This window comes from Xanthomonas sp. BRIP62415 (assembly GCF_003993515.1).
GTDB classification, from domain to species: Bacteria; Pseudomonadota; Gammaproteobacteria; order Xanthomonadales; family Xanthomonadaceae; genus Xanthomonas; species Xanthomonas euroxanthea.
Window position 1 is genome coordinate 1 of record NZ_QEZH01000014.1, and the last position, 192,858, is coordinate 192,858.

At 66.4% G+C, this 192,858-nt stretch carries 162 protein-coding genes, 1 tRNA gene, 1 other RNA gene and 2 pseudogenes; 72 read left to right on the top strand and 94 right to left on the bottom strand.

Annotated features, from left to right (window positions below):
• Positions 1-2,689: S8 family serine peptidase (locus EO141_RS04715; protein ID WP_164739063.1), on the top strand; the 2,689-nt coding region annotated here is incomplete at its 5' end.
• A gap of 76 nt (positions 2,690-2,765) precedes the next feature.
• Here EO141_RS04715 and EO141_RS04720 read toward each other — a convergent pair.
• The 3 genes from EO141_RS04720 to EO141_RS04730 form a co-directional block, all read right to left on the bottom strand.
• The gene (locus EO141_RS04720; protein ID WP_115676429.1) at positions 2,766-3,866 is read right to left on the bottom strand and encodes a Glu/Leu/Phe/Val dehydrogenase dimerization domain-containing protein; all 1,101 of its coding nucleotides are present in this window, start codon (positions 3,864-3,866) and stop codon (positions 2,766-2,768) included.
• A gap of 156 nt (positions 3,867-4,022) precedes the next feature.
• The gene (locus tag EO141_RS04725) at positions 4,023-5,273 is read right to left on the bottom strand and encodes a 2OG-Fe(II) oxygenase (RefSeq protein ID WP_127168633.1); all 1,251 of its coding nucleotides are present in this window, start codon (positions 5,271-5,273) and stop codon (positions 4,023-4,025) included.
• Between the two features lie 186 nt (positions 5,274-5,459).
• Complete coding sequence (locus tag EO141_RS04730) at positions 5,460-5,987, bottom strand: M48 family metallopeptidase (protein ID WP_164739064.1); 528 nt, start codon at positions 5,985-5,987, stop codon at positions 5,460-5,462.
• A 175-nt stretch (positions 5,988-6,162) separates the two neighbouring features.
• On the opposite strand from EO141_RS04730, the gene EO141_RS04735 reads away from it, so the two are divergent.
• Positions 6,163-6,336, top strand: a complete 174-nt coding sequence (locus EO141_RS04735) for a DUF1328 domain-containing protein (RefSeq protein WP_003489471.1) — start codon at positions 6,163-6,165, stop codon at positions 6,334-6,336.
• 175 nt (positions 6,337-6,511) lie between these two features.
• On the opposite strand, the gene EO141_RS04740 is transcribed toward EO141_RS04735, so the two are convergent.
• Positions 6,512-6,766, bottom strand: coding sequence for a DUF2789 domain-containing protein (locus EO141_RS04740; RefSeq protein ID WP_104583448.1), 255 nt, complete (start codon positions 6,764-6,766; stop codon positions 6,512-6,514).
• A gap of 131 nt (positions 6,767-6,897) precedes the next feature.
• On the opposite strand from EO141_RS04740, the gene EO141_RS04745 reads away from it, so the two are divergent.
• Complete coding sequence (locus EO141_RS04745) at positions 6,898-7,164, top strand: DksA/TraR family C4-type zinc finger protein (RefSeq protein WP_104583447.1); 267 nt, start codon at positions 6,898-6,900, stop codon at positions 7,162-7,164.
• A gap of 179 nt (positions 7,165-7,343) precedes the next feature.
• Here EO141_RS04745 and EO141_RS04750 read toward each other — a convergent pair whose 3' ends face one another.
• The 5 genes from EO141_RS04750 to EO141_RS04770 all read right to left on the bottom strand — a co-directional run bounded on the left by EO141_RS04750 (position 7,344) and on the right by EO141_RS04770 (position 11,937).
• Positions 7,344-7,937, bottom strand: coding sequence for a mechanosensitive ion channel family protein (locus EO141_RS04750; RefSeq protein ID WP_164739065.1), 594 nt, complete (start codon positions 7,935-7,937; stop codon positions 7,344-7,346).
• A gap of 313 nt (positions 7,938-8,250) precedes the next feature.
• Positions 8,251-8,436: a hypothetical protein gene (locus EO141_RS04755; protein WP_010366034.1), complete on the bottom strand. Its 186-nt coding sequence runs from the start codon at positions 8,434-8,436 to the stop codon at positions 8,251-8,253.
• Between the two features lie 189 nt (positions 8,437-8,625).
• The gene (locus tag EO141_RS04760) at positions 8,626-10,002 is read right to left on the bottom strand and encodes an Hsp70 family protein (protein WP_127168636.1); all 1,377 of its coding nucleotides are present in this window, start codon (positions 10,000-10,002) and stop codon (positions 8,626-8,628) included.
• A 124-nt stretch (positions 10,003-10,126) separates the two neighbouring features.
• Entirely contained in the window at positions 10,127-10,600 is a 474-nt protein-coding gene (locus EO141_RS04765) for a peptidylprolyl isomerase (RefSeq protein ID WP_127168637.1), read from the bottom strand.
• Positions 10,601-10,884: 284 nt separating this feature from the next.
• Complete coding sequence (locus EO141_RS04770) at positions 10,885-11,937, bottom strand: cation diffusion facilitator family transporter (RefSeq protein ID WP_164739066.1); 1,053 nt, start codon at positions 11,935-11,937, stop codon at positions 10,885-10,887.
• A gap of 98 nt (positions 11,938-12,035) precedes the next feature.
• On the opposite strand from EO141_RS04770, the gene EO141_RS04775 reads away from it, so the two are divergent.
• Positions 12,036-12,371 carry a zinc ribbon domain-containing protein YjdM gene (locus EO141_RS04775; protein WP_047130753.1) on the top strand — a complete coding sequence of 112 codons (336 nt, stop codon included), beginning with the start codon at positions 12,036-12,038 and terminating at the stop codon, positions 12,369-12,371.
• Positions 12,372-12,483: 112 nt separating this feature from the next.
• Here the strand turns inward: EO141_RS04775 and EO141_RS04780 are convergent, their stop codons facing one another.
• The 3 genes from EO141_RS04780 to EO141_RS04790 all read right to left on the bottom strand — a co-directional run bounded on the left by EO141_RS04780 (position 12,484) and on the right by EO141_RS04790 (position 16,134).
• Complete coding sequence (locus EO141_RS04780; protein WP_241236622.1) at positions 12,484-13,272, bottom strand: hypothetical protein; 789 nt, start codon at positions 13,270-13,272, stop codon at positions 12,484-12,486.
• Between the two features lie 231 nt (positions 13,273-13,503).
• The gene (locus EO141_RS04785) at positions 13,504-14,559 is read right to left on the bottom strand and encodes a L,D-transpeptidase (RefSeq protein WP_126969086.1); all 1,056 of its coding nucleotides are present in this window, start codon (positions 14,557-14,559) and stop codon (positions 13,504-13,506) included.
• Positions 14,560-15,039: 480 nt separating this feature from the next.
• Entirely contained in the window at positions 15,040-16,134 is a 1,095-nt protein-coding gene (locus EO141_RS04790) for an alkene reductase (protein WP_127168639.1), read from the bottom strand.
• Between the two features lie 246 nt (positions 16,135-16,380).
• Between EO141_RS04790 and EO141_RS04795 the strand changes: the two genes are divergently transcribed.
• From EO141_RS04795 to EO141_RS04825, 6 genes are all read left to right on the top strand, one after another.
• A complete protein-coding gene (locus EO141_RS04795) occupies positions 16,381-17,589 on the top strand; it encodes an MFS transporter (protein ID WP_164739067.1) in 1,209 nt (402 codons plus the stop codon).
• A gap of 599 nt (positions 17,590-18,188) precedes the next feature.
• Complete coding sequence (locus EO141_RS04805; RefSeq protein ID WP_016903501.1) at positions 18,189-18,644, top strand: PA2169 family four-helix-bundle protein; 456 nt, start codon at positions 18,189-18,191, stop codon at positions 18,642-18,644.
• Positions 18,645-18,897: 253 nt separating this feature from the next.
• Positions 18,898-19,500 carry an RNA 2',3'-cyclic phosphodiesterase gene (gene thpR, locus EO141_RS04810; RefSeq protein ID WP_104648307.1) on the top strand — a complete coding sequence of 201 codons (603 nt, stop codon included), beginning with the start codon at positions 18,898-18,900 and terminating at the stop codon, positions 19,498-19,500.
• Between the two features lie 35 nt (positions 19,501-19,535).
• Positions 19,536-20,144, top strand: coding sequence for a hypothetical protein (locus tag EO141_RS04815; protein WP_127168641.1), 609 nt, complete (start codon positions 19,536-19,538; stop codon positions 20,142-20,144).
• A gap of 62 nt (positions 20,145-20,206) precedes the next feature.
• Positions 20,207-20,389, top strand: coding sequence for an oxidoreductase-like domain-containing protein (locus tag EO141_RS04820; protein ID WP_104648309.1), 183 nt, complete (start codon positions 20,207-20,209; stop codon positions 20,387-20,389).
• A gap of 69 nt (positions 20,390-20,458) precedes the next feature.
• Entirely contained in the window at positions 20,459-21,832 is a 1,374-nt protein-coding gene (locus EO141_RS04825; protein ID WP_127168642.1) for an AcvB/VirJ family lysyl-phosphatidylglycerol hydrolase, read from the top strand.
• Between the two features lie 1,026 nt (positions 21,833-22,858).
• Here the strand turns inward: EO141_RS04825 and mprF are convergent.
• Entirely contained in the window at positions 22,859-25,423 is a 2,565-nt protein-coding gene (gene mprF, locus EO141_RS04840) for a bifunctional lysylphosphatidylglycerol flippase/synthetase MprF (protein WP_127168645.1), read from the bottom strand.
• 261 nt (positions 25,424-25,684) lie between these two features.
• Here mprF and EO141_RS04845 point away from each other — a divergent pair, with 261 nt between their 5' ends.
• Together EO141_RS04845 and EO141_RS04850 are read left to right on the top strand one after the other, a co-directional pair.
• Complete coding sequence (locus EO141_RS04845; protein ID WP_127168646.1) at positions 25,685-26,392, top strand: DUF998 domain-containing protein; 708 nt, start codon at positions 25,685-25,687, stop codon at positions 26,390-26,392.
• A gap of 10 nt (positions 26,393-26,402) precedes the next feature.
• The gene (locus tag EO141_RS04850) at positions 26,403-26,750 is read left to right on the top strand and encodes a RidA family protein (protein ID WP_104583431.1); all 348 of its coding nucleotides are present in this window, start codon (positions 26,403-26,405) and stop codon (positions 26,748-26,750) included.
• Between the two features lie 230 nt (positions 26,751-26,980).
• Here the strand turns inward: EO141_RS04850 and EO141_RS04855 are convergent, their stop codons facing one another.
• From EO141_RS04855 to EO141_RS04940, 18 genes are all read right to left on the bottom strand, one after another.
• A complete protein-coding gene (locus EO141_RS04855) occupies positions 26,981-28,051 on the bottom strand; it encodes a cyclopropane-fatty-acyl-phospholipid synthase family protein (RefSeq protein ID WP_104583429.1) in 1,071 nt (356 codons plus the stop codon).
• Between the two features lie 17 nt (positions 28,052-28,068).
• Complete coding sequence (locus tag EO141_RS04860) at positions 28,069-28,851, bottom strand: DUF1295 domain-containing protein (protein ID WP_127168647.1); 783 nt, start codon at positions 28,849-28,851, stop codon at positions 28,069-28,071.
• Positions 28,848-29,393, bottom strand: a complete 546-nt coding sequence (locus EO141_RS04865; RefSeq protein WP_127168648.1) for a DUF2878 domain-containing protein — start codon at positions 29,391-29,393, stop codon at positions 28,848-28,850. The genes EO141_RS04860 and EO141_RS04865 overlap by 4 nt, the downstream gene beginning before the upstream one ends.
• Before the next feature lie 8 nt (positions 29,394-29,401).
• Positions 29,402-30,685, bottom strand: a complete 1,284-nt coding sequence (locus tag EO141_RS04870) for a cyclopropane-fatty-acyl-phospholipid synthase family protein (RefSeq protein WP_127168649.1) — start codon at positions 30,683-30,685, stop codon at positions 29,402-29,404.
• A complete protein-coding gene (locus EO141_RS04875) occupies positions 30,682-31,581 on the bottom strand; it encodes a DUF1365 domain-containing protein (RefSeq protein WP_127168701.1) in 900 nt (299 codons plus the stop codon). Before EO141_RS04875 ends, EO141_RS04870 begins: the two co-directional genes overlap by 4 nt.
• Positions 31,581-32,831, bottom strand: a complete 1,251-nt coding sequence (locus EO141_RS04880; protein WP_104583424.1) for an FAD-dependent oxidoreductase — start codon at positions 32,829-32,831, stop codon at positions 31,581-31,583. The genes EO141_RS04875 and EO141_RS04880 overlap by 1 nt, the downstream gene beginning before the upstream one ends.
• Positions 32,828-33,826 carry a fatty acid desaturase gene (locus EO141_RS04885; protein WP_127168650.1) on the bottom strand — a complete coding sequence of 333 codons (999 nt, stop codon included), beginning with the start codon at positions 33,824-33,826 and terminating at the stop codon, positions 32,828-32,830. Before EO141_RS04885 ends, EO141_RS04880 begins: the two co-directional genes overlap by 4 nt.
• A gap of 226 nt (positions 33,827-34,052) precedes the next feature.
• Entirely contained in the window at positions 34,053-34,895 is an 843-nt protein-coding gene (locus EO141_RS04890; RefSeq protein WP_164739068.1) for an anti-sigma factor, read from the bottom strand.
• Entirely contained in the window at positions 34,892-35,455 is a 564-nt protein-coding gene (locus EO141_RS04895) for a sigma-70 family RNA polymerase sigma factor (protein ID WP_104583421.1), read from the bottom strand. The genes EO141_RS04890 and EO141_RS04895 overlap by 4 nt, the downstream gene beginning before the upstream one ends.
• A 58-nt stretch (positions 35,456-35,513) precedes the next feature.
• Positions 35,514-35,885 carry a DUF4345 family protein gene (locus EO141_RS04900; protein ID WP_104648322.1) on the bottom strand — a complete coding sequence of 124 codons (372 nt, stop codon included), beginning with the start codon at positions 35,883-35,885 and terminating at the stop codon, positions 35,514-35,516.
• An 85-nt stretch (positions 35,886-35,970) separates the two neighbouring features.
• Positions 35,971-36,759, bottom strand: coding sequence for a hypothetical protein (locus tag EO141_RS04905; protein ID WP_104583419.1), 789 nt, complete (start codon positions 36,757-36,759; stop codon positions 35,971-35,973).
• Positions 36,760-37,139: 380 nt separating this feature from the next.
• The gene (rnfB, locus tag EO141_RS04910; protein ID WP_104583418.1) at positions 37,140-37,571 is read right to left on the bottom strand and encodes an Rnf electron transport complex subunit RnfB; all 432 of its coding nucleotides are present in this window, start codon (positions 37,569-37,571) and stop codon (positions 37,140-37,142) included.
• Between the two features lies 1 nt (position 37,572).
• Entirely contained in the window at positions 37,573-38,163 is a 591-nt protein-coding gene (locus EO141_RS04915; protein WP_127168651.1) for an HAD family hydrolase, read from the bottom strand.
• 189 nt (positions 38,164-38,352) lie between these two features.
• Entirely contained in the window at positions 38,353-40,437 is a 2,085-nt protein-coding gene (gene metG / locus EO141_RS04920) for a methionine--tRNA ligase (protein WP_127168652.1), read from the bottom strand.
• A gap of 274 nt (positions 40,438-40,711) precedes the next feature.
• Positions 40,712-41,161, bottom strand: a complete 450-nt coding sequence (locus EO141_RS04925; protein ID WP_104583415.1) for a DUF2147 domain-containing protein — start codon at positions 41,159-41,161, stop codon at positions 40,712-40,714.
• Positions 41,162-41,423: 262 nt separating this feature from the next.
• The gene (locus EO141_RS04930; protein WP_127168653.1) at positions 41,424-45,014 is read right to left on the bottom strand and encodes a M1 family aminopeptidase; all 3,591 of its coding nucleotides are present in this window, start codon (positions 45,012-45,014) and stop codon (positions 41,424-41,426) included.
• Positions 45,015-45,026: 12 nt separating this feature from the next.
• Positions 45,027-45,920, bottom strand: a complete 894-nt coding sequence (locus tag EO141_RS04935; RefSeq protein ID WP_127168654.1) for an ABC transporter ATP-binding protein — start codon at positions 45,918-45,920, stop codon at positions 45,027-45,029.
• Positions 45,921-46,064: 144 nt separating this feature from the next.
• Complete coding sequence (locus EO141_RS04940; RefSeq protein ID WP_127168655.1) at positions 46,065-46,454, bottom strand: VOC family protein; 390 nt, start codon at positions 46,452-46,454, stop codon at positions 46,065-46,067.
• A 379-nt stretch (positions 46,455-46,833) separates the two neighbouring features.
• Here EO141_RS04940 and mmuP point away from each other — a divergent pair, with 379 nt between their 5' ends.
• Positions 46,834-48,231, top strand: a complete 1,398-nt coding sequence (gene mmuP, locus EO141_RS04945) for an S-methylmethionine permease (protein ID WP_127168656.1) — start codon at positions 46,834-46,836, stop codon at positions 48,229-48,231.
• Positions 48,228-49,190 carry a homocysteine S-methyltransferase gene (gene mmuM, locus EO141_RS04950; RefSeq protein ID WP_119132362.1) on the top strand — a complete coding sequence of 321 codons (963 nt, stop codon included), beginning with the start codon at positions 48,228-48,230 and terminating at the stop codon, positions 49,188-49,190. The genes mmuP and mmuM overlap by 4 nt, the downstream gene beginning before the upstream one ends.
• A 187-nt stretch (positions 49,191-49,377) precedes the next feature.
• Here the strand turns inward: mmuM and EO141_RS04955 are convergent, their stop codons facing one another.
• Positions 49,378-51,318 (bottom strand): DUF885 family protein, encoded by a 1,941-nt coding sequence (locus EO141_RS04955; protein WP_127168657.1) that lies wholly within the window; start codon positions 51,316-51,318, stop codon positions 49,378-49,380.
• A 184-nt stretch (positions 51,319-51,502) separates the two neighbouring features.
• On the opposite strand from EO141_RS04955, the gene EO141_RS04960 reads away from it, so the two are divergent.
• Entirely contained in the window at positions 51,503-52,342 is an 840-nt protein-coding gene (locus tag EO141_RS04960; RefSeq protein WP_164739069.1) for an AraC family transcriptional regulator, read from the top strand.
• Here EO141_RS04960 and EO141_RS04965 read toward each other — a convergent pair.
• From EO141_RS04965 to EO141_RS04980, 4 genes are all read right to left on the bottom strand, one after another.
• Positions 52,306-52,908: a LysE family translocator gene (locus EO141_RS04965; protein ID WP_164739070.1), complete on the bottom strand. Its 603-nt coding sequence runs from the start codon at positions 52,906-52,908 to the stop codon at positions 52,306-52,308. The two genes, EO141_RS04960 and EO141_RS04965, sit on opposite strands and share 37 nt — an antisense overlap.
• A gap of 220 nt (positions 52,909-53,128) precedes the next feature.
• Positions 53,129-53,905: a queuosine precursor transporter gene (locus EO141_RS04970; RefSeq protein ID WP_127168659.1), complete on the bottom strand. Its 777-nt coding sequence runs from the start codon at positions 53,903-53,905 to the stop codon at positions 53,129-53,131.
• Between the two features lie 4 nt (positions 53,906-53,909).
• A complete protein-coding gene (locus tag EO141_RS04975; protein ID WP_053046264.1) occupies positions 53,910-54,584 on the bottom strand; it encodes a DUF502 domain-containing protein in 675 nt (224 codons plus the stop codon).
• A 524-nt stretch (positions 54,585-55,108) separates the two neighbouring features.
• Complete coding sequence (locus EO141_RS04980; protein ID WP_164739071.1) at positions 55,109-56,668, bottom strand: alginate export family protein; 1,560 nt, start codon at positions 56,666-56,668, stop codon at positions 55,109-55,111.
• Between the two features lie 339 nt (positions 56,669-57,007).
• On the opposite strand from EO141_RS04980, the pseudogene EO141_RS04985 reads away from it, so the two are divergent.
• Positions 57,008-57,355 (top strand): annotated as a pseudogene (locus tag EO141_RS04985) (PadR family transcriptional regulator).
• Positions 57,356-57,616: 261 nt separating this feature from the next.
• On the opposite strand, the gene EO141_RS04990 reads toward EO141_RS04985, so the two are convergent.
• Entirely contained in the window at positions 57,617-58,924 is a 1,308-nt protein-coding gene (locus EO141_RS04990) for a polyhydroxyalkanoate depolymerase (protein WP_039520278.1), read from the bottom strand.
• Between the two features lie 428 nt (positions 58,925-59,352).
• Entirely contained in the window at positions 59,353-59,955 is a 603-nt protein-coding gene (locus EO141_RS04995; RefSeq protein ID WP_164739072.1) for a class I SAM-dependent methyltransferase, read from the bottom strand.
• A gap of 74 nt (positions 59,956-60,029) precedes the next feature.
• On the opposite strand from EO141_RS04995, the gene EO141_RS05000 reads away from it, so the two are divergent.
• The gene (locus tag EO141_RS05000) at positions 60,030-60,476 is read left to right on the top strand and encodes a CopD family protein (RefSeq protein ID WP_104583405.1); all 447 of its coding nucleotides are present in this window, start codon (positions 60,030-60,032) and stop codon (positions 60,474-60,476) included.
• A 396-nt stretch (positions 60,477-60,872) separates the two neighbouring features.
• Here the strand turns inward: EO141_RS05000 and EO141_RS05005 are convergent, their stop codons facing one another.
• From EO141_RS05005 to lpxD, 7 genes are all read right to left on the bottom strand, one after another.
• Complete coding sequence (locus tag EO141_RS05005) at positions 60,873-61,832, bottom strand: acetyl-CoA carboxylase carboxyltransferase subunit alpha (RefSeq protein WP_053045248.1); 960 nt, start codon at positions 61,830-61,832, stop codon at positions 60,873-60,875.
• A gap of 163 nt (positions 61,833-61,995) precedes the next feature.
• A complete protein-coding gene (gene dnaE / locus EO141_RS05010) occupies positions 61,996-65,580 on the bottom strand; it encodes a DNA polymerase III subunit alpha (RefSeq protein WP_127168662.1) in 3,585 nt (1,194 codons plus the stop codon).
• Between the two features lie 284 nt (positions 65,581-65,864).
• Positions 65,865-66,590: a ribonuclease HII gene (locus EO141_RS05015; protein WP_127168663.1), complete on the bottom strand. Its 726-nt coding sequence runs from the start codon at positions 66,588-66,590 to the stop codon at positions 65,865-65,867.
• Positions 66,587-67,906 (bottom strand): lipid-A-disaccharide synthase, encoded by a 1,320-nt coding sequence (lpxB, locus tag EO141_RS05020; protein ID WP_221265820.1) that lies wholly within the window; start codon positions 67,904-67,906, stop codon positions 66,587-66,589. The genes EO141_RS05015 and lpxB overlap by 4 nt, the downstream gene beginning before the upstream one ends.
• The gene (gene lpxA / locus EO141_RS05025; RefSeq protein WP_104583403.1) at positions 67,903-68,694 is read right to left on the bottom strand and encodes an acyl-ACP--UDP-N-acetylglucosamine O-acyltransferase; all 792 of its coding nucleotides are present in this window, start codon (positions 68,692-68,694) and stop codon (positions 67,903-67,905) included. The genes lpxB and lpxA overlap by 4 nt, the downstream gene beginning before the upstream one ends.
• A gap of 23 nt (positions 68,695-68,717) precedes the next feature.
• Positions 68,718-69,179 (bottom strand): 3-hydroxyacyl-ACP dehydratase FabZ, encoded by a 462-nt coding sequence (fabZ, locus tag EO141_RS05030; RefSeq protein WP_053045245.1) that lies wholly within the window; start codon positions 69,177-69,179, stop codon positions 68,718-68,720.
• Positions 69,176-70,189: a UDP-3-O-(3-hydroxymyristoyl)glucosamine N-acyltransferase gene (lpxD, locus tag EO141_RS05035; RefSeq protein WP_104583402.1), complete on the bottom strand. Its 1,014-nt coding sequence runs from the start codon at positions 70,187-70,189 to the stop codon at positions 69,176-69,178. Before lpxD ends, fabZ begins: the two co-directional genes overlap by 4 nt.
• A 128-nt stretch (positions 70,190-70,317) precedes the next feature.
• Between lpxD and EO141_RS05040 the strand changes: the two genes are divergently transcribed.
• Positions 70,318-70,512 carry a hypothetical protein gene (locus tag EO141_RS05040; protein ID WP_104583401.1) on the top strand — a complete coding sequence of 65 codons (195 nt, stop codon included), beginning with the start codon at positions 70,318-70,320 and terminating at the stop codon, positions 70,510-70,512.
• A gap of 72 nt (positions 70,513-70,584) precedes the next feature.
• Here EO141_RS05040 and bamA read toward each other — a convergent pair whose 3' ends face one another.
• From bamA to EO141_RS05125, 16 genes are all read right to left on the bottom strand, one after another.
• The gene (gene bamA, locus EO141_RS05045) at positions 70,585-72,951 is read right to left on the bottom strand and encodes an outer membrane protein assembly factor BamA (RefSeq protein ID WP_164739073.1); all 2,367 of its coding nucleotides are present in this window, start codon (positions 72,949-72,951) and stop codon (positions 70,585-70,587) included.
• An 83-nt stretch (positions 72,952-73,034) separates the two neighbouring features.
• Positions 73,035-74,381 (bottom strand): RIP metalloprotease RseP, encoded by a 1,347-nt coding sequence (rseP, locus tag EO141_RS05050; protein WP_119132352.1) that lies wholly within the window; start codon positions 74,379-74,381, stop codon positions 73,035-73,037.
• Between the two features lie 26 nt (positions 74,382-74,407).
• Positions 74,408-75,598, bottom strand: coding sequence for a 1-deoxy-D-xylulose-5-phosphate reductoisomerase (locus EO141_RS05055; protein ID WP_127168665.1), 1,191 nt, complete (start codon positions 75,596-75,598; stop codon positions 74,408-74,410).
• Between the two features lie 2 nt (positions 75,599-75,600).
• The gene (locus EO141_RS05060) at positions 75,601-76,428 is read right to left on the bottom strand and encodes a phosphatidate cytidylyltransferase (protein ID WP_104648341.1); all 828 of its coding nucleotides are present in this window, start codon (positions 76,426-76,428) and stop codon (positions 75,601-75,603) included.
• Complete coding sequence (uppS, locus tag EO141_RS05065) at positions 76,425-77,186, bottom strand: polyprenyl diphosphate synthase (protein WP_164739074.1); 762 nt, start codon at positions 77,184-77,186, stop codon at positions 76,425-76,427. The genes EO141_RS05060 and uppS overlap by 4 nt, the downstream gene beginning before the upstream one ends.
• Positions 77,187-77,203: 17 nt before the next feature.
• Positions 77,204-77,761, bottom strand: coding sequence for a ribosome recycling factor (frr, locus tag EO141_RS05070; RefSeq protein WP_115049235.1), 558 nt, complete (start codon positions 77,759-77,761; stop codon positions 77,204-77,206).
• Positions 77,762-77,954: 193 nt separating this feature from the next.
• The gene (gene pyrH / locus EO141_RS05075) at positions 77,955-78,677 is read right to left on the bottom strand and encodes a UMP kinase (protein WP_104648342.1); all 723 of its coding nucleotides are present in this window, start codon (positions 78,675-78,677) and stop codon (positions 77,955-77,957) included.
• Positions 78,678-78,783: 106 nt separating this feature from the next.
• Positions 78,784-80,307 carry a GGDEF domain-containing protein gene (locus EO141_RS05080; RefSeq protein WP_127168666.1) on the bottom strand — a complete coding sequence of 508 codons (1,524 nt, stop codon included), beginning with the start codon at positions 80,305-80,307 and terminating at the stop codon, positions 78,784-78,786.
• A 279-nt stretch (positions 80,308-80,586) separates the two neighbouring features.
• Positions 80,587-81,465 (bottom strand): translation elongation factor Ts, encoded by an 879-nt coding sequence (gene tsf, locus EO141_RS05085; protein WP_104583393.1) that lies wholly within the window; start codon positions 81,463-81,465, stop codon positions 80,587-80,589.
• 169 nt (positions 81,466-81,634) lie between these two features.
• Entirely contained in the window at positions 81,635-82,456 is an 822-nt protein-coding gene (rpsB, locus tag EO141_RS05090) for a 30S ribosomal protein S2 (RefSeq protein ID WP_026064294.1), read from the bottom strand.
• A 448-nt stretch (positions 82,457-82,904) separates the two neighbouring features.
• Positions 82,905-83,612, bottom strand: a complete 708-nt coding sequence (locus EO141_RS05100; protein WP_127168667.1) for a fimbria/pilus periplasmic chaperone — start codon at positions 83,610-83,612, stop codon at positions 82,905-82,907.
• A gap of 2 nt (positions 83,613-83,614) precedes the next feature.
• Positions 83,615-83,947: a hypothetical protein gene (locus tag EO141_RS05105; protein WP_127168668.1), complete on the bottom strand. Its 333-nt coding sequence runs from the start codon at positions 83,945-83,947 to the stop codon at positions 83,615-83,617.
• A 48-nt stretch (positions 83,948-83,995) separates the two neighbouring features.
• Entirely contained in the window at positions 83,996-85,030 is a 1,035-nt protein-coding gene (locus tag EO141_RS05110) for a spore coat U domain-containing protein (protein WP_164739075.1), read from the bottom strand.
• The gene (locus EO141_RS05115) at positions 85,027-87,378 is read right to left on the bottom strand and encodes a fimbria/pilus outer membrane usher protein (protein ID WP_127168669.1); all 2,352 of its coding nucleotides are present in this window, start codon (positions 87,376-87,378) and stop codon (positions 85,027-85,029) included. The genes EO141_RS05110 and EO141_RS05115 overlap by 4 nt, the downstream gene beginning before the upstream one ends.
• Positions 87,379-87,394: 16 nt before the next feature.
• Positions 87,395-88,165 (bottom strand): molecular chaperone, encoded by a 771-nt coding sequence (locus tag EO141_RS05120; RefSeq protein ID WP_115676602.1) that lies wholly within the window; start codon positions 88,163-88,165, stop codon positions 87,395-87,397.
• 8 nt (positions 88,166-88,173) lie between these two features.
• Complete coding sequence (locus EO141_RS05125; protein WP_104556086.1) at positions 88,174-88,725, bottom strand: spore coat U domain-containing protein; 552 nt, start codon at positions 88,723-88,725, stop codon at positions 88,174-88,176.
• A gap of 291 nt (positions 88,726-89,016) precedes the next feature.
• Between EO141_RS05125 and map the strand changes: the two genes are divergently transcribed.
• The 7 genes from map to asnB (EO141_RS05160) all read left to right on the top strand — a co-directional run bounded on the left by map (position 89,017) and on the right by asnB (EO141_RS05160) (position 97,653).
• Positions 89,017-89,793 (top strand): type I methionyl aminopeptidase, encoded by a 777-nt coding sequence (gene map / locus EO141_RS05130; RefSeq protein ID WP_039520326.1) that lies wholly within the window; start codon positions 89,017-89,019, stop codon positions 89,791-89,793.
• A complete protein-coding gene (locus tag EO141_RS05135) occupies positions 89,790-92,399 on the top strand; it encodes a [protein-PII] uridylyltransferase (protein WP_127168670.1) in 2,610 nt (869 codons plus the stop codon). Before map ends, EO141_RS05135 begins: the two co-directional genes overlap by 4 nt.
• Before the next feature lie 28 nt (positions 92,400-92,427).
• Positions 92,428-93,597: a 2,3,4,5-tetrahydropyridine-2,6-dicarboxylate N-succinyltransferase gene (dapD, locus tag EO141_RS05140; protein ID WP_164739077.1), complete on the top strand. Its 1,170-nt coding sequence runs from the start codon at positions 92,428-92,430 to the stop codon at positions 93,595-93,597.
• Positions 93,594-94,067: a hypothetical protein gene (locus EO141_RS05145; protein ID WP_127168671.1), complete on the top strand. Its 474-nt coding sequence runs from the start codon at positions 93,594-93,596 to the stop codon at positions 94,065-94,067. The genes dapD and EO141_RS05145 overlap by 4 nt, the downstream gene beginning before the upstream one ends.
• A complete protein-coding gene (locus tag EO141_RS05150; RefSeq protein ID WP_127168672.1) occupies positions 94,064-94,420 on the top strand; it encodes an arsenate reductase in 357 nt (118 codons plus the stop codon). The genes EO141_RS05145 and EO141_RS05150 overlap by 4 nt, the downstream gene beginning before the upstream one ends.
• 111 nt (positions 94,421-94,531) lie before the next feature.
• The gene (dapE, locus tag EO141_RS05155; protein WP_127168673.1) at positions 94,532-95,665 is read left to right on the top strand and encodes a succinyl-diaminopimelate desuccinylase; all 1,134 of its coding nucleotides are present in this window, start codon (positions 94,532-94,534) and stop codon (positions 95,663-95,665) included.
• Positions 95,666-95,958: 293 nt separating this feature from the next.
• The gene (gene asnB, locus EO141_RS05160; protein ID WP_127168674.1) at positions 95,959-97,653 is read left to right on the top strand and encodes an asparagine synthase B; all 1,695 of its coding nucleotides are present in this window, start codon (positions 95,959-95,961) and stop codon (positions 97,651-97,653) included.
• A gap of 69 nt (positions 97,654-97,722) precedes the next feature.
• On the opposite strand, the gene hpaM is transcribed toward asnB (EO141_RS05160), so the two are convergent.
• The 3 genes from hpaM to EO141_RS05175 form a co-directional block, all read right to left on the bottom strand.
• Entirely contained in the window at positions 97,723-98,772 is a 1,050-nt protein-coding gene (gene hpaM / locus EO141_RS05165; protein WP_104583382.1) for a type III secretion-associated outer membrane-bound protein HpaM, read from the bottom strand.
• A gap of 230 nt (positions 98,773-99,002) precedes the next feature.
• A complete protein-coding gene (locus EO141_RS05170) occupies positions 99,003-101,147 on the bottom strand; it encodes a TonB-dependent receptor (protein WP_127168675.1) in 2,145 nt (714 codons plus the stop codon).
• 470 nt (positions 101,148-101,617) lie between these two features.
• Entirely contained in the window at positions 101,618-104,041 is a 2,424-nt protein-coding gene (locus EO141_RS05175; protein ID WP_206514780.1) for a penicillin acylase family protein, read from the bottom strand.
• Positions 104,042-104,190: 149 nt separating this feature from the next.
• Here EO141_RS05175 and bfr point away from each other — a divergent pair, with 149 nt between their 5' ends.
• Positions 104,191-104,676 (top strand): bacterioferritin, encoded by a 486-nt coding sequence (gene bfr / locus EO141_RS05180; RefSeq protein WP_039511630.1) that lies wholly within the window; start codon positions 104,191-104,193, stop codon positions 104,674-104,676.
• Between the two features lie 285 nt (positions 104,677-104,961).
• On the opposite strand, the gene EO141_RS05185 is transcribed toward bfr, so the two are convergent.
• The 3 genes from EO141_RS05185 to EO141_RS05195 form a co-directional block, all read right to left on the bottom strand.
• Positions 104,962-105,618, bottom strand: coding sequence for a thiopurine S-methyltransferase (locus tag EO141_RS05185; RefSeq protein WP_127168677.1), 657 nt, complete (start codon positions 105,616-105,618; stop codon positions 104,962-104,964).
• Between the two features lie 550 nt (positions 105,619-106,168).
• Complete coding sequence (parC, locus tag EO141_RS05190) at positions 106,169-108,412, bottom strand: DNA topoisomerase IV subunit A (RefSeq protein WP_119132339.1); 2,244 nt, start codon at positions 108,410-108,412, stop codon at positions 106,169-106,171.
• 60 nt (positions 108,413-108,472) lie between these two features.
• Entirely contained in the window at positions 108,473-109,324 is an 852-nt protein-coding gene (locus tag EO141_RS05195; protein ID WP_126944145.1) for a helix-turn-helix transcriptional regulator, read from the bottom strand.
• A gap of 123 nt (positions 109,325-109,447) precedes the next feature.
• Here EO141_RS05195 and EO141_RS05200 point away from each other — a divergent pair, with 123 nt between their 5' ends.
• The 5 genes from EO141_RS05200 (at position 109,448) to EO141_RS05220 (ending at position 116,212) form a co-directional block, all read left to right on the top strand.
• Entirely contained in the window at positions 109,448-109,888 is a 441-nt protein-coding gene (locus EO141_RS05200; protein WP_104583375.1) for a MarR family transcriptional regulator, read from the top strand.
• Between the two features lie 23 nt (positions 109,889-109,911).
• Positions 109,912-111,399: an AdeC/AdeK/OprM family multidrug efflux complex outer membrane factor gene (locus tag EO141_RS05205; protein WP_164739082.1), complete on the top strand. Its 1,488-nt coding sequence runs from the start codon at positions 109,912-109,914 to the stop codon at positions 111,397-111,399.
• A 10-nt stretch (positions 111,400-111,409) separates the two neighbouring features.
• On the top strand, positions 111,410-112,603 hold the full coding sequence (locus tag EO141_RS05210; protein ID WP_127168678.1) for an efflux RND transporter periplasmic adaptor subunit: 1,194 nt from the start codon (positions 111,410-111,412) through the stop codon (positions 112,601-112,603).
• A 6-nt stretch (positions 112,604-112,609) separates the two neighbouring features.
• Positions 112,610-114,190, top strand: a complete 1,581-nt coding sequence (locus EO141_RS05215) for a DHA2 family efflux MFS transporter permease subunit (RefSeq protein ID WP_127168679.1) — start codon at positions 112,610-112,612, stop codon at positions 114,188-114,190.
• Between the two features lie 456 nt (positions 114,191-114,646).
• Positions 114,647-116,212 (top strand): beta-lactamase family protein, encoded by a 1,566-nt coding sequence (locus tag EO141_RS05220; protein ID WP_241236623.1) that lies wholly within the window; start codon positions 114,647-114,649, stop codon positions 116,210-116,212.
• A gap of 312 nt (positions 116,213-116,524) precedes the next feature.
• Here the strand turns inward: EO141_RS05220 and EO141_RS05225 are convergent.
• From EO141_RS05225 to EO141_RS05235, 3 genes are all read right to left on the bottom strand, one after another.
• Positions 116,525-116,611, bottom strand: a tRNA-Leu gene (locus tag EO141_RS05225).
• A 142-nt stretch (positions 116,612-116,753) separates the two neighbouring features.
• Positions 116,754-118,991 carry a glycoside hydrolase family 3 C-terminal domain-containing protein gene (locus tag EO141_RS05230; protein WP_127168680.1) on the bottom strand — a complete coding sequence of 746 codons (2,238 nt, stop codon included), beginning with the start codon at positions 118,989-118,991 and terminating at the stop codon, positions 116,754-116,756.
• 118 nt (positions 118,992-119,109) lie between these two features.
• Positions 119,110-120,879, bottom strand: coding sequence for a M14 family metallopeptidase (locus EO141_RS05235; RefSeq protein ID WP_127168681.1), 1,770 nt, complete (start codon positions 120,877-120,879; stop codon positions 119,110-119,112).
• 320 nt (positions 120,880-121,199) lie between these two features.
• Between EO141_RS05235 and EO141_RS05240 the strand changes: the two genes are divergently transcribed.
• Both EO141_RS05240 and EO141_RS05245 read left to right on the top strand, forming a co-directional pair.
• A complete protein-coding gene (locus EO141_RS05240; protein WP_127168682.1) occupies positions 121,200-122,765 on the top strand; it encodes an oligopeptide:H+ symporter in 1,566 nt (521 codons plus the stop codon).
• 7 nt (positions 122,766-122,772) lie between these two features.
• Positions 122,773-123,381 (top strand): rhomboid family intramembrane serine protease, encoded by a 609-nt coding sequence (locus EO141_RS05245; protein ID WP_104532558.1) that lies wholly within the window; start codon positions 122,773-122,775, stop codon positions 123,379-123,381.
• 141 nt (positions 123,382-123,522) lie between these two features.
• Here EO141_RS05245 and EO141_RS05250 read toward each other — a convergent pair whose 3' ends face one another.
• Positions 123,523-123,723: a hypothetical protein gene (locus EO141_RS05250; protein ID WP_104583368.1), complete on the bottom strand. Its 201-nt coding sequence runs from the start codon at positions 123,721-123,723 to the stop codon at positions 123,523-123,525.
• Positions 123,724-123,940: 217 nt separating this feature from the next.
• Here EO141_RS05250 and EO141_RS05255 point away from each other — a divergent pair, with 217 nt between their 5' ends.
• The 3 genes from EO141_RS05255 to EO141_RS05265 all read left to right on the top strand — a co-directional run bounded on the left by EO141_RS05255 (position 123,941) and on the right by EO141_RS05265 (position 125,694).
• Positions 123,941-124,225, top strand: a complete 285-nt coding sequence (locus tag EO141_RS05255) for an N-acetyltransferase (protein WP_126969007.1) — start codon at positions 123,941-123,943, stop codon at positions 124,223-124,225.
• Positions 124,226-124,272: 47 nt separating this feature from the next.
• A complete protein-coding gene (locus tag EO141_RS05260) occupies positions 124,273-125,127 on the top strand; it encodes a DUF3298 and DUF4163 domain-containing protein (RefSeq protein WP_127168683.1) in 855 nt (284 codons plus the stop codon).
• Between the two features lie 66 nt (positions 125,128-125,193).
• Positions 125,194-125,694, top strand: coding sequence for a MarR family transcriptional regulator (locus EO141_RS05265; RefSeq protein WP_104583365.1), 501 nt, complete (start codon positions 125,194-125,196; stop codon positions 125,692-125,694).
• A 100-nt stretch (positions 125,695-125,794) separates the two neighbouring features.
• On the opposite strand, the gene EO141_RS05270 is transcribed toward EO141_RS05265, so the two are convergent.
• Positions 125,795-127,993 carry a M3 family metallopeptidase gene (locus EO141_RS05270; RefSeq protein WP_180496929.1) on the bottom strand — a complete coding sequence of 733 codons (2,199 nt, stop codon included), beginning with the start codon at positions 127,991-127,993 and terminating at the stop codon, positions 125,795-125,797.
• A 437-nt stretch (positions 127,994-128,430) separates the two neighbouring features.
• Between EO141_RS05270 and EO141_RS05275 the strand changes: the two genes are divergently transcribed.
• The gene (locus EO141_RS05275) at positions 128,431-128,922 is read left to right on the top strand and encodes a glutathione peroxidase (protein ID WP_127168684.1); all 492 of its coding nucleotides are present in this window, start codon (positions 128,431-128,433) and stop codon (positions 128,920-128,922) included.
• A gap of 152 nt (positions 128,923-129,074) precedes the next feature.
• Here the strand turns inward: EO141_RS05275 and EO141_RS05280 are convergent, their stop codons facing one another.
• Together EO141_RS05280 and EO141_RS05285 are read right to left on the bottom strand one after the other, a co-directional pair.
• Positions 129,075-129,854 carry a ferredoxin--NADP reductase gene (locus EO141_RS05280; RefSeq protein WP_104645084.1) on the bottom strand — a complete coding sequence of 260 codons (780 nt, stop codon included), beginning with the start codon at positions 129,852-129,854 and terminating at the stop codon, positions 129,075-129,077.
• Between the two features lie 216 nt (positions 129,855-130,070).
• Complete coding sequence (locus tag EO141_RS05285) at positions 130,071-131,951, bottom strand: ABC transporter ATP-binding protein (RefSeq protein ID WP_104648554.1); 1,881 nt, start codon at positions 131,949-131,951, stop codon at positions 130,071-130,073.
• A gap of 263 nt (positions 131,952-132,214) precedes the next feature.
• Here EO141_RS05285 and EO141_RS05290 point away from each other — a divergent pair, with 263 nt between their 5' ends.
• The 4 genes from EO141_RS05290 to EO141_RS05305 all read left to right on the top strand — a co-directional run bounded on the left by EO141_RS05290 (position 132,215) and on the right by EO141_RS05305 (position 135,841).
• Positions 132,215-133,732 (top strand): fumarate hydratase, encoded by a 1,518-nt coding sequence (locus EO141_RS05290; RefSeq protein ID WP_164739078.1) that lies wholly within the window; start codon positions 132,215-132,217, stop codon positions 133,730-133,732.
• Positions 133,733-133,755: 23 nt separating this feature from the next.
• The gene (locus tag EO141_RS05295) at positions 133,756-134,352 is read left to right on the top strand and encodes a hypothetical protein (RefSeq protein ID WP_241236624.1); all 597 of its coding nucleotides are present in this window, start codon (positions 133,756-133,758) and stop codon (positions 134,350-134,352) included.
• 28 nt (positions 134,353-134,380) lie between these two features.
• Entirely contained in the window at positions 134,381-135,016 is a 636-nt protein-coding gene (locus EO141_RS05300; RefSeq protein ID WP_127168686.1) for a glutathione S-transferase family protein, read from the top strand.
• Between the two features lie 186 nt (positions 135,017-135,202).
• Positions 135,203-135,841, top strand: a complete 639-nt coding sequence (locus EO141_RS05305) for a carbonic anhydrase (RefSeq protein WP_180708133.1) — start codon at positions 135,203-135,205, stop codon at positions 135,839-135,841.
• Positions 135,842-136,009: 168 nt separating this feature from the next.
• On the opposite strand, the gene EO141_RS05310 is transcribed toward EO141_RS05305, so the two are convergent.
• Both EO141_RS05310 and EO141_RS05315 read right to left on the bottom strand, forming a co-directional pair.
• Positions 136,010-137,143, bottom strand: a complete 1,134-nt coding sequence (locus tag EO141_RS05310; RefSeq protein WP_119129040.1) for a phospholipase A — start codon at positions 137,141-137,143, stop codon at positions 136,010-136,012.
• A gap of 207 nt (positions 137,144-137,350) precedes the next feature.
• A complete protein-coding gene (locus EO141_RS05315; protein WP_104648371.1) occupies positions 137,351-137,836 on the bottom strand; it encodes a DUF456 domain-containing protein in 486 nt (161 codons plus the stop codon).
• 227 nt (positions 137,837-138,063) lie between these two features.
• On the opposite strand from EO141_RS05315, the gene EO141_RS05320 reads away from it, so the two are divergent.
• Positions 138,064-138,279 (top strand): cold-shock protein, encoded by a 216-nt coding sequence (locus EO141_RS05320; protein WP_003483561.1) that lies wholly within the window; start codon positions 138,064-138,066, stop codon positions 138,277-138,279.
• 223 nt (positions 138,280-138,502) lie between these two features.
• On the opposite strand, the gene EO141_RS05325 is transcribed toward EO141_RS05320, so the two are convergent.
• Together EO141_RS05325 and EO141_RS05330 are read right to left on the bottom strand one after the other, a co-directional pair.
• Positions 138,503-138,985 (bottom strand): glycine zipper 2TM domain-containing protein, encoded by a 483-nt coding sequence (locus tag EO141_RS05325; RefSeq protein WP_104583358.1) that lies wholly within the window; start codon positions 138,983-138,985, stop codon positions 138,503-138,505.
• A 165-nt stretch (positions 138,986-139,150) separates the two neighbouring features.
• Positions 139,151-139,579 (bottom strand): hypothetical protein, encoded by a 429-nt coding sequence (locus tag EO141_RS05330; protein WP_127168687.1) that lies wholly within the window; start codon positions 139,577-139,579, stop codon positions 139,151-139,153.
• A gap of 74 nt (positions 139,580-139,653) precedes the next feature.
• Here EO141_RS05330 and EO141_RS05335 point away from each other — a divergent pair, with 74 nt between their 5' ends.
• A complete protein-coding gene (locus tag EO141_RS05335; RefSeq protein ID WP_127168688.1) occupies positions 139,654-140,484 on the top strand; it encodes a tRNA threonylcarbamoyladenosine dehydratase in 831 nt (276 codons plus the stop codon).
• Between the two features lie 46 nt (positions 140,485-140,530).
• Here EO141_RS05335 and EO141_RS05340 read toward each other — a convergent pair whose 3' ends face one another.
• Both EO141_RS05340 and EO141_RS05345 read right to left on the bottom strand, forming a co-directional pair.
• Positions 140,531-141,298 carry a TatD family hydrolase gene (locus EO141_RS05340; protein ID WP_127168689.1) on the bottom strand — a complete coding sequence of 256 codons (768 nt, stop codon included), beginning with the start codon at positions 141,296-141,298 and terminating at the stop codon, positions 140,531-140,533.
• The gene (locus EO141_RS05345) at positions 141,298-141,513 is read right to left on the bottom strand and encodes a DUF6116 family protein (protein WP_023903489.1); all 216 of its coding nucleotides are present in this window, start codon (positions 141,511-141,513) and stop codon (positions 141,298-141,300) included. Before EO141_RS05345 ends, EO141_RS05340 begins: the two co-directional genes overlap by 1 nt.
• A gap of 145 nt (positions 141,514-141,658) precedes the next feature.
• Here EO141_RS05345 and EO141_RS05350 point away from each other — a divergent pair, with 145 nt between their 5' ends.
• The 9 genes from EO141_RS05350 to EO141_RS05390 all read left to right on the top strand — a co-directional run bounded on the left by EO141_RS05350 (position 141,659) and on the right by EO141_RS05390 (position 153,957).
• Positions 141,659-142,450: a glycine zipper 2TM domain-containing protein gene (locus tag EO141_RS05350; RefSeq protein WP_006451921.1), complete on the top strand. Its 792-nt coding sequence runs from the start codon at positions 141,659-141,661 to the stop codon at positions 142,448-142,450.
• Between the two features lie 159 nt (positions 142,451-142,609).
• Complete coding sequence (locus tag EO141_RS05355; protein WP_206514779.1) at positions 142,610-143,785, top strand: acyl-CoA dehydrogenase family protein; 1,176 nt, start codon at positions 142,610-142,612, stop codon at positions 143,783-143,785.
• A 58-nt stretch (positions 143,786-143,843) separates the two neighbouring features.
• The gene (locus EO141_RS05360) at positions 143,844-146,414 is read left to right on the top strand and encodes a DUF3857 domain-containing protein (protein WP_127168707.1); all 2,571 of its coding nucleotides are present in this window, start codon (positions 143,844-143,846) and stop codon (positions 146,412-146,414) included.
• Positions 146,415-146,538: 124 nt separating this feature from the next.
• Complete coding sequence (locus EO141_RS05365; protein ID WP_164739079.1) at positions 146,539-147,183, top strand: glutathione S-transferase family protein; 645 nt, start codon at positions 146,539-146,541, stop codon at positions 147,181-147,183.
• A 31-nt stretch (positions 147,184-147,214) separates the two neighbouring features.
• On the top strand, positions 147,215-149,155 hold the full coding sequence (gene asnB / locus EO141_RS05370) for an asparagine synthase (glutamine-hydrolyzing) (protein WP_104648376.1): 1,941 nt from the start codon (positions 147,215-147,217) through the stop codon (positions 149,153-149,155).
• Positions 149,156-149,229: 74 nt separating this feature from the next.
• Complete coding sequence (locus tag EO141_RS05375) at positions 149,230-149,784, top strand: NADPH-dependent FMN reductase (RefSeq protein WP_127168690.1); 555 nt, start codon at positions 149,230-149,232, stop codon at positions 149,782-149,784.
• A gap of 222 nt (positions 149,785-150,006) precedes the next feature.
• Positions 150,007-151,434, top strand: a complete 1,428-nt coding sequence (locus EO141_RS05380) for a replicative DNA helicase (protein WP_104583351.1) — start codon at positions 150,007-150,009, stop codon at positions 151,432-151,434.
• 102 nt (positions 151,435-151,536) lie between these two features.
• Positions 151,537-152,955 carry a deoxyribodipyrimidine photo-lyase gene (locus EO141_RS05385; RefSeq protein WP_127168691.1) on the top strand — a complete coding sequence of 473 codons (1,419 nt, stop codon included), beginning with the start codon at positions 151,537-151,539 and terminating at the stop codon, positions 152,953-152,955.
• A gap of 276 nt (positions 152,956-153,231) precedes the next feature.
• Positions 153,232-153,957, top strand: coding sequence for an OmpA family protein (locus EO141_RS05390; RefSeq protein ID WP_016902719.1), 726 nt, complete (start codon positions 153,232-153,234; stop codon positions 153,955-153,957).
• A gap of 1,092 nt (positions 153,958-155,049) precedes the next feature.
• Here EO141_RS05390 and EO141_RS05400 read toward each other — a convergent pair.
• Complete coding sequence (locus EO141_RS05400; protein ID WP_104583349.1) at positions 155,050-156,084, bottom strand: LysR family transcriptional regulator; 1,035 nt, start codon at positions 156,082-156,084, stop codon at positions 155,050-155,052.
• A 130-nt stretch (positions 156,085-156,214) separates the two neighbouring features.
• Here EO141_RS05400 and EO141_RS05405 point away from each other — a divergent pair, with 130 nt between their 5' ends.
• From EO141_RS05405 to EO141_RS05430, 6 genes are all read left to right on the top strand, one after another.
• Positions 156,215-156,442 carry a hypothetical protein gene (locus tag EO141_RS05405; RefSeq protein WP_115676632.1) on the top strand — a complete coding sequence of 76 codons (228 nt, stop codon included), beginning with the start codon at positions 156,215-156,217 and terminating at the stop codon, positions 156,440-156,442.
• Entirely contained in the window at positions 156,439-157,212 is a 774-nt protein-coding gene (locus tag EO141_RS05410; RefSeq protein ID WP_104648380.1) for an SDR family NAD(P)-dependent oxidoreductase, read from the top strand. Before EO141_RS05405 ends, EO141_RS05410 begins: the two co-directional genes overlap by 4 nt.
• Positions 157,209-158,399, top strand: coding sequence for an efflux RND transporter periplasmic adaptor subunit (locus tag EO141_RS05415; protein ID WP_127168693.1), 1,191 nt, complete (start codon positions 157,209-157,211; stop codon positions 158,397-158,399). Before EO141_RS05410 ends, EO141_RS05415 begins: the two co-directional genes overlap by 4 nt.
• Before the next feature lie 105 nt (positions 158,400-158,504).
• Positions 158,505-161,675, top strand: a complete 3,171-nt coding sequence (locus EO141_RS05420; RefSeq protein ID WP_054592673.1) for an efflux RND transporter permease subunit — start codon at positions 158,505-158,507, stop codon at positions 161,673-161,675.
• A gap of 42 nt (positions 161,676-161,717) precedes the next feature.
• The gene (locus EO141_RS05425; RefSeq protein ID WP_127168694.1) at positions 161,718-162,449 is read left to right on the top strand and encodes an SDR family oxidoreductase; all 732 of its coding nucleotides are present in this window, start codon (positions 161,718-161,720) and stop codon (positions 162,447-162,449) included.
• A complete protein-coding gene (locus EO141_RS05430; protein ID WP_104583345.1) occupies positions 162,443-163,867 on the top strand; it encodes an efflux transporter outer membrane subunit in 1,425 nt (474 codons plus the stop codon). The genes EO141_RS05425 and EO141_RS05430 overlap by 7 nt, the downstream gene beginning before the upstream one ends.
• A gap of 311 nt (positions 163,868-164,178) precedes the next feature.
• On the opposite strand, the gene EO141_RS05435 is transcribed toward EO141_RS05430, so the two are convergent.
• A complete protein-coding gene (locus EO141_RS05435; RefSeq protein WP_104583344.1) occupies positions 164,179-165,153 on the bottom strand; it encodes a GGDEF domain-containing protein in 975 nt (324 codons plus the stop codon).
• 94 nt (positions 165,154-165,247) lie between these two features.
• On the opposite strand from EO141_RS05435, the gene EO141_RS05440 reads away from it, so the two are divergent.
• Positions 165,248-165,541 (top strand): hypothetical protein, encoded by a 294-nt coding sequence (locus EO141_RS05440; protein WP_127168695.1) that lies wholly within the window; start codon positions 165,248-165,250, stop codon positions 165,539-165,541.
• Positions 165,542-165,654: 113 nt separating this feature from the next.
• Here EO141_RS05440 and EO141_RS05445 read toward each other — a convergent pair whose 3' ends face one another.
• Positions 165,655-167,352 (bottom strand): diguanylate cyclase, encoded by a 1,698-nt coding sequence (locus EO141_RS05445; RefSeq protein ID WP_127168696.1) that lies wholly within the window; start codon positions 167,350-167,352, stop codon positions 165,655-165,657.
• Between the two features lie 155 nt (positions 167,353-167,507).
• Between EO141_RS05445 and EO141_RS05450 the strand changes: the two genes are divergently transcribed.
• A complete protein-coding gene (locus EO141_RS05450; protein ID WP_115677062.1) occupies positions 167,508-167,756 on the top strand; it encodes a hypothetical protein in 249 nt (82 codons plus the stop codon).
• A 111-nt stretch (positions 167,757-167,867) separates the two neighbouring features.
• Positions 167,868-168,038: a hypothetical protein gene (locus EO141_RS21330; RefSeq protein WP_164739080.1), complete on the top strand. Its 171-nt coding sequence runs from the start codon at positions 167,868-167,870 to the stop codon at positions 168,036-168,038.
• Positions 168,039-169,341: 1,303 nt separating this feature from the next.
• On the opposite strand, the gene EO141_RS05455 is transcribed toward EO141_RS21330, so the two are convergent.
• Positions 169,342-170,688, bottom strand: coding sequence for a hypothetical protein (locus EO141_RS05455; RefSeq protein WP_127168697.1), 1,347 nt, complete (start codon positions 170,686-170,688; stop codon positions 169,342-169,344).
• Positions 170,689-170,976: 288 nt separating this feature from the next.
• On the opposite strand from EO141_RS05455, the gene EO141_RS05460 reads away from it, so the two are divergent.
• A complete protein-coding gene (locus tag EO141_RS05460; RefSeq protein ID WP_127168698.1) occupies positions 170,977-171,336 on the top strand; it encodes a hypothetical protein in 360 nt (119 codons plus the stop codon).
• A gap of 312 nt (positions 171,337-171,648) precedes the next feature.
• On the opposite strand, the pseudogene EO141_RS21890 reads toward EO141_RS05460, so the two are convergent.
• Positions 171,649-172,072, bottom strand: a pseudogene (locus EO141_RS21890) (Arm DNA-binding domain-containing protein); the annotation flags it as partial.
• 106 nt (positions 172,073-172,178) lie between these two features.
• Positions 172,179-172,575, bottom strand: a transfer-messenger RNA (tmRNA) gene (gene ssrA / locus EO141_RS05470).
• Between the two features lie 133 nt (positions 172,576-172,708).
• Between ssrA and EO141_RS05475 the strand changes: the two genes are divergently transcribed.
• Positions 172,709-175,165 (top strand): S8 family peptidase, encoded by a 2,457-nt coding sequence (locus tag EO141_RS05475; RefSeq protein WP_127168699.1) that lies wholly within the window; start codon positions 172,709-172,711, stop codon positions 175,163-175,165.
• 154 nt (positions 175,166-175,319) lie between these two features.
• On the opposite strand, the gene smpB is transcribed toward EO141_RS05475, so the two are convergent.
• Positions 175,320-175,823, bottom strand: coding sequence for an SsrA-binding protein SmpB (gene smpB / locus EO141_RS05480; protein ID WP_039520446.1), 504 nt, complete (start codon positions 175,821-175,823; stop codon positions 175,320-175,322).
• A 60-nt stretch (positions 175,824-175,883) separates the two neighbouring features.
• Here smpB and EO141_RS05485 point away from each other — a divergent pair, with 60 nt between their 5' ends.
• Both EO141_RS05485 and EO141_RS05490 read left to right on the top strand, forming a co-directional pair.
• Positions 175,884-176,315 (top strand): type II toxin-antitoxin system RatA family toxin, encoded by a 432-nt coding sequence (locus EO141_RS05485; RefSeq protein WP_104583340.1) that lies wholly within the window; start codon positions 175,884-175,886, stop codon positions 176,313-176,315.
• A gap of 2 nt (positions 176,316-176,317) precedes the next feature.
• The gene (locus tag EO141_RS05490) at positions 176,318-176,593 is read left to right on the top strand and encodes an RnfH family protein (protein ID WP_119132285.1); all 276 of its coding nucleotides are present in this window, start codon (positions 176,318-176,320) and stop codon (positions 176,591-176,593) included.
• A 270-nt stretch (positions 176,594-176,863) separates the two neighbouring features.
• Here the strand turns inward: EO141_RS05490 and bamE are convergent, their stop codons facing one another.
• Positions 176,864-177,259, bottom strand: a complete 396-nt coding sequence (gene bamE, locus EO141_RS05495; RefSeq protein ID WP_039528130.1) for an outer membrane protein assembly factor BamE — start codon at positions 177,257-177,259, stop codon at positions 176,864-176,866.
• Positions 177,260-177,363: 104 nt separating this feature from the next.
• Here bamE and fur point away from each other — a divergent pair, with 104 nt between their 5' ends.
• A complete protein-coding gene (fur, locus tag EO141_RS05500; protein ID WP_016901564.1) occupies positions 177,364-177,774 on the top strand; it encodes a ferric iron uptake transcriptional regulator in 411 nt (136 codons plus the stop codon).
• Between the two features lie 111 nt (positions 177,775-177,885).
• On the opposite strand, the gene recN is transcribed toward fur, so the two are convergent.
• Positions 177,886-179,550, bottom strand: coding sequence for a DNA repair protein RecN (recN, locus tag EO141_RS05505; protein WP_104583338.1), 1,665 nt, complete (start codon positions 179,548-179,550; stop codon positions 177,886-177,888).
• Between the two features lie 116 nt (positions 179,551-179,666).
• Here recN and hrcA point away from each other — a divergent pair, with 116 nt between their 5' ends.
• The 6 genes from hrcA (at position 179,667) to EO141_RS05535 (ending at position 187,063) form a co-directional block, all read left to right on the top strand.
• Positions 179,667-180,719, top strand: coding sequence for a heat-inducible transcriptional repressor HrcA (gene hrcA / locus EO141_RS05510; RefSeq protein ID WP_104583337.1), 1,053 nt, complete (start codon positions 179,667-179,669; stop codon positions 180,717-180,719).
• A gap of 99 nt (positions 180,720-180,818) precedes the next feature.
• A complete protein-coding gene (gene grpE, locus EO141_RS05515) occupies positions 180,819-181,337 on the top strand; it encodes a nucleotide exchange factor GrpE (protein WP_010366360.1) in 519 nt (172 codons plus the stop codon).
• A 142-nt stretch (positions 181,338-181,479) separates the two neighbouring features.
• Positions 181,480-183,405 carry a molecular chaperone DnaK gene (gene dnaK / locus EO141_RS05520; RefSeq protein WP_016901561.1) on the top strand — a complete coding sequence of 642 codons (1,926 nt, stop codon included), beginning with the start codon at positions 181,480-181,482 and terminating at the stop codon, positions 183,403-183,405.
• Positions 183,406-183,564: 159 nt separating this feature from the next.
• Entirely contained in the window at positions 183,565-184,692 is a 1,128-nt protein-coding gene (dnaJ, locus tag EO141_RS05525; RefSeq protein ID WP_104583336.1) for a molecular chaperone DnaJ, read from the top strand.
• Positions 184,693-185,030: 338 nt separating this feature from the next.
• Complete coding sequence (pdxY, locus tag EO141_RS05530) at positions 185,031-185,939, top strand: pyridoxal kinase (protein ID WP_104648388.1); 909 nt, start codon at positions 185,031-185,033, stop codon at positions 185,937-185,939.
• Positions 185,936-187,063 carry a prephenate dehydrogenase gene (locus EO141_RS05535; protein ID WP_104648389.1) on the top strand — a complete coding sequence of 376 codons (1,128 nt, stop codon included), beginning with the start codon at positions 185,936-185,938 and terminating at the stop codon, positions 187,061-187,063. Before pdxY ends, EO141_RS05535 begins: the two co-directional genes overlap by 4 nt.
• Before the next feature lie 262 nt (positions 187,064-187,325).
• Here EO141_RS05535 and EO141_RS05540 read toward each other — a convergent pair whose 3' ends face one another.
• From EO141_RS05540 to EO141_RS05560, 5 genes are all read right to left on the bottom strand, one after another.
• Entirely contained in the window at positions 187,326-187,538 is a 213-nt protein-coding gene (locus EO141_RS05540; protein ID WP_119132278.1) for a hypothetical protein, read from the bottom strand.
• Between the two features lie 150 nt (positions 187,539-187,688).
• Positions 187,689-189,092, bottom strand: coding sequence for a TolC family protein (locus EO141_RS05545; RefSeq protein WP_104648390.1), 1,404 nt, complete (start codon positions 189,090-189,092; stop codon positions 187,689-187,691).
• Positions 189,089-190,180, bottom strand: a complete 1,092-nt coding sequence (locus EO141_RS05550) for an HlyD family efflux transporter periplasmic adaptor subunit (RefSeq protein ID WP_104648391.1) — start codon at positions 190,178-190,180, stop codon at positions 189,089-189,091. The genes EO141_RS05545 and EO141_RS05550 overlap by 4 nt, the downstream gene beginning before the upstream one ends.
• On the bottom strand, positions 190,164-191,852 hold the full coding sequence (locus tag EO141_RS05555; RefSeq protein ID WP_104583329.1) for an ABC transporter ATP-binding protein: 1,689 nt from the start codon (positions 191,850-191,852) through the stop codon (positions 190,164-190,166). The genes EO141_RS05550 and EO141_RS05555 overlap by 17 nt, the downstream gene beginning before the upstream one ends.
• A gap of 88 nt (positions 191,853-191,940) precedes the next feature.
• Positions 191,941-192,840 carry a hydrogen peroxide-inducible genes activator gene (locus EO141_RS05560; RefSeq protein WP_104583328.1) on the bottom strand — a complete coding sequence of 300 codons (900 nt, stop codon included), beginning with the start codon at positions 192,838-192,840 and terminating at the stop codon, positions 191,941-191,943.
• Positions 192,841-192,858 lie beyond the last annotated feature (18 nt).

Sequence of the window (192,858 nt, forward strand, 5' to 3'; positions counted from 1 at the left end):
GCCCCCGCCTCCGCCGGTGGTGGCACCGCCGACCACGCCGGAGCCTGCAATCGATGCGCATTTGACGCTGACCAACGCACGCGCCGCGCAGGCATTGGGGTTCACCGGTGCGGGATATCGCATCGGCGTGATCGATACCGGCATCAATACCAATCATCCGGCCCTGCAGGGGCGGGTCAGCGACAGCTTCATCTATGTGGATCCGCGCACGAACAATGTCGCCGCAGGCGATGTGGTGGGTCACGGGACGGTGGTCGCGCAGCTGGCAGCCGGGCGCGCAGTGGGCCAGTGGCCGGGCGGCATCGCCAGCGGCGCGGGCCTGGTGTCCGCCCGCATCATCAACGACGAAGCGCCGGACGATGATGGCAGCGGCGAAGGCAACCAGGTCGATGGTCCGCTTGGCCTGGCGCCGGTGCATGCCGATCTGGTCAGCGCAGGCGTGCGCATCATGAACAACTCGTGGGGCGGGCTGTATTGGAACGACCCGGCCGTCACCAACCAGATCGCGCAGGAATACCGGCCGTTCGTCATCGGCAACGATGGGCTGGTGGTGTTCGCGTCGGGTAACGAATCCAGATCGCAACCGTCCGATACCGCCGCGCTGCCCAGTCAGGTGGGCCCGAACGGCACGCTGCCGGCCGCCGATCTGGAGCGCGGCTGGCTGGTCGTCGGTGCACTGGATACCGCCAATCCCACGCAGCTGGCGTCGTATTCCAATGCCTGCGGCGTGGCGATGCGCTATTGCCTGGTGGCGCCGGGCACCTCGATGTTCCTCGACCCAGATGCCACCGCCAGCAATCTCCGTTATTTCTATGGCAGCGGCACCTCGTTTGCCGCACCGCTGGTGTCCGGTGCGGCTGCGCTGGTGTGGCAGGCGTTTCCGTACTTCAACAACGACCTGGTGCGGCAGACGCTATTGGGAACGGCGACCGATCTGGGCGCGGCCGGTGTCGACCCGACCTTCGGCTACGGCCTGCTCAATGTCGGCAAGGCGGTGCTGGGGCCGGCGCGCTTGGATTGGGGCACGGTGGATGTCACCGTCAACACCTTGCGTTCCACCTGGGCCAACGACATCAGTGGCACAGGTGGCCTGACCAAACGCGGCACCGGCACGCTGGTGTTGAGCAGTGGGGCCAATACGTTCAACGGCGACACCCAGGTGCTGGAGGGCACCTTGCAGACGGCCAGCCTGCAGAGTGCGCGCGTGGGCATTGCCAATGGTGCGGCGTTGATCGGCGCGGGCAGGATCGGCGGACGCGTCGATAATGCCGGCACGTTGCAGGTCAACAGTGCGACGCTGTCGATCGCAGGCAACTACACCCAGGCCAGCGACGGTCGCCTGGCCCTGAACGTGGGCGACCGGGTGAACGTGATCGGGACCGCGACGATTGCCGGCGATCTGCAGGTGCTCGGTCGCCGCGATTACGTGGTCGACAACACCACCTACACGCTGTTGCAGGCCAGCAGCGGGCTGCAGGGCACCTTCGATACGCTCAGCCGCGGCGCGGCCGTGACCTTTCTGGATGCCTCGCTGACCTACGACAGCAATACGGCCTACCTTGCCCTGCGCAGTTTGAATGCCACCGCCGTTGCCGCCACGCTGGGCATGACCGGCACGGCGGCGATGGATTCGGCAATCCGTGTCGAGCAGGCATTCCAGCAGGTGGATGCGCAGCAGCTGCAGGGCACTGGCGGCATCAGCAGTGGCTTTATCCGCGCCGCAGCGGCCTTGCAGCAGTCACCGGATGCCAGGGCTGCCGCCGATTCGCTGCGGAGTCTGTCCGGCCGTGCGCATGCCGAGTCGGCAGCGATGACCTTCGACACCATCGATCTGGGCAGGCGTGCGTTGGCCGCGCATTTCGATGGGGTATCGCAGCAGCCGCGCATGCTGGGCGTCTGGCAGCGTGCGCTGGGCGGGCCGGGCGAGGGTGGGGTGACCACCGCGGGATTCGCCACTTCGGGGTGGATGATGGGCAACGACCTGCGCCTGGCGTCCGGCGCAGTCACCGGTTTTGCCTTCGGCGAAACGCGCTCCAGCAGCCTGGGCGATCTGGACGGTGCACGCGGGCGCGACCGGCAGGTGCAGGGGCAGCTGTACTGGGGCACCACGCTGGGGGCGGCGTACACGCTGGGCCAGCTGGGTTTCGGCAACGTCAACCGGCAGATCGAGCGCAGCCTGCAACTGGGCGAAGAGCGCAGCAATGCCTTCAGCGACTACAGCGGCAGTTACCTCAGCGGCAACCTGGAAACCGGGTATCGCCTGGGCGGCGCGCGCGCCAGCCTGACGCCTTACATGGGCCTGGATTACGTGCGCCTGCGCAGCGAAGGATTCCGCGAAAGCGGTGGCGACGGCTTCGGCTTGCGTGCCGATGCCAGCACGTCCTCGCGCACCCAGGTGCTGGCCGGTGTGCGTTCGGCCTATCGCTGGCGCGGCGTGCAGCTCGGCGGTTATGCCGAATGGCAGCAGGCGTTGAGCAGCGAAGGCCTGATGCTCGATGCCAGCTTCATCGGCGTGGATGCATGGGCGCCATTGCGCGGCATGCAGCCGGCGCGCTCGGGTGGGCTGTTCGGCATCACCGCGGCCGCGCCGTTGGGACAGCAGAGCCAGTTGCGCTTCGGCTATGACCAGCGGGTGGGCGAGCGCGGTGACGATCGCGCGCTGAGCCTGCGCTACAGCGCCGATTTCTGATCGGCGCGTTGCATGGGTGAGCGTTGGTGTGTGATCGGTGGTGCACCTGTCCAGGCAACGTGCCTGGGCAGGTGGATCACTCGCCGCGCAGCTTGTGCAGAAAACGCGGTGCGGTGCGGCCCAGCGGCAGTTTGAGCTTGCTGATGGCCTCGATCCGCGCCTCGGCAATCTGGTCGGCTGCCTGCTGCGGCGCGACGCCCAAGCGGGTGGACAGGTCGAACACCTTTTCCAGGTTGTGATAGATGCTGCGGATCAGGCGCATCGCGCGTTCGCGGTTGTAGCCGTCGATCTCCAGCGACACATTCATCACGCCGCCGGCATTGACCACGTAATCGGGCGCATACAGGATGCCGCGCTTGTGCAGCTCTTCGCCGATGGCGGCACTGGCAAGCTGGTTGTTGGCGGTGCCACAGATGATCTTGGCCTTCAGCCGCGGCAGTGTGTCTTCGTTGATCGCCCCTTCCAGCGCGCACGGTGCGAACACATCGGCCGGCACCTGGTAGATCTCCTCGATGCTCACCGCTTCGGCGCCGTATTCGGCCACCGCGCGGTCCACCAGCGCCGGATTCAGGTCGGCCACATAGAGTTTGGCGCCGCGTTCCTTGAGCAGTTTCACCAGCTCCATGCCGATATGGCCCAGGCCCTGGATCGCGATGCTGGCCTTGCCGACTTCCTCGTGGCCGAGCCTGCGATTGAGCGAGGCCATCAGTGCCTGCAACGCGCCGTAGGCGGTGAACGGGGCCGGGTCGCCGGAGCCGCGGTGCACCTGGTGCACGCCGGTGACGTACTCGCTCTCCAGATAGATCTGTTCCATGTCGTTGACGTCGGTGCCGACGTCCTCGGAGGTGATGTAGCGTCCGCCCAGGGTGTCGACAAAGCGGCCGAACGCGCGAAACAGCGCTTCGCTCTTGTCGCTTCTGGGGTCGCCGATGATCACCGCCTTGCCGCCGCCCACATTCAATCCGGCCAGCGCGTTCTTGTAGGTCATGGTGCGGCTGAGCCGCAGCGCATCGTTGAGCGCCGCCTCGCTATTGGGGTAGGGGCGCATGCGCACGCCACCCAGCGCAGGCCCGAGACGGGTGCTGTGCAAGGCGATGATCGCTTTCAGGCCGGCGTCGCGGTTGTGACAGAAGATCACCTGCTCGTGGCCGGTGGTGTCGAGGGTTTCGAAAAGCATCGAAGGCTCCGCGGGGGCTGCGTGATGTGCCTTCCCTGAGGCCGGGCCGGAACCCGTGCAATGGGAAACAAAAACGCGACGTCTGCAGACCCTGTCCGATCACGTCGCGCTGCAACATTTTAAACCACGTCGGCGGGGGCTGGTGTATGAATCTGTTCACCAATGCCGATAGCGCCGCTGCCGAAACCACAGGGTTCCCAGCCATTTCGTCCCTGCGCTGACCGGCAGGCCGGCGTGCAGCGAGTCGGGGTCGGGGCGGCCATTGGCGTGCAGATTGTCAAAGCACACCACCGACCCGGCACGTGGACGCACGCGCACGCCCGCGACCGGGAAGTCGGTGTCGCCACCTGCGTCGACGTCGTTGAGGTAGACGCAGGCGGTGCGCAGGCGATTGCCGGCAGCGGGGCGGTCGGCGGCGATCGTGCCGGGCGGCAGGTAGTCGCGATGCGCACGATACTGCTCACCCGGCGCGTAGCACAGCACCGACAGCGCTTCGGCATGGGTCAACGGCAGCTGCGCGCAGGCCGCCACGCGCGCCTGCGCCGCACGCGCGGCAAAGTCTTCGAGGATCGGGTCCAGCGTGGCGCCGCGGCTGGTGCGGATCGGCGCGCGGCGTGTGCTGGCATCGTCGGGGTCGACCACCTCGGAGGCGCGCAGGTGCGGTCGCGCCAGCAACATCAACAAGCGGCACTCGTCGGCAGACAGCACGCCGGAGATTTCTTCGATCATGGGCGCGTCATGGCGGCGCGTGGCGATGTGTCGGGCAGCGAAACCGATGCGCTGACCGTCGCCGCCCGGATCCGGCGGCGTGATCCGCACGGCAGGCGGCGCGGCAATGCCCAGCGGTTGCAATTGCCGCAGCAGCTGGGCCGCGGCGTCGGGCTGCGGCGGGACACCTTCGCCACGCAGCAGGCGCTCGGCCAGCAGCGCGGCCGCCACTGCATCGCCGGCTGCGGCCGCGCGCTCCAGCAAGGCAACGCAGCGGCGTTGCTGCGCGGGGTGATCGATCCGGCCATGCTGGATGGCCAGCGCGCGCAACGCAGGCGGATGGTCGGCAGCGGCTGCGGCCCGTAGGCGAGAGGTTGCCTGCACGTCCAGCGCCACAGGGTTGTCGGTGACGGCCAGGGTCGCCAACAGATAGCGCGCTGCCGCCACATCCTGGCGTTCGGCCTGCTGCCAGTGGGTCAGCGCCTGGGCCACGTCCACCTCGCACCCGACACCGTAGGCCAGCATGCGGCCGGCTTCGATCTGCGCGCTGGCATCGCCTGCGGCTGCACTACGCGTGTACCAGTCCAGCGCCTGCTCGGCCTGCCCCATGCGCACCAACGCATGTGCCAACGCCGTCATTGCTGCAGGTTGCGCGGTCTGCGCGGCATCGGTGAGCTGCTGGAGGGACGGTGCCTGCATGGCCGCATTCTAGGAGAGGCCGGCACCCCTGTCGTGCCTGGCCTCGGGCGGGCGCGGATGCCGCCCGAGGCCAGGTGGAGGGCAGCAGTGCCGGTGATCAGTGCAGATGGTGCTTGCCGGCCTGGCAACCGGCCGCCACGGACGGGCGGCGACCTGGCCGCGCTGCCTTCGCCTGCCGGTGCGCGATCAGGCGTCCGCGGACAGCGCCAGGTGGGTCAGATACAGGCGCAGGTCGAACTCCAGTTGGTGGTAGTCCGGGCTCATGTGGTTGCACAGCTGGTAGAAGGCCTTGTTGTGATCGGCCTCTTTCAGGTGCGCCAGCTCGTGGGCGACGATCATCTGCAGGAACGGTTCGGGCGCGTCGCGGAAGACCGAGGCGATGCGGATCTCGCGGCTGGCCTTGAGGCGGCTGCCGTGGACGCGCGAGATCGCCGTGTGCGTGCCCAGTGCATGCTTCACCACCTGCAGATGGTTGTCGTAGAGCGCCTTGTGCACGGTGGGCGAGGAGCGCATGTAGCGCTCCTTCATGGCCTTGACGTAGTCGTACAACTGCCGGTCGCTGCGGATCGTGTGGCGATCCGGGTAGCGGCGTGCCAGCACCAGGGCGAGTTTGTCCTGCGCGATCAGCTCGCGTACCTGATCCAGCACGGCGGGCGGGTAACCGGCGAGGTAGCGAAGAGTGTCCATGCCAATCGATTGCTGCGAAGTGCGCATGATCGCCGATGCGGGTGCTGCTGGCGACGGTGCATGCGCGAATGTGGCGTCGTGTGTCAGGCGTATTCACGAATGCGGCACATCCGGATGCGTAGCGTGCAGCGCATGTTTTGCGGCACGACCGCGCAAGCACACGACTGAACACGGCACCGTGCCGGATGAGGAGACAACAAACATGATCAAGTGGGCCATTATTTTCGCCATCATCGGACTGATTGCCGGTGCGCTCGGATTTGGCGGCATGGCAGGCGCTGCGATGGGGATTGCCAAGTTCCTGTTCTGGGCCGGCATCATCATCGCTATCGTGCTGTTCGTGCTCGGCATGACGATCGCCAAGAAGGTGACCTGACCCCGCAGGGCGTGGCTGCGGCGTGCGCTTTGCAGGCCGGCCGCATCACCCGGAAAGCAGAAGGAGCAGCCATTGGCCGCTCCTTTTTTGTTCCTGCCATCTGCTGAACCGAGATAACGACAGCGGGGCCGCGAGCGAGGTCGAGCGCAAGGCGATCGCTGCCCGCGTGCGCAGATCAGACGCCGGTGTTCTCGGCAGTGGTATGCAGCGCAATATTGAGTTGATCGATGGTCACGATCCAGTCGGCATCGTCGAGGCGTTCTTCACGCAACAGCTGCGCCTGTGCCGGCGTCCAGAAAGGCGCCTCTTCCAGACGCATGTCGCCCGGCAGCGGGGAGTGTTCATCGATGAAGCCGCGAATGCTGACTTCGTCCGATGGCAGGCCCAACTGGGCAAATAGTTCGGAGAACGGGTGGACGGGTTGTTCCATTGCGACTTCCTCGAAGAGTGCGGATGAGCGGATGCTAAAGCACCTGATTTGAGCGCACTGTGCACGTGTGGCTTGGATTTGCCCGTGCGCATGCCCATATTCCAATTCTGAGCAGACAAGCCGAGGCGATCATGGCGACCGGATGGGCAGGTGATGGGGCGGTGCAGGATCAGATCGATGCGACCGTCGAGGATGCGATCAAGCGCGCGCGGAGCCAGCTGCCTCAAGGCCCGAGCCTGACGCATTGCGAAGAATGCGATGCCCCCATTCCCGAGGCACGCCGCAAGGCGGTGCCGGGGGTGCATTTATGCGTGAACTGTCAGCAGGCGCACGACCTTGAGCAGGCCGCGCAAGGCGGCTACAACCGTCGTGGCAGCAAGGACAGCCAGCTGCGTTGATTGCCATGGGGAGCGTTCCAGCGCGGCCAACCGACGACTGGGCTAGGCGCAAAAGCGGGCGCGGCCGGTGCTACGGACGGCCCTTGCCGCTGGTACGCCGCGGCAGCTGATGCGCCTACCGCGCATCTGGGAGCTGCCGGCCAGGTGCTATCACGCACTGCTGGCAGCCATAGCCATGCTCAGTTGGTGGTGAAGTGGCTGGTCTCGCGCCAGCGCCGCGTGGTGCGCTGGAAGAACAGGCTGTTGGGCACCTGCAGCACGCTACCGGCGTGGTCGCCGGTTTCTTCCAGGGTCGTGTAAATCACGTTGATGTCGATCACCCGGCCCTTCAAGCCGGGCTTGTCGCCGCCTTCCAGCAGTTCGATATGGTCGTGCAGGCGGAACGGGCGCGTGGTGATGATCAGGAAGGTGCAGAAGATGTTGGACAGCACGCTCCATGCCGCGAAGAACGCCACTGCACCAACTGCCGCAAATCCGGTGAACGCCGTCCACAAGGTGCCGCTGGAGACGCCCAGCACGTTCAGTACCGTCAGCACCGCAGTGACGGAAATGACGAAGCTGCCCACGCGACGGATGCCGATCATCATTTCCGCCGGCAGGCTGTAGCGCGTACACAGGCGTCGCAGCACTTGCCGCAGCAGCAGCCGAACCAGTGCGGCAACGCTGAGGATCAACACGATCTGCACCGTCACTACGGCGACAGTCAGCCACTGCGGGTTCCAGTGCGGCAGCAGGCTACGGATCATCGTGGGCAAAGCGTCGGACGCGGACATCACATCGTGCAGGTTCTTGGAGAACCCTCATTGTAACGGGGCCGTCGTTGCGCGGCCGGTGCGCGGGGTGAATGTGCGCGCAGCGGTGGCGACGGCAGGGCGCACTCATGGCTGCTGCGATGGCTTGCGGGATCGCGCATATCGCCGCGGCGTTGCCGCTGGGGACCGGCGATGGCGCCATCGGGCTGGCATCGCATGTGGGTCGAGGGCGCATCGATGACGATGCCGGACGCCCGCAACGCCCAGGGCCGGAAACGAACGTGCCACCTTGCGGTGGCACGTCGGTTCTACGCTTTTCGATTGCGGGTAACGCTTAAGCGATCTTGTCGCCGTCGTTACGCGCAGGGCCGAAGTTGGTGGTGAGCACTTCGATCCGGCCGCCGGTCTTGCGGAACGCGGCGATGTCGGCAGCGATGCGCTCACGACTGAGCGGCTGCGACTTGCCTTCGCTGCGAGCGATGCTGGGCTGGGATTTCTGCTTGGTCGCGGGACGTGCCATGTGGCCTCCTGTAGCGGGGAAGTGCAATGACACCGCGTGCGGCTAGGGTGGCGCGCGCGGAAGCGGTGTCGAGAGGTGCGGTCGCGTTCGGTGCGCAATCGCGGTGGCACGGCAAGCGTGCCTTGCTGACAAGACGGCTAAGCATCATGCAGCAACCGTGCATTATAAGGGATGCGAGCGCAGGTTGCCTTAACCGCCCGACGGGCGGGCCCCGGCGGCCGCTGCCCAGGCCAGGCCCTGCACCACCCCAAAGGACGGGTCGCCCTGCACCAGGCGCGATTCCGGGAACGCGGCTGCCACCGTGTCGCGGATATAGCCGGCGCGCGACATGCCGCCGGTCAGGAACAGTGTCGCGGGCGGCGCAGCCAGGTCGGCACGGACCTGTGCGAGCAGGCCTTCCAGTTCGCCCAGATAGTTGGAAGCAGACCCAGCCAGCGCGCTGGCCTGCACCTCCACGTCCAGCCCGCGTTCGATGAAGTCCAGTGCGGCCTGATGCCGGTCGCGCTCGCTGAGTGCGATCTTGCAGGCTTCCACGCCGCGGTACAGGCGCGCGGTGTTGCCGGTGTCCTGCAGTGCCTGCAGGCGCTTGTCGAACGGGGCGGGGACATCCTGGTACTTGTGCAGGCGGAATTCGCGCTGGCGGGTCATGTCCTGCACCATCGCCGCTTCCACGTAGTGGTGGGTGGGCACGCGGGTGATGCCGCGGCCGAACAGCGGCATGTAGGCGGCCAGACTGAGCGCCAGATCGATGTCGGTACCGCCGCGCGCGATGCCCCAGGCGCGGTGGACCTGCGGCGCGGCGCTGCCGCCGACGCTGGCATGGGCGATGTCGGTGGTGCCGCCGCCGATGTCCACCACCACGGTGTCATGGCGGCTGTCGTGACTGACGTGGTAGTGCATCGCGGCCGCTGCGGGTTCTTCGAGGAAATCCACCTGGTCGAAGCCGGCGGCGATCGCGGCGGTCTGCAGGATTTCCAGCGCCTGCGCGTTGCCGGCCTCGCCGATGGAACTGCGGAACTGCACCGGGCGGCCCAGCGTGGCGCTGCGGATATTGATGTCGAACTGGCGCGAGGCGGTGAGCCGGATGTGCTCCAGCACATGCGTGGCGATGCCGGTGATGGTCTGGCGTGCGCGCGGATGCAGGTTGTAGCCCAGCATCGATTTGGGGCTCTGCACCAGGCTGCCTTCGCCTTCCAGGAAGTACGCATCCAGCGCTTCGTCGCCGTAGACCGCGTTCTGCAGCAGGGCGGCGGAGCTGCGCGGCTCGCGCACCTGCTCTTCCATCCATTGGCGGCGCACGATGCGGATCGCGTCGCGGCGCAGGCTCTCGGTGCTGGAGGTGCGGCCGGCCGCGGCCGCGTCGCGACGGCCGGAGTCGATCAGCCGTTCGACCTCGTATTCCAGCGCCGGGGTCAGGCTGAAATCGTCCGGGTCGCGCATCGTGTCGGGGAAATACACCGTGGTGCGGAACTGCAGGGCCTCGCCGAAGCGCACCGGCACCACCTGGCCATCGACGATCGCCGCAGCGGCGGAGTTGCTGGTACCGAAGTCGATGCCGAGTTTCATGCAAGCAGGCCTGTGAGCGGGCCGCGCACTTTACTACTTCTGCTGCCGGCGACGCCCGTCGCGCTGCGTTCGGACGTCGCAGCAGCCGAACTGCCGCATGCCCACAGGCACGCGGCACACCCAATCAGGCCGCGACGCTGGCGACCTGGCCTTCGTTCAGTTCTTCGGTGGTGGCTTCGCGCACCTCGATGACTTCGACCGCGAAATGCAGGGTCTGCCCGGCCAGCGGATGGTTGCCGTCGACGGTGACCTGCTCCGGGCCGACCTCGGTGACGGTGACCAGCACCGGGCCCTGCTGCGTGCGCGCCTCGAACTGCACGCCCGGCACGACCTCGACATCGGTCGGGAATGCCGCGCGCGGCACCTGCTGGATCAGCTGCGCGTGGCGCGGCCCGTAGCCTTGTTCGGGCACCACGTCGGCAGTGAGCGTCTCGCCGCTGCGCTTGCCGTCCAGCGCCTGTTCCAGGCCGGGCACGATGTTGCCGGCGCCGTGCAGATAGCTCAACGGCGTGTCCGGTGTCGAACGGTCCAGGACCTGGCCGCTGTCGTCGGAAAGGGTGTAATGAATGGTCGCAACGCGACCCTGGCTGATTTCCATTGGAAACCTCCATGCTGATGATCGAGTGGGATGCGTCGGCTGACTCACGACGCCAGGAGTTGGTGCCCGCCTACCGTAGGCAATCGCCCCAGGCGATGCAACCGCAGCCGCGGCGGCGGTTATGGCGAGGATCAGCTTGGTGGTGACGATGTCAGCTCTGCGATGCGGCCCATTCCTGGCGCTGCATCGGAGCTCGAACGTCAGCAGCGCCATGCGCAGTATTGCGCAGCCGTTGGCCGCATCGGATCGCATCGCATCGCGCGCAATCCACGGCCTGCAGCGCGCTATTCCTTCTCGGCACCCTGTTCCATCTGGACACGCCGCGCATGCCAGGTTTCCGGTGTCTGCGGCTTGATGAACAGCGCGGTGAGTTCGGGGTGCTGGCGCTTGGCGGCCGCTTCGATGCGCCCGACGCAGGCCTCGATCTGCGGGGTGGTGCGGCTGTCCTCGAACTCGGCGCTCAGGGCGGCGACCACCTGGTTCGGGCCCATCTGCATGGTCAATACGCCATTGGCGGCACGCACGTCCGGATCGCTGGCGGCAATGCGCAGCAGCGATTCGGTGACGTGCGCATGCGCGGGTTCGCCGATCAGCAGGCCCTTGGTTTCGCGCGCCAACAGGAATGCGGTGAAGGCCAGCACGCAGGCAATGCCGATCGAGGCGATGCCATCGAGCTCGGGCATGTCCAGCAATTGCGCGCCGGCCAGGCCCAGTACCGCCATGAACAAGCCGATCAAGGCGGCGCTGTCTTCCAGCAGCACGGTGAACGTGCTGGGGTCCTTGCTCTGCCGGAATGCCTGGAAATACCCCATGCGGCCCTTCTTGGCGCGGAATTCGCGCAGCGCCACCACCCAGGAAATGCCTTCGAACACGATCGACACGCCGAGCACGATGTAGGCGACCAGATGGCTCTTGGCCGGCTCGGGGTTGCGCAGATGCACGATGCCTTCGTACAGCGACACGCCTGCGCCCATCGCGAACACCAGCAGCGCAACGATGAAACTCCAGAAGTACAGCTCGCGCCCGTATCCGAACGGATGGGTCGGCGTCGGTGCCTGCGCTGCGCGGCGCAGGCCGTACAGCAGCAGGACTTCGTTGACGGTGTCCACCAGCGAGTGCACGCCTTCGCTGAGCATCGCCGAGCTGCCCGAAATCCCTGCGGCAATGAATTTTGCGACCGCGATGGCAAGGTTGCCGGCCAGCGCGACGTAGACCACCAGATGCGAGCCGGTCTTTTTTTCCGCGCCCGGTTCGCCAGCCGCGGGCTCGGTGGGTCCTGGCGCAGCGCCGGGGGCTTGGGGAACCGATGGGTTGGACACGCGCGACCTGCAGGGCATTCGACAAGCGCCGCACTATCGCGCTGGTGCCGTGCCGGAGACGTGATCGCGCGGCAGGGAGGCTACAATTCACACCCGTTTCAACTCTCAGGAATCGCATGTCTCCCGTTCCCGCCTGCCCGCAATGTGGCCTGGACAATACCTATGCCGATGGCGCGTTGTGGATTTGCGCAGACTGCGGCTTCGAATGGAGCGCCGGCGAATCCGCCGCGACCACGACGGTGGTGCGCGACAGCAACGGCAACCTGTTGCAGGCCGGCGACACGGTGACCGTGATCAAGGACCTGAAGGTCAAGGGTTCGTCGATTCCGCTTAAGCAGGGCACGCTGATCCGCAACATCCGCCTGGTCGAAGACGATGCCGAGCACATCGAAGGCAATTCGGAAAAGATCAAGGGGCTGGTGCTGAAGACCTGTTTCCTGCGCAAGGCCTGAGGCTGTTGCGGGGGCGCCGCATGTAGCGTGTGTTAGAAGCGCGCTAGCGCGCGATGGGGCGTCATCGCTAATGCTCCCTCGCGCGCAAGCGTGCTCCTACGTTGCGGCACGCTCAGTCGCGCGGATACACCGCCGCGACCATGCAACTCTGGCGCATCCGCGCAGCCAGGCCGCCGCGGGTGGTGCTCAGGTCGCCCTGCTGGCCGGATCCGGCAGCTGCGCCGGCAAGTGCCATTTCGTCGAGCACATCGACCTTGTCGCCGGGATTGCCGCAGATCGCGTTCAAGCCCATGCCGGAGACGAAGCGAATCGGCGGCGCGCCGCTGAGTTCGCGGCAGCTGTCCATCAGTTCGACGCGGTAGTGGCGATGCGTGCCGGGGTGACGTGGCGACACTTCCACCACCAGCCCCTGGCCGTCTTCCGACCACGAACGCAGCATGCTGGGGTTGAAGCAGTAGCTGGACGAGCCGGCGAAATTGCGCCGGCGCGCTTCGCGCACGCTGACCCCGTCCAGGGTCGGGATAACGCCGTCGCGTTGCCGCGCCGCGCTGGCGTACTCGCGCGCACTCAAGCTGGCGATCTGGCTGACCGCGCAGTGCTGCTGGCCCGAGCTCACGTATGCCGGTGCACCGTTGCAGACCCAGCCGTGCGCCGCCAGCAGGCTGGCATCGGCTTGTGCGGCCAGTTGCGGGCAGTCCTGCGCCAGGCTGATGCGGAACAGCCGTCCGCCTTGTTCGGCCACCGCCAGCGTGCGCGGATCGGCTTGATGCAGTTCCGTCACCTTGCGCGCATCCAGGCACTCGGCGTTCGGTGCGGCAGGGCGCAGCGGCTCGGCCGCTGCCGTGGAGGACGCGTAACCGAATAGCGTGATGCCGAGCAGAACCGCAGTGAGTAAACGCATCACGCACATCCTTGGCAATGAGGGATGTCTGCATCATCTGCCAGGCAGGTCGCGCTGACAATCGCAGCAACGCGCGTCGGGTCGCGCGCTCAACAACGGCGGGCGGACGGCCAGCGCTCGGCACCGCCAGCGCATACGAGTGCCTGCCGATGCTGGGCTGCAAGCATGCGCGCGCGCAACCTCACGCGCAGCTTGCAACTCGCCGGCACGATAACGCGGCGCAGCCTGCGCTCACGGCGCCTCGGGCGGATCCGAATCCAGCACCTGCAGCTTGCCGCCGGTGGTTTCGGGAAGGATGCGTTGATCGGTGGCGACCAGCACCACACCCGGCGTCAGCAGCGGCAGCAGGCCGGCCAGGAATGCCGGCGGCACCTGCAGCCGGGCGATGGTGTCGGCATCCAGCGGCTGTCCTGCCGCGGCATTGCTGCCGGGGATGCCGATGCGCATCCAGTTGGGCATGCGTTGACCGGGCAGGCCAGGCACCTCGCCAGGCAGGAAGCCCTGGCCGACGATGAACGCCTGTGTGCCCAGCGGCGCGGCACCGGCCTGTGCGCGCAATGCCACCTGCGCGCGTCCGATTTCCACGCCGTTGCGATACACCACCAGCTGCTGATCGCTGCTGCTGACCAGCATCGAGATCGGGCCGGTGGGCGCCAGTTCCGGTTGCCACGCAAAGGTCTGGCCGTTGGGCAGCGGCAGCAACGCACGCTGCGCGCCGGTGGTGGGGTCGATCGGGCTGAGCGCGCGTGGATGCACCACCGCGTCGGCATCCACGCCGGCCTGCGCAACCACCACCACCATGCCCATGTTGGAGTTGTCGAACAGCAGCCGCGCGAATTCCGACGGCAGATGCACGCAGCCATGCGATTCCGGATACCCGGGCAGGCCGCCTGCGTGCAGGGCCACGCCGTCCCAGGTCAGGCGTTGCTGATACGGCATCGGCGCGGCGTTGTAGAGATTGGAGCGGTGGTCCTTGTCCTTCTGCAGGATGGTGAACACACCGGTCGGTGTCTCGTGCCCGGGCTTGCCGGAGCTGATGGTGGAAATGCCGATCAGGATGCCGTTGCGATACGCATAGGCGCGTTGCTCGGTGAGGCTGACGATCACCGCCATCGGCCCCCAGCCCTTGCTGACGCCGCCCCAGATCCATTCGCCCGGCTTGAGGTCGGCCGGCGCCGTTTCAGCAGGGCTGGACTGGCGCGCGCCCCAGAACGGCACGGCGGACGCTTGCCCGCAGATCAGCAGCGTGCAGAAGAGAACAGCAGTGAGCAGGGGCCGCATCGGCAGTCCAGAAAACAGTGTCGGCATGATCCTAGCGGGGCCGGGTGCGCGCGTCATGTGGTTGCTGCCGATAGTGCGACGGTGCGAAGGCATCGGCGTTGCAAGCACGGTGCCATGGATACGTATGCGTCGTCGCCAGCCTGTTGCGTAACACGCACAAGCGCGTGGTGTTGCGCGCTGGTTCAATGATTGAGTGGGCAGGTGCCCGATGGCCGCCGCATCGCGATCCGGCAGCAGGGCGCTTGGCGCATGCAAGACGCACGGGGCTGCCCGAGGCCCGGAGCCGCGCTGCGTGCATGGACGGACCGATCTGCCGCAGCGGCTGCGCTCGCTTGATGCCGAGCGCAGCCGGTGTGCCTTACAGCGGCTGATGAACATAGCGAGCCGTTGTTAGATGGGTGCGGATGGCGCGGAGGAACCGACGTGATGCCGATTCCGCGCACCGCCGCCCCCGCCTGACGGCGGCGCGGTACTGCTGCAGCGCTCTTAGTCCGGCAGGGCGGGGTAGTCGATATAGCCCTTGGCACCGCCGCCGTACAGCGTGGCCTGGTCGACATCGGCCAGCGGGGCGTTCTCGCGCAGGCGACGCACCAGGTCCGGGTTGGCGATGAAGGGCCGGCCGAAGGCGATCGCATCGGCGTAGCCGCTGTGGATGGCGTGGTCGGACAGCGCCTTGTCGTAGCTGTTGTTGGCGATCCAGGCGCCGTCGAACTTTGCGCGCAGCGCGGCATAGTCGAAGGCGACGTTGTCGCGCGCACCGCCGGTTGCGCCTTCGATCACGTGCACGAAGGCCAGCCCGCCGATCAGGTTGAGACGCTCCACCGCACGTTCGAACAAGGGCTGCGGATCGGAGTCGTGCATGCCGTACACCGGCGTGACCGGCGACAGCCGCACGCCGGTGCGCTCGGCACCGATCTCGTCGGCAATGGCCTGCATCACTTCGGTGAGCAGGCGGGTCCGGTTTTCGATGTCGCCGCCGTACGCGTCGGTGCGCTGGTTGGAGCCGTCACGCAGGAACTGGTCGAGCAGGTAGCCGTTGGCCGCATGGACTTCCACGCCGTCGAAGCCGGCGTCGATGGCATTGCGCGCGGCGATGCGGTAGTCCTCGATCAAGGCGGGGATTTCGTCCAGCGCCAGCGCGCGCGGCTCGGAGACATCCTGGAAGCCATCCTTGGTGTAGGTCTTGCCCTCGGCGCGGATGGCGCTGGGCGCCACCGGCGATTCGCCTGGCGGTAGCACGCTGGTGTGCGAGACGCGGCCCACATGCCACAGCTGCAACACGATCTTGCCGCCACGACGATGCACTTCATCGGTGACCGCACGCCAGCCCTGGACCTGCGCGGCGGTGTGGATGCCGGGCGTATCCAGATAGCCCTGGCCCAGCGGGCTGATCTGCGTGCCTTCGGCCACGATCAATCCGGCACTGGCGCGTTGGCCGTAGTACTCGGCGGCGAGCGGCGAGGGCACCTGCCCGGCGACGGCGCGATTGCGCGTCAGCGGCGCCATGATCACGCGGTTGGCAAGATCCAGCGCGCCCAGGCGCACCGGTGAGAACAATGGGGATTCAGTGGATGTGGACATCAGCAACCAATTGGGTGTGGATCACGCGCCGTGCGCGACACCGCGCCGATCGCGAGTGCCCCCTAGCGATGGTGGCGGACCAAAGCGGATTCGAGCGATAGCGATAGGACACAGCGTCTTCTGTCGCGACGGGATTTGCCAAACTGTGATGTGCTGGGGCCTGGCGCTGAATCGCAGCAGGCGCCGCGCTTTCGTCGATTGCTGCGTTGCACAATAATAAGCCGCCCCGTCATCCTGGAGTCGGGCATGTCCGATACCGATCTTTCGACGCCGCGTGTGTCCCGGCGCGATTACGTGCTGATCCTGTTTGCGTTGGCGATGGGTGGCTTTGCGATCGGCATCAGCGAATTTTCCACCATGGGGCTGATGACCCAGATCGCGCAGGGCCTGCAGATCAGCGAGCCGCAGGTCGGCCATGTGATCAGCGCCTATGCGCTGGGTGTGGTGGTCGGTGCGCCGTTGCTGGCGATTGTCGGCGCCCGCTGGCCGCGGCGCACCTTGTTGCTGCTGTTGATGGTGTTCTACGCGCTGGGCAATCTCGCCAGTGCGCTGGCGCCGAGCTACCACACGATGTTGCTGTGCCGGTTTATCGCCGGCTTGCCGCATGGCGCCTACTTCGGCGTTGCTTCATTGGTCGCCGCGTCGATCAGCCCGCCCAATCAGCGCGCCACTGCGGTGGGCCGGGTGTTGCTGGGCCTGAGCATCGCCTTGCTGGTGGGCAATCCGTTGGCGACCTGGCTGGGCCAGATCGTGAGCTGGCGTTGGGCCTACGCGGCGGTATCGGTGCTTGCGTTGTGCACGGTCGCCGCAGTGGCATCACGCTTGCCGCCCGCGCCGGACGAGCCGCGCCAACAGCCGCTGCGCGAGCTGCGGGCCTTCAACCAGCCGCAGGTGTGGCTGGCCCTGGCGATCGGCGCGGTGGGTTTTTCCGGCATGTTCTGCGTCTTCAGTTATCTGGCGCCCACCCTGACCGCAGTGACCGGCGTGGCGCCGGCGCGGATTCCGCTGGCAATGGTGGCGTTCGGTGTCGGCGGCGTGCTCGGCAGCATCCTGGGCGGCTGGCTGTTCGATCGCATGCAGTTCCGTGCGGTACCGGTGTTGCTGGTGTGGTCGGTGGTGGTGATGTTGACCTTCCCGTTGGCCGCGCAGTCGGGCCTGTGGGTATTCGTGTCGATCGTGGCGGTCGGCACCATGGGGGCGCTGGCACCTGCACTGCAGACGCGGCTGATGGATGTGGCCGCAGAGGCGCAGACCCTGGCGGCGGCGTCCAACCATGCCGCGTTCAATACCGCCAATGCGCTGGGGCCATGGCTGGGTGGCATGGCGATCACGGCCGGGTGGGGCTGGACCTCGACCGGCTACGTGGGCGCGGCCACTGCGCTGGGCGGCTTGCTGGTGTATGCCCTGGCGGTCTGGCAGGAACGCCGGCAGCGGACGGCGCTGGCGAGCTGCTGAAGCGCAGCGGCTGGGGCGCGTTGGCACAGGCGGTTATCCAGCCGGCTCTGCCGCATGCGGCCGTTGCCGTGATGAGTGGCAGCATGGATAGCGGTCCTACCCGCGATGCAGTTGCATATCCGGGATGCAGGGCTCCATCCACGGCCGACTCACGGCCCGACGTCGAGACTGCATGCTTCATTGCGAGCGGACCGTACAGCGCCATGACCGACTTCACCCCACCTCCATGGAAGCGCCCGAAGCCCAAGGGGAGGTCCGCGTCCACGCCGCTGACCGCTGCCCAGAAAACCGCTGCCAGACAGCGTGCGGAGGAAGCTGGCCGGCCGTATCCCAATCTGGTCGACAACATGTGGGCGAGTCGCCGGCCGAAATAGCTTGACCCGGTCTTGGCATCGATGAATCGCCATTCATTGCCTGCATGATCGCGTGAGGACAATCGCCACCGCACTCACATCTCGATTATGGGTGTCCCCCCAAGCTAAGGCCGTACACAACGTCAAGGCATGCAATCAGCACATCGATTGCCTCATCCCCCGAAAGCCAGCGCAAGCGCCTTTTCGACTCGCGCAGCGCTGGCCCATCGTAACCAGGAGCGACACATGAGCATTCAGAGCAAGACCGAGCACAGCCTCAACGACCTCATCGCCATTTCCCGCGACGGCAAGGACTTCTACGAAGAAGCTGCTGCCAAGGTGGGCGATGCGGAACTTGCAACGCTGTTCCGCCGCATCGCCGGCGTGAAGTCCGACATCGTCAGCAACCTGAGCAGCGTCGTCGCCTCGGTCGGTGGCAAGCCGGAAACCAGCGGCACCATGGTCGGCAGCATGCAGCAGTTCTACGGCAAGGTGCGCGCAACCCTGGGCGACACCAAGTATGGCTATGTGGCCGAACTGGAAGAGTCCGAAGATCGTTTGCTGAAGGCATTCGATGAAACCATCGCCGATCAGGACACCCCGGCCGCCGCACGCGACGCCGCATTGCGTCTGCTGCCGGAAGTGCGCGCCTGTCATGACGTGATGCGTAACCGCAAGCATGCGATGAAGAGCGCCGCATAACCTGCGCGCGTGACCCAGGCGCATCCCTGTGATGCAGCTTGTGGAGTGAACCGATAAAGGCGGAAACGGGCAGCGCGAGCTGCCCGTTTCTTTTTGTGCCACGCGCAGCCAGTGACACTGTTGTTGTTCCACGCATTGCGCGCGTTCCACGTTGTGGCGTGGATGTTGAAGGCGTGTCACGCACGCAGTTGGTCTGCTAGTATCCGCCGCCCTTCTTCCGGCAGGTCCGCGTACGCGGTCGTGGAATCAGCCCATGAAACAGCAGTTCCTGTACCTGTCCTCGGCCGAGGCGCAGCTGTCGCTTGGCCTTGGCGAGGAGAAGACCACTGAGCGCCTGTTCTTCGCGGTGATGGCCGATGCATCGACTGCCCAGCGCGCCGCGGCGATTGCCGATGGGCTGCTGCATGGTGGCCAGGTCGATGGCAGGCCGCTGGCGCGCGAACGCTTGCATGTGACCCTGCATCATCTGGGTGATTACGCGGGCGGCTTGCCGCCGTCGTTGGTGAGCCGTGCCAGTCAGGCGGCCGAGCGCGTGGCAATGGACGCGTTCGCGGTGGAGTTCGATCGGGTGGGCACCTTCGGGGGACGACGTTCGCAGCTGCCGTGCGTGCTGCGTGGCGAAGACAAGGTGCGCGGGCTGTACGAACTGCAGGGCGCGCTGGGCCGGCAACTGGCGCATGCGGGCATTGCCGGCGATGCGCAGTACACGCCGCATATGACGCTGCTGTACTGCAACCAGTCGTTGCCGCAACGGCGCTGCGAGGCGCTGGCGTGGACGGTGCGCGAGTTCGCGCTGGTGCGCAGCTTTCTGGGCCAGTCGCGTTACCAGCTCGAAGGGCAGTGGTCGCTGCGCTGATGCGCGGGCAGGTGCGTCCGCGGTAGCCTGCGTGCATGGACGCCACCACCACACCACTGCCATTGCAGCCGCAGCACCTGGCTGCGCTCGAACAGGCCTATGCCACGCCGCCGCGCGCCTATCACCACTTCGGTCATGTGCGCGCGCTGCTGCAGCATTACGCCGAGGTCGCCGCCGGGCCGGGCTGGCAGCAGCCGGTCGAAGTCTGGTTGGCGGTGCTGTTCCACGATGCGGTGTATCAACCCGGGCGCAGCGACAACGAGGCGGAATCGGCCAGGTGGGCGGCGGACTGCATCCCGCGCTGGTGGCCGCAGGTGTCGGTGGATCTGCAGCGCGTGCAGCACCTGATCCTGCTGACCGCACGCCACGGACAACTGCAGCCGGCGGATGTCGATGCCGAAGCGGCGTTGTTCCTGGATTGCGACATGGCGATCCTGGCCGCACCGGCGGCGGTGTTCGATGCCTACGACCAGGCCATTGCCGTCGAATACCGCGGGCATGTGCCCAGCCTGTTGTTCCGGCTCAATCGCAGGCGGTTCCTGGCCGGCCTGCTGGAGCGTCCGCGCATCTTTCTGAGCGACGACTTTCATGCGCGCTACGACGCTGCGGCACGGGCCAATCTGCGGCGGCGGCTGGGGCGCTGACCCGGCACACGGGGCCAGGCGGTTCATCCGGGCGCGCTGGTGGCGCACGCTACAATGCGCGCATGCACGACCGCGTCGCTCCCGATCATGATCCACGCCCGCAGCCGCCCGAGCCGCCTGCACCCAACGAGTGCTGCGAAAGCGGTTGCCCGTTGTGCGTGCACGATCTGTACGCGGAGGAACTGGCGCGCTACCGGCAGGCGTTGGCCGCCTGGGAAGCGCGGCAGCAGGCACATGCGCGATAAGCGAAGCGCCGCGCTTCGCGTGGCCGCCCGGAGCGATTATCTTTGAACCACTCTTTCCGATGGTGCGACATGCGACGACTTGAGATGTGGAGCGCGCTCTGCGGCGCGGCGATGTTGACGCTATCGGGCATGGCGGCTGCGCAGACGACGCAGCCAGTGAGCCACGGCCGCTTCGAGCAGGTGCCGGTGCTGATGCCCAAGGGCGAGCCGCAGCGCGTGGTGATCTGGCTGACCGGCACCGGCAACAACGTCAAGCGGCAGACGCAGGCGGAAAGCCTGCGTGCCGATGGCGCGATGGTGGCGATGGTGGATACCGCGCATCTGTATGCGGTGCTGCGCAAGGCCGGCGGCACCTGCGCGTTCTCGGTCGGCGATGTGGAGAATTTCTCGCGCTACGTGCAGGCCTTCTACCACGTGCCCACCTACCGCCTGCCGCTGCTGGTCGGCGACGGCGAGGGGGCCGCGCTGGCCTATGCGATCGGGGCGCAAGCCAAGCCGCATGTGCTGGCCGGCGTGCTGACCGATGGGCTGTGCCCGGCCACGGTATCCGATCAGGCGATCTGCCAGCCGGGCGTGCGCCCGGGCAGCAACACGCTGCTGCCGGTGCCATTGCAGATTCCCTGGGTGCTTGCCGGGAGCCAGGACAAGCGTTGCCCGGCCGCCGCCGAAGACAGCTTCCTCAAGCAGGTTCCGCAGGCACGCACTTTTACGCGTTCGGCGCGAGGCGACATCCTGCCGGGCCTGCGCGCTGCGGCACGCTCGCTGGGCGAGCAGAAGGGCGTGGCCTTGCCGCCACCGCCGGGCGGGCTGGAAGATCTGCCGGTGGTGGAAGTGCCGGCCAAGCCGGACGGCGACAGCGACGACGACACCTTCGTGATCTTCGTCTCCGGCGATGGCGGCTGGGCAGGCCTGGACGAAGAGGTGGCCGATGCGCTGGCCGCGCAAGGCATCCCGGTGGTCGGCCTGGATTCTCTGCGTTACTTCTGGACCGAGCGTACACCGCAGGGCTTTGCGACCGACCTGGATCGCATCGCGCGTTTCTATGCGCAGCGCTGGCAACGCCAGCGGGTGGTGCTGATCGGCTTCTCGCAGGGCGCGGACGTATTGCCGGCCGCGATCAACACGCTGCCGGCGCAGACCAAGCAGAACCTGCGCATGACCGCGCTGTTGTCGGTAGGCAAGCTGGCCGATTACGAATTCCACGTCAGCAACTGGCTGGGTTCGGACGACGATGGCCTGCCGATTGCGCCGGAAGTGCAGCGACTGCCCGCCGGCACCACCGTCTGCATCTACGGCCAGGACGACCAGGATGCGCTCTGCCCGAGCCTGCCGCCACAAGCCGCCAAGCGGGTCGCGCTGCCGGGCGATCACCACTTCAAGGGCGATTACGCGACCCTGGCCAAGGTGATCATGGAGCAGTTGCACGCACTGTCGAAGCCATAAGCGAGCAGTGCATTTTTGCCTAGGCGTCAGCCGACTTCCGGCCGACGCATGTCAACAACCTGGTCGTCGCCGTTCGGTTCGGCCGCCTGCAGCTCGGCAGGCGCTTGGCATTTTTCTCCGCAACCGACAGCAACCGGTGGTGCTTGCGCGCGTGCCGGTGTGGGACCTTGAGCGGCATGGATGCCGCGCCAGAGCCTACACGGACGTACTTGCGGCGTGTCCCACGCCGGTACGCGTGCAAGCGCCCGCAGCGGACCGAAGCATTCGCAGGAAGCGGACGGATTTAGTGCGTAATTGGTCGGTGTACGGAGTCGGTCGGCAGCGCGGCGCCGCATCCGGTGTCGGGACACGCCGCAAGTACGTCCATGTAGGCTCGGTGGCGGCATCCATGCCGCCACACGGTCCCGCCCCCGGACGCGACACCATGCTTCCAACGTTGCTACCGCTGATCGGCGAGCACTGCTTTCAGGCAGTCATCGTGCCTGCGGAGTTGGCGCTTCATGTCGTTGAGGCCGCCTCGACATTTGATCTTTGCAGTGGCAGCTGAAGACTCGATCCGAACCACGACCACTCAACCAAGCAGTGCTTTTCCTTCCGCAACCGACAGCAACCGGAGGTGCCTGCACGCGTGCCGGTGTGGGACCTTGAGCGGCATGGATGCCGCGCCAGAGCCTACACGGACGTACTTGCGGCGTGTCCCACGCCGGTACGCGTGCAGGCGCCCGCCGCAGACCGAAGCATTCGCATGGAAACAACAGATGCGGTGCGCAAGATTGATCGGTGTGCGGAGTCGGTCGGCAACGCGGTGCCGCATCCGGTGTCGGGACACGCTGTAGATCCGTCCCCTGAGGCTCGGTGGCGGCATCCATGCCGCCACACGGTCCCGCCCCCCGGACGCGGCACCACGCTCCCAATATCGCTACCGCTCTCCAACAAGCAATGCCTTCAGGCACACGCGCAGGCACACGTGCATGCGCCCGCCATAGACCGACGCATTCGCATGAAAACTGCAGGCCCTGTGTGGTGTTACTCCTGGCGGCCGGGATCCACCGAGATCAATCGGGTGACATCCAGCAATGCGGCCGGCAGATGCATGCCGCCCGGCGCGACCAGGTAGCGCGGGCGCCAGGTCGGGGCGAACTTCGATTTGAAGCGACGCAAGCCGCTGAAGCCATAGAAGCGCTCGCCGTGACGCGCGACCAGGCTGGCAAAGCGATTCCAGCGGCCGGCCAGGCGATGCTCGGCCAGGCCCGACAGCGGCGCCATGCCCAACGAGAAGCGCGTATAGCCGTTGGCTTGCCCCCACAGGAACAGCTCGATGAACAGGAAATCCATCGTGCCCTTGGGGGCCTGCGCGCTGTGCCGCATCAGGTCCACCGACAGCTCGCCGCCGGCCGGCGTTTGCCACACGTTGGCGAAGGCCACGATCTGGCCTTCCGCCTCGGCCACCGCCACCGGGAAGCGGCGCAGATAGTCCGCATCGAAGCTGCCCAGCGAGAAGCCCTTCTCTTCGCCGGATTTTTCTTCCAGCCATTGCTCGGACACTTCAGTCAGGCGCGGCAGTACCGCATCCACCTGCTCGGGCTGCAGCATGCGGAAGGTCAGGCCGCCGCGCTTGCCGCGGTTCCAGGCCTGGCGCAGGTCGGCGCGGTCGCGGCCTTCCAGGGTGAAGCCTTCCAGCGGCACGATCGCCTCTTCGCCCAGCTTGACCAGGGTCAGGCCCATGTCCAGATAGGTCTGCCAGTATTTTTCGCCGACCTGGTAGAACACCGGGCGCAGGCCCATATGGTCGGCCTCTTCGCGGAAGCGCCAGATCAGTGCGCGTGCGACCTCGGGCGCGCCGACCGGGTCGCCCATCGAGATCAGCGAGCCGCCGTAACGCTGCATCATCACAAACCCACGTCCCTGCTCGTCGAGCAGGAAGGCCTTGTCGCCGGTCAGCGCCAGGCAGGCCTGGGTGTCGGTACTGCTGGCCAGGATCGGCGCCAGCGTCTGCAGGGTCTGGGCATCGGCGGCCGGCATCGGGCGGCGGCCGCCACGCAGCAGGCGCGCCATGCCGAACACGATCACGCCCACGCACAGGATCAACGCCGCGCGCAGCGCACGCGGCGCGTTGGCCGAGGTGGCGAATTCCCACCACAGGTCGTTGCTGTATTCGACGTGGCTGTAGACGAAGAACAACAGCCAGAACGTGGCCACCAGCACCAGGCCGAGGTTGCTCAGCCAGCGCCACGACCAGGCTTCGTCCAGCAGCGCGCCCTGGCGGTAGAACTCGCGCCGTGCCGCCCACAGCGCGACCGCGGCCAGCGCCGCCGACAGCGACACCGAGATATGGCTGCCGCGCAACAGCGACAGCGGCGGCAGCAGGATGCACACGCCCAGTGCCAGCACCCAGGCCGCATGGCTGCGGCGTTGCAGGCCCTGGCCGATCAGCAGCAGCACCATGCCGCCCAGGCTGACCAGCAGATGCGAGGTCTCGATCAGCGGCAGCGGCGCCACTTCCTGGCGCGCGCGCGGGGTCGGCAAGGTGCCGTCGATGACCAGCGCCGCGCCCACCGCAAACACTGCCAACGCCAGGATCTGCGGCAACCAGGGGCGCAGGGCCTTCCACACGGTGCGTGCGGTGCTGGCGCTGGCGCGCACCGGTGCGCCCAGGCCGGAGGCTGCCGCCATCGCCACCGAGATCAGCAGCGGCACGATGTAGTAGGTGACCCGGTAGGCCAGCGCGGCGGCCAGCACCGCAGCCGGGGTGACATGCGGCAACAGCTTGAGCAGGCTCCACTCGAACACGCCCAAGCCGGCCGGCACCGTGGAGATCAGCCCGGCGACCACCGCCACCAGCCAGATCCCGATGAAACCGAAGTAGCCGGTGCCCGGGTCCGGCGGCAGCAGCACGTAGAACGCGGCGGCCGCCAGGCCCAGCTCGACCACGCTCAGCGCGGTGACGCCGAGCACCGTGGTGCGGTCGGGCAACCAGAAGCGATGACTGCCAATCCCGAATTCGCGGCCTTGCCTGCCAACCAGTCCCAGCATTGCAACGTAGCCCACCAGCAAGGCGATACCGGCGATGCGGATGCCTTCTGCGGTGATCGGCAGTGCACGCGCAGCCGCTTCCGGTTCCAGCATCAGCGCCAGGCCAAGCAACACCCAGGCGCCGAAGACGAAGCCCAGTGTGCTCATCAGCACCACCTGGCCGATCTCGGCCAGGGTCAGCCCGACGCTACCATAGCCGCGCAGGCGGACCGCGCCGCCGGTGAGTGCGGCAAAGCCCAGCGTCTGCCCCACCGCGTGCGCCATGAAGGCGGTGATGCCCACGCGCGCCGGGTGCAGCCGCTTGCCGGTGCGCTTGAGCCCGACCCAGTCAAAGCCCACCAGGCAGGCGTAGCTGCTCAGGCCCAGCAGCAAGGTGAGCGCGATCTGGCCGGCACCCAGGGCACGGAACGCCTGGCGGATCTGCCGATAGCCGTGGTCGGTGAATTGTCCCGACAGCGCGTGCAGCGCCATGGCCAGGATCGCCAGGCTGATGATCACCGGCAAGGCGCGGCGCCAGCCGTTGGCCGGCGCTTGGGAAGACACGGAGGTATCCGTCATGAGGGAAACGGGATCTGCTGGAGGGGAAGAAGGGCACATGCATGGTGCGTGCCGCGCGGGCGGTTGGTCTGCATGGGCCGGTCGGTGTCAAGGTACATGCAGGGTGATCGCGTGGATGCCCAATGAGGTGAACGCAGGCTTCGGTCGCGCCGACAGGTGTCGGCTCAGGACGGCCGCGCGCATCATAGGGCATCGCCGCGACCACGTGCCGCAGGCGACCTACCTGGACACGACGACCGTTGCACCACAGACAGGCAATTGATGGACGATCGACACCACACCGGCACCGCGATGCCGCCCGGGCCGTCGTGCCCGCCACGCTGGGCCGTGCAGGCCGGCGCAGTCGCCGCCTGCACGGGCATGGCCTTCATCGGATTGATTCTGCTGTTGCAATGGCTGCGTGGGGATCTGGACTGGATCGACGCACAGCTCAGCGCCTATCTGCACGGCGACCACGGCCTGCTGTTACGCACGGCCTACTGCGTGCTGGCTGCCACGATGGCGTGGATGGCGCCGGGCCTGCAGGCGGCACTTGCGCCGCCCGCGCGCAGCCGCACGGTGGTGGCGCTGTTCTGGAGCGCGGCGCTGGGCCTGAGCATGGTGTCGATCGGCGATAGCTGGATGCCGGAGCTGGCGCCCGACGCGGCCATGCTGGTGCATCTGCTCTCGGCCGACATGACGTTTCTGTGCGTGATCGCGGCGGTGTTGCTGCAATCGTGGTATTTCCGCCGCGACCGGGTGTGGCGAGGCCGCTTCACCACTGCGTTCGGCTTGGGACTGAGCGCATTTGCGGTGTTGCTGGTCCACGTCACGGTCAGCAGCGTACCGCTGGGCATCAGCCAGAAGAGCGCCATCGTGCTGATCGTGGCCTGGATGGTGCGGGTGGGGGCGTGGTTGGCGCAGCACCCGCGCGCCGGGGCTGCACGTTTGCCGCATTCGCGGGACAATGCCCGGGTCAATCAACTGTAGGAAGTCTGAAATGTTGCAGCGATTCGAAACGGGTCCGCGGATGTCGGAAATGACCGTCCATGGCGGCGTGTGCTACCTCGCCGGCCAGGTTGCCGAAGACACCAGCGAAGACATCACCGGGCAGACCCGCCAGGTGCTGGGCGAAATCGACAAGCTGCTCGCGCAGGCGGCCAGCGACAAGACCAAGATCCTGCGTGCGGAAATCTTCCTGGCCGACATCGCCGATTTCGACGGCATGAACGCGGCCTGGGACGAATGGGTGCCGCACGGCTTCACCCCCGCGCGCGCCACGGTCGAAGCCAAGTTGGCGCGGCCGGAATGGAAGGTGGAAATCGTGATCACCGCTGCGGCGAGCTGACCGCAGGGCGGCGCGCGGTCGCGGGGCGATCGCGCGCGCCGATGGCATCGCCTGCGCATGCGTTGCGCATCGCATCGCCGCGTTGTCAGCAGACAATGCAAACCCCCGGATGGCGCGCTGGCACGGTCGTGGCGCCAACCCGCCTGCCGGTGCGCCGGCACGACCGGAAAGCCGGGATATTCGCGTTCACCCAGGCGGGCCGCGATGGCGTCTCGGGCCGCGCGCGGTGATCAGCGTTTGACGAAGCGATAGTGCGCCACACCCCATTCGCGACCCTGGTCGTAGCCGAACAGCTCGGCGCAGGCCAGCCAGAACATCCGCCAGCGCTGCCACCAGCGCTGCGCATCCTCGCCGTAGGTCTGCTTCAGCAGCGGCATGATCTGCGCGCGGTGGCGGTCCTGGTTCTCCAGCCAGGCGTTGGCGGTTTTTTCGTAATGCTCGCCCGACAGCACCCAGCGCTGTTCGATGACCACGTCCTGCTGGAAATGCAGCAGGGTATCGGCCGCCGGCATCAGCCCGCCGGTGAAGAAATGCCGCCCCATCCAGTTGTCTTCGCCGGCCACCTCGAACGGGTAGGCCAGGTCGCGATGGCAGAAGATATGCACGAACAGCTTGCCGCCCGGCGCCAGCCAGCTGCCGACGCGCGCCAGCAGCTCGCGGTAATTGCGCATGTGCTCGAACATCTCCACCGACACCACGCGGTCGAAGTTGCCCGGCGGCAGCGCCAGCGCGTTGACGTCGGCGGTGATGACCTGCACGTTGCTCAATCCGCGCACCCGGCACTGCTCCAGGATGTGCGCGCGCTGCGGACGCGAGTTGGACACCGCGGTGATGGTGGCGCCGGGATAGCGCTCGGCCATCCACAAGGTCAGCGAGCCCCAGCCGCAGCCCAGCTCCAGGATGCGTTGGCCGTCGGCCAGTTCGGCGCGCTCACCGTACAGCGCCAGCATGCGTTCTTCGGCCGCATCCAGATCCGGCGTGGTGGCGTCCCAGTAGCAGCTGCTGTACTTGAGCCGGCGGCCCAGGCACAGGGTGAAGAACTGCGGCGGCAACTCGTAGTGCTGGCGATTGGCCGCATCGGTTTCGATGGCGATCGCGCTCGCGCGCAGGCTGTCGATGAAGGCGCGCTGGCGCTCGCCGCTGGCATCGGCACCGCCGGTGCGCTCATCGCGCAGGCGCTGCGCGCACAACCGGCGGATGCCGTAACGCAATGCGGCGTCGGGGAGCACGCCGGATTCGGCCAGCCGGGTCGCGACGGATTCTTCGGGCAGCGAGGAGGGCGGAACGGTGATGGTGGACATACGACTCTCCAGGCGACTCAGGATGAAGGGGGAAGCGGGAAAAACGCGCTGGTGCTGCGCTGGTACTGCGCATAGTCCTCACCACGCGAGCGCAGCGCCTGCTGCTCGGTGTAGGGAATGCCGGTGAAGCGATACAGGAACACGAACATCACCACCGGCCCCAGCGCGGCCAGGGCGAGCGGCCATGGCCCGGCACCGACGGCCAGCGCCAGGTAAGCGAACCAGTGCACGAACTCGAAGAAGTAATTGGGATGCCGCGAATATCGCCACAAGCCGCTGCGGCAGGTGACGCCGCGATTGGCCGGGTTGGCCTTGTGCGCAGACAGTTGCCGGTCGGCCAGGGCTTCGCCACCGATCGCGATCAACCACACCGCGATCGCCAGCGTGCTCCACACGCTCCAGGCCGGCTCCGGGTTACTGGCAGCGGCCAGAAACGGCACCGAAAACAGCACCACCACGACTGCCTGCGCCAGGAAAAAGCCCAGGAACTTGCGTTGGTCGCCGTTCCAGTGCTCGCGCAAGGCACGATAACGGCCATCTTCATGCGGGTCGCCGAACACACGCACGCCCAGATGCAGCGCCAGGCGCGCGCCCCAGACACCGCCGAGCACGGCGACCAGCACGCGCGGCAGCAGCGCGCCATCGGACATCCACGCGCAATACGGCGCAGCCAGGGCCAGGCACGCGGCCCACAGCACATCGACCGGGCCGGCATTGCCGCTGCGGCGTTGCCACAGCCAGCCGACCACCATCACCACACTCGCAAACACGCCCACATGCAGCAGCGGCCAGGCATTCATTGCAGTTCTCCCCTCGGATGGTCAGGCGATGGTCGCGCCAGGCAGCGTGCATACAGCGACAACACGCCGCAGGCCAGGCCCCAGCCGATGCCGACTGCGACCACCGCCTGCAGCTGTGGCGGCCGGAATTCCACTGCCTGCCAGCCGCGGTGTGCCAGCCAGTACGAAAACGGACCGAAAATCGCGCCCAGCAGCACCGCCAGACACGGCCGCTGCATCACCGATGCCAGCGAATGGTTGAGCGTGAGCGCAAAGCCCAGCCACAACGCCAGGATCCAGGCCGGCGCCAGCAACGTGCCCGGCCACGGCGCGGCGTAGCGCACCCAGCCGCCCGCCGCCAGCGTGGTATCCAGCAGCAGGCCCAGCGACAGCGCGGCGACCAGCAGCTGCGGATCGCCCGGCGCTCGCCGCGACGGCCACAGCTGATACAGCGCAAACAGCACCAGCACCAGCAGGGTGGGCCAGATGCGCGCCTGCGCGGCCGCGCTGACGGCCACCAGCCACAGCACCTGCAGGCCCAGATAGTTGCCGAGCTGCCGCATGCGTCCGCTCAAAGGCCAGGCACGAACTGCGGCGGACGTGCGCCCGGCTTGCTCAGCCACAGATGGACATCGCCGATCGAGCGCTCCAGGAAACCGGCCTCGCAATAGGCCAGGTAGAACTCCCACATGCGGATGAAGCGCTCGTCATAGCCGAGCGCGCGCACCTGCGGCAGCTGCGCCATGAAGCGCTGGCGCCAGGCGCGCAGCGTCAACGCGTAGCTCGGCCCGATGTCTTCCAGGTTGAACAGGCGCAGGTCGCTGGCGCGTGCGATCGCGCCGGTCATCGCCGCCACCGAGGGAATGAAGCTGCCGGGGAAGATATGCCGCTTGATGAAGTCCACCGAGCGCAAGGCCTGCGCATAGCGATGGTCTTCGATGGTGATGGCCTGGATCAGCGCCTGGCCGTCGTCGGCCAGCAGGCTGCCGACCTTGGCGAAATAGGTGTCCAGATACTGATGGCCGATGGCCTCGATCATCTCGATCGACACCACCCGATCATAGCGGCCGTCCAGATCGCGATAGTCGCGCAACAACACCGTGACCCGGTCGCTCAGGCCGGCCGCGGCGATGCGCTGGGTGGCCAGTTCGAACTGCTCGCGCGAGATGGTGGTGGTGGTGACGCGGCAGCCGTGCGCGCGTGCGGCGTGCAGCGCGAAGCCGCCCCAGCCGGTGCCGATTTCCACCACGTGGTGCTGCGGGCCAAGCTGCAGTTTCTGGCAGATGCGTTCGAGCTTGCGCGTGGCTGCGCGCTCCAGGGCCGCCTCGCCCTGGGCCTCTTCGCCATCGATGAAGATCGCCGAGGAGTACATCAGGTTCTCGTCGAGAAACAGGCGGAACAACGGGTTGCCCAGGTCGTAGTGCGCGGCGATGTTGCGCCGGCTGCCGCTGCGGGTATTGCGTGCGAACGCATGCAGGCTGCGCATCGCCCAGCCGCCCAGCCGCGCGGTGCCGGTTTCCATCGCATCCAGGCGGTCGCGATTGCGCAGCAGCAGGCGCATCAACGCGACCAGGTCGTCGCAGTGCCACTGCCCATCCATGTACGACTCGCCGGCACCGACGCTGCCGTTGAGCGCGGCCTGGCGATAGAAGCCGGGGTCGATGACACGCAACTGCACCTGCAGCGCATCGGCGCCACTGGCGTTGCCGAGGGTGGTGACGCCGTCGGCTTCGTGCAGCTGCAATTGTCCATCGCGCAGCTCGCCGAGCGTGGCCAGCAGGCGCTTGCGCAACAGGCGGTCCGTCCAGGAAGCCGCGCGCGGCGCAGCGGTGTCGGGCAGGGACGTGGCGTTCATCGGGGTTCTCGCACAGGCGGATGAGGGTGATCGTGGACCGGGTTGCCGCGCAGCCACAGGCGCAGGGCCTGCCAGTGGATGGCCAGCACCACCTGCACGGTCATCAAGGGATAGGCCAGCAGCGTGCGCGTCAGGGTGCGCGCGTTGAGCGGCTGGCGCTGCAGGACCAGGGTGGCATCGAAGCGGCGTGCACCGCTGCCTGCGCCATCGGCCTCGGGGCTGCCGCCCGGCGCGTCGCCGCCAGGCGCATCCAGCACGTCCATATGCACGCGCAACTGCGCCTCGGGCAGGCTGAAACGCCAGTCGTACTGGTGCTGCATGCCCATGAAGGGGGAGACGTGGAAGCGCTTGTCAAAGCGCCAGGCATGCACCTGGCGATGCGTGCGCGCCTGCGCGACCGGCAGCACGTAGGTGTGGCGCTGCTGCCACGGCGTATTGGTGATTTCCGCCACGATCCAGCGCAGGCCCCCGTGGCGATCGAAGCAGTAGTAGAAGCTGACCGGATTGAACACATGGCCGAAGTAGCGCAGATGCGTCAGCAGGCGGATCGCGCCATCGGGGCGCTCGCCGGTCTGGGCCTGCACGCAGTCGCGCACCGCCTGGTCCAGCGGAATGTCCGGGTCACCGAGATAATCGCTGCGCCGGAACTGCGCAAGATTGGCGCGCCCCACCGACCATAGCCAGCGCCGCGCAAACACCACGTCGAGCTCGGACAGGTCCAGGTACATCAGGAACAGCCGGTAGCGAAACGCCAGCGGCCTGGGCGCAAACCGGCGGTGCCGCACCCAACCGGTGTAGATCGCGCTGCGCATCGCGCCCACCCCGCTGACGGCACCGCTGTCCTCGCCGGGAGGCAGCGGTACCGCATCGGGGCTGGCGTCGCGCAGCAGCTGCATCACCAGTCCACTCCCAGGCCATGGGCCACATCCACGCCGCTGCGCAGGCCGTCTTCATGGAAGCCGAAGCCCCAGGCCGCGCCGGCAAACCAGGTGTGCTGCACGCCCTGGATCTCGGCCTTGCGCGTCTGCGCGGCGAGGGCGGCCGCGTTCTGCACCGGGTGGCGGTAGCGCATGCGCCGCAGCACCTTGTCCGGGGCGATGTCGTGGTTGCGATTGAGGCTGACGATGAACGGCTGCGGCGCGTTGAGCGACTGCAGGGCGTTCATCCAGTAACTCACCGTGCACGGTGCCTGCGGGTCGGCCGGCACATGCGCATTCCACGCCGCCCAGGCGCGGCGATCGCGCGGCAGCACGCTGGCGTCGGTGTGCAGGACGGTGTCGTTGTCCTGGTAGGTGATGCCGCCCAGGACCTGCCGCTCGGCTGCGGTGGCGTCGCTGAGCAAGGCCAGCGCGTCGTCCGCATGGCAGGCGAGCACCACGTTGTCGAAGTGCTCTTCGCCACGCAGGGAACTGAGCACCACGCCGTTGGGCGCGCGGCGGATCGCATGCACGGGCGTGGACAGGCGCTCGAGCACCTGCCAGCGCCGGCGCAGCGCACGCACGTAGCTGCTGGATCCACCACGCACCACCTGCCACTGCGGACGCCCGCTGAGCTGCAGCATGTGGTGGTTGGCCATGAAGCCGATCAGCTGGCCCATCGGGAATTCGAGGATGCGCTGCGAGGGCGATGACCACAGTGCCGAGGCCATCGGCACCAGATGCTGGTCGCGAAACGCCGCCGAATACCCATGCCGCTGCAGGTACGCGCCCAGCGTGCTGAAGCGCTCCTGGCTGTGCAGCACCGCCGGCGCCTGCCGATAGAAGCGACGCAGGTCGGCCAGCATGCCCCAGAAGCGCGGGCTGAGCAGATTGCTGCGCTGGCAGAACAGCCCGCCCAGGCTGCCGGCGTTGTATTCGAGCCCGCTGCGCGCGTCGTGCACCGAGAAGCTCATCGTGGTCGGCTGCGCGGCCACGTCCAGCTCGGCGAACATGCGCGTGAGCAGCGGATAGTGCTGCGGGTTGAACACGATGAAGCCGCTGTCCACCGCATAGCGTTGGCCGTCCAGCTGGATGTCGTGGGTGTGCGTATGTCCACCCAGATAATCGGCGGCCTCGAACAAGGTGACCTCGTAGCGGCGCGACAGCAGCCACGCCGCGCCCAGGCCGGCGATCCCGCTGCCGACCACGGCAATCCTGCCCTCGCTCATCGGCTCACCCGCTCGGCACGTTGCGTGAGCGATGTCGGCATCGGCTTGAGGTCCCAGACCAGGCCCACCCACGACATCACGGTGAGCCCGTACCAGGTGAGGTCGTACTCCCACCAGCGCAGCCCCTGGCGCGCCGAGCCGGGAAAGAAGTGGTGATTGTTGTGCCAGCCTTCGCCGAAGGTGAGCAGCGCCAGCAGCCAGTTGTTGCGGCTGTCGTCGCGGGTGTCGAAACGCCGGCTGCCGAAGCGATGCGCCAGCGAATTGATGGTGAAGGTGGCATGGAACAACGCCACGGTGGAGATCACAAAGCCCCATACCAGCAGTTGCGCGCCGTTGGTCTGCAAATCGGGCGCGGCAACCGCCAGCCAGTCGCCGAGCAGGTATAGCCCGGTTGCCAGCAACACCGGCATCACGATGTCGAAGCGGTCCAGAAAGCGCAACTCGGCAAAGCGGCGCAGGTCCGGGATGACCTCCCAGTCGGTGCGGAAGTTGCGCGGGGTCAGGAACCAGCCGGTATGGCTCCACCAGAAGCCGTGCTGCGCAGGCGAATGCGGATCGCGGCCGGTGTCGGTGTGGCGGTGATGATTGCGATGATGCGCGGCCCACCACAGCGGCCCGCGCTGCACGCAGGTGGCGCCGATGGCCGCGAACACGAACTGCAGCACGCGCGAGGTCTTGAACGCGCGGTGCGAGAAATAGCGGTGGTAGAACCCGGTCAGCGCAAACATGCGCAGCGCGTACAACGCCACCGCCATGCCGACCGCGAACCAGGACGCACCGACCCACAGGACCGCCAGGCAGGCCAGGTGCAGCGCGATGAAGGGCAGGGCACGCAGCCAGTCGATACGGTCTGCGCGTGCTTCGTCCAGCGGTTCGTCGGTTTGCGAATCCACCCAACGACGCAGGCTGCCGGTACGCGCTGCGATCCACCCACGTCGGCGGGTGTCGGCAGGCTGCGGCGGCGCGGCATGTGGGTCAAAGCCAGTACTCGGCACGCGTGGTTCTCCGTGTGTAGTGGTGACCCTTTACGGACGCTGCCGGTAAACAGATGCACCAGCGCGTTCGATCGTCGCATGCGTGCGCGCGCTTGGCGTGCCGGTGCGAACGAATCGCGTAATTGCGCACACATTGAACCGCGCCAGCCAGGGGTGACGCAGATGAGGCTGTTGCGCGCCTGACGCCGCCTGCAACGTGGTCGCAGGCGGCGTCAGGCGCGCCGGATCAGGGCGCCATTGCCAGCGTGCTGATGCCGCCCTTGGCCACCACGGTACCGGTGGCGACGCCGCCCGGTGCACCGCCCGGCGGCTCCAGCGTCACTGCCAGGATGGCCTCGTTGCTGAGCATGGGCATCAGCTGGTCGGGAATCTGCGCGCGGCGTGCACGCTGGTCGTCGAAGGTGCCCATCGAATGCGCCTTGCCGTCCGGCGTGATCAGCCACAGCTCGGGTACCTTGTCGGCGGTGGCGGTGCGATCCAGCGGCGTCACCGTGATGGTGTGCTTGTCGGCATCCATCAATGCGACGTAGCCGGGGCGGCCGTCTTCGGTGGCCAGCGTGGAGGTCATCGCAATGCCGGTCGCCGGCGCGGTGGTGGCCGCCGGCGGCGTGACCGGTGTCTGTACCACCGGGCCGGTGCCCTGCGGCGGCGATACCGGTGCCGGTGGCGTGCGCAGGTTCAACAATGCCAGCAGGCACACGGCCGCGGTGGCCAGGCCGCCGGCGCTTGCCCAGCGCCAGAACCGCACACTGTTCCACACCGCTGTCGTTGGCGCGCCTGCCGGCGGCGCTGTCGACGGCGCGGGGGGCACTGCGTGCAATGGCGTGTCGAAGCCGAGGGTCTGGCGGATGCGTGCCCAGACCTGGCCGGGCGGCGTCACGGCGGCGATCTCGTCCAGCAACGGCGCCAGATGTTCCTGCCACTGCGTCACTGCCTGCGCAAACTGGCCGTCGGTGGCGACGCGTTGTTCGGCAGCCAGGCGCTCGTCGGCGCTCAACAGGCCCAGCACGTATTCGCCGGCAAGCACGTCGCGCGGCGGTTCCTGGTCGATGGGAAAGGGCGTGCTCATCGTTCCAGACATGCCTTGAGTTTGGCCAGGCCGCGGCGGATCCAGCTCTTGACCGTGCCGATCGGGGTGTCGGTGCGTGCGGCGAGTTCTTCGTAGGTGATGCCGTCGAAGAACGCGGTGCGGATCAATTCGCTGCGCGGCGGTTCCAGCTCCGCCAGGCAGTGGTCGATGCGTCGGCGCGTGCTGGCGCGCTCGGTGCGCTCCAGCGGCGAGGCATCGCTGGCGCGCAATTCGCCGGCATCGTCCAGCGCCACGTTGCGGCGTTGCGGGGCATTGGCGCGCAGGTGGTCGATGGCCTTGTTGCGCGCGATCATCGCCAGCCAGGTGAGCCCGCGTGCACGGGTGGGGTCGAACTGCCCGGCCTTGTGCCAGATCAGCGTGAACACGTCCTGCAGCACCTCTTCGGCTTCGGCACGGTGCGGGATCATGCGCAGGCACACCCCGAACAGTTTGGGCGAGGTCTGCCGGTACAGCGCTTCGAAGGCATGCCGGTCGCCACCCGCGGTCGCGGTCAGCAGTCGTCCGGTTTCATCGTCGTCGTGGCCAGGGATGGCACTCATGCGGTCGGGCGTTTTTTGAGGTGGGGGCGATGCTACCGGACTGGGCGGACGCTGTCCTTCACTTGCGCTGCTGAAACCACAGCAGGACGGCAGCGAGCAGCAACAGGATCTCGACGCCGGCCAATGCCACCGTGGGCGCGGAGACCGGCCACAGGCGCGCCAGGGAGACGCTGCGGAACAGCACGATCGGCACGTAGAACGCGAGTGCGACCAGCAGGCCGGTGCGCGGTTGATCGATCCACGCGAAGTAGCCGAACAGGAACGCCATGCCCAGCTGCAGGCCGCCATAGATGACCAAGTATTCCGATTGCCCGGCCGGCGAGAGCTGGGTGTAGCCCACGGCATTGGCGGTCTTGGCCGGCGAGAGCGTGCACCAGATCGCCAGCACGACGTAGAGCACTGCGTTGATCCAGAGGTAGGCCTTGGCCATGGCGATGGTCCTGTATGGGGAAGAGGTGACCGGGCCGTTGTACGCAACCGCGCGTGGTCGAACGTGAAGATGGCGCGGACCTGGTTCACGGGGCGCTGCAGCTCTTGACCAGCGGCTGCTCGCGCGCCTGGCGCAGCGCATCGGCGCTGACCGCACGCGCAGCGGTGTCCGGAAAAACGATGCGCACATGCGGATAGCGGCCGCGCTCGTCGCGCAGATTGCCCACGCCGCGGAATTGCAGCAGACGTTTGTCGGCGATCGAATAACGCACTTCGAGCGCTGGCACTGCCGCGCCGTACCACGCATCCAGGCTCAGGCGAAAACGGCGCTGGCCGCCGGTATCGTCGATGCGCTCGACACGGAATGCCAGCTGGCGTTGCAGGCTTGGCAGTACGAAGTCCACGCGCTGCGGCGTGCCGGCAAGCACCTCCCAGTGGCTGCGCAGGTATGCATCGAAGCCGGCATCGATCACGCGCGGGCCGTCGTCGGCCGGCAGTGGCGTGCGTTGCTCGGCCTTGCCGGGTTCCTGCTGGAACATCTCGCGCACGCCGTCGCGCTGACGCACGCCCTGGCGATAGCCGTCGCGGCCGTCGATCAGGCTGAAGTCGGGCGAGCTGCCGCCGCCATCGACCTGCTTGCGCGCAAACGGGCGTCCGTCGGCGCAGCGATACAGCACGACGCGCCCGCCATCGTCGAGCAACCAGTGCGACTCGCGATAGCGCAGCGCGCCGCTGTCGCCATCGAAGGCATCGCCATCCACACGGGTGACTGCCGCCGCACTCAGCGGCAAGCCGCCCAACACCAGCAGCAGCAACGGCGGAACCGGCCGGCATACGCTGGCGAGCGCGGCAAGGGCAGCGGCGAGTGGACGCATCGGCGGATTCCTCGATGGAAGTGCCTACCAATACGAGCGCATCCGCAGTGCGGATGCGCCGGATGCGTCAGGACGTTCCTGACGCGGGGTCGTACCTGGAGGCCAGTGCCACGGGTTTGGGGCGTTGGGGCGCTGCCCGGAGCGCAGGTGCGTGCATGGGATTGCCCATGCCGCGCCGGTCGCGCGCGAGCGGCCAGGGCGAGGGCGAAGCCAGGTGCGGAAGCCGGGGCGTGGACACAAGTCTGCCGGCTCAGGGGGCCGGCCGCGAGCACGCACGCGTCGTGCAGGCACGGATGGCGTGCAGACATCGCGGTGCAGGTGGCACCTCCCGTTCCGGGCGTGGCGCGCCTGGCACCTGCGCCGCTCGTCCGGCTAGTGGTCTAGCCGCTTGCGCGCAGCACGATGCAATCCACCGGGCAGGCCGGCAGGCATAGCGCGCACCCGGTGCACAGCGGCGCGATCACCGTATGCATGTGCTTGGCGCCGCCGACGATCGCATCCACCGGGCAGGCCTGGATGCACTTGGTGCAGCCGATGCAGTCGGCTTCGACGATCCACGCCACCTGCGCCGGTGTCTGCAGGCCGCGCGTGCGGTCGTAAGGGCGCGCGGGCACCTGCAGGACATGCGCCAGCGCACGCGCACCTGCATCGCCGCCGGGCGGGCAGTGATCGACATCCGCTTTGCCGTCTGCCATCGCTTGCGCATACGGGCGACAGCCGTCGTAACCGCACTGGCCGCACTGGGTCTGCGGCAGCAGGCGGTCGAGGCGTTCGACCAGGTCGGGCGATGCGGCGGGCGTTGCGGTGTGCATGTCAGTGCAGCAGCTTGCCGCGATACCAGCGCTGCTGTGCCAGCGCCAGCATCGGCTTGTCTTCACGGCTGTCGCCGTAGGCATGCACGCATTCGTATTGCGACAGGTCATAGCGCAGGCGGATCTGCGCGGCCTTGTGTGGGCCGCAATCGCCTTCCGCATAGCGCCCGCTCAGCACGCCGGCGTGGTGTTCCAGCTTGTTGCAGATCAACGACAGGTCATGCTGCACGCACCACGGCTGCAGGTACAGGTCCAGCGATGCCGACACCAGCACCACTTCATGCCCCTGCGCCTGATGCCAGTCGATGCGCTGCATCACCTCGGCGCGCAGCACGCCCGGCAATGCAGTGCGCGCGAAATCGGCGCCGTGCGCGGCCACCTCGTCCAGCCGGCGATCACTGAACACGATGCGGGTGACCCGCGCGCGCAGCGCCGCAGCGGACACCATGCCCAACCGGTACCCCAGCAGCCACGGGCCGACCTGCCACTTCGCCGTCGCCAGCTGCGCGGGCGTGGCCACCTTGCGCAGGAAGCGCGCATAGCTGTCGCAGGTGGTGATGGTGTGGTCGAAGTCGAACAGGGCCAGGTGCATGAGGGGCTGGGATTGGGCAGTCGGGAGTGGGGATTGGGTAACGGCGCGGCGTCTGCTTTCCCTTCTCCCACAGGGAGAAGGTGCCCCGCAGGGGCGGATGAGGGGACGGGCCAGGCACTGGTGTGAGGTCACCCTCAACAACCAGCTCTGGCTTTTACGATTCCCGACTCCCGATTCCCCAATCCCGCTTCACCGAACAGGCATGCCCGGCTGCGCACCAGCATCGGCGTCCAGCAGTGCCAGCGCGCCGCCGTCGAAGCCGGCCGACAGGATCATGCCTTCGCTGATGCCGAAGCGCATCTTGCGTGGAGCCAGGTTGGCGATGAACACCACGCTGCGGCCGACCAGCGTTTCCGGTTCGCCATAGCTGGCGCGGATGCCCGAGAAGATCTGGCGCTTGCCCAGCTCGCCGGCATCTAGCTCGAAGCGCAGCAGCTTGTCCGAGCCTTCCACCAATTCGCACACCAGCACCTTGCCGATGCGCAGGTCGAGCTTGGCGAAATCGTCGATGCCGATGAGGCTGGGAGTGGCGGTTGGGGATTGGGGAGTCGCAACGGCCGCCGGCTTGGTCTCGGCCTTGGCCGGTGCGGGCTTGGTGGTCGCAGCGGGTGCCGCAGGTGCGGCCATGGTGTCTTTTGAAGCGTCGGTCATGGCGTCGATCAGTTTGGGGTCGATACGGGTGAACAGGGCGGTGTAGGGCTGGATCACGTGCGCGGTCAGCGGGCGCGCGACGTCGTCCCAGCTGGTCATCGGTGCCGACAGGAAGGCTTCGGCCTCGGCACAGGTGCGCGGCAGGATCGGCTTGAGTGCGGCCACCAGGATCCGGAACAGGTTCAGGCCCTGCGTGCACACCGATTGCAGTTGCGCATCGGCACCGTCCTGCTTGGCGATCACCCACGGCTTGGTGTCGTCGATGTACTTGTTGGCCTCGTCGGCCAGCGCCATGGTCTGGCGGATCGCGCTGGCCGCATCGTTGCGCTCGTAGGCCTCGCGGATCGGCGCCAGTGCGGCGACGAAGCGGGCGAACTGCGCCGGGTCGGGCAGGGCGTCGGCCAGCTTGCCGTCGAAGCGCTTGCCGATGAAGCCGGCGCAGCGGCTGGCCAGGTTGACGAACTTGCCGACCAGATCCGCATTCACCCGCGCGATGAAATCGCCCAGGTTCAGGTCCAGATCGTCCACGCCGCCGGAGGACTTGGCCGCGAAGTAGTAGCGCAGCGCCTCCGGTTCCAGGCCCACGTCCAGGAAGGTCCTCGCCATCACGAAGGTGCCGCGCGACTTGGACATCTTGGCGCCGTCCACGGTGAGGTAGCCGTTGACGTGCAGCCGGGTCGGCGCGCGATGGCCGGTGCCGTGCAGCACCGCCGGCCAGAACAGGCCGTGGAAGTTGACGATGTCCTTGCCGATGAAGTGATGCAGCTCGGTCTGCGTGCCGGCGACCAGATGCGCCTGGAAATCCTCGCCCATCTGCGCGCACAGGGTCTTGAAGCTGCACAGGTAGCCGATCGGCGCGTCCAGCCACACGTAGAAATACTTGCCCGGCTGGCCCGGAATCTGGAAGCCGAAATACGGCGCATCGCGCGAGATGTCCCAGGCGCGCAGGCCGCCTTCGGTGTCCAGCCATTCCTTGAGCTTGGCCTTGACGCCGGGCAGTGCCACATCGCCGGCCAGCCACTCACGCAAGAAACCGTCGAAATGGCCCACTTCGAAGAAGAAATGCTCCGAGTCGCGCAACTCCGGCGTGGCGCCGGAAATCACCGACCTGGGCTCCTTCAGCTCGGTCGGCGCGTAGGTGGCGCCGCAGACCTCGCAGTTGTCGCCGTATTGATCGGCGCTGCCGCAATTGGGGCAGATGCCCTTGATGTAGCGATCCGGCAGGAACATGCCCTTGGCCGGGTCGTAGAACTGCGCCACCGAGCGGCGGCTGATGTGACCGGCGGCCTCCAGCCTGGTATAGAAGGCCTCGGTGAGTTCGCGATTGACCGGCGAATTGGTCGAATCGTAATGATCGAAGGTCACCCCGAACGCGGCGAAATCGCGCTCATGGCTGGCCTGAATGCTGGCGATGAAGGCCTCCGGGGTGACCCCGGACTTTTCGGCCGCAAGCATGATCGGCGTGCCATGGGTGTCGTCGGCGCAGACGAACCAGGTCTTGTCGCCGCGCAGGCGGCGCGCGCGCACCCAGATGTCGGCCTGGATGTAGCCGACCAGATGGCCAAGATGCAGCGGCCCGTTGGCATAGGGCAGGGCGGTGGTGACGAGTGCGGTGCGGGTCATGGCAGGCGTAATGCGGGGGACAGCCGATTATCGCATTAGTCGGGAATGGTGGCGGGAATCGGGAATCGGGAATCGGTCAAAGCAGGGCTAGGCGACCGTGTTGTTGAGGCGCGCAGGCACTTGGCTGGCCCTGGAGCGCTATGGATCGACGATGGTCGCCTGTGCCAGGACTCGCTGCACAGCTACGCGCAGATGGACACGCACAAAAAAGGCGCCCTCGCGGGCGCCTGCTTTTACGATTCCCGATTCCCGATTCTCGGCTCCCCAATCCCAGCTATTCACGAATCCAGGTCTGGGTGCGGCCCAATGCCTCAACGCCCACATAGCCGCGCATCTGCAACTTCTTGCCGCCGTCGGTCAGGGTGACCTTGGCCTTGTAGGTCTTGCCCTTGGCCGGGTCGAGCACCGAGCCGCCGCTCCACACCGCGGTGCCGTCGGGCTTGAGGCCCCACAGGATGGTCATGCCCTTGATCGGCTTGCCCTTCTGGTTGCCATCGCACTTGTCGCAGGTCGGGTTGGGCCCATGGTTGGACTGCAGGATGTCGACCACCTTGCCGCTCAGCGTACCGTTGCCGAGCTGCTCGATCTGCACCACCGACTTGGGCTTGCCGGTTTCGTCGTCGATGGTCTTCCAGCGGCCCACCGGCGAATCGGCGGCCTGGGCCAGCAGCGAGGCGGCGGCCAGCGGCAGGGCCAGCATCAGGGTCTTGAAGGTCTTGCGCATGTGTCCCCTCCCAGGGATTGCTGTGGCCGCCGTCGGCGGCCTGACCGGAATGTATACCGTGGAGTATGGCGGCGGAAAGACGCGCTGCGGAATGCGTTCATGCCGCGCGCGCCCGGTGCCGTTGCCGGTCCAGGTCCGCTGACGGCGCAGGCTGCGTCACATGTCAGCGGTCGTGGCGCTGTTCGGCTTGCTTGCGCTGCCGGCCGTGTGTCCCGCATGTACTCGCCGATCACCGATCAGCAGCCACGGCAGCAACCACCCGCTATTGCAGCGTCACCTGCTTGCGGTTGTCCGCCGGCACGCGATCGATCAGCTTGTTGTCCGGATCGAAGCCGGCCTCGATCGGCAGGCGGTCGACGGTCATGCTGAAACTGGGCGCGGCGCTGGTGACATGCTGCCGTTGCAAGGCCAGTACCGGCGCCTGTGCGTTCTTGCCGGCCGGAGCACCGTAGATCGCCACCTCGATCCAGTCGTCCAGCGGCACCGCATGCTCCTTGCCCGTGCCGTCGGCCTGCAACTTGGCCGCCTGCGTTTGCACGGTCACCTCGAAACGGCCATCGGGGCGCCTGCGCGCCTGCGCGCTGACCACGCGGTTGTCGTAGAAGGTGATCTTCTCGAACAGGTCGGTGATCAGTTCTTGCTGGTCCGGGCGTGCCTGGGCCCGAATGGCCTGCAGCAGCTCGGCCGAGGTGGTGTAGGGCGGCTGCTGGAATGCCTTGGCCGCCAGGAAGCGCTGCAATGCACGATTGAGCGCCTGCTCGCCGAGCTCCTCGCGCAGCCGGTAGAACGCCAGCGAGCCCTTGCGGTAGTGGATGTATTGCTGATCCTCCACGCGATACAGCGGCAACTCCTCGATGGTTTCGCCACCACGGCCTTCCAGATAGCGATCCAGTTCGTAGCGGAGGAAGCGGCGCATATGGGCGCGTCCGTACTCGCGCTCCATCACCATCAACGCCGAATACTGCGCCAGCGATTCGGACAGCAAGGTGGCGCCCTGCACGTTCGCCCCGATCACCTGATGCGCCCACCACTGGTGCGCCACTTCGTGCGCGGTGACATAGAACACGTAGTCGATGGCGTCTTTGTCGCGCAGGTCGGCGATGAAGCCGATCGACTCGGAATAGGGGATGGTATTGGCGAATGACTGCGCAAAGCGCGCGTAGCCGGGGAACTCGATGATGCGCACCTGACGATGCTGATACGGGCTGAAGTTGGCTTCGTAATAGGTCAGCGACTTCTGCACGCTTTCGATCATGCGCTGCACGTTGTACGGGTGCTTGGGGTCGTAATAGACCTCGATCGAGATGTTCTTGTAACGCGCCTTGCGCACTTGCCAACGTGCCGACAGGTAGGCGTAGAAATTGAGCATCGGCCGGTCCATCACGTAGCGGAAGCAGCGCCTGCCATCGCGTTGGAATTCCTGTTGCAGATAGCCCGGTGCCAGGGCGATCTGATCCGGCGCGGTGCAGACGGTGCTGGCAAAGTCGAGCCAGTCGGCATCGTCGCTGACGTAGGTGTTGGCGCGCGCGGCCTGGTCCTCGAGCTCGGGCATACGCGTGGGTTCGCCCAGGCCGCGCTTGCGGCGGTCGTTGCGGTCGCTGATCTCGGTCCGGGTGTTGTAGCCGAACCAAGGCAGCAAGGTGTTGTTAAAAAAGCTGCCATTGGCGACCAGTTCGGTCTGTGCCTGCTCGGCGGTGAGGCCATGTGGATGCTGGTCCACGTGGAAACGGAATACGCGCTCTTCGCCAGGTTGCAGCGGCCGCTGTAGTCGATAGATGCGGTAGCCGGCCGGCACGTCGTGCAGGGTCAGCGTTTGCCCGCCCAGGTCCACCTTTACCAGGCTGTGGTCCCCAGTGCGGCCCTGCATGCCGATGTGCACCTCGCTGATCGGCGTGGGGTGGGTGTTGCGCACCGTCCAGGTGGCATCGATCACCACCGACTGGGTTTCCGGATGCAGGTCGACATGGTTGTCGACGGCGATGATGCGCGGCTGCGGCAGATCCTTGTACTTGCGGTAATCGCGCTCGTAGCGCGCCTGCAGGTCCAGCCGCTGTTCCGGCGACAGGAAGCTGTTGTAGACGTTGGTGTTCCAGTACAGCCAGCCGCCGACCGCCACGAAGCCGAGCAGGCTGACCGCCAGGGCCGCACCGGTCGGGCTGCGCAGGCGCTGCAGCGCCTGCCGCACACGCTGGCGCAGGCCATGGCCCACGCCACGCGGCCAGAACGCCGAAGACAGCAACAGCAGGGCCAGCAGGAACACGCCCCAATAGCCCTGGAACCACAACTGGCCGGGCAGGAAGTGCCCGTAGCCGTTCATGTCCGAATACGGCGCATTGGGCCAGCCGCCGAAGGTGTAGAGGTTCTGGGTGTAGTCGAGCATCGACAGCGCCGATTGCCCGATCAGCACCAGCATCAGCAACGCATAGCCGACGAACTTGTTGTTGCTCAGCACCTGCAGCGCCAGCGCCATGCCGCCCATCAGCACATACAGTACCGAGCCAAGCGCCAGCGTCTTGAGATACAGCAGCGGCTCGATGCTGGTATAGCCACGGCCCAGCTGCAGCGCGATCGCGGTCGCCGCACCGGCGGCCTGGAAGCTGGCGATCACCGCCAGCAAGGCGACGAACTTGCCGAGCAGGGGAACCCAGTCCGGCACCGGCATGGCATCGGTGATGCCGTCGATACGGTTGCTGCGTTCTTTCCACACCAGTTCGCCGGCATAGAACAGCACCACGATGATCAGCAGAAAGCTGTAGCTGTTCTGCAGCGCTTCCAGCATCAACGAGGTCACCGGCAGCACGGCGGTACCGTAAAGGCGCGCAGTGAACAGTGCGGTCGGAATGAAATTGGCCAGGCCCAGCATCAGCAGCACCACGAACGGCGCGCTGCGCAGCACGCCGAGCGTATCGAAACGGATCTGGCGCAGCAGTTGCCGCCATGCGGTGGCCGCGCCGAAGCTGGGCGTGACCGTCAGGCGTGTCGTGGTGACGCGCGCGCTGGCGGGAGGTGCATCAGCAGGCGCAACCGACGCCGCACCACGGCGCCGCCGCGTCCCGCTGCGCTCGGTACGGAACAGCGCGAACGTGGCGGCAAACAACATACCGCTCATGCCCAGCCACAGCGCGCGATTGGCGAGCAGGTAACCGGTCAGCGGCGGCAGCTGGTGATTGCGCTGCTCCACCGACCAGTAGCGCAATGTCTGCGACAGGGCGCGAATGCCGAGCGGGTCGGACAGCGTGGCGATCCATACATTGTCCAGGTCGGCCATCAGCGCGCGGCTCACGCCATACAGCACGAAGAACACGATCACGCCGATATAGACCCACAGGATGCTGCGCGTGGTCACCGCCAGCACCGACAGCAGCGCGGTGGTGAACAGCAGGTTGGGCAGCACCAACACCAGCAGCGACCACAGATAGGGCAGTACGGCGACCGGCCCGAGCCGGGCCTGATCGATCCACGGCATGAACTGGGCGGCGAACATGCCCAGCGCGATCACCACATACATCAGCATGCCGGCGATCAGCGCTGCGCCGATACGGCCGAGCAGATAGTCGCGTCGCCTTACCGGCGTGGAAAACACCAGCTCGGCGGTGCCCAGGTCGAAGTCGCGCAGCAAGGCATTGCTGACGAACAGGGTGGTCACCAGCAGGCCGAGCAGGCTAAAAAGCCCCAGCAGCGTCGCGATCACCGTAGGCGCATTGCGCAGCACGTTGCCGATGCCACCGCCGATCTGCACCGCATCGCTGGACAGCGCGGCAAACGCAAGCAGCGCGTACAGCGCGGCCAGCAGCCACAGCAGGGGCGAGCGCAGTTGTTCGCGCAGCTCGAAGCGCAGGAACGCCATGATCATCGCCGCGCTCCGTCAGGCGGCCAGCGCTTGCGTGCGCAGGCGTTGGAAATAGACGTCCTCCAGATCGGGAGCGACCTGTTCGAAACCCGGCTCCGGGCAATCGGTACTGAACACGTGGATCACCGGGTGGCCGGCAATCAGGCGCGTGGACAGCACGGTGAAGCGTGCCTCGTAATCGGGCAATGCCTGCTTGCTGACCTGTTTGCGCCAGACCTGCTGCTGCAACATGTCGATCGCATCGGCGGGCCGCCCGGTCAGCAGCACCTGGCCCTTGTTCATGATGGCCATCGTCGGGCACAGGTCGGTGACATCTTCGACGATGTGGGTGGACAGGATCACCACGACGTTTTCGCCGATTTCGGCCAGCAGATTGAGAAAGCGATTGCGCTCTTCCGGATCCAGCCCGGCGGTGGGCTCGTCGACGATGACCAGCTGCGGGTTGCCTAGCAGCGCCTGCGCGATGCCGAAGCGCTGGCGCATGCCGCCGGAATAGGTACCGAGCTTGCGCTTGCGCGCATCCCACAGATTGACCTGCTGCAACAGCCGCTCGACCACCTCCTTGCGTTGGCCGCGATCGGTGAGCCCCTTGAGCACGGCGAAGTGATCCAGCATGTCCAGCGCGCTCACCTTTGGGTATACGCCGAAATCCTGTGGCAGGTAGCCCAGCCGGCGCCGCAACGCGTCCTTGTCGGTGAGCACGTCGATGCTGCTGCCATCGGCGTCGGTCAGGCTGACGCTACCCGAGTCGGGTTCCTGCAGCGTGGCCAGCGTGCGCATCAGCGACGACTTGCCGGCGCCGTTTGGCCCGAGTAAGCCGAACATGCCGCGAGGGATGTCGAGCGTGACGCCTTGCAGCGCATGCACGCCATTGGCGTAGGTCTTGGACAACGCACGGATCTGCAGCATGGACGGTTCCTGTGTCCTGGGGTGGCTTGATCTTCACGACGTTGTCGTCGCGCCGCATCCGCCGGAAGTCACAGCGACGATCGACTACGCCTGTTCGACGTCACTGTGCGGCGGATGTGACCGAACCCGCAGGGCATGCTGCGCTCAACCCACTTCGTACAGCTCCAGCGGCAGGTCATCCGGGTCGGCGAAGAAGGTGAAGCGGTGGCCGGTGTATTCGTCGATGCGGATGTCCTCGGTGCTCACCTCGTGCGCAGCGAGATGCGCCACGGCCGCGTCCAGATCCTCGACGCGGAAGGCGAGATGGCGCAGGCCGCGGGCTTCCGGGCGGCTGGGGCGCAGCGGTGCGTCGGGAAACGAAAACAACTCGATCTGGCCGCCATCGGGCAGCGCCAGGTCCAGCTTCCAGGAATCGCGCGCCTGCCGGTAATGCTCATCGAGCACCCGCAGGCCCAGGATGTCGCAGTAGAACCGCTTGGAGACCGCGTAGTCGCCGGCGATGATCGCCACGTGGTGGATGCCGGCCAGCTTCATGCGGCGCCTCGCACGCGTTGCGGACACGGGCGCTGCTGCGGGGCCGGCACGGATGCGCGAGGCGCGGCGACAGCGATCCGGGCTGCCAGACGTGCCGGTAGCCGGGATGCGCTCCAGCGCTGCGTCTGCGCCGCCGTGCGTGTGTGCAGATGGTATGGCATGGCAACAGTCCGGATGAGCAGTCGCGAGGATACCCTCGGTAGCGCCAGGGCGTGTCGTGCCGGCCGGGCCGAGCGCGAAGCGTACGTGGGCCGATCGTGGGCGCGACATGCCGCATGGCATCCCGCAATACCTGGTTGCGCGTCACGCCTGGCCACTGCATGGCTGTGCTCGCCTGCGCGCGCATGGCAGGATGCGCTGCCACCGATCAGACACGCCGATGCCCGACCCGTCGTCCAATGCCGCACCGCAATTCCAGCGCAGCATGCAGGTGCGCCATCTGGTGATGCTCTCGCTGGGCGGGGTCATCGGCACCGGGCTGTTCTTCAATACCGGCTACATCATCGCCAGCACCGGTGCGTTGGGCACGGTGATCGCGTATCTGATCGGCGCGCTGGTGGTGTACCTGGTGATGCAATGCCTGGGCGAGCTGGCGGTGGCGATGCCGCAGACCGGCGCCTTTCATGTGTATGCCGCGCGGTATCTCGGCCCGGCCACCGGGTACGTGGTGGCGTGGCTGTACTGGCTGACCTGGACGGTGGCGCTGGGCTCGAGCCTGACCGCGGCGGCGTTCTGCATGCAGTACTGGTTCCCGCACACCCCGGCATGGCCGTGGTGTCTGCTGTTCTGCGCGCTGATCTTCGCCCTGAACACGGTCTCGGCGCGCTGGTTTGCCGAAGGCGAATTCTGGTTCTCGCTGATCAAGGTGATCACGATCGTGCTGTTCATCGTGCTCGGTGGCGCGGCGGTGATCGGCGTGCTGCCGTTGGCCGATGGGTCGCCGGCGCCGGGATTGCGCCACCTGCGCGCCGACGGCTGGTTTGCGCAAGGCACGCTGCCGATCCTGATGACGATGGTGGCAGTGAACTTTGCCTTTTCCGGCACCGAGTTGATCGGCGTGGCCGCGGGCGAAACCGCGGAGCCGGCGCGTGCGATTCCGCTGGCGATCCGCACCACGCTGGTACGGCTGGTGGTGTTGTTCGTCGGCACCGTGCTGGTGCTTGCCGCGTTGCTGCCGGCCGAGCAGGCGGCCGTGGACACCAGCCCGTTCGTGCGCGCGTTCGAGTTGCTGGGCATCCCGTATGCGGCCGATGTGTTGAATGCGGTGATCCTCACCGCGATCCTGTCGGCGGCCAATTCCGGCCTGTATGCGGCCGCGCGCATGTTGTGGTCGCTGGCCAACGAGGGCACGCTGCCGGCGCGGCTGGCACGCCTGACAAGACGCGGCATTCCCTTGCCGGCCTTGCTGTTGAGCATGTTGGGCGGCCTGTTGGCGCTGCTCACCGGCGTCTATGCGGCTGACACCGTGTTCGTGGCGATTTCGGCGGTGTCCGGTTTTGCGGTGGTGGTGGTGTGGCTGAGCATCTGCGCCTCGCACTACGTCTTTCGACGCCAGTTGCTGCGCGACGGCATCGCGCCGGAGAGCCTGGCCTACCGCGCGCCGTGGTATCCGTGGACGCCGCTGCTGGGGTTTGCGCTCTGCCTGCTGGCCTGCATCGGCCTGGCATTCGATCCGCAGCAGCGCATTGCGCTGTGGTGCGGCATCCCGTTCGTGGCGCTGTGCTACGGCGCCCATGCACTCACCCAATGGCTTGCCAGCAGGAGGCCACACCCATGACGATTCTTCCCCGCCAGCCGCGCGCCGGGGCGCCTTTCAGCCAGGCGCTGCAGCACGACGGCTACGTGCTGCTCGACGGTGCACTTGCCACCGAACTGGAACAACGCGGCTGCGATCTCAACGATGCGCTGTGGTCGGCGCGCGTGCTGATGGAACAGCCGGAGCTGATCTACCAGGTGCATCGCGACTATTTCGCTGCCGGCGCGCAGTGCGCCATCACCGCCAGCTACCAGGCCACGCCGCTGGGCTTTGCCGCGCGCGGGCTGGACCTGGCGCAGTCGCAGGCGCTGATCGCACGCAGCGTGGCCCTGGCTGCACAGGCGCGCGCCGATCATCTGCAGGCGCAACCGCAGGACGCGCCGTTATGGGTGGCCGGGTCGGTCGGGCCGTATGGTGCGTACCTGGCCGATGGTTCGGAATATCGCGGCGACTATGCACTGCCGCTGGCGCAACTGATGGACTTCCATCGCCCGCGCATCGCCGCGCTGGCCGCGGCGGGCGTGGATGTGCTGGCCTGCGAGACGCTGCCGTCGGCCAGCGAGATCGTCGCGCTGCGGCTGCTGCTGGAGGAATTCCCGCAGCTGCCTGCGTGGTTCTCGTTCACCTTGCGTGATGCGGCGCATTTGAGCGATGGCACGCCGCTGGCGCAGGTCGTGCCGGCGCTGGATGCCTGCGCGCAGGTGATCGCGGTGGGCATCAACTGCATTGCGCTGGAAGACGTCACCGCCGCGCTGCAAAGCCTGTCCGCGCTGACCACGCTGCCGCTGGTGGTGTATCCAAATTCAGGCGAACACTACGACGCCAGCGACAAGCGCTGGCACGCCGGCGCCGCGCAGGCGTGCACCCTGGCCGATCAGCATGCGCAGTGGCTGGCCGCAGGTGCGCGGTTGATCGGCGGCTGCTGCCGCACCACGCCGCGCGACATTGCCGCGCTGGCGGCCGCACGCGTGGCGGGTTGAAACGCAGCCGGTAGGGCAGCGGCGTTGATCGCAGGGCAGCGCCTCGGACGAGCCTGTCAGCCGCGTGTGTGCCACTGGCAGACGCGTCAGGTCGCCTGCGCTTCGGGCCACGCCCACAGGTGACGCGCCTGGTCCGGAGCGCGCTACCTGCGGTTGCTTGACGACCGTGATGCCGCGCCAGCTCGCCTCACCCCTTCTGCGTGGCGATCCAGCGCTGGATCTTCTCCTGCAGGATATCCAGCGGCACCGAGCCGTCCTTGAGCACCTCGGTGTGGAAGGCGCGCACATCGAAGCGCGGGCCCAGTTCGCGTTGCGCCTGTTCGCGCAACTGCGCGATCTTCATCTCGCCGACCTTGTACGCCAGCGCCTGGCCGGGGATGGCCATGTAGCGGTCCACCTCGGCCTCGGCATCGGTCCGGGTCATGGCCGAGTTGTTGAGCATGTAGTCGATCGCCTGCGTGCGGGTCCAGCCCTTGCTGTGCAGGCCGGTGTCGGTGACCAGGCGAATCGAGCGCCACAGCGCGTTCTGCAGATAGCCGTAATAGTTGTAAGGGTCCTGATACAGGCCCAGTTCGCGGCCCAGCGATTCGGCGTACAGCCCCCAGCCCTCGATGTAGGCGGTCTCGCCACCCAGGCGGCGGAACTTGGGCAGGTCGGTCAGCTGCTGCTGCAGCCCGAGCTGGAAGTGGTGGCCGGGGATGGCCTCGTGCAGATACAGGCTTTCGGTTTCCCAGGTCCTGCGCGCGTCCAGGTCGGAGGTGTTGACGTAGAACACCCCCGGCGTGCTGCCGTCGCCGCTGGGGCGCATGTACGAGCCGCTGGCGGCCGACTGCGCACGCTGCGGTTCCACCACGCGCACTTCCAGCGCCGGCATGCCCTGGACATTGAACAGACGCGGCACCGCCGCTTGCACGCGTCCCTGCAGGCCACGGTAATAGCCCAGCAATTCGGTCTCGTTGCGGAACGCGAAGCGCCTGTCGGTCTGCATGAACTTGTAGAACTTGGGCAGGTTGCCGCGGAACCGGACCTGCTTGGCCAGCGCGGCGATCTCGCCCTGCAGCCGCGCCACCTCGTCCAGCCCGATCTGGTGGATCTGCTCCGGGGTCAGGTCGGAGGTGGTGCTCTGGCGCACGTCGTAGGCGTACCAGGCCGCGCCATTGGGCAGCGCGGTCAGGCCGTCGGTGTCACGGCAGGCGGGCAGGTACTCGGTGGCGATGAAGCCGCGTAGCGCCCGGTACGCCGGCATGATCCGCACTTCGATCAGGCGCTTGTATTCGGCGGTGATGCGCTGCTTGTCGGCCTCGGGCATGTCTGCCGGCAGGTTGCGCACCGGGCCCCAGAACAGGCTGTCTTCGGCATTGCGCGCGATGATCGCATCCAGCTGTGGCAGCACCTTCTGCATCAGCACCTTCGGCTGCACCACGCCGGCCTGCATGCCGGCGCGCATGTTGGTGATGGCCTGGTCGAACAGATCCGGGATGCCCACCGCACGCCGCGACCAGTTGTCATAGTCCTTGACGGTCTTGAACGGCTGCGCGCCGGTGCCCGAACCCAGCACCACCGCGATGCTGGCGATGTTGTAGAACTGGTTGATCGGCAGCATCCAGCTGGGGAACTGCTCGGCCGCCAGCGCGCTGCGCGCATCGCGCACGAAGATCTGGTAGCTGAGCAGGTCCTGCCCGCTCAGGCCGTCCGGCCCCAGCGCCTCGGCCTTGCCCAGCCACAGCACGGTGAAGTCGTGCGACTGCTGCCGGAACGCCGGCGACAGGAAATTGGGCAACTGGTCGTTGTAGCGGGTCTCGCCCTGGAAGGTGGCCTGCAGCGGGTTGAGCTTGAGCGAGGCATCCCAGTACTGGTCGTAGAGCAGGTTGAGTTGCTGCGCCTTGGTCAGCACCACCGGTGCGGCCACCGCACGCGGCCTGGGCCTGGCAGCCTTGCCACCCTTGGCGGCCTTGCTGGTTCTGGCCGCCGGCTTGGTAGCCTTCTTGCCCTTGCTCGCCTTCGCGCGCGTTTGCGTGGTCTGTGCCTTGGCGGTCTTCTTCTTGGCCGCATCGGCGGGCGCTGCCACTGACAGGCTCAGCACGGCGGCCAGGGCCAGGGACAGCAGGCGGGAAAAGCTGAGGGGCATTACCGGCTCCGGGAACAAGCGAGCGGGGAGCTTGCCCGATCCGCACCGTTCCGGCCACCCATCGGGCGCACGGGGCGCGCCTGGAATTCATGAAGCCCGCTGCGCATGCCTGCGGCGCGCAGGCATGCTGCAGTGCGATAGGCTTGCGTACATGCCAAGCGATGAATCGACATGCGGGACCCAGGTGCCCGTGCAGGGTGGGCAGGGTTTCTGGCGCGATCCGGCGTTGCCCTTTGTCGAACTGCGCCAGGTGATCAACAGCCGCAGCCTGTGTTATGCCGCGCATACGCACGAGCAATGGTCGGTGGGCGCGGTCGACCGCGGGCTTGCGCGCTATCGCAATGGACGCGTGAGGGCGCAGGTGGGCGCGCGGTCGCTGACCCTGATCAACCCGGGCGAGGTGCATGCCTGCAATCCGGATCAGCAGCAGGACTGGTCGTTCCGCATGCTGTATCTGGACGTGGCGTGGCTGCGCGAACAACAGCGCGCACTCGGCCTGGCCACCAATGCCGATGTGCACCTGCTGGCGGCGCCGCTGTGCCAGACCCCGGCAGCCTATGCCGCCTTCGACCGCATGCATGCCGTATTGACCGATGGCAATGCCGACGCGCTTGCACGCGAGAGTGCATTGATCGCGTTCGTGGCGCGGCTGCATCTGCATGTGGAGCCGATGAGTCGCGCGCTTGCGGTCGATACCGGGCCGATGCGACGGGTGGCCGAGTATCTGCAGACCCATCACGCGCGTGCGGTATCGCTGCGCGAACTGTGCACGCTGGCCGGGATGCCGGCGCCGCGGCTGATTCGCGGCTTTCGCCAGGCCCATGGGATGACCCCGCATGCGTATCTGCTGGATTGCCGTTTCCAGCGTGCACGCGAGGCCTTGCGGCGTGGCGGAGAGATCGCCGAAGTCGCCTATGCGCATGGCTACGCCGATCAGGCGCATCTGCAGCGCAGCTTCAAACGCGCCTGGGCGGTGACACCAGGGCGTTATCGCAATGCGGTCCCTAATTCCATCAGCAGATAGATCGCGCTCAGTACAAGCAGCGCGGCCAACACCCGATTCAAGCGCCGCAGCTGTTTGGGCACCTGCACATGCCGGCGCAGCGCTGCGCCGGCCAGCAACCAGCACGCCAGCGAGGGGTAGCAGACCAGTGCATACACCGCCGCAAAGCCCGCCAGTTGCGTGGTGCCTGTCGTTGCATACAGCGCAACGCCGGAGGTCGCCGCCAACCAGGCCTTGGGGTTGAGCCACTGCATCGCCGCACCGGTCCAGAACGAGGCGGCCGGGCGCGGCCTGGCCGTTTCGATGACGCCATCGTCGCGCAGCAGGCGCCAGGCCATGTAGAGCAGGAACCCCACCCCTGCCAGATGCAAGGCACGGCCGAGCAGCGGCCAGCGCAGCAACACCTGCTGCAGTCCCAGGCCCACCAACAGCAGCAGCGCGACGAAGCCGACGGTGGCGCCGATCACGTGGCCATGCCCGGCACGCGCGCCGGCACTGGCGCCGGTGCTCAGCGCGACCAGGTTGACCGGGCCGGGCGAAATCGAGCACACCAGCGCAAAGCTGGCCATTGCGACAAGATGGTCCATGGCGCGGAATCCGTAGCGGGGCGCACCAGCATGGCTGGCGAGCGCAGCCACGGATTGAACAAAATTTCGATGGGCGGCCGCTGCGGCCGTCGCATGATCGGCAAGCGCAGCGAACGGGCGGCAGGCGGGCTGCGCGCAAGACCAAGGGGCCGGTTCGATGCCGCCGCCCCGGGCGCCGGTGGTTGCCCTGCAGCGATGCGGCCGGCAGGCTTCCGCGTTGTCAGCCGGAGGCGGCTTCTTCGCGTAGCTGCTCGGCGCGCTCGGCGCCCAGGTATGCGCCGATGGCGCGGCGCGCCAGATACAGCAGCGGGATCAATGCAATCGCAAACCCCATCTTGTAGACGTAGTTGAGCGTGCTCACCGCCAGAAACTGGTCGATGGACCAGTGCTGCGGTCCGAGCACGAAGGCGATGTAGATCACCACGAAGCTGTCCACCAATTGCGACACCGCCGTGGAGCCGGTGGCACGCAGCCACACGTGCTTTTCGCCGGTGGCGCGGCGGATGCGATGGAATACCGACACGTCGATCAACTGGCCGAACAGGAACGCCACCAGCGAGCCGCCGATCGTCCACAGGCCCTGGCCGAACACCGCCGCAAAGGCCGCCTGGTAGTCGGGCACGCCCTGGCCCTGCGCCGCAGTGACCCACCAGGCTGCCGGCGCCAATGCGATCGCGGCAAACGCGAACACGAAGCCATAGCCGATCAGCATCACCGCCACCCACGAGATGAAACGCACCCCGCGGCTGCCGAAGAACTCGTTGATGGTGTCGGTCATGATGAACACCACCGGCCACAACAAGGTGCCGGCGGTGAAGCTGAGCGAGCCGGTCTGGCCGAACAGGTTCCAGTTCAACGGCGCGATGCCGAGCGTGTCTTCCAGCGCGAAGATCTTGACGCCGATGAACTCGGCCAATGCCGCGTTGACGCAAAAGAACGCGGCCAGCGCAATGAACAGGCGGACCGCACGATCGTCGAGGGTACGCGGCCGTGTCATTGCGTCAGCGATCTGCCGTGCGGGTGAAGGGAACCGAGTCGGGCGCCACTGCGCCGCCGGAGATGATGAAGCTCATGGCCTGATCCACGCTCCAGTCGGTGGGCGTGAGCAGCTCCACCGGCACGATCTCCAGATAGCCGGAGGTCGGGTTGGGCGTGGTCGGCACATACACCGCCGCCAGCTCGCGGCCGGTGCCCTGTTCCTTGATTACCCGGGTGACCAGGCCGATCGACTTCATGTCGCGATGCGGGAAGTCGATCAGCACCACGCGTTGGGTGCTGCCGGGCTGGGTCTGCAGGATGTCGAGCAATTTGCGCGCGCTGTCGTAGACCACGCTGGCCAGCGGGATGCGCCGCATGATCGCCTCGAACCAGCGCAGCAGGCGCTGGCCGATCACGCGCCGGCTCAGGATGCCGACGAACAGGATCACGCCCACGGTGGCGATCAGCGCGATGGTGTTCTGCACCCACAGCGCCTTGATCCAGCCCAGATAGTCGGGGAACGAGGCGGCGATGCGTTCGGACAGCGGCACCACCCATGGGCTGCTGATGCCCGACAACAGCGAGAAGACGAACTTCACCACCACCCAGGTCAACCAGACCGGCAGCAGGGTGAGCAAGCCGGTCAGGAAGACCCGTTGCAGGGAAGGGCGGGAATGCGGGGTGGGGGATTCGGACATGCGCGCATTGTAGGCATTCGGCCGTGCCCGGTGCAGGTGAGGCGGGGATTTGGGATTGGGCATTGGGGATTCGTAAAAGATGCACTGCTGCGTGCTGAAAGGTCGCCCTCAGGCAGTGACACGTCGCGTGCGCAAGGCGGTAGCAGGTCGCTTCCTCATCCCGCCGGAGAGAAGGGACGCACGGCACTGGAGGCGCTTATGACAGCCGCGACCGCCTGGGCGACTGGGCTGATGCTGCTGCGCTCAAGCCAAACATGGCTTTCGGTTGGGGGGCGGTGGTGTGGTGTCTCGGCCAGGCGGGGCGCGGTTGTCCGTCGAACGCAATCGTTCGTACAAGTAGGCGAAGGCCTCGCTTGCCAGATGCATGCAGCCTGCGAAAAAACGCATGCTCATCAGACGGGTCAAGGCTCAGAAACCAACATGCCGCGCCCTTGCGGGACGCGGCATGTGATCGAGATCGAGTACGCGTTAAAACAAAACGCTCGCACATCGAGTCAGCAGATTGCAGTGCCGGCAAACGGCATTCAGAACCGGAAGTTCAGCCAGCACATGACGAAGGTCGAATCGCCGTAGCCGGCTTTTTCCAGCGCGGGCCCCGCCATCAGGTGTTCGGCGCGGAAGGTCACCGACCAGTTCGGGTCGATGTTCCAGGTGGCGTTGATGCGCGGCATGGTGCCTATACGGCGCTCGCCGGTGCTCTGCGTGCGGGCGTAGGCGCGTGCCTGGTTGTTGTAGATCGCATCGCTGGTGGTCTGGCGCCACAGGGTTTCCCATTCCAGGTTCACGGTGAGCTTGGACGTGGGCGAGAAGGTGAACGTGGGCGCGGCGGTGACCAGGTTGACCGGGCCGAAGAACGTCGCCCAGCTGAAGTAGATCGTATTGCCGTACAGGAAGTTGTTGTTGCGCAGCGTGCCGGTGCCGGAGGTGCCGCCGCCGCCGGAGGCGATTTCGCTATGGAAGCCCAGGCGCGGCTTCCAGCCGTTGTCGCTCAGCGTCCACGCATTGGAGGTGCTGGCCATGTAGGCACGCAGGTCGCGCCCGCCGTAGCTGCCGCGCTGCACGGTCACGAACGAGTCGGTGCGCAGCTTGCCCACATTGCCCCACAGGCGCAGCCCGTAGTAGTTGCGGTTTTCTTCGGCGGTCTGCCGGCCCCAGACCTGATTGTCGTTGCGGAACTGATAGAAGAACGGCTCCAGATACATCGGCTTGGCGGTCGGCATGCGCCAGCCGCCGACTACGCCACGGAAGTGCCGCGAGCGGTCAATGCGATCGTCGCCCAGGCCCTCGGTGCCATCCAGGTTGAAGTTGAAATCGAACAGGTCCACGCGGGTCTTTTCGCCGATCGCCCAGGCGCGCACACCGTTGAAGGTCACGAAGATGTCGGTGTTGTCGCGCAGGGCCATCAGCGTGGTGGGGCCATCGACAAACACCTGGCGGCCCACGCGCAGGCCGAGGTCGGCATCGTTGACGCGTCCTTTCACATCGAAGAACACCTGCTGCAGGATCGCGTTGTTTTCCTGCGTGCCGGTCTTGGCGCCCTCGTTGCGTCCATCCAGGCTGCCGTGCGCCAGTTCCGTATACAGACGGAAGTGCTCGCCAATATGGAAGTCGGCACCGAAGAACGCGCGCAACAGGTACTGCTGCTGCGAGTGGCTGCCGGGAATCAGACCGGGATTGGTGATGGTATTGCTGCGCACGCGCAGTTCGTTGCTGAGCGAGACATACACATCGCCCGATTCATTGAACGGAATGTACTTGAGCGGATCGAACGGGCTCTTGCGCTTGGACGGATCCTTCAGATACGACCAGTCCTCGGCCCAACGCACCTGCCACATGTTGCCGCCCTGCTTGGCGCCCCAGCCCTGCGCTTCGAGCGGATACCCCTTGGCGGGCGCGGGCGCCGCAGGAGCGGCGGGCGCGGCCTTCGCCGGTTCCGGTTGGGTCTGCTCGGCATTGACCGGCGCGGTCTGCGCCTGCGCAAACCCCAGTGCCGGCAGTGACAACCCGATCGCCAAGCACAGGCACCGGGTGGCGCCAAAGGAAGTTTCAGCCATGGCCGGCTGTGCCAAGCGTGCTAGTCGCATCGTGTCGCCCTATCGAAAAAGTGAGTCGTCTGAGCAAGTGGTATCGGCCCAGTGGGCAATGACTGTAGTGGAGCGCTGCCGCAAAGGGAGTAACCCAATGGTTCTAAGCACATGAGCGGGGATTGGGGAGTCGGGATTGGGGATTCGCAAAAGCGGGCCTGTAAATAATGCGCCAGGTCTTCTTCAGTTCGCTTGAGTCGTGTACGGAAATTCTCGGTTGCTTGCCTTGCAAATCCCTAATCCCGATTCCCCAATCCCGATTCCCCTATCCCGGCCCGTGACTACCGACATATTCGCTATTCCTCACTTCGCAATAGCATTGCCTTCGAGCTGGTGGAGCTGGCCGATGAGCGAATCCGATGCCTGCGGAAATTCCAGAAGGAGCTGAGTGCCGGCACGGTGTTGCTGGCAGTGCTGGCGCAGGCCGATGCGCCGCTGTACGGCTATCTGATCGCCAAGCGGCTGGAGCGGCTGGGCGGCGTGCTCAGCGGCACGCAGAGCGCTGTATCCGGTGCTGCGTAACCTGGACGGCGCAGGGCTGCTGCACAGCCATGTCGAGCCTTCCGCGTCCGGCCGCCGCGGCGCTATTACCGCATCACCCAAAGCGGGCGTGATTGCCTGCGCGACTGGAGCGCCTGGCGCGCCCCCCGCGATTCGGTTGACGCAGTGCTGGAGGGGACCCACTGATGACAGGCACGTCCGTTGCCGACCACCAGTCCCGATGACCTTGTGCAAGTGCGCCAGCCCTGGCCTGCGCGGACCCGGCGACGCTCCAGGATGCGCTCCACGATGCCGAACCGGGAAGGGTTCATGGCACTCCTGCGGGCGGTGAGGGCGGTGAGGGCACCGCGCACGCGACCAGTCCTCTGGGTTGGCGCGAACCAGGCATCTGCGCAACAAAAAACGCCCCTCGATCGGTCTCGATCGAGGGGCGTTTTTTGTTGCCGGTCAAGCGCGTTTGCCGCGCTTGCGGATCGGGGTGACGGTGGCCGGATCGCGGCTGCCCACCGGGTCGGCATCGTAGCGAGCGATGAATTCGCGCACCTGCGGGTACACCACTTCGCGCCAGCGACGGCCACTGAAGATGCCGTAGTGGCCGGCACCTTCCACCACCAGATGACGGCGATGCGCCGCGTCGATCCCGGTGCACAGATCGTGCACCGCTTCGGTCTGGCCCAGGCCGGCGATATCGTCCAGTTCGCCTTCGATGCTGAGCAGTGCGGTATTGCGGATCGCCGAGGGCTTGACCAGCTGGCCATCCACTTTCCACTTGCCCTGCGGCAGCAGGAAGTCCTGGAACACCACGCGAATGGTGTCCAGGTAATACTCGGCCGGCATGTCGAGCACGGCGTTGTATTCGTCGTAGAACTGCCGATGCGCCTGCGCGTCCTGCAGATCGCCCTTGACCAGGTCGGTGTAGAAATCCCAGTGCGACATCACGTGCCGGTTGGGGTTCATCGACAGGAAGCCGGCGTGCTGCAGGAAGCCCGGATACACCTGCCGGCCATGGCCCGGATACGGGAACGGCACGGTGTGGATCAGGTTGTTCTGGAACCACTCGATGCCGTTCTCGGTAGCCAGGTTGTTGACCTGGGTCGGGCTGCGGCGCGCATCGATCGGCCCGCCCATCATCACCAGCGAGCGCGGCGTGGGCTCATCGTTGGTGGCCATCAACGACACCGCCGCAAGCACCGGCACGGTGGGCTGGCACACGCTCACCACGTGCAGGCGCTCGGCGCCGATGTGACGGATGAACTCCTGGATGTAGCTGATGTAGTCCTCGAGCCGGAAGGCACCGGCTTCCAGCGGCACCATGCGCGCGTCCACCCAGTCGGTCACGTAGACCTTGTGGTTGCGCAGCAGCGTGCGTACGGTGTCGCGCAGCAGGGTGGCGTGGTGGCCGGACAACGGCGCCACCACCAGCACGGCCGGCTGCTGCTTCATCGTGCCGATCAACTCGACATGGTCGCTGAAACGCTTGAAGCGCAGCAGACGGCAGAACGGCTTGCTCAGCACCTCGCGTTCGATGATCGGCAGCGAGTGGCCGTCGACCTCGACATCGTCCAGCGCCCAGGCCGGCTTTTCGTACTCCTTGCCCAGGCGATGGAACAGCTCATTGCTGGCCGCCATGCGTTCGGCGCCCGGGAGCGAGGCCCACAGACTGTCGGGGTCGGAAAACATCTTGGCGTTCGCCTGGGCCTGGTGCACCCAAGGCGCTAGCAGATTGCGGGTCAGCTCGTGCAGTTGATAAAGCATTCCACCCATCCGTGCGGCTCTTTGCTGCCGCGCAGCATACCCCCTTTGGCGCATTTGCACCTTAATGGGGCTGCGGACGGTAGAGGCTGTCATCCAAGCTGTGGCAGGCGCGAGCGCCCTGATTTGCCGCGATTTTGCGTTGCCGCCATCGGAGATCCGTCGGACGACGGCGCCGGGCTGGAAGTGCGCGTTCTCGCAGAGCCGTGCGGACTGCCTGGCAGGCTCCTCGGCCTGCGGGGAGGGGCAAGGGGGGAGGCCCACCCGCACTCAACTTCCACCAGGCTTCGTGCGTACCCTCATCCGCCCCTGCGGGGCACCTTCTCCCGGCGGGAGAAGGAAGGCCGCTTTCCTGCGGGCGAGGGTGGCGGGAGGGCGCACGGCGAAGCCACTCGCCTCGCCATGTGTGCCTCAGCCGGCCAACGTCCTGCTCAGCCGCGCTCCAACGCAGACGCCTCATCGGCCAATTGCGGCGACAACCAGCAGTGCGAACCGAGTGCAGCAAACCCCACGCTGGCAAAGCGGCGCCGATACCAGCGCGCCGGGCGCGCCTGAAAACCCTCGTGGTCGCCCTCGAAGGCGTCTTCTTCGGCAAATGTCTCCAGAAACGCCACGCCCGCGCACATCTCGGCCAGCCCCGGCAGCCCCTGGTTGAACTCGCGGGTGGGCACGTAATGCAGCACGTCCGAGCAGATCAGCAGATCCACCGGCGCGCAGGGGCGCAGCCAGGCGAAATCGCCGAAGCGGGCAGGATGGATCTGCCGGCTGCGCCCGTAACGCTGTACCGCATAGGCGCTGCTGTCGAAGCCCAGATAGCTCAGCCTGGGGCGCAAGGCCAACAATGGCGCGCGCCAGGCCGCCTCGCCACAACCGATATCCAGCACGCTGCGGATCGGGCGCTCCAGGTAGTACTCGGCCTGACTCACCGCCAGTGCGACCTTGCGTCGCAGGCGCGCAGGGTCGGCCAGCCCCGCATCCCTGTACCAGCGGCGGAAATAGTGGGCGTCGTACTGCTTGTCGTCGGGTTCGGACATGGACCTCAGGTGCTTTCGCATGAGCGGATGGGTGAAAATGCGGGCCATCCTACGCCAGCCAGCGAAGCCAGCACATGACCCTGTACCTGTGGATCAAGACCTTCCATCTGTTGTTCGTCACTGCGTGGATGGCGGCGGTGTTCTACCTGCCACGCATCCTGGTCAATATCGCCGAAGCCGGTGCCGAGCCTGCGGTACGCACACGCCTGGTGCTGATGGGGCGCCGCCTCTACAGATTCGGCCACAGCATGCTGGGCCTGGCGCTGCTGCTGGGCGCGGTGCTGTGGCAGGGCTATCGGGTGATTCCGGATTTCCCGACGATGGTGGCCGGTGGCTGGCTGCACGCAAAACTATTCGCGGTGGCCTTGATCCTGGCGCATTACATCGTGGCCGGGCGCTGGTTGAAGGGCGTGGATCAGGGCCGCAGCCTGCCCAGCGGTCGCGCGCTGCGGCTGTTCAATGAAGTGCCGGTGGTGTTGCTGGTCGCGGTGATCTGGCTGGTGCTGGCCAAGCCGTTCTGAGCGTTGTTGAAGTACGGGCAGCGCGTGCGTTTGCCTGACGCAGTCGATGCGCCGCCGACGATGGCGATGCGACCCCGAGGGGTGCAGGCCGGCACCGCGCGCCGACGGCGGACATCACCTGGGCGCGCAGTGGCCGACACGCATGGGAGACAAGCCGGGATCCGGCCACGTCTGCAGCCGCACACCTGGATCAACACCGCCAGGAACGCGAAAGCGATCAGGATGAAGATCCAGTACAGCGGCCGCCTGCTGAGTACGACAAGCACGCAGCAGCCGGCCTGCAACACCGGTGACAGGAGGGGCAGGGCTTATTGCGACCACGTCCTTCCTCGATGACCAATCGTCTTGCTCGCTGGCGATGGTGCACGCAGCACCATCGCCTCGACGTATCGCCGATCAGTTGCCTTCGTAGGCACCGTAGCTGCGCAGGCGCTCGTAACGACGCTGCAGCAGGCCTTCGACCGGCAGCTTTTCCAGCGCTTCCAGCTCATTGAGCAACACGGCCTTGAGGCGCTTGCCCATCTGTTCGGGATTGCGATGCGCGCCGCCGGTGGGTTCGCGGATCACCTTGTCGACCAGGCCCAGGCCCTTCAGGCGCTTGGCGGTCAGCCCGAGCTGCTCGGCGGCGTCCTTGGCCTTGGCCGCGTCCTTCCACAGGATCGAAGCGCAGCCTTCGGGCGAGATCACCGAATAGGTGCCGTATTCCAGCATCAAGGTGCGGTCGCCCACGCCGATCGCCAGCGCGCCGCCGGAGCCGCCTTCGCCGATCACGGTGCAGATCACCGGTACTTTCAGTTCGGCCATCTCCAGCAGGTTGCGCGCGATCGCTTCGGACTGGCCGCGTTCCTCGGCGCCGATACCGGGGTAGGCGCCCGGGGTGTCGATGAAGGTCAGCAGCGGCAGGCGGAAACGCTCGGCCAGCTTCATCAGGCGCAGCGCCTTGCGGTAGCCCTCCGGACGCGGCATGCCGAAGTTGCGGGCGACCTTGCTCTTGGTGTCGCGGCCCTTCTGGTGACCGATGATCACCACCGCGCGGCCATCGATGCGGCCCAGGCCCCCGACGATCGCCTTGTCGTCGGCATAGGCGCGGTCGCCGGCCAGTTCCTGGAATTCGTCGCAGATGGTGTTGATGTAGTCCAGCGTGTACGGGCGCTGCGGGTGGCGCGCCAGCTGCGAGACCTGCCAGGCCGACAGGTCGCGGAAGATCTGTGCGGTACGCACGCGCAGCTTGTCGCGCAGCGCACGCACCTCGGTGTCCACGTTGACTGCAGGGCCGGTGCTGGCCTTGCGCAGTTCCTGGATCTTGGCTTCCAGATCGGCGATGGGTTGCTCGAAGTCGAGGTAGTTGGGATTCATGCAGTGGTGTCGTCAACGTAAGGCGGGGAGTGTAGCCGAATGCGTTCGATGAACCCGTACGGTGGGGTTAGGAGAATCGGGAATCGGGAATGGGGAATGGGGAATCAAAGCAGGGCGGATGGCGGCCTCGCTTTTGCGATTCCCCATTCCCGACTCCCCATTCTCACGCCCACGGAGGGCTGTACTTGATCTTCAGGGTCCGCACCGCGGGATCGGCGCGCAGGCTGTCCATCAACTGCTGGTCGATGCGCACCGAGTGGCTGCCGTTGAGGTCGAGCATGCCGGCCACCCCACCGGTCGGGGCGCGCAGCAGCAGGTCCAGGCGCAGGGGGGTCTTGCCGGGGCGGTGCTTGGCCAGCAGGGCGTCGATGCGCTTCCAGGCCTGCTTTTCGCGCAGGTCCAGGCGCAATGACAGGCGTTGCGCATGGTCGGCGCAGATCTGCTCGTAGTCCCAGCATTGGCGGATGCGCAGGCTGTAGCCGCCGTTGAATTCGTCCTCGCGCAGACCGCCCTTGACGATCAGGATGCGGTCGCGGGTGAGCAGGTGCCCGAACTCGGCCATCGCATCGGAGAACGCGCTGCATTCGACCCGGCCACGGCCGTCTTCGAGCTGCACGAATACCTGGCTGTCGCCCTTGCGCCGCACGCCGATCACCTGGCCGGCCAGGATGGCGCTGACTTCCGGGCGCCAGGCGCGTTTTTCGCCATCGCCACCACCGCCGCCGCGTTGTTGCGAGGCGAGGATCTTCTCCAGCGACCCCAGGTCGCAGCCGACCAGCTCGCGCACCTCGTCGCGGTGCGGGTCGAACGGATGGCCGCTGAGATAGAAGCCCAGCGTTTCGCGCTCGCCGGTGAGCAGCTGGCCCAGCGGCCATTCCTCGCTTTCGGGCAGGTCCAGACGCAACGCCGGCGCGCTCGGGTCCGGCCCGCCGAACAGCGAGTTCTGGCCCGAGGCGCGCTCGCGCGCCAGCTGCTCGGTGGCCTTGACCACTTCCGGCAGCTGCAGCATCAGCGAGGCGCGGTTCTTGCCCAGCCCGTCCATCGCGCCGGCATTGATCATCGCTTCGAGCGTGCGGCGGTTGAGCTTGGCGGTGCCCACGCGCGTGCAGAAATCCAGCAACGTGGTGTAGGGGCCGCCGCGCTGGCGTTCTTCGACGATCGCCTCGCAGGCGCCCTGGCCGACACCCTTGATCGCGCCCAGGCCGTATTGAATCGTGTCCGGGCTGGCAGCTTCGAACATGTAGGCCGACTCGTTGACGCGCGGCGGCTTGACGGTCAGGCCGAGATTGCGCACCTCATCGAGAAAGCCGACCACCTTGTCGGTGTTGTCCATGTCCGAGGACAGCGTCGCGGCCATGAATTCGGCCGGGTAATGCCGTTTCAGCCACGCGGTCTGGTAGCTGACCAGCGCGTAGGCGGCGGCGTGCGACTTGTTGAAGCCGTAGCCGGCGAACTTCTCCATCAGGTCGAAGATTTCGTCGGCCTTGGCCGCGCCCACCCCGCCCTTGGCCGCGCCCTCGCGGAAGATCTCACGGTGCTTGGCCATTTCGGCCGGCACTTTCTTGCCCATCGCACGGCGCAGCAGGTCGGCGCCGCCCAGCGAATAATCGCCGACGATCTGCGCCATCTGCATCACCTGCTCCTGGTACACCATGATGCCGTAGGTGTCCTTGAGGATGGCTTCGGTGCGCGGATCCGGGTAGATGATCTCCTGCTGGCCGTGCTTACGCGCGTTGAAGTCCGGGATCAGGTCCATCGGGCCGGGGCGGTACAGCGATACCAGCGCGATCAGGTCTTCGAAACGGTCCGGGCGCGCGTCCTTGAGCAGGCGGCGCATGCCCGAGGATTCGAACTGGAACACCGCGCCGGTATTGCCCGAGGCGAACACGCCCTTGTAGGTGGGCACGTCGTCGAGCGGAATGGTGGTGATGTCGACCGGGTCGATGCCGGCGCGCGCGTGGCGTACGTTGATCGCCTTGACCGCCCAGTCGATGATGGTCAGCGTGCGCAGGCCGAGGAAGTCGAACTTCACCAGGCCGACCGCTTCGACGTCGTCCTTGTCGAACTGGGTGACCGGATTCTTGCCGCGCCCGTCCTCGTCGTGTTCGGCAAACAGCGGGCAGAATTCGGACAGCGGCTCGGGCGCGATCACCACGCCACCGGCGTGCTTGCCGGCGTTGCGGGTGAGGTCCTCGAGCTGACGGGCCAGATCCATCAGGTCGCGCACGTCGTCTTCGACCTGGTAGCGCTGGATCAGGTCCGGCGAGGCCATCTCCGAGTCCTTGCCTTCGCCCATCGCATCCTTGAGCGTGATGCCCAGGATGTTGGGGATCAGCTTGGCCACGCTGTCGACCAGCCCGTAGCTGAAGCCGAGCACGCGACCGGCGTCGCGTACCACCGCCTTGGCCGCCATGGTGCCGTAGGTGATGATCTGGCTGACCCGTTCGCGCCCGTACTTGCGCGCCACGTAGTCGATCACCTCGTCGCGGCGATCCATGCAGAAGTCGATGTCGAAGTCGGGCATCGACACGCGTTCGGGGTTGAGGAAACGCTCGAACAGCAGGTTGTACGGCAGCGGATCCAGGTCGGTGATCTGCAGTGCCCAGGCCACCAGCGAACCGGCACCGGAACCGCGCCCCGGGCCGATCGGAATGCCCTGGTTCTTGCCCCACTGGATGAAGTCGGCCACGATCAGGAAGTAGCCGGGGAAGCCCATCTTGATGATGGTGTCCAGCTCGAATTCCAGCCGGTCGACATAGTCCTGGCGGGTCTTGCCGGGCGCGATCGGGCTCTTTTCCAGGCGTGCGGCCAGACCGTCGCGCGACTGGCTGCGGATCCAGCTGTCCAGCGTCTCGTCTTCGGGCACCGGATAGGCGGGCAGGAAGTAGGTGCCCAGGCGCATCTCGATGTTGCAGCGCTGCGCCAGCGCCAGCGTGTTGTCGATTGCATCGGGCACGTCGGCGAACAGCGCGGCCATTTCGTCGCCGGACTTCAGGTACTGCTGGTCGCTGTACTCGCGCGGGCGCTTGGGGTCGTCGAGCACGCGGCCGGAGGAAATGCACACCCGCGCCTCGTGCGCATTGAAGTCGCTGGCGTACAGGAAGCGCACATCGTTGCTGGCCACCACCGGCAGGCCGCGCACACCGGCCGCATGCAGCGCGAACTGGTTGAAGCGTTCTTCGCCCTGGCGCCCGGTACGGGTGAGTTCCAGATGCAGGCCGTCGCCGAACACGCGCTGCCAGTCGGCCAGCTGCTGCTCGGCCAGGTCGGCGCGACCCTCGCCGAACAGGCGCCCGGCCAGGCTGTCGCGGCCGGCCAGGGCGAACAGGTTGGCATGGCCGCTCTGCAGCCATTCGGGGTGGATCGCCACGCCGCCTTCGGGGCGGTGGCCTTCCATCCAGGCGCGGGTCAGCAGGCGCGACAGGCTCAGGTAGCCTTCGCGGTCGCGGCACAGCAGGGTCATGCGCCAGGGCGTCATGTCCGGGGTGGCGATCATCACGTCGGCGCCGGCGATCGGTTTGATGCCCACGCCCTCGGCGGCCTTGTAGAACTTGACCAGCGCGAACAGGTTGTTGAGGTCGGTGACCGCCAGCGCGGGCATGTCGAGTTCGACCGCGCGGCTCAGCAGGTTGGCCTGCTTGGCCTTTTTCGGGTCGGCCTGATCCGGTTTCTCGGGCACACGGATGGTGGAATCCGCCAGCGAGAACTCGGTGTGGACGTGCAGATGGACGAAGCGGGAAGTGGACATGCGAGACCGGAATAATGCGGGGTCAGGGTAGCGAGCGTGGTCGGGTCGGACAAGGCTTGACAGCACCGGCGCGGCGCCGCGGCCAGCTGCCACGGGGGCTGGGCGGTGTGGCCGATTCAGGCTGTGGCTAGCTGGATGCAGCGCAGCAGTGGCGATTGCGCGGATCGGGGGCGTGCGGGGCTGGGCGTGCGTGACTTGCTGCGCGAAGCCCTGGCTGCACCGGCCGTTTCCGCGCCACTGGTGGGTGGCGCCGGGACCGGGCCAGGTCAGCCTGGAGGAGGCGCTCAGTCGGCCAGCAGCAGCGCATCGGCCGGGGGCGCGCAGGGCACGTCCCACGGCGACTGCGCCGCCTCGATGCCCAATGCACGCCGCACCGGGGCGAAGCTGCGACGGTGCTGCGGGCACGGCCCATGGCTGCGCAGCGCGGCCAGGTGCACCGGCGTGGCGTAGCCCTTGTGCTGGTCGAAGCGGTATTCGGGATGCTGGACGTGCAGGTCGTGCATCAGGCGGTCGCGGGTGACCTTGGCCACGATCGAGGCGGCCATGATGGCGCGATCGAGCGCATCGCCGCCGATCAAGGCCTCGGCCGGGCAGGGCAGGCCCTTGGGCACCCGGTTGCCGTCGATGCGCGCAAACCCGGCCACATGCGCCACGCCCTCCACCGCACGCCGCATGCCCAGCATGGTTGCCTGATAGATATTGATGCGGTCGATCTCCTCGCTGTCGATCAGCACCACCGACCACGCCAGCGCCCGCTCGACGATGCGCGCATACAACTGCTCGCGCCGCTGCGCACTGAGCTGCTTGGAATCGTCCAGCCCGTTGATGCGCGGCTTGCCGGGATCGAACACCACCGCCGCCACCGCCACCGGCCCGGCCAGCGGGCCGCGCCCGGCTTCGTCGACACCGGCGATCAATCGGGCATCGGGAATCGGGATTGGGGAATCGTGGAAGAGCGCGTCCTGCGTCGTCGGAACGACAACGGCACTGTGGGAGCTCGAGCGCTTCATGGCCCAGCTCCTGCCGATTCCCCATTCCCGATTCCCGAATCCCCGCCTTCCAGCAGCTCCGCCACCGCATCGGCCGCGCGTGCCGATGCGTCGCGGCGTAGTTCCGCGTGCAGGGCGAGATAGCGTGGTTGCAGCGCGGCGACCTTTTCCGGGTGCTTGAACCAGTCCAGCAGGGCCGCGCACAGGCGCTCCGGGGTGCAGTCGTCCTGCATCAGCTCCGGGGCGAGGTCATCGTTGGCCAGGATGTTGGGCAGCGCGTAGCGGTTGACCTTGAGCAGGCCCAGCGTCTTGACGATGCGGTAGGTGAGCGGGGCGACCTTGTAGCCGACCACCATCGGGCGCTTGACCAGCATCGCCTCCAGCGTCGCGGTACCCGACGCCAGCAGCACCACGTCGGCGGCCAGCATCGCGGTGCGCGCCTGGCCATCGAGCAGGTGCGACCGCAGCACCGGCAGCGACGAGCGCGACAACTGCTCGGCCAGCAGCTGCTTGCAGCCAGGATTGGCCGCCGGGACCAGCACGTGCAGGTTGGGCAACTGCTCGGACACCAGCCAGGCGGCCTGGAAGAACGTCTCGCCCAGCTTGCCGATCTCGCCATGCCGGCTGCCGGGCAACACTGCCAGCACGGTGCTGGAGGCGGACAGGCCCAGCTTGGCGCGCGCGGCAGCGCGATCGGCCTGGTAGGCGATGTCGTCGGCCATCGGGTGGCCGACAAAGCGTGCATCGATGCCGTGCCTGGCGTAGATCGGCGGTTCCATCGGAAACAGGCACAGCACCAGGTCGGCGCTGGCGCCGATCTTTTCCGCACGCTTCTCCCGCCATGCCCACACCGAGGGGCTGACGTAATGCACGGTGCGCACACCGCGCTGCTTGAGCCAGCGCTCGACCGACAGATTGAAATCGGGTGCATCGATGCCGATGAACACGTCCGGTTTCCATGCCAGCACACGCTCACGAAACGCGCGGCGCAGCTTCAGCAGCCGCGGCAGATGCTGCAGCACTTCGGTCAGCCCCATCACCGCCAGTTCGCTGGCATCGAACCAGGTCTGGCAGCCGGCGCCGCGCATCGCATCGCCGCCGATGCCGACGAACTCGGCAGCCGGATAGCGGCGCCGCAGCTGCTCGATCAAGCCGGCACCCAGGATGTCGCCGGAAGCTTCGCCGGCGATCAGCGCGATGCGTGGGGCGCGCGTTTGCGCGCCAGGAATCGGGAGTGGGGAATGGGGAATCGGAAGTGCCGGCGATGGGCCGGCGGCAGGCGTGTCAGCGTGCGCGCCTGCATCGATTCCCGATTCCCGATTCCCGATTCCCTTCATCGCAACAACGGCCTTTCCGCCGCCTCGATGAACTCGAGCAGCCCGCGCACGTCTTCGCTGCTCTTGGCCTGTTCGGCCAGCTGCAGCTTGGCCTCGGCCAGCGGCAGCCCGGCGACGTACAGCGTGCGGTAGGCGCGCTTGATCGCGGTGATGCGCTCGGCATCGAAGCCGCGACGCTTGAGCCCTTCGCTGTTGATGCCGCGCGGGCGGCCCAGCGATTCGCTGCCGACCATGGTGAACGGCGGCACGTCGCCGTTGGTCAGCGCGCCCATGCCCAGGAAGGCGTGCGCGCCGATCCGGCAGAACTGATGGGCACCGGCAAAGCCGCTGATGATCACGTAGTCGCCCACGGTGACATGGCCGGCCAGCGTGGTGTTGTTGGAGAACACGCAGTGGTTGCCGACATGGCAGTCGTGCGCCACGTGGGTGTAGGCCAGCATCCAGTTGTCGTCGCCGACCACGGTGATGCCGCCACCGCCGCCGGTGCCGCGATTGATGGTGACGAATTCGCGGATCACGTTGCCGTTGCCGATCACCAGTTCGGTGCGCTCGCCGGCGTACTTCTTGTCCTGCGGTTCGCCGCCGATCGCGGCATGGCCGATGAAGCGGTTGTTGCGGCCGATCCGGGTCGGGCCGTGGATCGAGCAATGCGGCCCCACCTCGGTGCCCGCATCGATCTGCACATCGGCGCCGATCAACGAGAACGCGCCCACGCGCACATCGCTGGCCAGTTGCGCCGACGGATCGATGACGGCGGTGGGATGAATCAAGGGTGCTTGATCACGCATCGTGTCTCACCTCCAAAAACGGGTTATTCCTTGGCGCCGGCGCACATGATTTCGGCGCTGGCCACGACTTCGCCGTTGACCTTGGCCTCGCCGTAATAGCATCCCATGTTGCGGATCAGGCGCTTCATCTGCACTTCCAGCATCAGCACGTCACCCGGCACCACCTGCTTGTTGAAGCGGGCGTTGTCGACCTTGACCATGTAGAACAGCTTGGACAGCGCGTCGCGCCCCAGCCCGAGCTGGGTCATCACGCCACCGGCCTGCGCCAGTGCCTCGATGATCAGCACCCCGGGCATCACCGGGCGGGTAGGAAAATGGCCCTGAAAAAATGGCTCGTTGATGCTGACGTTCTTCTGCCCAACGATGCGCTTGGCTTCCAGGTCGAGCTCGACAACCCGGTCGATCAGCAGAAACGGATAGCGGTGCGGGATCAGCGTCTGGATCTGGTTGACGTCGATCGGCAGCTCGTAAGTGGGGTGACTCATTCTTTCTCCTTGCCCACAGCCAGGATGCGCCTTGCCAGCACATCCAGTTGTTTGAAGCGCGCGGCATTCTTGCGCCACGTGCGATTGTCGGTGAGAGGGGTGCCGGACGAATACTCGCCCGGCTCATGGATGGAATTGCGCACCACCGACTTGCCGGTGATCACGACCTTGTCGCAGATCTCCAGGTGCCCGACCACGCCGACATGCCCGCCAAGCAGGCAGTAACGGCCGATCTTGGCGCTGCCGGCGATTCCGGTGCAGCCGGCGATGGCGCTATGTGCGCCGATGTGGCAGTTGTGCGCGATCTGCACCAGGTTATCCACGCGCACGTCTTCTTCCAGCACGGTGTCTTCCAGTGCGCCGCGGTCGATGCAGGTGTTGGCGCCGATCTCGCAATCGTCGCCGATCACCACACCGCCCAGCTGCGGCACCTTGATCCAGTGGCCGGCATCCATCGCCAGGCCGAAGCCGTCGGCGCCGATCACCGCACCGGGATGGATGCGCACGCGCTTGCCCAGGCGCACCCGGGTGACCAGGGTGACGCGGGCGAGCAGCTCGCTGCCGTCATCGACCACACAATCCTCGCCGATGATGCTGCCGGTGCCGATCACGCAGCCATCGCCCACGCGGCTGCGCGCACCGATGCTGACGAACGGGCCGACATGCGCAGTTGGCGACACCTGGGCACTGGGATCGATTACCGCCGACGGGTGAATGCCCGGTTCGCGCACCGGCGCCACATCGAACAAGGCGGCGATCTTGGCGAAGGCGGTGTAGGGATCCTTGGCGACCAGCGCGGTGCCGCGTGCGTCCTGCGCATCGTCGGCGCGCAGCACCACCACGGCGGCCTGGCTCTGGCCCAGCTGCGGCCGGTAGCGCGGATTGGACAGGAAGCTTAGTTGCCCGGCGCCGGCATGCGCCAGGGTGGCGACGCCACTGACTTCGATGGCGCCATCACCGATGACGGTCAGACCAAATTGTTCGGCAATCGCACTGGCGGTCAAGCGCATCAGGGTGAACCTCTTGTAAGTGTGGGAGAGCCGCTTTAACGGGGAGAAAACACCATTAAACAGTTCCCAACAAAGCCTGCGTATCTAGGGTCCTGTCGCAATCAAGCGGCCAATCCAGGAACACGCATATGAAAACCGTTCTTTCCATCCTTGGTGGTCTGGTCATGATGGGCGCGGTCGCAGGTGCATCGGCCCAATCCTTCGATGTCGAGCAGGGCAGGGCAACCGGTGAGCAGCAGCTGCAGTGTCTCAGCCTTCCTGCCGGCGACATCGCCAGCTGTCTGTCCAACACCGTCTCCACATGGTTGGACAGCTGGTTCTGACCGGCCCACATCCAACCGGTGATACACGGGCGGCCCGCTTGCGCGGGCCGCCTTCTTTGTTGCCGTTCGCTATTAGAACTGGCCGCCGAAGGTGAACTGCAGACGTTCGATCTCGTCGTTGTCTTCCTTTTTCAGCGGGAACGCGTAGCTGATCGAGATGGGACCGACCGGGGCGCGCCACAACAGCGCCACGCCGGTGGACGCACGCAGCTCGTTGGCCTTGAAGTTGTCCACGCCGTCGTAGACGTTACCGAAGTCGAAGAACGCCGACACGCGTGCCGACGGGCTGTCGAACAGCTTGGGGAAGTACATTTCCACCGAACCGACGGTCTTGAACGAGCCACCCAGCGGCTGGCCGCGCGAGTAATTGACAGTGCGTTCCGAACGGGGGCCCAGCGTGTTGTCTTCGAAGCCGCGCACCGAGTTGGTACCGCCGGCGTAGAAGTTCTCGTAGAACGGCAGGCCGGTGGCAGTGATGGTGCGCGATACGCCATTGCCGTCGGTCACCACGCGCGTGCTGTCATTGCCATAGCTGTCGCCGTAACCCAGCTCGAAGCGGGTGTTCAACACGATCGCCGGGATGATCGGCCAGTAGTTGGAGATCTGGTAGTTGAGCTTGTAGTACTCGACCGTGGAGCCGGGCAGCGTGGTCTCCAGGCCGACGCGCTGGTACATGCCGCGGGTGGGCATGAAGAAGTCGTTGCGGGTGTCGCGTGCCCAGCCCAGTTCGGTGCGCCAGGCATGGAAGGTGCGCGTGCCGACCGCATCGATGTAGTCGATGATCGCCTGCGGGGTCTGGCCCTGGAACGTATTGATCTGGTTGCTGTCGATGCCGACCATCGCCGAGACGGTATCGTTCTCGGTGATCGGCACGCCGAACACCACCTGCGCCGAACCATTCTTGCTGTTGTACTGGGCGGTGTTGAAGTCCGAGTAGTCCAGCGAGCGCCAGGACAGGTTGTAGCCCAGCGACACGCCGTCGTCGGTAAAGAACGGATTGGTGTAGGAGAACGCGTAGCGCTGCTGGTAGCTGCTGCGCGAGGCTTCCACCGCCACCCGGTTGCCGCCGCCCAGGAAGTTGTTCTGCGACAACTGCACCGAGGTGGTCACACCGAAGCTCTGCGAGTAGCCCAGGCCGAACACGAAGCTGCCGGAGGTGGTCTCCTTGACGTTGTAGACAACGTCGACCTGGTCGTTGCTGCCCGGCACGGCCGGCGTTTCCACATCCACGCTCTCGAAGTAGCCCAGGCGCTGCAGGCGGATCTTGGAACGGTCGATCGCCGCCTGCGAATACCAGGTGTTTTCGAACTGGCGCATCTCGCGGCGCAGCACTTCGTCCGAGGTGCGGCTGTTGCCCTTGTACAGGATGCGGCGCACGGTCACGCGCGGGCCCGGCACCACCTGCAGGTTCACCGCGACAGTGCGGTCCTCGCGGTTCGGGGTGGGGATCGGGTTGACCTTGGCGAAGGCGTAACCGACGTTGCTCAGCGTATTGGTGATCGCATCGGAGGTGTACTCCAGCAGCGCACGCGAGAAGATGTCGCCGGCCTTGGGGATGACCAGGCGCTCGATGTCGGCCTGCGGCAGCACGGTGTCGCCGGTGACCTTGATCTCGGAAATCTTGTACTGCTCGCCCTCGGTGACGCCGGCGCTGACGAACATGTCGCGCTTGTCCGGGCTGATCGACACCTGGGTGGAATCGATGCTGAAGTCCACGTAGCCGCGGTCCAGGTACCAGGAGTTGAGCTTCTCCAGGTCGCCGGACATCTTTTCCTTGGAGTACTGGTCGTCGCGGCGATACCACGAGGCCCAGTTGTGCTCCTTGGATTCCCAGTTCTCCAGGATGTCCTCGTTGGCAAACTTCTCGGTGCCGATCAGGTTGACGTGGCGGATCTTGGCCGCCTTGCCTTCCTTGATCGCAATCGCCACGTCCACGCGGTTACGGTCCAGCGGGCTGACCGTCGGGGTGATCTCGACGTTGTACTTGCCGCGGTTGTTGTACTGGCGGGTCAGCTCCTGGGTCACGCGGTCCAGGCTCAGGCGGTCGAAGGTGCCCCCCTCGGTCAGGCCGATGTCGCCCAGGCCCTTGAGCAGTTCCTCGGACTTGATGTCCTTGTTGCCGGTCACGGTGAGCTTGTTGATCGCCGGGCGCTCCTTCACGGTGATCACCAGGATGTTGCCCTGGCGATCCAGCTGCACGTCCTCGAAGAAGCCGGTGCGGTACAGCGCACGGATCGAGTCGGCGACCTTGACATCGTCCACGGTGTCGCCGCGGTTCACCGGCAGATAGGTGAACACGGTGCCGGAGGCGATGCGCTGCAGGCCGTCGACGCGGATGTCGCTGGCAACGAACGGCTCTGCGGCCAGGGCAACGACTGGCAGGCTGAGGCCGGCGGCGAGAGCGAGGGCAAGCAGGCGGCGAGTGGGAAGACGCGTCATGTCACATCCGGTTGGAGTCGATTTCGGGTGTTGCTGGATGCCGACGTATGACGACGACAACAGGCGGAAAGAGTGGAGCAGCTTCATCGTGGAACCAGGCCGAGGATGTCGTTGTAGAACGCCAGTCCCATCAGCCCGGCCAGGACCGCCAGGCCGACATATTGCCCGGCAATCATGGCCCGTTCGCTGATCGGGCTGCCCTTGACCAACTCGATAAGGTAATACAGCAGATGCCCACCGTCCAAGATCGGGATCGGCATCAGGTTGATGATCGCCAAGCTGAGCGACAGCAAGCCCAGGAAATACAGGAACCAGTCGAGCCCGCGTTCGGCCGAGGCGTTGGCGGCGCGCGCAATGGTGACCGGGCCGGAGATGTTCTTGACCGAGGCCTGGCCGGTCAGCATGCGCTTCATCATGCCCAGCGAGTCGGCGGTCATCCGGCCGGTCTCGCGGATCGCGGCAGGCACCGCGGCGAACATGCCGTACTGCTGGCGGCTGTCGTAGGCCGGCGCCTGCGCTGGCGCAAACCCCACGCCGAGCAGCCATTGCCCCTGCGGCGACCGGCGCGGGGCGATTTCCAGCGCCAGCCGGTCGTCGCCGCGCGCGACCTCGATCATGCCGGTCCCGCCCTGCGCGCCCAGTGCCTGCAGCTGGGCGGGAATCTCGTCGGCCGACCGGATCGGCTGGCCGTCGATGGCCACGATGCGGTCGCCCGGCTGCAGCAGCCCCTGCGCCGCCGAGCCGGCGACCACCTGGCCCACCACCGGCGGCTGCAGCATGAACTGCCAGCCGATGCCGGCCAGCGACGCCACGCGGCGCTCGTCAAAGCCGGCCGGCAGCTGCGACAGGCGCAGCGTGTGCTCGCGGTTGCCGGCGCCTTCGGTGGCGGTCAGCACGCGGATGTCGCGCCGGTCCATCGCCGCCGTGGTGAGCTGCATGCTGGCATCGCTCCAGCTGCTGACACTGCGCCCATCGATGCGCACGATGCGCTCGCCCGGGCTCAGGCCGGCTTCGGCGGCCAGACCATCGGCGCGGCCGATGGTGGCCGAGTAATCCTGCTTGCCGACCACGAACATCGCCCACAGCATCGCCATGCACAGCAACAGGTTGGCAATCGGGCCGGCGGCGACGATGGCGATGCGCTGCCATACCGTCTTGCGGTTGAAGGCCTGGTCCTGCTCGGCCGGATGCACGTCGCCTTCGCGTTCGTCGAGCATCCTGACGTAGCCGCCCAGCGGGATGGCCGCCACCACGAACTCGGTGCCGTGGCGGTCACGACGCATCCACAACGGCTTGCCGAAGCCCACCGAAAAGCGCAGCACCTTGACGCCGCAGCGGCGCGCGACCCAGAAGTGCCCGAATTCGTGGAAGGTCACCAACACGCCCAGGCTGACGATCATCCACCAGACCGAACCGATGAAATCACCCATGGATGCAACTCGGTTGCGTAAATCGATCAGGCATGAAGGCGGTGATTGGCGAGGGCGCGTTCGGTGATCTGCCGCGCTTGCGCATCGGCAGACAGCAGGGTGTCGAGGGAGTCGGCATTGTGCCGTGGGAGCGTTGTCAGTGTGTGTTCGACCAACGCGGGAATCGCTAGGAAACCCACCTGGCCCTGAAGAAACGCTGAAACAGCCACTTCATTGGCCGCGTTCAGGATCGCAGGCGCGGTCCCGCCGGCCTCCAGCGCCTCCCAGGCCAGGCGCAGGCACGGGAAGGCGGCCGTGTCCGGCGCCTCGAAATCCAGCCGCCCCTGGGTCAGCAGGTCGAGCCCGCCAACGCCGGACTCGACCCGCTCCGGCCACGCCAGGCCAACCGCCAGCGTGGTGCGCATGTCGGGCAGGCCAAGCTGGGCCAGGGTGGAGCCGTCGACGAATTCCACCAGCGAGTGCACCAGGCTCTGCGGATGCACCAGCACATCGATCCGGGCGCCGGGCAGGCCGAACAGGTGATGCGCCTCGATCACCTCCAGGCCCTTGTTCATCAGCGTCGCCGAATCCACCGAAATCTTCGGACCCATCGACCATTTGGGATGGGCGACCGCCTGCGCGGGCGTGACCGCGCCGAGCGCGGCGCGGTCCCAGCCACGGAACGGACCGCCGGACGCGGTCAGGATGACCCGGCGCACGCCGCGGCTGGCGTCGCAGGAGCGCAGGCACTGGAAAATGGCGCTGTGCTCGCTGTCGATCGGGATGATCTCGGCGCCGGCCGCAGTCGCGGTGCGGGTCAGCAATTCGCCGGCCAGCACCAGCGATTCCTTGTTGGCCAGCAGCAGGCGCTTGCCGGCGCTGGCCGCGGCCAGCGTGGACGGCAGGCCGGCCGCTCCCACGATCGCCGCCACCACGGTATCGCAGGCATCGCTGGCGGCCAGCGCGTCCAGGGCCTCGCTGCCGGCGTGGGCCTGGGTGGCCAGTCCGGCCGCGCGCAAACCGTCGCGCAGCGCCGGGTACAGGGAGTGGTCGGCGATCACTGCGTGCGCAGGGCGATGGGTGACGCACAGCGCCAGCAGCGCGTCGACCTTGCTGCCGGCCGACAGCACGCTGGCACGCAGCCGCTGCGGATGACGGGCGATCACATCCAGTGCCGATGCACCGATCGAGCCGGTGGCGCCGAAGACGGCGACGTGACGGAGAGCAGAGCCAGCCATATCTAGAACCCGAGAATTTCCTTGCCGAGTGCGAACACCGGCAGGGCGGCGAGCACGCCGTCGATGCGATCCAGCACGCCGCCGTGGCCCGGAATCACCGCGCCCGAGTCCTTGGCGCCGGCATGGCGCTTGAGCAGGCTCTCGAACAGATCGCCCAGCACCGAGGCCAGCACCGCCACCGCCGCCACCAGGATCAGCTGCGGCACGTGCGCCAGGGTGAGCCCGGCCAGCCAGCCGAACGCGCAGGCGACCACGATGCCGGCGACCATGCCGCCGAGCAGGCCTTCGATGGTCTTGTTGGGGCTGACCCGCGGCGCCAGCTTGTGCTTGCCGAACGCGCGGCCGGCGAAATAGGCGCCCGAATCGGCCGCCCACACCATGGTCAGCGCGGTCAGCAGCCACAGGTTGCCCTTGTCCGGGTTGGCATGCAGCAGCACCAGCGCGGCCCAGGCCGGCAATACCGCCAGCGTGCCGGCGGCGAGCTTGAGCGCGCGCGCCTGGCCGTTGCCGTGATCGGCACCGAAGGTGAAAAAGCGCAGCCACAGCAGCGCCAGCAGCCACCAGACCACCCCCACCAGGGCGGCGATCTGGAACAGCACCATGGAGCCGGCCGAGGCCCACACCATCAGCACCATCAGCAGCAGATTGAGCATCAGCAGCACGGTGCGCGGCAGGCTGTCGTCGATGCCGGAGAGCTTGAGCCACTCCCACAGACCGGTCAGGAACAGGATCGCCGCCAGCGCCGCCAGCCATTGCGTGGGCAGCAGCACGATCGCGCAGATGGCGAGCGGCGCCATGATCAGCGCGGCAATCACGCGGGTCTTGGTCATGCGGAGGAGCTCTCCGTCGCCTTGTCGGCGATCTGGGCACTGGTCAGGCCGTAGCGGCGTTCGCGCCCGGCGTAGTCATCCAGTGCCTGCTGCAGCACGCCGGCATCGAACTCCGGCCACAGGGTTTCGGTGAACCACAGTTCGGTATAGGCCAGCTGCCACAGCAGGAAATTGCTGATGCGGGTGTCGCCACCGGTGCGGATGAACAGGTCCGGCGCCGGCAGGTCGGCCAATGCGACGCGGCTGGCCAGCAGCGCTTCGTCGATCTGCTGCGGTTGCAGGCGACCGGCCGCCACTTCTTCGGCCAGGGCCCGCGCGGCCAGCGCAATGTCCTGGCGGCCGCCATAGCTGGCGGCAATGCTCAGCACCAGGCGCGAATTGGCCGCGGTGATGCGTTCTGCGCCGGCCATGCGCTCGCGCAGCGGCGCCGCGAAGCGGCCGCGATCGCCGATGAAGCGCACTTGCACGCCGCGGCGCTGCAGCTCGTCGACCTCGCGGTCGAGCGCATGCAGGAACAGTTTCATCAGCGCATCGACTTCCTCCTGCGGGCGCCCCCAGTTTTCACTGGAGAACGCGAACAGGGTGAGCGCCGAGACGCCTTTTTCCAGGCAGAAGTCGATGGTGCGATTGACCGCGCGCGCGCCGGCGCGATGACCGATCATGCGCGGACGCCGCCGACGCTGCGCCCAACGCCCATTGCCATCCATGATGATGGCAATGTGGCGCGGCACGGCGGCAGCGGAAGGTGCTGGATGCATGGCAGGCGATGCCACGATCAGACCGTCATCAGTTCCTGTTCCTTGGCCTTGACGACCTCATCCACATCCTTGATGGCCTTGTCGGTCAGCTTCTGGATGTCGTCCTCGGCGCTGCGCGCCTCGTCTTCGGTGACCGCCTTGTCCTTGAGCAGATCCTTGACCTGCTGGTTGGCATCGCGACGGATGTTGCGGATGGCCACCTTGCTGTCCTCGCCCTCGCCATGCACGGACTTGCTGAGCTCCTTGCGGCGCTCCTCGGTCAGCGGCGGCAGGTTCAGACGGATCACGGTGCCGACCACGGTCGGGGTCAGGCCCAGATCCGAGGCATAGATCGCCTTCTCGACGTCCTTGATCATGCCCTTGTCGAACAGGCTGATGACCAGCGAGCGGCCTTCGGAGACGCTGATGCTGGCAACCTGGTTGAGGGGGGTGTCGGTGCCGTAGGCCTTGACCTTGATGCCGTCCAGCAGCGCCGGAGAGGCGCGGCCGGTGCGCACCGTGGTCAGGGAATGGCGCAGAGCATCGATGCTCTTGGTCATGCGCGTGAGCGCGTCTTGTTTGATCTGGTTGAGCATCGCCGGAATCCGTGTGGAGCTGAATCCGGAGATTATAGCCGGGACTGAGGTTTCACGACTCGCGGGTCGTCAGGACCCGCGCAGCCGGTTCACTTGCCGGCACTTCACGCCCGGCGCCGCCATCGTGAGCTATCAGCGCAGCCCGGGCGCCGCGCCTTTGCGATTCCCCAATCCCGATTCCCGATTCCCAGCCTCAGCTGCGGCCCTGCACCAGCGTGCCGATCTGCTCGCCGTGCAGGATGCGCAGCAGCACGCCGGGCTCGCTCATGCCGAAGATGCGCAGCGGCAGGTCGCTGTCGCGCGCCAGGGCGAAGGCGGCGGTGTCCATCACTTCCAGGCCCTGCAGGATGACCTGGTCGTAAGTCAGGCTGTCGTAACGCACCGCATCGGTGTGCTTCTTCGGGTCCTTGTCGTAGACGCCGTCGACCTTGGTTGCCTTGAGCAGCAGGTCGGCGCCGATCTCGATCGCGCGCAGCGCCGCGCCCGAGTCGGTGGTGAAGAACGGATTGCCGGTGCCGGCGGCGAAGATCGCGATGCGGCCCTTTTCCAGGTGGCGGATCGCGCGACGGCGGATGAAGTCCTCGCAGACATCGTTGATCTTGATCGCGCTCATCACGCGCACCTTGGCGCCAAGCTTCTCCAGCGCATCCTGCATCGCCAGCGCGTTGATCACGGTGGCCAGCATGCCCATGTGGTCGCCGGTGACGCGGTCCATGCCGCTGGCGGCCAGGCCGGCGCCCCGGAAGATGTTGCCGCCGCCGATCACCAGGGCGACCTGCGCGCCGGCCTGCTGGGCTTCGATCACTTCATGGGCGAGGCGGTTGATGACCTTGGGATCGATGCCGTAATCCCCGTCTCCCATCAGCGCCTCCCCGGAAAGTTTGAGAAGAATGCGGCGATAGGCAAGTTCGGACATGGGGGAAACCTCGGTGTGGGGGATCGGCAAACGCCGGCAAGTCTAGCGGAAGCCTGTCACCGGGCGTGGTAAAAATTCGGTAGTTGGCGATGACGTGACACGTTGCTCAGTGCGCGCGCGGCGGCTGCGGCATCGGCACGTCGGTCGCATCGTAGGCGGTGACGCGGTTGCGGCCGCGATGTTTGGAGCGGTACAGCGTGCTGTCGGCGGCCTGCAGCAGATGCTCGATGCTCTCGAACTGGCGGTCGTCGCCGCCGTGGGTGGCCAGCCCCGCCGAGAAGGTGATATGCAACGGGCCGCCCTGCAGTTGCGCCATCGGCGTGCGTGCGGTTTCGGCCAGGATGCGCTCGACCACCATCAATGCCGCTTCGGCCGCGGTGTTGGGCAGGATCACCAGGAATTCCTCGCCGCCATAGCGGGCGACCAAGTCGCTGGTGCGCACCATGCGCTGCAGCGTCTGCGCGAAGTTGCGCAGTACCTCGTCGCCGACCAGGTGACCATGCGCATCGTTGACGCGCTTGAAGTCGTCCAGGTCGATGAAGGCGATCGACAGCGGCCAGTTCTGGCGCGATGCCAGCTCGAACTCGTGCGCGAGCGCAGTGCCGAGCTGATGGCGATTGAACACGCCGGTCAACGCATCGCGGCTGGCCTGTTCGGCCAGATGGCGCATGCGGTTTTCCGATTCGTCGGCATGCCGGCGCGCTTCGGCCACGTCCTGCAATTCGCGCAGGCTGCGCAGCATCGCCAGTTCGCGCGCCTGCTCGAAGATCATCTGGATGTGCTCGGGCTGCGGCACGCGAATGTCGAACAGGGCTTCCAGTTCGGGCAGCGATTCGGCGATGCGTTCGATCACCTTCTCGAAGCGTTCGGCGTCCAGGTCCAGCACCTCCTGCGCCTGTTGTTGCGCGCGTTCGGTGGCCGCCACGGCGCTGGCCGACAGCCAGATGTCGGCCAGGCGCCCGGACAGCGCGACACAGGCCATGAACGGCTCCAGGCCGGCGGGCTCTTGCTCGCTTTGCGCGATGGCGTTCTGCAGGTACGGCGGCAACTGCCACTGATGCGCGAGCCAGGCGCCGACTTCGGCATGGGTGGCGCCCAGCTGCTCGCGTTCGGCCTCGAGCAGCGCGGCGTTGTCGGGCGCCTGCTCCAGCAGCGGCGCATACAGCTCCGGCGCGCCCTGCAGCAGGGCCAGCTTGCCGATGTCCTGCAACAGGCCGGCCAGCATGAGTTCTTCGGGTTTGCGGATGCCGTAGGCCTGTCCGAGGATGCGGCTGGCCAGCGCACACAGCCCGGCACGGCGCCAGATGCGCTCATGCAGCGGATGCGCGGCGAAGGTGCTGCGCACGCCGTGCACCATCGAAAACCCCAGTGCCAGGCTCAGGGTCGCGTTGAGGCCGAGCATGGTCAGCGCCTGGCCGAGGTTGTCGATACGGCGGCGGCTGGCGTACAGCGGCGAATTGGCAACCCGCAGCATGCGCGCGCTCAATGCCATGTCCATGCCGATGACGTTGGCCGTGGTGGTCATGTCCACGTCGGGGTCCTGCGCCAGCTCGATGACGCGCAGCGCCACACCCGGAGGCGACGGCAGGTTGCGGCAATAGTGCAGGGCGGCCTGTAGATCTGGTTGCATGGGTCATCGCCGACGGTGAACGCAAGCATACCGCTGCGTTCGTTAATGGGGCACGCCATGCTTGGCCGCCGCCGCGCCGCAGCGCGTGCGTGATGGACGCGGAAAGCCTGGTCGGCATCCAGCTGTAGCGGCCACCGACACGACATCTGTAGATGTTGAGGCCGGTTGCGGGCCTGGCGGATGCGTTCGCTTCAGTTTCGCGCGTTGCTGGCGCGCGCGCCAGCGCCGGGCAAAAAAAAGCCGCGGCAGGCCGCGGCTTTTTCTACGGTGCGGCGAGGATCAGGCCAGTCCGGCCTGCTTCATCACTTCGGCGGCGTAGTCTTCCACCACCTTCTCGATGCCTTCGCCAACGGCCAGGCGCTGGAAGCCGACCACGTCGGCACCGGCGGCCTTGACCGCCTGCTCGACGGTCTGGTCGGTGTTCAGCACGTACGGCTGGCCGTACAGCGTCACTTCGTTGACGATCTTGCTGATCTTGCCGCTGATGATCTTTTCCAGGATCTCGGCCGGCTTGGCCTTGTCCTTCTCGGACATCTTGGCCAGTTCGATTTCCTTTTCCTTGGCGATGAACTCGGCCGGGACGTCGGAGGCCTTGACGTGCGGCGGGTTCATTGCGGCGATGTGCATGGCGATGCCACGAGCCAGCTCGATGTCGCCACCCTTCAGCTCGACCAGCACGCCGATGCGGCCGCCGTGCACGTAGGCTGCGACGTTGTTGGCGCTGTCGATACGCACCAGGCGACGCACCTGCAGGTTCTCGCCGACCTTGGCGATGACCGCGGCGCGACGCTCTTCGATGGTCTCGCCGCTGTCGAGCTTGACGCTCTTGAGCGCTTCGGCATCGGCTGCGTCCGCGTTCAGCGCGGCGGTGGCCACGGTCTCGGTGAAGGCCAGGAAGTTCTCGTCCTTGGCGACGAAGTCGGTCTCGGAGTTGACTTCGACCAGCACGGCCTTGCCGCCGGCCTGTGCGGTGGCGATGCGGCCTTCGGCGGCGACGCGGTCAGCCTTCTTGTCGGCCTTGGCCAGGCCGGACTTGCGCAGCCATTCGGCAGCGGCGTCGATGTCGCCTGCGTTTTCGACGAGTGCCTTCTTGCACTCCATCATGCCGGCGCCGGTGCGCTCGCGCAGTTCCTTGACCAGGGAAGCAGTGATTTCCATGGAATTACCTCATATGGACGAATGCGTGCGGCGGAATGTTCCGCCAGTAGGAGACGACGCAGCCATGCCGGCCGCCCCCGTAGAGATGTTCGGTGGCCTCGGCGACGGGCCGCGGCGGACCCGTCGGGGCTGCGGCCGCACAGCATGGTGCGGCCGCATTGCAGGCCGATTACTCGGCAGCCGGAGCGGCCGCGTCGGCCGGCGCGTCAGCCTTCTTGTCGCCCTTCTTGGCGGGGGCGCGACGGCCCTTGCCTTCGTCGGCGGACTCGGCGGAGAACTCTTCCTCGCGCACCGACGCGGAGTTCGGCGCAGCGGCCTTGCCTTCCAGCACGGCGTCGGCAGCGGCGCGTGCATACAGCTGCACGGCACGGATGGCGTCGTCGTTACCCGGGATGGCATAGTCGACCAGGGCCGGATCGTAGTTGGTGTCGACCACCGCGATCACCGGAATGCCGAGCTTCTTGGCTTCCTTGATGGCGATGTCTTCATGGCCGATGTCGATCACGAAGATCGCGTCGGGCAGGCGGTTCATTTCCTTGATGCCGCCCAGCGAGGCGTCCAGCTTCTCGCGCTCGCGACGCAGGCCCAGCACTTCGTGCTTGACCAGCTTGTCGAAGGTGCCGTCGGTCTCGGCCGACTCCAGTTCCTTCAGGCGGGCAACCGACTGCTTGACGGTACGGAAGTTGGTCAGCGTGCCGCCCAGCCAGCGCTGGGTCATGAACGGCATGCCGCAACGCTCGGCTTCTTCCTTGATGGACTCGCGCGCGCTGCGCTTGGTGCCCAGAAACAGCACGGTGCCGCGCTTCTGCGCGATCGAGGAGAGGAAGTTCATCGCGTCATTGAAGAGCGGAACGGTCTTCTCGAGGTTGATGATGTGGATCTTGCCGCGCGCGCCGAAGATGTACGGCGCCATCTTGGGGTTCCAGTAGCGGGTCTGGTGACCGAAATGGACGCCGGCTTCCAGCATCTGACGCATGGTGACTTGGGGCATTGAAGTAACTCCTGATAGCGGAATCACCGTGCGCGGCCTTGACTTTGAAGAGTCCGCACATGGATGTGCGGGCTGTTGCGAGGGACTCGCATCAAAACGCACATGATTCCGGGGTTGGGCTTCCCTGTCGCCTCCGTGTCGAACCCCCTGTTGGGGGCACCCCGGCACGGATGGCGGCGGCAGGTGTGAATTCGTCGGTGACGTCCGACGTGAACGACGCACTGCGTGCAATACGCAAAACAGCCGGCGGAGTATAGCCGGCGGGGCGGGGAGGTGCAATCGACGGGAATCGGGAATCGGGAATCGGGAATCGGGAATCGGGAATCGGGAATCGGGAATCGGGAATCGGGAATCGGGAATCGGGAGAGCCTAGCTGCTTGAGCATCCGCACGCGAAACGATCAGCTATGGCGATGCGCCGTGCCGATTCCCCATTCCCGACTCACGATTCACGGCTCCAGTGCCAGCGTAGTCTCGGTATCGCTGTTGATGCATGCCACGAAGCGGCCGTTGCCGGCGGGCAGGTTGGCCGGCAGCGGCCATTGGCGGGTCTGGCCGGGCAGCACGTAACCGGCCAGGTCGTCGCGGATGCTGCGGCGGGTACCGCCGGCATCGATGTAGGCCAGGTCGGCCAGCCGGGCATGGCTCGGCCCGGCATTGTGGACCTGCAGGGCGCGGCCGCTGCCATGGCCGGACACGCTGGCCTGCAGCACCGGGTGCTGTTCGCCGGGCTGGCTGGGCAGGGCGAATACCGGCGTGGAATACCGCAGCAGCTCGGTATCGCTGCCGGCGGCATGCTGGGTCACCACCAACCGGTAGCTGTCCTCGGCCTGTGCCGGGCTGGGGCCCAGCCGGATCACCCGCAGCAGCTGCCGGCCTTGCGACGGAATTTCGAACTGCGCCGGGCTGACGGTGGCCGCGGTGGCCGGTTCGAGCAGCTCGCGGTCGCCGTCCTGGCGCCAGCGGTAGAGTTTGGCTTCAGCGCGCCATGGCAGCGCGGCCTGGTTGTAGAGCCAGACGGCCGCCTGGTCGCTGTCGGCGGGAATGCGTGCAGTGGTCGGGGCGATGGCAATCTCGGCGCCAGCGGCGGTGCCGACGATGGCCAGGCCGGCCAGTGCAAGCGCCAGCAGGCAGCAGCGGGAGCGAGGCGTGGCCATGCTCAGAACGCGATCGTGGTCATGCGCGCACTGCCGGCAGGCGCAGGCCCGGCGAGTGCACTGGCATCCTGCCCGGTGCTGGTGACGGCGGGGTCTTCGGCGGTACTGGCTGGCGGGGCGATCGCCATCGGCGTGCCTCTGGAACAACTGGCGCGCGGGGGCGCAGTACGCAGCTCGCAGCCGCTGAGCAGGCGCAATCCGATGTGCAGGGTGAAGTTTTCCGGGCCGCGCGCAGCGGCCGCGTTGGCCGCGGTCGAGGTCGCGGTGCAGACGAGGGCGACCAGCGTCAGGCGCCTCAGGAGAGTGACCAGCGTCATGAAGGCAATCGTTTGCATTGGAGACGTAACAGATAGCGACGCCCCCGATGCGAACTTTATTAACTGTCAGTAAGTGATGGAGACCGTCACCGTGTCGTTGTAGGCCCCTGCAATGGGCTGCTGCGGTGCCGGCGCACGCCCATAGACGGTCACCGTCTGCGCGACGCCGTTGCCGGTGCCGCTGAGCGTATCGACGCCGATGCTGGTGCCCCAGCGGTTGCCGCGGCCGGCGTCCCGATACAGCTCGTAGGCGATGTAGTTGGCACTGCTGGCATGGCGCATGCGCCGGACGCTGCCGGTGGCATTGATGCCATCGCCCAGCCCGATATTCCAGGCGGTGCGGTTGGTGCACGACAGGCTGATGGTGGAAGTGCGATCGATGGCGGTATCGATGGTGCCGGCGATGCTGCCGAAATCCAGGTCGGTGGTGACGTAGGTATTGCAGCGTGCCGGCACGTTGGCCGAGGCAGTGAAGGGGAACGCATTGCTGGCGGTCTTGGCGCCGCTGCCGCCGGCCGTGCAACTGCTCGGCGCCGCCGGGACGCCGATGATGCTCTCGTTGTAGGAGTAGCGCAGCACGGTGTCGGCGCCGCCGAAACTGCTGGTGTGGTTGCCGACCGACAGGGTCTGGCTGGCCGGAATCCGCCCGTACAGGGTGAGGGTGGTCGTCTGCGAGCCGCCGGTGATCACCGGAACGCCGTAGGACAGCGTCAGCAGGCGCGGCGAAGGCGTCGTCGATCCGGTGGAGCCCCAGACCTGGGTGCGCGTGGCCTCGCTGTAGATCTGGAAGTCCAGGCTGTCGCCGGTGGGGTTGAGCATGCGGCGCGGCGCATACAGGCCGTTGCTGCCGCTGCCCGCCCCAAGGTCCAGGCAAAGACTCACCTGGGCATAGCCCAGCACGCTGAGCGCGGCGGTCGCGCAGGTGACATTGAGGGTTGCCACCGCATCGGTGGTGCCGTTGGCCGCCACATTGCCGAATGCCAGCGGGGTGCCGAGGGTGACGCTGCAGGTGGTGTCGGCGCGCGCGTCCTGGCCGGGGGCAAGCCACAACACGGCGATCGCCAGCGCGAGCAGCAGGCGCCAGGGTGCGGGCAGGCTCATGGGGTCTCCTGCTCGAGCACGCAGGGCAGCGGGCCGACCCGCGGAATGCCGCCGGGGTTGGCCGGGTAGGTGAACCGAGCGCTGCAGCGGCCAGCGGGCAGCTCGACCAGGATGCGGTTGTCGATCTGCAGGTTGTCCAGATAGGTTTCGCCGTCGTAGCCGACCACCACGCGTTCGGCATCGCCTTCGCGCTGCACCACGCTGCCGACCGGCAACGGCACGCCCTGGGCGTCGTGCAGCACGATCATGGCCGCGCGCACCCGGGTGATGCCGAAGCGCACCGCCACCCCGGACTGCTGGCGCGGTGTCACTGCGGTATCGACGCGGTCCACGCGCAGGTCCGCCGGCAGGTTCAGGGTGTCGATGGACAACTGGTTGCGCTGCCACGACTGCAGCGGGGTGACCAGCAGCATCCCGCGGGCGTCGGTGACGCCGATCAGGCGATTCTCCAGCCGCACCGGAATGCCGGGCTGGCCGTCGGTGGACACCACCGCGAAGGCATCCTGGATGTCGCGCGCGGCAAAGCCGCGGCCGTTCATCCACACCAGGCTGCCGCTGGCACTGGCATAGCCGAAGTTGTTGCCATCCTGGTTGGCGACGCCGAGGTTGTAGCGGCCGATGCGGTTCAACCACCCCAGTTCGGCCAGGCCGCCGCTGGCATCGTCGCCGGCCCGCCCCTGCAGGCGCCAGCCGATCCCGCCCAGATCGCCGTCGCCGGGTAGCGGCTGGCTGAGGTCGGCCACAAAGCCGGTGCGGTTGCCGTTGCGCTGCATCGATGCGCTGGCCTGGCGCAACTCGCCGAACGTGGTCGACAACGACAGGTACAGGCTGCGGTCGCTGCGCACATCCAGGTTCTGGTTGCCGGACAGGTTGGCCGCCCAGTTGCGCCCGAAGTTGCGCGACCAGAACAGGCTCGCGTAACGCGAGGTGTCGCCTTGCGGGTAGCTCAGGCGCACATAGCTGGTGCCCAGCGAGCCGATCGGATTGACGTTGATGCCGAATGCCACGCGGTCGCTGATGCGCGCCGGCAACGCGCCCTGCAGCGCGCCCAGGTCGCGATAGTCGCCGTGGGTGCGCTGGGTACCGGCGGTGACGTTGAAGCGACGGTTGTTCCAGGCATAGCCCAGCAGGTACTGGCCACCGCGCAGCGCATCCATCCGGCTGTGCGCATAGGCAGCGTTGGCCACGCCGCCGACGCCGAGCAGCCACACACCGCCCGCACCGGCATTGACCACGCCGCCGCCGGCCTCGGCGTGCGCCTCGATGGTGAAGTCTTCGCGCAGGCCTTTGCGCAGCGTGGCGCTGGCGACCGTGCGCGAGGCGTAGGAAAACGAGCGCACGCCGTAGTCCTGGCGCAGATGGCCGATGCCGGCCGACCACTCGGAAATGCCGCGCGCCAGCAGTTGCGGCGTGCCATAGAACGCGAAGTCCAGCCGGCGCACCTGGCCGAACGCATCGGTCACCACGATCTGCGCCTGTCCGGTCCCGCTGATGCCTGGTTGCGCGGCCAGCTGGAACGGGCCGGCCGGCACCTGGCCGCTGTACTGGCGCAGGCCATCGACGTAGAGCTCCACGGTCGAGGGCACCACCGCCTCGCCCAGGAAGCTTGGCGTGGGGGTCAGTACGCGATACGGCTGCAACGCGTAATTGCGCCCGATCTGCACCCCGCCCAGGCGGATCGAGCGGCTCCAGTCGACAAAGCCGCTGTAGAAATCGCCGACCGTCAGGCTGGTGGCGCTGTCGGGGAAGTCCATCTGCCAGGCGCTGTCCAGGCGCACCGCTTCGCTGCGCCAGCGCTGGTCCTGCGGGCGGTCGTAGGCCAGGAACACCGCAGTGGTATCGACCATGCCGCGGCCGATGCCGAAGCCGCGCAATTCGGTCGCCAGCGACACGCTGCTGGCCCCGGCATTGCGCGTGGCATAGAAGTCGTAGTTGAGCAGCATGCCCGGCGAGGCGGTGGCGCTGGGCGGTGCGACCTGTTCGGCCTTCAGCACCGTGGTGGAGAGCGACAGCTGCGCCAGCGGTACCTGCAGCGCCAGCCGTTGCAGCGCGGCGTCGTAGCGCACTTCCACGTCGGGCAGGCGATCCAGGTCGACCAGTTCGTTGGCGGCGCGGTCGGCCAGGATGAAGCCCAGCTTGCGCAGCGTGTCGACCGAGCCGCGCAGGTGACCGTCCACCAGCTCGAACGGTGCCAGGCCGCGGTCGGCCTGATTGAGGGTGACATCCAGGTACAGCGTCTGCGGCAGGGCCGCCACGCTCTGCGGGGCCTGATCGGGCAGTGGCGCCATATCGGCCAGGTCGCCGGAGCCGGCATGCGCCAGGCAGGTGGCGGTCGCAAGCAGCGTCATCGCCAGCCGGCCCGCATCACGGCGCTGTCGGCGCTGCCAACAAGGTGCGTTCGTCCGCCTCACCATTGATCCTTGCGATGATGGTGCCGCGGCCGAACTGGGCCAGCGGTGCACCCAGTGACCAGCGCATGGTCTGGCCGGGCAGGACATAGCCCACCAGCCCGTTCAATGCGGTCTTGGTCGTGCCATCGACCCGATGCTGCAGGTCGGCGACCTGGGCGTGCCCATTGCCGGTGTTGCTGATCTGGATCTGCGCAGTGCCGTCGCTGCCGGCGATCACCTGCGTGTTCAAGGTCGGCGCGGATTCGGTCTTGCCCGGCGGCAGCAGGAAGATCGGCACCGAGTAGCGCAGCACGAACTGCATGCCCTTGCGATCGGCATCGGCATTGGGCAATTCGTCGACGATGATGCGGTAGCAGGCTTCCTCGCTGGTGGGCGCGGGCCCGGCGCGAATGACCCGGATCAGCTGGCGCTCGCCGGCGGCCAGCGTGCGCATCGGCGGGCTGATCAGCAGTTCCTGGGTCGGGTCCAGCTGATCCTTGCCGTCGCGCTGGGTCCAGCGATAGGCCCGGGTCTGTACCTGCACCGGCGCGCTGCCGCTGTTGCTCAGCCACAGCCCGTCGGCGGACTGCTGCGCGTTCAGCGTCAGCGAGGTCGGTGCCAGCTGCAGGCTGGCCGCATGGGCCGGTTGCAGCGGCCAGCCGCTGCCAAGCGCCAGCATCAGTGCCAGCCCGGCCGTGACCAGCCGGCCCGGCATCCGGTACGACAGGGGGTGGTGCAATGGCATGCGCGCGCTCAATAGACGATCGTGGCGGTGATGGTGTCTTGGTAGGTACCGGTGGCGGGATTGTTGGCCGACGGATTGGTCACGCGGCCGTAGACCGGATAGACCTGGTTGATGCCGGTGGCGGTGCGGCTCAGCGTATTGGTGCCGGTGGTGCTGCCCCAGACCGTGCTGCGGCCCAGATCCTGGTACAGCTGGTAGGCGATGAAGTTGTTGGTGGTGACCAGCGCATCGGTGTTCTTCATGCGGCGGGTGGTGACGTCGTTGGCGGTGCCGGCATTGCTGCCCGCGCTCAACGCAATGTTGTAGGGGGTCAGCGCGGTGCACTGTGCGGTCACGCTGCCGTTGGCGTCGGCATTGGCGGTGGAGGTGGACAACACCGAGCCGAAGTCGACGTCCGTCGCGGAGGCGGCGGTGATGGTGCAGGCCTTGGTGACGGCGATCTTGACGTTGAATGTGGTGGTATCTGCTGCAGTGGCAGCGCCAATGGTCGAGAGCAGGCCAAGGGACAGCAGGACAGGGCGGACAGTACGCATGGACATTTCCTTGACCGGTCTGGTCATTGGTGACGCGACGACTCGTCGCCCCTGACCCAATGCATCAGCTATGCCAAAGATTACCCTGAATGATTTGGCTATCTCACTGTTTAACCTCAGGGTTTTTCCCGAAAGTGCGATGTCTTTCGGATGACTCCGCTGACAGGCTTTTTGACGCGCGCGGTAGTGCGTCACACATGAATACGTGGCGCCGCCAGTTTCCTGCTGCCCCGTCCGTTTCTGCGGTTCTGCCTCCGCAACGCAAAAACGCGCGCGCAGGCCGTTCAGATTCAGCCCGAATCGGCGATAATCCTGGCCATGAGCGTCAATCTGAAAACCAAAGAAGAAATCGAACTGATGCGCGTCGCCGGCCGTCTGGCCGCCGAGGTGCTCGATGTCGTGGCTCCGTACGTGCAGGCGGGCGTGACCACGGCCGAGCTGGACCGCATCTGCCATGACCACATCGTCAACGTGCAGGGCACCATTCCTGCCAATGTCGGCTATCGCGGCTTTCCCAAGAGCGTGTGCACCTCGGTCAACAACGTGATCTGTCACGGCATCCCGAGCGCGGCCAAGGTCCTGAAGGACGGCGACATCGTCAATATCGATGTCACCGTCATCAAGGATGGCTGGCACGGCGACACCAGCCGCATGTACTACGTCGGCACGCCATCGGTGATGGCCAAGCGGTTGGTGGAAACCACCTACGAAGCGATGTGGCGCGGCATCCGCGCGGTCAAGCCGGGCGCGACGCTGGGCGATGTCGGTCACGCGATCCAGAAGTTTGCCGAGGCTGAGCGCTTCAGCGTGGTGCGCGACTACTGCGGCCACGGCATCGGCAAGGTCTACCACGACGAGCCGCAGGTGATGCATTACGGCCGCCCCGGCGAAGGCCTGGTGCTCAAGCCCGGCATGACCTTCACCATCGAACCGATGATCAACGAAGGCACCTACCACCATAAGACGCTGCCGGACGGCTGGACCGTAGTGACCAAGGACCGCAAGTTGTCCGCCCAGTGGGAACACATGGTCGCGGTGACCGAAGACGGCGTGGATGTGCTGACGCTGTCGCCGAACGCTCCCGCGCCGGTATGACGGCCACGCCGGCGGACCGACCCGACCCGGGTGCCGCCGGCGATGCCGAGTGGGCCGCGCAGGCGCGCCCGCTGCTGGTGCACGCCGACATGCGGCTGTGCAAGCGCTTCGACCAGGGCGAGCCGATCGAGCGCCTGGTGGCCTTGCGCGCACGCGCGGTCGATCAATTGATGCGCAATGCGTGGACGCGCTGCATCCCGGCCGATGCCGAACTGTCGTTGCATGCGGTCGGTGGCTACGGGCGCGGCGAACTGTTCCCGCGGTCGGACGTGGATGTGCTGGTGCTGGGCGAGACCGGCGTGCAGCAACAGCACGAGCAGGCCCTGGCGCGGTTGTTTGCCTTGCTGTGGGATGTGGGCCTGCCGATCAGCCACGCGGTGCGCTCGCCGGCGCAGTGCACCGTCGCGGCCGCCGATCAGACAGTGCTGACCGCCTTGATCGAGTCGCGCCCGCTGGTGGCCGGCAGCCAGGCGCGTGCGGCCCTGGCGGCCGCGATTTCGCCGCAACAGGTGTGGCCGGCGCGCGAATTCTTCCAGGCCAAGCGCGAAGAGCTGCTGGCGCGGCACCAGCGCTTCGGCGATACCGCCGACAATCTCGAACCGGATATCAAGGACGGCCCCGGTGGTCTGCGCGACCTGCAGACACTGGGCTGGATGGCGCTGCGCGCGTTCGGGGTCAAGGATCTGGAAGCGCTGGTCGGGCTCGGCCATGTCGGCTTCGACGAGGCCGCAGCGCTGCGGCGCGAACGCGAGGAGCTGGCGCGCTTGCGCTTCGGCCTGCATCTGGTCGCCAAACGGCCGGAAGAGCGGCTGGGGTTCGATTACCAGAAGACGCTTGCCCAGCGGCTGGGCTTTGCCGACGACCCGGAGAGCCTGGGCGTGGAAAAGATGATGCAGCGCTTCTACCGCAGCGCTGCGTTGATCCGCCGCATCAGTGACCGCTTGCTGCAGCGCTTCGAAGAACAATTCGATGGCGAAGCGGTGCCGGAGCCGCTCGGCGAGGGCTTCAGTCTGCGTCGCGGCTATCTGGCCGCGGATGCGGAGGACTGGCCGGCCGGCGATGTGCTGCAGGTCTTTGCGCTGTTCGCGCAGTGGGCGGCGCACCGCGAGGTGCGTGGGCTGCATTCCCTGACGGCGCGCGCGCTGGCCGAGGTGCTGCGCGAGTTGCCGGCCTACGACGTGGCCGATGCGACCGCGCGCGACCGCTTCATGGCGCTGCTGCGCGGCCCGCGGGCGGTGGAGTCGCTCAACCGCATGGCGCGCCTGGGCGTGCTGGGCCAGTGGATTCCGGCATTCGCCAGCGTGTCCGGGCGCATGCAGTTCGACCTGTTCCATGTCTACACGGTGGACCAGCACACCTTGATGGTGCTGCGGAACATCGCGTTGTTCGCCGCCGGTCGCGCCGACGAGCGTTTTTCGATCACCCACGAAGTCTGGCCGCGCCTGCGCAAGCCGGAATTGCTGCTGCTGGCCGGCCTGTTCCACGATATCGCCAAGGGCCGTGGCGGCGACCATTCCGAGCTGGGCGCGGTGGATGCGCGCGCGTTCTGCCAGGCGCATCGGCTCAGCGACGGCGATACCGCGCTGGTGGCCTGGCTGGTGGAGCAGCACCTGCGCATGTCGGTGACCGCGCAGAAGCAGGACATCTCCGACCCGGAGGTGATCCATCGTTTTGCCACCCTAGTCGGCACGCGCGAGCGCCTGGATTATCTGTATCTGCTGACCTGCGCCGATATCGCCGGCACCAGCCCCAAATTGTGGAACGCGTGGAAGGACCGGCTGCTGGCCGACCTGTACTTCGCCGCGCGGCGCGCGCTGCGCGAGGGCCTGGAACATCCGCCGCCGCGCGAGGAGCGCCTGCGCGAAGCGCGCGAGTCCGCACGCGCGCTGATGCAGGCGCAAGGCCACGACGATGCCACCATCGACCGCCAGTTTGCCGGCATGCCGGATGAAAACTTCCTGCGCTTCCGTCCCGAGCAACTGGCCTGGCAGGCGGTCTCGCTGATCGAAGTGCAGATCGGGCAGACCCTGGTCAAGGCGCGTCGCGCGGTGCCGGACAACGACGCGCTGGAAGTGTTCGTGTATTCGCCCGATCGCGATGGCCTGTTCTCGGCGATCGTCGCCACGCTGGATCGCAAGGGCTACGGCATCCATCGCGCCCGCGTGCTGGACGCGCCGCACGATGCGATCCTCGACGTGTTCGAGGTGCTGCCGCAGGACAGCTCCGCCGATGGCGACCCGCAGCGTCTGGCTGCGGCCTTGCGCCAGGTGCTGGCCGGCGACCTGCACAAGGTGCGGCCCTCGCGGCGGGCGGTGCCGCGCCAGCTGCGCCACTTCCGCTTTGCGCCGCGCGTGGAATTCAGCGAAAGCGCCGGTGGCCGCCGTACCCGCATCAGCCTGGTGGCGCCCGATCGCCCCGGCTTGCTGGCCGATGTGGCCAACGTGCTGCGCCTGCAACACCTGCGTGTGCACGATGCGCGCATCGCCACCTTCGGCGAGCGTGCCGAAGACCAGTTCCAGATCACCGACGAGCACGACCGCCCGTTGCCCGAATCCGCACGGCAGGCGCTGCGCGATGCGCTGTGCGCCTGCCTCGATCCCACCTAGTAGTCCGTCAGTCCGTTCGGAGACCCCCATGGCCACCAGCAAGAAGACCACGCGCAAGCAGGGCGCGACCACCACCAGCGCAGCGCCCAAGCGCGTCACGCGCGACAGCGGCAAGGCGCGTCAGGCACCGGCCGTCGACAAGACCAAGGTCACCGCGGCGGCCGGCAAGGCCGTTGGCGCCGGCAAACGTGTCGTCAAGAAAAGCGTTGCCAAGAAAGGCGCGGCCAAGCCGGCCGCCAGTGCGGCCCCGCGCGTGGCCAAGCAGCCGACCAGCGTGGTGTCGGCACCAGCTGCCAAGAAGGCTGCCGCTGCAAAGAAACTGCCGATCGCCGAAAAGGCGGTGCAGGGTGCTGCAACGCAGGTGGGCAATGACGAACTCAGGTTCGGCATCGAGAGTGCGTTCGAGCGCCGCGCCAGCCTGACCATCGATGAGATCGACGGCTCCACCCGCGCCATCGTCACCCGCGTCATCGACGGCCTGGAGCGCGGCGAGTTCCGCGTTGCCGAGCCGGACGGGAAGGGCGGCTGGACCGTCAACGAATGGTTGAAGAAAGCCGTGCTGCTGTATTTCCGCGTCAACGAGATGGCGGTGATCGACGCGCAGCCGGCGCCGTTCTGGGACAAGGTGGAGTCGCGTTTTGCCGGCTTCGGCGAGGCCGAGTTCCGCAAGGCCGGCGTGCGCGTGGTGCCGGGCGCGGTGGCGCGGCGCGGCAGCTACTTCGGCAAGGACGTGGTGCTGATGCCGAGCTTCACCAACATCGGCGCCTATGTGGGCGAAGGCACCATGGTCGATACCTGGGCCACGGTGGGGTCGTGCGCGCAGATCGGCGCGCATTGCCACCTGTCCGGTGGCGCCGGCATCGGCGGCGTGCTCGAACCGCTGCAGGCCAGCCCGACCATCATCGAAGATCATTGCTTCATCGGTGCGCGTTCGGAAGTGGTCGAAGGCGTGGTGATCGGTCACCACAGCGTGATCGGCATGGGCGTGTTCATCGGCCAGAGCACACGCATCTACAACCGCGCCACCGGCGAGATTTCCTACGGTTACGTGCCGCCTTACAGCGTGGTGGTGTCCGGCCAGCTGCCGTCGAAGGACGGCTCGCACTCGCTGTATTGCGCGGTGATCGTCAAGCAGGTGGATGCCAAGACGCGCAGCAAGACCAGCGTCAACGAGCTGCTGCGAGGTCTGGCCGATTGAGTAGCGCGCAGCCGGTGCTCGGCGCTATGCTGTCGCGTCCGGCCAGTGGCTGGATCCGTTGGGGCGTCCCGGCCATGTGGTTGGGATGGGTAGCGCTCTACGTGGCCGGCGCGCTGGTGCGCGATGGCGTGCCGCAGCAGCTGGAGGTCCTGCGTTGGCTGGCGCCTGCACTGGTGGTGCTGATGACGCTGCGTCTGGCATGGGCATCCACCCGCTGGGCGCAGGTCCGCGATGCGGGCGATGCACTGGTGATCGTCCAGCATGGACGCTCGCAGCGCGTGGATCTTGCCGAGTTGCGCTCGGTCGATGCCGCATGGCTGATTCCGCCACGGCGGATGGCGCTCAGATTCCACGGCACACGCGCCGATGTGGTGTTCCTGCCCGCACCCGGGCAGGAACACGATCAACTGGTAACCCCCCTGTGGGCGCGTGCAAACGCGCGCCGCGGGGTCGAGAAGGAGACGAGATGACCACGCTCTACGGATTGAAGAACTGCGACACCTGCAAGAAGGCGACCAGGTGGCTGGACCGCTTCGGCGTGGCCTACACCTTCGTCGATTACCGCGAGCACGCACCCGCGCCGGAGACGCTGCTGGACTGGGCCGGCAAGGCCGGCGGATTCGAGGCGATGATCAACAAGTCCTCTACCACCTGGCGGCAGCTGCCCGACAACAAGAAGACGCCGGGTTCGGACGCCGAATGGAAGCTGCTGCTGCGCGAATACCCGCAATTGATCCGCCGCCCGGTGGTGGTGAGCGACGATGGTGCGTTCAGTCAGGGCTTCTCCGACAACGGCTTCAAGGCCAGGTTCAACATCGCCTGATGGCGCCATCGCGTCATCGGCTCGCGCATATGTGTCCGTGGCGGGCGCGTGGAAGGCCAGCTGCCTGCTGCTGCGACGGCCCGGATGCATCTTTTTATCGGAAGGACGAGCATGACCAGTGACGTACTGCAACTGACCTGTGAGCTGATCGCACGCGCCTCGGTGACACCGGACGATGCCGGCTGCCAGGCGCTGATTGCGCAACGCCTGGAGGCCGCCGGATTCACTTGCGAGCATCTGCGCCTGGGCGAGGTCGACAATCTGTGGGCCACGCATGGCAGCGGTGCGCCGGTGCTGGTGCTGCTCGGGCACACCGATGTGGTGCCGCCGGGCCCGCGCGAGGCCTGGACCAGCGATCCGTTCGATCCGCAGATCCGCGACGGTGTGCTGTACGGGCGCGGCACGGCCGACATGAAGGGCAGCGTGGCCGCCTTCGCGGTCGCCGCCGAACAGGTCGTCGCCGCCCATCCGCAGCACGCCGGTACGCTGGCGGTGTTGCTGACTTCCGATGAGGAAGGCGATGCCATCGATGGCGTGCGGCGCGTGGCCGAGCTGTTGCGCACGCGCGGGCAGGCGATCGACTGGTGCATCACCGGCGAGCCGTCATCCACCGAACGGCTGGGCGACCTGCTGCGCGTGGGCCGCCGCGGCAGTCTGTCCGGCACGCTGACGGTGAAAGGCGTGCAGGGGCATGTGGCGTATCCTCACAAGGCGCGCAATCCGATCCATCTGGCCGCGCCGGCATTGGCCGAGCTGGTGGCACGGCAGTGGGACGAGGGCTTCGAGAGTTTTCCGCCGACCAGCCTGCAAATTTCCAACATCCATGCCGGCACCGGCGCCAATAACGTGATTCCGGGCGAGCTGCAGGTGGCCTTCAATCTGCGCTACACCCCGCTGTGGGATGCGCCGCGGCTGGAAGCGGAGATCGTCGCATTGCTGGATCGCCACAGGCTGGACTATGCGCTGCGCTGGCATCGCAGCGGCGAGCCGTTCTATACCCCGGAAGGGCGCCTGCGCAGCGTCGCACGTGAGGTGCTGGGCCAGTTTGCCGGCGCGCCCCCGGAAGAAAGCACCGGCGGAGGTACTTCGGATGCACGCTTCATTGCACCGTTGGGCGCGCAATGCATCGAAGTCGGCCCGGTCAACGCCAGCATCCATCAGGTCGACGAGCATGTGCGCGTGGCCGATCTGCAGGCCTTGCCGGCGCTGTACCGCAGCCTGATCGAGCGGCTGCTGGTCGATTGAACTGCCTGGCTGCCGCCCTCGTTGCTGCTGAAACAGTTGCGCCCGCGAAAACGAACGGTTAGCGTCGGTCACATGGTCTTCCAGCTCGCCAACCTCAATAACGCCAACCGCAACACGCTGCGCGCGAACAATCGTGCGCGGCCGATGCGGGTCTGCGACTAGGCGACGTCCACCAAACGCCCAGGAATCAGAGAACCCGCATCGGCCGATGCGGGTTTTTTTATGGGCGTCACTTCCTGCAGCACGCTTTCCACCGGCCGCCAACCCCCGCAGTTTCATCCAGGAGTGTTTCCATGTGTTCCATCTTCGGTATTTTCGGTCTGCAACCCGGTGACGATCTGCAGGCTTTGCGCCGGCAGGCACTGGAATGTTCGCAGCGGCAGCGCCATCGCGGACCCGACTGGAGCGGGGTGTATGTCGACACCGGCGCGATCCTGGTGCACGAGCGCCTGGCCATCGTCGACCCGGCCGGCGGCTCGCAGCCCTTGTTGTCCGACGATGGCGCGCTTGCGCTGGCGGTGAATGGCGAGATCTACAACCATCGCGAGCTCAGGCAGGAACTGGTGCAGCCGTACGCCTTCCAGACCGGCTCCGATTGCGAGGTGATCAACGCGCTGTACCGCGAGGATGCGCCGGCCTCCTACCTCAACCGCCTCAACGGCATCTTCGCGTTCGCGCTATGGGACAAGGCAGCCGGGCGGGTGATCATCGCGCGCGATCCGATCGGCGTGGTGCCGCTGTACTGGGGCCACGATCGCGAGGGCCGGCTGCGGGTGGCCTCGGAACTGAAGTCGCTGGTGGACGATTGCGCCGATGCGGCGCAGTTCCCGCCGGGTCACTGGTACGACAGTGCCACCGGCGCATTGAGTCGCTATTACGAGCGCGCCTGGCGTGAATACGCCGAGGTGGAAGGCGTGCAGGTGCAGTTGCAGGAATTGCGCGAGGCCTTCGAGCGCGCGGTGCATCGTCAGTTGATGACCGACGTGCCGTATGGCGTGCTGCTGTCCGGCGGGCTGGATTCTTCGTTGGTCGCCGCGGTCGCCGCACGCTACGCGCGCCATCGCATCGAAGAGAACGACACCACCGAAGCCTGGTGGCCGCGCCTGCATTCGTTCGCGATCGGCTTGAAAGGCTCGCCGGACCTGGCCGCTGCCGAAGTCGCCGCCGCCGCGCTGGGCACCGTGCATCACGGCTTCGAGTACAGCTTCGAAGAAGGCCTGGATGCGCTGCCCGAGGTGATCCGCCATATCGAGACCTACGACGTCACCACCATTCGCGCCTCCACGCCGATGTTCCTGCTGGCGCGCCGCATCAAGGCGATGGGCGTGAAGATGGTGCTGTCGGGCGAAGGCAGCGACGAGATCTTCGGTGGCTATCTGTATTTCCACAAGGCACCGAACGCGCGCGAATTCCATGAGGAACTGGTACGCAAGCTGGATGCGCTCAACAACTACGATTGCCTGCGCGCCAACAAGTCGATGATGGCCTGGGGCGTGGAGCCGCGCGTGCCGTTCCTGGATCGCGAGTTCCTGGACGTGGCCATGCGCATGGACGCCAGCTTCAAGATGATCGACAAGACCAGCAGCGGCGCCACGCGGATGGAAAAAGGCGTGTTGCGCGAGGCGTTTTCCGGGTATCTGCCCGAATCGATCCTGTGGCGGCAGAAGGAGCAGTTCAGCGATGGCGTGGGCTATGGCTGGATCGATGGACTCAAGGCACATGCCGCCGCGCAGGTGAGCGACCGCGAGCTGGCTGCCGCTTCCAGGCGTTTTCCGGTCAATCCGCCGCAGACCAAGGAAGCGTATTTCTATCGCACGCTGTTCGAACAGTTCTTCCCCAGCCAGGCGGCTGCGGAGACGGTGCCGGGCGGCAAGTCGATCGCGTGTTCGTCGCCGACCGCGATCGCCTGGGATGCCAGCTTCGCCGCGATGGCCGATCCCTCCGGCCGTGCAATTGCCGGCGTGCACGAACAGGCGTTGGCGTCGTAACGCTGCTGCATCCCAAGTTGCAACTGCAGCGGCCGGCATGCGCGCACGCGCTGCCGGCCGCTGCTGCGCTCACTCGTGGCGCACGCAGTAGCCGTAGCGCTGCGGCTCGATATCCACACCGGCCACATCGGCCTGGTTGTTGCGCCACAGATTCGGCTTGAAGTCGGCCGCAGTGCAGTTGGCAGCGCGGTCCACACCGATGGTGTAGGTGAACGGCGTATTGGAGAAGCGGTTGTTCTCGAACACGTTGTCCTGGCTCATGCTGTTGTCCCAGCACAGGATTTCCGGCGTGCGATAGCGGATGGCGCAGGCCAGGAAGACGCCGGCGACCTTGTTGCCGTCGAACTGATTGTTGCTGAAGCGGTTGCGGCGCGCGTCGGACAGATAGATACCCTGGCTGCCGTTGCGCTCGAAGCGGTTGTTGCGGATCTCGCTGTCTTCCAGATGTTCGGTGGTCAGGCCTGCGGCCACGTTGTCGTGGATGTAGTTGTTGACCATCGTGACCTTGGCGGTGCGGTTGAACGACACCCCGTCCCAGATCGCGCCGGAGACATCATTGTTTTCGATGGTGATCTCGCGCGTGTCGTACTCGCTCAGCAGGCAGGCGCTGCGGCACTTGTTGACCTGCAGGCCGGCCAGGCGAATCCCCTGGCCGGAACGCACGACCACCGCGCTATTGCTCAGGTACGGGCGCTCGGGCATGAATTCCTTGTCGCCGGTGCTGGCGACGATCTGCATGTCCTCGATGCTGACATTGCGGATTACGCCGGTGGGCTGCTGGTTTTCGTAGTCGCCGACCACCAGCGCCGGTTGCTGCACGCCATCGGCCATGCGCAGCACCGTGGTCGGACCCGTGCCACGCAAGGTGAGATTGCCGCGGTGGATCGAGACCAGGCCATTGAGCGGAAATTCGCCTTTTTCCAGGCACAACACCGCACGCGTATCGCTTTGCGGAAGCTTGTCGATGGCTTTTTGCAGATCCTGCCCGGGGCGCAGCTTGGCGGTGCAGGCCGCGACCGGCGCGTCTGGTGGGCCGGACTTGGCGGGCGGCGCTGCCGAGCAGGCAGTGGCAACGAGCAGGGGCAACAGGGCGGAAACGGAGCGGGCAAGCTGAGGCATGCGGATTCCGGTCAGTGGGGGGAAGCGGGCGATCGTGTGGAAACACTTCCAGATCGCGACGGCCTCTAGTGTGTCCCACCGGACGTTAAAGTCTGGCTGATTCCGGCCGGCCTGATTCGGCGCAGGTTCATTGCACTTTCGTGGTCGAGGCCGCAATCGTGCATGCGGTGGCCGACGAACGTCACACTTGGGCAACGTTCGAGACCTGCACAGACGCGCGTTCGCCCTGCTCAGAAATCGTAAGCCAGCTGCGCGTAGATGCGGCGCGGTTCGCCAGGAAAGTGGCCGGTGCGCTCAGTGAACCCGCTGACGGCGTACACCTTGTCGAACAGGTTCTTGACGTTGACCTGCAGCTTCCAGGCATCCCACTGCGTCTGCCAGCTGATGTCGAAGATGGCATACGGCTTGACGCGCTGGCCTTCCAGGCTGACCCGCTCGCCCACGTAGTCGGCACCGAAGGCAATTGCCGAGTTCCAGGCCGGCAGGTCGTAGCGCGTCCACAGGCCGAAGGTGTTGCGCGGTGCATTGGCGAAGCGGTCGCCGGACGCGTTGGTAATGCCGTTGGTGCCCGCATCCAGCACGCGCGCATCGTTGTAGGCATAGGTCAGGTTGAGCACCCAACGCTCGGTGAGGTCGGCCAGCAGGTCCACTTCCAGGCCTTCGCTGCGCACCAGGCCGAGCGCGGCGAGTTGATTGACCCCAGCGACGACGCTGCCGTCGGCCTGCACGATGTTGCTGCGTTCGATGCGATACAGCGCGGTGTTGAGCGTCAGCCCGCCGTCGTTGAGCGCGGTCTTCAGGCCTACTTCCCACTGCGTGCTGCGCTCGGGATCGAACGGGCCACCGACGCTGCTGTCCTGATTGGCCGCATCCTGCGGCAGGAAGCCGCTGGCATAACTGGCGTACGCGTTGATGCCATCGCGCAGCACGAAGGTGCTGCCCACACGCCAGCTGAGATCGTTGCCGGTGACGCGCGAGCCGTCCAGCCGGTTGTCGTCCTTGAAGCCGTCCCAACGCAGTCCGGCCATCGCAAACCAGCGCGGCGTCAGCGTGAGTTCGTCCTGCAGATACGCGCCGTAGCGCTGGCTGCGCGTGCTGGTGGCGCGCCAGGGCAGGCTGTCCAGAGCGTAGTCGTAAAAGCCGCTGCGCCCGTACACCGGGTTGAACAGATCGATACCCGGCACCGGCCCGCGCACGCGGCCGGTGTCGGCGGTGTTGGCGGTCTGCGCGCGGAAATCCGCATCCAGCCGATAGTAGTCCGCGCCCATCAGCAGCTTGTGCTCGATCGCGCCGATGCGGGTGCGGAACACGGCGTTGACGTTGCTGGAGATCGCATCGTTGTCGCGGAATTGATTGCGCAACTGCCGCGTCATCCATTCGGCGGTGCCGTCGCCATCGCGGTCGATCAGGCCCATCGGCTCGTGATAGATCTGGTGCTCGTCGTTCTTGAACCAGCGCAGCGCCATGTCCACGTGCCACGCATCCGACGGCGCGAAGCGGTACTGCGCGAATGCGACCTTGGCGCGCATGTCGAGGAAATCGGTGGGTTCGTTGTGGTTCCAGCGCCGGTCGGTGAGGAAGTTGCCGTCGTCATCCACCGGCACGCCACGCAGGCGATTGCCGCCCAGGTTCTGGGTGATGTCGGTGTACTGCAAGGTGAGCTCGCCGGTCTGGCCGATATCGAACGCCACCGACGCATCGCCGATCTGGCTCTGGCTATCGGTGTTGCGGCGAAAACCGTCCTCGCCATCGGCATAGGCGCCGATGCGGTAGCGAATGCGTCCGTCGTCGCGTGCCGGCCCGGTAGCTTCGAACGAGGCGGCTCCGAAGGATTGATTGCCCGCCTGCAGCTCCACCCGACGCGCGGCCTGATGGCCGGGCTTGCGGGTGACATAATTGATGACGCCGCCGGGTTCGCCGCCACCGTACAGCGCACCGGCCGGACCCTTGAGCACTTCCACGCGTTCGATATTGAACAACTGCGGCACCGAGAAGCCGGCATACGGATCGCCGCGCAATCCGTCGTACAGCACGTTTTCCTGGCGGAATCCGCGCAGGGTGACGCCGGCATAGCTGAAGAAGCTGATGCCGCTGATGCTGCGATACAGGTCGGTGATCTGGCGTGCGGCCTGGTCGTCGATCAGTTCGCGCGGCAGTACCTGGACCGACTGCGGAACCAGCGCCAACGGCGTGTCGGTGCGTGTGGCCACTGCGGCGTCGTCGGATTTGTACAGCGTCTGCGCACGGCCGACGACCTCGACGCCATCCAGGTCGGTGACGGTTGCCGAGGTGCTGCCGTGTTGTTGAGCGAAGGCGCGGGGCGAGGGCAGAGCGAAGGCGGCGGCGAGCGCGGTGACAAGGAGCGTGGGGCGCATTGGTCACTAATGGGAATGGTTATCAAATGCATCTTAGCATGTTGTGCTCGCTTGATTGCGCAGGTCGGCGGGTAGGCGTTGCGGCACAGACTGCGGCGTGCGCGTACGCATGCGAGGTGCGAGGTGCGCGGCGCCGCATGCGGCATGCGGCATGCGAGGCGCGAGCTGCGGTCTGAGATCTGCAAGTACCGGGACGCGCAATGCCCTCGGTCGCACGGCGTGTGCCCGTACCCTCACCCGGACCCCTTTCCCGACGAGAGGGGTTCGCGGCTGTCCTACTCCCTCCCGGAGATGTGCTCGCGGCTGTCCTTCTCCACTCCCGGAGATGTGCTTGCGGCTGTCCTTCTCCCTTCCCGGAGAGGTGCTCGCGGCTGTCCTTCTCCCCTCCCGGAGAGGTGCTCGTCGCTGTCCTTCTCCCTCCGGGAGAAGGTGCCCGAAGGGCGGATGAGGGCCCGCGCGAAGCCTCGTGCCTACTTCGGCTGCAGTTGCAGCGTGTAGCGGGTAGCGGTCGGCAGGAAGGGGGTCGGCCGCCCGTGCACCCAATCCTCGTGCCCCGCGCCCCAGAACGGCGACAACGGATGTCCGCTCTGGCCGCCCGGCATGTGCACGATGCCGTCCTGCTCGTGGCCGGGCGACACCACCATGCGTTCGGAGGCGCCGAAGGCCGGGCCTTGCACGCGCGGCATGTCGCGATCGCCGGGCAGCTGGTCGGGCGGCATGCACAGCCAGCGCCTGGCGAGCGCAGGCAATGCCCGCGCGATCGGGTGACAGATGGCAGCGGTATTGCGTTCGCCCCAGCTGCGTTCACTCAAGGGGCTATCCGGCGAGGCGCCGTCCTGCGCAGCGAGCTCCGCCTGCGCGTTGCGTGCCGCTTCGGCAAGCAACTGGTCCCAGTTCGCATAGGTCGGCGGCAGCAGATGCGCCGGGCGTTGCTGCAGCAATGGCCAGACGATGCCTTCCAGTTGCGCGCGACGCGGCGGTAAAAAGTCCTTGCCAAGCGCGGCTTTTGCCGGGGCCAGCAGGCCGGCTTCCACTGCGTCGATGGTCATGCCGCGAAAGCCGCGCACGATGCGATAGCTGGCCGAGCGGGTGGAGGCGTGCCCGTCCCACTGCCGTGTGGCGGCTTCGATCTGCTGCAAGGCCGGGTCCTGGCTGTGTTCGACCACGCTGCGCAACAATTGCCACCAGCGCGTGAGCAGCACGGCGCGATCGTCGAGCTGGATGGCGAGCAGATCCAGTTCGTTGAAACGCTGCCTGGCGAACAAGTCGTCGCGGATCTGCTGCGCACGCGCGCCCAGGTCGTAGCCGGCATTGCCGAGCTTGGCCAATTGCTGCGCATCGACGACGCGGCTGTTGGCGGTCCAGAGCCGGTGCGAGGGGGGATCGATCAGCGCGGGGGCGTCGTCGCTGCGCACCGGCCAGGGCAGGCAGCCGGTCGGCGCGGGTGCCGAGGCTGTGGTGACCGCAGCCGACGGCAATGCCGCGTCCGCGTGCTGCGCCGAACCCGCCAGTTCGGCGATGCCGCTCGGGCCACACCCGGCATTGCGCACCGGGCGCGCGCCGATCAACCGCCAGGCGATGCGCCCGCTGCGATCGGCCAGCAACAGATTCTGTGCCGGAATGCCCGAACGATCCGCCACGGCAAAGGCGGCCTGCAGATCGGCCGCGGTGCTCATCTGCGCAAAGTCCAGGCGGATCGCGCCGGGCAGCTGCGCGGCCCAGCGCAGCGCGAGCACGCTGCCATCGGGGTTGTCGTGCAGGATCGGTCCCCACGCACTCTCGCGGACCGCAAAACGCACCGGTGCGGCGCCGGCCACGCGAATCGTTTCGACATGGGTGGTGAGCGCCTGCGGATGGCCCGGCGTGGCCGGCGCAATCCGCGCAAAGTCGGCGGTGTCGATATAGCTGTTGGTGAAGGCCCAGGCCACATGCCCATTGCTGCCGACCACCACCGCCGGCAAACCGGGCAGGGTGAAGCCGGTGACATCCACCTTGCCGTTGGGCGCGCCGGTGTCCGGGTAACGCAGGCGTGCACGGAACCAGATGTTGGGCGCGCGCAGGCCCAGGTGCATGTCGTCGGCGACGATGGCGCGGCCGTCGCTGGTGAGGCTGCCGTCCACGGCGAAGTTGTTGCTGCCCGGCGTCGGCGGCTCGGCGCCGGGCGCGGCGGCCGGATGCGGCAGGCGGCGCAGGTCCAGTGCGGCGGCATCGGGCAGCACGGCATCGCCTTGCGCGGCGCCGAGCAGCGGGGCATCCCAGCTGGAACCTTGATGATCGAGCAAGGCCGCCAGCGCCGCTGGCACCACCGCGCGGATGCGTGCGGCTGCCAGTTCGGTCTGGTTGTCGTTGTCCTGCAGGTCGGCATACATCGCCATGCCGGTGAGGATGGAGTCGTCCAGCGTCCACGGCCGCGGCGTCTGCCGCAGCAACAGGTACGGCCACGGGCGCACGCGCAGGGCGGCCAGCCCGGCATTGACGCCCTCGGTATAGGCCTGCAGCGCCGCGCGCTGGCTACCGGCGGCGATATCCAGGCTGGCCTGCACGCGGGCGCGCAGCCGGTGCACGCGATTGCGCTTGTCCAGGTCCAGCGCCGCGGCGCCGAACAGCTCGGACAACTCGCCGGCCGGTGCGCGGCGCATCAGGTCCATCTCGAAGTAGCGCTCCTGCGCATGCACATAGCCGAGTGCGCGCATGGCATCGACCTGGCTGGCCGCATCGATGGTGACCACGCCACGCCGGTCGCGTTGCACGCTGACCGGTGCCGCCAGGCCCGTCAGTGCGCTGTTGCCGTCCAGCTGCGGCAGGCTGCCACGCATCAGCAGGTACACGGCCAACAGGGCCGCCACGGCCAATACCACGATTGCCAGCAGCAGCCGGCCCAGCCATTTGCGCATTGTTGTCGGGTCCTTGAGTTCGGTCACAGTGTGGCCGCCGGTCATGACCGTGGCGGGTCTGGCCGCAAGCGCAACTGAAAGTGATTCCGATTAGATCATTGCCCGGCGGGTTAGGGCACCATGCGCGCATTGCGTCGCTGGAGCACATCATGAAAGGCCATCCCGAAGTCGTCGACTACCTCAAACAGCTGCTGCGCGGCGAACTGGCGGCACGCGACCAGTATTTCCTGCACTCGCGCCGTTACGAGGACCAGGGCCTGATGGCGCTGTACGAGCGCATCAACCACGAAATGGAAGAGGAGACCGAGCACGCCGACGCGTTGCTGCGGCGCATCCTGTTCCTGGAAGGCGACCCGGACATGCGGCCGGCCGAGTTTGCGCCCGGCAAGACCGTGGTCGAAATGCTCGAGCGCGATCTGGTCGTGGAATACGAAGTCCGCGCCAATCTCGCCGCCGGCATGAAGCTGTGCGAAGAGCACGGCGATTACGTCAGCCGCGACATCCTGCTCAAGCAGCTGCAGGACACCGAGGAAGACCACGCCTGGTGGCTGGAGCAGCAGCTCGGCCTGATCAAGCGCATCGGTCTGGAGCTGTATCAGACCTCGAAGATCGACAAGGGGCATGTCGCCGGCTGAGCCCGGTGACCGGCGCTGCGCAGCCGCCGAGCGGGCGCAGCGCAGGCCTGCAGTCGCGGGTGCCGGGTTGTGCTGTGCATTGCCATCGCCGCGTGGTCTGGGCCGGCTGCCGGCTGTCTACTGCAGCATGCCGCCTGGCGCGTCACACCGTTCGGCAACACCGCTGCGTGGCGCAATGCCGCGCAGTTGGTGATCGGCTCGCAAGGCGCTGCTTGTGCGGCGCATGCGGCGGCCGACTGCCGTGACGGCATGGTCCGGCTACGACGGAGCGTTTGCCCGCGACAATCAGTTGCGTTGCAGGCGGTACACGCCGGTCGACAGGGCCGTGACGCCGTCGGCACGGAAGCGCGGCTCCTGGTCGAGGATGTCGCGGTGTTCCAGTTGCTGCACCTGCCATTGCGTGCCGAACAGGGTGTGCACCTCGGCAGCGTCCACCGAAAACGGCGGGCCGGCCTTTTCGGCCTGCGGATAGTCCAGCGTGATCAACAGGCCGCGGCATCCCGCAGGCAGCTGCGCGTACACGCTGTGCAGATAGCGTTGGCGCAGGCCGGCAGGCAGGGCGATCAATGCGGCGCGGTCGTAGACGGCGCTGCAATCGGCCAGCACGCCTGGGTCCAGTGCAAATGCGTCGCCGCAGATGACTTCGATCGGGCCGGCGATGAAGTGCTCGCCCGCGCGGCTGGTGTGTCGCTGCGGTTGCAGGCCGGCGTCATCGAAGAAGTGCGTCACCGCCAGCGGCGACAGCTCCACACCGAGCACACGATGCCCCTGGGCGGCCAACCAGTGCAGGTCCAGCGTCTTGCCGCACAACGGCACCAGCACGCGGGCAGCCGTTGGCAATTGCAAGGCCGGCCAATGTTTTTGCAGCAGCGGCATCACCTCGTCCTGATGGAAGCCGGTCTGACCGTTCTGCCAGCGTTGCAGCCAGAATGCTGTGTCCATGATGGTGTCTTGTCGGTTTGCGTTGACGAGTGACGTGTTGTCGGAATGACAGTGGCACTGCAGATCGAAATGAGCCGCTCAGACCATACCGCACCGCCGCGCGACATTTACTGCGCTTACCATGCACACCGACCCTCTCGACTGGTCCTTGCCCGCCCAGCACCGCGGGACCTTACGTGGCATGGATGCCGCGTAAGAGCCTACAGGGACGTACTTGCGGCGTGTTCCGCGATGGTGGGCGGGCAAGGGCCCTGCAGCCAAGCCGCAGATCAGCCGCTCCACAACCGACGCATCCGCACCGTTTGGTTACCTCTCAAGGCGATGCAGAGCTCGAGCCTCAGCGTAGCCTCGCCGTTGCAAACCAACCCGGCCGAGGGCGTGATGCCCTAAGGCCGGCAGCGTCCAGCTGGCGGTAGTCTTGTGGGTCGCCCAAGACCGCACGGCCAACGCGCCATCGCATCACCGTTGCACTCCAACCCGTCGACCTTCTGCCGCGCCTCAGTAAATCGAGGCAGCGGCAGCGTCGAACGCGCGCGTCGGTGAACAGCCGTTACTGCACTTCCAACCCGTCCACCTTTTGCCAGCCACGCGGCAACAACGCCCCGCGACTCGCACGCGCGCCCACATAGGTATCCAGATCCTTGAACGACAGGCTCATGGTGCGTGCGCCGCTGCGTACCAGCAGCGTGTTGCCCGGTGCCACCGCCACCACCGCGACCACGCGCTCGGTGCCAAGCTTGGCCTTGGGGATGTCGATGATCTTGTTGCCTTTGCCCTTGTCCAGTTCGGGCACATCGCTGGCCGTCACCGCCAGCAGATTGCCGGCACTGGTGACGGCCACGATGCGGTCGCTCTGCGGATTGGTCACCTGCGCAGGCGTCAGCACATGCGCGCCGGTGGTCAGGTTGAGCATCGCCTTGCCGGCCTTGTTGCGACCGGTGAGGTTTTCGAAGCGGGTGACGAAGCCGTAGCCATGCGAGGACGCCAGCACGAAGCGGGTGGCGTTGTCGGCACTGGCCATGACCTGGAATGCCGCGCCCGAGGCCGGCGAGAAACGGCCGGTCAACGGTTCGCCATTGCCGCGTGCCGAGGGCAGGGTGTGCACCGCAGTCGAATAGGCGCGGCCTTCCGAATCCAGGAAGGCCACCTGATGGGTGCTGCGGCTGCGCACCGCCGCCAGCAGGCTGTCGCCTTCGCGATACGACATGCCGGCCGGATCGACCTCGTGGCCCTTGGCCGCGCGTACCCAGCCCTTTTCCGACAGCACCACGGTCATCGGTTCGCTGGCGACCATCTCGGTTTCATCGATCGCCTGGGCGGCGCCACGCTGCACCAGCGGCGAGCGACGCGCGTCGCCGAACTTCTTGGCGTCGGCGGTCAGTTCGTCCTTGATCAGCTTCTTCAGCTTGGTCTTGCTTTCCAGGATGGCCAGGATCTGTGCGCGTTCCTTTGCCAGTGCTTCCTGCTCGCCGCGGATCTTCATTTCTTCCAGGCGCGCCAGCTGGCGCAGCTTGGTTTCCAGGATGTATTCGGCCTGCTCTTCGCTGAGCGCGAAGCGGGCGATCAGGACCGGCTTGGGCTCGTCCTCGCTGCGGACGATACGGATCACTTCATCCAGGTTGAGGAAGGCGATCAACAAGCCTTCCAACAGGTGCAGGCGGCGCTCGACCTTCTGCAGGCGATGGTTGAGGCGGCGGGTGACGGTGTCGCTGCGGAAGGTCAGCCACTCGCTCAGCAACTGGCGCAGGTTCTTCACCTGCGGGCGGCCGTCCAGGCCGATCACGTTGAGGTTGACGCGGTAACTGCGCTCAAGATCGGTGGTGACGAACAGGTGGCCCATCAACTGTTCGGCGTCGACACGGTTGGAGCGCGGCACCAGCACCACCCGCACCGGGCTGGTGTGGTCGGACTCGTCGCGGATGTCTTCCAGCCACGGCAGCTTCTTGGCGCGCATCTGCTGGGCGATCTGCTCGATCACCTTGGACGGCGAGACCTGGTACGGCAGCGCGTCGATGACGATGTTGGCGTGTTCTTTCTTGTAGGTGGCACGTGCGCGCACGCTGCCGTGGCCGGTCTCGTAGATTGCGCGCAGGTCGGCCACCGGGGTGATGATTTCGGCGGTGGTCGGGTAGTCCGGGCCGAGCACGTGTTCGCACAGTTCGGCAACCGTGGCATCGGGATTGTCGAGCAGGCGCAGCAGCGCGCTGACGATCTCGTTGAGGTTGTGCGGCGGCACATCGGTGGCCATGCCGACGGCAATGCCGGTGGTGCCGTTGAGCAACAGGTGCGGCAGGCGCGCCGGCAGCCAGGTCGGCTCCTCCAGCGTGCCGTCGAAGTTGGGCGCCCAATCGGTGGTGCCCTGGCTGATTTCGCCCAGCAGCACCTCGGCGATCGGGGTCAGCTTGGATTCGGTGTAACGCATCGCCGCGAACGACTTGGGGTCGTCCGTGGAGCCGAAGTTGCCCTGGCCCTCGATCAGCGGGTAACGGTAGGAGAACGGCTGCGCCATCAGCACCAGCGCTTCGTAGCAGGCGCTGTCGCCGTGCGGATGGTACTTACCGATCACATCGCCCACGGTGCGCGCGGATTTCTTCGGCTTGGCCGCGGCATTCAGGCCCAGCTCGCTCATCGCGAAGATGATGCGCCGCTGCACCGGCTTCAGGCCGTCACCCAGGAACGGCAGGGCGCGGTCGAGCACCACGTACATCGAATAGTCGAGATAGGCACGTTCGGCGTACTCGCGCAGCGGCAGCTGCTCGAAGCCGTGGAAGGTGGGGCGGGTCAGATCGGTCATGTAAAGCCAGGTCCTACGAAAGAGGAGCCCGCGCCGTGGCGCGCGCTCGAAGAGCGCCGATTATCCGGATGCGGCGGGGGATGCCAAGCCGCGCGCATGCGTGCCGGCCAGATAACGCGTGGGTGGGGCGCCGAAATGGCGGTGAAACACACTGACGAAGGCGCTGGGGCTGCTGTATCCGAGCTGGTCGGCGACCTGGGCGACCGGGCTGCCCTGGCTGAGCCGCCGCAATGCTTCCGCCAGCCGGGCCTGCTGCCGCCATTGCGCGAAACTCAACCCGGTTTCGCTGCGGAAATGCCGGCTCAGGCTGCGCGCCGACAGCCCGCCCCAGTCGGCCCAGGCGTCCAGCGGGCGCGGGTCGGCCGGCGTCTCCAGCAACTGCCGGGCAATGCGCAGCAGCCGGCGGTCGGCCGGCATCGGCAGGTGCAGGTGGTCGATCTGCACCTGCCGCAGTTCGTCCAGCAGCACCGCGGCCAGGCGTTGCCGCGCGGGGTCCAATGGCTGACCCAGGGGCCAGTCGGCTGCGCGCATGATCACCTCGCGGGCGAGTGCAGTCAGGCGGATCACCCCGCCTTGCGCGGGCAGCGCAGCGCAGGCATCCGGCCGGACCACCACGCCCCAGCCGCGCAGCGGCCCGGCCAGCTCCACGGTGTGCTGCTGCCCGGGCGGCATCCAGCCGGCGCAGCCCGGCGGCAGCGACAGGGTTCCCTGCTCGGTATGCACCGTCAGCACGCCGTGCTCCACGTACATCAATTGCCCGCGGACATGGGCGTGCCGGACGGCCTCCGGCGCCCATACCGCGCGCAGATTGGCCAGGAACGCGATCACCTCCGGTCCGTCGGCCCATTCGAAGCTGTCCCGCACACCGGGCGGCAGCGCATCGACCGTGGTTGGCGGGTTTTCGACAGTCATTGGCGCAATTGTATTACCAGGCCAGGCATTCAGCCGCGTAAGGTGGCGATCCTTGCTGGCGGTTTAATCCCTTCCGGGATATTTGCGTTGACAAATATATTTTTCGGAAGAAAATAGCCCGCCATGAATGACCTCTCCACCACCTCGCCGTCGTTCGGGCTGCTGTTGCGCCAGGTGCGTGACGCGCTGATGCGCCAGCTCGATGCCGAAATGAAGGGCGAGCTGCCGGACTTCGGCTTCAGCCACTACGTCGGCCTGAAGATCCTGGCGGTGCGCTCGCCCTGCACGGCCAACGAGCTGGCGCTGGCGCTGGACCAGACCCCGAGCGCGGTCACTCGCCTGCTCGACAAGCTCGAAGCGCTCGGTGCGGTGCGACGCGAGCCGCATGCGCAGGACCGGCGTGCGCTGCAGATCGTCATGACCGAACAGGGCGTGGCGCTGTGGGAGCGCCTGAAGCTGCGCGGCGAACGCGCCATCGAGCATGGCCTGCGCGATCTGGCCCCGCCCGAGCGCGAGCAACTCACCTCTCTCCTCATCCGTGTCCGCGATGCACTCAACTCATGAACGCTGCTAGTTCCCCGATTCAGATGCTGCGCCTGCGCTCCACGCAGCTTGCGCGGCCGCTCGTCCTCACTGCGCTGACGCTGGCGCTGGCCGCCTGCGCCAGCAGCCGCGGGCTTGCCCCGCAGGGCACCGTGCTGGAGCCGGGCGCGCTGCATGCCGAGCGCACCCTCGCCCAGGCCAACCTGAGCCCGGCCGCCTGGCCGACCAGCGACTGGTGGCGCGCCTTGGGCGATGCGCAATTGAATGCGCTGATTGCCGAAGGCCTGCAGCACAGCCCCAGCCTGGCCGCGGCCGACGCACGCCTGCGCCAGGCGCAGGCACGCATCGGTACCGCCCAGGCCGATCGCGGCCCCAGCCTGTCGGTCTCCGGCGGCTACACCGGCCTGCAATTGCCCGAATCGATGGTGGGCGAGGAGCGCGGCGGCAGCTATGCCGGCAGCGCGCAGGTGGTGCTGGACTTCCGCTACGGCGTGGACCTGTGGGGCGGCAAGCGCGCCACCTGGGAAGCGGCGGTGGACCAGGCGCATGCGGCCGACGTGGATGCACAGGCGGCACGCCTGAACCTGTCGGCGGCGATTGCCGAGGCCTATGCGCAGCTCGACTATGCATGGCGCCTGCATGACGTGGCCAACGATGAATTGACCCGCGCGCAGAAGACCCTGGACCTCACCCGGCAACGCCGCAGCGCCGGCATCGACAGCGATCTGCAGGTGCGCCAGGCGCAGGCCCGCGTGCCGTCGGCGCAGCAGCAGCTGCAGTCGGCGCAGCAGCAGATCGACCAGGCGCGCAACGCGCTGGCCGCCCTGGTCGGGCAGGGCCCGGATCGCGGGCTGGAGATCGCGCGCCCGACGCTGGGCGCGGCCATCGCCGCGCAGCTGCCCAGCAACCTGCCGGCCGACCTGCTGGGCCGCCGTCCCGATGTGGTCGCCGCGCGCTGGCGCGTGGAGGCGGCCAATCAGGACATCGCCGCGGCCAAGACCCGCTTCTACCCCAGCTTCAACATCACTGCACTGGGCGGGGTGGTGAATCGCGACGTCGGCCAGTTGCTGGAAAGCGCCTCGGTACTTGGCGTGGTTGCGCCGGCGCTGAGCCTGCCGATCTTCGATGGCGGCAAGCTGCGCGCCAATCTGGCCGGCAGCGATGCGCAGTACGACCTGGCGGTGGCCGATTACAACCAGAAGGTGATCGACGCCCTGCGCGAGGTGGCCGACCAGGTCAACGCAGTGCGTTCGCTGGAGCAGCGCACACGCGCGCAGGACGACGCCGTGCAGACTGTGTCGGCCGCCTTCGCGCTTGCCCAACAGCGCTACCACGCCGGCATCGGCAGCTATCTGGAAGTGCTCAGCGTGCAGGAGCAATTGCTCACCGCGCGCGAGCGCATGGCCAGCCTGCAATCGCAACAACTGTTGGCCTCGGTGAGGTTGCAGCGTGCCCTGGGCGGCGGATTCACGCCGGAACCTGCGCGCGATACCGCACACGCCGAGACCACTTCCGCACAACCGAATTCCTGAGACAGCGACGATGAGCCAGACGACTCCAACTTCTTCCCAACCTGCGCCGGCCGCGCCCAGCAAGCGCCGCGCGGCGCTGCGCATCGTGGCCATTGTGGTGATCCTGGCGATCATCGGTCTTGTGGTGTGGTACTTCCTGGTCGGCCGCTGGCACGAAGACACCGACGACGCCTACGTGCAAGGCAACCAGGTGCAGATCACCCCGATGGTTGGCGGCACCGTGGTCAGCATCGGCGCCGAAGACGGCATGCGCGTGGAGCGCGGCCAGTTGCTGGTGCAGCTGGACCCGGCCGACACCGCGGTCGCGTTGCAGCAGGCCGAGGCCAATCTGGCCAAGACCGTGCGCCAGGTACGTGGTCTGTACCGCAGCGTGGAAGGCGCGCAGGCCGACCTGTCTTCGCGCGAGGTGTCCCTGCGCAGCGCGCGTGCCGACTTCGCGCGCCGCAAGGATCTGGCCGCCAGCGGCGCGATCTCCAGCGAAGAACTGGCGCATGCCCGCGAAGAGCTGGCCGCTGCCGAAGCGGCAGTGAGCGGTTCGCGCGAAAGCTTCGAACGCAACCGCGCGCTGGTGGACGATAGCGCGGTGGCCAACCAGCCCGACGTGCAGACCGCCGCCGCACAGCTGCGCCAGGCCTATCTCAACCATGCCCGCACCCGGGTGATTGCGCCGGTGTCCGGTTACGTGGCACGCCGTTCGGCGCAACTGGGCCAGCGCGTGCAGCCCGGCAGCGTGCTGATGGCGGTGGTGCCGCTGGAACAGGTGTGGGTGGAAGCGAACTTCAAGGAAACCCAGCTCAAGCACATGCGCCTGGGCCAGGAAGTGGAACTGCATTCGGATCTGTACGGCGGCGGCGTGAACTACACCGGCCGCATCGAGAGCCTGGGCCTGGGCACCGGCAGCGCGTTCTCGCTGTTGCCGGCGCAAAACGCCAGCGGCAACTGGATCAAGATCGTGCAGCGCGTGCCGGTGCGCATCGCGGTGGATGCCAAGCAACTGGCCGGCAATCCGCTGCGCATCGGCTTGTCGATGAAGGTCGACGTCAACCTGCACGACCAGCAGGGCAGCGTGCTGCCGACCAAGTTCGCCAATGGCGCGGTGTTCTCCACCGACGTGTATGCGCAGCAGTTGCAGGCCGCCGACGCGGACATCCAACGCATCATCCAGGACAACCTGCCTGCGCAGGCTGCGTCCAAGGCGGGCTGAGCCAGCATGTCCTCGCAAGCTCCCACCGCGCCAGGCGGTCCCTCGGCACCTGCGCCCGCCGCCGGCTTTCGCCCGGCGAGCGTGGCGTTGTGCACCGTGGGCCTAGCGATGGCCTCGTTCATGCAGGTGCTGGACACCACCATCGCCAACGTCTCGTTGCCGACCATCGCCGGCAATCTCGGCGCCAGCTCGCAGCAGGCCACCTGGGTCATCACCTCGTTCGCGGTCAGCACCGCGATCGCCCTGCCGCTGACCGGCTGGCTGAGCCGCCGCTTCGGCGAGACCAAGCTGTTCGTGTGGTCGACGCTAGCCTTCACCATTGCCTCGTTGCTGTGCGGCCTGGCCCAGAGCATGGGCATGCTGGTGGTGTCGCGTGCGCTGCAGGGGTTTGTTGCCGGACCGATGTACCCGATCACCCAGAGCCTGCTGGTGTCGATCTACCCGCGCGAAAAACGCGGGCAGGCGCTCGCCCTGCTGGCAATGATCACCGTGGTGGCACCGATCGCCGGCCCGATCCTGGGCGGCTGGATCACCGACAACTACAGCTGGGAATGGATCTTCCTGATCAACGTGCCGCTGGGCATCATCGCCAGCAGCATCGTCGGCTCGCAGCTGCGGCATCGTCCCGAGCAGCTGGAAACGCCGCGCATGGACTACATCGGCCTGATCCTGCTGGTGGTCGGCGTCGGTGCGCTGCAGCTGGTGCTGGACCTGGGCAATGACGAGGACTGGTTCTCCTCCGACAAGATCGTGGTGCTGGCCTGCGTTGCCGCGGTAGCGCTGGTGGTGTTCGTGATCTGGGAACTCACCGACAAGGACCCCATCGTCGATCTCAAGCTGTTCCGGCACCGCAACTTCCGCGCCGGCACCCTGGCGATGGTGGTGGCGTATGCGGCGTTCTTCAGCGTGAGCCTGCTGATCCCGCAATGGCTGCAACGCGACATGGGCTACACCGCGATCTGGGCCGGCCTTGCCACTGCGCCGATCGGCATCCTGCCGGTGTTGATGACGCCGTTCGTGGGCAAGTACGCGCTGCGGTTCGACCTGCGCATGCTTGCCACCGTTGCCTTCATCTTCCTGTCGTTCACCAGCTTCCTGCGCTCCAACTTCAACCTGCAGGTGGACTTCGGCCATGTGGCCACCGTCCAGTTGGTGATGGGCGTGGGCGTGGCCCTGTTCTTCATGCCGGTGCTGCAGATTCTGCTCTCGGACCTGGACGGTCGCGAGATCGCGGCAGGGTCAGGCCTGGCCACCTTCCTGCGCACCCTCGGCGGCAGCTTCGCCGCATCGTTGACCACCTATCTGTGGGCACGCCGCACCCAGGTGCACCACGCGCACATCACCGAACACATCTCGGTGTACACCCCGGGCATGCAGGAGCAGGTCACCGCGATGGGGCAGGGCGACCTGCAACGCGGCGCGGCATCGCTGAACAACATGATCAACCACCAGGCCTCGCAGATGGGCTTCAACGACATCTTCTACCTGCTCGGCTGGACCTTCCTGGCGATCATCTTCTTCCTGTGGCTGGCCAAGCCGCCGTTCGGTGCGGGTGCGGGCGGCGCAGCGGCGGCTGGCGGGCATTAGGCGCCGGCTGACAAGGCGCTTGGCCGTTCTGACATCGGCTAAGACAACGACCTCACGTCGGTCCAGTGCAGAGCGAATGATCTGCGACTTGGCTGCGGGGCCCTTGCCCGCCCACTCTCGCGGGACACGCCGCAAGTACGTCCGTGTAGGCGCTTACGCGGCATCCATGCCGCGTAAGGTCCCGCGACGGTGGACGGGCAAGAGCCAGTCGGGATGGTCGGTTGCGTAGCGCTTTGCAAAGCAATCAGCAAACCGTTTGGAGCGGTGAGGGCGCTGCAGCCTTGACCGACGCAGTATTTGACGTGGGCTTCTGACTGCATCCAAAAAGGCAGCTGACAAAACCCCTGCGCTCCCCCCGCCAGTCGGGTGCTCGCTACGGTTTGTGAGCCGCTCTAACAATCGTGCTGCGCCTGTCAACACGCTCTAGACTGACGCTCTCCAAGTGGGAGCAGTTCAATGGCAGTGACGCCTTCAACGACCGGTTTACCGCAGTCTTTCTGCCTCATGCATACGATGCAGCGCCAAGGCCGGCTCACGCTGAATCAAGAGGCCCAGCGTCATCGTGAGTTACCGCATGTAGCGCCGGCAATTGGGCGTCTGCTGCAGACTGTGCTTCTTCTGTCGCTGTGGTTGCCGTTGATCGCCTTGGCCGATGAATCGAGCGACAAGGTGACACAGCAGATGCAGCTTAATCGGCAGCGCTACGGCATCGTAGGGCAGGCTGCGTACGTCTCCCACAATGGCAAGGTGCTGTTTCGCGGTGGCGATGGACTTGCCGACCTCGACAGTCAGCAGCCGGTGATGCCTGAGCAGATATTTCCTGTGTTTTCGGTGAGCAAGCTGCTGGTGAGCACCTTGATCATGCAGTTGGTCGAGGCCAGGCAAATCGATCTGGACCGACCCGCCCGGGTCTACCTGCCAGATCTGCCCCAGCGCTGGCACAAGGTCACGGTGCGTCAGCTGCTCAACCACACCTCCGGGTTGCCAGAATATTTCACCGAGGCGCAGATGAGCGGCGCGCCGGAGGCAAACGCCTCATTTCCTGCAACTGCGCACGCCGTCTTTGCAACGCTGGGCAGTCAACCATTGCTCTTTCCACCCGGTAGCAATACGCGCTACATCAACACCAACTATCTGGTGCTGTCGCAACTGCTCCAGGCGCATTACCGCAAGCCGTATTCGCAGATCGTGTCCGAGCGGATCCTCGAGCCGTTGAAGCTGGCGCATACCTTTCTCGGACGCTCCCGATTGCCGGCTAATGCGGTCGTCAGTGCCTACATTGGCAAGGACGAAAAACTGCAGAAAGAGCCGGAGATCGCCTGGCCCGATTACGCCCTCGGGCATGCCGAGCTGTATACCAGCATCGACGATCTGGCGGCTTTCATCGAAGCGATGCGAGATGGAACGTTAGTCGGAAAGCCGACACTGCAACAGCTCTGGCAACCGCAGCTGCTGCCCAATGGGCAGCGCGGCTGGTTTGCCGGCGGCTGGGAGGTTGGCGCAAGTGGTGCCTATCGGTACGTTGGTCATGATGGGGGCGCGCGGGTGAGGGTGCGCCTGCTGTTCGCCGATGCCCTGGATGGCGATAGCTACACCATCGTTTACCTGACCAATGGCAGCACGCGCGGGGTGTGGTCCCGGGTGCTGGTCGACAGCATCATGGCCGCCATCGCGCCACAGACGTTTCCCGCCGAAGCCTTGTCGGAGAAGCTCATCGCCTTCGCGCTGCAGTTGCCTGTCGATCACGACACGCAGTTTTTGGCCGATGCACTGCGTGTCGACGGGAGCATCCCCCTCGATCAACTCGAGGCTGTGGTCAACACGACTGGCTACACCGTTCTGTCCAATCTCGGCGCAGATGCGGCGATTCGTGTGTTCGCGCTCAACGTGTTGCTGTTTCCGGCGTCCCGCAATGCGCTGGACAGCCTTGCCGAGGCGTATGAGGCAAGCGGGGATCTCGCCCGTTCGAGCGCCATCCGGCAGCGCATCAAGGACATGCCCGCGCCACCTGGGAAACAGTGATCTGGCATGAGGTTGTGAGACCTCATCTGTTTGTTGCTGGTGCTTCCACCTGGCTGCAACGCAGATTGGCATTGGCCTTGATCGTGGACGTTTGGCGTCAAGCCTTGCATCCATCGGCATCCGTCGTGGAGGCGTCGAACATGGTCGCCACAGCCGCAACACGTGGTCGCGTGTCGAGAGTCACGCGCGGCGCACGCTTGCAGCGCAGCCGATCGGCATGCGCGCCATCGCCGACAGCCCATCGTCCCAGCGCATGGCCCAGACGCAAAAAACCCCGCCTGCGCGGGGTTTTTTACGATCTACCGTGAGTCGTGGTGCCCAGGAGAGGACTCGAACCTCCACGAAGTTGCCCCCGCTAGCACCTGAAGCTAGTGCGTCTACCAATTCCGCCACCTGGGCGACTCAGGAGGCGAATTGTGCAAGTTACGCGCGACGCTGTCAACGCATCTGGCACAAATTCTTCGTGGTGGCGGGTGCCTGCCGGCCACGGGAGAAGACGGCGCGGCAGACACGCGCACTGCATGCCCGCCGCGGCACGCGATCACGGCAGCTGCGCCGCCTGCAAGGTGACCTCCGCACTCTGCACCGGTTCGCCTGCCGAACGCGCCAGCTGCACGCGATAGGTGCCGGCGGCAATCGTCCAGTGGCGTGCCTTGGCATCGAAGTCGGCCAGCGTCTTGGGTTCGGCGATCACCTGCACGGCGCGCTTTTCGCCCGGCTTGAGCGTGAGCTTCTGCCAGCCGATCAGGCGCAGCGGGGTGGCGTGGCCGTCGGGCAGGGTGACGTAGAGCTGCGGCACGGCGGCGCCTTCGCGCGGGCCGATGTTTTCCACCTCGAAGTTCGCCGTGAGCTGGCTGCCGTTGGCGTCCACGCGCAGCCCGCCCATGCGGAACTGGGTGTACGACAGGCCATGGCCAAACGGGTAGCGCGGGGTCAGCTTGCGCGCGGCGAACCATTTGTAGCCGACGTTGGCGGCTTCGATGGCGTAGTCGATCGTGTCTTCGCCCGGCTTGGCCGGCTTGAAGCCCAGGCCCGGAATCGACGGGCGCGGCAGCTGCGATTCGTCCACCGGCCAGGTCACCGGCAGATGGCCGGAGGGATTGACCTTGCCGGTCAGCAGGTTGGCGATGGCTTCGCCGCCGCCGATGCCCGGATACCACGCCTGCAGCACCGCCGGCACGCGCTCGGCCCAGGGCATGCGCACCGGGCCGTTGGTTTCCAGCACCACGGTGGTCCTGGGGTTGGCCCTGGCCACCGCCTCGATCAGGGCGTCCTGGTTGTCGGGCAATTGCATGTCCGGCAGGTCCACCGATTCGGCCGACCACTGGGTGGCGAACACGATCGCCACATCGGCGGCCTTGGCCGCGCGTGCCGCGGCAGCGCGGTCCTTGCCGTCGACATAATCGATCTGCACGTTCGGCAACGCGGCGCGCAGTGCCTGCAGCGGCGAGGACGGATGGATGATCACCGGGCCCGGCCAGGTAGTCGGGGTGATGCCGGGCACGGCGTTGCCGCCGTTGATGGTGTAGTCCACCCGCGAGGAACCGCCGCCGGACATCACGCCCTTGTCGGCGTAGCCACCGATCACCGCGATGCGGCGCACGTCCGTGGACAGCGGCAAGGTGGCCTGCTCGTTACGCAGCAGCACGCTGCCTTCTTCGGCGACATGCTGCGCCGACAGCAGCCCGGCCTTGCCATCGATCGGCTGGCGCTGGGTCGGATGATCGAACGCGCCATGCGCGAACAGGCTGCGCAGCACGCGCTTGACCATGTCGTCGAAGCGCGCGCGCGGCACCACGCCGGCCGACACCGCCATGCGCAACGGCGCGTCGAAGAACACCGCCGCATCGAACACTTCGCCGGCCGATTGCTGATCCAGTCCGGCCAGGGCCGCCTTGGAGCCGCTGTGCACGCCACCCCAGTCGGACATCACATAGCCGGGGTATTTCCATTCCTGCTTGAGCACCTGGTTGAGCAGGTAATCGTGCTCGCAGCCGTAGATGCCGTTGATCTTGTTGTAGGAGCACATCACCGAGGCGGGGTCGCCGATCTTCAGCGCAATCTCGAACGCCAGCAGATCCGATTCGTGCATCGCCTGCTCGCCGATCTCCGCGCTATGGAAATTGCGGCGCGTCTCCATGTCGTTGAGCGCGTAGTGCTTCATCGTCGACAGCACGTGCTCGCTCTGCACGCCGCGGATCGACTCGCCCACCATGGTGCCGGCCAGCAGCGGGTCTTCGCCGGCATATTCGAAATTGCGCCCGTTGCGCGGGTCGCGCTGCAGGTTGACGCTGCCGGCCAGCAGCACATTGAAGCCCTGCTGCCAGGATTCGCGGCCCATGGTCTTGCCGCCGGCATACGCCAGCTGCGGATTCCAGCTCGATGCCGTGGACGGGCCGGACGGCATGGCCGTGGCGAAGTCGCCCTTACGGATGCCGCCGGGATTGGTCACGCCCACGCCCGCATCGGCCAGTTGCTGCGCCGGGACGCCCAGGCGCGGGATGCCGGGGACATAGCCGGCCGAACCCAGTGCGCCTTCGGGCTTGGGAATCTTGTCGGTGCCCAGGCCGAAGTAGCTGCGCAGCATCTGGAATTTTTCGTCTTCGCTCATCTGCGCGAGCAGGCGGTCGGCACGCTGGTCCGCGGTCAGGGCGGTGTCCATCCACGGCTGCGCTGCAGCGGCGGTCTGTGCGCCGAGCGGGGCGGCAAACGCGACGCTGGCACCAACGGCGATGGCGAGCGCGAGACGGCGTGGCCGGGAATTTGTAAACGGTTTCATATCGGAATGTGGCACGAGTGGTCCTTGTGGTGCGGTTGCAATCAGGGGAGGGCAGCGCACTGCCCGTGTTCGAAGGGCGCGCGTGCGCGCCGAGGTGTTGGCCGGAATCGGTGCCGCGTCAGAACTGCGTCTGCGCGGTGCGTAACACCGGATACAGGCGGTAGCGCTCGTCCCAGGAGGCATGCAGGCGAGCGAAGAATTCCAGGCGTGCCTTCGGGTCGGCCGCGAAGGCCGCGTCACTGGCTAGGCGCTGTTCGAATTGCGCCTTCACTGCCGGGTCGCGTTCGAGCATGTCGCGCGCGACCTCTTCGGCCACGTAATCCTCCATGTATTCCTTGCGCTCGAACGCGGTGTTGAACTGGCCCCATTGCAGCAGCGAATCCGGCGCCTGCGGTTCCAGCATTGCCATCACCAGGCGCGACCTGGGCTGGGCGATCGGCACGAACAAGGAGCCGGCCGGCACCGTGCGGGTGTCGTCGCGCCACTGCCCGGTGATTGCCAGGTTCTGGTGGCCTTCGTTGGAGCGCGCGGCAAACGTGGCGGTGTCGGCACGGAAGCTCTGTACCGGATGGGTGCCGGCGGTGGCGATGGTGTCGAAGGCGATGCCGTGCAGGCGCAGTTTCTCCGCCACCAGGGCCGCTTGCGCAGCAGGCACCAGGTAGCCGCCGCGTGGCGCATCGACCACCACGTCGGGCTTGATCTGGTCGCGTAACGGCACCTTCCAGACCTGTGGCCTGGTCTCGTCGTAGCGCGTCATCAACGCGCCGGAAATCGGCGAGGGCGTGCGCGTGTAGGCGTAGCCACGGAAGGCCACGGTGCGTGCGGCGGGGCCGGCAGCGAAGCTCAACGGCTCCATCTCGCCAGCCAATTTGGTTGCACGCTGATCGGCCGCCAGTGCATCGGCGCGCCATCTGGCACCGTTGCGCGCGGCCTGCTGCAGCACCGACACGATCGCGTTGCGGGTGACGCGCACACGTACCGGGTAGGTCTTCCACGAATGCGTTTCCACCAGCATGCCGAAGCGGTTGCGCAGCAGGAAATAGCCATGCGAAAACCGCGGCGGCGACACGTCGTCGGCAAAGCCCGAAGTCGGGTCGTCCTCGTGCACGAACGAGGGGTAATACGGAAGCGGCAGCGAGCCCTGCTTGGCCAGGTCGGCAATCACCGCATCGCGCCAGCGCGTGCCGTCGCGTTGCAGCGTGGCATCGCCGGCGTGCACGGGCTCCACCTGCACAGACACGTCGTGTTCGAACTTGGCGCCATCGGTGACGTGCAGGTCCACATACATCAGCGGATCCCATTGCTGCACCAGCCGCAGCATCGCCTGCATTTCCGGTGCATCGGCCTTGAGGTAGTCGCGATTGAGGTTGAGGTTCTGCGCGGTGGTGCGCCAGCCCATCTGTTCGGGGCCGCGCTGATTGGGCCGGTTCCAGGCGCCGAAGCGCTCGTGCCCGTCGACGTTGAACACCGGCACGAACACCCAGACCAGTTTGTCAAGCACGCCTTTGCCGATCTTGCCGTCCAGCAATTCGCGCAGGGCCAGAAACCCCGCGTCCTTGCCGTCGATCTCGCCGGCATGGATGCCGCCTTGCACCAGCACCACCGGCAACGTGCGTTGCGCAGCGCCGCCTGCATCCAGTGCCCCGCTGGTGGAGACGACCAGCGCCTTCATCGGCCGGCCTTCCGGGGTGGTGCCGAATTCGATGCAGCGCACCGCCTGCGGGTAGCGCTGTGCAAAGGCATCGCAGAGTGCGATGACTTCATCGTAGCGTCCGGTTTGCGCGAACCCGCTGCGCTCGGCCTGGGTGGTCAACGGTTCGGCGGCCAGTGCGGCGGGGCAGGTGGTCAGCAGCAGCAGGCTCAGGGCCAGGCGGGTGAAGCGGGGCATCCAGCGGTCCAGTGTTCCAGGAAAACGTTTGCAATGTAGCCGAGCCGGCGCAGCAGGCCAATCTGCACTGCGTCATGACTTGCGTGTGATCGGCGTGGTTGCGGTGTATCGACGGCGGGACGGCACGCCTGGGCCGAGTCACTGGCCAGGTGTGCCGCAACGGCAGCCACCCGCCCGCCGGGTCCGCAATCAACGCCTGCCAGGCGCGGTGCTCGACGCATGCAGCGGCGCGCCCGTGGCCTTATCCCATGGTCGCGATGGCGGCCAACCGGCAGCCGCCGGTACGATAGCGCGTGTTTTTTCGCTCGACCGGACTGCCCTTGACCACTTCCACCTTGCCGGGCCCCACTGCCGGTGCGCGGCTGCCGCGCCAGATTCCCTTCATCATCGGCAACGAAGCCTGCGAGCGTTTCAGCTTCTACGGGATGCGCAACATCCTGGTGCAGTTCCTGATCACCTCGCTGCTGTTGCAGGAAGTCAGCGGGCCCGGCCGTGAGGCCGAGGCCAAGCACATCCTGCACAGTTTCATGATCGGGGTGTTTTTCTTCCCGCTGCTCGGCGGTTGGCTGGCCGATCGCTTCTTCGGCAAATACAACACCATTGTGTGGTTCAGCCTGGTGTATTGCGCCGGCCATGCCTGCCTGGCGCTGTTCGAAGGCAGCCGCAGCGGATTCTTTGTCGGGCTGGGCTTGATCGCGCTGGGTGCGGGCGGCATCAAGCCGCTGGTGGCCTCGTTCATGGGCGACCAGTTCGACCAGTCCAACAAGCACCTGGCCAAGGTGGTGTTCGACGGCTTCTACTGGATCATCAACTTCGGCTCGTTGTTTGCCTCCTTGTTGATCCCGCTGGCGCTGAAGCATCTCGGCCCGGCGTGGGCGTTCGGCATTCCCGGCATCCTGATGTTCGTGGCCACGCTGGTGTTCTGGCTGGGCCGCAGGCGCTATGTGCGGGTGCCGTTGCCGCCGAAGGATCCGCACGGCTTCGGTACGGTGGTGCGCACTGCATTGCTGGCCCAGGCGCCGGGGCAGGGCCGTCCGGGCCTGATGCTGGCAATCGTCTCGGTGCTGCTGGCGCTGGCCTGCTTTGCGCTGGTCGACCAGCTCGGCATCGTCATCTGCCTGTGCATGGCGCTGGTGCTGTTGCTGGCCGGCATCGGTGGCGGCACCTGGTGGCAGCTGGAGCGTGCGCGTGGCATTCATCCCGATACCGCGGTCGAAGGCGTGCGCGCGCTGCTGCGGGTGCTGGTGATCTTCGCGCTGGTGACGCCGTTCTTCTCGCTGTTCGACCAGAAGGCCTCCACCTGGGTGCTGCAGGGGCGCGAGATGACGATGCCGGCCTGGTTCACCGCCTCGCAGATGCAGGCGCTCAATCCGCTGCTGGTGATGCTGCTGATCCCGTTCAACAATCTGGTGCTGTATCCGCTGCTGCGGCGTGGCGGTTGGGAGCCGACCGCGCTGCGTCGCATGACCTGCGGCATCGCCTTCGGCGGCCTGGCCTGGATCGCGGTCGGTGCCATCCAGATCAGCATGGACGGCGGCGAGCCGATGCATATCGCCTGGCAGATCCTGCCCTATGCGCTGCTGACCTTCGGCGAGGTGCTGGTGTCGGCCACCGGGATCGAGTTCGCCTACAGCCAGGCACCGCCGTCGATGAAGGGCGTGGTGATGAGCTTCTGGTACCTGACCACCACGGTGGGCAATCTATGGGTGCTGCTGTCGAACGTGGCGGTACGCAATGCGACGGTGACCTCCCACATCGCCGATACTGGACTCAGTGAGGCGGCATTTCTGATGTTCTTCTTCGCGGCCTTCGCGTTTCTGGCGGCACTGGCCTTCGGCCTGTACGCGCGCCGGTATCGCATGGTCGACAATTACCGTTCTGCCTGAGGTCCGCATGATTACCCTGATCCTGATCGCCATCACCGGCATCGTCTCGTGGATGGCGTTCAACAACCGCAAGCTGGCCGACCGGCTGGTGCTGTGGCCGCCGGCGCTGGACAAGCACAAGCAGTACGACCGCCTGGTCACCTACGGCTTCATCCATGCCGACCTGGGCCACCTGGTCTTCAACATGATCACGCTGTTCTTCTTCGGCCGGGTGATCGAAAACGTGATGACCCAGCTGACCGGCAGCGTGCTGACCTATCCGCTGTTCTATCTGGCGGCGCTGGTGGTCTCGATCCTTCCCAGCTATCTGAAGAACCAGAACAACCCGAACTATCTCAGCCTGGGCGCCTCCGGCGCGGTGTCGGCGGTGTTGTTCGCCTTCATCCTGCTGCAGCCGTGGACCATCATCCTGGTGCTGTTCATTCCGGCGCCGGCGATCATCTACGCGGTGTTCTATGTCGGCTACAGCCTGTGGATGGACCGCCGCGGCGGCGATCGCATCAACCACAGCGCGCACCTGGCCGGTGCCGCGTTCGGCGTGATGTTCATGCTGATCATGGAGCCGCGCGTGCTGCAGGTATTCCTGGAGCAGCTGTCCAACCCGCGCTTCGGCTGATAGCGGCGGGCACACGCGCCGCTGGCCGCAGGCGGGCATGCGCGCTAGGTCGAAGTGGTGGCAATAGCGGGTCGCCTTGGGCGACCGGGCCAGGACCAGCGCCAACGCGCGATGGGTCCTGGCGAGTGATGCGATGCCGGCTCAGGCCGCGTCGCGCTTCTGCCCGTTACCGACGCTGCTGGTGGGCACCGCGCCGTAGGCCTGCTGCAGGCGCTGGTACACCGTGTCGTTGAGCTGCGCGAAGTCGGGGTTGTGGGTGTCGCCCTTGATGGCGAACTGGAACAAGCCTTCCAGCAGCGAGCTATCGCTGTCTGCGCTGTGTCCTGCCGAATCGTTGTGCATGCGGTGACTCCTCGTAGGTAAGGCGAAGGCCTTGGCAGGTCGTACCGCCCCCAGTGGCAACGGGCGCCTTCGGCTGAGCTATCGGCGCGGCGCGAGCGAACTTAAGTGCCTGCTCGGCAGGCTGCGCGGGCAGTCACGGCATCGATTCATTTTCACGCAGGCGCGGCGCCGCGCTGGTCACACTGATCGTCATCGTCACTGCCTCGTGCAGACCACCATGGAGGCAGCGAAAGTGCAGGCAGATCACGATTCCGCGCAGCAGCTTTTCAGCGTAGACACCGATGGACAACATGCCGAGCTGGCCTACCGCCTTGAAGGCGAGCGCATGACCATCACCCACACGCAGGTGCCGGACGCGATCGCCGGCCGCGGCATCGCCGCAGCGCTGGTCGAGGCAGCATTGGCCCATGCACGGCAGCGGGGCTACACGGTCGTGCCTGCCTGCAGCTACGCCGAGGCGTATATCCGGCGGCACCAACAGTTTCAGGATCTGCTGGCCTGAGCGGCGGCGGCGAGTCTTTGCAGATGTATCGAAGGGAGCAGGCGGGAATGGGGCGGTTGTCAGGAGTGAATGCAGTCCGGGGCTTGCTGATGCTGGCGGTGCTGGCGGTGCTGGCAGGCTGTAGCCAGCGCGCGCCGACGACGGCCGAATCGGCAGAGCCGGCCGCCGAGGCGAGCGTTGCGACGGTACCGCCGGCAGAGCCGGTGCTTGTGCAAAGCGGACCGCTGGAAGACGTGATCGAGCACGCGCCCGCCTATATGGTGGGTATCAGTTATCCGCGCGGGCTGGACGCATTTCCCGAACTGAGCGCGCTGATCCGCAGCTATGCGCAGGCAGCGCGTGCCGAACTCATGCAGGCGGTGTCCGGGCTCGGCAACGACAAGCCGGCTGCGCCCTACGAATTGTCGCTGGCGTTCGAGACCGTGTTGCAGACCCCGGACCTGATCGTCGTGTCCGCCGACGGCAGCCGCTACACCGGTGGTGCGCATGGCGAACCGTTGGTGGCGCGCTTCGTCTGGCTGGTCAAGGAGCGCAGGCAATTGACTGCGCAGGCCCTGATTCCGGACCCGGCAGGCTGGGAAGCGATCGGGCGCGAGGTGGCGGTGCAATTGCACAACGCCGCCGCCCAACGCGTGGAAGCCGAGCGTGTGCCGGTCGAAGAGCAGGCCGCGCAGGTGGCCTCGGCCGATCGCATGATTGCCGAAGGCACTGCGGCGCAGGTCGACAACTTTGCCCAGTTCGTGCCGGTGCTCAATGCTGCCGGGCAGATCACCGCGCTTCGGTTCGTGTTTCCGCCGTACCAGGTGGGGCCGTACTCGGATGGCACGCAGACGGCCGAGGTCGCTGCCTCGACGTTGTTGGCGTGGGTCGCGCCGGAATATGTACATCTCTTCGCACGCTGAGGTGTCACCCGGCAGACGATGTGATTGAATGGCTTGGCCATTCAGTAATGTAATCAAACGGGTGATATGAGTAGTTTCGATCCAACCGCACGTCGCGTGGACCACACCTGTGTGCGCTATCCGGCGTTTCCGCGGGAACCGGCCGTCCTGGTGAGGCTGATCAAGCATCTCTACAAGCGGCTGCACACGCAAGGGTGTGTGCGGTTGAAGCCCTATGGCATTAGCCCGCCGGAGTACGAGATTCTGATGATGCTCTACGGCACCCCGGAGCAGGCGATCACGCCCACCGAGGTGGCCGAGGCCGCCAGCGAGAAGCCGGCCAACATCACCCGCCTCACCGATCAGTTGTGCGAGAAGGGATTGATCGCGCGGGGCAGCAGTCCGGACGATCGACGCAAGATCATGCTGACCTTGCAGCCTGCGGGGCTGGCGTTGATCAACAGTCTGCTGCCCGATGCCTGCACGCTGCTCAATGCAGAGACGTCCGGCATCAGCGATGCCGAGCAGGTGCGGCTGGAAAAGCTGTTGAGGAAACTGCTCGACGGCGTGGATTCGGTCGAGCTCTGAGCGCGGCGTTTGCGCTGACTGCAGCAGGTCTTCTGATGGCGACCAACAAAAACGCCGCCCGGATCGCTCCGGGCGGCGTCTTCATTTCACTGCAGTGCGATTACGGCTTGGACTGCGGCGCTTCCGGTGTGGCGCCATCGCCACCTTGCGCGCTCAGGCCGCGCTTCTCGAGCAGCGGCTCGATCTGCGGTGCATGGCCGGCAAAGTTCTGGAACAGCTCCATCGCATCGACGCTGCCGCCGCGCGAGAGCAGGGTCTGACGAAAGCGGTCGCCGTTGGCGCGGCTCAACCCGCCGTGCTGCTTGAACCACTGCTGGGTGTTGGCGTCGAGCACTTCCGACCAGATGTAGGCGTAGTAGCCGGCCGCGTAACCGCCCATGATGTGGCTGAAATACGGGGTCTTGTAGCGTGGCGGCACCGGCGCGTAGGCAATGCCGTCCTGCTGCAGGGCCTTGGCTTCGAAGGCCATCACGCCGGCGGCGTCGGGCACCTGGCTGGCGCTGATCTGGTGCCAGTTCTGATCGAGCATGGCCGCACCCAGGTACTCGGTGGTGGCAAAGCCCTGGTTGAACTTGGACGCGGCAATCACCTTGTCCAGCAGGGCCTGCGGCATCGGCGTGCCGTTCTGGTAATGCTTGGCGTAGTTCTTCAGGATCGACGGCTCGTCGGCCCACATCTCGTTGACCTGCGAGGGGAACTCGACAAAGTCGCGCGGCACGCTGGTGCCGGAGAAATACGGGTATTTGACGTCCGAGAACATGCCGTGCAGCGCATGGCCGAACTCATGGAACATGGTGGTCACTTCATCCCAGGTCAGCAGCGTCGGCTGGCCGGCGGGCGGCTTGGGGATGTTGAGGTGGTTGGCGACCACCGGCTTGAAACCGGTCAGCGCCGACTGCGACACGTAGGAGTTCATCCAGGCGCCGCCGCGCTTGGATTCGCGTGCGTACATGTCGGCGATGAAGATCGCCAGCTGCTTGCCGTCGGCGTCGAACACGTCATAGACGGTGATGTCGTCGCGGTAGGTCGGCAGGTCGGTGCGCTGCTTGAAGGTCAGGCCATATTCCTGGTTGGCCGCGTAGAACACGCCGTTTTCCAGCACGTTCTTCAGCTCGAAGTACGGCTTGAGCTGGGATTCGTCGAAGTTGTACTTGGCCTGGCGCACCTTCTCGCTGTAGTAGGCCCAGTCCCAGGCTTCGAGCTTGAAGCTCGGCTTGCGTGCGGCCTTCTGTTCCTTGTCGATCATCGCCTGCAGGTCGGCCGCCTCGCGCTTGGCGTTGGCCACCGCCGCCGGTGCCAGCTTGCCCAGCATCGCGTTGACCGCTTCGGGCGTCTTGGCGGTCTGGTTTTCCAGCGAATAGGCCGCGTAGGTCGGGAAGCCGAGCAGCTTGGCCTTGTCGGCGCGCAGCTTCATGATGCGCGACACCAGCGCGGTGTTGTCGTACTGGCCACCGTGGCTGCCACGCGAGACCGAGGCGTCGTAGATCTTCTTGCGCAGTTCGCGATTCTTCAACTGTGTCAGCGGCGGCTGGCCGGTGGTGTTGAGCAGCGCGATCACGTACTTGCCGTCGAGCTTGCGCGCCTTGGCGGCTTCGGCGGCGGCGGCGATCTGTTCCTCGGACAGGCCGTCGAGCTGCTTGACGTCATCGACGACGACGGCAGCGGCATTGACTTCGGCCAGCACGTTCTGGCTGAAGGTGGTGCCCAGGTTGGCCAGCTCGGCATTCATCGCCTTGAGCGTGGTCTTGTCGGCATCGGAGAGCTTGGCACCGTCGCGGACGAAATCGCTGTAGTACTTCTCGACCAGGCGCACGCCTTGCGCGTCCAGGCCCAGCTGGCTGCGTTGGTCGTACAGCGTCTGGATGCGCGCGAACAGCTTGCCGTTGAGCGAGATCGCATCGCGGTGCGCGGCGAACTTCGCCGAGTAGTCGGCCTGCAGTTTCTTGCGCGCGTCGTTGGTGTCGGCACCGACCAGGTTGAAGAACACCGTGGTGGCGCGATCGAGCGTGGCACCGCTTTTTTCCAGCGCGATGAGGGTGTTGTCGAAGCTCGGCTTGGCTTTCTGGTTGGCGATCTTGTCCACTTCCTTCAACTGCTCGGCCATGCCGGCGTCGAAGGCGGGTGCGAAGTCGCTGTCGGTGATCTTGTCGAACTGCGGGTAGTGCAGCGGCAGCGTGCTGTCTGCGAAGAACGGATTGGCGTGGGTGGCGGCCTGCGTGGTGGCAGGTGCGGCGATGCTGTAGGACGGCATGGCAAGTCCCAGGGAAGCGGCCAGGGCAAAGGCGAGACGGGTGGTCAAGAGGGTTGCTCCAAAGTGCGAACCGCCGAGGCTACCCCAGCCGGGCCGGACAGGCGTGTGACAAAAGGCATGGCTGCAATGTCTTCGCCTTGCCATCAGGCGGGCGCGAGCAGTGCGCGCCTTGTGGGCCCAGGACCGCTGCCGCCGTGCGTGCGCCGCCGCCGGATGGGCGCTGCCGATACGCGCTGCGGAACGTTTTTCATTCGGCTGCATGCCGGCTGCCCGGCGAGCTGCCGATCTGCCCGCCTGGCCGATGCTGGCCGCTAGTGCGCCGTGCCAGCGGCCGGCCACGGTCGGGATCATCGGGAAGGGCCAGGTGGCTGCGGCAACGGGTCCGTCGAAGACCGCCTTTTTCCCCGGCTGACACGCTTGCGATCGCGATGCCGCGCTGCGGGTCGTTGCGTTACGCTGCCCTGCTTGCACACAGCGGGGCGGCCATGAGTGACATCTCCACGTTTGAATTCACCGACCTGGACGGTCGTACACAGTCGATGCGCGATTACGCCGGCAAGGTGGTGCTGGTGGTCAATGTCGCGTCGAAATGCGGCTTTACCCCGCAATACGCAGGCCTGCAGGCGCTGTGGCAGCGCTATCGCGAGCGTGGTCTGGTGGTGATCGGGTTTCCCTGCGACCAGTTCGGTCACCAGGAGCCGGGCGATGCCGCGCAGATCCGCCAGTTCTGCTCGCTCGATTATGCCGTGGATTTTCCGCTGGCCGAGAAGGTCGAGGTCAACGGCAGCGGCGCGCATCTGCTGTGGCGGTGGCTCAAGCACGAACAGCGTGGCGTGCTGGGATCGGAAGCGATCAAGTGGAACTTCACCAAGTTCCTGATCGGCCGCGATGGCACGGTGCTGGAGCGTTACGCACCGACCACCAAGCCGGACGCCCTGGCAGCGGACATCGAACGCGCACTGGGCAAACCGGCGTAGAGGTAAGACACCCCCGCGCCACGATGGTGTCGCGCGTGATCGCGCAGGGCATGGCGCTGGAACCGTAGGAGCGCACCCGGGCGCGACGACGCATTACCGGGAACGCTTCGTCGCGCCCGGGTGCGCTCCTACGGCCGGGCGCGACGGTCGCATCACTTCTCGACGAAGGCGCGCTCGAACACGTAATGCCCCGGCGTGCCGATGCGTGGCGAGGTCTGGAAGCCACGCGCGTCCAGCAGGGTGCGCAGGTCGGCCAGCATCTGCGGGCTGCCGCAGATCATGAAGCGGTCGTTGGCCGGATCCAGCGGCGGCAAGCCCAGCGTGTGCTGCATGCGGCCATCGGCCATCAGTTCGGTCAGGCGGCCCTGATTGGCGAACGCCTCGCGCGTCACCGCCGGGTAATACAGCAACTTCTCGCGCAGCAGGTCGCCGAGGAATTCGTGCTGCGGCAGCTCGCGCTCGAAGTAGTCGCGGTAGGCCAGATCCTGCACGAAGCGCACGCCCTGGGTCAGGATCACCTTGTCGAAACGCTCGTAGGTTTCCGGATCCTTGATCACCGACAACCACGGCGCCAGGCCGGTGCCGGTGCCCAGCAGGTACAGATTGCGGCCCGGGTGCAGGTCGCTGATCAGCAGCGTGCCGGTGGGCTTCTTGCCGACCAGCACCTTGTCACCGGGCTGGATGTGCTGCAGCCGCGAGGTCAGCGGGCCATCCGGCACCTTGATGCTGAAGAACTCCAGATGTTCTTCCCAATTGGCACTGGCGATCGAGTACGCCCGCAGCAGCGGGCGGGTTTCGGTCTCCAGGCCGATCATCACGAACTGCCCGTTCTCGAAGCGGAAACCGGCATCGCGGGTGGTGGTGAAGCTGAAGTAGGCATCGGTCCAGTGGCGGACCTCAAGCACCGTTTCGGCGCCGAAAGCGGAAGACATACCGGTAAGTGTCGTGGGAAGAGTACCGGCCAATTCTACCTCAAGCCGGCCAAATGAGATGAACTCTCATTTGGCCGGGAATGGAGAATCGGGAATCGGGAATGGAGTGCAGCGCCGAAAGATCTGGGCCCCTTCAGGATCGGGAGGTTGAGTGCCTGTCAGCAGCCGCGAAGTCGCCTCTAACGATTCCCCATTCCCGACTCCCCATTCCCAGCCTCACCGATACCCCGCCGCCTGCAACTCGAACAGCTCGGCATAGCGCCCGCCCTGCGCCATCAGCTCGGCGTGGGTGCCGTTGGCCTCGATGCGGCCGGCGGCCAGCACCAGGATGCGGTCGGCCATGCGCACGCTGGAGAAGCGGTGCGAGATCAGCACCGCGGTGCGGTTGTCCGACAGCTCCTTGAAGCGCTGGAACACCTCGAACTCGCTGCGCGCATCCAGTGCGGCGGTGGGTTCGTCCAGGATCATCAGCTGCGCATCGCGCATGTAGGCGCGCGCGATGGCGATCTTCTGCCACTGCCCGCCGGACAGGTCCACGCTGTTCTTGAAACGGCGCCCGACCAGCTGGTCGTAGCCATCGGGCAGGCTGTCGATCAGCTCGCCGGCCATCGCACGCTGCGCAGCGGCGCGGATGCGCGGCGCATCGTCCATCGCATCGACCTGGCCGACGCCGATGTTCTCGCCCACGCTCAGGTGATAGCGCACGAAGTCCTGGAAGATCACGCCCAGGTTGGCGCGCACATCGTCCAGGTCGTAATCGCGCAGGTCCTGGCCATCGAGCAGGATGCGGCCTTCGTCCGGGTCGTACAGCCGCGCCAGCAGCTTGACCAGGGTGGTCTTGCCGGCGCCGTTTTCGCCGACCAGCGCCAGCACCTCGCCGGCGCGTAGTTCGAAATCCAGATGCCGCACCGTCCACTGCTCGGCATCCGGGTAGCGGAAGCCCACGTCCTCGAACACGAAGCCCTGGCGGATCGGTCGTGGCACCGGCAGCGCATTCGGGCGCGAGCGGATCTCCGGCACGATGTTGAAGAACGAATACAGATCGTCCAGATACAAGGCCTGGCCGGCGACTTGCGAAAACCCGATCAGCAGGCCTTCCAGCAACTGGCGCAGGCGCAGGAAACTGCCGGCCAGGAAGGTCAGGTCACCGATGCTGAAATCGCCGCGCACCGTGCGCCAGGCGATGTAGCCATAGGCCATGTAGTAGCCCAGCGTGCCGAGTGCAGCCAGCAACGCGCCCCACAACGCACGCTTGCGCGCCAGTGCGCGGTTGGCCTGGAAGAACTTGTCGGCCAGCCGGCGATAGCGCGTGATCAGGAACCGGTGCAGGTTGAGGATCTTGACTTCCTTGGCGGTCTCGACGCTGGCGCCGACCTGGCGCAGGTAGTCGAGCTGGCGCCGCTCCGGCGTCCACTGGAAGTTGAGCGAATAGCCCAATGCGTTGAAATGCGCCTCGCCGATGAAGGCCGGGATCAGGGCGATCGCCAGCAGCAGGATCAACCACGGCGCATACACCACCAGGCCCACCGCCAGGCTGACCACGGTGATGGCGTCCTGCACCTGGCCGAACAGCTGGCTCATCAGGTTCATGCGGTTCATGGTCTGGCGCCGCGCGCGATCCAGCTTGTCCTGCCGGTCGGGGTCTTCGAAATCCTCCAGATCCAGCTGTGCGGCGTGTTCCATCAGGCGCACGCTGGCGGCGTTGTTGAACAGTTCCGACAGCAGTGCATCGGCATAGCCGACCAGCCGGCCGAGCAGGTCCGACCCGATCGCCAGGGCCAGTTCCAGCGCCAGCAGTTCCAGCAGCCGGTTCAGGCGCCCGCTGCCCAGCGCCTGGGCCAGCGAGTCGAAGGCCGGTGGTTGGCCGACCAGGTGGATCGCCTCGTCGATGATCAGTTTGCCGATATACAGCGACGCCACCGGCATCAACGCGCGCAGCACGCGCAGGCCGATGCTGCTGGCGCTCAGCCAGCGGCTGGTCTGCCAGATCTGGCGCAGGAACGGGGGCAGGTTGCGCAGCGCATCCAGGCGCTCGCGCAGGGTGGGGCCGGGACGGGGAACGGTGGGCGCGGTGGCGCCGGAACGGGAAGCTGACATCGCATCAGTGTGCAGCGCTTTGCGTGGGCGCGGGGTGTTGGAGCGCAGCAATGCGCATTGCGGCAGTGGCGCGCGATCGCTGCTGCGGCGCTGGCTGCACGCTTGCACGGCAACGCGATCGGTGTCTGGCGGCGCGCCCGTGCCGCGGGCCGCCCCTGCGCGCTCGATGGCCCGATCAATCGCCTCGATTGACGCAACGCCCGGACGCGCCGGAAGTTTCGACTAAAATGGCCGGATTGCCCCCGCCAGCCGTAGAGCCAGCCGTGACCTCGATCAAGCAGGAAGACCTCATCCAGTCCGTCGCCGACGCGTTGCAGTACATCAGCTACTACCACCCGGTCGACTACATCAGGAACCTATCCGCTGCCTACGAGCGCGAAGAGTCGCCGGCGGCCAAGGACGCCATCGCGCAGATCCTGATCAACTCGCGCATGTGCGCCGAAGGCCATCGCCCGATCTGCCAGGACACCGGCATCGTCACGGTGTTCCTCGAGATCGGCATGAACGTGCGCTGGGACGACGCCACGATGGGCGTGGAGGACATGGTCAACGAAGGCGTGCGCCGCGCCTACAACCACCCCGACAACAAGCTGCGCGCCAGCGTGCTGGCCGACCCGGCCGGCAAGCGCACCAACACCCGCGACAACACCCCGGCGGTGGTCAACACCAAGATCGTGCCCGGCCACCATGTCGAGGTGATCGTCGCGGCCAAGGGCGGCGGCTCGGAAGCCAAGAGCAAGTTCGCAATGCTCAACCCGTCCGATTCCATCGTCGACTGGGTGCTCAAGACCGTGCCGACCATGGGCGCCGGCTGGTGCCCGCCGGGCATGCTCGGCATCGGCATCGGCGGCACCGCCGAGAAGGCGATGCTGCTGGCCAAGGAAGCGCTGATGGAGCCGATCGACATCGTCGACCTGCAGGCGCGCGGCGCGTCCAACCGCGCCGAGGAACTGCGGCTTGAACTGTACGAGAAGGTCAACGCGCTCGGCATCGGCGCGCAGGGCCTGGGCGGCCTGACCACGGTACTGGACATCAAGGTCAAGGACTACCCGACCCACGCCGCCAACCTGCCGGTGGCGTTGATCCCCAACTGCGCGGCCACCCGCCATGCGCACTTCACCCTGGACGGCAGCGGCCCGGTGATGCTGGATCCGCCGTCGCTGGAGGACTGGCCCAAGCTCACCTACAACCCGAGCAATGCGCGCCGGGTCAACCTGGACACCATCACCCGCGAGGACGTGGCCAGCTTCAAGCCGGGCGAAGTGGTGCTGCTCAACGGCAAGCTGCTGACCGGCCGCGACGCCGCGCACAAGCGCATGATCGACATGCTCAACCGCGGCGAAACCTTGCCGGTCGACTTCACCAACCGCTTCATCTACTACGTCGGCCCGGTCGATCCGGTGCGCGATGAAGTGGTCGGCCCGGCCGGCCCGACCACCGCCACGCGCATGGACAAGTTCACCCGCCAGATGCTCGAGCAGACCGGCCTGCTGGGCATGGTCGGCAAGTCCGAGCGCGGCGATGCCGCCATCGATGCGATCCGCGACAACAAGGCCGTCTACCTGATGGCGGTCGGCGGCTCGGCTTATCTGGTCTCCAAGGCGATCAAGGCCGCACGCGTGCTGGCCTTCGAAGATCTGGGCATGGAGGCGATCTACGAATTCGAGGTCAAGGACATGCCGGTGACGGTGGCGGTGGATGCCACCGGCGAGTCGGTGCACAAGACCGGCCCGCGCCAGTGGCAATCGCGCATCGGCAAGATTCCGGTGGTGGTGGAATAAGTAAACCTGGAACGGCGACGCACGTGCACTGCGTCGCCGTTTTCGGTTTGGGCGCTGCGCGTGCCTGCTGTTCGCACGCGGTGCCTGGGTCCTGGAAAAAACGCCTGCATGCGTGTCTCACGTCGGTGGCGGACGGCCCGGCAGGAACGGGCTATGCTCGGGGCATACATGCCGGCACCCTCAGGAGAACAGGAATGCTCCGTCTCATCTGCCTTGCCGTCCTGGTGTGCGCCAGCCTGCCGCTGGCAGCGCAACAAAGGACCCCGCCCACCGTGCTGTTTCCGTCCGGCAACTATGCGCCGCACCCCGCCGCGCCAGTACCGTTTGCCGAGAAAAAGCCGCTCAAGCCCAGCGACACCGCAACGCGCTTCGACGGCCCCTCGGCGATGGAGCGCTGCATCGCGCAGTGCAACCGCCGCGCCGCGCAGTGCGCCGCCGACCGGCCCAGCGAAAGCAGCTGCCGCATGGCGGTGGCACCACGCGGAAAGAGCTGCGACGCCACCCAGAATCCGGCGCAGCGGGCCAATTGCATGGCCCAGGTGTTCGATTGCACCCAGCAGAGCGATGTCAATCGCTGTGAACCGCACAAGCTCGCCTGCTTGCGTTCCTGTACCAACTAGTCCTGCACCAACTAACGAGGGAGTCTGCATGACCACGATGCTGTACCACGCCCCCAGCACTGCCGCACTGGTCGTGCATTGGCTGCTGATCGAACTCGATGTGCCGCACGTGCTGCATCCGCTGGATTTCGAGCGCGCCGAGCAGAAATCCCCCGCGTATCTCGCACTCAACCCGGCCGGCGTGGTGCCGACGCTGGTGCTGGATGGGCAGGTGCTGACCGAGGCGGCGGCCATCGTGCTGCACCTGGCCGACCTGCATCCGCAGGCTGGCTTGGCACCGCCGCCGGGGACGCCGGCACGGGCGGCGTACTACCGGTGGATGTTCTTCTGCGCCAACACCTTGCAGCCGGCCTACCGGGCCTGGTTCTATCCGGACGAGCCGGCCGGCGCCGCGCATGCCGATGCCGTGCAGGCCCAGGCACGCGCCAGGCTCGAAGCGGCCTGGGCCCAGGTCGACGCGCACCTGCAGGCCAATGGTCCGTATCTGCTGGGCCAGACCCTGTCCGCGGCCGATTTCATGCTGACCATGCTGATGCGTTGGTCGCGCAACATGCCCCGGCCCAGCGACACCTGGCCGGCCCTGCAGGCGCATGCGCAGCGAATGAAAGTCCGCCCGGCATTTCAGGAAACCTATCGCCGCGAGGGTCTGACGGACTGGACCTGAACCCGGGGGCGCGGGTTGCGAAATCGTGTCGACATAAGCCCGCGCCGGGCCATGGTGCCGCGCCTGGCCCGGTGTACGATCGCGAGACAACCAGAGAGCAGGGGCTCGTCCATGTCGCATTCCGCATCCCGTCGAAAACTGCTGCAATGCGCCTGTTGTGCGCCGATTGCCGCCGCCGCCGCGTCACTGCCGTTTGCCGCGGGCGCGGCGCCGTCGAAGAAGACCGATCTCAATGCCGAGCAGGCCTTGCAGATCCTGCGTGACGGCAATGCCGCGTTCGTGGAAAACCGCCCCAAAAAGGTCATTTCCGACAGCAAGCGCCGTCTGGAACTGGCGCTGGGACAGACCCCGTTCGTGATCCTGGTGTCGTGCTCGGATTCGCGGGTGCCGCCGGAGTTGCTGTTCGGGCGTGGCCTGGGCGAGATGTTCATCGTCCGCAATGCCGGCAATACCGTCGACACCACCGCGTTGGGATCGATCGAATACGCGGTCAGCCAGCTCGGCGTGCCGCTGGTGGTGGTGATGGGCCACGAAAGCTGTGGCGCGGTTGCTGCGGCGGTGTCGGTGGTGGAGCAGAACGCCTTCTTCCCCGGTGCGATCGGCGCGATGATCGAGCCCATCGTCCCGGCGGTACTGACCGCCAAGAGCAAGGGCGGCGGCGACCTGCTGGCGGCCTCGGTCAAGGCCAACGTCAAGCGCACCGTGGACCGCCTGCGGGGCGCGTCCGAACCGGCGCTGCTCGAACCGCTGCGTGCAGGCAATGTCCGCGTGGTCGGTGCGTACTACACCTTGAAAGATGGCAAGGTCGATTTCTTCGACGTCTGATCGCCGCCAACACCGCGTCATCCAGCAAAGCCGTTTTTCATGAACACGGCGCAGCACGGTCTGCTGCGCTGTTTGTCTACCCGCAATCGCATAAGTAAAAAGCCGGCATGCGCGCATGCCGGCTTTTCAATGAGGCTGGACGTTGGTCACTGCAGCAACGCGACCTGCTTAGAACCACTCCAGCAACGACACGCCCAGGCCGATGTAGGTGGCCTTGTGGTTGTAGTCGATCAGGCTTTCGCCGTAGCCGTCGAACACCTGCACGTGACCGCGCAGCAGGTTGGTGATCGGGAAGCCGTAATCCAGCTGCACCGAGCCGTGCGAGCGGTCGCCGCCGCGCAGCGAATGCCGCGCGATCAACGCCACTTCGTGCCCGTCCTTGTTGTAGACCAGCGTGGCATCGCCACGGCCCATGTAATCCTCGATATCGGGATTGTTGTCATCGGCACGGTCTTCCTTGATGCGGAACCACGGGCGCAACGTCAGCGCCCAGTTCTCGCGATCCAGGCCGATGTTGAGGATGACCCGGTTCCAGGAGCGCGACAGCGGATCTTCGCGGCCATTGGACATGTGGTTGATGCTGATGCCGCTCATGCGGCCCTTCCAGCCGAACAGGCTGTAGTTGTTGCGGAACACCAGCATCGCTTCCGGCTCGTAATTGGTTTCGCGGAACGGGCGCGAGGCATCGCTGTTGTAGGCCTGCCAGCGCGAGCTCTGGGTGTAGCCCATCCAGATGTCGCCGTTGTCGCCGAACAGATCCTCGACCACCTTGGTCTTGAAGCTGAGCTGGAACTTCAGTTCGGTGCTGTCCAGTTGCTGCGGGGTGGACACCGAGTTGGCCGGATTCGGCGACTGCGGGGTGCGGTTGGAATCGCTGGTCCAGAACGCCGGCAACAGGTAGACCGGCTTGTAACCGCGCAGCTGGAAGGTGCCCAGCTTGGAATCCTTGGCCAGCTCCCAGCGGCGATCCAGCAACGAGCCGCGGCCGGCATTGGCAACTGCCTCGGCCTTGGGCTGGTCCTGGCCATCGGCGCGGAAGAAATCGCCAACGCGGCTGATGGCGCGCTCATCCTGCGGCTTGGACTCCTTCTGCTTGGCGATCTGCGCGGCGGCGTCGGCCTCGGCGGTCAATTGCGGCGTGTAGCCCAGCGCCTGGTCGTAACAGGCCAGCCGCGCCGCATCCGAGGTGACGGAGGTGCAGGCCTGCGGCGAAGCCGGAGTGGGGGCGATTTCCTGGGCGTGCGCCAGCGGCGCGGCCACCAGGGCGATCAGCATCAGGGGACGGGTGCGGTGCTTGGACATGGGCAGTCTGGCCGAAAAAGGCGCCAGGCAGGCGCGTCAGATGCGAAGCTTAACGGTCGCGCCTGCATACGCGATGTGTACACGGTGGCATAACATCCTGGCGATGCTGCAATTGAAGGAGGTCGGCAGCCGACGAACGCCTGCGCCGTCCTCGTCAGGACGAGCCTGCACGCAAACAAGTGTTCGTTGTCGGGCCGTTGCGAGCCGCTAGAAGAACCAGGCGATGGCGAACACGCCCAGCATGCACAGGCCGAGCGCCAGCTTGGTCGCGGTGCCGAACACGATGCCCAGCCAGGTGCCGATGCCGACCTTGGTGGCCTGGTCGGACTTGCGGGTCTGCCAGTATTCGCCGAGCCACGCGCCGGCGAACGGGCCGACGAACAGGCCGATCGGCATGAAGAAGATGCCGACGACCGAGCCGATCACCGATCCCCATAGTGCCGCCTTGCTGGCACCCACCCGCTGGGCGCCGTACACCGTGGCGAGGAAGTCGATTGCAAACGACAACGCCGTCATCAGGCCCAGGATCACCAGCGCCACCCAGCCGACATGGGCGAAGCCATCAGCCCAGGCGGCCACCAGCAGTCCTGCGAACACCAGCGGCAGGCCCGGGAGCGCCGGCAGGACGACCCCGGCAAGGCCGATCAGTACCAGCACGCCAGCCAGGATGTAGTAGACGACGGTCGTATCCATGAGGTTCAAAAATGTCCCGTTTCAGGCTTGACAAAATTGTGCAAGACCTGCTTGAAAATTCGTTTTGTGCGGGTTAAGTTGCCAGCGCTGCTGTTTGCAACGGTCACCGTGAATCGTGGCCTGATGCGGTAGATCGTTCGATCCGCTACATCCTTGTACCTCGCTTCCTCCTTGCAATCACAGCCACCACCGTCAGTCCATCACAGTGTCGTAGGGAGTCAGTCGAGATGTCCAATATCGAACGCGAGAATGGTGTCGTGAAGTGGTTCAACGATGCCAAGGGCTTTGGCTTCATCAGTCGCGAAAACGGCGAGGACGTCTTCGTCCATTTCCGTGCGATCCAGATCCAGGGCTTCAAAAGCCTCAAGGAAGGCCAGAAGGTCAGCTTCACCGTCGTGCAGGGACAGAAGGGCCTGCAGGCCGACGCGGTGCAGGTGGTCTGAGCGAGGCGCGACACGCCAGGCCATCGTGCAGACGGCAGAAAGGCCCGTTGCCGGGCCTTTCTGTCGTCTCGCCAACGCTGGCGAATCGAATGTAGCGAGCAGTCGTCAGGCAGGTGCGGAGCAATCGCATTGCACGCGTGGTCCATGCCGGTTCCGGCGGCCAACCGCGCCCACCTGACGATGCGCGCCGTCGTTGTGCTGGCGCTCCGGCTGCCTGCGTCGATCAGCGCAGCACGACCTTGCCGTTGACCACACGCACATAGGCGTTTTCGCGCACGCCGGCCAGATCGCGCTGGTTCACCACGATGACGCGGCCATCGTCCATGCGCACCTGCACATCGAAACTCTCGCTGGTGACGTTGTTCTGGATCGCATTGCCCGCCACCGCGCCGGCGGCGGCACCGGCCACGGCCGAGACGTTCTTGTTGCCCTTGCTGCCGCCGGTCTCCTTGGAGATCTGGCGCCCGGCCACCGCGCCGACGATGCCGCCGAGCACCGCGCCGGTGCCGGTGGGAGCGCTGCGGGTCGGGCCGACTTCATCGATGCGGGTCACGATGCCGCAATCCACACAGCGTGCCTGCGGCTGCGAGTAGCCCTGGTCGTAGCCGCGGTCGCCGCGGTAGCTGCCGTACTGGGGCTGGGAGGTGGCGCAGCCAACCAGCGTTGCGGTTGCAGCCAGGCCAATGACGAGCAGTCGGGTCTTCATGAGGTCTCTCCGGGGTGGTTCGAAAAAGCGGTCAGGGCCGCGGCGACGTCATCCTGTGTTGGTCCGGGTGAACGGTCTGCCAACTGCATCACTCCAGGCTTAACGAAACCCGAGCGTCCTGTTCACCACCGCGGCAATGCGTAGCGCCTGGGCGCGCGATGGCGGTCAGCGGAAGTCGCGATGACAGGCCTCGCAGGCGTCATTGATCTGTGTCCTGACTGCGGCAAGCGCGGCGCAATCGGCTGGGGGCGTGCGCCGTGCCTGGTCCAGGACGGTGCGCAGGGCGCTGGCATGCTCGCCGAAGCGGCGGTCTTCGCCGATGTCCGGGAAGGCCGGTTCCAGTTCGTCGGCAAGCAGGCGCAGCGATTGCAGCCGCGCTCGCTGGCGTGTGGCATCGCAACTGGCATTGGCGTCGGATTGCAGGGCGCGCAGCTGGTAAGCCATCACCTGCATCAGGCTGTCCGGCACCGGATTGCGTGTGGCCTGCAGCACGCGCGCCACCATCACCGTGCCGACCAGCCCGATCAAGATGCCCAGCACCAGCAGGAACGCATAGCGGGAGGCGCGCGATTGTTCGGTGGGTGGGGCGGGCATGGACGGAACTCCGGTGGACGCGGACATCAGTATGTCGATGGGCGCGCGCTGAGCGGCGCGCGTAAAATAGGCCGATGAAAGCACAATGGCGTGAACGCTTTGCCGGTATCGACCGGCTGTACGGAGTCGGCACGGTGGAGCGCCTGGCCACCTGCCGCGTGGCGGTGGTCGGGATGGGGGGCGTGGGCTCGTGGGTGGTCGAGGCGCTGGCGCGCACCGGCGTCGGGCATATCCGCCTGATCGATGCCGACGACCTGTGCGTGTCCAACACCAACCGGCAACTGCCGGCGTTGGCAGGGCAGTACGGACGCAACAAGGCGCGCGCGATGGCCGAACGCTGCCTGGCGATCAATCCGGAGATCCAGGCCGATGCGGTGGAGGCGTTTCTCACCGCCGGCAATATCGAACAGCTGCTCGGCGATGACTTCGATCTGGTGATCGATGCCTGCGACAGCTTCCGGGTGAAGGTGGAAACCATCGCCTGGTGCCGCCGACGCAAGTTGCCCTTGCTGACGGTGGGCGCCGCTGGCGGGCGCACCGATCCCACCCTGGTGCGCGTACGCGATGTCTCGCGCACCGAGCACGACGCGATGCTGGCGCTGATCCGCAAGAAGCTGCGCAGCGAGTTCAACTTCCCCAAGAATCCGCAGCGCTATTTCGGCGTGCCGGCGGTGTACTCGCTGGAAAACGTCAAATATCCGCAGGCCGACGGCAGCGTCTGCGGCATCCGCCCGCAGCTGGATGCCGACGCCACGCTCAAGCTGGATTGCGGCGCCGGGCTGGGCGCGGCCACGCATATCACCGGCACCTTTGCGTTTGTCGCGGTGGGCAAGGCCCTGGAGATGTTGCTCAAGCCGAAGCGGGCCACGACCGCGTCGCCGGCGGCCGAGGCCGCTGCAGGCTGATGGCGTCATTCGCGCTGCGTCACCTCGCCTGCAGCGCGCACCGGTATCAGCCCGGCAACCCGAACAACCGCCGCGCGTTGGCGGTGGTCTGCGCGGCGATGCGCTCGGCCGGCTCGTCGCGTAGCTGCGCGATGCAGTCCAGTACCGTGCGCAGGTAGGCCGGCTCGTTGCGTTGTCCGCGGATGCTGGCGTCGGGCTGATCCGGCGCATCGGTTTCCAGCAGCAGCCACTCCAGCGGCATCGTCGCGGCCAGGCCGCGCAGGCGGTTGGCGCGCGGGTAGGTCACCGGGCCGCCCAGGCCGATCATGAAGTCCAGCTTCCACAATTGCCGTGCCTGTTCGGGGCTGCCGGCAAAGCTGTGGACCACCCCGCGCAGGCCGCCCACGGCCTTGATGCGGGCGATGACCTCTTCGGTGGCGCGCCGCGCATGCACGATCAGTGGCAGCTCGAAGCGCCTGGCCAGCTGCAGTTGTCCGTCGAAATAAGCGCGCTGCGCCTGCGCGTCCAGCCCGTCCACATAGAAATCCAGCCCGCACTCGCCGATGGCGCACGGACGCTCTCGCTCGATCCATTCGGCCAGCAGTTCCAGATGGTCGGGGTGGTGCTGATCGAGAAAGATCGGGTGCAGCCCGTAGGCCGGGTGCAAGCCGGGGGCCTGGGTGCAGACGCTGCGCAGCTGCGGCCAGCTGGCAGCGGTGACCGCCGGGACCACCTGCTGCACGACACCGGCCGCCTGCGCGCGCGCGATCACCGCGGCGCGGTCGTGCTCGAACTCGCCGGCATCCAGGTGGCAGTGGCTATCGACCAGCTGCATCAATCGCGGCGCACCGGTGCGGGCAGCGGCGCCTTGCGCGTCTTCCAGTTGGCCAGCAGCAGCGTGGTCAGGCCGAACAGCAGCTCGTCCAGGAACGGGATCGGGTCCGGGAGCACCAGGTCGACCAGAAACAGCGCCGCAGCCAGCTTGAACAAGGTGGGGTAGCGCAGCTTGCTGGCCCAGTCCAGGGCGCGCGAGGTGATGGGGTTGCGCATGCGAATGCTCCGGCTGTTAGAAGCGCATGAAGTAACCGCTAGCTGAACTTAACTGCGGCGTTCATGAGCGAGGGCGTTTTTGTTCAGGGTTCACGTGCTGGAATCACGCCGTCAACAACGCGGCGTGTCCGCACGGAGCTGGATCATGAAGAGCAATACGACAACTATACTGGTCGCTGCTGGTGCGTTGCTGGTCGGAGGCGTGGCCACTGCTGCCTTTATGAACAATCGCCCGTCATCCGGCGATTTCGTCGCCAACGGCGAGCCGGCACCGCGTGGTCTGGAATACGCCGACGTGGTCAAGGTGGCACCGATCACTGAGCGCGAGCCTCAGTACGCGCAGGTCGTCAACAGCGCGGCCATCCGCGAAACCACCACCAGCTCCTCGCCGCGTGAAGTCTGCCGCGACGTGGTGGTGCAGGAACGTCTGCCCGAGCGCGATGGCAATGTCGGCGGCACCGTCGCCGGTGCGGTGATCGGCGGCCTGCTCGGCAACCAGGTCGGCGGCGGCAACGGCCGCAAGCTGGCCACGGTGGCCGGCGCGGTCGGTGGCGGCATGGTCGGTAACCGTGTGGACCGTAACCATGTCGGTGGCCGCGTGGTGGACCGCACCGAGCGCCAGTGCCATACCGAAAACGCCAATTCGCAGTCCTCGCGCGTGGTGGGCTACGACGTGACCTACCGCAATGCCGACGGCACCACCGGCACCATGCGCATGGACAGCAAGCCGGGCGAGCGCATCTCGCTGGGCGATGCCGACAACGTGGTGGCCTACGACGTGACCTACCGTTACGACGGTTTCGAAAAGACCGTACGCATGAACGACAAGCCGGCCAGCGACCGCCTGCCGGTGGTCGACGGTCAGCTGGTGACCCAGACCGCCTCGACGGCCGGTGACCGCGGCGTCCGTGTGGATGCGGGCAGCACGCGCCAGTAAATCGCTGGCAGCCACCCACCCGGGATCGCTGCAGTAGCAAGAAAGGAGCCGGCATTGCCGGCTCTTTTCGTTTCCAGGCGCCAGCGGTGCATCCCGTGCGCTGCACGGGCGCCGCCATGTCCGGCCGGCAACTGGCTGATAATCGTTGCTTCTCCTGCATTGGAATCCGACATGCCGGTACGCCCCGATGACCTGTTCGATGTACGCGCGCTGCTGACCGATGAAGAGCGGGCAGTGCAGGATGCGGTGGCGCGCTTCACCGACACGCGGGTGCTGCCGGCGATCGGCGACGCCTTCGATGCAGGGCGCTTCCCGCGCGAATGGGTGCCGGAACTGGCGGAGCTCGGCCTGCTGGGCGCCAGCCTGCCGGTACGCGATGCAGGCGCGGGCCTGGGCGCGGTGGCGTACGGATTGATCTGCCAGGAACTGGAGCGCGGCGACAGCGGCCTGCGCAGCTTCGTCAGCGTGCAGTCCTCGCTGTGCATGTACCCGATCCATGCCTACGGCAGCGACGAACAGCGCCAGCGTTGGCTACCGGAGATGGCAGCGGGGCGTCTGATCGGCTGTTTCGGGTTGAGCGAAGCCCAGGGTGGCTCGGACCCGGCCGCGATGACCACGCGCGCGGTACGGCAGGGCGATGGCTGGCGATTGAACGGGTCCAAGATGTGGATCACCAACGGCAGCATCGCCGGCATTGCGATCATCTGGGCGCATACCGATGACGGGGTGTGCGGCTTTCTGGTGGAGACCGGCAGCGCCGGCTTCCGTGCGCAGGACATCGGGCACAAGATGAGCCTGCGCGCGTCGGTGACCTCGGGCCTGTTCCTGGACGATGTCTATGTGCCCGAGCAGATGCGGTTGCCGAACGCGGCCGGTCTGAAGGCGCCGTTGAATTGCCTCAATCAGGCGCGCTACGGCATTGCCTGGGGTGCAATCGGTGCGGCGGTGGCCTGTCTGCGCGAGGCGCTGGCCTACAGCGGGCAGCGCATCCTGTTCGGCCGGCCGCTGGCGGCCACGCAGAGCGCGCAGATCAAGCTGGCCGACATGGCCCGGCGGATTTCCACTGCGCAGCTGCTGGCGCTGCAGCTCGGGCGGCTGAAGCAGGCCGGCCAGCTGCGGCCGGAACAGATCTCGCTGGCAAAGTGGAATAATTGCCGCATGGCCCTGGACGTGGCGCGCGAGTGCCGCGATCTGCTCGGCGCGGCCGGCATCACCACCGAGCATGTGGCGATCCGGCATGCGCTGAACCTGGAATCGGTGATCACCTACGAGGGCACCGAGACCGTGCATCAGTTGGTGGTCGGGCGTGCGTTGACGGGACTCAATGCGTTTTGACGAGGAGTGGGTGTTGATCGACAAGGATGGAAGGCGGCGCCTGCGTGGCGTGTCCTGGATGCTCTGCGTGCTGGCGGTGGTTGCGAGCGCGATCGCACCGGCAGGCGCCAGCGAGGCGCCACGCATGGCGCCGCCACCGGCCTGGGTCATCGCCGATGCGGTGCCCGACAAGGTGCCCGGTGCCAGCGGGCTGCGCTATGCACTGGTGTCCGATCAGGTCGACCTGACCGGCGCCGCGCCGCAGGCCTATCGCCGCCTCAGTTACACCGTGCAGCGTGCGAAGAGCCTGGACGAAGCCGGGCAGATCTCCATCGATTACCAGCCGCAATACCAGCAGCTGGCGCTCAACAGCCTGGAGGTCTGGCGCGACGGCAGGCGCATCGACATGCGCACACAGGCGCACTACGCCAGGTTGCGCCGCGAAAGCGGACTGGAAGAGGGCCTGATCGATGGCGCGCTGACGCTGTCGATCACCTTGCCGGACCTGCGCGTGGGCGACCGGGTCGACTATGGGGTGACCATCACTGGCAGCAATCCGGTGTTCGGCAAGGGTTATTACGACGTGTTCGATGCGCGCTACGGCGTATCGCTGGGCGAGCGCCGGGTGCGCGTGCGGTATCCCGCCGGGATGGGATTGCAGTGGCGGGTGAGCGCGCCAGGCTTCAGTCGCAACGTCAGCCGCGCCGGCGACGTGGCGACGCTGGACATTGCAGCGCACGACCTGCCCGCGGTGCAGGAGGAAAAAGACGCCCCGGAGGATGTCGATCCGTATGGCCTGATCGAAGTGTCCACGGCCGGCAACTGGGAAACGGTGGCGGTGTGGGCAGCGCAGCTGTATCCGCGCGCGTTCAAGGACGCACGCGCCGCCGAGGGCATGGTGCAGAGCCTGCAGCTGCGCAGCGACGACCCGCAGGGCGCACTGCTGCGTGCAGTGGCCTTCGTGCAGGGCGAAATCCGCTACGTTGGCCTGGACATGGGCGAGAACTCGCACGCGCCGCATACGCCGGAGGTGACGCTGCGCAACCGCTATGGCGACTGCAAGGACAAGGCCACGCTGCTGATTGCGCTGCTGCAGCTGGCCGGCGTCCGCGCCGAGCCGGTGCTGGTCAGCAGCGACAAGGGCCATGGACTGGATCTGCGCTTGCCCAGTCCGTATGCCTTCGATCATGTGGTGGTACGCGCGCATCTGCCGCAGGGCGAGGTATGGGTGGATGCCACGCGCGATCGCGAAGAGGGCCCGCTTGCGCAACGGCTGCCGTTGCCGTTCGTGCGTGGCCTGCCGGTGATGGCCGGCCAGCGCGACCTGGTGGCGGTGCCATCGCCGATGCCGACGCTGCCGCAGATCGAGGTGGACGAGGAGATCGCGGTGTCGCTGCGCAAGCCGCAGCGCGTGGCGACCTTCAGCGTGGACACGACGTACCGGCAGGGGCGCGGCGAGCGCGTGGCGACCAGCTTCGACGACAACGGCGCGCAGGCGGTCGGCGAACACTATCTGGAATTCATGCAGCAGTACTACACCGCGCTGGCCCAGGTCGGCGTGCCGACCATCGACGCGACCGATCGACTGAACGTACGCACGCACGAGGCCTATCGCCTGGAGTGGCCGGCCGACGAGGGCGACGAAGTCGGCTTCCCGCTGTTCCAGCTCGGCGAATGGATGGACGCCTTGCCCGCCGCGGCGCGCAAGAGCCCGCTGGCACTGGACGGCCCGCGGCTGGCGCGGCAGACCGTGCGGGTGCGGGTCGATCCGGCGGTGCAGGTGGAGGCCGATACGCAGGTGGTCGCCAACCCCTGGTTCCGCTTCTCGCGCACGGTCTCCATGCACCAGGGACGCATCGTCATCGTCGGCGAGTGGCAGCGCCTGTCCGACCGCATTCCCGCCAGCGGCGTGAAGCGTGCGGCCGCCGACATGGAGCGTGCCCGCGACCTGCTGTACTTCAATCACGATCTCAAGCCGCATCCGCGCAGACAGCCGCTGGAGGTGCACGTCTTCGTCTATCCGCTGGCCGGGCTGCTGGCGCTGGTCGTGTTGGTGCTGGCATGCCTGGCCTGGTGGCGCGGCGGTGGCCTGGGCGGGATGCTGTTCGATCCGCACACCGTTGCGCAGCGCTTGCACGCGCAGCCCGGTGCGCGCTGGAGCGCGTGGTGTGTATTCGGCCTGGTCGTCGTGCTCTCGAGCTGGATGTGGGTGTCTCCGCGGCCGCTGTGGGTGCACGCCATCGCCGTGGTGATCATGCTGGCCATCGCGCTGGTGGGCTGCGTGCTGCTGCAGCGGATGCTGCGCTGGATGGGCGGCGTCGCACACGTCGGTGCGTTGCTGCCGGCGCTGCTGGGCAGCGCGTTGCCATGGCTGGTCTGCCTGCTGGCGGCGCTGGCTGCGCTCGGCGGCGATAGCGTCCTGTTCGGCACCGGCGTGCATGATCCAGCCAGGCTGGCGCAGCTGGCCATGGCGGTGCTGCTGATGCTGCTGGGCGGGCTGTGGTGGTCGATCGCGGCGGTCCAGGCGGTCGCCGGTGCGACCGGCGGTACACGGGCGCGTGCCTTTGGTGCGCTGGCATTGACGTTGTCGGTGCTGGGCATGCTGATTGCCGTGCTGGGGGTGCCGGTGGCGCTGGTGGCGATGCGCTGAGGCGCGCCGCCCGCAGCGCACGCAGCCGCGGCCACGCCTTGCGGCAGAATCGGCGCAGGGCTTTGCAAAGACTCCCGGGGCTGTGACACTGCCAGCCCCTCGTTGCTGCCGCGGAGCCAGCCTGATGTCGAGCGTGCGTCCCCCGTTGACCGTCCATGGCATGTCCAGTTCCGGCAACTGCTACAAGGTGCGCCTGCTGCTGGAGCAACTGGGCAGCCGCTATCACTGGGTCGAGGTCGACAGCGTCGCCGGCGAAACCCGCACGCCCGCGTATCTGGCCATCAATCCCAATGGCAAGGTACCGATGGTGGAGCGCGACGACGGCCGCGTGCTGGTCGAATCCAACGCAATCCTGTTCTGGCTGGCCGAAGGCACCCCGTATCTGCCCACCGACGCGTGGCAGCGTGCGCAGGCCCTGAGCTGGATGTTCTTCGAGCAGTACAGCCATGAGCCGTATGTGGCGGTGGCGCGTTTCATCAGCCTGTGGACGCCGCGCGATGCCGCGCGCCGCGCCGAATTGCCGCAGCTGCGCGCACGCGGCGAGCAGGCGTTGGCGGTGATGGAACAGCATCTGCAGCAGCACCGCTGGTTCACCGGCAGCGACTACGGCATCGCCGACATCGCGCTGTTTGCCTACACCCATTGCGCCGAGGAAGGCGGCTTCGATCTGGAGCGCTGGCCGGCGATCGGTGCCTGGCTGCAGCGTGTGCAGGCAGTACCCGGTTTCATCGCAATGCCGGCACCGGCACCCGGCGCGGTGACGGCATGAGTGGCATGCGCTGCCGGCAGGAGCACTGACGATGTGTGGATTGGCTGGACTGCTGCTGGCCTCGCCACGCATGCATGGCGAACAACTCGATGCCCTGGTGCGGCCGATGGGGGCCGCCTTGCGTCATCGCGGCCCCGACGATGCCGGCACCTGGTGCGATGCGCAGGCCGGCGTGGCGCTGGCGCATCAACGCCTGAGTATCCTGGATCTGTCGCCGCTCGGCCATCAGCCGATGCGCTCGGCCGATGGCCGTTATGTGCTGGCCTACAACGGCGAGATCTACAACTTCGCGCAGTTGCGCGCGGCCCTGTCCGCGCTCGGGCACCGCTTCCGTGGTCATTCCGATACCGAAGTGCTGTTGGCGGCGGTGGTGGAGTGGGGGCTGGACGACACCCTGACCCGCTGCAACGGCATGTTCGCGCTGGCGCTGTGGGACGAGCGCGACAACTGCCTGTCTCTGGCCCGCGACCGCGTCGGCAAGAAGCCGCTGTACTACGGCTGGGCCGGCGACACGCTGGTGTTCGGTTCCGAACTCAAGGCGCTGTGGCAGCACCCGGAGTTCGATAATGGCGTCGATCGCAATGCGCTGACCCTGCTGCTGCGGCTGGGCTACATCCCGGCGCCGGCCTGCATCCACGAGCGCACCTTCAAGTTGATGCCCGGGCGCGTGCTGCGGCTGGATGCGCAGATGGTGGCGGCCGGCGCGGCGGCGCATCGGCCGGACCAGGCGCAGCAGCCGTTCTGGAACGCACGCGAAGCGATGCAGCGCGCACTGGCGGCGCCGTTCACCGGCAGCGATGTGCAGGCCGAGGAACAGCTCGATGCGGTGCTGCGCGATGCGGTGGCGCTGCGCATGGTGGCCGACGTGCCGGTGGGTGTGTTCCTGTCCGGCGGTACCGATTCGTCGATCGTCACCGCGATGATGCAGGCGCAGAGCACCCAGCCGGTGCACACCTTCAGCATCGGCTTCGAAGGCTCGCATCACGACGAGGCGCCGCTGGCGCGCGAGGTGGCCACGCATCTGCACACCGACCACACCGAGCTGTATGTCAGCGGCGCCGACGCGCTGGCGGTGGTGCCGACCCTGCCGGACATGTTCGACGAGCCCTTCGCAGATGCCTCGCAGGTGCCGACCGCGCTGGTCGCACGGCTGGCGCGTGGCGGGGTGACGGTGGCGTTGTCCGGCGATGGTGGCGACGAGTTGTTCTTCGGCTACGGCCGTTACCAGCGTGCGCTGCGCAACTGGCGCATGCATGGGCTGGTGCCGGGGCCGCTGCGGCGGCTGATGGCGCTGGCGGCACGCCGCAACGGCGAGTCCTCGCGCACCGGCGGCCTGGCCGCGCTGGTGGCCGAGGCCGGCGCACGCGGCATCGGCGACATCTACCGCAACCGCATTTCGCGCTGGCGCGATCCGGCCGCGGTGGTGCTGGGCGCGACCGAGCCCGACAGTTTCTACAGCCTGGCCGACCCGCTGCACGGCTCCGGCACCCCGGCCGACGCGATGATGCTGGCCGACTTTGCCGCCTATCTGCCTGACGACCTGCTGTGCAAGGTGGACCGCACCACCATGGCGGTGGGTCTGGAAGCGCGCGCGCCGTTGCTGGACTGGCGCGTGGCCGAGTTCGCCTGGTCGCTGCCGCTGTCGCTGAAGTACCGTGACGGAGTCAGCAAGTACCTGCTCAAGCGCGTGCTGTGCCGGTATCTGCCCGAGCCGATGGTCTACCGCGGCAAGCGCGGCTTTGGCGCGCCGGTGAGCGCCTGGCTGCGCGGGGATCTGCATGGCTGGGCCGACGATCTGCTGGCGCACGCCACGCTGGAGCGCGACGGCGTGTTCGCCGCCGACACCGTGGCCGGGCTATGGCGCGACTTCAATGGCGGCGAGCGCAAATGGCATACCCATCTGTGGACGGTGCTGATGTTCCAGGCCTGGCAGGCGCACTGGCGCACGCAACGCGCCGCAATCGGCCGCTGAGGCGGCCGCGCTTCACCGGGTATGAGCGCCAGGCTGACTAGAGTCGGGCGCTGATTCCCCAATGGAGCGTTCCCATGAGCAAGATCACCATCGCCGTGCTGGTCGGCAGCCTGCGTGCAGCGTCCTACAACCGCCAGCTGGCGCACGCGCTGGAGCATCTGGTCGGCGACAAGGCGGTGTTCGAGTATCTGGAGATCGGCGACATCCCGCTGTACAACCAGGACCGTGACGGCGATTTTCCGGCTGAAGGCAGGCGGCTGAAGCAGCAGATCCGGGCGGCGGATGCGGTGCTGTTCGTGACTCCCGAATACAACCGCTCGATTCCCGGCGTACTCAAGAACGCCCTCGATACCGGCTCGCGTCCCTACGGCGACAGCGCCTTTGCGGGCAAGCCGGCTGCCGTGGTCGGCATCTCGGTCGGGGCGATCGGCACCGCCACCGCGCAGCAGCATCTGCGCAATGTGTTGTCGTATCTGGACATGCATGTGCTCGGCCAGCCGGAAGTCTTCCTGCAGTACAAAGACGGGCTGTTCGGGGCCGACAACCAGATTGCCAACGCCGACAGCCGCAAGTTCCTGCAGGGCTTTGTCGACGCCTTCCTGGGCCTGACCGAACAGTTCAAGCGCTGAGTTGACCACAGCGGTGGTGCGCCTGGAGGCGGCCGCCAATGGCGGCCGGTGGTGCGGCGCAAACCCAGGCGCCGCAAGCGTCTCGGCGGTTGCGACAGCTGCCGCGTAGAACGGTGATGCACCGGCTGTCCACCAGTTATCCACAGAGTTGTGCATGGTCGTCGGCGCCGCCGATGACTATGCTTCCTGCCCCCGTCTCCCTCGTGTCAGGTCTGTTTGTCCATGTCTGCTCGTCCTGGTTTCCGTTCCAAGCGCAATCGCGATCGCGATGACGATTACGATCGTCCCGAGCCGCGGCTTGACCAGTTGCGGGTGCCGCCGCATTCGGTCGAGGCCGAGCAGGCCGTGCTCGGTGGGCTGATGCTGGCGCCGGAGGCGTTCGACCGGGTCAACGACCAGCTGACCGACAACGATTTCTACCGCCGCGATCATCGCCTGATCTACCGCGCGATTCGCGAACTGAACGAAAAGGACCGCCCCTTCGATGCGGTGACCCTGGGCGAGTGGTTCGAATCGCAAGGCAAGCTGGAACAGGTGGGCGATGGCGCCTACCTGATCGAGTTGGCCAGCACCACGCCCTCGGCGGCCAATATCGCCGCCTATGCGGAGATCGTGCGCGACAAGGCGGTGCTGCGGCAGCTGATCGAAGTCGGTACCACCATCGTCAACGACGGCTTCCAGCCCGAGGGCCGCGAAAGCGTGGAGTTGCTGTCGTCGGCGGAGAAGGCGGTGTTCAAGATCGCCGAGGCCGGCGCGCGAGGGCGCACCGACTTCGTGGCGATGCCGGGCGCATTGAAGGACGCCTTCGAAGAATTGCGCAGCCGTTTCGAAAACGGCGGCAACATCACCGGCCTGCCGACCGGCTACAACGATTTCGACGCGATGACCTCCGGCCTGCAGCCGACCGACCTGATCATCCTGGCCGCGCGTCCGGCGATGGGCAAGACCACCTTTGCGCTGAATATCGCCGAATACGCCGCGATCAAATCCAAGAAGGGCGTGGCGGTGTTCTCGATGGAAATGTCGGCATCGCAGCTGGCCATGCGCCTGATCTCGTCCAATGGCCGCATCAATGCGCAGCGGCTGCGTACCGGTGCGCTGGAAGACGAGGACTGGGCACGTGTGACCGGCGCGATCAAGATGCTGAAGGAAACCAAGATCTTCATCGACGACACGCCGGGCGTGTCGCCGGAAGTACTGCGTTCCAAGTGCCGCCGACTCAAGCGCGAGCACGACCTGGGCCTGATCGTCATCGACTACCTGCAGCTGATGTCGGTGCCGGGCAACAGCGAAAACCGTGCGACCGAGATCTCGGAAATCTCGCGTTCGCTCAAGGGCCTGGCCAAGGAACTCAACGTGCCGGTGATCGCGTTGTCGCAGCTCAACCGCTCGCTGGAAACACGTACCGACAAGCGCCCGGTGATGGCCGACCTGCGCGAATCCGGCGCGATCGAGCAGGACGCGGACATGATCGTGTTCATCTACCGCGACGACTATTACAACAAGGAAAATTCGCCGGACAAGGGCCTGGCCGAGATCATCATCGGCAAGCACCGCGGCGGACCGACCGGTTCGTGCAAGCTCAAGTTCTTCGGCGAATACACCCGTTTCGACAATCTGGCCCACGACTCGGTAGGCAGTTTCGAGTAAGCGTCCCGCGTGGTGCCGGGCGGCAATCCGTCGCTGCGGCATCGCGCCATCGTTGCAGCGGCTGGCTTATCCTGCGCGCCTCATCGTCGCTGTCGAGCTTGTATGTCATACGCCATCGTCTGGTTCCGTCGCGATCTGCGCCTGGAAGACAACCCGGCCTTGCAGGCTGCGCTGGATGCGGGGCACCAGCCGATTCCGCTGTATATCGATGCGCCGCACGAAGAAGGCGAGTGGACACCGGGCGCGGCCTCGCGGAGCTGGCGGCATCGCTCGCTTGCGGCACTGGATGCGGCCTTGCGCGCGCTGGGCAGCGGCCTGGTCATTCGCGCCGGCGACAGCGCGCAGGTACTGGATGAGGTGATCGCGCAGACCAAGGCGGTGGCGGTGTACTGGAACCGCAAGTACGAGCCGGCCACACAGCCGCGCGATGCGCAGATCAAGCGCAGCCTGCGCGAGCGCGGGATCGAAGTGCAGAGCTGCAACTCCGCACTGATGTTCGAACCGTGGCAGTTGACGACGCAGCAGGGCGGCCCGTACAAGGTGTTCACCCCGTTCTGGCGCAATGCGCTCACTCAGCTGCAATTGCCGGCTGCGGTGCCGGCACCGCGCAGCCTGCCGCCGTTGCCGGCGCAAGTGAAGACTGTGGCGGTGGAGACGCTCGGGTTGCTGCCGACGCTGGACTGGGACCGGGGCTTCTGGGACCACTGGCAGCCCGGCGAGGCCGGCGCGCACGAGATGCTGGAGATCTTCATCGACGGTGCGCTGTCCGGCTACCGCGAAAACCGCGACCGGCCCGATCGGGTTGGCACCTCGCAGCTGTCGCCGCATCTGCACTTCGGCGAGATCGCGCCGTGGCGGATCGCCAGCACGCTGGAAGCCAATCGCAACGCACGCAACGCGGCGGAGATCGACGGCTATATCCGCCAATTGGGCTGGCGCGATTTTGCGTATCACCTGCTGCACCATTTTCCCGATACCACCAACCAGAATCTCAACCCGCGCTTCGAAGGCTTCGACTGGGCCAAGGTGGACCCGGTCGCGTTGCAGGCCTGGCAGCGCGGCCGCACCGGGATTCCGATCGTCGATGCCGGCATGCGCCAGCTCTGGCACACCGGCTGGATGCACAACCGCGTGCGCATGATCGTGGCGAGCCTGTTGTGCAAGCATCTGCGCGTGCACTGGATCGAAGGCGCGCGCTGGTTCTGGGACACGCTGGTGGATGCGGACCTGGCCAACAACACGATGGGCTGGCAATGGGTCGCCGGTACCGGCGCCGATGCAGCGCCGTATTTCCGCGTGTTCAACCCGGTCACGCAGGCGGAGAAGTTCGATCCACAGGCGGCCTACATCACGCGTTGGATACCGGAACTCGGCAAGCTTGCGGTGAAGGAACGCTTCGCACCGTGGCTGCATCCGTTGTCCTTGGCGCGTCTGGCACCGGAGTATCCGCGTACGCCGGTCATCGGCCTGGCCGAGGGCCGCGACGCGGCGTTGGCGGCCTATGCGAAAACGCGCGGATAAGCACGCGCGCCAGCGCGAAGGCCAACGGTGCTACTCACCTGAGACCCAAGTTTTTGCAGGGCTGAGCCGTCGCATGCTTGTGCTGCGTCGCTTGCGTGGCACGCGCACGAAGACGATGCAGATATGTAAGGCGCAGTTCGAACAGAAAACGTTTTCCTGAATGCAGCACTAGCCAGATGCAGCCGGCGGTCGGTTTCATCATGCGCCAGTCGCGTTGGCCTGTTTATCCTCGCCGACACGATTGAGTGCCGGATGGTCCGGCCACAGGAGAACACCATGTCCCCAGCAGCCACCAAGAGCCTTGCCGTTGCCCTGGCCAGCGCCATCGCGTTGTCCGCCTGCGCCACCGGCGGCTCGTATGTGCAGCGCGACCAATATGGCGAGCAGACGCAACAGCAGAATCGCACCGGCCGCAACGCGCTGATCGGTACTGCGATCGGCGTGGCCGCTGGTCTGCTGACCGGCGACAGCGCCACCGAGCGTCGTCAGCATGCGATGGTGGGTGCCGGCATCGGCGCGCTCAGCGGCGCGGCGGTTGGCCAGTACCAGGATCGCCAGGAGCGCGCGCTGCGTGAGCGCACCGCCAACACCGGTATCGAAGTGCAGCGCCAGGGCGACAACATCACCCTGAACCTGCCCGACGGCATCACCTTCGACTTCGGCAAGTCTGCATTGAAGCCGCAGTTCTACAGCGCGCTCAATGGCGTGGCCTCCACGCTGCGCGAATACAACCAGACCATGGTGGAAGTGGTCGGTCATACCGACAGCGTGGGCAGCGACGCGGTCAATCAGCGTCTGTCCGAAGAACGCGCCGGCGCGGTCGCGCAGTACCTGACCGCACAAGGCGTGCAGCGCGAGCGGATGGAAACCATGGGTGCCGGCAAGCGCTACCCGATTGCCGACAACAGCACCGATGCCGGCCGCGCGCAGAACCGCCGCGTCGAAATCCGCCTGATCCCGCTGCGCTCCGAAGGTGCCGGGAACAACACCGGCATGCGTTGAGTGTGCCGCACTGAATCGTGACGAGTCGATTGACGAGCCGCGATGAGTAAACAAGACGGGCCGCGCAAGCGGCCTGTTTTTTTGCGCTGCGAATTTTTTTGATCAAGCGCGACGCGTCAGTCTATTGAGTGCTGTTTTGGCGGGTGCGGTTCCATTGCGGTTGCGGGATCCATGGGGCGGAATGGATCCTTCCATGGATGGATTTACGGCGTGCAGGGAGAAGCGAGGGGAGAGCATCGCGACCTAGGTCAACCGGCTTGAACATTCCATCACCGCAGAAGTTCGGGTTTTGGTCGCCTTTGTGGTGATTGGATGGTGTGGATGCGTCGGGTGCGAAGCTGCCGATCTGCGGGTCTTCTGCAGGGCCCTTGCCCGCCCACCATCGCAGGACACGCCGCAAGTACGTCCGTGTAGGCTCTGGCGCGGCATCCATGCCGCTCAAGGTCCCGCGACGGTGGGCGGGCAAGGACCTGTCGGGATGGTCGGTGTGCGTGGTTGCAAGCAGGGCACGAGGTGCGCTGAGCGGATCACTCTGGGTCCCATCAGCTTTTTATCGCCTTCCCATCGCAAACGGGGCGGCCGACAGGCTTTCAACACGTGACCTGCAAACTTCTCACCTGTCTGGCGCAAGCCGAGCGACATGCCTTCGAGAAGGCAGCCGACCAACTCTCTGGTGCGGTGTCCTTGCCGGTTGCGGGCTCCTCGGCGGCATGGATGCCGCCGAGGAGCCTCCATGGACGCATTCACGGCGTGTCCCGCAAGCGGTGAGGGCACCGCGCACTCGACCAACTGGTCTTTTGACTTGCAGTTAGACGCTATCGCTAGGCGTTGACCAACGCAGCTTCGGATCTCCAGACCACGCTAAAGCTCGCGCGTTCGGTCGCTTCAAGATTGCATCGGTCGACAGCGGTGATTCGCCACGACAAAAAGTACCGGCGCCGGATGGCACAGACACTCCTGCAGCGATTCGGGATTCGAGATTTGTAGCAGCCAGGACGTTTCGCTTGTACGGGTAACGCCTCTCCATCGCCCTTCGGGCACCTTGTCCCGAGGGGGCGAGGGTGCTCCGTTAGGCGACTATTCGAGTGCTGGCTACGCCGTGACGTTTTCCAGGATGCGCTTGCCTTCTGCACGCAATTGCGCGTCTGCGCCGACTTCGATCTTCGCATCGTTGTCGGCCTTCTGTGCCGCCAGACGCGCAGGGCACTGCGCCATCATGTAATCCGCGTCGAAGTTCATCCGCGTCACCAGGAAGTCCACGAAGGCGCGCACTTTCGGCGAGACCAGACGGCCGCCGGCGAACACCGCGTTGAAGTCCACCTCCGGCCCGGTCCACCCCGCAAGCACCCGGCGGACCAGACCCGATTGCACGAATGGCTTGGCCATCACGTCGCCGGTCAGCAGCAAGCCTTCGCCGCATAGCACCGCGCCATTGAGCGCAGCCGGATCGTTGGCCACCATCAACGGATTGACCGGGAAATCGCGCACATCGCTGCCGTCGCTGAGCGACCAGAAAAAGCGGTTGTTGTGCACGTTGCGGTTCTTGCGCAGCGCCAGCGTGCGATGGAACTGCAGCTCGTCCGGATGCAACGGCTCGCCATAGCGCTCGATGTAGGACGGGCTGGCGAACACCTGCGTGCGCAGGCTGCCGAGCTTGCGCGCGACCAGATTGGAATCGGGCAGGGCGCCGACGCGCAGTGCCAGATCGGCTTCGCCGCCGATCAGGTCCAGCTTCTCGTTGCCCAGATGCATGTCCAGCTGGATTTCCGGGTACTGCGCATGGAACTCGCCCAGCAATGGTGCGATCCAGGTGATGCCCAGCGAGTAGGGCACGGTGAAACGCAGCCAGCCGCGCGGGCCGGACTGCAATTGCCCGACGGCGCTCTCGGCCTCTTCCAGTTCGCGCGCGATGCGCTGGCAGTGTTCGTGGTACACCGAGCCGGCTTCGGTCAGGCCGATGCGGCGGGTGGTCCGGTGCAGCAGGCGGGCACCCAGGCGGGTTTCCAGCTCCTGCACCTTGCGGCTGACGGTGGTCTTGGGCAGGCCAAGCGCGTTGGCTGCCGCGATGAAGCTGCCTTGTTCGACCACCTTGACGAAGATCAGGGTGTCGTTGAGATCGTGAGTCATGGGGAATGCCTTCCGGGGGTCAGGAGGGATTAGACCGCTTACGGGACGATTATTCCCCTAAATCCGGACTAATCAAGTGCTGGTTTGAGGCCTAACTTATGCGCCATCCCCTCCATCCAGGAGCACGGCCATGTGGTTGTGCAATGTGTTCGGCATGTCGTCCGCCTCCCGTAGCGCCATCGAAGGCGCCTTCGATCCCGTGATTCCGGCGGCGAGAAGCCCGCGTGCCAGTGTTTCACGTGCATTTTCGACGCCGCCCAGGCGTCAGGCCGGCGGGGCGCCTGCGCAGCGGACCGGACTGTCGGCGCGTCTGGCGCAGCGTGGCATTGTCCCGATGTCGGGAGTGAAAGTCCCATGACCGGGATGGTCCAATCCGAGACGGCCGTCATCGGCGGTACGGGAGATGTCGGCGCCGGGATCGTCGCCGCCTTGCTCGATGCCGGGATGCCGGTGCTGGTGATTGGACGCGACACCGCCAAGCTCGACGCGCTGCGCGCGCAGCATGGCAACACACCGCTGCTGGAGACCTTGCGGGGTTCGGTGGCCGACGACGCCTCGGCGCAGGCGCTGGCCGGCGAACTGGCCCAGCGCCCGCGTCCGCTGGCGGCGGTGATCGCCAGCCTGGGCAGCCCGCTGAAGGCCGGCCGCCTGCTGGACCGCCCGGTCGCTGCGCTGCGTCGCCGCCTGGAGCGCGACGTGCTGCCGCATCTGGCGGCCGCGCGGCATCTGCTGCCGCTGCTGGCCGAGGCCGAGGGCGGCGGTCGCTACCTGCTGCTGGGCAGCCCCTGCGCACTGCGCGCCTGGGCTGCACACGGCGATACCTCCGTTGCCGCCGCGGCCACGCGCATGCTCGCCCAGGTCCTGCACGAGGAAGCCAAGCCGTTCGGCGTCCGCGTGCATCTGCTGTCGGTCGAGCAGCCGGTGTGCACGCCGGGCCGTGCCAAGGATGCGTGTCCGGAATGGATCCGCGCCGTGGATGTCGGCCGCGCCGCAGTCTCGCTGATCGCCGGGCCTGGCCAGCCCGGGCAAGCCATCGTGACCGTCAGCCGTCGCCCGCACGCCGCTCCATCGGCCGACCGGCTTGCCGGTCTGCATTTTCCCATCCCCACCCGAGAGATCTCCCCATGACCCCGAACGCCACCCCGTTCCGTTTTCCCTTGCGTACTGTATTGACGGGCGCCGTACTCGCGGTTGTGCTGGCCGGTTGCGGTAGCAAGGCTGCCGAGACCGGTGCGCCGCCGCCGCCCAGCGTCAGCGTCGCCCCGGTGTTGATGAAGGAGATCAGCCAGTGGGACGAATTCAGCGGCCGCATCGAGCCGGTGGAAAGCGTCGAGCTGCGCCCGCGCGTGTCCGGCTACATCGACAAGGTCAACTACGTCGAAGGCGCCGAAGTGAAGAAGGGCGATGTGCTCTTCAGCATCGACGACCGCAGCTACCGTGCCGAATTCGCGCGCGCCAACGCGGCGCTGGTGCGTGCACGCACGCAGTCCACGCTGGCCCGCAGCGAAGCGGCACGCGCCCGCAAATTGTCCGACCAGCAGGCCATTTCGACCGAGACCTGGGAGCAGCGCCGCGCTGCCGCCGATCAGGCCGACGCCGATCTGCTGGCCGCACAGGCCGCGCTGGATACCGCCAAGCTCAACCTGGACTGGACCCGCGTGCGTGCGCCGATCGATGGCCGCGCCGGACGTGCGATGGTCACCGCCGGCAACCTGGTCACCGCCAGCGACAGCGCCAGCGTGCTGACCACGCTGGTGTCGCTGGACAAGGTGTTCGTGTACTTCGATGCCGACGAAGGCACCTTCCTGCGTTATTCGCAGATGGCGCGCAACGGCGAGCGCCCGGATGCGCGCGGTGGCGAGTTGCCGGTGCGCATCGGCCTGGTCGGCGAGCAGGGCTTCCCGCACACCGGGCGCGTGGATTTCCTGGATAACCAGGTCACCCGCAGCACCGGCACCATCCGCGTACGCGCAGTGCTGGACAACGCCCAGCGCCAGTTCACGCCGGGCCTGTATGCGCACGTGCAGTTGCTGGGCAGCGGCCAGTTCAAGGCCATGCTGGTCGACGAAAAGGCCGTGCTGACCGACCAGGACCGCAAGTACGTGTACGTGGTCGACAAGGACGGCAAGGCACAACGGCGCGATATCGAGCTTGGCCGCAATGCCGACGGCCTGCGCATCGTGCGCAAGGGACTGGCTGCCGGCGACCGCGTGGTGGTCGATGGTGTGCAGAAGATCTTCATGCCCGGCATGCCGGTCGATGTCAAGCCCGTTGCCATGGCCACGGCACCGGACAAGCGCACCGCGTCGAACTGATTCATCGCTGCATCGCACCCGTGACCACCGGCCTCGCAACGAGGCCGGCTCGGGCCCGCTGTGCCGCGCCGCCACCCGGCGGCAACCTCTTTCAGGACCACCCCCATGGACTTTTCCCGTTTTTTCATCGACCGACCGATCTTTGCCGCGGTGCTGTCGATCATCATCTTCGCCGCCGGCCTGATCGCCATGCCGCTGCTGCCCATCAGCGAATACCCGGAAGTGGTGCCGCCGAGCGTGCAGGTGCGTGCGGTGTATCCGGGCGCCAACCCCAAGGTCATCGCGGAGACCGTCGCCACGCCGCTTGAGGAAGCCATCAACGGCGTGGAAGACATGATGTACATGAAGTCGGTCGCCGGCTCCGATGGCGTGCTGGTGGTCACCGTGACCTTCAAGCCGGGCACCGATCCGGACCAGGCGCAGGTGCAGGTGCAGAACCGCGTCAGCCAGGCGCAGGCGCGTCTGCCCGAGGACGTGCGGCGCCAGGGCGTGACCACGCAGAAGCAGTCGCCGACGCTGACCATGGTCGTGCATCTGACCTCGCCCAAGGGCAAGTACGACTCGCTGTACCTGAGCAACTACGCCACCTTGAAGGTCAAGGACGAGCTGTCGCGCCTGCCGGGCGTGGGCCAGATCCAGATCTTCGGTGCCGGCGACTACGCCATGCGCATCTGGCTGGATCCGGACAAGGTCGCCGCGCGCGGGCTCACCGCCAGCGATGTGGTGGCGGCCATCCGCGAGCAGAACGTGCAGGTCTCTGCCGGCCAGCTCGGTGCCGAGCCGATGCCCAACAAGAGCGATTTCCTGCTCTCGATCAATGCCCAGGGCCGCCTGACCACCGAAGAAGAGTTCGGCAACATCGTGATCCGCAGCGGCAACAGCGGCGAGATCGTGCGCCTGTCGGATGTGGCGCGCCTGGAACTGGGCGCCGGCAACTACACCTTGCGCTCGCAGCTGGACAACAAGAACGCGGTCGGCATGGGCGTGTTCCAGTCGCCCGGTGCCAACGCGATCGAGTTGTCCGATGCGGTGCGCGCCAAGATGGCCGAGCTGGAAAAGCAGTTCCCGCAGGACATGGCGTGGTCGGCTGCGTACGACCCGACCGTGTTCGTGCGCGACTCGATCAGCGCGGTGGTGCATACCTTGCTGGAAGCGGTGCTGCTGGTGGTGCTGGTGGTGATCCTGTTCCTGCAGACCTGGCGCGCCTCGATCATTCCGTTGCTGGCGGTGCCGGTGTCGGTGGTCGGTACGTTTGCCGCGCTGTACCTGCTGGGTTTTTCGATCAACACGCTGAGCCTGTTCGGCCTGGTGCTGGCGATCGGCATCGTGGTCGACGATGCGATCGTGGTGGTGGAAAATGTCGAACGCAACATCGAAGAAGGCCTGGCCCCGCTGGCCGCGGCGCATCAGGCGATGCGCGAAGTCTCCGGGCCGATCATCGCCATCGCGCTGGTGCTGTGCGCGGTGTTCGTGCCGATGGCGTTCCTGTCGGGCGTGACCGGCCAGTTCTACAAGCAGTTCGCGGTGACCATCGCCATTTCCACGGTGATTTCGGCGATCAACTCGCTGACCCTGTCGCCGGCACTGGCCGCCATGCTGCTCAAGCCGCATGACGCACCGAAGGATGGCCCGTCGCGGTTGATCGACCGCTTGTTCGGCTGGTTGTTCCGTCCGTTCAACCGCTTCTTCAACAGCAGTTCGCACAAGTACCAGGGCGCGGTCTCGCGGACCCTGGGCAAGCGTGGCGCGGTGTTCGCGGTGTATGTGCTGCTGCTGGTGGTCACCGGTTTCATGTTCAAGGTGGTGCCGGGCGGCTTCATCCCGACCCAGGACAAGCTGTACCTGATTGCCGGCACCAAGTTGCCGGAAGGCGCCTCGCTGGAACGCACCAACGAGGTGATCCGTCAGATCACCCAGATCGCCTTGCAGACCGAAGGCGTGGACCACGCGATCGCGTTTCCGGGCCTGAATCCACTGCAGTTCACCAATACGCCCAATACCGGCACGGTGTTCCTGACGCTCAAGCCGTTCAGTCAGCGCAGCCGCACGGCGGCGCAGATCAACGCGGAGATCAACGCGCGCATCAGCCAGATCCAGCAGGGTTTTGCGTTTGCGTTCATGCCGCCGCCGATCCTGGGCCTGGGGCAGGGCTCGGGCTACTCGCTGTACATCCAGGACCGCGCCGGCCTGGGCTATGGCCAGTTGCAGAGTGCGGTCAATGCGATGTCCGGTGCGATCTCGCAAACGCCGGGCATGCAGTTCCCGATCGGCACGTATCAGGCCAATGTGCCGCAGCTCGATGCCAAGGTCGATCGCGACAAGGCCAAGGCACAGGGCGTGCCGCTGACCAATCTGTTCGACACGCTGCAGACCTATCTGGGCTCGTCCTACATCAACGACTTCAACCGCTTCGGTCGCACCTACCAGGTGATCGCCCAGGCCGATGGACAGTTCCGCGACAGTGTCGAAGACATCGCCAACCTGCGCACCCGCAACGATCGCGGGCAGATGGTGCCGATCGGCAGCATGGTCACGCTGGGCCAGACCTACGGCCCGGATCCGGTGATCCGCTACAACGGCTACCCGGCTGCCGACCTGATCGGCGAAGCGGACCCGCGCGTGCTCTCTTCCACCCAGGCGATGCAGACGCTGGCTGGCATGGCGCCGAAGGTGTTGCCCAACGGCATGAACATCGAGTGGACCGATCTGAGCTATCAGCAATCCACCCAGGGCAACTCGGCGTTGATCGTGTTCCCGATGGCGGTGTTGCTGGCGTTCCTGGTGCTGGCCGCGTTGTACGAGAGCTGGACGCTGCCGCTGGCAGTGATCCTGATCGTGCCGATGACCCTGCTGTCTGCCTTGTTCGGCGTGTGGCTCACCGGCGGCGACAACAACGTGTTCGTGCAGGTAGGCCTGGTGGTGCTGATGGGCCTGGCGTGCAAGAACGCGATCCTGATCGTGGAGTTCGCCCGCGAACTCGAAATGCACGGCAAGGGCATCGTCGAGGCCGCGCTGGAAGCCTGCCGCCTGCGTCTGCGTCCGATCGTGATGACCTCCATCGCCTTCATCGCCGGCACCGTGCCGCTGGTGTTCGGGCATGGCGCCGGCGCCGAAGTGCGCTCGGTCACCGGTATCACCGTGTTCGCCGGCATGCTTGGCGTGACCCTGTTCGGGCTGTTCCTGACCCCGGTGTTCTATGTGGCGCTGCGCAAGTGGGTGACGCGTCGCGAACCCGCCGCACCGGCCACCGTCGCGCACGATCACGTCAAGGCGTGAGTGCGTCGTTCCCAACCCCATTCGCAGTACAAGGACATTGAAATGAGCAACCACAAGATCGCAATGGTCACCGGCGCCACCCGCGGCATCGGCCTGGAAACCGTCCGGCAGCTGGCCCAGGCCGGCGTGCACACGCTGCTGGCAGGCCGCAAGCGCGACGATGCCGTCGCCGCCGCACTCAAGCTGCAGGCCGAAGGCCTGCCGGTGGAAGCCATCCAGCTCGACGTCAACGACGACATCAGCATCGCCGCGGCGGTCGGCACGGTGGAACAGCGTCACGGCCACCTGGACATCCTGATCAACAACGCCGGCATCATGATCGAGGACATGCAGCGCACCCCGTCGCAGCAGAGCCTGGAGGTGTGGAAGCGGACCTTCGACACCAACCTGTTCGCGGTCGTCAGCGTCACCAAGGCGTTCCTGCCGCTGCTGCGTCGTTCGCTGGCCGGACGCATCGTCAATGTGTCCAGCATGCTTGGCTCGCTGACCCTGCATACCCAGCCCGGCTCGCCGATCTACGACTTCAAGATTCCCGCCTACGACGCCTCCAAGAGCGCGGTCAACAGCTGGACGGTGCATCTGGCCCATGAGTTGCGCGACACCGCCATCAAGGTCAACACCGTGCATCCGGGCTACGTCAAAACCGACATGAACGGCGGTGGCGGCGAGATCGAGGTAGAGCAGGGCGCGCACAGCAGCGTGCAGATGGCGCTGCTCGACGCGCACGGCGCCACCGGCAGCTTCACGCATCTGGGAGAAGTGTTGCCATGGTAAGAAACCTTCTGAGCGTGGCACTGGCCGCGCTGGTGCTCAGCGGTTGCGCGGTCGGGCCGGATTACCGGCCCGACCCGCCGGCCGCGGTGACCTTGCAGGGCGCGCAGGACGCGGCCTTCAGCGCCGAATCGCCGGTCGGCAACTGGTGGTCGCAGTTCGACGACCCGGTGCTGGAACAGTTGGTGCGCGATGCCTTGTTCGCCAATCACGATCTGCGCATCGCCGTGTCGCGCGTCAAGCAGGCGCGTGCGGTGTTCGTCGAGCGTCGCCTCGACCAGGCTCCGCACATCACCGCGCAGGGCAGCTTCGATCGCCGCGAGCAACAGCAGGTGGTCGCCGGCAACCAGCGCTTCCTCACCGAGCAGACCACCCTGGGGCTGGATGCGGCCTGGGAGCTGGATCTGTTCGGCCGTCAGCGGCGCGCCTCCGAAGCGGCACGCGCGGATCTGGAAGCCGAGCAGGCCGGCCTGCTTGACGTGCAGGTCACCGTCGCTGCCGAAGTGGCGCGCAACTACTTCGAGTTGCGCGGCACGCAGAAGCAGCTGGAGGTCTCCAAGCGCACGCTGACCAACCTGCACGACACCCAGCGGCTGACGCAGACGCGTTGGGACCTGGGCGCGGGCAGCGAGCTGGATGTGCAGAGCAGCCTGGCGCGGTTGAAGGCGATCGAGGCGGACATTCCGCTGCTGGAAACCGCCGAAGCGCAGTACCGCCATCGCCTGGCGGTGCTGCTCGGCCAGCCGCCCAATGCCCTGGATGCCACCCTGGTGGCGCGCACCACGCCCGCGTTCGCACGTGCGTTGCCGCTGGGCGATACCGCCGGATTGCTGCGTCAGCGCCCGGACGTGCGCAGCGCCGAACGTCGGCTGGCGGCGGCCACGGCGCAGGTCGGCGTGGCCACGGCCGACCTGTTTCCGCGCATCAGCGTCAGCGGCTTTGTCGGCTTCCTGTCCGGCGACGCGGCCAGGCTGACCGAGGGCAGCGGCAAGGCCTGGTCGATCACCCCGTCGATCAGCTGGGCGGCATTCGACTTCGGCACCGTGCGTGCACGCCTGCGTGCCAGCAAGGCGCAGGCCGACGGCGCGCTGGCGCAATACCAGCAGACGGTGTTGCTGGCGCTGGAAGACACCGAGAACGCCTTGATCGGCTACGGCCGCCAGCAGGCGCGCCTGGCGATCGTGGTGGAGCAGGCCAATGCGGCGCGGCGTGCCGAACAACTGGCGCAGATCCGCTACCGCGAGGGCTCGGAAGACTTCCTGACCCTGCTGGACGCACAACGCACCCAGTTGGCCGCCGACGATGCATTGGCGCAGGCCGAAGCAGCGGTCAATGTCGGTGTGGTCGGTGTGTACAAGGCCTTGGGCGGCTGGAAGCAGGACCAGGCGCCTGCAGCACCGGTGGCAGTGCTCGATCGCTAGGCAGGCATGCGGGGCGGCGGTCAGGTCGCCCCGCAGTCTCACTCGGAAACGTAACCGTCTGGCGCGGCTGACTCCCTGATGGACCGCCGGCGGGCGAGTGCGGACAGTGCTCGCCATCGGCAAGTATCACCGGTACCCGCCGGTTGCCGTGTGACCTGATGGCTGTTCGCCAGCCGTGTGAGCCGCTGTCAGCTGCGCCGGCCTGCGACAAGCGGCGCCGACGCGTTGTCGGCTGTTGGCCAACGCGGTGCCGGGATCTCAGCACCGAGCCGGTGTGCCCGCTGCCCGGGCGCTGAGACGACGGCCTGCGCTCAGTCGGCCACCCGCACGCTGTCGCGGCCACCGTTCTTGGCCAGATACAGCGCGGCATCGGCCCGCGAAAACCAGTCCTGCCAATGCGTCTCGCCATCGTGGCGCGCCGCGCCCAGCGATACCGTGATACGGCCACCCGGGCCGCGCAGACCGTTGCGGATCACCTTGCGCAGGCGTTCGGTGGCCGCTTCCAGTTCCTGCAAGGAACCGGCACGCAACAACACCACGAATTCTTCGCCGCCGAAGCGGAACACCTGATGCGGCTCGCGCACTTCGAAACGCAGGATGGTGGCCAGATCCGACAGCGCGGCATCGCCTGCGGCATGCCCGTACAGATCGTTGACCTCCTTGAAATGGTCCAGATCCAGGATGATCAGGCTGTTGAGCCGTTCATGCGGCTGCCGCCGATCGATCTGGTGGGTGAGCGCACGCTCGAGCATGCGTCGGTTGGGCAGGCCGGTCAGCGCATCCAGCGAGGCCAGTTCTTCCAGATGCACGCGGTCGTCCTGCATGCGCAACGAAAACGCATAGCCCACCGCCAGCGTCACCACCGTCACCACGACCGTCGACACGCCCTGGCCGGGGCTGACGATCAGGCCAGGCAACAGCAAGAGTGCTGCCAGCAGCGGCAGGCTCAGCAGCACCGCGCGTTGCGGGCCGCACAGGAAGTAATTGGTGGCCAGCACCGGAAACAGCCAGGGCAGGGCACCATCGCCGCCGGTCCAGCAGGCCACGAGACAGCCACCGACGTTGATGGAGGCCAGCCACACGCCACCAGCGCCAGTGCGTTCGGCATCGCGCATCCTCCAGCCCCGCCATATCGCAAACATGCCGAGCGAGGCGGTGATGAGGCAGGCCAGCGCCTGACCGGTGATGGCCAGGTACACCGCATAAAGGCAAAGCAACAGCGCGGTGATCGGCCCCAGCGTCTTGACGATGCCGAGGCGGAAATCCCGCCGCAGGTGGAGGATCACAGGGAAGGTTCTATAGGGGTCGGCATCATTATCGGCGGAGCCTTGCGAAAGTTGAGCGTGCACGCGTCGCGGCAACGGGTAGGAAAATGAAGCGTTGCCGGGCCGGGCTTCGCACATCCTTGACGGCCGTGCCGCAACCGTAGCGTCTTTGTCGTCGGAGTCTGCCATGCCCACACGCGAAGAACTCGACACGCGCCTGGATGCGCTGCAGGACGAACTGCCGCAGCTGTCCGCCGATGAGGACGCGGATTTTGACTACCTCGATTTCCAGGCGCGTGCCCAGGCCCTGCTGAGCAGCGCCGCGGCCGAGGACGCAGCCTATGTGCGGACCCGTGTGGACGGCATGCTGGCGGGCGCCGGCCTGATTCCTACCGATGAGGATGGGTAGAGCTGCACGTGACTGCTGCTCTGCCCAACCGGCGAGCCGCCTGCATTGCAGCCGGCCCGGGCGGCGCGAAGGTGGGGCTGCAGGCGCAGCCCCAATGCTGGTAACGGCGTGGCTTACCGCGTGGCCGACGCGCCGGCACTGACCACCTGATTGCGCCCGGCCTGCTTGGCGCGGTACAGCGCTTCGTCCGCGCGCCGCAGCAGCTGCGCCATGTTGCCTGCATGCTCGGGAAAGCTGGCCGCGCCGAACGATGCACTGACCTTCGGCAACGAGACGCCATCGGCCATGACCTGCAGGGACTCGATGCCGGCGCGCAGCTTCTCGGCCATCCGGCAGGCGGTCGCCAGGTCCACTTCGGGCAGGATGATCGTCAGCTCTTCGCCGCCGTAGCGGCAGCAGATGTCTTCGCCGCGCGTCTGCGCCAGCAGGAATTCGCCGATCGCCGCCAGGACGCGATCACCGCCGCTGTGGCCGTGCAGGTCGTTGAACTGCTTGAAGTGGTCCACATCCAGCATCAGCACCGACAAGGGCTGTACCCGTCGCGTGCAGCGCGCCAGTTCGTGATTGAGCGCCTCTTCGAGATACCGGCGGTTATACAGTCCGGTCAACGGATCGCGGATGGACTGTTGCCGCAGCGTTTCGCGCAGACGCAGGTTGTGCAGCGCCAGCGACAATTGTTCGGCCGCTGCCTCGGCCACGGTCAACGAGGCCAGGTCGCGCGGATCCTCGCTGCGCAGCGCCAGCATCCCCAACTGCGTGCCCTGCGCCGATAACGGGATGCAGACGGTGCTCGCGTGCGCCGGAAGATTGGCGCCGACGTGCTGGCAGAGCATTCCCTGGCTGGCGTCTTGCACCACATGCGTGCGATCGCGGCGCAAGGCCCAGCAGGTGTCCGGCGCGATGCTGGCGTTGTCGTCGTCGGCCATCGTGCCCCAGGCCACCACCTGTTCGGCACGATCGCGCGAGGCGCGCAGCAGATAGACCGCACCGGCCGCGCCCGGGACCAGCGGCGCGATCGTGCGTGCGGTGATTTCCAGTGCTTCCTCGGCATCGCGGCAGTTCTGCAGCAACCCCGAGTAACGCGCCAGCGCCTCCAGCCCCGCCGACGTGCGTTCAAGTGTGGCGAACGATTCGATCAGGCGCTCGCTGGTCGTGCTGGCGGCGTCCTCGGCCCGCACGCGCCGTTCCAGTTCGCGTGACAGCAGCCGGTAGGCCAGCAACATCACCAGCAAGCCGCTGAAAATCCCGACCACCGTGACCCACAGCACCCACTGCGCACTGCGCGTGTTGGTGTCATTGCGCTTCACCAGTTGCTGGCGCTCCAGTTCCGTCATGATCTGCACCTGGCGGCGCAGCGAAGACGAGGTCTGGAACACGCCACGTGCGATCGAGGCGCGCGCCCCATCCAGGCCCTGCTTGCGGTAGCTGTGCAACAGGTCGTCGATCTGCGTCAGGCGAATGTCCACCAGGCGTCCAAGCTCCACGACATGGCGCCGCTGTACCGGGTTGTCCTGCACCAGGGCGTCCAGCCGCACGATGCGCTCGGGCAGTCGCCCGATCGCATCGGCGTACACCCCGAGAAACGCTTCGTTGTCGGTCAAGACATAGCCGCGCACCGACGACTCCGCCGACAGCATTCCGGCCTGGATCTCGTCGATGCTGGCGATCACCTCCTGCGTGTGCGTCACCCAGCCGGCGTCGGACAGCGAACGCTGCGTGGTCAAATACCCGCCTATGCCGATCAGGACGAAGATCATCCCGCCGAGCAACAAGGCGCCGGCAGCGTGGCGTTTTGCTTTCTTGGTCAACACCGTGTTTCCCCGACACTGATTGTCTAGTAGAGACCGATGCAAGTCGCGTGCCTATGCTTCACTTCGCTTGCCAGTCAGCTGCGGGACGGGCTCAAGGTCGCTCCGGCGGCGGCACGACGATATGCTTTACGCTCGTCATCGAGCCGGGCAACAGATTGGTCATTTTTCTAGGTAGCTATCAATTGACCTGCCGCGCTGCCCGGGGCGATGGCCCGAGCCCCGGCTGGGTTGCCGACTGGCAGATCGCCCAGATCGGTGCCGGAAGCGCCGGCGACCGGGCAGGCAGCGCACTTTCTGCCACGTTTCCCGACCACCGCAGCGCCATGGCGGCCGCTCGCGTCGCCGGCATGGTGACGCTGGAGGCCATGCACGCCGAAGCGCAACGACAGCTCGAACCCGCCTGAGCGCAGGTGCTGGTGCGCATGGTCGCATCGGCCAAGCCAGCACCAGACAGGCTGGCATGCGGTTTGCTCCAGCCCTGGACAACGCTGGGGAGCGTCTTGGACGGAGGCGACATGCAAGAACCCAACAAAAGTGCCCTGGTCCTGCTGCAACAGGAAGCCACCGAACTGCTCGCGCTCTTCGACCAACTGCGTGGCGATGCGGCACCGGCACACGAGCCAGTCAACGTCGTCGCGGACGGACCTGCCGGGCGCACCGAACAGACCGCCCACGTCAGTAATTGACGCATCCTGCCGGCGTGCACTCACGCGTGGCGCACGCGTGGCCGATGCGTGGCAAGTTCCCGGCGGGCGTAGGGAGGAGGCCTGAAAGACCCGCGCGCTGGAGGGTAGGCGCACGCCGCAGGCGTTCGACGCGTGCACCAGCACCGGCGCAATTTTCGGCCTGTCTTGTGTTCGCATCTGGCAACGGCTGGCGCGGCAGCCTGTCAGCGCCAGTTGGCGGCAGGTCACGCGTTCCTCGGAGCAGGCGGTCTCGGTATCGCCCATGAAAAAGGCCGGGAGCCCTCTGCATCGAGGAGTCCCGGCCTTAGTCGGTCGTCTTAGGACCGTTGTTTGGTGGAGGTGGGCTCTACCGATAATATTGCGCGAGTTGTTGATATATCTGTGGTCAAATTCGGACTTGGTCCTTGTTCCCCCAACCCCCAGTTGATACCCCCAGTCGTCTAGGGCTGCACTCAACGTTGGAGCCCGAGGAGGGGCAGCATGACGTGCGAGGATGTTTATCTGGGGGCTGTCAGGGATTGATCTCGACGGCAGGGCGTTTGAGTTAGGCGAAGTCATCAGGTTAACGTCTGCTTACGTGCACCTGTTCTCGAACGACGTAATGGCATTTGAAAAAACTGCGCACTCCTGGGGCCTTAGCACCATCTCGAAAGCCAGGCCGTGATGCATCAAAGTGCCTATTCATACTGGAGCGCTTGTAGTCGGCAACTGCCTCCTCTTCCTAATATGGATGACCGTGGTCTCTCTCATGTGGCTTTGGTAGATCTGGAAATTTATTCGGAATTGATGACTTGTATGCCGCTTGAATCTTATCAAAATGCCCCGGCTGATCGAGTTAGGGGTGAACAAATCACTCTGCTTTTTTTCGATCCACGAACGCCGTGTTCGCGTGGGACTCACTGAGGCAGGCGGTTATTTAGAGCGTTTTGAATGAGTCATTGAGCGTTGATGCGCTGTACGGAACGGTGGACTTCGAAAACAGAGTTTGAGCTCGGCATCCAGACCTCCGACAATGCCCAGTGCATTTCCCAACATTACGATGATCTTGGTGTCCTTGTGGAGTGCAATCGAGGCTATTTTCTCTCCACAAAGCTGAGCTTGTCTTTAGGACGTCTTCTCCGCTTGCTGCCTACTTAGAGCCTCGCGGTTTGAAACGATTAAAGCCGGCGCAGGCTCTCGCTTGCGCCGGCGCACCTCGGCTAAGTGTTACTCAAGCGCCATAAGCTATGTAGGGGCTAGTGAAATGGCAGCTACTGCTGCAAGTGCCAAACAAACCTATCGCGCTTTTGGAGAAACGATAAGGTCAGTCAAACCAGACGACTGGCATGTCAGCATTGAGCGACATATTGCGAAAGTCGCCAATAGCTTGAGCCACGGCCTGCACCGTATGGCAGCCAGTAGAGAGTGCGGCTCCCTCAGCGCTGAGGTAACTCGCACCAATGGTTCTTGTACTAACAGCGTTGGGTCTTGGTCCCAACTGCTGCGTTCCTAGGCTCCCAATTTGTTGCCCGTCGATTTTTAAGTAGAGGAAGACTGAGCCGCCAGCATCATTCGTGTCGCCTTGGACACGAGTTTTGGCCGAAAACATCACTGTGCCATTGTGTCCCTCGGGAACACAAACTTGGCCCTGTCCTAAGACAATTTCTGATCCCGAAGCGGGGCAAGTAGTGTTATAGCCATTTGTGCCAATGCAGACATACGCGTAGCGCCTGTAGGGTCCAAGTGCCGCGTAATTAATGGACGGGTTCAGTCCTCTTCCAGCGACCCTGAAGCCATTAGCTAAGGTGACCAGGCGAGAATTTGCCCCTGCTCGGTAAACCACATTGTTGGTCTGCCCGTCTTGGGGCGTAAAATAAGGTGACTCGGATGCCACGAGTTGAACAGTGCTCTGAGCGGGCGGATTCGCAAAGAAGCCCTGTGAGAAAAATGGCGCCTGCGTTTCTGCGCCGCTGAAAAGGTCGTTAATTGACCATGTCATCGAGTCAATTCCCGGCTCTTGATTATTCAGGAGCAGGCCCATCATACCGTCCCCATACGCCCCAAAGACGTAGGCCCGTGCGGATCCCATTGCAACGATGGGGCCCTGCTGATTGCCGGCAGAGGCTGAAAGTAGAGTGGCGCGATCATCGGCTTGGAGAGGTGTGCCTTCCGAGGTGCCAGACGTGTTGAAGTTGAGTTGCGCAGTATCCGCAGGTAATGACGAGTTAGTAACGCTTGTGGCTCCAGTTGCTAGAACCGAAAGATTTGAAGCTGCTCCGAAGAAGACTGGGGCACCGACCGCTGAGCCGTGCAGCGTGACTGTATGGTTGCCAGCTTGCAGGTATTGCGCACCTACGACATTAAATGAGTGCTGCTGTGCAGCATTCGACTGGCGCCAATCTATGTAGCTGTCATTGGAGACCGTTGCGCCGTCGATTGTGATGTATGCATTCGCCGCGGACTTGCCATTGGGGAAGTAGCGCCCGTCAGATTGAACGTAGACCCACCCTGCAGCCGGAAGTTGGATGGTGCTTGAAAGTAGGGCGGTAGTCCCGGGGCTGACACGAACATCACCAGGAAGTTGCAAGTAGCGAGAGCCTGGACCTCCTGCAGTTGCTGCAACAGAGGCTGCTAGCAGAGATAGTGAAAAAGCGATTTTTAGCAATGACATCTGAGGCTCCTTTTCTTGATTTCTGAGCCACGTCGTGTGGCAAGGCACTCTAATGCATCCGCGGGCGGTGGAACGGTGGCGCGTTCGTTCGTTGCGTAGGTCAGCTTGCAATGGTGTTGAGCCGATGCTAGAGCCAGTGATCTACTGATACCAAATTCGGATTTTCCTGACACGTCGCGTTGGACTTCCGGGGGAAGCTAGTGAAGCCGGTAGCGGTGCCAAGATGGCAGCTCAATCCGCGAAGCTTTGTGCAAGCTCACGCCGGCGCCCCTAAGACATGGAGCTGTTATGAAATCTCGTATTGCATCTTTGATAGCTGCGGCTTCACTGCTGGCTGTTTCATCTGCCCACGCCGCGACATACCAGACCGTTGTCGAGGCGTACACCCGCACGGCCGGAGGCCAGTCGGTTGATGCCACCCCACAGTGCCCGGCCGGGTTCACGCCGATCTCTGGCGGGTGGAACACCAGCGAGCCGAACCAAATTGTATTCCGCGGCGGCGTCCCTGAGCTGGGCCGATATTCAGACATGAATGCTGGTCGATTCTCGCCAGTTGGAAGTTATCCCAACGGCAACGGCTGGCGCACCTACGGGTACGTCAACGGGCCGGCCATCATCAACATCTACACAGTTTGCGCAACGCCGTAAGACTGTATGTTCATTCGCTGGACGCGGGCCGTTGGCAGCTCATCTTGCGTGGCGCTTGAATAGGCTGGTGGGCGAGGTGTCGCACTCCGGCGTTCCCAAGAGCCGAGCGTCATCGCTACCGAAGGCGTGACTCTGCCGGAATTGCTTATCGGTATGAACTGGCTCAGCCCGGTCGTCGGCCAGAACACCGATCGGGACGAATGGTGCCTGTTGCGAGCCGGTCGAGGGGTACAGAAGTCCTCGCAAGGGTTCGGAGTAACGAGGCAGGTGGGGCCGATGTGTACCTACCTGTTCCTCTGCTGAAGATGGGTGGCTGCCCTTGTAGCCATCCATGGCGCGCAGGAGCGGTCCCAGCTCATCGGGTCCGTCACTGCCGGCAGATGGCGCTCAGGTCTCGGCTTTAGCGCAGCGGCGGCAGCTTTCTTGTGCTCGCCCGGGTCGATACCCTGGGCCAGCAGCTGGCGAGCCTCATCGCGGCGCTGCCGAGCGAGAGCCAGTGGAACCTCGGGATAGACACCCACGGCCAACAGCTTCTCTTTGCCTGCGAACCGGTACTTCCAGCGCCAGTAGCGCCCACCGTTCACTGCGACCATCAGATCAGGCCGCCGCCGTCTGAGAGCTTCTGCGGTCGGTCGGCGGGCTTGGCGCGGCGTATTGCGAGGTCGGTCAGGGGCATTGGGGGTATCAAGGTCAGCCGAGTGGCGAGATACCCCAATATGTACCCCCACCGTCGCAGGGCCTGATACGTTCACGTACGCACTGCATCGCACATGAAAAAAAAGCCGAGAACCCTTGTTTTACGGGGGTTCCCGGCCTTTCCAGGACCTCATCGGTCCGCTCATTGGTGGAGGTGGGCGGAATCGAACCGCCGTCCGGAAGCACTCCATCCCCAGCACTACATGCTTAGCCCTCCGTTAGATCTCATTCCCAGGCAGCACGGTTGGCAAAGCGCACCTGGAAACCAGCCTGCTTTATCTAACCGGTAGCTGACAGGCAGCCACTACCGATGGTTCCGTGATAATGACCCTACACCTACGAGCACGGGCACAAGTAGGTTCGGGGGTTCGCCTTAGGCGGCTGTAGAACTACAACTAAAGCCAATTAAGCGGCGATAGCGAAGTCCGAACCGTAGTTGTCATCGTTGGCAACTAAAAGTTTGCTGCTGGATTAACGAGGAAAGCTGCCCCCTCGGCATGCGCCAAGCGACTTCGCGACCCCCGTCGAAACCAGTGCACCCCCGGGGAAAGCATCAAAACGCTGACCTGATCAGTGTAGGGATCGGGGCGCCCTGTCACAAGTGGTGAGACGTGCGGCGCTTACAGTGGCTTCAGTCCTATCGGACGGAATGGTCTGGTAATCAAGGAGAGAAGCGATGGCGACAGGCAAGCCCCCCCGTTCGCGGCAGGCACGTAGCGTCCCCCGCAAGCGCGCACCAGGTGTCGATGCAGCCAAGCCTCGGCGCGCAGCCACGGCCCCGCAGCAGCAGGCGCAGGACACCACGCTGACACGCGTGCAGGGCAAGGCGCGCACGGTGATCTACATCCATGGCATCGGTAACAAGCCGCCGGCCGAGGTGTTGCGCTGTCAGTGGGACAAGGCCTTGTTCGGGCGGCCGATGGGCGAGCGCACGCGCCTGGCGTATTGGGTCAATCGCGAGCGCTATCCGGTTGCCGAACCCGGCAATTGCGATGCGCGCGATGTCGGCCCGGCACTCAATCAGAGCGTGCAGCGCGCCCTGAGCACGCTCGGGCTGGTGCCAGGCGAGCAGGACCTGCATCTGCTCGCCGACGCCCTGGCGCAGAGCGAGCAGGAGCGCAGCGATCTGCATCGGTTGCTGGACGAGCTGGACGCCGCGCCCGCCATGCCGGCAGCCGGCGAGGTGCAGGCCAAAGGTCCGATCGATGCAATCAACCGGGTGCTGCTGCGGCTGATCTCCGCCGCACTGCTGCAGGACGTGCACGATTTGTTCTTCGTGCCCGAGCGTGCAGCGTTGATGCGCGACAGCCTGGTGCAGCGCCTGCGCTCGGGGGGCGGGCCGTTTGTGGTGGTCGCGCACAGCCAGGGGTCGATGATCGCCTTCGACGTGCTGCGTCAGCTCCAGGCTGCCGAGTGCGAGGTCAGCCTGTTCCTGACGTTGGGCTCGCCCCTGGGCCTGCCGCAGGTGCGCAGCATGTTCAAGCGCTGGACCGGCACGCGCAAGCTGCCGTTTCCTCCGTGCGTGCGGCGCTGGATCAACGTCGCCGATACGCGCGACCCGATCGCGCTGGATCCGGATCTCAGCGACGACATCGCCAATGCCAAGGGACGGTTCGAAAACCTCTCAGGCGCGCGCTTGAACCCGGACTGGCAGCACAACGCGCATTCGGGTTCGGGCTACCTGTCGATCCCGCAGGTGCGTGCGGCGGTGCGCGAGGCGGTGGGCGTCGGTTTCGATCAACCGGTGTCCAATGCCGTGCTGATCAAGGATCTCAGCGAGCAACTGGAAGCGCATGGCGCCGAGTACCGGCACGAGGTGCTCATCGAGCTGGATCGGCGGGTGTCGGGCGACGATCCGGCCGGCACGCGTGCGCTGCTGCTGGCGCAACTGCGCCAGGCCGCTGCAGGCACCACCGGCTTGAGCGGCGAAGCGCTGGACGAGGCGATCGCGCTGGAAGATGGCCTGCAGCGGTTTGTGTCGGCACGGCTGACGCGGTTCGAGATCGAATCGCTGCAGGACCGCTACCGGGCACTGGGATTCCGGCGCATGTGGCGCGATGCCGGCAAGCGCGCGTTGATCAACGTGTCCGGCAACGTCCTGCATGCCGATGCGGCGCGCACTGCGTATCGCGCACGCGGCCAGCAGATCGGCTGGGCAGTGCTGGACACCGGTATCGCGGCCAGTCATCCGCATTTCTTCGCAAAGGGGGAGCGCGACACGGTGGTGGCGCAATGGGATTGCACGCGCCGCGGCGCAGCCAAGCGACTGACACGCGCTGACGGCGATGCCTTCGCCCGGCTGGATCGGCACGGGCACGGCACGCATATCGCCGGGATCATCGCCGGCCAGAGCCGCGCGGTGATTGCCGACGCGCAGGGCAACCCGGGCAAGCCGCTGGAGTTCGCCGGCATGGCGCCGGACACCCAGCTCTACGGTTTCAAGGTGCTGGACGATGCCGGCAACGGCCGCGATTCGTGGATGATCAAGGCGGTGCAGCAGGTGGCGGCAATCAACGAGCGCGCCGGCGAGCTGGTCATCCACGGCGTCAATCTGAGCCTTGGCGGTTACTTCGATCCGGAGAGCTATGGCTGCGGTTTTACGCCGCTGTGCAACGAGCTGCGGCGGCTATGGCGGCAAGGCGTGCTGGTGGTGGTGGCCGCCGGCAACGAGGGCCTGGCGTGGTTGATGGGCAACGACGGCGATGCGTATCCGGCCAACATGGATCTGTCGATCAGCGACCCGGGCAATCTGGAAGACGCCATCGTGGTGGGCTCGGTGCACAAGAGCAGCCCGCACAACTACGGCGTGTCGTATTTTTCCTCGCGCGGACCGACCGCCGATGGTCGAGGCAAGCCGGACGTCGTGGCGCCGGGCGAAAAGATCCTGTCGGCCTATTACGACTTCGACCCGAACGACCCGGCGAGCCTGATGGTGGAGATGAGCGGCACCAGCATGGCCGCACCGCACGTCTCCGGCGTGCTGGCCGGATTCCTCTCCGCACGCCGCGAGTTCATCGGCTTCCCGGACCGGGTCAAGCAACTGATGCTGGATACCTGCACCGACCTGCAGCGCGATCGCTATGTGCAGGGCAGGGGGGTGCCGAATTTGATGCGGATGCTTGGGGCGACGTGAGGAATCGGGAGTGGGGAATCGGGAATCGTAAAAGCGCGATGCTTCTCACGGATCCAGCAATGCCCGCATCTTTAACTAACGTGAGGTCAACGCAGCTGAGATCAACGCAGTGAGCCTGCCCAGGTCTTGCAATTCTCCATTCCCGATTCCCCACTCACGCGTCGCGGTTATGCCGCCGCATCACGCGCTGCTTGTCGCGCTGCCAGTCGCGGTCCTTGGCGGCGTCGCGCTTGTCGTGGTTCTGCTTGCCCTTGGCCAGTGCGATTTCCAGCTTGACCTTGTTGTTGCTCCAGTACAGCGCGGTGGGCACCAGGGTGTAGCCGTCGCGTTCGACGCTGCTCAACACCTTGTCGATCTCCCGGCGGTGCAGCAGCAGCTTGCGGTCGCGGCGTTCCACCGGCACGGTGTGGCTGGAGGCCTGGATCAGCGGGGTGATCTGCGCGCCGATCAGGAAGATCTCGCCTGAACGCACGTAGGCGTAGCCGTCGATGATGTTGGCGCGACCGGCGCGGATCGCCTTGACTTCCCAGCCCTGCAGCGCCAAGCCGGCTTCGTAGCGCTCTTCCAGGTGGTATTCGTAGCGCGCACGCTTGTTCAGCGCGATGGTTTTCGTGGCCGTCGCGCCGTTTGCTTTATCCTTGGCTGGTTTCTTGCTCATGCCGCTATTGTCGCCGATTCGGCGTCATCAAACGATCTTCTGTCTTTCACAAGTTAGCGAATGCCTACCATCCGTCGCAGCGCCCTGGTCGAACACAGCGCCACCCGCATGTTCGACCTGGTCAATGATGTTGCCGCCTATCCGCGCCGTTTCGGCTGGTGCGATGCTGCGCAGGTGCTTGAACAGGACCAGGCGCACATCGTTGCGCGGCTGGATCTGGGGCTGGGATCGTTCCGCACCTGGTTCACCACCGAAAACATGCTCGAGCGCCCCGAGCGCATCGTCATGCATCTGCGCGACGGGCCGTTCAAGCGGCTGGAAGGCCTGTGGGAATTCCAGTCGCTGGGCGAGAACGCCTGCAAGGTCAGCCTGACCCTGGAAGTGGAAACCAGCTCGCGGCTGTTGGGTCCGGCGCTGGCGCTGGGCTTTCAAGGCCTGGCCGACCGCATGGTCAACGATTTCGTGCGGGTCGCCGATCGCGGCGACACCTGAGCATGCGCGTCGACGTCGTGCTGGCCTGGCCGGACCGCTACAGTTCGGTGTCGCTGGACCTGGCCGAGGGCGCCACCGTGGCCGAGGCGATTGCCGCGTCCGGTCTGGCGCCGAACCGACCACCAGCGGCGCAGGCGATCCATGGGCTGATTGCGCGAGCGGATCAAGTGCTGCGCGACGGCGATCGGGTCGAACTGCTCAGGCCGCTGCTGCTGGATCCGAAGGACGCGCGGCGTCGCCGTGCCGGACCGAGCAAAAAAGCCGGTCCCAGCAAGTAGCGGCTTGCCAGTGCCGCGGTGCGTGTGCGCGTGATAGCGAACTGTTCCGGTGGCAGGTCAGCGGCGTGAACGCACCCGGTGGCCTGGACCGGCGCAGGGTGATGCAAAACATCTGACTGAAAGCCCCAGCTATCGACAGCTGGCTCAGCACCGTCGTCCGCGAGCAACCACGTCGTTTCGACCAGGCAAATAAAAAACGCATCCATTCAAAAGGATGCGTTTCTGATTTGACAAACACTCGGGCGACCGCAAGACCGCCGAGCAGGCGCATCAACGGCCGCGCTGCTTCTTCTTGTCGCGGGCCAGATTGCGGCCGAACTGCTTGGGTGCCGACTTGGCCAGCTGCTCGTCCTGCGACGGGAAATAATCGCCTTCCCAGCGCACGACCTGCTCGTTTTCGAAGAACACGGTGAAGTTCTTGATCTCGGTACGCGCCAGACGGTCCACGCGCTGGGTGGAGGTGTAGTCCCAGCGCTGCGAATGGAACGGGTCGGGAATCGAGGGGGTACCCAGCAACGCGCTGACCTGCTGCTTGCTCTGGCCTACCTGCAGTTGCTCCACGGCATTCTGTTTGATCAGATTGCCCTGGTAGATCGGCTGCTTGTAGATGATGCCGCAGCCAGCGGTGGAAAGAGCAACGGCGGCGACCAGCAGGAGATTACGCATCGGGGATTAAGTGCTGAGGAAATCACGCCGATGATACACTCCCGCCGGTCGCCGCGACCCGTTTGATGGCAGCTGGCGCTAAATCGCCAATGAACGGAGAACATATGGAAACCCACGACCTGCGCAAAGTCGGGCTCAAGGTGACCCATCCGCGGATGCGGATCCTGGAATTGCTCGAGCAGAAGAGCAACCAGCACCACCTCAGCGCAGAAGACATCTATCGGCAGCTGCTCGATCATGGCGACGAAATCGGTCTGGCCACGGTGTATCGGGTGCTGACCCAGTTCGAGGCTGCCGGCCTGGTGCTGAAGCACAATTTCGAAGGCGGCCAGGCGGTCTATGAGCTGGATCGCGGCGGCCATCACGACCATATGGTGGACGTGGACACCGGCCACGTGATCGAGTTCGAGAGCGAAGAGATCGAGGCCTTGCAGCGCCAGATCGCCGCCCAGCATGGCTACGAGCTGGAAGAGCACTCGCTGGTGCTGTACGTGCGCAAGAAGCGCCCGCGCTGACGGCAAGCCAGCGGCATTGCGGCAACGACAAGGCGGCTTCGGCCGCCTTGTGCGTTTGCAGCCATCGGCTGCCCGGCCACCCCGAGCTCTGCCGGCGCCACGCCGGTCGGCTCAGGCGCTCTGCAGCAGCTTGCGTGCCGCCGCGCGGGCTTCCTTGCTGACTTCCACCCCGCCCAGCATGCGCGCCAGCTCTTCCTGGCGGGCCTGCGGGCCGAGCAGTTCGACCGCGCTCTGGGTCATGCCGTCCACCGGCGCCTTGCTGACCCGATAGTGCGCATGGCCCTTGGCGGCCACCTGCGGCAAGTGGGTCACGCACAGCACCTGGCGCTCTTCGCCCAGGGCGCGCAGCTTCTGCCCGACGATGTCCGCCACCGCGCCGCCGATGCCGGAATCGACCTCGTCGAAGACCATGGTCGGCACGCTGTCCAGCCCGAGGGCGGCGACCTCGATGGCCAGTGAAATCCGCGACAGCTCGCCGCCGGAGGCGACCTTGCGCAATGCGCGGGGCGGTTGCCCGGCATTGGCCGCGACCAGGAATTCCACCCGCTCGGCGCCATTGGGATCCGGGCGCAGGGTGTCCTGCGGCTGCAGCTGGATCAGGAACTGCCCACCGCCCATGCCCAGCTCGCCAATCAGCGTGGTGGTGGCGGCCGACAGGGCCTCGGCGGCGGCCGTGCGGCTGGCGCTGAGGGTGCTGGCTGCACCGCGCCAGACGCCGATTGCCGCCTCGATGTACTTGTCCAGCTGCTGCAGGCGCTCGTCGGCGCCGCGCAGGCTTTCCACTTCCAGGCTCATGCGCTCGCGCTGGGCGGCCAGTTCGTCCGGGGTGACGCGATGCTTGCGCGCCAGATCGTGCAGGCGGCCGAGCCGGCGCTCCATCGCCTCGAACTGGGCCGGGTCGGCCTCCAGGTCGTCGCGCACGCGGTCGAGCAGGGCCAGCGCCTCTTCGATCTGGATGACCGCGCTGTCCAACAGCGCATCGACCTCGCCCAGGCGTGGCTCGTGCTCGGCCACGCGCGCCAGGTCGTGGCGGCTGTCCTGCAGCAGGCCCAGCGCGCAGGCGCCGTCGTCGCCATTGAGCTGCAGGGCCACGCTGTCGCAGGCGCCGATCAAGGCGGTGGCATGCGCCTGGCGGCGGTGATTGACGTCCAGCGCGGCGATCGCGGCCGGGTCCAGGTCCTCGCGTTCCAGTTCGCCGAGCTGGTGTTCCAGAAAGCCGATGCGGTCGGAGACATCGCCTTGCGCGGACAGCGCGTCGCGCTCGTCCAGCAGGGCCTGCCAGCGCTGGCTGGCCTGGCGCACCTGCTCGCGCTGCGCGCCGTTGCGGGCATAGGCGTCGAGCAGGGCGAGCTGGCTGTGGCGGGCCATCAGGGCCTGGTGTTCGTGCTGGCCATGGATCTCCACCAGCCGCGAAGCCAGTTCCGCCAGTTGCGAGGAGGTCACCGGGCGGCCGTTGATCCAGGCACGCGAGCCGCCATCGGCACGGATGACCCGGCGCAGCTGGCACTGCGCATCGTCGTCGAGTTCGTTGTCCGACAGCCAGGTCAGGCCCGGGTGCTGGGCCGGCAGCTGGAATTCGGCCGACAGTTCGGCGCGGTCGGCGCCGTGGCGGACCACGCCGCTGTCGGCGCGCAGCCCGGACAGAAAGCCCAGGGCGTCCACCATCAGCGACTTGCCGGCGCCGGTTTCGCCGGAAACCACGGTCATGCCCGGCCCGAATTCCAGTTCGGTGGCGCGGACGACGGCGAAATCCTTGATGGAGAGGTGTCTGAGCATGGGGTCGAGTGTGAACGCTTTGGGGAAGCTTAGGGTGGGAGCGGCGGGCAGGGAATAAGACGCTTGCCAACCGCAGGGCCAGACATTATCTATGCCCAGTCTCACCGGATGATCCCATGCGCGCGTCACAGTCCCCAACGCTCGACCCCCGCGCTCGCCAGCTGCTGCGGACGCTGATTGCCCGCTATATCCGCGACGGCGAGCCGGTGGGCTCCAAGACGCTGGCCCAGCACGCAGGGCTGGACGTCAGCCCGGCCACCATCCGCAACATCCTGGCCGACCTGGAGGATGTGGGGCTGCTCAGCTCTCCGCACACATCGGCCGGGCGGGTGCCCACCGCGCACGGGTACCGGGTGTTCGTCGACAGTCTGGTGCAGATGCAGCCACCGGGCGAGGAGGAGGTGCGGCGCCTGCGCGCGGAGCTTGCCAGCGGCAACGGCACCCAGTCGCTGCTGGGCAGTGCCTCGCAGATGCTGTCGGCGATGAGCCATTTCGTCGGCGTGGTCAGCGCGCCGCGGCGCGAGCAGTTCGCGTTCCGGCACATCGACTTCGTGGCGCTGGACGCCCGGCGGGTGCTGGCGATCCTGGTGTTTGCCGACAACGAGGTGCAGAACCGGGTGATCGAGCCGCGCCGGGCCTACGAGCCGGCCGAGCTGGAGCGGGTGGCCAATTACCTCAATGCGCAATTTGCCGGGCGCGCGCTGGCGGATATCCGCGCCAGCCTGTTGCGCGAGTTGCGCCTGGCCAAGAACGAGATGGAGCAGTTGCTGGCGCACAGCGTGGACCTGGCCAGCGAGGCGCTGGTGCCGGCCGATGCCGACGACATGGTGATGGCCGGGCAGACCCGCCTGATGGGCGTGCAGGACCTGTCGGACCTGGACCGGCTGCGCGAGCTGTTCGAGGCCTTCGCCAGCAAGCGCGAGATCCTGCAGCTGCTCGAACGCACCATCCAGGCGCCGGGCGTGCGCATCTTCATCGGCGAGGAGACCGGCATGGTGTCGCTGGACGACGTCTCGCTGGTCACCGCGCCGTACGCCGCCAATGGCCAGGTGCTGGGCGTGCTGGGCGTGATCGGGCCCAAACGCATGGCCTACGACCGGGTGATTCCGCTGGTGCAGACCGCCGCCCAGGTGCTGGGTGCGGCGATGGAACCGCCCGGCACGCGATAAGCGGCAACGATCGAGACGATCATTTTGCTTGAAACGCGCGTGCGCGCCCACATACGGGGTGACGTTGGGGCGGGCGTTCCGCTTGCCCGGGAACTGCACATGAACCAAGACCACCCCGAATTCGACTCCGAAGACCTGTCCCAGAACCCACCCGAGACCGATCCGCTCAAGGCCGAGATCGAATCGCTGCGCAGCGAGATCGCGCTGGTCAAGGCCGATGCCCTGCGCGAGCGTGCCGATCTGGAGAACCAGCGCAAGCGCATTGCCCGCGATGTCGAGAACGCGCGCAAGTTCGCCAACGAAAAGCTGCTGGGCGAGCTGCTGCCGGTGTTCGACAGCCTGGACGCCGGCCTGACCGCGGCCGGCACCGAGCCCAGCCCGCTGCGCGATGGCCTGGACATGACCTACAAGCAGCTGCTCAAGGTTGCGGCCGACAACGGCCTGACCCTGCTCGATCCGGTCGGCCAGCCGTTCAACCCGGACCAGCACCAGGCCATCAGCCAGGGCGAGGCCGAGGGCATCGCCCCGGGCCACGTGGTGCAGGTGTTCCAGAAAGGCTATCTGCTCAACGAGCGTCTGCTGCGCCCGGCCCTGGTGGTCGTGGCCAAGCACGACTGAACCGTGGCGCCCGGCTGAACTGCCGGGCGCATGCGCGAAACGCAGATTCGTGCAGGTGGCTTGAACACCTGCGCACCACCCCCACATCTCAGCCAGACCCGGCGTCGCCGGACACAGCTAAAGAATCATCAGGAGCGTATCCATGGGCAAGATCATTGGTATTGACCTCGGCACCACGAACTCGTGCGTGTCGATCATGGACGGCGGCAAGGCCCGCGTCATCGAAAATTCCGAGGGCGATCGCACCACGCCTTCGATCGTCGCCTACACCAAGGACGGCGAAGTCCTGGTCGGTGCCTCGGCCAAGCGCCAGGCAGTGACCAACCCCAAGAACACCTTCTACGCGGTGAAGCGCCTGATCGGCCGCAAGTTCACCGACGCCGAAGTGCAGAAGGACATCTCGCACGTGCCGTACGGCATCCTCGCCCACGACAATGGCGATGCCTGGGTGCAGACCAGCGATGGCAAGCGCATGGCGCCGCAGGAAATCTCCGCCCGCGTGCTGGAAAAGATGAAGAAGACCGCCGAGGACTTCCTGGGCGAGAAGGTCACCGAGGCCGTGATCACGGTGCCGGCCTACTTCAACGACAGCCAGCGTCAGGCTACCAAGGACGCCGGCCGCATCGCCGGTCTGGACGTCAAGCGCATCATCAACGAGCCGACCGCTGCAGCCCTGGCCTATGGCCTGGACAAGAACGGCGGCGACCGCAAGATCGCCGTGTACGACCTGGGCGGCGGCACCTTCGACGTGTCGATCATCGAAATCGCCGAAGTCGACGGCGAAAAGCAGTTCGAAGTGCTGGCCACCAATGGCGACACCTTCCTCGGCGGCGAAGACTTCGACAACCGCGTCATCGAGTATCTGGTCGACGAATTCAACAAGGACCAGGGCATCGATCTGCGCAAGGATCCGTTGGCGCTGCAGCGCCTGAAGGACGCCGCAGAGCGCGCCAAGATCGAGCTGTCGACCAGCCAGCAGACCGAAGTGAACCTGCCGTACGTCACCGCCGATGCCTCTGGCCCGAAGCACCTCAACATCAAGTTGACCCGTGCCAAGCTCGAAGCGCTGGTGGAGGACCTGGTCAAGAAGTCGATCGAGCCGTGCCGCACCGCGTTGAACGATGCCGGCCTGCGCGCCAGCGACATCAACGAAGTGATCCTGGTCGGCGGTCAGACCCGCATGCCGAAGGTGCAGCAGGCGGTTGCCGATTTCTTCGGCAAGGAACCGCGCAAGGACGTCAACCCGGACGAAGCCGTGGCCGTGGGCGCTGCGATCCAGGGCGGCGTGCTGGCCGGCGACGTCAAGGACGTGTTGCTGCTGGACGTGACCCCGCTGTCGCTGGGTATCGAAACCATGGGCGGCGTGTTCACCAAGATCATCGAAAAGAACACCACCATCCCGACCAAGGCCTCGCAGACCTTCTCCACCGCCGAGGACAACCAGTCGGCCGTGACCGTGCATGTGTTGCAGGGTGAGCGCGAGCAGGCCCGCTTCAACAAGTCGCTGGCCAAGTTCGACCTGTCCGGCATCGAGCCGGCCCCGCGCGGCATGCCGCAGGTGGAAGTGTCCTTCGACATCGACGCCAACGGCATCCTGCACGTGTCGGCCAAGGACAAGAAGACCAACAAGGAACAGAAGGTCGAGATCAAGGCCGGTTCGGGCCTGTCGGACGAAGAGATCCAGCGCATGGTCGCCGATGCGGAAGCCAACCGCGAGGAAGACAAGAAGTTCCAGGAACTGGTGCAGGCCCGCAACCAGGCCGATGGCCTGATCCACGCCACCCGCACCGCGATCACCGAGCATGGCAGCAAGGTCGGTGGCGATGTGATCGGCAAGGTGGAAGCGGCGCTGTCGGATCTGGAAACCGCCATGAAGAGCGACGACAAGGCGCAGATCGAGGCCCGCAGCAAGACCCTGGAAGAAGCCGGCCAGTCGCTGTACGCCGCAGCTGCCGCGGCAGAGCAGGGCGGCAACGCCGATGCGGCCAGCGGCAACGCGCAGGCCTCCAAGGCCGCCGACGACGTGGTGGACGCCGAGTTCACCGAAGTCAAGGACGACAAGAAGTAAGCCGTGATTTGGGAGTCGGGAGTGGGGATTGGCAGCCGGTAAACGTGCCGATCCTCATCCCGATATCCTTTACGCGTCGCGTCGCCAAGGCGGACCAGCACACGCTGTCCGCTTTTGCGTTTCAACGAATCTCAAATCACGAATCCCCAATACCGGCTTATGAGCAAACGCGATTACTACGAAGTGCTGGGCGTTGCCCGTGGCGCCAGCGACGAGGAGCTGAAGAAGGCGTATCGGCGCTGTGCGATGAAGCACCACCCGGACCGCAATCCCGGCGACGCTGCTGCCGAAGCGATGTTCAAGGAGTGCAAGGAAGCCTATGAGGTGTTGTCGGACGGCAACAAGCGCCGCGCCTACGATGCGCATGGCCACGCTGCGTTCGAGCACGGCATGGGCGGTGGTGGTGGGCCGGGTGGCCCGGACATGGGGGATATCTTTGGCGATATCTTCGGCAATATTTTCGGCGGTGGCGCCGCCGGTCCGCGCGCTGCGCGACGTGGTGCCGACGTCGGTTACGTATTGGAACTGGATCTGGAAGAAGCCGTTGCCGGCATCGAACGCCGCATCGAGATCCCGACCCTGATCGAGTGCGAGCCCTGCCATGGCAGTGGTTCGGAAGACGGCAAGGTGGAAGTGTGCGGGACCTGCCACGGACGCGGCCAGGTCCGCATCCAGCGCGGCATCTTCGCCATGCAGCAGAGCTGCCCGCATTGCGACGGGCGCGGCACGCTGATCCAGAATCCGTGCAAGACCTGCCACGGCGCCGGTCGCGTGGAAGAAGACAAGGTGCTGTCGATCAAGGTGCCTGCCGGCGTGGATACCGGCGACCGCATCCGTCTGGCCGGCGAAGGCGAAGCCGGCCCGGCCGGCACGCCGCCGGGCGATCTGTATGTGGAAGTGCGCGTGCGCGAGCATGCGATCTTCCAGCGCGACGGCGATGACCTGCATTGCGAAGTGCCGATCCGTATTTCGCAGGCGGCGCTGGGCGACACCGTGCGCGTGGCCACCCTGGGCGGGGAGGCGGAAATCCGCATTCCGGCCGAAACCCAGACCGGCAAGCTGTTCCGGTTGCGTGGAAAGGGCGTGCGCTCGGTGCGCAGTCGCAGCGAAGGCGATCTGTATTGCCGCGTGGTGGTCGAAACGCCGGTGAACCTGACCGCCGACCAGCGCGAGTTGCTGCAGCAGTTCGAAGCCACGTTCACCGGCGAGGATGCACGCAAGCATTCGCCCAAGTCGGCCACCTTCATCGATGGCGTCAAGGGCTTCTGGGATCGGATGACGTCCTGAGGCTGGGAATCGGGAATCGGGATTGGGGAATCGTAAGAGCGGTGTGGCCGGAGCGGTGCGCCATTTTGGCGATTCGGGATGTGCGGGAGCGGATGAATGCTCCCGAATGTCCGGAAAGTTGAATGACTGAGCGAGGTCCTCCAGACGAATGCCGGCCCCGGGGCCGGCATTTGCGTTCTTGCGGCAGGAGCCTGCGCAGGTCGGAGGCGATATCGACTGCTGCCAGCGCACGGACCGGCCTGGCGAGAACTGGCTTGGCGACGGTAGGCGTTGCGGCGAGCGGACGACGGTCGCATCGATCGACGGTGGGCGCCGTGGCGCTGGCGTAAAATGCTGCGATGAACAATGCCCCCGACAGTCATCTGGTCCACGGCCGCCGCCAGCGTCCGGATGGTCCTTCGCCGATTGATGTGATCTCGGTCCAGTCGCAACTGGTCTACGGCCATGCCGGCAACAGCGCGGCGGTGCCACCGCTGCGTGCGCTTGGCCTGCGGGTGGCGGAAGTGCCGACCACGCTGCTGAGCAATGCGCCGTTCTACGCCACCTTGCGCGGCCGCATCCTGCCGGCCGACTGGTTGGCCGACCTGCTGCTGGGGGCGAGCGAGCGCGGCCTGCCGCAGCGTGCGCGCATGCTGGTCTCCGGCTATTTCGGCAGCCTGGCCAATGGCGAGGCGTTTGCCGACTGGCTGGAGCAGACCCTGCCGCAGGCCCCGCAACTGCGTTATTGCCTGGATCCGGTGATCGGCGACACGCACACCGGCCCGTATGTCGAACCCGGACTGGAGCGCGTGTTCGCCGAGCGGCTGTTGCCGCATGCCTGGCTGGTGACGCCGAATGCGTTCGAGCTTGGGCGACTGACCGGTTTGCCGAGTCTGGAGCAGGACGATGCCGTCGTTGCCGCGCGCGCATTGCTGGCGCGCGGTCCGCAGTGGGTGCTTGCGCACAGCGTGGCCGGTGCGGCAGGTGAGCTGGTGACCCTGGCGGTCAGCAACACGGCGGTGTATCGCTGGGCCACGCCGCATCTGCCGGTGGATGTGGCCGGCACCGGCGATGTGCTGATGGCCTTGCTGATCGGTTTCCTGCTGCGCGATATGCCGTTCGAGCAGGCGGTGGGGCATGCGCTCAGCGGCGTGCATGGTGCACTGGAAGCCACATTGGATGCAGGCATCGAGGAGTTCGATGTGCTGGCCGCCGCACCGGCCGCACTCGCGGCTGCCCCGCGTTTTGCGCTCGAGCGATTGGCATGATGGCGCAGCCGGTGGTCGGCATCGTCGGCATCGCCGGTGCCTACGGACGCTGGCTGGCGCAGTTTTTGCGCACGCGCCTGGGGCTGGAGGTGATCGGCTTCGATCCGGCCGGTGACGGCGACATGGACGAGGCCACCTTGGCGCAGCGTGCAGACGTGCTGATCTTTTCTGCGCCGATTCGCCACACCGCCGCATTGATCGCGCGTTATGTGGACCTTGCCGGCCCGCGTGCCGCGTCGCAGTTGTGGATGGATGTCACCTCGATCAAGCAGGCGCCGGTTGCCGCGATGCTGGCATCGCCGGCCGAGGTCGTCGGCCTGCATCCGATGACCGCACCGCCCAAATCGCCCACCTTGAAAGGGCGGGTGATGGTGGTCTGCCAGGCACGGTTGCAGCAGTGGTCGGCATGGGTGCAGATGCTGTGCACCGCGCTGCAGGCCGAGTGCGTGTACGCCACGCCCGAGCACCACGACCGCGTGATGGCGCTGGTGCAGGCGATGGTGCACGCCACCCATCTGGCGCAGGCCGGCACCTTGCGCGACTACGCGCCGCTGCTGGGCGAACTGCGCGCGCTGATGCCGTATCGCTCGGCCTCGTTCGAGCTGGATAGCGCGGTGATCGCGCGCATCCTCTCGCTCAATCCGGCGATCTATGAAGACATCCAGTTCGGCAATCCGTACGTGGGCGAGATGCTCGACCGGCTGTTGCTGCAGCTGCGCGAATTGCGCGCGCTGGTCGCGCAAGGCGACGATGCGGCGCGCGCGCAGTTTCGCGCCCGGTTTCTGGACGACAACGCGCAGGCGCTACGCGGCGAGTCGCTGGCTGCGGGCAACTACACCTATGAGCGCGTGGGCTACCTGCTGGCCGACCTCACCGAGCCGTTGACCGTGAGCGTCTACCTGCCGGAAGACCAGCCCGGTTCGTTGCGTGCGCTGTTGCATGTGTTCGAGCAGCATGGGGTGAATCTGTCGTCGATCCACTCGTCGCGCACGCCGGTGGGCGAGTTGCATTTCCGCATCGGGTTCGAGCCGGACAGCGATCGCGCGGCGCTGGCGCAGGCAGCCAGCGACATCGACCGCAGCGGCATCGGGCGGGTGCTGGAGCGTTCCGATCGCACCGGGTAGCCACGATCCACAGCCGGCCTGAGCCTGAGCGATGCCGATATCGCGGCGTGCGGCCTGCGGCGATCCCATGTTGGCTGACTGAACCGCATGCGATGAACCCAGGGCGATACCGATGTGGCCGGGCACGACGCCGAGTGCTTGCCACAGCGGTTTCATCCACACAGGGTGTGGATGAAACCTGCACAAGCATGTGGATAACCGCGTGCAGCCCTTGCACTGCAAGGGTTGCCGACCGGGTGGTCAAAAAATGACCATCGTCATCTCAGGACGTGGACAGCCGCAACTCGCCACCATCGGTGATGAAGCGCTGGCCCTGCCGCTGCAGGCGGCGGCCATCGGGGAGTTCGTAGCGTGGCGCAGCGCGCGACTGCATCTGGGCTTGCTGCCCGTTGCGGGATTGGGGCTCGTCGCGGAATTCGATGATGACGTAGGACTCGCCATCTGCACCGATTGCGGGAAATTGCCGGAAAGACATACGCACCTCCGAAAGAATCAGGGACGTCGTGCGAGCTGCCAGGGATCGCACCACCGGCGCCGGGCCGGCCGAAGCGAGCATGCGCAGGCAGGTGTTACCCGGGCGTCATTGCGCGATGCGGCAAGTTTGGCGAGCCAACCACCAGCCCGTTCACCGGCTCAGCTGCAACGCATCCCGATCGGCCGTCGCCGCCGCCAGCTCTGCACGCGCCGAGGCAATGCGCGCCTGCGCATCGATCAGGCGCACGCGGGCATCGTTGGCGGTCTCTTCGCGCTGGTTGACCAGGAAGAAATCGCCCGACCCCAGCTCGAAGCGGCGGCGCTCGGCGGCTGCCAGACGGTCGGCCAGGGCGCGTTCTTCGTCGGCGATTTTGGCCAGCCGTTCGGCGGCGGTGAGCGAGATGACGATCGATTCGACCTCCACCGTGATCTGGTCGCGCAGGTAACGGCTGCGCTGATCCAGCGCCTCGATCTCGGCGCGTGCTTCGGCGACCCGGCCCTTGGCGGCGCGGTTTTCCAGCGGCACGCTGAAGCGGAAGCCGATGATGGCATCGGTCGGCGAGCGGTTCGGGCCGCCGACACCGGGCGCCCCGAGGTCCTTGCTGACCTCGAAACTCACATCCAGGCGTGGCTTGAGATCGTTCTGCGCCAGCATCAGCCGCGCGGTGGCCTGATCGATGCGGGTCAGCACCGCGCGGTAATCGGGGCGCTCCACCGGTGCGGTGATCTTGCTGGCGCCGGCCAGACCTTCCAGCGCCGACGTATCGGCCGGCAGGCGTTCGGTGGACACGATCAACGGCATTCCCGCTTCATCGCGCAGGTACAGCGACAAGGCATTGGCAGCATTGGCGAAGTCCTGCTCCGAGCGCACCACCAACGCGCGTCGGCGGACCAGGTTCTGGTCGTTTTCGGTCAGCAGGATGGTGGGCCGCGCACCCAGTGTCACCTGCCGGGAAATCGCATTGCGGCGCTGCTCGGCCAGCTGCAGCAGGTCGTTGTACGCGCGCAGCTTCAGGCCGGCCGCGACCCAGCTCTGGTAGGCGTCCACCGCGCGGCGTTGCACACCGATGGCGACCATTTCCGCTTCGTATTGCGCGACATCGATATCGGCACCGGCAACGCTGCGGCGGGTGCGGCGCTCGTCGACCACCCGGTCGCGCAGCAGCGCATACAGCGCGCCGACCTTCACTTCGCCGCCGCGGTCGGTGTAGGACTTGTCTTCGTAGACCGGGAAGGAACCACGCGAGGAGCGGTAACCACCGTAGTAATAGCCGCCGTTGTCGTCGAACGGGCGCTTGACGGTGCTTTCGATCGCGCTGCCGTCGTAGTAGCCGGCCTCGCGCGAGCGGCCGTCGATATCGAACACGGTGTCGAACGCGCCATCGGCCGAGATGCCCTTGCCTTCGGCCTGGCGGACCTTGGCCAGCGACTCGATGATCTGCGGAGAAGCGCGGGCAGAGGAGCGCAGCACTTCATCCAGCGTCAGCGCGGTGGTCTGGGCGGCAACCACGCCCGGTACGAGCGCGACCAGCAGGACGACAAGACGGCGGATCATTTCTTGCCGGTCTCGTCGTCTTCGGACTTGCCGGCCGACGCCGGCTTGGCCTTGCCCTCATCCTGCGTCGTCGTCGCCGACGGGCGGCGGCCGAACTCCAGCGGGAAATTATTGAGCTGGCGCCACAGTTCGTAGCCCACCTTTACCGTTTCGCCCTGTACCCAGCCGCGCACCTTGCCGCCCTGGCGGGCGAATTCCTGCGCCGGCCAGGCCGGCTTGCCCGGCTGCGGTTCGACCAGGATGCGGAACAATCCGTCGGGTGCGGCATTGGGGTCGATGGCGCGGACGCGACCATCGAACATGCCGTGCGCCACCGACGGCCAGCCGCTGAACTGGATCGCCGGCCAGCCCTCGAACTCCAGCCGCACTGGGCGACCGGGGCGGATCAGCGGCACGTCGCGGCCGTCGATGTACAGCTCGACCGCACGTTCCACCCGCTCCGGCGCGATCACCGCCAGCACCGTGCCGGGCGAGACCATCGCGCTGCCGCTGGCGGCGTTGAGCTGCTGCACGCGGCCATCGCGCGGTGCGCGCACCAGCTGCGCCGACTGACGGTTCAACTGGATGTCGATGCGGGTCAGCTTGGCACGCGATTCGGCCAGCTTGGCATCGGCTTCGGCCACCTTGATCTGGGTCAGTTCGTAGTCGCGGCGGCCGGCCAGGCCTTCGGCGAGCAGCTGGCGGCTGCGTTCCACATCGATACTGGCGACCGCGCGCGATTGCTGGATGGCGCTGATTTCCGCCGCCACCTGCGCACGCTCGCTGGCAAGACGGGCCAGCAGGTCCGGGTCGAGGTCGCCGACGCGGGCGATCGGGTCGCCCTTGGCGACGTGCTGACCATCGTGTACATACCAGCGCTCCACCCGGCCCGGCACGAAGGCGGTGACCTGTTGCTGGCGGTCACCCGGGTCCAGCGCCACCACCTGGCCCTTGCCGCTGGCGGTCTGCACCCAGGGCGCGAACGCCAGGATGGAACCGGCGATGGCCACGCCGATCAGCAGCATCCACGCCAACACCTTGGCGATGCTGGGCGGGCGCATGGATGCCAGGGTGGGGAAGTGCGCGATCCGGTCAGAGGCGTGCTGCATCGTCGGCCTCCTGCGTGGATGCGATCAGGTCGGCGCGCGTGGCGTAGCGCTGCTGGCGCTCCGGTTCCAGGCGGAACCAGCCATCCAGGGTGATGTCCTCGGGCCGGCCGGTGCACAGCAGGACCGTGGTGCCGGCCTGCTTCAGCTGCCGCAGCACCCGGGTCAGGCGTTCGGCCGGCAGCAGATCGTACAGCTGCGACAGCATCAGCACGCGCGGACGCACCAGCAATGCGTTGGCCAGTTTCAGCGCCATCACTTCGCCGATCCACAGCGGGTAGCCGGAGGCGGCAAGCCGGGTGTCCAGGCCTTGCGGCAGCGCGGCGATGCGCGCGCGCAGCCCCACCGTATCGATGGCTTCGAGCATCGTCTCGGAGGTCACCTCGGCCGAGGCCATCGACAGGTATTCGCGGATGGTGACCTCGACGATGGTTGGCCGATCGAGCACGGTCACTTCAGAGCGCAGCAGGTACATGTCGAAGGTGGCCATGTCGGCGCCGCCGACCATCACCAGCCCGCGGTCCGGGACGACGTGGCGCTTGAGCACCATTGCCAGCAGACGTTCGGCGCCGCCGTCGGCCAGCGTCACCAGTTGTTCGCCGGCCTCCAGCGCGAAATCGAAGCGCGCCCCCTCGATCACCACCCCGTCCAGGCGCACGGCACTGTTGCCGGGGATCTTGCCCGCGGCAGCCACCGGGCGCTCCTGCGGAATGGCATACAGCACCGACAATTCCTCGGCGCTGGCCACCAGGTCGTAGAACACGTCCAGGTAGGTGCCCAACTGCGCGATGCCATAAAACACCGCGCTGAGGATCAGCTCGGCGGCCACCAGCTGGCCGATCGACAGTTCGCCACGCAGGATCAGGCTGCCGCCCAGTGCCAGCAGCGCCGCGCTGGCGACCGCGTAGGTGAGCAGGAATGCCACCGTCTGGGTGAAGGTGTAGCGGAAGTGGCGCCGATGCCGGGCGACGTAGGTGGCGGTCACCGCTTCGGAGCGCTCCATCGCGAAGTTGAGATGGCGGCTGGATTTGTAGAAGCCGTTGGAGCCACCCACGCTTTCCAGCCAGTGCGCCGCGTTGTGCTTGGCGTGGCTCAGTTCCACCGCCGAGCGGATCGAGCCGCGCGACCAGATCATCCAGATCGCGAAGATGATCAGCAGCAGCAGCGCGTTGAAGCCGAGGAAGAACGGGTGATAGAAGCTGGTGACGATCAGGCCCACCGCCGATTGCAGCACGATGGTGAAGGCACCGACGGCCAGGCTGGGCACCGCTTTCTGCACCACCACCAGATCGAAGTAGCGGTTGAACACGTCGCCACGGTTCTGGTCGGCGAAGAACGGGTTCTGCGCATGTACCGCGCGCACGGTGATTTCGGCCACCACCCGCGCAAACAGGCGGCGCTCGAACAGCGCCATCATCCACACCCGCATCGCGCTGAGCGCCGCCACCAGCAACAGCAGGCCCAGCAACAGGCTGGACAGGGTCCACAGCGGGGTGGGCAGCGCGGTGTTGGCGACGCTGTTGATCAGCAACTGCACCGAGATCGGCGTGGCCAGCGACAGCAGGCTGATCGCGACCCCGTAGACCATGGCCAGGCGCACATAGGGCATGTCCGGCCCGACAATCTCCGCCAGCCAGGCTCCCGCTTCCCGCCATCCGATCTGCTTGCCCGCCATTCGATTTCCGTTGATGAGTTCAATGAAGCATTGACGAGTTGCAGTTGGCGAACAAGGCAGCAGCGCTTATTCGACGCATAGGATTTTCCTATGCGGCCACCGCACGCAGAAGATCGGCAATCAGCCCGAAGGCCGGCGCGCGTCCTGCGCCTTGCCGCCACAGCAGACCGATCTCCCTATAGTAGCGTCCGCCTTTGATCGGCCGTACGACAACATCGTCGCCCTCGCGGATTTCCTGGCGCACATACAGGTCTGGCAGTAATGCAAGACCCATGCCCATCCCGGCCATCTGGCGGATCGCATCCAGGCTGGTGCCTTCGTAATCGCGTAGGACGTTGGCGCCGACGTCCATGGCGATCGCCGCGACCTGTTCGGCCAGGCGGTATTCGGGCATCAGGGTGAGCAGGTTGGCGCCGCGCAGATCGGCCGGCGTGATGCAGGCCTTGGCACGCAGGGGGTGATCGGCGGCCATGGTCACGTGCAGCGGTTCGCGGAACAGGCGCTCGCTGTGCAGGCCGCGCCCGGCCACCGGCAATTGCGCCAGGATCAGGTCGTGCACGCCGCTGGCCAGGCCGCTGGCGAGCACGGTCGGCAGGCCTTCGCGCACGTGCACGCGCAGTGCCGGGTGTTCGCGATGCAGGCGCGCGACCAGGCTCGGCATCAGGTAGGCGCCCAGCGTGGGCGACACGCCCAGCCGGATGGTGCCGATCAAGGTGTCGGCCGAGGTGGCGCGGACGTCTTCCAGATCGGCCACGTCCAGCAGGATGCTGCGCGCGCGATCGAGCAGGTCGCGCCCCAGCGGCGTCAGGATGGCCGGCACGCCACGCTCGAACAGCGCGGCGCCGACGATGGTTTCCAGTGCACGGATCTGCTGCGACAACGAGGGTTGCGACACGCCCATCTGCTCGGCGGCGCGGGTGAAGCTGCCGGTGTCGGCGAGCGCGACGAAATAACTGAGCTGGCGAATGGTGGTTCTGGGGCGGGGCATGCGGGATGTCGTCAGGGG

Excerpts from the sequence above, each read along its gene's own strand:
- EO141_RS04720 (WP_115676429.1), bottom strand. The coding sequence starts at position 3,866 with ATGCTTTTCGAAACCCTCGACACCACCGGCCACGAGCAGGTGATCTTC.
- EO141_RS04725 (WP_127168633.1), bottom strand. The coding sequence starts at position 5,273 with ATGCAGGCACCGTCCCTCCAGCAGCTCACCGATGCCGCGCAGACCGCG.
- EO141_RS04730 (WP_164739064.1), bottom strand. The coding sequence starts at position 5,987 with ATGCGCACTTCGCAGCAATCGATTGGCATGGACACTCTTCGCTACCTC.
- EO141_RS04735 (WP_003489471.1), top strand. The coding sequence starts at position 6,163 with ATGATCAAGTGGGCCATTATTTTCGCCATCATCGGACTGATTGCCGGT.
- EO141_RS04740 (WP_104583448.1), bottom strand. The coding sequence starts at position 6,766 with ATGGAACAACCCGTCCACCCGTTCTCCGAACTATTTGCCCAGTTGGGC.
- EO141_RS04745 (WP_104583447.1), top strand. The coding sequence starts at position 6,898 with ATGGCGACCGGATGGGCAGGTGATGGGGCGGTGCAGGATCAGATCGAT.
- EO141_RS04750 (WP_164739065.1), bottom strand. The coding sequence starts at position 7,937 with ATGTCCGCGTCCGACGCTTTGCCCACGATGATCCGTAGCCTGCTGCCG.
- EO141_RS04755 (WP_010366034.1), bottom strand. The coding sequence starts at position 8,436 with ATGGCACGTCCCGCGACCAAGCAGAAATCCCAGCCCAGCATCGCTCGC.
- EO141_RS04760 (WP_127168636.1), bottom strand. The coding sequence starts at position 10,002 with ATGAAACTCGGCATCGACTTCGGTACCAGCAACTCCGCCGCTGCGGCG.
- EO141_RS04765 (WP_127168637.1), bottom strand. The coding sequence starts at position 10,600 with ATGGAAATCAGCCAGGGTCGCGTTGCGACCATTCATTACACCCTTTCC.
- EO141_RS04770 (WP_164739066.1), bottom strand. The coding sequence starts at position 11,937 with ATGCCCTGCAGGTCGCGCGTGTCCAACCCATCGGTTCCCCAAGCCCCC.
- EO141_RS04775 (WP_047130753.1), top strand. The coding sequence starts at position 12,036 with ATGTCTCCCGTTCCCGCCTGCCCGCAATGTGGCCTGGACAATACCTAT.
- EO141_RS04780 (WP_241236622.1), bottom strand. The coding sequence starts at position 13,272 with ATGCGTTTACTCACTGCGGTTCTGCTCGGCATCACGCTATTCGGTTAC.
- EO141_RS04790 (WP_127168639.1), bottom strand. The coding sequence starts at position 16,134 with ATGTCCACATCCACTGAATCCCCATTGTTCTCACCGGTGCGCCTGGGC.
- EO141_RS04795 (WP_164739067.1), top strand. The coding sequence starts at position 16,381 with ATGTCCGATACCGATCTTTCGACGCCGCGTGTGTCCCGGCGCGATTAC.
- EO141_RS04805 (WP_016903501.1), top strand. The coding sequence starts at position 18,189 with ATGAGCATTCAGAGCAAGACCGAGCACAGCCTCAACGACCTCATCGCC.
- thpR (WP_104648307.1), top strand. The coding sequence starts at position 18,898 with ATGAAACAGCAGTTCCTGTACCTGTCCTCGGCCGAGGCGCAGCTGTCG.
- EO141_RS04815 (WP_127168641.1), top strand. The coding sequence starts at position 19,536 with ATGGACGCCACCACCACACCACTGCCATTGCAGCCGCAGCACCTGGCT.
- EO141_RS04820 (WP_104648309.1), top strand. The coding sequence starts at position 20,207 with ATGCACGACCGCGTCGCTCCCGATCATGATCCACGCCCGCAGCCGCCC.
- EO141_RS04825 (WP_127168642.1), top strand. The coding sequence starts at position 20,459 with ATGCGACGACTTGAGATGTGGAGCGCGCTCTGCGGCGCGGCGATGTTG.
- mprF (WP_127168645.1), bottom strand. The coding sequence starts at position 25,423 with ATGACGGATACCTCCGTGTCTTCCCAAGCGCCGGCCAACGGCTGGCGC.
- EO141_RS04845 (WP_127168646.1), top strand. The coding sequence starts at position 25,685 with ATGGACGATCGACACCACACCGGCACCGCGATGCCGCCCGGGCCGTCG.
- EO141_RS04850 (WP_104583431.1), top strand. The coding sequence starts at position 26,403 with ATGTTGCAGCGATTCGAAACGGGTCCGCGGATGTCGGAAATGACCGTC.
- EO141_RS04855 (WP_104583429.1), bottom strand. The coding sequence starts at position 28,051 with ATGTCCACCATCACCGTTCCGCCCTCCTCGCTGCCCGAAGAATCCGTC.
- EO141_RS04860 (WP_127168647.1), bottom strand. The coding sequence starts at position 28,851 with ATGAATGCCTGGCCGCTGCTGCATGTGGGCGTGTTTGCGAGTGTGGTG.
- EO141_RS04865 (WP_127168648.1), bottom strand. The coding sequence starts at position 29,393 with ATGCGGCAGCTCGGCAACTATCTGGGCCTGCAGGTGCTGTGGCTGGTG.
- EO141_RS04870 (WP_127168649.1), bottom strand. The coding sequence starts at position 30,685 with ATGAACGCCACGTCCCTGCCCGACACCGCTGCGCCGCGCGCGGCTTCC.
- EO141_RS04875 (WP_127168701.1), bottom strand. The coding sequence starts at position 31,581 with ATGCAGCTGCTGCGCGACGCCAGCCCCGATGCGGTACCGCTGCCTCCC.
- EO141_RS04880 (WP_104583424.1), bottom strand. The coding sequence starts at position 32,831 with ATGAGCGAGGGCAGGATTGCCGTGGTCGGCAGCGGGATCGCCGGCCTG.
- EO141_RS04890 (WP_164739068.1), bottom strand. The coding sequence starts at position 34,895 with ATGAGCACGCCCTTTCCCATCGACCAGGAACCGCCGCGCGACGTGCTT.
- EO141_RS04895 (WP_104583421.1), bottom strand. The coding sequence starts at position 35,455 with ATGAGTGCCATCCCTGGCCACGACGACGATGAAACCGGACGACTGCTG.
- EO141_RS04900 (WP_104648322.1), bottom strand. The coding sequence starts at position 35,885 with ATGGCCAAGGCCTACCTCTGGATCAACGCAGTGCTCTACGTCGTGCTG.
- EO141_RS04905 (WP_104583419.1), bottom strand. The coding sequence starts at position 36,759 with ATGCGTCCACTCGCCGCTGCCCTTGCCGCGCTCGCCAGCGTATGCCGG.
- rnfB (WP_104583418.1), bottom strand. The coding sequence starts at position 37,571 with ATGCACACCGCAACGCCCGCCGCATCGCCCGACCTGGTCGAACGCCTC.
- EO141_RS04915 (WP_127168651.1), bottom strand. The coding sequence starts at position 38,163 with ATGCACCTGGCCCTGTTCGACTTCGACCACACCATCACCACCTGCGAC.
- metG (WP_127168652.1), bottom strand. The coding sequence starts at position 40,437 with ATGACCCGCACCGCACTCGTCACCACCGCCCTGCCCTATGCCAACGGG.
- EO141_RS04925 (WP_104583415.1), bottom strand. The coding sequence starts at position 41,161 with ATGCGCAAGACCTTCAAGACCCTGATGCTGGCCCTGCCGCTGGCCGCC.
- EO141_RS04930 (WP_127168653.1), bottom strand. The coding sequence starts at position 45,014 with ATGATCATGGCGTTCCTGCGCTTCGAGCTGCGCGAACAACTGCGCTCG.
- EO141_RS04935 (WP_127168654.1), bottom strand. The coding sequence starts at position 45,920 with ATGCTGCAGATCCGTGCGTTGTCCAAGACCTACGCCAATGGCGTGCAT.
- EO141_RS04940 (WP_127168655.1), bottom strand. The coding sequence starts at position 46,454 with ATGAAGCTGGCCGGCATCCACCACGTGGCGATCATCGCCGGCGACTAC.
- mmuP (WP_127168656.1), top strand. The coding sequence starts at position 46,834 with ATGCCCGACCCGTCGTCCAATGCCGCACCGCAATTCCAGCGCAGCATG.
- mmuM (WP_119132362.1), top strand. The coding sequence starts at position 48,228 with ATGACGATTCTTCCCCGCCAGCCGCGCGCCGGGGCGCCTTTCAGCCAG.
- EO141_RS04955 (WP_127168657.1), bottom strand. The coding sequence starts at position 51,318 with ATGCCCCTCAGCTTTTCCCGCCTGCTGTCCCTGGCCCTGGCCGCCGTG.
- EO141_RS04965 (WP_164739070.1), bottom strand. The coding sequence starts at position 52,908 with ATGGACCATCTTGTCGCAATGGCCAGCTTTGCGCTGGTGTGCTCGATT.
- EO141_RS04970 (WP_127168659.1), bottom strand. The coding sequence starts at position 53,905 with ATGACACGGCCGCGTACCCTCGACGATCGTGCGGTCCGCCTGTTCATT.
- EO141_RS04975 (WP_053046264.1), bottom strand. The coding sequence starts at position 54,584 with ATGTCCGAATCCCCCACCCCGCATTCCCGCCCTTCCCTGCAACGGGTC.
- EO141_RS04980 (WP_164739071.1), bottom strand. The coding sequence starts at position 56,668 with ATGCGACTAGCACGCTTGGCACAGCCGGCCATGGCTGAAACTTCCTTT.
- EO141_RS04990 (WP_039520278.1), bottom strand. The coding sequence starts at position 58,924 with ATGCTTTATCAACTGCACGAGCTGACCCGCAATCTGCTAGCGCCTTGG.
- EO141_RS04995 (WP_164739072.1), bottom strand. The coding sequence starts at position 59,955 with ATGTCCGAACCCGACGACAAGCAGTACGACGCCCACTATTTCCGCCGC.
- EO141_RS05000 (WP_104583405.1), top strand. The coding sequence starts at position 60,030 with ATGACCCTGTACCTGTGGATCAAGACCTTCCATCTGTTGTTCGTCACT.
- EO141_RS05005 (WP_053045248.1), bottom strand. The coding sequence starts at position 61,832 with ATGAATCCCAACTACCTCGACTTCGAGCAACCCATCGCCGATCTGGAA.
- dnaE (WP_127168662.1), bottom strand. The coding sequence starts at position 65,580 with ATGTCCACTTCCCGCTTCGTCCATCTGCACGTCCACACCGAGTTCTCG.
- EO141_RS05015 (WP_127168663.1), bottom strand. The coding sequence starts at position 66,590 with ATGAAGCGCTCGAGCTCCCACAGTGCCGTTGTCGTTCCGACGACGCAG.
- lpxB (WP_221265820.1), bottom strand. The coding sequence starts at position 67,906 with ATGAAGGGAATCGGGAATCGGGAATCGGGAATCGATGCAGGCGCGCAC.
- lpxA (WP_104583403.1), bottom strand. The coding sequence starts at position 68,694 with ATGCGTGATCAAGCACCCTTGATTCATCCCACCGCCGTCATCGATCCG.
- fabZ (WP_053045245.1), bottom strand. The coding sequence starts at position 69,179 with ATGAGTCACCCCACTTACGAGCTGCCGATCGACGTCAACCAGATCCAG.
- lpxD (WP_104583402.1), bottom strand. The coding sequence starts at position 70,189 with ATGCGCTTGACCGCCAGTGCGATTGCCGAACAATTTGGTCTGACCGTC.
- EO141_RS05040 (WP_104583401.1), top strand. The coding sequence starts at position 70,318 with ATGAAAACCGTTCTTTCCATCCTTGGTGGTCTGGTCATGATGGGCGCG.
- bamA (WP_164739073.1), bottom strand. The coding sequence starts at position 72,951 with ATGACGCGTCTTCCCACTCGCCGCCTGCTTGCCCTCGCTCTCGCCGCC.
- rseP (WP_119132352.1), bottom strand. The coding sequence starts at position 74,381 with ATGGGTGATTTCATCGGTTCGGTCTGGTGGATGATCGTCAGCCTGGGC.
- EO141_RS05055 (WP_127168665.1), bottom strand. The coding sequence starts at position 75,598 with ATGGCTGGCTCTGCTCTCCGTCACGTCGCCGTCTTCGGCGCCACCGGC.
- EO141_RS05060 (WP_104648341.1), bottom strand. The coding sequence starts at position 76,428 with ATGACCAAGACCCGCGTGATTGCCGCGCTGATCATGGCGCCGCTCGCC.
- uppS (WP_164739074.1), bottom strand. The coding sequence starts at position 77,186 with ATGCATCCAGCACCTTCCGCTGCCGCCGTGCCGCGCCACATTGCCATC.
- frr (WP_115049235.1), bottom strand. The coding sequence starts at position 77,761 with ATGCTCAACCAGATCAAACAAGACGCGCTCACGCGCATGACCAAGAGC.
- pyrH (WP_104648342.1), bottom strand. The coding sequence starts at position 78,677 with ATGTCCGAACTTGCCTATCGCCGCATTCTTCTCAAACTTTCCGGGGAG.
- EO141_RS05080 (WP_127168666.1), bottom strand. The coding sequence starts at position 80,307 with ATGCAACCAGATCTACAGGCCGCCCTGCACTATTGCCGCAACCTGCCG.
- tsf (WP_104583393.1), bottom strand. The coding sequence starts at position 81,465 with ATGGAAATCACTGCTTCCCTGGTCAAGGAACTGCGCGAGCGCACCGGC.
- rpsB (WP_026064294.1), bottom strand. The coding sequence starts at position 82,456 with ATGCCCCAAGTCACCATGCGTCAGATGCTGGAAGCCGGCGTCCATTTC.
- EO141_RS05100 (WP_127168667.1), bottom strand. The coding sequence starts at position 83,612 with ATGGCCACGCCTCGCTCCCGCTGCTGCCTGCTGGCGCTTGCACTGGCC.
- EO141_RS05105 (WP_127168668.1), bottom strand. The coding sequence starts at position 83,947 with ATGCAAACGATTGCCTTCATGACGCTGGTCACTCTCCTGAGGCGCCTG.
- EO141_RS05110 (WP_164739075.1), bottom strand. The coding sequence starts at position 85,030 with ATGAGCCTGCCCGCACCCTGGCGCCTGCTGCTCGCGCTGGCGATCGCC.
- EO141_RS05115 (WP_127168669.1), bottom strand. The coding sequence starts at position 87,378 with ATGACGCTGCTTGCGACCGCCACCTGCCTGGCGCATGCCGGCTCCGGC.
- EO141_RS05120 (WP_115676602.1), bottom strand. The coding sequence starts at position 88,165 with ATGCCATTGCACCACCCCCTGTCGTACCGGATGCCGGGCCGGCTGGTC.
- EO141_RS05125 (WP_104556086.1), bottom strand. The coding sequence starts at position 88,725 with ATGACCAGACCGGTCAAGGAAATGTCCATGCGTACTGTCCGCCCTGTC.
- map (WP_039520326.1), top strand. The coding sequence starts at position 89,017 with ATGAGCGTCAATCTGAAAACCAAAGAAGAAATCGAACTGATGCGCGTC.
- EO141_RS05135 (WP_127168670.1), top strand. The coding sequence starts at position 89,790 with ATGACGGCCACGCCGGCGGACCGACCCGACCCGGGTGCCGCCGGCGAT.
- dapD (WP_164739077.1), top strand. The coding sequence starts at position 92,428 with ATGGCCACCAGCAAGAAGACCACGCGCAAGCAGGGCGCGACCACCACC.
- EO141_RS05150 (WP_127168672.1), top strand. The coding sequence starts at position 94,064 with ATGACCACGCTCTACGGATTGAAGAACTGCGACACCTGCAAGAAGGCG.
- dapE (WP_127168673.1), top strand. The coding sequence starts at position 94,532 with ATGACCAGTGACGTACTGCAACTGACCTGTGAGCTGATCGCACGCGCC.
- asnB (WP_127168674.1), top strand. The coding sequence starts at position 95,959 with ATGTGTTCCATCTTCGGTATTTTCGGTCTGCAACCCGGTGACGATCTG.
- hpaM (WP_104583382.1), bottom strand. The coding sequence starts at position 98,772 with ATGCCTCAGCTTGCCCGCTCCGTTTCCGCCCTGTTGCCCCTGCTCGTT.
- EO141_RS05170 (WP_127168675.1), bottom strand. The coding sequence starts at position 101,147 with ATGCGCCCCACGCTCCTTGTCACCGCGCTCGCCGCCGCCTTCGCTCTG.
- EO141_RS05175 (WP_206514780.1), bottom strand. The coding sequence starts at position 104,041 with ATGCGCAAATGGCTGGGCCGGCTGCTGCTGGCAATCGTGGTATTGGCC.
- bfr (WP_039511630.1), top strand. The coding sequence starts at position 104,191 with ATGAAAGGCCATCCCGAAGTCGTCGACTACCTCAAACAGCTGCTGCGC.
- EO141_RS05185 (WP_127168677.1), bottom strand. The coding sequence starts at position 105,618 with ATGGACACAGCATTCTGGCTGCAACGCTGGCAGAACGGTCAGACCGGC.
- parC (WP_119132339.1), bottom strand. The coding sequence starts at position 108,412 with ATGACCGATCTGACCCGCCCCACCTTCCACGGCTTCGAGCAGCTGCCG.
- EO141_RS05195 (WP_126944145.1), bottom strand. The coding sequence starts at position 109,324 with ATGACTGTCGAAAACCCGCCAACCACGGTCGATGCGCTGCCGCCCGGT.
- EO141_RS05200 (WP_104583375.1), top strand. The coding sequence starts at position 109,448 with ATGAATGACCTCTCCACCACCTCGCCGTCGTTCGGGCTGCTGTTGCGC.
- EO141_RS05205 (WP_164739082.1), top strand. The coding sequence starts at position 109,912 with ATGCTGCGCCTGCGCTCCACGCAGCTTGCGCGGCCGCTCGTCCTCACT.
- EO141_RS05210 (WP_127168678.1), top strand. The coding sequence starts at position 111,410 with ATGAGCCAGACGACTCCAACTTCTTCCCAACCTGCGCCGGCCGCGCCC.
- EO141_RS05215 (WP_127168679.1), top strand. The coding sequence starts at position 112,610 with ATGTCCTCGCAAGCTCCCACCGCGCCAGGCGGTCCCTCGGCACCTGCG.
- EO141_RS05220 (WP_241236623.1), top strand. The coding sequence starts at position 114,647 with ATGGCAGTGACGCCTTCAACGACCGGTTTACCGCAGTCTTTCTGCCTC.
- EO141_RS05230 (WP_127168680.1), bottom strand. The coding sequence starts at position 118,991 with ATGAAACCGTTTACAAATTCCCGGCCACGCCGTCTCGCGCTCGCCATC.
- EO141_RS05235 (WP_127168681.1), bottom strand. The coding sequence starts at position 120,879 with ATGCCCCGCTTCACCCGCCTGGCCCTGAGCCTGCTGCTGCTGACCACC.
- EO141_RS05245 (WP_104532558.1), top strand. The coding sequence starts at position 122,773 with ATGATTACCCTGATCCTGATCGCCATCACCGGCATCGTCTCGTGGATG.
- EO141_RS05250 (WP_104583368.1), bottom strand. The coding sequence starts at position 123,723 with ATGCACAACGATTCGGCAGGACACAGCGCAGACAGCGATAGCTCGCTG.
- EO141_RS05255 (WP_126969007.1), top strand. The coding sequence starts at position 123,941 with ATGGAGGCAGCGAAAGTGCAGGCAGATCACGATTCCGCGCAGCAGCTT.
- EO141_RS05260 (WP_127168683.1), top strand. The coding sequence starts at position 124,273 with ATGGGGCGGTTGTCAGGAGTGAATGCAGTCCGGGGCTTGCTGATGCTG.
- EO141_RS05265 (WP_104583365.1), top strand. The coding sequence starts at position 125,194 with ATGAGTAGTTTCGATCCAACCGCACGTCGCGTGGACCACACCTGTGTG.
- EO141_RS05275 (WP_127168684.1), top strand. The coding sequence starts at position 128,431 with ATGAGTGACATCTCCACGTTTGAATTCACCGACCTGGACGGTCGTACA.
- EO141_RS05280 (WP_104645084.1), bottom strand. The coding sequence starts at position 129,854 with ATGTCTTCCGCTTTCGGCGCCGAAACGGTGCTTGAGGTCCGCCACTGG.
- EO141_RS05285 (WP_104648554.1), bottom strand. The coding sequence starts at position 131,951 with ATGTCAGCTTCCCGTTCCGGCGCCACCGCGCCCACCGTTCCCCGTCCC.
- EO141_RS05300 (WP_127168686.1), top strand. The coding sequence starts at position 134,381 with ATGACCACGATGCTGTACCACGCCCCCAGCACTGCCGCACTGGTCGTG.
- EO141_RS05310 (WP_119129040.1), bottom strand. The coding sequence starts at position 137,143 with ATGTCCAAGCACCGCACCCGTCCCCTGATGCTGATCGCCCTGGTGGCC.
- EO141_RS05315 (WP_104648371.1), bottom strand. The coding sequence starts at position 137,836 with ATGGATACGACCGTCGTCTACTACATCCTGGCTGGCGTGCTGGTACTG.
- EO141_RS05320 (WP_003483561.1), top strand. The coding sequence starts at position 138,064 with ATGTCCAATATCGAACGCGAGAATGGTGTCGTGAAGTGGTTCAACGAT.
- EO141_RS05325 (WP_104583358.1), bottom strand. The coding sequence starts at position 138,985 with ATGAAGACCCGACTGCTCGTCATTGGCCTGGCTGCAACCGCAACGCTG.
- EO141_RS05330 (WP_127168687.1), bottom strand. The coding sequence starts at position 139,579 with ATGCCCGCCCCACCCACCGAACAATCGCGCGCCTCCCGCTATGCGTTC.
- EO141_RS05335 (WP_127168688.1), top strand. The coding sequence starts at position 139,654 with ATGAAAGCACAATGGCGTGAACGCTTTGCCGGTATCGACCGGCTGTAC.
- EO141_RS05340 (WP_127168689.1), bottom strand. The coding sequence starts at position 141,298 with ATGCAGCTGGTCGATAGCCACTGCCACCTGGATGCCGGCGAGTTCGAG.
- EO141_RS05345 (WP_023903489.1), bottom strand. The coding sequence starts at position 141,513 with ATGCGCAACCCCATCACCTCGCGCGCCCTGGACTGGGCCAGCAAGCTG.
- EO141_RS05350 (WP_006451921.1), top strand. The coding sequence starts at position 141,659 with ATGAAGAGCAATACGACAACTATACTGGTCGCTGCTGGTGCGTTGCTG.
- EO141_RS05360 (WP_127168707.1), top strand. The coding sequence starts at position 143,844 with ATGCTCTGCGTGCTGGCGGTGGTTGCGAGCGCGATCGCACCGGCAGGC.
- EO141_RS05365 (WP_164739079.1), top strand. The coding sequence starts at position 146,539 with ATGTCGAGCGTGCGTCCCCCGTTGACCGTCCATGGCATGTCCAGTTCC.
- asnB (WP_104648376.1), top strand. The coding sequence starts at position 147,215 with ATGTGTGGATTGGCTGGACTGCTGCTGGCCTCGCCACGCATGCATGGC.
- EO141_RS05375 (WP_127168690.1), top strand. The coding sequence starts at position 149,230 with ATGAGCAAGATCACCATCGCCGTGCTGGTCGGCAGCCTGCGTGCAGCG.
- EO141_RS05380 (WP_104583351.1), top strand. The coding sequence starts at position 150,007 with ATGTCTGCTCGTCCTGGTTTCCGTTCCAAGCGCAATCGCGATCGCGAT.
- EO141_RS05385 (WP_127168691.1), top strand. The coding sequence starts at position 151,537 with ATGTCATACGCCATCGTCTGGTTCCGTCGCGATCTGCGCCTGGAAGAC.
- EO141_RS05390 (WP_016902719.1), top strand. The coding sequence starts at position 153,232 with ATGTCCCCAGCAGCCACCAAGAGCCTTGCCGTTGCCCTGGCCAGCGCC.
- EO141_RS05400 (WP_104583349.1), bottom strand. The coding sequence starts at position 156,084 with ATGACTCACGATCTCAACGACACCCTGATCTTCGTCAAGGTGGTCGAA.
- EO141_RS05405 (WP_115676632.1), top strand. The coding sequence starts at position 156,215 with ATGTGGTTGTGCAATGTGTTCGGCATGTCGTCCGCCTCCCGTAGCGCC.
- EO141_RS05410 (WP_104648380.1), top strand. The coding sequence starts at position 156,439 with ATGACCGGGATGGTCCAATCCGAGACGGCCGTCATCGGCGGTACGGGA.
- EO141_RS05415 (WP_127168693.1), top strand. The coding sequence starts at position 157,209 with ATGACCCCGAACGCCACCCCGTTCCGTTTTCCCTTGCGTACTGTATTG.
- EO141_RS05420 (WP_054592673.1), top strand. The coding sequence starts at position 158,505 with ATGGACTTTTCCCGTTTTTTCATCGACCGACCGATCTTTGCCGCGGTG.
- EO141_RS05425 (WP_127168694.1), top strand. The coding sequence starts at position 161,718 with ATGAGCAACCACAAGATCGCAATGGTCACCGGCGCCACCCGCGGCATC.
- EO141_RS05430 (WP_104583345.1), top strand. The coding sequence starts at position 162,443 with ATGGTAAGAAACCTTCTGAGCGTGGCACTGGCCGCGCTGGTGCTCAGC.
- EO141_RS21330 (WP_164739080.1), top strand. The coding sequence starts at position 167,868 with ATGCAAGAACCCAACAAAAGTGCCCTGGTCCTGCTGCAACAGGAAGCC.
- EO141_RS05455 (WP_127168697.1), bottom strand. The coding sequence starts at position 170,688 with ATGTCATTGCTAAAAATCGCTTTTTCACTATCTCTGCTAGCAGCCTCT.
- EO141_RS05460 (WP_127168698.1), top strand. The coding sequence starts at position 170,977 with ATGAAATCTCGTATTGCATCTTTGATAGCTGCGGCTTCACTGCTGGCT.
- EO141_RS05475 (WP_127168699.1), top strand. The coding sequence starts at position 172,709 with ATGGCGACAGGCAAGCCCCCCCGTTCGCGGCAGGCACGTAGCGTCCCC.
- smpB (WP_039520446.1), bottom strand. The coding sequence starts at position 175,823 with ATGAGCAAGAAACCAGCCAAGGATAAAGCAAACGGCGCGACGGCCACG.
- EO141_RS05485 (WP_104583340.1), top strand. The coding sequence starts at position 175,884 with ATGCCTACCATCCGTCGCAGCGCCCTGGTCGAACACAGCGCCACCCGC.
- EO141_RS05490 (WP_119132285.1), top strand. The coding sequence starts at position 176,318 with ATGCGCGTCGACGTCGTGCTGGCCTGGCCGGACCGCTACAGTTCGGTG.
- bamE (WP_039528130.1), bottom strand. The coding sequence starts at position 177,259 with ATGCGTAATCTCCTGCTGGTCGCCGCCGTTGCTCTTTCCACCGCTGGC.
- fur (WP_016901564.1), top strand. The coding sequence starts at position 177,364 with ATGGAAACCCACGACCTGCGCAAAGTCGGGCTCAAGGTGACCCATCCG.
- recN (WP_104583338.1), bottom strand. The coding sequence starts at position 179,550 with ATGCTCAGACACCTCTCCATCAAGGATTTCGCCGTCGTCCGCGCCACC.
- hrcA (WP_104583337.1), top strand. The coding sequence starts at position 179,667 with ATGCGCGCGTCACAGTCCCCAACGCTCGACCCCCGCGCTCGCCAGCTG.
- grpE (WP_010366360.1), top strand. The coding sequence starts at position 180,819 with ATGAACCAAGACCACCCCGAATTCGACTCCGAAGACCTGTCCCAGAAC.
- dnaK (WP_016901561.1), top strand. The coding sequence starts at position 181,480 with ATGGGCAAGATCATTGGTATTGACCTCGGCACCACGAACTCGTGCGTG.
- dnaJ (WP_104583336.1), top strand. The coding sequence starts at position 183,565 with ATGAGCAAACGCGATTACTACGAAGTGCTGGGCGTTGCCCGTGGCGCC.
- pdxY (WP_104648388.1), top strand. The coding sequence starts at position 185,031 with ATGAACAATGCCCCCGACAGTCATCTGGTCCACGGCCGCCGCCAGCGT.
- EO141_RS05535 (WP_104648389.1), top strand. The coding sequence starts at position 185,936 with ATGATGGCGCAGCCGGTGGTCGGCATCGTCGGCATCGCCGGTGCCTAC.
- EO141_RS05540 (WP_119132278.1), bottom strand. The coding sequence starts at position 187,538 with ATGTCTTTCCGGCAATTTCCCGCAATCGGTGCAGATGGCGAGTCCTAC.
- EO141_RS05545 (WP_104648390.1), bottom strand. The coding sequence starts at position 189,092 with ATGATCCGCCGTCTTGTCGTCCTGCTGGTCGCGCTCGTACCGGGCGTG.
- EO141_RS05550 (WP_104648391.1), bottom strand. The coding sequence starts at position 190,180 with ATGCAGCACGCCTCTGACCGGATCGCGCACTTCCCCACCCTGGCATCC.
- EO141_RS05555 (WP_104583329.1), bottom strand. The coding sequence starts at position 191,852 with ATGGCGGGCAAGCAGATCGGATGGCGGGAAGCGGGAGCCTGGCTGGCG.
- EO141_RS05560 (WP_104583328.1), bottom strand. The coding sequence starts at position 192,840 with ATGCCCCGCCCCAGAACCACCATTCGCCAGCTCAGTTATTTCGTCGCG.